At 73.2% G+C, this 172,270-nt stretch carries 147 protein-coding genes, 1 tRNA gene and 1 pseudogene; 69 read left to right on the plus strand and 80 right to left on the minus strand.

Annotated elements, in window-relative coordinates; genetic code table 11:
• On the plus strand, nt 1-1,205 hold a 1,205-nt coding region (locus ABD236_RS05995), incomplete at its 5' end, for an AfsR/SARP family transcriptional regulator (protein WP_344070888.1).
• On the opposite strand, the gene ABD236_RS06000 is transcribed toward ABD236_RS05995, so the two are convergent.
• Complete coding sequence (locus tag ABD236_RS06000; RefSeq protein ID WP_344070890.1) at nt 1,187-2,008, minus strand: hypothetical protein; 822 nt, start codon at nt 2,006-2,008, stop codon at nt 1,187-1,189. The two genes, ABD236_RS05995 and ABD236_RS06000, sit on opposite strands and share 19 nt — an antisense overlap.
• Before the next feature lie 143 nt (nt 2,009-2,151).
• Here ABD236_RS06000 and ABD236_RS06005 point away from each other — a divergent pair, with 143 nt between their 5' ends.
• Complete coding sequence (locus ABD236_RS06005; protein WP_344070892.1) at nt 2,152-2,994, plus strand: metallophosphoesterase family protein; 843 nt, start codon at nt 2,152-2,154, stop codon at nt 2,992-2,994.
• An 8-nt stretch (nt 2,995-3,002) separates the two neighbouring features.
• Nucleotides 3,003-3,704 carry a 4'-phosphopantetheinyl transferase family protein gene (locus ABD236_RS06010; RefSeq protein ID WP_344071234.1) on the plus strand — a complete coding sequence of 234 codons (702 nt, stop codon included), beginning with the start codon at nt 3,003-3,005 and terminating at the stop codon, nt 3,702-3,704.
• A gap of 42 nt (nt 3,705-3,746) precedes the next feature.
• Here ABD236_RS06010 and ABD236_RS06015 read toward each other — a convergent pair whose 3' ends face one another.
• The 3 genes from ABD236_RS06015 to ABD236_RS06025 form a co-directional block, all read right to left on the minus strand.
• A complete protein-coding gene (locus ABD236_RS06015; protein ID WP_344070894.1) occupies nt 3,747-4,493 on the minus strand; it encodes a thioesterase II family protein in 747 nt (248 codons plus the stop codon).
• The gene (locus ABD236_RS06020; RefSeq protein WP_344070896.1) at nt 4,490-5,416 is read right to left on the minus strand and encodes a ketopantoate reductase family protein; all 927 of its coding nucleotides are present in this window, start codon (nt 5,414-5,416) and stop codon (nt 4,490-4,492) included. The genes ABD236_RS06015 and ABD236_RS06020 overlap by 4 nt, the downstream gene beginning before the upstream one ends.
• Nucleotides 5,417-5,495: 79 nt before the next feature.
• On the minus strand, nt 5,496-6,017 hold the full coding sequence (locus tag ABD236_RS06025) for a winged helix-turn-helix transcriptional regulator (RefSeq protein ID WP_344070899.1): 522 nt from the start codon (nt 6,015-6,017) through the stop codon (nt 5,496-5,498).
• Nucleotides 6,018-6,333: 316 nt separating this feature from the next.
• On the opposite strand from ABD236_RS06025, the gene ABD236_RS06030 reads away from it, so the two are divergent.
• The 5 genes from ABD236_RS06030 to ABD236_RS06050 all read left to right on the plus strand — a co-directional run bounded on the left by ABD236_RS06030 (nt 6,334) and on the right by ABD236_RS06050 (nt 11,176).
• Nucleotides 6,334-7,077 carry a hypothetical protein gene (locus tag ABD236_RS06030; protein ID WP_344071236.1) on the plus strand — a complete coding sequence of 248 codons (744 nt, stop codon included), beginning with the start codon at nt 6,334-6,336 and terminating at the stop codon, nt 7,075-7,077.
• A gap of 158 nt (nt 7,078-7,235) precedes the next feature.
• Nucleotides 7,236-7,682, plus strand: coding sequence for an SPW repeat protein (locus ABD236_RS06035; RefSeq protein ID WP_344070902.1), 447 nt, complete (start codon nt 7,236-7,238; stop codon nt 7,680-7,682).
• A 214-nt stretch (nt 7,683-7,896) separates the two neighbouring features.
• On the plus strand, nt 7,897-8,832 hold the full coding sequence (gene hemC / locus ABD236_RS06040; RefSeq protein ID WP_344070904.1) for a hydroxymethylbilane synthase: 936 nt from the start codon (nt 7,897-7,899) through the stop codon (nt 8,830-8,832).
• Between the two features lie 246 nt (nt 8,833-9,078).
• Nucleotides 9,079-10,380, plus strand: a complete 1,302-nt coding sequence (locus ABD236_RS06045; RefSeq protein WP_344070906.1) for a radical SAM protein — start codon at nt 9,079-9,081, stop codon at nt 10,378-10,380.
• Between the two features lie 271 nt (nt 10,381-10,651).
• Complete coding sequence (locus ABD236_RS06050; RefSeq protein ID WP_344070908.1) at nt 10,652-11,176, plus strand: ATP-binding protein; 525 nt, start codon at nt 10,652-10,654, stop codon at nt 11,174-11,176.
• Nucleotides 11,177-11,213: 37 nt separating this feature from the next.
• Here the strand turns inward: ABD236_RS06050 and ABD236_RS06055 are convergent, their stop codons facing one another.
• Entirely contained in the window at nt 11,214-11,420 is a 207-nt protein-coding gene (locus ABD236_RS06055) for a hypothetical protein (protein ID WP_344070910.1), read from the minus strand.
• A gap of 410 nt (nt 11,421-11,830) precedes the next feature.
• On the opposite strand from ABD236_RS06055, the gene ABD236_RS06060 reads away from it, so the two are divergent.
• The 4 genes from ABD236_RS06060 (at nt 11,831) to ABD236_RS06075 (ending at nt 16,946) form a co-directional block, all read left to right on the plus strand.
• Entirely contained in the window at nt 11,831-12,283 is a 453-nt protein-coding gene (locus ABD236_RS06060; RefSeq protein WP_344070912.1) for a subtilase-type protease inhibitor, read from the plus strand.
• A 141-nt stretch (nt 12,284-12,424) separates the two neighbouring features.
• On the plus strand, nt 12,425-13,462 hold the full coding sequence (locus ABD236_RS06065) for a PHP domain-containing protein (RefSeq protein ID WP_344070914.1): 1,038 nt from the start codon (nt 12,425-12,427) through the stop codon (nt 13,460-13,462).
• 92 nt (nt 13,463-13,554) lie between these two features.
• A complete protein-coding gene (locus tag ABD236_RS06070) occupies nt 13,555-13,848 on the plus strand; it encodes a hypothetical protein (RefSeq protein WP_344070917.1) in 294 nt (97 codons plus the stop codon).
• A gap of 164 nt (nt 13,849-14,012) precedes the next feature.
• Nucleotides 14,013-16,946, plus strand: coding sequence for an NACHT domain-containing protein (locus ABD236_RS06075; protein ID WP_344071238.1), 2,934 nt, complete (start codon nt 14,013-14,015; stop codon nt 16,944-16,946).
• Here ABD236_RS06075 and ABD236_RS06080 read toward each other — a convergent pair.
• Nucleotides 16,894-17,247 (minus strand): nuclear transport factor 2 family protein, encoded by a 354-nt coding sequence (locus ABD236_RS06080; RefSeq protein WP_344070919.1) that lies wholly within the window; start codon nt 17,245-17,247, stop codon nt 16,894-16,896. The genes ABD236_RS06075 and ABD236_RS06080 overlap by 53 nt on opposite strands.
• 182 nt (nt 17,248-17,429) lie before the next feature.
• Between ABD236_RS06080 and ABD236_RS06085 the strand changes: the two genes are divergently transcribed.
• Nucleotides 17,430-18,932 (plus strand): SDR family oxidoreductase, encoded by a 1,503-nt coding sequence (locus ABD236_RS06085; protein WP_344070921.1) that lies wholly within the window; start codon nt 17,430-17,432, stop codon nt 18,930-18,932.
• A 35-nt stretch (nt 18,933-18,967) separates the two neighbouring features.
• Here ABD236_RS06085 and ABD236_RS06090 read toward each other — a convergent pair whose 3' ends face one another.
• From ABD236_RS06090 to ABD236_RS06130, 9 genes are all read right to left on the minus strand, one after another.
• Nucleotides 18,968-19,519 (minus strand): DUF2165 domain-containing protein, encoded by a 552-nt coding sequence (locus ABD236_RS06090; protein ID WP_344070923.1) that lies wholly within the window; start codon nt 19,517-19,519, stop codon nt 18,968-18,970.
• A 164-nt stretch (nt 19,520-19,683) separates the two neighbouring features.
• Nucleotides 19,684-20,181, minus strand: a complete 498-nt coding sequence (locus ABD236_RS06095; RefSeq protein WP_344070925.1) for a peptidylprolyl isomerase — start codon at nt 20,179-20,181, stop codon at nt 19,684-19,686.
• 76 nt (nt 20,182-20,257) lie between these two features.
• Nucleotides 20,258-20,560 carry a hypothetical protein gene (locus ABD236_RS06100; RefSeq protein ID WP_344070927.1) on the minus strand — a complete coding sequence of 101 codons (303 nt, stop codon included), beginning with the start codon at nt 20,558-20,560 and terminating at the stop codon, nt 20,258-20,260.
• A 199-nt stretch (nt 20,561-20,759) separates the two neighbouring features.
• Nucleotides 20,760-21,416 carry a hypothetical protein gene (locus tag ABD236_RS06105; RefSeq protein WP_344070929.1) on the minus strand — a complete coding sequence of 219 codons (657 nt, stop codon included), beginning with the start codon at nt 21,414-21,416 and terminating at the stop codon, nt 20,760-20,762.
• A 162-nt stretch (nt 21,417-21,578) separates the two neighbouring features.
• Complete coding sequence (locus ABD236_RS06110; RefSeq protein WP_344070931.1) at nt 21,579-22,217, minus strand: maleylpyruvate isomerase N-terminal domain-containing protein; 639 nt, start codon at nt 22,215-22,217, stop codon at nt 21,579-21,581.
• 25 nt (nt 22,218-22,242) lie between these two features.
• Nucleotides 22,243-23,481, minus strand: a complete 1,239-nt coding sequence (locus tag ABD236_RS06115; RefSeq protein ID WP_344070933.1) for a cytochrome P450 — start codon at nt 23,479-23,481, stop codon at nt 22,243-22,245.
• A complete protein-coding gene (locus ABD236_RS06120) occupies nt 23,478-24,062 on the minus strand; it encodes a cupin domain-containing protein (RefSeq protein WP_344070935.1) in 585 nt (194 codons plus the stop codon). Before ABD236_RS06120 ends, ABD236_RS06115 begins: the two co-directional genes overlap by 4 nt.
• Nucleotides 24,063-24,097: 35 nt before the next feature.
• Nucleotides 24,098-25,294 (minus strand): cytochrome P450, encoded by a 1,197-nt coding sequence (locus ABD236_RS06125; protein WP_344070937.1) that lies wholly within the window; start codon nt 25,292-25,294, stop codon nt 24,098-24,100.
• A gap of 84 nt (nt 25,295-25,378) precedes the next feature.
• On the minus strand, nt 25,379-26,485 hold the full coding sequence (locus ABD236_RS06130) for a type III polyketide synthase (protein WP_344070939.1): 1,107 nt from the start codon (nt 26,483-26,485) through the stop codon (nt 25,379-25,381).
• Nucleotides 26,486-26,696: 211 nt separating this feature from the next.
• Between ABD236_RS06130 and ABD236_RS06135 the strand changes: the two genes are divergently transcribed.
• Nucleotides 26,697-27,488: an SDR family NAD(P)-dependent oxidoreductase gene (locus ABD236_RS06135; RefSeq protein ID WP_344070941.1), complete on the plus strand. Its 792-nt coding sequence runs from the start codon at nt 26,697-26,699 to the stop codon at nt 27,486-27,488.
• 20 nt (nt 27,489-27,508) lie between these two features.
• Here ABD236_RS06135 and ABD236_RS06140 read toward each other — a convergent pair whose 3' ends face one another.
• The 3 genes from ABD236_RS06140 to ABD236_RS06150 all read right to left on the minus strand — a co-directional run bounded on the left by ABD236_RS06140 (nt 27,509) and on the right by ABD236_RS06150 (nt 29,466).
• Nucleotides 27,509-27,886: a MerR family transcriptional regulator gene (locus ABD236_RS06140; RefSeq protein WP_344070943.1), complete on the minus strand. Its 378-nt coding sequence runs from the start codon at nt 27,884-27,886 to the stop codon at nt 27,509-27,511.
• A gap of 154 nt (nt 27,887-28,040) precedes the next feature.
• The gene (locus ABD236_RS06145; RefSeq protein WP_344070944.1) at nt 28,041-28,610 is read right to left on the minus strand and encodes a PadR family transcriptional regulator; all 570 of its coding nucleotides are present in this window, start codon (nt 28,608-28,610) and stop codon (nt 28,041-28,043) included.
• A gap of 115 nt (nt 28,611-28,725) precedes the next feature.
• Nucleotides 28,726-29,466, minus strand: a complete 741-nt coding sequence (locus ABD236_RS06150; RefSeq protein WP_344070946.1) for a VOC family protein — start codon at nt 29,464-29,466, stop codon at nt 28,726-28,728.
• Nucleotides 29,467-30,072: 606 nt separating this feature from the next.
• Here ABD236_RS06150 and ABD236_RS06155 point away from each other — a divergent pair.
• Nucleotides 30,073-31,311 (plus strand): alpha/beta hydrolase family protein, encoded by a 1,239-nt coding sequence (locus ABD236_RS06155; protein ID WP_344070948.1) that lies wholly within the window; start codon nt 30,073-30,075, stop codon nt 31,309-31,311.
• Nucleotides 31,312-31,348: 37 nt separating this feature from the next.
• Here the strand turns inward: ABD236_RS06155 and ABD236_RS06160 are convergent, their stop codons facing one another.
• On the minus strand, nt 31,349-31,564 hold the full coding sequence (locus tag ABD236_RS06160; RefSeq protein ID WP_344071240.1) for a DUF2087 domain-containing protein: 216 nt from the start codon (nt 31,562-31,564) through the stop codon (nt 31,349-31,351).
• A 413-nt stretch (nt 31,565-31,977) separates the two neighbouring features.
• Here ABD236_RS06160 and ABD236_RS06165 point away from each other — a divergent pair, with 413 nt between their 5' ends.
• Nucleotides 31,978-32,946 (plus strand): AraC-like ligand-binding domain-containing protein, encoded by a 969-nt coding sequence (locus tag ABD236_RS06165; RefSeq protein WP_344070950.1) that lies wholly within the window; start codon nt 31,978-31,980, stop codon nt 32,944-32,946.
• Here ABD236_RS06165 and ABD236_RS06170 read toward each other — a convergent pair.
• Entirely contained in the window at nt 32,906-34,282 is a 1,377-nt protein-coding gene (locus ABD236_RS06170) for an AMP-binding protein (protein ID WP_344070952.1), read from the minus strand. The two genes, ABD236_RS06165 and ABD236_RS06170, sit on opposite strands and share 41 nt — an antisense overlap.
• 254 nt (nt 34,283-34,536) lie before the next feature.
• Between ABD236_RS06170 and ABD236_RS06175 the strand changes: the two genes are divergently transcribed.
• A complete protein-coding gene (locus ABD236_RS06175) occupies nt 34,537-35,121 on the plus strand; it encodes a formyltransferase family protein (protein ID WP_344070954.1) in 585 nt (194 codons plus the stop codon).
• A 318-nt stretch (nt 35,122-35,439) separates the two neighbouring features.
• Nucleotides 35,440-36,327, plus strand: a complete 888-nt coding sequence (locus ABD236_RS06180) for an endolysin (RefSeq protein ID WP_344070956.1) — start codon at nt 35,440-35,442, stop codon at nt 36,325-36,327.
• Between the two features lie 57 nt (nt 36,328-36,384).
• Here the strand turns inward: ABD236_RS06180 and ABD236_RS06185 are convergent, their stop codons facing one another.
• Nucleotides 36,385-37,437: a radical SAM protein gene (locus tag ABD236_RS06185; protein WP_344070958.1), complete on the minus strand. Its 1,053-nt coding sequence runs from the start codon at nt 37,435-37,437 to the stop codon at nt 36,385-36,387.
• A 391-nt stretch (nt 37,438-37,828) separates the two neighbouring features.
• Here ABD236_RS06185 and ABD236_RS06190 point away from each other — a divergent pair, with 391 nt between their 5' ends.
• Both ABD236_RS06190 and ABD236_RS06195 read left to right on the plus strand, forming a co-directional pair.
• Nucleotides 37,829-39,793 carry an ABC transporter ATP-binding protein gene (locus ABD236_RS06190; protein WP_344070960.1) on the plus strand — a complete coding sequence of 655 codons (1,965 nt, stop codon included), beginning with the start codon at nt 37,829-37,831 and terminating at the stop codon, nt 39,791-39,793.
• A gap of 289 nt (nt 39,794-40,082) precedes the next feature.
• A pseudogene (locus ABD236_RS06195) lies at nt 40,083-41,327 on the plus strand (ATP-binding cassette domain-containing protein); the annotation flags it as partial.
• A gap of 276 nt (nt 41,328-41,603) precedes the next feature.
• Here ABD236_RS06195 and ABD236_RS06200 read toward each other — a convergent pair.
• On the minus strand, nt 41,604-44,162 hold the full coding sequence (locus ABD236_RS06200; RefSeq protein ID WP_344070962.1) for a helix-turn-helix transcriptional regulator: 2,559 nt from the start codon (nt 44,160-44,162) through the stop codon (nt 41,604-41,606).
• Nucleotides 44,163-44,659: 497 nt separating this feature from the next.
• On the opposite strand from ABD236_RS06200, the gene ABD236_RS06210 reads away from it, so the two are divergent.
• Entirely contained in the window at nt 44,660-45,379 is a 720-nt protein-coding gene (locus ABD236_RS06210) for a cysteine--tRNA ligase (protein WP_344070964.1), read from the plus strand.
• Nucleotides 45,376-45,897: a SixA phosphatase family protein gene (locus ABD236_RS06215; protein ID WP_344070966.1), complete on the plus strand. Its 522-nt coding sequence runs from the start codon at nt 45,376-45,378 to the stop codon at nt 45,895-45,897. Before ABD236_RS06210 ends, ABD236_RS06215 begins: the two co-directional genes overlap by 4 nt.
• 409 nt (nt 45,898-46,306) lie before the next feature.
• Here the strand turns inward: ABD236_RS06215 and ABD236_RS06220 are convergent, their stop codons facing one another.
• On the minus strand, nt 46,307-46,867 hold the full coding sequence (locus ABD236_RS06220; protein WP_344070968.1) for a dihydrofolate reductase family protein: 561 nt from the start codon (nt 46,865-46,867) through the stop codon (nt 46,307-46,309).
• 307 nt (nt 46,868-47,174) lie between these two features.
• Here ABD236_RS06220 and ABD236_RS06225 point away from each other — a divergent pair, with 307 nt between their 5' ends.
• Nucleotides 47,175-48,812 carry a phospholipase D-like domain-containing protein gene (locus ABD236_RS06225; protein WP_344070971.1) on the plus strand — a complete coding sequence of 546 codons (1,638 nt, stop codon included), beginning with the start codon at nt 47,175-47,177 and terminating at the stop codon, nt 48,810-48,812.
• A gap of 35 nt (nt 48,813-48,847) precedes the next feature.
• On the opposite strand, the gene ABD236_RS06230 is transcribed toward ABD236_RS06225, so the two are convergent.
• Nucleotides 48,848-50,287 (minus strand): lipase maturation factor family protein, encoded by a 1,440-nt coding sequence (locus tag ABD236_RS06230; protein ID WP_344070973.1) that lies wholly within the window; start codon nt 50,285-50,287, stop codon nt 48,848-48,850.
• A 284-nt stretch (nt 50,288-50,571) separates the two neighbouring features.
• Here ABD236_RS06230 and ABD236_RS06235 point away from each other — a divergent pair, with 284 nt between their 5' ends.
• Nucleotides 50,572-50,922 carry a VOC family protein gene (locus ABD236_RS06235; protein ID WP_344070975.1) on the plus strand — a complete coding sequence of 117 codons (351 nt, stop codon included), beginning with the start codon at nt 50,572-50,574 and terminating at the stop codon, nt 50,920-50,922.
• Nucleotides 50,923-51,372: 450 nt separating this feature from the next.
• A complete protein-coding gene (locus ABD236_RS06240) occupies nt 51,373-51,906 on the plus strand; it encodes a hypothetical protein (protein ID WP_344070977.1) in 534 nt (177 codons plus the stop codon).
• Between the two features lie 123 nt (nt 51,907-52,029).
• Here the strand turns inward: ABD236_RS06240 and ABD236_RS06245 are convergent, their stop codons facing one another.
• A complete protein-coding gene (locus tag ABD236_RS06245) occupies nt 52,030-53,088 on the minus strand; it encodes a sugar ABC transporter substrate-binding protein (RefSeq protein ID WP_344071242.1) in 1,059 nt (352 codons plus the stop codon).
• Nucleotides 53,089-53,682: 594 nt separating this feature from the next.
• On the opposite strand from ABD236_RS06245, the gene ABD236_RS06250 reads away from it, so the two are divergent.
• Nucleotides 53,683-55,911 (plus strand): RICIN domain-containing protein, encoded by a 2,229-nt coding sequence (locus tag ABD236_RS06250; RefSeq protein WP_344070979.1) that lies wholly within the window; start codon nt 53,683-53,685, stop codon nt 55,909-55,911.
• Between the two features lie 71 nt (nt 55,912-55,982).
• Here the strand turns inward: ABD236_RS06250 and ABD236_RS06255 are convergent, their stop codons facing one another.
• Nucleotides 55,983-56,354, minus strand: coding sequence for a hypothetical protein (locus ABD236_RS06255; RefSeq protein ID WP_344070981.1), 372 nt, complete (start codon nt 56,352-56,354; stop codon nt 55,983-55,985).
• A gap of 225 nt (nt 56,355-56,579) precedes the next feature.
• On the opposite strand from ABD236_RS06255, the gene ABD236_RS06260 reads away from it, so the two are divergent.
• Nucleotides 56,580-57,611, plus strand: coding sequence for a helix-turn-helix transcriptional regulator (locus ABD236_RS06260; protein ID WP_344070983.1), 1,032 nt, complete (start codon nt 56,580-56,582; stop codon nt 57,609-57,611).
• Between the two features lie 13 nt (nt 57,612-57,624).
• On the opposite strand, the gene ABD236_RS06265 is transcribed toward ABD236_RS06260, so the two are convergent.
• On the minus strand, nt 57,625-58,437 hold the full coding sequence (locus ABD236_RS06265) for an SDR family NAD(P)-dependent oxidoreductase (RefSeq protein WP_344070985.1): 813 nt from the start codon (nt 58,435-58,437) through the stop codon (nt 57,625-57,627).
• 96 nt (nt 58,438-58,533) lie between these two features.
• Nucleotides 58,534-59,157, minus strand: a complete 624-nt coding sequence (locus ABD236_RS06270; RefSeq protein WP_344070987.1) for a histidine phosphatase family protein — start codon at nt 59,155-59,157, stop codon at nt 58,534-58,536.
• Nucleotides 59,158-59,658: 501 nt separating this feature from the next.
• On the opposite strand from ABD236_RS06270, the gene ABD236_RS06275 reads away from it, so the two are divergent.
• The gene (locus ABD236_RS06275) at nt 59,659-60,423 is read left to right on the plus strand and encodes a helix-turn-helix domain-containing protein (RefSeq protein WP_344070989.1); all 765 of its coding nucleotides are present in this window, start codon (nt 59,659-59,661) and stop codon (nt 60,421-60,423) included.
• Between the two features lie 67 nt (nt 60,424-60,490).
• On the opposite strand, the gene ABD236_RS06280 is transcribed toward ABD236_RS06275, so the two are convergent.
• Nucleotides 60,491-61,390 (minus strand): SCO4651 family lipoprotein, encoded by a 900-nt coding sequence (locus ABD236_RS06280; RefSeq protein WP_344070991.1) that lies wholly within the window; start codon nt 61,388-61,390, stop codon nt 60,491-60,493.
• A 69-nt stretch (nt 61,391-61,459) separates the two neighbouring features.
• A complete protein-coding gene (locus ABD236_RS06285) occupies nt 61,460-62,293 on the minus strand; it encodes an alpha/beta fold hydrolase (protein WP_344070993.1) in 834 nt (277 codons plus the stop codon).
• 122 nt (nt 62,294-62,415) lie between these two features.
• On the opposite strand from ABD236_RS06285, the gene ABD236_RS06290 reads away from it, so the two are divergent.
• From ABD236_RS06290 to ABD236_RS06310, 5 genes are all read left to right on the plus strand, one after another.
• Nucleotides 62,416-63,576 (plus strand): serine hydrolase domain-containing protein, encoded by a 1,161-nt coding sequence (locus tag ABD236_RS06290; protein WP_344070995.1) that lies wholly within the window; start codon nt 62,416-62,418, stop codon nt 63,574-63,576.
• A 46-nt stretch (nt 63,577-63,622) separates the two neighbouring features.
• Nucleotides 63,623-64,402: a class I SAM-dependent methyltransferase gene (locus ABD236_RS06295; RefSeq protein ID WP_344070998.1), complete on the plus strand. Its 780-nt coding sequence runs from the start codon at nt 63,623-63,625 to the stop codon at nt 64,400-64,402.
• A 71-nt stretch (nt 64,403-64,473) separates the two neighbouring features.
• Nucleotides 64,474-64,722 (plus strand): ribbon-helix-helix protein, CopG family, encoded by a 249-nt coding sequence (locus ABD236_RS06300; protein WP_344071000.1) that lies wholly within the window; start codon nt 64,474-64,476, stop codon nt 64,720-64,722.
• 2 nt (nt 64,723-64,724) lie between these two features.
• Complete coding sequence (locus ABD236_RS06305) at nt 64,725-65,096, plus strand: toxin Doc (protein ID WP_344071002.1); 372 nt, start codon at nt 64,725-64,727, stop codon at nt 65,094-65,096.
• Between the two features lie 82 nt (nt 65,097-65,178).
• Nucleotides 65,179-68,379, plus strand: a complete 3,201-nt coding sequence (locus ABD236_RS06310; RefSeq protein WP_344071004.1) for an amidohydrolase family protein — start codon at nt 65,179-65,181, stop codon at nt 68,377-68,379.
• A 9-nt stretch (nt 68,380-68,388) separates the two neighbouring features.
• Here ABD236_RS06310 and ABD236_RS06315 read toward each other — a convergent pair whose 3' ends face one another.
• Entirely contained in the window at nt 68,389-69,006 is a 618-nt protein-coding gene (locus tag ABD236_RS06315) for a TetR/AcrR family transcriptional regulator (protein ID WP_344071006.1), read from the minus strand.
• 113 nt (nt 69,007-69,119) lie between these two features.
• Here ABD236_RS06315 and ABD236_RS06320 point away from each other — a divergent pair, with 113 nt between their 5' ends.
• From ABD236_RS06320 to ABD236_RS06335, 4 genes are all read left to right on the plus strand, one after another.
• Nucleotides 69,120-70,316 (plus strand): alpha/beta hydrolase family protein, encoded by a 1,197-nt coding sequence (locus ABD236_RS06320; protein ID WP_344071009.1) that lies wholly within the window; start codon nt 69,120-69,122, stop codon nt 70,314-70,316.
• Complete coding sequence (locus tag ABD236_RS06325; RefSeq protein ID WP_344071011.1) at nt 70,316-71,488, plus strand: thiolase family protein; 1,173 nt, start codon at nt 70,316-70,318, stop codon at nt 71,486-71,488. Before ABD236_RS06320 ends, ABD236_RS06325 begins: the two co-directional genes overlap by 1 nt.
• A complete protein-coding gene (locus ABD236_RS06330) occupies nt 71,488-73,428 on the plus strand; it encodes an AMP-binding protein (protein ID WP_344071013.1) in 1,941 nt (646 codons plus the stop codon). The genes ABD236_RS06325 and ABD236_RS06330 overlap by 1 nt, the downstream gene beginning before the upstream one ends.
• Before the next feature lie 91 nt (nt 73,429-73,519).
• Nucleotides 73,520-74,371 (plus strand): MBL fold metallo-hydrolase, encoded by an 852-nt coding sequence (locus tag ABD236_RS06335; RefSeq protein ID WP_344071015.1) that lies wholly within the window; start codon nt 73,520-73,522, stop codon nt 74,369-74,371.
• A 9-nt stretch (nt 74,372-74,380) separates the two neighbouring features.
• On the opposite strand, the gene ABD236_RS06340 is transcribed toward ABD236_RS06335, so the two are convergent.
• Genes ABD236_RS06340 through ABD236_RS06370 form a run of 7 tightly spaced genes read right to left on the minus strand, consistent with a single transcriptional unit; the run spans nt 74,381 to nt 83,619 of the window.
• Nucleotides 74,381-75,226 carry a thioesterase II family protein gene (locus tag ABD236_RS06340; protein ID WP_344071017.1) on the minus strand — a complete coding sequence of 282 codons (846 nt, stop codon included), beginning with the start codon at nt 75,224-75,226 and terminating at the stop codon, nt 74,381-74,383.
• A complete protein-coding gene (locus ABD236_RS06345; RefSeq protein ID WP_344071019.1) occupies nt 75,223-75,462 on the minus strand; it encodes an acyl carrier protein in 240 nt (79 codons plus the stop codon). Before ABD236_RS06345 ends, ABD236_RS06340 begins: the two co-directional genes overlap by 4 nt.
• Nucleotide 75,463: 1 nt before the next feature.
• Nucleotides 75,464-77,392: an HAD-IIIC family phosphatase gene (locus ABD236_RS06350; RefSeq protein WP_344071021.1), complete on the minus strand. Its 1,929-nt coding sequence runs from the start codon at nt 77,390-77,392 to the stop codon at nt 75,464-75,466.
• Nucleotides 77,389-78,420, minus strand: coding sequence for a 3-oxoacyl-ACP synthase III family protein (locus ABD236_RS06355; protein WP_344071023.1), 1,032 nt, complete (start codon nt 78,418-78,420; stop codon nt 77,389-77,391). Before ABD236_RS06355 ends, ABD236_RS06350 begins: the two co-directional genes overlap by 4 nt.
• Nucleotides 78,417-81,461, minus strand: coding sequence for a type I polyketide synthase (locus tag ABD236_RS06360; RefSeq protein WP_344071025.1), 3,045 nt, complete (start codon nt 81,459-81,461; stop codon nt 78,417-78,419). Before ABD236_RS06360 ends, ABD236_RS06355 begins: the two co-directional genes overlap by 4 nt.
• Nucleotides 81,458-81,772 carry an acyl carrier protein gene (locus ABD236_RS06365; protein ID WP_344071028.1) on the minus strand — a complete coding sequence of 105 codons (315 nt, stop codon included), beginning with the start codon at nt 81,770-81,772 and terminating at the stop codon, nt 81,458-81,460. Before ABD236_RS06365 ends, ABD236_RS06360 begins: the two co-directional genes overlap by 4 nt.
• A 50-nt stretch (nt 81,773-81,822) precedes the next feature.
• A complete protein-coding gene (locus tag ABD236_RS06370) occupies nt 81,823-83,619 on the minus strand; it encodes a fatty acyl-AMP ligase (RefSeq protein ID WP_344071030.1) in 1,797 nt (598 codons plus the stop codon).
• Between the two features lie 354 nt (nt 83,620-83,973).
• On the opposite strand from ABD236_RS06370, the gene ABD236_RS06375 reads away from it, so the two are divergent.
• The 4 genes from ABD236_RS06375 (at nt 83,974) to ABD236_RS06390 (ending at nt 88,709) form a co-directional block, all read left to right on the plus strand.
• Nucleotides 83,974-85,569 carry a DHA2 family efflux MFS transporter permease subunit gene (locus tag ABD236_RS06375; protein WP_344071032.1) on the plus strand — a complete coding sequence of 532 codons (1,596 nt, stop codon included), beginning with the start codon at nt 83,974-83,976 and terminating at the stop codon, nt 85,567-85,569.
• A 2-nt stretch (nt 85,570-85,571) separates the two neighbouring features.
• The gene (locus ABD236_RS06380; protein ID WP_344071034.1) at nt 85,572-86,246 is read left to right on the plus strand and encodes a TetR/AcrR family transcriptional regulator; all 675 of its coding nucleotides are present in this window, start codon (nt 85,572-85,574) and stop codon (nt 86,244-86,246) included.
• A gap of 121 nt (nt 86,247-86,367) precedes the next feature.
• On the plus strand, nt 86,368-87,600 hold the full coding sequence (locus ABD236_RS06385; RefSeq protein ID WP_344071037.1) for an alpha/beta hydrolase family protein: 1,233 nt from the start codon (nt 86,368-86,370) through the stop codon (nt 87,598-87,600).
• A 293-nt stretch (nt 87,601-87,893) separates the two neighbouring features.
• Nucleotides 87,894-88,709: an AfsR/SARP family transcriptional regulator gene (locus tag ABD236_RS06390; RefSeq protein ID WP_344071039.1), complete on the plus strand. Its 816-nt coding sequence runs from the start codon at nt 87,894-87,896 to the stop codon at nt 88,707-88,709.
• A gap of 66 nt (nt 88,710-88,775) precedes the next feature.
• Here the strand turns inward: ABD236_RS06390 and ABD236_RS06395 are convergent, their stop codons facing one another.
• Both ABD236_RS06395 and cynR read right to left on the minus strand, forming a co-directional pair.
• Nucleotides 88,776-89,942, minus strand: coding sequence for an alpha-hydroxy-acid oxidizing protein (locus ABD236_RS06395; protein WP_344071042.1), 1,167 nt, complete (start codon nt 89,940-89,942; stop codon nt 88,776-88,778).
• Between the two features lie 84 nt (nt 89,943-90,026).
• Nucleotides 90,027-90,923, minus strand: a complete 897-nt coding sequence (cynR, locus tag ABD236_RS06400; protein WP_344071044.1) for a transcriptional regulator CynR — start codon at nt 90,921-90,923, stop codon at nt 90,027-90,029.
• Between the two features lie 122 nt (nt 90,924-91,045).
• Here cynR and ABD236_RS06405 point away from each other — a divergent pair, with 122 nt between their 5' ends.
• The gene (locus tag ABD236_RS06405) at nt 91,046-91,639 is read left to right on the plus strand and encodes a carbonic anhydrase (RefSeq protein ID WP_344071047.1); all 594 of its coding nucleotides are present in this window, start codon (nt 91,046-91,048) and stop codon (nt 91,637-91,639) included.
• A gap of 44 nt (nt 91,640-91,683) precedes the next feature.
• Nucleotides 91,684-92,154 carry a cyanase gene (cynS, locus tag ABD236_RS06410; RefSeq protein ID WP_344071049.1) on the plus strand — a complete coding sequence of 157 codons (471 nt, stop codon included), beginning with the start codon at nt 91,684-91,686 and terminating at the stop codon, nt 92,152-92,154.
• Between the two features lie 63 nt (nt 92,155-92,217).
• Here cynS and ABD236_RS06415 read toward each other — a convergent pair whose 3' ends face one another.
• From ABD236_RS06415 to ABD236_RS06430, 4 genes are read right to left on the minus strand one after another with little or no spacing between them, the layout of a single operon-like run.
• Nucleotides 92,218-93,459, minus strand: a complete 1,242-nt coding sequence (locus ABD236_RS06415) for an ABC transporter permease (RefSeq protein WP_425543821.1) — start codon at nt 93,457-93,459, stop codon at nt 92,218-92,220.
• Complete coding sequence (locus tag ABD236_RS06420) at nt 93,453-94,145, minus strand: ABC transporter ATP-binding protein (RefSeq protein WP_344071051.1); 693 nt, start codon at nt 94,143-94,145, stop codon at nt 93,453-93,455. The genes ABD236_RS06415 and ABD236_RS06420 overlap by 7 nt, the downstream gene beginning before the upstream one ends.
• Entirely contained in the window at nt 94,142-95,200 is a 1,059-nt protein-coding gene (locus ABD236_RS06425) for an efflux RND transporter periplasmic adaptor subunit (protein WP_344071053.1), read from the minus strand. The genes ABD236_RS06420 and ABD236_RS06425 overlap by 4 nt, the downstream gene beginning before the upstream one ends.
• Nucleotides 95,197-95,694: a hypothetical protein gene (locus tag ABD236_RS06430; RefSeq protein ID WP_344071055.1), complete on the minus strand. Its 498-nt coding sequence runs from the start codon at nt 95,692-95,694 to the stop codon at nt 95,197-95,199. The genes ABD236_RS06425 and ABD236_RS06430 overlap by 4 nt, the downstream gene beginning before the upstream one ends.
• A gap of 89 nt (nt 95,695-95,783) precedes the next feature.
• On the opposite strand from ABD236_RS06430, the gene ABD236_RS06435 reads away from it, so the two are divergent.
• A complete protein-coding gene (locus ABD236_RS06435) occupies nt 95,784-96,443 on the plus strand; it encodes a response regulator transcription factor (RefSeq protein ID WP_344071057.1) in 660 nt (219 codons plus the stop codon).
• Nucleotides 96,440-97,627, plus strand: a complete 1,188-nt coding sequence (locus tag ABD236_RS06440; RefSeq protein WP_344071059.1) for a sensor histidine kinase — start codon at nt 96,440-96,442, stop codon at nt 97,625-97,627. The genes ABD236_RS06435 and ABD236_RS06440 overlap by 4 nt, the downstream gene beginning before the upstream one ends.
• On the opposite strand, the gene ABD236_RS06445 is transcribed toward ABD236_RS06440, so the two are convergent.
• The 10 genes from ABD236_RS06445 to paaA all read right to left on the minus strand — a co-directional run bounded on the left by ABD236_RS06445 (nt 97,624) and on the right by paaA (nt 106,171).
• Nucleotides 97,624-98,196 (minus strand): TetR/AcrR family transcriptional regulator, encoded by a 573-nt coding sequence (locus ABD236_RS06445; protein WP_344071061.1) that lies wholly within the window; start codon nt 98,194-98,196, stop codon nt 97,624-97,626. The genes ABD236_RS06440 and ABD236_RS06445 overlap by 4 nt on opposite strands.
• Nucleotides 98,193-99,665: an MFS transporter gene (locus ABD236_RS06450; protein ID WP_344071063.1), complete on the minus strand. Its 1,473-nt coding sequence runs from the start codon at nt 99,663-99,665 to the stop codon at nt 98,193-98,195. Before ABD236_RS06450 ends, ABD236_RS06445 begins: the two co-directional genes overlap by 4 nt.
• Nucleotides 99,666-99,810: 145 nt before the next feature.
• On the minus strand, nt 99,811-100,650 hold the full coding sequence (locus ABD236_RS06455) for an alpha/beta hydrolase family protein (RefSeq protein WP_425543822.1): 840 nt from the start codon (nt 100,648-100,650) through the stop codon (nt 99,811-99,813).
• Entirely contained in the window at nt 100,643-101,494 is an 852-nt protein-coding gene (locus ABD236_RS06460; protein WP_344071067.1) for a tryptophan 2,3-dioxygenase, read from the minus strand. The genes ABD236_RS06455 and ABD236_RS06460 overlap by 8 nt, the downstream gene beginning before the upstream one ends.
• 33 nt (nt 101,495-101,527) lie before the next feature.
• A complete protein-coding gene (locus ABD236_RS06465; protein ID WP_344071070.1) occupies nt 101,528-102,310 on the minus strand; it encodes an SDR family oxidoreductase in 783 nt (260 codons plus the stop codon).
• Nucleotides 102,311-102,413: 103 nt separating this feature from the next.
• Complete coding sequence (locus ABD236_RS06470; RefSeq protein WP_344071072.1) at nt 102,414-103,520, minus strand: 2Fe-2S iron-sulfur cluster-binding protein; 1,107 nt, start codon at nt 103,518-103,520, stop codon at nt 102,414-102,416.
• Between the two features lie 9 nt (nt 103,521-103,529).
• Nucleotides 103,530-104,024 (minus strand): 1,2-phenylacetyl-CoA epoxidase subunit PaaD, encoded by a 495-nt coding sequence (gene paaD / locus ABD236_RS06475; RefSeq protein ID WP_344071074.1) that lies wholly within the window; start codon nt 104,022-104,024, stop codon nt 103,530-103,532.
• Nucleotides 104,021-104,794: a 1,2-phenylacetyl-CoA epoxidase subunit PaaC gene (gene paaC, locus ABD236_RS06480; RefSeq protein WP_344071076.1), complete on the minus strand. Its 774-nt coding sequence runs from the start codon at nt 104,792-104,794 to the stop codon at nt 104,021-104,023. Before paaC ends, paaD begins: the two co-directional genes overlap by 4 nt.
• On the minus strand, nt 104,784-105,086 hold the full coding sequence (gene paaB / locus ABD236_RS06485) for a 1,2-phenylacetyl-CoA epoxidase subunit PaaB (protein WP_067162897.1): 303 nt from the start codon (nt 105,084-105,086) through the stop codon (nt 104,784-104,786). Before paaB ends, paaC begins: the two co-directional genes overlap by 11 nt.
• Nucleotides 105,083-106,171: a 1,2-phenylacetyl-CoA epoxidase subunit PaaA gene (paaA, locus tag ABD236_RS06490; protein WP_344071079.1), complete on the minus strand. Its 1,089-nt coding sequence runs from the start codon at nt 106,169-106,171 to the stop codon at nt 105,083-105,085. The genes paaB and paaA overlap by 4 nt, the downstream gene beginning before the upstream one ends.
• A gap of 99 nt (nt 106,172-106,270) precedes the next feature.
• Between paaA and ABD236_RS06495 the strand changes: the two genes are divergently transcribed.
• The 3 genes from ABD236_RS06495 to ABD236_RS06505 are packed head-to-tail and all read left to right on the plus strand — an operon-like array spanning nt 106,271 to nt 108,700.
• Nucleotides 106,271-106,522, plus strand: a complete 252-nt coding sequence (locus ABD236_RS06495; protein ID WP_344071082.1) for an acyl carrier protein — start codon at nt 106,271-106,273, stop codon at nt 106,520-106,522.
• A complete protein-coding gene (locus tag ABD236_RS06500) occupies nt 106,522-107,991 on the plus strand; it encodes a class I adenylate-forming enzyme family protein (protein WP_344071084.1) in 1,470 nt (489 codons plus the stop codon). Before ABD236_RS06495 ends, ABD236_RS06500 begins: the two co-directional genes overlap by 1 nt.
• Nucleotides 107,984-108,700, plus strand: coding sequence for a 4'-phosphopantetheinyl transferase superfamily protein (locus ABD236_RS06505; RefSeq protein WP_344071086.1), 717 nt, complete (start codon nt 107,984-107,986; stop codon nt 108,698-108,700). The genes ABD236_RS06500 and ABD236_RS06505 overlap by 8 nt, the downstream gene beginning before the upstream one ends.
• Nucleotides 108,701-108,716: 16 nt before the next feature.
• On the opposite strand, the gene ccrA is transcribed toward ABD236_RS06505, so the two are convergent.
• The 4 genes from ccrA to ABD236_RS06525 form a co-directional block, all read right to left on the minus strand.
• Complete coding sequence (ccrA, locus tag ABD236_RS06510; RefSeq protein ID WP_344071246.1) at nt 108,717-109,877, minus strand: crotonyl-CoA carboxylase/reductase; 1,161 nt, start codon at nt 109,875-109,877, stop codon at nt 108,717-108,719.
• A gap of 71 nt (nt 109,878-109,948) precedes the next feature.
• The gene (locus ABD236_RS06515) at nt 109,949-110,149 is read right to left on the minus strand and encodes an MbtH family protein (RefSeq protein ID WP_344071088.1); all 201 of its coding nucleotides are present in this window, start codon (nt 110,147-110,149) and stop codon (nt 109,949-109,951) included.
• A gap of 53 nt (nt 110,150-110,202) precedes the next feature.
• Complete coding sequence (locus ABD236_RS06520) at nt 110,203-114,000, minus strand: type I polyketide synthase (RefSeq protein WP_344071090.1); 3,798 nt, start codon at nt 113,998-114,000, stop codon at nt 110,203-110,205.
• A complete protein-coding gene (locus tag ABD236_RS06525; protein WP_344071092.1) occupies nt 113,993-122,740 on the minus strand; it encodes an amino acid adenylation domain-containing protein in 8,748 nt (2,915 codons plus the stop codon). Before ABD236_RS06525 ends, ABD236_RS06520 begins: the two co-directional genes overlap by 8 nt.
• A gap of 834 nt (nt 122,741-123,574) precedes the next feature.
• Between ABD236_RS06525 and ABD236_RS06530 the strand changes: the two genes are divergently transcribed.
• Both ABD236_RS06530 and ABD236_RS06535 read left to right on the plus strand, forming a co-directional pair.
• Nucleotides 123,575-124,879: a phthiocerol/phthiodiolone dimycocerosyl transferase family protein gene (locus ABD236_RS06530; RefSeq protein ID WP_344071094.1), complete on the plus strand. Its 1,305-nt coding sequence runs from the start codon at nt 123,575-123,577 to the stop codon at nt 124,877-124,879.
• An 85-nt stretch (nt 124,880-124,964) separates the two neighbouring features.
• Complete coding sequence (locus ABD236_RS06535) at nt 124,965-125,492, plus strand: RNA polymerase sigma factor (protein WP_344071096.1); 528 nt, start codon at nt 124,965-124,967, stop codon at nt 125,490-125,492.
• Nucleotides 125,493-125,534: 42 nt separating this feature from the next.
• Here ABD236_RS06535 and ABD236_RS06540 read toward each other — a convergent pair whose 3' ends face one another.
• Nucleotides 125,535-125,801, minus strand: a complete 267-nt coding sequence (locus tag ABD236_RS06540) for a hypothetical protein (RefSeq protein ID WP_425543823.1) — start codon at nt 125,799-125,801, stop codon at nt 125,535-125,537.
• Nucleotides 125,802-125,888: 87 nt separating this feature from the next.
• On the opposite strand from ABD236_RS06540, the gene ABD236_RS06545 reads away from it, so the two are divergent.
• The 5 genes from ABD236_RS06545 (at nt 125,889) to ABD236_RS06565 (ending at nt 131,001) form a co-directional block, all read left to right on the plus strand.
• Entirely contained in the window at nt 125,889-126,338 is a 450-nt protein-coding gene (locus ABD236_RS06545) for a peptidoglycan-binding domain-containing protein (RefSeq protein WP_344071098.1), read from the plus strand.
• Between the two features lie 117 nt (nt 126,339-126,455).
• Nucleotides 126,456-127,694 (plus strand): phosphodiester glycosidase family protein, encoded by a 1,239-nt coding sequence (locus ABD236_RS06550; RefSeq protein WP_425543824.1) that lies wholly within the window; start codon nt 126,456-126,458, stop codon nt 127,692-127,694.
• 166 nt (nt 127,695-127,860) lie between these two features.
• Nucleotides 127,861-128,106 carry a WhiB family transcriptional regulator gene (locus ABD236_RS06555; RefSeq protein WP_344071100.1) on the plus strand — a complete coding sequence of 82 codons (246 nt, stop codon included), beginning with the start codon at nt 127,861-127,863 and terminating at the stop codon, nt 128,104-128,106.
• Nucleotides 128,107-128,222: 116 nt separating this feature from the next.
• The gene (locus ABD236_RS06560; protein ID WP_344071103.1) at nt 128,223-129,383 is read left to right on the plus strand and encodes a trypsin-like serine peptidase; all 1,161 of its coding nucleotides are present in this window, start codon (nt 128,223-128,225) and stop codon (nt 129,381-129,383) included.
• A gap of 229 nt (nt 129,384-129,612) precedes the next feature.
• Nucleotides 129,613-131,001 carry a S1 family peptidase gene (locus ABD236_RS06565; RefSeq protein ID WP_344071105.1) on the plus strand — a complete coding sequence of 463 codons (1,389 nt, stop codon included), beginning with the start codon at nt 129,613-129,615 and terminating at the stop codon, nt 130,999-131,001.
• Between the two features lie 137 nt (nt 131,002-131,138).
• On the opposite strand, the gene ABD236_RS06570 is transcribed toward ABD236_RS06565, so the two are convergent.
• Together ABD236_RS06570 and ABD236_RS06575 are read right to left on the minus strand one after the other, a co-directional pair.
• Nucleotides 131,139-131,933, minus strand: coding sequence for a hypothetical protein (locus ABD236_RS06570; RefSeq protein WP_344071107.1), 795 nt, complete (start codon nt 131,931-131,933; stop codon nt 131,139-131,141).
• A 286-nt stretch (nt 131,934-132,219) separates the two neighbouring features.
• Complete coding sequence (locus ABD236_RS06575; RefSeq protein WP_344071110.1) at nt 132,220-132,651, minus strand: hypothetical protein; 432 nt, start codon at nt 132,649-132,651, stop codon at nt 132,220-132,222.
• A 76-nt stretch (nt 132,652-132,727) separates the two neighbouring features.
• On the opposite strand from ABD236_RS06575, the gene ABD236_RS06580 reads away from it, so the two are divergent.
• From ABD236_RS06580 to ABD236_RS06590, 3 genes are all read left to right on the plus strand, one after another.
• Nucleotides 132,728-134,857, plus strand: coding sequence for an FGLLP motif-containing membrane protein (locus ABD236_RS06580; protein WP_344071112.1), 2,130 nt, complete (start codon nt 132,728-132,730; stop codon nt 134,855-134,857).
• Nucleotides 134,858-135,116: 259 nt separating this feature from the next.
• Entirely contained in the window at nt 135,117-135,878 is a 762-nt protein-coding gene (locus ABD236_RS06585) for a class I SAM-dependent methyltransferase (RefSeq protein ID WP_344071114.1), read from the plus strand.
• A gap of 297 nt (nt 135,879-136,175) precedes the next feature.
• On the plus strand, nt 136,176-136,664 hold the full coding sequence (locus tag ABD236_RS06590; protein WP_344071116.1) for a lamin tail domain-containing protein: 489 nt from the start codon (nt 136,176-136,178) through the stop codon (nt 136,662-136,664).
• 123 nt (nt 136,665-136,787) lie between these two features.
• On the opposite strand, the gene ABD236_RS06595 is transcribed toward ABD236_RS06590, so the two are convergent.
• The 9 genes from ABD236_RS06595 to ABD236_RS06635 all read right to left on the minus strand — a co-directional run bounded on the left by ABD236_RS06595 (nt 136,788) and on the right by ABD236_RS06635 (nt 152,829).
• Nucleotides 136,788-137,225: a hypothetical protein gene (locus tag ABD236_RS06595; protein WP_344071118.1), complete on the minus strand. Its 438-nt coding sequence runs from the start codon at nt 137,223-137,225 to the stop codon at nt 136,788-136,790.
• A 585-nt stretch (nt 137,226-137,810) separates the two neighbouring features.
• Nucleotides 137,811-138,980 carry a PP2C family protein-serine/threonine phosphatase gene (locus ABD236_RS06600; RefSeq protein WP_344071120.1) on the minus strand — a complete coding sequence of 390 codons (1,170 nt, stop codon included), beginning with the start codon at nt 138,978-138,980 and terminating at the stop codon, nt 137,811-137,813.
• A gap of 94 nt (nt 138,981-139,074) precedes the next feature.
• The gene (gene sbnB / locus ABD236_RS06605) at nt 139,075-140,076 is read right to left on the minus strand and encodes a 2,3-diaminopropionate biosynthesis protein SbnB (protein WP_344071122.1); all 1,002 of its coding nucleotides are present in this window, start codon (nt 140,074-140,076) and stop codon (nt 139,075-139,077) included.
• Nucleotides 140,077-140,158: 82 nt separating this feature from the next.
• Complete coding sequence (gene sbnA, locus ABD236_RS06610) at nt 140,159-141,136, minus strand: 2,3-diaminopropionate biosynthesis protein SbnA (protein ID WP_344071124.1); 978 nt, start codon at nt 141,134-141,136, stop codon at nt 140,159-140,161.
• Nucleotides 141,137-141,255: 119 nt separating this feature from the next.
• Nucleotides 141,256-146,526: an amino acid adenylation domain-containing protein gene (locus ABD236_RS06615; protein WP_344071126.1), complete on the minus strand. Its 5,271-nt coding sequence runs from the start codon at nt 146,524-146,526 to the stop codon at nt 141,256-141,258.
• Nucleotides 146,516-149,629, minus strand: coding sequence for an amino acid adenylation domain-containing protein (locus ABD236_RS06620; protein WP_344071128.1), 3,114 nt, complete (start codon nt 149,627-149,629; stop codon nt 146,516-146,518). The genes ABD236_RS06615 and ABD236_RS06620 overlap by 11 nt, the downstream gene beginning before the upstream one ends.
• Before the next feature lie 298 nt (nt 149,630-149,927).
• Nucleotides 149,928-150,839: an ornithine carbamoyltransferase gene (locus ABD236_RS06625; protein WP_344071252.1), complete on the minus strand. Its 912-nt coding sequence runs from the start codon at nt 150,837-150,839 to the stop codon at nt 149,928-149,930.
• A 138-nt stretch (nt 150,840-150,977) separates the two neighbouring features.
• Complete coding sequence (locus ABD236_RS06630; RefSeq protein WP_344071131.1) at nt 150,978-151,181, minus strand: MbtH family protein; 204 nt, start codon at nt 151,179-151,181, stop codon at nt 150,978-150,980.
• A gap of 376 nt (nt 151,182-151,557) precedes the next feature.
• Nucleotides 151,558-152,829, minus strand: coding sequence for an MFS transporter (locus ABD236_RS06635; RefSeq protein ID WP_344071133.1), 1,272 nt, complete (start codon nt 152,827-152,829; stop codon nt 151,558-151,560).
• 379 nt (nt 152,830-153,208) lie between these two features.
• Here ABD236_RS06635 and ABD236_RS06640 point away from each other — a divergent pair, with 379 nt between their 5' ends.
• Nucleotides 153,209-154,465: an ATP-grasp domain-containing protein gene (locus ABD236_RS06640; RefSeq protein WP_344071135.1), complete on the plus strand. Its 1,257-nt coding sequence runs from the start codon at nt 153,209-153,211 to the stop codon at nt 154,463-154,465.
• Nucleotides 154,466-154,550: 85 nt separating this feature from the next.
• Complete coding sequence (locus ABD236_RS06645; protein WP_344071137.1) at nt 154,551-155,063, plus strand: GNAT family N-acetyltransferase; 513 nt, start codon at nt 154,551-154,553, stop codon at nt 155,061-155,063.
• A 37-nt stretch (nt 155,064-155,100) separates the two neighbouring features.
• On the opposite strand, the gene ABD236_RS06650 is transcribed toward ABD236_RS06645, so the two are convergent.
• Nucleotides 155,101-155,817 carry an NAD(P)-dependent oxidoreductase gene (locus ABD236_RS06650; protein WP_344071139.1) on the minus strand — a complete coding sequence of 239 codons (717 nt, stop codon included), beginning with the start codon at nt 155,815-155,817 and terminating at the stop codon, nt 155,101-155,103.
• Nucleotides 155,818-155,879: 62 nt separating this feature from the next.
• On the opposite strand from ABD236_RS06650, the gene ABD236_RS06655 reads away from it, so the two are divergent.
• Nucleotides 155,880-156,263, plus strand: coding sequence for a winged helix-turn-helix transcriptional regulator (locus ABD236_RS06655; protein ID WP_344071141.1), 384 nt, complete (start codon nt 155,880-155,882; stop codon nt 156,261-156,263).
• A gap of 93 nt (nt 156,264-156,356) precedes the next feature.
• Here ABD236_RS06655 and ABD236_RS06660 read toward each other — a convergent pair whose 3' ends face one another.
• Nucleotides 156,357-156,821: a hypothetical protein gene (locus tag ABD236_RS06660; RefSeq protein WP_344071143.1), complete on the minus strand. Its 465-nt coding sequence runs from the start codon at nt 156,819-156,821 to the stop codon at nt 156,357-156,359.
• Nucleotides 156,822-157,034: 213 nt separating this feature from the next.
• Nucleotides 157,035-157,400, minus strand: coding sequence for a winged helix-turn-helix transcriptional regulator (locus tag ABD236_RS06665; RefSeq protein ID WP_344071145.1), 366 nt, complete (start codon nt 157,398-157,400; stop codon nt 157,035-157,037).
• 183 nt (nt 157,401-157,583) lie between these two features.
• On the opposite strand from ABD236_RS06665, the gene ABD236_RS06670 reads away from it, so the two are divergent.
• Nucleotides 157,584-158,558, plus strand: a complete 975-nt coding sequence (locus ABD236_RS06670) for an NADP-dependent oxidoreductase (RefSeq protein WP_344071147.1) — start codon at nt 157,584-157,586, stop codon at nt 158,556-158,558.
• A 77-nt stretch (nt 158,559-158,635) separates the two neighbouring features.
• On the opposite strand, the gene ABD236_RS06675 is transcribed toward ABD236_RS06670, so the two are convergent.
• Entirely contained in the window at nt 158,636-159,418 is a 783-nt protein-coding gene (locus ABD236_RS06675) for a maleate cis-trans isomerase family protein (RefSeq protein ID WP_344071149.1), read from the minus strand.
• A gap of 357 nt (nt 159,419-159,775) precedes the next feature.
• On the opposite strand from ABD236_RS06675, the gene ABD236_RS06680 reads away from it, so the two are divergent.
• From ABD236_RS06680 to ABD236_RS06695, 4 genes are all read left to right on the plus strand, one after another.
• Nucleotides 159,776-161,743 (plus strand): FAD/NAD(P)-binding protein, encoded by a 1,968-nt coding sequence (locus ABD236_RS06680; protein ID WP_344071151.1) that lies wholly within the window; start codon nt 159,776-159,778, stop codon nt 161,741-161,743.
• Nucleotides 161,740-163,146 (plus strand): nitrosuccinate lyase, encoded by a 1,407-nt coding sequence (locus ABD236_RS06685; protein ID WP_344071153.1) that lies wholly within the window; start codon nt 161,740-161,742, stop codon nt 163,144-163,146. Before ABD236_RS06680 ends, ABD236_RS06685 begins: the two co-directional genes overlap by 4 nt.
• A 127-nt stretch (nt 163,147-163,273) precedes the next feature.
• Nucleotides 163,274-164,179, plus strand: a complete 906-nt coding sequence (locus ABD236_RS06690; RefSeq protein ID WP_344071155.1) for a hypothetical protein — start codon at nt 163,274-163,276, stop codon at nt 164,177-164,179.
• Nucleotides 164,180-164,426: 247 nt separating this feature from the next.
• Nucleotides 164,427-165,182: a dienelactone hydrolase family protein gene (locus tag ABD236_RS06695; protein WP_344071157.1), complete on the plus strand. Its 756-nt coding sequence runs from the start codon at nt 164,427-164,429 to the stop codon at nt 165,180-165,182.
• Between the two features lie 67 nt (nt 165,183-165,249).
• Here ABD236_RS06695 and ABD236_RS06700 read toward each other — a convergent pair.
• Nucleotides 165,250-165,323: transfer RNA gene (locus tag ABD236_RS06700), tRNA-Met, on the minus strand.
• A gap of 106 nt (nt 165,324-165,429) precedes the next feature.
• Complete coding sequence (locus tag ABD236_RS06705; RefSeq protein ID WP_344071159.1) at nt 165,430-167,271, minus strand: alpha-L-fucosidase; 1,842 nt, start codon at nt 167,269-167,271, stop codon at nt 165,430-165,432.
• A gap of 159 nt (nt 167,272-167,430) precedes the next feature.
• On the opposite strand from ABD236_RS06705, the gene ABD236_RS06710 reads away from it, so the two are divergent.
• Entirely contained in the window at nt 167,431-168,033 is a 603-nt protein-coding gene (locus ABD236_RS06710) for a phosphoribosylanthranilate isomerase (RefSeq protein ID WP_344071161.1), read from the plus strand.
• A 62-nt stretch (nt 168,034-168,095) separates the two neighbouring features.
• Here ABD236_RS06710 and ABD236_RS06715 read toward each other — a convergent pair whose 3' ends face one another.
• Nucleotides 168,096-168,404 (minus strand): putative quinol monooxygenase, encoded by a 309-nt coding sequence (locus tag ABD236_RS06715; protein WP_344071163.1) that lies wholly within the window; start codon nt 168,402-168,404, stop codon nt 168,096-168,098.
• Nucleotides 168,405-168,547: 143 nt separating this feature from the next.
• Here ABD236_RS06715 and ABD236_RS06720 point away from each other — a divergent pair, with 143 nt between their 5' ends.
• Nucleotides 168,548-168,742 carry an antitoxin gene (locus ABD236_RS06720; protein WP_344071165.1) on the plus strand — a complete coding sequence of 65 codons (195 nt, stop codon included), beginning with the start codon at nt 168,548-168,550 and terminating at the stop codon, nt 168,740-168,742.
• An 82-nt stretch (nt 168,743-168,824) separates the two neighbouring features.
• On the opposite strand, the gene ABD236_RS06725 is transcribed toward ABD236_RS06720, so the two are convergent.
• The 3 genes from ABD236_RS06725 to ABD236_RS06735 form a co-directional block, all read right to left on the minus strand.
• Entirely contained in the window at nt 168,825-169,373 is a 549-nt protein-coding gene (locus ABD236_RS06725; protein WP_344071167.1) for a CchlQ, read from the minus strand.
• 34 nt (nt 169,374-169,407) lie between these two features.
• Nucleotides 169,408-169,791: a glycine cleavage system protein GcvH gene (gene gcvH / locus ABD236_RS06730; RefSeq protein WP_344071170.1), complete on the minus strand. Its 384-nt coding sequence runs from the start codon at nt 169,789-169,791 to the stop codon at nt 169,408-169,410.
• A 228-nt stretch (nt 169,792-170,019) separates the two neighbouring features.
• Complete coding sequence (locus tag ABD236_RS06735; protein ID WP_344071173.1) at nt 170,020-171,543, minus strand: chitinase; 1,524 nt, start codon at nt 171,541-171,543, stop codon at nt 170,020-170,022.
• 322 nt (nt 171,544-171,865) lie between these two features.
• On the opposite strand from ABD236_RS06735, the gene ABD236_RS06740 reads away from it, so the two are divergent.
• A complete protein-coding gene (locus ABD236_RS06740) occupies nt 171,866-172,228 on the plus strand; it encodes a cupin domain-containing protein (protein WP_344071175.1) in 363 nt (120 codons plus the stop codon).
• Nucleotides 172,229-172,270: the final 42 nt, after the last annotated feature.

A 172,270-nucleotide genomic window follows, 5' to 3' on the forward strand; every position in this document is an offset into this window, starting at 1 on the left:
CCGCGGCCCTGCTGGCCCGGCGCGCGGCCGGCCAGTGCGCCGGCCGCACCCGGATCCGCGCGCTGATCGCGGCGGGCTGGGTGGCGCTCGCCGACGAACGGCCGGAAATCGCGGCGGAGGCGGCCCGCCAGGCCGCGGGCGAGCCCGGCGCCCAGGCCTGCCGCCAGGTCTTCGCGGAGCTCCTGGAGCTGGAGGCCATGTGCACCCGCGAGACACGCGTACGGGACCGGCTCCTGGAAGACGCCCAGGCGATGTGGACCTCCGCCCGCCGCCCCCTGGCCGTGGCCCGGGTGGCCGCCGCCCGCGCCCTGCTGTCCGGCGACGGCGGGCCCCGGCTGCGCGAAGCGGTCGGGCTGCTGCGGCAGTTGGGCGTGCGTGAGCGGGCGGCGGACGCGGCGGGCCTGCTCAACCGGGCGACCGCGCCGCTGCGGCCCTCGGCGGCGGTGCAGGTCCTCGGCGGCTTCCGGGTGCTGCGCGACGGCACCCCGGTGGGGCCCGAGGAATGGCAGTCGAAGAAGGCGCGCGACCTGCTCAAACTCCTGGTCGCGCGGCGCGGGTTGCCGACCCCGAGAGAGGTCGTGGCCCAGGCGCTGTGGCCCGGCGAGGACCCGGCCCGGTGCGCCAACCGACTCTCGGTGGCGCTGTCGATCCTGCGTATGGTGCTCGACCCGGAACGGCGGCTGCCGCAGGACCACTTCATCGCCGCGGACAAGCACGTCATCGCCCTCGCCCGGCTCCGCGTCGACGTCCGGGACTTCCTGGGCGCCGCCCGGCACGCCCTGGCGGCGGCCGGGCGCTCCGGCGGCGACGCCTATGCCACGCTGGCGGACGCCGAACGGCTCTACCGGGGCGACGTGCTGGAGGACGAGCCGTACGCGGAATGGGCGGTCGCCCTGCGCGAGGAGGCCCAGGCCGTCCACTCGGAGCTGCTGGCCCGGCTCGCCACGGCGGCGGCCGAGCGCCGCGACCACCACGCCGAGGTCCACTACCGGCTGCGTCTGCTGGAGCGCGACCCGTACGACGAGGAGACCCATCTCGCCCTGATCGCGCTGCTCGCGGCGGCGGGCCGGCACGGCGAGGCCCGCCGCCGCCATCTGCTCTACGTCGAGCGGATGGCGGAGATCGATGTGGAGCCCGCCCCGTTCCCGCACCCGGACCGGCGCGCCGCGATCCCGGCGCGCCCGGCTCAGCGCGGCCGGGACTGATACAGCCGCGCGTGGTAGCGGCCCAGGCTCTCCAGCCCGGCCGGGTCGTGGCCCGCGAGCACGACCTGGCGCAGGGCGTGGTCGCGCTCGGCCGGACCGGTGAACAGCCGCTGCCGGTAGGCGCGCGCCGCGTCCGACGCGGTGACCAGGCCGTGGGCGGCGAGCGCCGCGGCGTACGGCGCGTACGAGACGGTGCGCAGCGCGAACGCGCTCACCCACACCGGCTGCCGCGCACAGCCGAGCAGCGCGTCGAAGGTGCGCGGGGTGATGTAGCCGATGCCTCCGGTGACCGTGATCAGCCCGGTGCGCGCCACCGCCCGGCGCAGCGGCTCGCTCGGCGCGGTGTGCTCCAGGTTCTCCGCGTACGCCTCGTCGAGCAGCCCCACCGCGAGCGCGTAGCCGACGGCGCGCTGGGCCGCGTCCAGTCCGGCCACCGGCCCGGCGTCGGCCCGGCGCCGCGAGGCGTAGAACGCCCGGTCGTACGCGATGAGTTCGGCCGTCGACAGGTCCGCCACCCTCGGCGAGGTGTAGTGCGCGTACAGCTCGGCGAGGGTGACGTGGTGGTTGAGCAGCGCCGCGTTGATCCCGTACGAGCAGCACAGGTCGAGCACGGTGACCGCGCCGCCCGGGCCGCAGGCCGCGGCGCGGGCGGCCCGGTCGTGCCGGAAGACCGCCTGGGCGTGGTGCGGGATCTCGTACTGGAGCGGGGCGAGCCGGCGGAAGTAGGCGCGGGGGTCCGGTGCGTCGTAGATCTCGTCGAAGCGCGTCTTGCCCGGCGAAGCGTGGCTCGGTCCTCGGCTCATGGGGCGTACCTCCGCGGGCAGGGTGGCCAGGGGTTGCGCGGATGAACCTCTATCGGACTCCTGGAGTGCGCCGGTAGGCCGCCCGGCCCGAACCGGCCATCGGGCAACGGGCGATGAGCGGCCCCACGTACGCTGTGATCACCATGAGTCTCTATGCGATCAGTGATCTGCACGTCGGCCACGCGGAGAACCGCGCGGTCCTCGACGCGTTGCGGCCGGACTCCCCGCAGGACTGGCTGATCGTCGCCGGGGACGTGGGGGAGAAGGCGGACGACGTGCTCCGGGCGATGGAGCTCCTCGCGGGCCGCTTCGCCACCGTCGTCTGGGCGCCGGGCAACCACGAGCTGTGGACACCGCCGGCCGACCCGGTGCGGCTGCGCGGCGAGGCCCGCTACACGTATCTGGTCGAGCGGATGCGTGACCTCGGCGTGGCCACGCCGGAGGACCCCTACCGCCAGTGGCCGGGCCCGGACGGGCCGGTCGTCGTCGCGCCCCTCTTCGTGCTGTACGACTACACGTTCCGCCCCGACGGCGCGCACACCAAGGAGGAGGCGCTGGCCGTCGCCCACGGCACCGGAGTGGTGTGCGTGGACGAGCGCCTGCTGCACCCGGACCCCTACCCGAGCCGCGACGCGTGGTGCCGGGCCCGGCTCGCGTACACCCGCGCGCGGCTCGACGAGGTCGACCCGGCGCTGGCGACCGTGCTGGTCAACCACTTCCCGCTGGTGCGCGAGCCCACCCGGATCCTGCGCCACCCGGAGTTCGCCCAGTGGTGCGGCACCGAGGCCACCGCCGACTGGCACGTGCGCTACCGGGCCGCCGCCGTCGTCTACGGACATCTGCACATCCCGCGCGCCATCGAGGTCGACGGGGTGCCGCACCTGGAGGTGTCGCTGGGCTATCCCCGGGAGTGGGGCAGCCGTGCGGCGCCGCCGCAGGGGCTGTGCCGGGTGCTGCCCGGGCCGTCCTCGGTGCCGCGGTGGTGAGCCGCGCGCTGCTCGACGGGCTGCTGCCGGCCGAGGTGGTGGTGGCGGAGCTGTTCGCCGACCCGCCGAAGGTCGAGCTGTTCCCGCAGGAGGCCGAGGTGGTGGCCAAGGCGGTCGACAAGCGCCGGCGGGAGTTCGCCACCGTACGGCTGTGCGCGCGCACCGCACTCGGCCGGCTCGGGCACCCGCCCGGCCCGATCCTGCCCGTGCGGGAGGGCCCGGCCTGGGCGCAGCGCGCCCCGCGCTGGCCGGAGGGCGTCGTCGGCAGCATGACCCACTGCGACGGCTACCGCGCCGCCGCCGTCGCCCCCGCCTCGGCCGTCGCCTCGGTCGGTGTGGACGCCGAGCCCAACGCGCCGGTCCCCGACGGGGTACGGACGATGGTCACCCTGCCGGAGGAGCGCGTCACCCTGGACCGGCTGACCCGGACGCATCCGGCGGTGGCCTGGGACCGGCTGCTGTTCAGCGCCAAGGAGAGCGTCTTCAAGGCGTGGTTCCCGCTGACCGGCCGGTGGCTGGACTTCGGCGACTGCGTGATCACCCCCGACCCCGAACTCGGCACGTTCACGGGCGCGTTGCGGGTGCCCGGGCCGGTGGTCGACGGCGTCCGGCACGATGTGTTCCGCGGCCGGTGGCGCACCGCGCAGGGGGAGGACGGGAGCCTGGTGGCCACCGCTGTGGTCGTGGGGCGGCAGCGCGCCGGGGAGTGAGCGCGGGGGCGTGCCGGGCCGGCGCGCCCCCGCGCCCGCCCCTCAGCCCGCGGTCGCCGCCGCGATGTGGTCGCGGATCTCCTGGGTGACGGTGGGCAGATGGGCGTCCAGGAAGAAGTGGCCGCCGCTGAGGACCCGCATCCGGAAGGACGCCGAGGTGTGCCGCTCCCACAGCGCCACGTCGTCGGGGTCCACCACCGGGTCCGCGTCGCCGCACAGGGCCACCACCGGACAGCCCAGCGACCGGCCCGGCTCGGGGCTGTACGTCTCCAGGGCGCGGTAGTCGCCGCGCAGCGCGGGCAGCACCATCCGCAACAGGGACTCCTCGGCCAGGAGCTGGGCGTCCGTGCCGGAGAGCTCCCGCAGATGGCGGACCAGTTCGTCGTCGTCCGCGAGGTGCAGTCGCCGGGAGAGCGGCACGGAGGGCGCCGAGCGGCCCGAGGCGAAGAGCCCGAGCGGGGACACCCCCTTCTCCTCCAGCCGCAGCGCGACCTCGTAGGCGACCGAGGAGCCCATGCTGTGGCCGAAGAGCGTCAGCGGCCGGTCGGTCCACGGCATCAGCTCCTCGGTGACGCGGTCGACGAGGGTGCGCATGTCCTCGATCGGGCGCTCGGCCAGCCGGTCCTGGCGCCCGGGGTACTGGAGCGCCAGCACGTCCACATCCGGCGACAGCGCCTTGGCGGCCGCGAAGAACGAGGTGGCCGAGCCGCCCGCGTGCGGGAAGAAGACCAGCCGGGTGGGGGCCTGCGGCGCCGGGCGGAAGCGCTTGATCCAGGGGCTCGCCGTCATCGCTTCGCCCCCACCCGGTGCTGGTGCACGCGCAGGTGCACGGTGGCCAGGTCGAGCAGCGGCGTGGGTACCGCGAGGGCGCGGGCGCGCTCGGTCAGGTCCCCGAAGACGTGCTCCACCTCGGTGGGGAAGCCGGACACCACGTCGCGGTACATGGAGGACGCGAAGGTGGAGCCCTCCTGGGTGACGAGCGAGGTGGTGAGCTCCCGTTCGCTCTCGGGAAGGGGGTAGCCCGCCGCGGCCGCCACCGCGGCTCCCTCGGCGAGGACGGCGGGGCCGATCGCGGAGCCGCCGGGCACGGCGATGACGTCGCCGACCTCGCCGCGCATCAGACAGGTCACGGTGGACAGCGTGGTGATGAACACCCACTTGTGCCACATCGAGGCGAGGATGTCGGGCGGCACGCTCGCGTCGATGCCCGCCCCGGCCAGCACGGCCCGGATCTCCTCGGTGCGGGCCGAGGGGCCGCCGTCCTGCTCGCCGAGGGCGAGGACGGCCAGCGGGGCCAGCCGGACGATGTCGCCCTCGTCGCTGAGCGTGGTGATGACCTTGGCCACCCCGCCCAGGACCGCCTCCTTGCCGAAGCGGGCGTTGAGCACGTCCAGCTGGCGTATGCCGTTGAGCAGCGGCACGATCGCGGTCCGCGGGCCGACCGCCGGAGCGAGGTCCTCGACGGCCTGCTCCAGGGCGGTCGACTTCACCGACAGCAGGACCAGGTCGTACGGTCCGGCGAGCTCGTCGGCGGTGACCAGCCGCGGGGTGAGCACCTCGTCCTCGCCCGAGCCGGTCAGCCGCAGGCCCCGCTCGCGCAGCGCGGCGGCGCGGCGTGGTCGCACCAGGAACGTGACGTCGCGTCCCGCGCGGGCGAGCAGGGCGCCGAAGTAGCCTCCGGTGGCTCCGGCGCCGACGACCAGGATCTTCATGGGCGTACACCTTTCGTCGTGAACATCGTGGTGCGAGAGGGGTGCTTGCCCGGCCGTGGGGTGTGCCAGCCGGGCATTTTCAGCCGCGCAGTGGGTGGAGCAGCCGGTGCGGGCGGCTCAGGGCCACCGTCACCGGGTCGTCGTCCTCGCTTCCCGGGCCGAGGCCCGGGCCCGGGGTGACGAGGATGTCGCGGACCTCGACGGGCAGCTCGCAGCGGGTGCACCGCCCGTCGGCGGCGATCGGCGCGTCGTCGGCGGCGTGCCGGTAGACGCGGCGCGGGCCCCCCTCGGCGTAGTGCTCGTCGCCCCAGCAGGTGAGCGCCCGCACCACCGGCCACAGCGTCACGCCCTTGGGCGTGAGTTCGTACACCTCGCGTCGCCCGGCGCCCGGCACCCTGGCGAGGACGTCCGCCTCGGTGAGGGTGGCCAGCCGGTCGGTGAGGACGGCCCGGGGGACCCCGAGATGGGCCGCGAAGTCGCCGAAGCGGCGCACCCCGTAGAAGGCGTCGCGCACGATCAGCAGCGTCCAGCGCTCCCCGACGATCTCCAGGGAGCGGGCCAGGGAGCAGGACAGGCCGGTGTAGTCGCGCGGCAGCGTCATGGCCCGACCCTAACCCGTGACGGTTCGGTGAGTGAACCAAAATCTTGAAGGACTTTCACCCGGTGATTACCTTGGTGTGGACCCCCGTGAGCGGCGCGTGTTCGACCTGGTGCACGATCTGGGGGTACGTGGGGAGCTACGCGCCGAATGTCATGACTGCCCGGCGTAGCAGCGTGAGGGGGATCGACCAGTGTTTCAAGTGGCCGACGGCCGTCGTGACGGGGTGGAGGGTGGCCGCGGCGACGCCGTCGAGGGGACCGGTGCGCCGAGCGTGCCGCCCGAGACGAGCGGCGGGGACCGTCCGCAGCGGGCCGAACTGCTGGTGCGTCCCGTCCGGTTCCTCGTGCGCACCCTGCGCGGCGAGTTCCAGGGCATCGTCATCGACCCCGTGCGCCAGCTGGTCCACCGAGGGCTGCGCGGCCTCTTCCTGGGCGTGCTCGCCTGTGTCGCGGTGACCGTCTTCCACGCCATCCATCTGACCCGGGCCGGTGCGGTGGTGGTGCGGCTGACCGGTGAGGTCAAGGCCGATCTGCCGCTGTGGCTGGCGCTGCTGCGCACCCCCATCTCGCTCTTCGTGCCGGCCCTGGACCTGCCCGTCTGGGCGGGCCTGACCCAGCTGTTCCTGGGCTTCGCGCTGGCCGAGCTGGCGCTGGGCCGGACCCGGACGCTGGTCATCGCGTACGTCACGACCCTGGCCGGGACGCTCAGCGCCCGGGTGATGATCGCGCTGGGCCCGGGCGCCTGGGGCGGGCTCGGGCTGCCCAAGGAGATCGGGCAGGTCCTGGACACCGGGCCGTCCGCGGCCGTGGTCGGCCTCTTCACCTATCTCTCGGTGGTCCGCCGGGCCCCGGTGGTGTTCGCGCTGACCGGGGGATCGATGCTGTTCGAGGCCATGGTGAAGCCGAACCTGGCCGGCCGCGAGCATCTGATCGCGGTGGGAATGGCGATCGTGCTGGGGCTGCTGCACGGGCGCGTCGACCTGGGCCCGGCCGCGCTGCGGCGCCGGTGGTGGCGGTGGCGCAACCGGCGCGCGATGGCGGCGGCCGAGGCCACCGTCTGAGCGCGTCAGCACTTCTACACAGAACGCCCGTAAGTTCTGTAGATATTGGATAACGGCTAAAACTTCGCATAAAGGCCAGATAAGAGCACACTGGAATCGCGACCGGATGTCGCATCGGGGCCACAAGACTTGCAGACAGCAAAAAGGAGGCGAGTCACATGGCCGACGTCTCTCACCACCGACCAGGTGACATATCCGGGCACCCTGACGTACCGGAGATGCGCGACAGGTACGCGGCGATGCTGGAGACCCGAGGAGTCGCGGCGGTCGAGGAGCTGGTGATCCTCGCCGGGATCTACGCGGCCATCTCCGGCTGGACCGTGCACTTCTCCGGCGCGCTGCCGACGCTCGCCCTGACGAACCTGATCGTCGGCATCGCTCTCGCGGTCGTGGGCCTGTGCATGTCCATCGCCCCGGAGCGGTCGCAGGACCTGAACTTCGTGGCCCTGCTGTTGGGCGCCTGGCTGATCGTCGCTCCGTGGGTGGTCGCCCGCCACCCCGGTACCGGAGCAGTCCTGAGCAACATCATCACCGGTGGCGCGGTGTGTCTGTTCGCGCTGGTCGCGGGCGGCATGCTGATGAGCAAGAACAGAAGGGCCACCTGACCGCGGCGGCTGCCCGCACAGCCGCCCGCCCCGGGGCCCCCGCCCGCGCGAGCCGCGGCCGGGGGCCCGCGCGGCTCGTCCGCAGAGCCGCTTTCCCTATCGGCTGATCGTCCGCGCCCCGTACGGGACTTCCGTCAACTCCCTTGGCGCACCGAGGCACTGGGGTCGCGGGGCGATGTGAGCGAGAGCGGGGCGCGCCCCCTATCGTGGACGCATGTCTACCGCCGAGTTGATCCGGATCGTCTCCCGTGACTCGCCCATGGCGCTCGCGCAAGTGGAACGCGTACGTGCCGAACTCGCGGCCCTGCACCCGGGGGTGGCCACCGAGGTCGTCCCGGTCAAGACGACCGGCGACAAATGGATGGGCGACCTCTCGCTGGTCGAGGGCAAGGGCGCGTTCACCAAGGAGGTGGACGCGGCGCTGCTCGCGGGCGAGGCCGACCTCGCCGTGCACTGCGTCAAGGACGTTCCGGCCGACCGCCCGCTGCCCGCCGGAACCGTCTTCGCCGCCTTCCTCGCACGTGACGACATTCGCGACGCCCTCATCCACCCCGGCGGCCTCACCCTCGACGAACTGCCCGAGGGCACCCGCATCGGCACCTCCTCCGTGCGCCGCATCGCCCAACTGGCCGCCTCCCACCCGCAGCTGACCTGCGTCCCGATGCGCGGCAACGCCAACCGCCGGCTGGAGAAGCTGGCGGCGGGCGACGCGGACGCCCTGCTGCTCGCCGCCTCGGGCCTGGAGCGCATCGGGCGAACCGACGTGATCAGCGAGGTGCTCTCGCCGGAGGTGATGTGCCCGCCGATCGGCGCGGGCATCCTGGCCCTCCAGTGCCGCGAGGGCGACACCGCACTGATCGACCTGGTCAGTGACCTGGGCGACCCCGACGCCCACCGCGAGGCGACCGCCGAGCGGATGTTCCTCCACGTCCTCCAGGGCCACTGCAACAGCCCGATCGCCGGCTACGCGAGAGCCGCCCGCAACGGCGACCTCTCGCTGCGGGCCTGTGTGTTCACCCCCGACGGAAAGACGGTCCTCAACGCCCACGAGTGGGCAGGTCCGCTGGACCCGGCCACCCTCGGCACCTCGGTCGCGGTCACCCTGCTGCGCCAGGGCGCCCGCGAACTGATCGACTCGATCGCCCACTGAGCCACACCGGTACGCCGGTACGCCGGTACGCCGGTGCACCAGTACGCCGGTACGCCGCGAGCCCGGGTGCCTAAGCCTTTCGACCGAGGAGAAGCGCGACCCCGGACCGATCCGCCGAAGATCACCGCCGACTAGCATGTCCTTCAGCTCGCCGGCTTCGTCGTCGATGCCCAGTCCATCGGCGAAGCCGGCGAGAGCATAGGTTCAGTGGGACAGATACGCGACTGGACCGGAGGACGTCAGCACATGCTCACCCGTACCGATGAGGTCGAATCACTCATGTCCCGGTTCCCGGGAGTGCCCCGGGAAGCCGTGATCAAGGAAGATCTGCTGCGCGGAGGGGTGGCCTTCGACGACTCGGCCCTCAGCGACAACGAGTCCGGAGAGGTCAAGCCGAAGTCGTACTTCATCTTCTCCTTCGACCACCGCACCCTGCCGGAGCTCGGCGCCGCCGCACTGCGCCGCCCGCCGGAGGAGATCGTGCTGACCGGAGGCCCGTACGAGCTGCGCCGCACGGTCGTGTCGGTGCGGGTCAACCCGGCCTCCCCGTACCGGGTCGCCGCCGACGACCACGGCATGCTCGGCCTGTATCTGGACGGCAAGCGGATCTCCGACGTGGGGCTGCCGCCGATGCCGGAGTACTACCGGCACAAGCTGTCCAACGGCAAGTCCGTGATGGAGGTGGCCCCGACGATCCAGTGGGGCTATCTGATCTATCTGACCGTCTTCCGGGTCTGCCAGTACTTCGGCGCCAAGCAGGAGTGCCAGTACTGCGACATCAACCACAACTGGCGCCAGCACAAGGCGGCCGGACGCCCCTACACGGGCGTCAAGCCGGTCGAGGAGATCCTGGAGGCGCTGGAGATCATCGACCGGTACGACACCGCCAAGGCCTCGACCGCGTACACCCTCACCGGCGGGGCGATCACCTCGCACGTCGGCGGGCGCGACGAGGCCGACTTCTACGGGATGTACGCCAAGGCGATCGAGGAGCGCTTCCCCGGCCGCTGGACCGGCAAGGTCGTCGCCCAGGCGCTGCCCAAGGAGGACGTCCAGCGCTTCCACGACTACGGCGTACGGATCTACCACCCCAACTACGAGGTGTGGGACCGGCGGCTGTTCGAGCTGTACTGCCCGGGCAAGGAGGAGTACGTCGGCCGGGACGAGTGGCACCGGCGGATCCTCGACTCGGCGGAGATCTTCGGCCCGCGCAATGTGATCCCGAACTTCGTGGCGGGCGTGGAGATGGCCGAGCCCTTCGGCTTCACCACCGTCGACGAGGCGATCGACTCCACCGTCGAGGGGCTGCACTACTTCATGTCGCGCGGGATCACCCCGCGCTTCACGACCTGGTGCCCCGAGCCGACCACCCCGCTGGGCAAGGCCAACCCGCAGGGCGCGCCGCTGGAGTACCACATCCGCCTGCTGGAGGCGTACCGCGCGACGATGGACGAGTACGGCCTGACCTCGCCGCCCGGATACGGGCCGGCCGGGCCCGGGAACGCGGTCTTCTCGGTGAGCTCCTTCATGGACAGCCTGACGGTCTGACTATGGTTTATCATTCATCTATACGCGGGCCGCGCTGAGCCGCCCGCCCCTGAACGAGCCCCGGCAGGTCTCCCCCGTCCTGCCGGGGCTCTTTGCAGTCCTGACCTGCACCGGAGCGTCGTTTCCGGGCTGCCTGTGTTGCGCGTTCACCCGGATGGGGTCACGCTGATTGCGTTCCCTCTGTATCCGAGTGACTACATTCCGCTTTCTCGGGGCTGTCATTGTCGAAGCGGCAGCCGGTTCGCCGGCCGTCCTGATGAGGAGCGCAGTCGTGAGCGTGGTCGTGGAAGTCAACCGTCAGTACGTCCTGGATCTGGAAGCCACCCCCGAACGGGTGCCGCAGATCCGCCGGATAGTCGCCGCACACCTTCGCTACTGGAAGCTGGAAGGTCTGATCCAGCCGGTCAGCCTCGGTGTGTGCGAGCTGCTCACCAATGTGTTCCGGCACGCCGAGGGCGACAAGCACTGCACGCTCGAACTGCGCTGGACCGGCCGCCGGCTGACCGCGGCCGTGCTCGACCGCGACCCCCGCCTGCCGGTCCTCGGCGGCGGCGAGCCGCTGGCGACGCACGGCCGGGGCCTGGCCCTGGTGGCCTCGCTCAGCGACAGCTGGGGCACCCACCCCACCGCCGAGGGCAAGGTCGTCTGGTTCACGCTGCGGGCGGACGCGCCCGACGCGCAGGCGCTGGTGCGGGTGCGCCCCCTGCGGGCCCTGTCCGCGGCGCAGCGCACGCCCGACCCGGTGCCGGACCTCCCGCCGGTGCCGCTGGAGCGGGAGCCGGCCCCGATCGGATAGCCGGCGTACGGCGGCAGGACACCTCGGGCGCCCTGGCTCATGGCACTTCGCGCAGGAACAGGGCGCCACAGGTGTGGCAGAACGGCCGCGCCTGCTCGGTCCCCCAGGCGTCGGCGGGCAGCTGGGGGCGGGTCATGTCGAGTGTCCGGCCGCACATGGACACCTCCTGGCCGGCACGGACCATGTGCCACTCCTTGAGCGTGTCCCCGGGCGCGGTCATCTCGGCGACGATGTGGTGTTCCATCGTGTGCTGCTCCTTCGTCTGGGCCCGTGGGCGCCGGGCGGGCCGGGTGCGGCGAGCGCGGCACCGTCCCCACTCTGCCGCCCGCCCCGGGTGCGCGCACGTCCGGCCGCCCGAGCGGGCACGGCCGGGGGGCCGGACCATGACCCGCGAATGAAATCGAATCGAAACCTTTCTATTCAAGATTCAATGTTCTCGTAGCTTTAGAAAGCAAAGCAGAGGCGGCTTTGCGCCTTCTTCTCTCTGGGGTTTCATCTGCCCGGCCGATCGTTCGGGTGGCCCTGGCCTGCAACTTCGTGCGATCGACGGGTCGCTGAGTGTGACCGGATTCGTATACGGCGGTCTGCGGCACGCCCGGACGTGGACAAGACTCTGGCTCGTTCATCCGTCCCTGAATGACAGGAGTGTTCGATATGCGTAAGACGCTTGGGCGTACGACTCTGGTGGCCGCGCTGGCCCTCGCCGGCGCTGCGGTCGCCGTTCCGGGTGCGGCCGGCGCCGATCAGCACGACACCCGGGGTGCCGCGATGAGCCTCTACCCGCCGTCCGCGCTCGTCCTGACCGTGGCGCCGGGCACCGGCGACGACGGGGCGTCCGTCCTGCGCGCGGTGACGCTCACCTGTACGCCCACCCCCTCCGGCACGCACCCCGACCCGAAGGGGGCCTGCCAGGAGCTGAAGCACAACCAGGGCAACTTCGCCGCGATCACGGCCGGCCCGCCGGCCGGCGTGGTGTGTACCAAGGAGTGGAAGCCGATGACCGTCACGGCCGACGGTGTCTGGGACGGCCAGCGCGTCTCGTACAAGCACACCTTCGGCAACCCCTGCCTCAAGCAGGCGGCCCAGGGCGTCCTCTTCGAGTTCTGACCCGGCCGACGAGCGAGCACACCTCGTCGCACGCGCGACAGCGCCCCCGAACCAGAGGCGGGGCACCCCGAGCGGGGTGCCCCGCCTCCGCGCTGCGCGGCGCGGGCGGGTGGCGGAGAATGGGGGCGGTCGGAGGTGGCGATGGATCCGGTGACGGCGTTGAGGCGGATCGCGTTCCTGCTGGAGCGCACCCGGGCCCCCACGTACCGCGTCAAGGCGTTCCGTACGGCCGCCGACACGGTCGTGGGCATGGCGGACGGCGAGGTCGAGAAGCGGGTGGCCGCCGGGTCGCTGGAGTCGGTGCGCGGCATCGGCCCCAAGACGGCACAGGTCGTGCGCGAGGCGCTGGCGGGAGAAGTGCCGCAGTATCTGCGGCGGTTGGAGGAGGAAGGAGCCTCCGCGCCGCTGGCCGAGGGCGGCGGGCAACTGCTCGCGGCCCTGCGCGGCGACTGCCATCTGCACTCCGACTGGTCCGACGGCGGCAGCCCCATCGAGGAGATGGGGTGGGCGGCGGCCGAGCTCGGCCACGAGTGGGCGGTGCTCACCGACCACTCGCCCCGCCTCACCGTGGCCAACGGCCTGTCCCCGGAACGGCTGCGCAGACAGCTGGAGGTGGTGGCGGAGGCGAACGAGCGCTGGGCGCCGTTCAGGCTGCTCACCGGCATCGAGTGCGACATCCTGGAGGACGGCTCACTCGACCAGGAGGAGGAACTCCTGGAACAGCTCGACGTGGTGGTGGTGTCGGTCCACTCCAAGCTGCGCATGGAGGCGCCCGCGATGACCCGGCGCATGGTCGCCGCCGTGCGCAACCCGCACGCCGACGTCCTCGGGCACTGCACCGGCCGGCTGGTCACCGGGGGCCGGGGCCAACGGCCCGAGTCGGAGTTCGACGCCGACGAGGTCTTCGCCGCCTGCGCCGAGTCGGACACCGCCGTCGAGATCAACAGCCGGCCCGAACGCCTGGACCCGCCGCGTCGGCTGCTGCGGCGCGCGGTCGACGCCGGTGTGCTGTTCTCCCTGGACACCGACGCCCACGCGCCCGGGCAACTGGACTGGCAGGTCTACGGCTGTGTACGGGCCGAGGAGTGCGGGGTCCCGGCCGAGCGGATCATCACGACCTGGACGGAAGCCGAACTGCTGGCGTGGACGCGCGAGGGCCGCACGCCGACGCGCGCTTGACGCCTCGACCGCCTCGAAGCCCCGGCATCGGCTTCTCGGGTGAGGCTCGGACGTGGCCGTGTCCATCGGCCGCTCCGGCCGGTTGTCAGGGCGTGATCTCAACACGACGTATCGCCACAGTCCTCGCCCTCGCCGCCGGAGTCTCCGGGCTCGGCGCCACCGCGGCGAGCGCCGCGGGCCCGGCCGGGGTCAAGCCCGCCGGAGTCTCCCCGGTCGCCACGCTCGACGGGCTCGTGACGGGCTCCGTCCCGGCGGACCAGCGCGACCAGATCCCCCGTGTGGGGCCCCAGCTCGCCCAGCTGAACAAGCTGAACGACCTCAACCAGCTCCACCAGGTCACCGACCCGGTGGCCCCCTTGACCGGCCTGCTGCCCGGCCTGGGGTAGCGGACACGTAAGGAGCGGGGGCGCCCGGCCTGTCGGGAGCCGGGCGCCCCCGCCGCACGGCCGTGCCCGGGACACCTTCGTGGTCTCCCGCCCGGTTCCGTCCCGGCGATCCGCTGGGACAATGGCGCGCACCAACGGGGTCACCCTGACGGGGGGCGCGCGTGATGCGGTACTGGCGGCGCGGGATCTGGGTGGGAGCGGTGCTGGCCACCGGCGCGGTCGTCGCCGTGGCGGTGCGGGAGCGCAGCCTCAGCGGTGCCGGTTCGCTGGTCACCGTGCTCGGATTCGTGTTCTCCCTGGTGGGACTGGTCGCCAACACACTGAGGCCGCAGGAAGGCGAACGCTCACCGGCCGAGCATCTGGAGCACGCCGCCGACGCGTTGGCCGAGGCCGTGCGGCTGCACTGGCAGACGGAGTGGCGGCTGCGCAGACTCCAGGACCCGAGACCCTTGCCGGTGCGCTGGACCGCCGCGGACCCCTGGCTGGCGGACGAGCCGGAGAACATCGCCGGGGACGCGCGGTGGGACGGCGCGCGGACCGCGCGGTGCGACGGTGTGCCGGACGCCCGGTTCGACGGCGTACTGGACGACATCGCCCGGGTGTTCGCCCAGGTACCCTCACGGCGGCTCGTCGTGCTCGGCGCTCCCGGCAGCGGCAAGACCGTCCTCGCCGTCCGCTTCGCCCTCGACCTCCTGGAGCACCGGGACGCGGGCGACCCGGTGCCGGTGATCTTCCCGCTCGCCGGCTGGCAGCCCGACCGCACGGAGCTGCACGCCTGGCTGGCGGAGCGGCTGGCGCAGGGGTATCCGGCGCTGGGAGCCATCCAGCGGTCGGGGGTCCCGCTGGCGGCGGAGCTTCTGGCGGCCGGGCGGGTGCTGCCGGTGCTCGACGGCCTCGACGAACTCGCCGCGCCGCTGCGCGCCGAGGCCCTGCGGCGGCTCAACTCCGGTCTGGACGAGGGCAGTCCGCTGCTGCTGACCTGCCGCAGCCGGGTGTACGCCCAAGTCGTCGCCGACGGGGACGTGTTCACCGCGGCGGCCGTCGTCGAGCTCCAGCCGCTCGCCTTCGAGGAGGCCGCCGACTTCCTGCGGCGCACCGCCCGGCCCGTGCGCGGCCCCTCGGGGGAGCGCGCCACCGCCTGGGACCCGGTGCTGGCGCGGACCCGGCCCGGCGACCCGGTGCGCCAGGTGCTCGCCTCGCCCCTGATGGTGGCGATGGCCCGGGCCGTCTACGGAGAGTCCGGCAACGACCCCGGCGAGCTGCTGCGGCGCCCGGAGTTCGCCGACCCGACGGCGCTGGAGGAGTATCTGCTCGACGCCTTCGTGCCCGCCTCCTTCGCCGGGTCCACCCGCTGGGACACCGCCCGCGCCCTGCGCTGGCTGCGCTTCCTCGCCCGCCGTCTGGAACACCGCGACACCCGCGACCTCGCCTGGTGGGAGCTGCACACCGCGCTGCCCCGGCCGCTGCCGGGCCTCGGCCCGCTCCTGCTGCTCGGCCTGCTCGCGGAGGCCGTCTGTCTGCCGCTGTGGGCGCTCGGCCAGGACCCCGCGCTGCCCGCGGTGACCGCCGCCACGGTGGCCGGGGCCTGCGCCGGTTACGCCGCGCGCGGCGGCCCGCGACGGCGCTTCCTGCTGCCGCTGCTGTACGCGCTGCCGCTCAGCCTCGCCGTCGGGCTCACCCGCCCGCTCAGCCAGGACCCCTACCACGCCGTGCCGTTCGCCGGGATGCCGCGCGTGCTCGGCTGGCTGGCGGTGGGCGGGCTGTACGGACTGGTGATCGCCACCGGGCTCGCGGCCATCGGCCTGCCGACGTCACCGCTGCCGTCGACGATGCCGTTCTTCGGCCGCCGTCGGCGCGGAGCGTGCGGCCGCTGGTCGCGCCGGGCGGGCGCCGGGCTGCTCGCGGCCGCCGGAGCGGTGCTCGTCGGCGCCGGGTTCCTGCCGGACTCACCGCTGCTCACCGTGCTCGGGGCGGTGGTCGCGGGCGCCCTGACCGCGTATCTCGTACGCGGCGAGCCGGCCGTGGTGGCCAGGAGCGAGCGGCGCGACCCCGTCGGCAGGGCGCGCCGCCTGGGCCGGGCGATGGCCCACGGCCTCGCCGTCGGGCTGCTCGCGGGGCTGTCCCTCGGGGCGGTCTTCACCCTGGCCGAGGGCGGCGCGGCGGCGGCGCGGGCCGCACTGCGCGAGGACTTCCCCGTCAGCGGGCCGGTGCGGCACGCGCCGGACGGCTCACGTCACGTGGACGCGCCGGACGGCACCCGCTACGGCCTGCGCGCCCACGGCCGCCCCTACCTCGTGCTGCCGCAGCCCGTGCACGGCACGCTGGTCGAGCGGGGCGGCACCACGCGTTTCGCCCTGCCCGCCGACGTACGCGACCTGGCCCTGTGCGCCGCACCGGCCCGCTGCACCGCCGTCGACCAGCGGCTTTCGATCTCCGCGCACGACTACCGGCCCGACGGGGAGGTCTTCACCGTCCGGCTCGCCGACGGCCGCGACCTCGGCGCGTACGACCTGTCACCGCTCCTCGACCGCCCCCAGGAGGAATGGCTGACCCGGCAGAGCCCGGGCGCCCTGCTGCGCACCGCCGTCGCCTTCGGCCTCGCGGGCGGCCTCGGGCTCGGCCTGGTCGCCGGCATCGCGGCGGGGCTGCACCGCTGGCTGGGGGCGCCGGTCGACGTCACCCGCGGCCTCAGCCCCTCGGCGAGCATCGCGACCGACCGGGGTACCGCACTCGCCCGCGCGCTGTTCACCTATCTGGCCGCCGTCCTCGCGGGCAGCGCCCTGCCGCTCCTGCTGGGGCTGCCGGACGCGGCGCGCATCGGCGCGTACGCGCTGGTCCCCACCGGTGCGGTCACCGTGGCGATGTCGGCGTGGGGGCGGCTCGCGGTGGCTCGGCTGTGGCTGTGCGCGTGCGGCGCCCTGCCCTGGCGGCTGATGGCGTTCCTGGGCGAGGCGCACCGGCTGGGCGTGCTGCGGCAGGCGGGCGCGGTCTACCAGTTCCGGCACGCCCGGCTCCAGGAACGCCTCGCTTCTCCTCCGGTTTGTGCTACTCGTCCCAGGCCTGCACCACCGTGTGTTCGACGATCTTCCCTTCCTTGAGCGACATCATCGAGCTGGCCAGCACCCGTACGCCGTCGGGGTACTCGCAGGACTCCGTGTAGGCGACGCTGTCGCCCTGGACCACGCACTGCTCCAGCTTGTGCGTCATGTCCCGGCCGTAGACGTCGTCGAGCATCTTGGAGATCTCGCCCTGGCCGTGCATCACCATCGGGTGGCTCGGCTGGGTGTTGCGGTCGACGACGCGCAGCTCCGCGTCGTCCGCGTAGAGCGACAGCAGGGTCTTGGCGTCGTGGCTCTCGATGCCGCGGCGCAGCGACTCCGTGTCGAAGGCGGTGCCCATGGTGACCTCCTCCAGAAGGTCGCGGCCCGCGCCAGGTGGACCGCGAGGGGCCTACGCTTCGAGCGTCCTCCGCCGGGGCACGCGGGGCAAACGGTACGAACGGAACTGGTGTCGCGCCGCCCGGAAGCGGCCCCCACGGGAGATCGTTGCCCGAGGGCACGGCGGCGAGCGGCGGAGGCGGTATGAAGAGCGACGGCACCCCGGAGCTCGTCCTGGTGACCGGCGCGACCGGTTACATCGGCGGGCGGCTGGTGCCCGAACTCCTGGACGCCGGGTACCGGGTGCGCTGTCTGGCCCGTACGCCGGGCAAACTCCGCGACCACCCGTGGGCCGGGCGCGTGCAGAGCGTGCGCGGCGACGTCACGGACGCGGAGTCGGTGGGGGAGGCGCTGCGGGGCGTGGACGTGGCGTACTACCTGGTGCACTCGCTGGGCAGCGGGCGCGGCTTCGAGCAGACCGACCGCTCGGCCGCCCGGATCTTCGCCGAGCGGGCCGCGGCGGCCGGGGTCCGCCGGATCGTCTACCTCGGCGGTCTCACCCCCGCGGGCGTGCCGGAGCGGGACCTCTCGCCGCATCTGCGCTCCCGCGCCGAGGTGGGCGCGATCCTGCTGGGCTCGGAGGTTCCGACGACCGTGCTGCGGGCCGCCGTCATCATCGGCTCCGGGTCGGCCTCCTTCGAGATCCTGCGCCATCTGACCGAACGGCTTCCGGTGATGCTCACCCCGAGCTGGCTGGGCAACCGCGTCCAGCCGATCGCCGTACGGGACGTCCTGCGCTATCTCGTCGGCAGCGCCGAGATGCCCGCCGACGTCAACCGGACCTTCGACATCGGCGGCCCCGAGGTCTTCAGCTACGAGCAGATGATGCGCCGGTACGCGGAGGTCGCCGGGCTGCCCCACCGGCTGATCGTGCGCGTGCCGATGCTGCCGCCCCGGCTCTCCAGCGAGTGGATCGGCCTGGTCACCCCGGTCCCCAGCGGGCTGGCCCGGCCGCTCGCGGAGTCACTGCGCCACGAGGTGGTCTGCCACGAGCACGACATCGCGCGGTATGTGCCGGACCCGCCCGGCACCCCCATCGGCTTCGACGAGGCGATCGAGCTCGCCCTGCGGCGGATCAAGGAGGCCAACGTGGTCACCCGCTGGTCCTCGGCCGCGCTCCCCGGCGTCCCCAGCGACCCGCTGCCCACCGACCCCGACTGGGCGGGCGGCAGCCTCTACACCGACCGCCGCGAACGTGTGGTGGACGTGTCGCCCGAGGCGCTGTGGCAGGTCATCGAGGGCATCGGCGGCGAGAACGGCTGGTACTCCTTCCCGCTCGCCTGGGCCGTGCGCGGCTGGCTGGACCGGCTGACCGGCGGTGTGGGGCTGCGCCGGGGCCGCCGCGACGCGACCCGGCTGCGGGTCGGGGACTCGCTGGACTTCTGGCGGGTGGAGGAGATCACCCGGCCGCATCTGCTGCGGCTGCGGGCCGAGATGCGGCTGCCGGGGCTCGCCTGGCTGGAGATGTACGCGGAGCGCGAGCCCGACGGCCGCACCCGCTACCGCCAGCGCGCCCTGTTCCATCCGCACGGGCTGCTCGGGCACGCGTACTGGTGGAGCGTCTCGCCCTTCCACGCCGTGGTGTTCGGAGGAATGGCGCGGAACATCACACGGGCGGCCGCGCGGGCGGAGGAACGGGCGGGCTGAGGAGCCACCGTGCCCCCGCGCCCGGCCGACCGGTCTCAGACGTTCCGCTCCTCGACCCCGGGCAGATGGACGACGAGCAGGGCGAACGCGGCCAGCATGAAGTCGCGCGTCGCCGCGTCCAGGCCGTTCCACGACTTGGACTGCCACATCGCGAACCACTCGCCCCCGATGGCGATGAACCCGGCGCCGAACAGCAGCAGCACCATCAGCAGCCCCGCCGTGCTCAGCCGCCGCGCCCGCGCGAAGCCGCCACCGCCCCGCAGCGCCCGCGCCCAGACCACCCCCGCCGCGACGAGCACCAGCGCGGCGGCCGTCTCCCAGATGATGACCAGGACGTACGCGGTGTCCTGGAGCGCCGTCGAGTCGACGGCCCGCCACATCAGGTCCGGATCCTTGAAGGTGGTGTCCATGGCCAGCACATGGTGGACGAAGGCGCGGTTGGTGCCGAAGTCGGTGATGTTCCCGAACGCCACCAGCGCCATGTAGAGCGCGACGGTCGCGGTGAGCAGGGCGGCGGCGAGGGGCAGCACGGGCAGGGCGCCCGCGCGCCGACGGAACGAGGACGGGGACCGCAGGCGTGGATTCATGCCGGACTCTCCCCAGCGGGGCGGCCGGGGAAACGCGGTGCCGGGGATCAGGCGGCGGGTGCCTCCGCGACACCGGCAGCGTGGACCCGCCGGGCGCCGAGGGGCTCACGCAGGACGTGTGCCCCTCGGACCGCCGTCGGCGGACTGCGGACGGAAGCGGACCGTCAGAGCTGGCCGGACTCGGCGATGGTGATCTTCGCCTTGGTCTTGCCGCTGTCGGAGCCGAGGCTCTCGATCTTCTTGACGAGCTTCATGCTGTCCTCGTCCGCGACCTCGCCGAAGACGACGTGCTTGCCGTCCAGCCAGCCGGTGACGATGGTGGTGATGAAGAACTGCGAGCCGTTGCTGTTCGGACCGGCGTTGGCCATGGACAGCAGGCCCGGCTTGTCGTGCTTCAGCTTGAAGTTCTCGTCGGCGAACTTCTCGCCGTAGATGCTCTTGCCGCCGGTGCCGTTGCCCCGGGTGAAGTCGCCGCCCTGGAGCATGAACGCGGGGATCACCCGGTGGAAGGAGGAGCCGGCGTAGCCGAAGCCCTTCTCGCCCGTGGCGAGCGCGCGGAAGTTCTCCGCCGTCTTGGGAACCACGTCGTCGAACAGGTTGAAGTTGATCCGCCCGGCGGGCTCGTCGTTGATGGTGATGTCGAAGTAGACCTTGGTCGTCATGCCCCCATCCTGACATCCCGTCCGGCATACGTGCTCTTCGGGCACCCCTTACGGGGCCGGGCGGCGGCCGCCCGCGTCAGCCGTCCGGGTTGGCCTCCAGGCAGGTGAGCTCCATCTCGTCGAGGTACGCCTCGTGCGTCTTGCCGGTCAGATGGGCGTTCGACTCGATCCCGACGGCTGTCCATCCGGCCATGCTCATGACGAGCACCCGCAGCCCGTCGGGTCCGTGCTTGGCCAGCACCTCGTCGGCCGCCCGCAGTGCCTCCTCGGGCACCCGCTCGGCGGGTTCGAGCCCGACCACCGTCCTCAGCAGGTCGATCGTGGTACGGGAGATCTCCGGCGCGAGGGCCCGCAGCCGCCGTTCTTCATCCTTGTCCACACGAGCCTCCTTGGATGCACGGGGCAACGATAGGGGAATACCCTCGGGCGGGACGGTCCAGCCAACTCACTGAGAGGGTGGTTGGATTGGCCTCTTGTCGGCGTGCGGACCGTGGATGGCTGCTCGCGCAGTTCCCCGCGCCCCTGGGTACTTAGGGGTGCGGCCGGCCACCATGGTCCGCCGGCGAGCCCCCCCGCCGCTAGCGGCTCAACTCGTCCCGGACCTCCGCAATCTGAGGCCCGGAATCCTTCGCGGGGATGCTCCACCGGTCGGAGGACTCCGTCCCGTCCGTGTAGACCAGCTTCCCACCGGCCGCCTGCGCCCGCGTGAGGTCGAACACCTTGGCCCGCACCTCGTGGGCCCCGGGCTCGATGGCCCCCGAATGCCGGTACTTGCCCAGGGCGACCCGGGCCGCGTGCCCCGAGCCCTCCGCGACCAGCGTGCCGTCCGGCGCGGCCCAGTGCCAGCCGCCGCCCTTGGCGAGCACGGTCTCGGCGGCCGGGTTGGCGCTGAGCGACTTCTCGTCCATGGCCACCACGGCGAACGTGCCGTACTGCGAGCTCTGCCCGCCGGCGTCCTGGAGGTACACGACGGTGGTCGGGGTGATCTCCAGAATGCCCACGGTGCCCGCCCCGACCGTCCGCGACGACTCACCCAGGGCCTGGGCGACCGCACCCGGCGAGGGGTCGGTGCCGGAGCCGCCACCAGGTCCCTCGGCGGACGGCCGGGTGCCGGGCGTCCCAGTGGTGGACGCCTGGCCGGTCGGCGACTTGGAGCCGGAGTCGTTCTGGCAGGCCGTCAGAGCCAGGCAGGCGACGGCGGTGGCGGTGGCGACGGCGAGCAGGGACTTGCGCATGATTCCCCCCGGAGGTCTGGTACGCACGGTGACCGTACCGCCACACACCGGACGTACGAGGCCCGGTCACCGAACCGGGACGAAGAGGGACCGAACCGGTGAAGAAGTCGCGGCGGCCGCACGCGCGCGTCGAGCACTGCCGCCGCCCCTCGGCGAGGGCGCTCAGAACGCGGCGATCGTCCCGGGTGCCCGTTCCGCACGGCTGAGTGCCCGCAGCACCGCCGGCTGGCCGTGACGGCGTACGGCCAGCCGGGAGAGCAGGCCGACGACCGTGTCCACCGCGCCCGGCGCGAACCGCGGAGTGGGGATGCCGACGCTGACCGCCAGGTCGTCGCCGTGCACCGCGATCTCCATCATCCTGGTGGTCAGGAAGTCGTCGAGCAGCAGTGACCACGGGCCCCAGAGGGGGATGCGGACCGGCCGGTTCTCCACCGAGGCCAGAGCGGTCGCCAGTTCGGCCACGGCCGCCGCCACCCGGTCCGCCAGCGCCCCGGCTCCGAGGGCGCCCTCGCTCTCGCCGCCCTTGCGGATCCGTACGTTGATCTCGTCGTCGGGGCCCGCGTCGATCCACTCCACCCGCTCGTAGTGCCCGAGCAGCGGGACCACGGGCTCGGACGGTACGGGTTCGGCCAGCGCGGGCGGGATCGACAGGACCTGGTAGGCGAGATGGCCCGCCAGGCCGCTCACGCTGAACCCGGCCAGCGCGCTCGGCGCGGGCCACGCGGCGCCGACCGCCGGGTCGCGCAGCAGGTCGGGGACCGAGCCCGCCAGGGCGAGGAAGTCGTGCCGCGGGGACGTCATCCCCGTACGATCCCGCCCCCCGCCCTCACCAGGCAAGCGGCAGGGTCTCCGGACCGCGGTTGATCGAGCCCCGGCGCCAGCACACCTGTTCGGGAGCGATCGCCAGCCGCAGGTCCGGAGCCCTGCGCAGCAGCGTGGACAGGATCACCTCCGACTGCATCCGGGTCAGCGCGGCGCCCAGGCAGTAGTGCGCGCCGTGCCCGAAGGCGAGGTTGGGGGACTCGTCGCGGGTCAGACGGAAGCGGTCCGGATCGGTGTAGACCTCCGGGTCGCGATTGGCGGCCAGATACGAGACGTAGACGGCCTCCCCGGCGCGGATGAGCACATCGCCCACCGGTACGTCCTCGGTGGCGATCCGGGGCAGCCCCACGCCGTTGCGCTGCGGGATGAACCGCAGCAACTCCTCGATGGCGGTGGGCAGCAGCTCCGGCTCGGCCCTCAGCAGTGCCAGCTGCTCGGGGTGGGTGAGCAGCGTGTACACCATCGTGGAGCACTGCTGGCGGACCTGGTCGAGGGCGTTGAGGACGATCATCACGGCCAGTGAGATCAGCTCCGGACGGCTGAGCGCGCCCTCGGCCTGCGCCTGGGACAGCTCGCTGAACAGGTCGTCGCCCGGGTGCTCCAGCCGGTGGTCGGCGAGCGCCCTGAAGTACCCGGCGATCTCGGCCTTGACCGCGTTGCTCTCCTCCAGGGAGTGGTCGCTGGAGAGGATGACGCCCCGCCAGGCCTGGAGCCTGCCGAGGTCGCTCTCGGGCACCCCGAGCAGCTTCCCGATCACCTGCTCCGGCATCGGGCCGGTCACGTACTCGGTAAGGTCGGCGGGCGCCCCCTGCGCCAGCATCTGCCCGACCAGCCGCTCGGCGATCGCCTCCGCCTCCACCTTGAGGGCCGCGACCCGCTTGCGGTTGAAGGTCTGGGCCAGCAGGCGCCGCAGCCGGGTGTGGTCGGGCGGGTCGGTGCGGCCGATGCCTCCGGCGGGGGCCACCACATGCGGCGTCATGCTGGTCACCGGCCGGTCGACGGTCAGCGCCCGGCTGAACCGCGGGTCCGAGGTGACCTCCTTGACGTCCTGGTAGCGCGTCACCAGCCAGGCGTTGCCGTCCCCGAACCGCATCCGTACCAGCGCCACCGGCTCCTCGCGCAGCAGCCGGTGCAGCAGCGGGTCGAACTCCAGCGCCTCCAGGTGCTCCACCGGCCAGAAGTGCTCGGTGGCCTCCCCGGAGGTGCGGCGGCTCAGCTCGTCGGTGCGTACGTCCTCGCTCATGACGTCACCCGCGCGTCCGCCGTCGAGGCCTGTACGGGAGGTGAATGCCGCAGCGGAGTGAGCTGCTCGATGTCGTACCGGACCCGCAGCTCCTGTACGGCCGCCGGGTCGATCTCCCCGCCGCCGGCGAGCAGTTCGAGCAGCTCCTCGAAGTACCGCTCGTGGTCCGGGGGAGGGGCGGCCTGGAACAGCATCCGGGCCGGGCGCCCCGTGGGGTTGGCGAAGGCGTGCGGGCAGCCGGGCGGCACCAGGATCATCGTGCCCGCCGTCGCCCGGATGTGGCGCTGACCGGACGGCGACTCCCACTCCCGCCAGTCGTCGAGGGTGCGGACCCTCGGCTCGAAGGCCATCACGTCCAGCTCGCCCTCCAGCAGATAGAACAGCTCCTCGCTGCGGCTGTGGGCGTGGGCGCCGACGTCGAAGCCGGGCGGCACCACCACCTCGAAGGTGGAGGCGACGGTCGAGTGCGCGCCGGTGACCTTGAAGGTCACCTGCTGGGCGGCGGTCCTGACGGTCCGGCCGCCGCCGGGCGGGATCACCAGACCGTCGGCCGGGCGGGTGCGGGGGGCGAGGTCGTCCACGGCTCTCTCCTTTCCGTACGGGTCCAGGCGTCCCGTCACCACTGCACCGGCAGTTCCCGGGGCCCGCGGATCAGCGCCCCGCGCTCCCACACCAGCTCCTCCTCCGGCACGGCGAGCCGCAGGTCGGGGAAGCGGTCCCAGAGCGAGCGCAGCAGGATCTCGGACTCCATCCGGGCCAGCGTGGCGCCGGGGCAGTAGTGCGGGCCGTGCCCGAAGGCGACGTGCGGGTTGTGGGTCCGGTCGAAGTCCAGCTGCTCCGGGTCGGCGAAGACGTGCGGGTCGCGGTTGGCCGTGAGGTACGAGACGTAGACGGGGTCGCCCTCGGGGATCAGCACCCCGCCCACCTCGACGTCCTCCAGAGCGATCCTGGAGAGGCCGACCGCGTTGCGGTGCGGGATGTAGCGCAGCAGCTCCTCCACCGCCTGCGGGAGCAGCTCCGGTTCGGCGCGCAGCCGGGCCAGGTGGCCGGGGCGGGTCAGCAGCGCGTACACCATGTTCGCGCTGTTGTTGCGCACCGCGTGCGCGCCGCCGATCTGGATGAGCACGGCGAGGCCGACGGCCTCGTCCCGGTCGAGCACCTCGTTCTCCAGGGCGCCCGCCAGCACCCCCGCCAGATCCTCCTGGGGCTCGGCCCTGCGCCGCTCGATGAGATCGCGGAAGTAGGCGGACATCTCCGCCTTCGCCTGCTCGCTGGCCTCGCGGCCGTGGGCGGCGGAGATGATGGTGTCGGACCAGTGCGCCATTTTCGACTGGTCCTCGTCCGGCACCCCCATCAGCGCGCACACCATGGCGAGCGGGAAGGGCCGGTTGAGATGGGCCACCAGGTCGAGCGGCCCGCCCTTGCCCTCCATCCGGTCGAGGAGGCGGTCGACCACCTGCTGGGCGTGCTCGTGCAGGCGGCGCATCGAGCGGGCGGTGAAGGCGCTGGCGACCACGCGCCGCATCCGGGTGTGGTCCGGCGGGTCCGCGAACCCGACGGCCCCGTCCATCGGGATGAAGTGCGGGGCCAGCCTGGTGACCTGGCGCCCCATCACGGCCTGACGGCTGAAGCGGGGGTCCACGGAGACGAAGCGCACGTCGTCGTAGCGGGTCGCCAGCCAGGCGTGGCCCTCGCCGTTGGGCAGCCGCACCCGGGCGACCGGCTCCTCGTGCAGCAGCCGGGCGAGCAGCGGGTCGAAGGCGAGGCCGGGCAGGTCCGGCGGCGCCCAGAAGTGGATCTGCGGTTCGGCCATGGCGTTCTGCTCTCCTGTCTCGGTGGTGCGGGTGGCTCCGTGGTACGGGTGTCTCGGTGGTACGGGTGTCTCGGTGGTACGGGGTCAGACCGCCAGCTCCGGCACGGCGGTCCTCTTCGGTGCTCTTGCCGTCCTGGGCGCGGCGGGGGCGGACCAGCGCCCCAGCGCCACCTCGGCGGTGATGCCCGGCCCGAACCCGGCGATCAGGCCCTTGGCCCGGTGCTCCGCGCCGCCCTCGTCGAACAGCCGCCCGAGCGCGTCCAGAACGACGGCGCTGGCGATGTTCCCGTACTCGGTGAGCGTGGCGCGGCTGAAGCGGAACGCCTCCGGGGGTACGCCGAGGAACTTGCAGAGGTCGTCCAGGATGCGGGGCCCGCCCGCGTGGACGATGTAGAAGTCCAGGTCGGAGGCGTTCCAGCCGTGTCGGTCGGCGAGGGTGACCAGGACCGGCGCCAGGTCTTCCATCGTGCCCGGGACCCGCTTGTCGAGCAGGAAGTGGAATCCGGTCTCGCGGACCGCGTAGGCGATCCAGTCCTCGGTCCGCGGTACCAGGTACGAGCCGTTGCGCTCCAACTGGACGCCGGTGCCGCCGGAGCCCCGGACGACCGCCGCGGCCACGGCGTCGCCGAACAGCCCGTTGGACAACAGGGTGCCGACGCCCAGGTCGGTCGGCTGGTAGCTGAGCGAGCAGAACTCGCAGGCCACGATGAGGGCGTTGGCGCCGGGGTAGGCGGTGCAGAAGTCGTGCGCACGGTTGATGGCGCTGCCGCCCGCCGCGCAGCCGAGCTGGGCGATCGGGATCTGGCGGGTCTCTGGCCGAAAACCCATGGTGTTGATCAACCAGGCCGTCAGGGAGGGCATCATGAAGCCCGTGCACGAGACATAGACGATCAGATCGATGTCACGCGGCGACAGCTCCGCGGTGTCCAGCGCCTGCCGCACCACCTGCGGCACCCGCGCCTTGGCCTCCGCCTCGTACCGCTTGTTGCGCACCTCGAAGCCCGGGTGGCGCAGGGTGTCCTCAAGAGGCTGGACGATGTGCCGTTTGGCGACTCCGGTGTTCTCGATCAGGCGTAGCGCGAGTGCGAGCTGGGGATGGTCGGCGTGAACGGTGCGCACCAGGTCGAGAGTCTGCTCAGAGGTGATCACGTGCTCGGGCACGGCGACGGCAGGTCGGCACAAGACAGCCATGGGCGGAACATCCTGAGGAGTAGACGGCGCCCAATCTCATGACGGGGGTCGGGCGGGCTGCCGGACAGCCGTGTTGGATCATTCCAGGCCCAAGGGAGAAGAACCGTCAGATCTATCTGAAAGTACACAAAAGTGTCATACGGGTGGCGGGTATGACGCCGGACTGCCGCGGGCGGGGGCGGCTCCGGGGCGTACGAAGGGGAGTGGACGTATGTCGTCGGCCTTACTGGACGGCCGGGTGGCCTTGGTCACGGGCGCGAGCCGAGGGATCGGCGCCGCAATCGCCCGCGCGCTCGGCGCGCACGGGGCGGCCGTGGCCGTGAACTACCTGCGCAACGCGCAGGCGGCGGCCGGTGTGGTGGCCGACATCGAGAAGTCCGGCGGCCGCGCGGTGGCGGTGCCGGGGGACGTGAGCGACCTGGAGCGGGTGCGGGCGGTGGTGGCGGCGACCACGGCCGCGCTGGGCGCGCCGGACGTCCTGGTCTGCAACGTGATGGTCGGTACGGAGGCCGTCGCGGCCAGGGCGGGGGCGGCCGGCAGCTTCATCGACACCCCTCGGGGCATCGCCTCGGTACGGGACGCGGTCGCCTCCCAGCTCGACGCGACGCTCGCCTGCTGCCACGCGGTGGTGCCCGCGATGCGTCGTCGGGGCGGCGGTTCGATCGTCCTGATCGGCGCCTCCGCCACACACAACCCCTACCCCGTCCCCGTGGAGATCACGGCGGCCAAGAGTGCCCAGGACGCGGTCGGCCGGGCCCTGGCCCGGGAGCTGGCCCCCGACAACATCCGCGTGAACACGGTCGCCCCCGGCTTCGTCCCCACGGACGCGAACGCGGGCCCGGCCCAGCCGGCCCTGATCGCCCACGTCGCCGCCGACACCCCTCTGCCCGACCCGATCACGGCCCAGGACGTGGCCGACGCGGTCGTGACCCTGGCGAGCGACTTGTCGAGAAAGGTCACGGGAACGTTCCTGCCACTGGACGGCGGCCGGACGCTGTTGTGAGGCGGGGGCCGGGAGACCGGCTACGAGGAGCCGCCCCCGCTCGTGTCGCGTACCGCCTCCAGGTACTGCGCCACCGCGTCCCTGTTGCGGGTCAGGCAGTTGATGCGGGCCGTCATGCGATCGCGGTGGAGTTCCAGAGCTGCGATCATCTCCGGGGTCGCTTCGGCGAGTTGGCCGGATCGGGGGTGGTCCAGGCAGGGGAGCAGCTCTTTGATGATCCTGGTGGGCAGGCCGGCGTCGAGCAGGCCTCTGATCTGCAGGACGCGGGCCGCGTAGAGCTCGTCGTACTCGCGATAGCCGTTCGGCAGGCGCTCGGCGGCGATCAGGCCCTGTTCCTCGTAGTAGCGCAGCAGCCGGCGTGGTGTGCCGGTGCGCTCCGACAGCTCCCCGATCCGCATCCCGTCACCCCAGATCCATGGGCCGCCGTCCCGCCGGGACCCTCACATCGATGTCACTGTTGCAGCATACGCGCACGTCAGGCGGCATCCCCGGGCCCGGACGGTGGCCCGTACGGCGAGGCAGGGGTGGAACCGGGCCCCGACCGGCGTAGGTTCAGGGGCGCTTGGCCGCAGCCGCGCGCCGGTCCAGGACGGCGAGCGCCCGCTGTGCCCAGCGGATGTTCTCCTCCTCGAACGCGAGGCCGCGCATCAGGGTCAGATACGGGCCGACGCGTTCGGCGCGGGCCAGGTGCTCGTCCTCGGTACGCCCGTCGAGCAGCCGGTCCCGCAGCCGTTCGTAGCGGGCCAGCTTGGCCCGGGACCACTCCAGCCGCTCCGCCACCGACCTCCGTACAGCCTCGGCGTCACCGGAATCCACGGCCTGCACCTTCACCAGCAGCTCGTCGCGGATCGCGCTGGGGCGCGGCGGCTCGGCGGTGAAGGAGCGCAGAGCCGCGAGGCCCGCGTCGGTGAGGGAGAACAGGCGCTTGTTGGGCCTGCGCTCCTGATGCACCAGCCGCGCCTCGACCAGGCCCTCGGACTCCATCCGCTCCAGCTCCCGGTAGAGCTGCTGAGGGGTGGCCATCCAGAAGTTGGCGACGGACGCGTCGAATCCCTTGGCCAGGTCGTACCCGGACGCCTCGCCCTCGAGGAGTGCGACGAGAACGGCGTTGCGCAGTGCCATCGCGCCAAGTTATCACTTTCTCCATTAGGCAATTAGGTGAGTAATCGCCGGGTCTTCCACGGCGCGCGGTGACGCCGACGGACGCCCTCGCCGGTGACGACGCCCTCACCCGTGACTACGTCGCCGGTTCCACCGCCGCGCGCGTGTTGATCGTGAACGTGGCGCCGTCCGGGTCGCGGATCGTCGCCCACGGGCCGGTGCCGGCCGTGCCCTGGGCGATGACCATGCCGCCGTGGGCGCGCGCGGCAGCCGTCTTGGCGGGGACGTCCGTGGTGACGAAGTGGACCTCCCAGTGCGGCCGGATGGTGGGGTCCGGTGCCGCCTCCAGGGCGCCCGAGCTGAGACGTGCCACGATGTGGCCGCCGTGCCGCAGGACTACCTCCTCGGCCTCGTAGCGCACATCGCAGCAGCCGGGCCGCTCGGCGGCCCAGTCGAGCACCTCGCCGTAGAAGATCGCCGCTTCGAAGGCGTTACGGGTACGCAGCCGCAGCCAGGCGGGCTCGCGGTCGCGCCACGACTCCCAGTCGTTGACGAGCTTGCCCTGCCAGATGCCGAAGACCGCGCCGTCCCGGTCGGCGGCGAGCGCGCCGCGACCGGTCTGGAAGGCGACCGGGCCCACGGCGACCGTGGCGCTGCGCTCGCGGATGCGCGCGGCGGTGGCGTCGGCGTCCTCGACCGCGAAGTACGGCGTCCAGGCGACCGCCACCTGGAGCGCGGGTGCCAGGGCTCCTATCCCGGCGACCGGCTCACCGTCGTCGAGCGCCACCCGGAACTGCTCGCCGAGCCGCCCGGTGCGGAACGTCCAGCCGAAGACGGCCCCGTAGAACTGGAGCGCGGGCTCCAGTTCGCGCGCCATGAGGCTCACCCAGCACGGTGCCCCGAGCACCGCCGCACTCGACGAGGCCTTGGAATCGCGGACCGTGGTTGTCCTGTCCATCGCTGCTGCCGATCGCTAGCGCCTGGCGGCTTCCTGCGTCACCATTTTCCCGCAAATCGGGCACGCCGCACCCAGCCGCTTTCATGAGTGTTTCGTCACGCAGTGTAGTGGAACCACTGCGCATGGTGCTTCTCACCGTATCGGAGCCGATGCCCCGCCCGCGTCGGCGGGAGTGCCGGCCGTGCCGGAGCGGTTCCGGCCGTGCGGGCGGACCCGGCGTCCAGCCCTCGTTCCCGTCCTGACGCGTTCCGGGCCCACCGAAGCGGGTACCCCGTTTTCGGCCATTTCGTCGCAGGCGGCACCCGAATCACCTTCCGTCCTTCCCCGGGCCGCCGCAACCGCTCCCCGCAGGCGGGCGTTCGCGCAGCCCGGAGGCCGGGTGCTCGCGCAGCCGGGAGGCGGTGCGATTGCGCGTGCCCACCTGCGGGTGGAGACAGGAGGCAGACCACGGGTGGACGCGGCGGCCCCTGAATAGCGACTCAGGAACGACGCGCTCGTTCGGCTCCGGGCTCTAGCGTCGAGACCATGATCGGACGCAACAAGGCGGTCACGGCCGTCACGCTCTCCTTCGCTCTCGCGCTGCCCGCCGTCGCCGCCGGCACCGCTTCGGCGGCGCCGAAGACCTCGGCGTTATCCTCTGCGGCCCAGGCCCAGGCCCAGGCCCAGGCCCAGGCCGCGTCACCCGCCCCGGGCACGGCCACCGACGCCGCCGCCCGGCCGATGCGCCTGCCGAACCCCACCGGTGAGTACGCGGTGGGCAGTTCGGTGTTCCACCTCGTCGACCGGTCGCGCACCGACCCGTGGAAACCCGAGGCGGGCGCGCGCGAGCTCATGCTCACCCTGCACTATCCGGCGGCCCGCTCCGGACCGGGACGCCCGGCGCCGTACGCCACCACCGACGAGACGGCCCTGCTGGTGAAGGGCCTCGGGATAGAAGCGGCCGTCCCCGCCGGGCAGTTGAGCGCCACGCGGACCCACAGCCGTCCCGACGCGCGGCCCGCGCGCGGGAGTTACCCGCTGATCGTGCTCTCACCCGGCTTCAGCGTGTCCCGCTACACCTTGACCGGTCTCGCCGAGGACCTCGCCAGCCGGGGCTATGTGGTCGCCTCACTGGACCACGCGTACGAGTCGTTCGGCATCTCGGTGCCCGGCGGCCGGACCCTGACCTGTCTGGCCTGCGACGCGCTGGGGACCGGCGGGGTGCCGGGGAGCGTCGTGACCGACACGCGTGCCAAGGACGTCTCCTTCGTCCTCGACCGGCTCACCGGGCGCCATCCGATCTGGCGGCACGCCGAAATGATCGACAAGCGGCGCATCGGCATGGCCGGCCACTCCATAGGCGGCGCGAGCGCGGCCTCGACGATGCTCGCGGACCGCCGGGTCGCGGCGGGCGTCAACATGGACGGGGCGTTCTGGGACACCCTGCCCGCGAAAGGGCTCGGCGGGCGTCCGTTCATGATGCTCGGCACCGACGAGCACCGGCCCGGTGGCCCCGACAAGACCTGGGACCGCACCTGGCCGACGCTCGGCGGCTGGAAGCGCTGGCTGACCGTCGCCGGGTCCGAGCACTTCACCTTCTCCGACAGCCCCGCCATCGAGGAGCACTTCGGGCTGCCCGAGCCCCCGCTGCCCGCCGGGCGGGCGACCGACATCACCCGTACGTATGTGGCGGCGTTCTTCGACGAACACCTGCGGGGGATACCGCAGCCGGTGCTCGCGGGGCCGACCGCCCAGAACCCGGAGGTGAGGTTCGAGAACCCGTGAAAGGCAGGCTCTGAAACGGGGGCCTAGGCCGGGGACGTCACGCCGCGCGCTGGTAGCTGGCGCCGTCCCGGGTCCGGGTCAGCAGACCGGCCGTGATCAGATAGCGGCGCAGCGCGGGGAAGTCGTCGTGGACGGTGAGCAGCGCCTCGTTGACCTCGCGCTCGGTGTACTGCCGCCCCGGCTCGAAGAGCGTCTCCTTGAGGTGGACGAGCAGCTGCTCGCGGCGGGCCGCCTTGCGGGGGATCGCCGTCAGACGGCCGTGGGAGAAGAGCGAGGCGACGGCTTGGCCGCCGCCGCTGGGGTTTTCCCGCGTGCCGCTGGTGGTGGTGTTCTCCGGCGCTTCGAGGGCGTTGTGGTCGGGGTCGGGCGTGTGGCCGGTGGTGTTCGCTGACATGGCGGAAAGCCTTCCTCATCGGGCCGCCGTGCGGCAACGGGATTTGGCCTCCACCGAGCCGGGAGCCCGCCGCGAGGAGCCGCGTGGCCCTCGCACGGCGTTCCGGCTCCTCGATGGATCCCTGGCGACTGTTCCGCGCCGGATCCCCAGCCGGATCTCTTGCGGACACGGCCGGTGAACGGCGCTGGATGGCCGATCAACCGCTCGACGCTGGGCGAACACGCGTGCCATTCTCGTGCCGCACCGGAGATCCGGGACCACGGGGGTGGGGAATGGGCCTGACGAGCGAGTTCACCACCATGGTCGTTCCGCCGAGCCAACGGTTCGCGCTGTGGACCGAGTTGGCCGGGCAGTCCCATGTGCGCAACTGGCTGCGCAGCGAGTGCGCCGAGGACTTCAACGCCCGGCTGCGCGTGCTCGACCTCGGTGAGGTGCGGGTGTCGACCCTGACGTATCCGAGCGTGGAGATCACCCGCACACCCAAGCTGATACGGCAGGACGACCCCGAGGTCTACCAGGTCAACATCCTCCGATCGGGCAGCGGCCACGCCGCGCAGAGCGGGCGCGAGGGGCTGGTGCGCGCCGGGGAGCTGGTGCTGGTCGACAGCAGCCGCCCGTTCCAGGGCGGGTTCGACGGCGGGCTCTCCTCGATGACGGTGGTGCAGCTGCCCCGGACCAGTCTGCCGCTGCCCCAGGACGTGGTCCGGAGTGTCACCGCGACGCCCATCGCGGCGGACCAGGGGATGGGCGGGGTCTTCGGGCGCTGGCTCGCCGACCTGGACGCCCGCGCCGACGAGTGCGCGCCCGCCGACATCCCGGCCCTGGCCTCGGTGACCGTGGACCTGCTCGCGGCCGTGCTCGGGCGCCGGCTGGCCGCCGAGGAGGAGATGAGCACCGAGGCGCGCCGGCAGGCGCTGCGCGTGGCGGTCTGCGACTTCATCGACCGGCACCTGGGTGACCCCTCCCTCACCCCGGCGACGGTCGCCGCCGCGCACCGGATCTCGCTGCGCCACCTCCACCAGGTCTTCGATTCGCGCGGTACGACGGTGGCCGCGTGGATCCGGGCCCGGCGGCTGGAGTCCTGCCGCCGGGACCTGGCAGACCCGGCCCTGCGCCGCCGCCCGGTGTACGCGGTCGGCGCCCGCTGGGGGTTCGTCGAGCCCTCCCACTTCAGCCGCGCCTTCCGCGCGGCGTACGGGATCAGCCCGCGCGACTACCGCGAGGCAGCCCGGAGTCGGTGAGCGGGTCCTCCACTCGCGAGTGGTAGTGGAGGAAGCCGTGCTCGTCCGCCCAGCAGGCGTCGCCCGTGAACGTCCAGCCGTTGCGCACGGTGTCCCGCTGGCGTTCGTCGTCGAGGTAGCGGCAGCCGGTGGGCCCCTTGACGGCGAGCGCGCCGACCTGGCCGTACGGGACGGGGCGCCCGGAGTCGTCGACGATCGCGGTGAGATAGCCGGGCACGGGCCGCCCGATCGCGCCGGGGTGGGACCAGGCCTCCTCGCCGCGCATCGAGACGATGATGTGCAGCATCTCGGTGGAGCCGAGCCCGTCGATGAGGCTGTTGCCGGTGCGCTGTTTCCAACTGCGGCGCGTCTCATGGGGCAGCGCCTCACCGGAGGAGACGCACTCGCGCAGCGAGGCCAGGTCGTACGGGGTGGTGTCGGCGCAGATCGCCTGGTAGCGGGAAGGCCCGCTGAAGCAGACGGTGGCGCGCAGATCCCCGATGGCACGGGCGAGCTGGCGCGGCGACGAGGTGTCCAGCAGCACGGTGGAGGCGCCGATGTGCAGGGGGAAGAGGAGCAGCCCGCCCAGACCGTAGGTGTCCGCGAGCGACGGGGTGCCGATGAAGCGGTCGTCACCGGTGGCGCGCAGGACGTGCGTGGGGAAGGAGTTGCACGCCGCCATCACATCGCGGTGCGAGTGCACCGTGGCCTTGGGCGTCCCCGAGGTGCCGGAGGTGAAGGCGATCAGACAGGGGTCGGTCGCGGCGGTGTCGACCGGGAGCGACCAGTCGGGCTTGTCCCGCATCGCCCGCTCCAGACCGCCCTCGACGCCGGACCCGCCATGGAAGAACACCGTCCGGAGGGCGTGTCCCGTCGAGCGCAGCTCGGAGCGCAGACCGGCCTCGCACAGGGCGTGCGTGACCCGGGCCTTCTCGATCACCTGCCGGAGCTCCCTGGCCCGCAGCGTGGGCGCGGTGGCCACCACCACCCCGCCCGCCCGCACCACTGCCAGCCAGATCGCCGCCAGCATCGGTGTGTTGGCGCCCCGTAGGAGCACGCGGTTGCCCGGGACCAGGCCCATGTCCTCCGTCAGGACGTGGACGATACGCGAGACCACCGCCGTGAGCCGCTCATACGTCCAGCGCACGCCGTGCGGGGACAGCACGGCGGGCCGCTGTGCCCGGTCCAACGAACCGCCCCCCTCCAGGAGTTCCCACGCGCAGTTCAGCCGTGCGGGAAAGCGCAGTGAGGGCATGCCGAGCAGCAGGTCGGGCTGGAGCGGCGCCGGTGGGAGATGGTCGCGTACGAAGGTGTCCGCGTGGGCGGATCCGTGGTCTGCTTGCGATGGGGTGTTCAACTGCCTGCCCCCTCCTGGTCGGCTTGCGCCTCATTCAACGAGGGCCGACTAGAGGTGTCCTTGACGATCCGTGCGCGCTCCTTGTCGGATCGTGCACAAGGTGACGGCCGGGGCTGGTGGGGCGAGGGGGGCCGCAGCCGCGGAGAGCGGGGCGCGTCCGCCGGGCGCCCGCTCCCGAGCGCTCTTGACGTGTCCTCACCCCCTGAGCACCCTGGCTGATTGCCGGGCAGGCGGGCCCGAGCGAGGGGGGACGCGTGCGACGTCATCACACGCGGCGGGGCGATCCGTCGTTGCTGCTGGTCACGGACAGGTCGGCATGGGGGGAGCTGGTCGGGCGGTTCGCCCGGGCGGCCGGGGCGGACGTGGCCCATCTGCTGTGGGAGCACGGCGACCCGGTGACCCGGGACCCGCTCGGCGGCTGGGAGGGCGACTGGATCATCGGCTTCCGGGCCGACTACGTCCTGTCCGGCCGGGATCTGAAACGCGCCCGGCGCGGCGCCGTCAACTTCCACGCCGGGCCGCCCGAGATCCGGGGCGTGGGAGCGTACGAGGTGGCGCTGGCGCGGTCGGCGGACAGCTTTGGGGTGACCTGCCACCACATGGTGGAGCGGGTGGAGTCGGGGCCGATCATCGAGGTGGAGCGCTTCCGGGTGGCGCCGCACATCTCGGCGCTCGCGTTGCGCGAGGAGGCGGCCGCGCGGGCGTACCTCCAGTTCCTGCGGGTCATGCCGCTGGTCGTGGCGGGCAGCGAACTGCCGGTGTCCACGGAGGAGTGGGACGGCCCGCTGCACACCTGGGCGCAGCTGCGCCACCGCTCGTGGCCGGGCGCGACGGGCTAGAGCCTTCCGCCAACGCCCCGCGCGAGGGGTTGGCGGGACGGGTGAGGACGGAGAGGTTCCGCGCGCGGCGCGGGGTACGACGCGACCGGTAATGCCCTTGTCAAGGAGACCTGTCGAATCGTTTCGGCAGAGTCGTTGCGCGCAACACTGTTCATGACAAGACAACTCCGCCTCGACCCCCGGCTGGTCGTCGGAGCGTCATGGAAGACCTCGGGCGGGACCGCGCCCGTGGGGCCCTCGGCTTCGAGTCACCAGCCGGCCCCCCACCCATTCCCCCCACGGGCCCCGCATGCCCGGGGCCCCGCCCTGGAGGCACCGATGCCTGACCTCTGGCTGTCCGGCGCACAACGGATCGACGTGGGCGACCACGCCCCCACCGACACCACCTACCCCGCCAAGGCGATCGCCCACATCACCTGGGACAAGAACGCCACCGCCTCCCACCCGCAGGACCAGGTCCCGTACGCGAACCTCCAGGAGTGGTTCGGCCGCAACCCGGACGGCAGGACGTCCGCCCCGCATCTGCTCTGGTCGCCGTTCACCGGCGCGTTCACCCAGTTCTTCCCGGCGAACTCGCGCTCGAAGTCGCTCGTCGACTTATCCGGTGGCACCCGGACCAACAGAGCGGGCACGGTCGTCATCCAGATCGAGGCGCACTTCTTCCCGTACTGCCGGGTCAGCGGGAAGGTCTACGCCCGGCTCGTCGACACGCCCTGCGCCGGCTGGGCGACGCTCAACGCCTGGGTGCGCTCCTGGGGCGTGCCCGACACCTGGCCCATGGGGCGGCCGGTCGACTTCACCTCCCGCCGCGACGAGCACGTGTGGGAGACACAGGGCGGGTGGTACGGACACCAGCACGTGCCGGAGAACACCCATCAGGACCCGGGCTCCTGGCCCCAGTTCACCGGGGCCCCGCCCAAGGCGAAGGTGTCGCTGGCCCATGTCGTCGCCGCGGCCAGGCGCGACCCCGGCCTCCCGCAGGGCGGCACCACGTACAAGGCGGAGGTCCTGCTGGTGGAGCGCGCCCTCCAGGCCGAGGGCCTGCTCAGCGCCGCCTGGGTGGACGGCTCCTTCGGCACCAAGACCAAGACGGCGTACGCCGCCTGGCAGCGGCGGTGCGGCTACTCGGGCCCGGACGCGGACGGGATCCCCGGCCGTGACTCGCTCACCCGGCTCGGCGCCCGCCACGGCTTCACCGTCGTCTGACGCCGTCCGCCTCCCCGGCGCGCCATCGAACCGTACGGAAACCGGCGGACCGCGGGCTCACACGCGTCCGCCGGTCACCGGCAGGTGGAGCGGACGGGCCTCGATGCGCTCGCGCACCTCGGGCGAGCCGAACCGCAGGTCGATGCGGCGCACCGCCTCGGCCCAGTCGGCGCGGGTGCGGATCGCGTTGAGGCAGTCCACGACGAACGGGTCGTCCCAGCGCGCCCGGGAGCGCCGCCACAGCACCCGCGGGTCCTCGGTGAGCAGGCTGCCCACCGTGCCCTCGTAGATCGGCATGGCGCGCACCTCGCCGTCCGGCTCTATCTCCATGGGCCGGAAGCTCGGGGTCCGCGCCAGGAAGGCGGGGTTCATCTGGACCTCGAAGTTCTCCGTGGTCTCCACCGCGACCGAGGCGGGGGCGGCCGCCTGGAGCCGGCGCCGCGTTGCGGGCGCGATCAGCTCCGCCACCTGCTCGTCCCGCAGCAGCTCGTGCTCGACGAAGGAGGGGCGGCTGGCCAGCCCGGTGGGCACCACGGCCCCGAAGTAGAGCGTCTCCAGATGCGGGAAGCGGGGTGCCACCTGCGCGCACATCCGCTCCATCTCGTCGAAGTTGCTGCGGATGACGACGTAGTCGATGCCGAAGCGCGGCGCCCGCAGCCCGGCCGCGACCCTGCGCCCCACCTCCGCGTCGATCCTGGCCAGCGCGCCGGTCGCCCGCTCGAAGGAACGGGCGCGCCCCCGGATCCGGTCGTGGGTCTCGGCCGTCGCCCCGTCGAGGCTCACCACGATCTTGGACACCGTCTCGGCCAGCGCCTCGACGGTGGCGGTCGGCACCGCCCAGCCGCTGGTGTAGACGAAGACCACCAGCCCGGCGTCGGCGAAGTACCGGGCGACGTCCACGATCCGCCTGATGGTGAGCGGCTCGCCGCCGCACAGGGTGATCTGCTGCGGCTCCAGCGAGAGGATCGCGTCGGCCACCCGCATCATCTCGTCGTGGCTGAGGTTCTTCGCCGGGCGCCGCCCCGACTCCGTATAGCAGTGGAAGCAGCGCAGCGGGCAGGCGAACGTGACGTCCCAGATGATGGCGTTGGGGTTCTCGACGGTGTCCATGGGCGTACCTCCAGGGCGTGGGGGCGACACACGTCGCCGGATCCGCACGCTACGAACGCATCCCCCGCCGGTCGTCCGTGACGCGGTACGCAACGCGCGCGGGCGCGTACGTACGCACAAGGGGTACGTACGCAACCCGCGCGCCCCCGACTCCGTACCGGCGGCTTTGAGTTACGTAGTCGAATACGGATCTCCTCACCCGCCTCCACCGGCTAGCTTCCCGTTCTGTGACTTCGAGCGCGGAGGAGGTGAGCCCCATGATGTATCCGCCCCCGACCGTCGGTACCGGTCGCTGATGCCCGAAGGCGGTGGCCGCTCCCGAGCAGGAGCGGTCACCGCACCCGTCGGCCGGGAGGGTCGGCGAACCCGTCCGGCGGAGGGTGGACCGGTCATGAAGGCCGACGGCACAGACACCGACAGCACAGACACCGACAGCACAGACACGAGCAGGGCCGACGGCGACGGCAAGGCGCGCGCCCGCCGTGCCCGTCGCTCCAGTGAAGTGCTGGTTCTGGTACGGCAGTTGCCCCGGGTCTCCCGAGGGCTGACCCTCGCGCTGGCCGTGCTCCTCCTCGCGCAGGCCACGGGCAGCGCCCTGCTGCCGCTCGCCACCGGGCGGCTGGTGGCGGCGCTCACCGACACCGCCAAGTCGATGCGCGGCGTGACCGCCGGGCTCGTGCTGCTCGGTGTGGTGCTCTTCCTCGACGTCGTGCTCGAACCGATCCGGACGATGCTCGCCTGGCGCCTCGGTACCGCGCTGGACGGCGCGATGGCCCAGACCACGGTCGACGGCGCCCTGCGACCGGCGCAGATCGGCCACCTGGACGACGCGGACGTGGCCGACCGCGTCGAGCGCGCCCGAGCCGTCGGCCTCGGCGCACACCCCCCGGGCCAGGCCGTCACCGCGCTCGTCGGACTCGTACCACTGCGGCTGACCGGACTGGTGTCGGCCGTGCTGCTCGGCTGGGCGGGACAGTGGTGGATGCCGGTGGTCCTGGGCGCCGCCTGGGTGGTCACCGGGCGCTGGCAGGAGAAGGAGATCCAGCGGTCGGTGTCCGCGCACGCGGGTGAGACCGCGCAACTGCGCCGCGCCGCCTATCTGCGCGAGGTCGCCACCACCGCGCCCGCCGCCAAGGAAGTGCGCCTGTTCGGCCTGCGCTCCTGGCTCGTCGAGCGGTTCACCACCGCGTGGTGGGACGGCATGGTGCAGATGCGCCGCGCCCGGGTGAGCCCGCGCCGGCACGCCCTGGCGATCCTGCTGCTGCTCGCGGCGCACCTCGCGGTGGTGCTTCCGCTCGTCCACCAGGCGACCCACGGCGACCGGTCCGTGGAGCAACTGACGGTGGCCCTCCAGGCGTTGCTCGGCCTGTTCGCCCTCGGCTTCAGCGGCGACCTCCAGTGGATGCTGCACACGGCGAGCGCGGCGGTCCCGGCCGCGCTCGCGGTCGGTGCGCTGGAGACGGGGGAGACGGGGGAGGCGGGGCAGGTGGGGGAGACGGGGCGGCTCGGCGCGGCCGGGCTGCCGCGGCGGGAGATCCGCTTCGAGAACGTCGGCTTCGCCTACCCCGGCGGCCGCGGCCGGGTCCTCGACGGCCTCGACCTGGTCCTGCCCGCCGGCTCCTCGCTCGCGATCGTCGGTGACAACGGCGCGGGCAAGAGCACGCTCACCAAGCTGCTCGCCGGGCTGTACCTCCCGGGCAGCGGCCGCGTCACCGTCGACGGCCAGGATCTGCGTGCCCACGACCCCGAGTCCTGGCGCCGCCAACTCGCCGTGGTCTTCCAGGACTTCGTGCGCTACCCCTTCTCCGTACGCGACAACGTCGGCTTCGGCCGCATCGAGGCGGAGGCCGACGAGGGAGCGCTCGTCGAGGCCGCCCGGCTCGGCGGCTTCCTCGGCGTCGAGGCCGAACTGCCCGGCGGCTGGGACACCCCGCTCAGCGGTGCCTACACCGACGGCACCGACCTCTCCGGCGGGCAGTGGCAGCGCCTCGCGCTCAGCCGGGCCCTGTACGCGGTCCGCCACGGCGCCCGGGTCCTCGTCCTCGACGAACCCACCGCCCATCTCGACGTCCGGGCGGAACACGAGCTGTACGCCCGCTTCCTGGACCTCACCGCCGGGCTCACCACCGTCCTCGTCTCGCACCGCTTCGCCACCGTGCGCCTCGCCGACCGGATCGCGGTGGTCGAGGACGGCCGGATCGGCGAGTACGGCACGCACGACGAACTGCTCGCGGCGGGCGGCCGGTACGCGCGGATGTTCCGTGTGCAGTCCCAGCCCTTCGCGGTACGCGAAGACGTCCTCGCGGGGCCGCAGGCGGCCGCGGAGACCACCCCGGAAGGAGCCGGCCGTGCGTGACAGCCTCGCGGCCGTCCGGCTGCTGATCGGCACCGCCGTCAAGGCGGACCCCCGGCGCGCGCTGGTCGTCCTCACCCTCTCCCCGCTGCTCAACGTGGTGGCGGCGCTGCAGGCGGTGGGCCTGCAATGGATGGTCGACGGCGCGAGCGGCCACGACTCCACCGAGGCGGTGCGCGGCGGCCTGCTCCTGCTCGGGGTCACCGTCCTCGTCCACCAGGCCGCCGCGATCACCACGGATCTGCGGCTGGTGCTCCAGCACCGGGTGGGCCTGGAGTTCGACCGCAGGCTGATGACGCTGTGCTCGGCTCCGCCGCACATCGGGCACTACCAGGACCCCGAGTTCCTCGACACCGCGGAGGTGGTGCGCCAGCGGCGCGGCGAGTTCGGCACCGCTCTGGCCGCGCTCGTGGAGAACGCCAACCTGGTCGCCCGGTTCCTGGGCGCGCTGGCCCTGCTCGCGGGCACCCATCCGCTGCTCGCGCTGCTGCCGCTGACGATCGCGCCGCTGGCCGCGGCCAACCGGTGGCAGGCACGGCTGGTGGCCGGGGCCGAGCGGGCGGGAGCCGAGGCGGACCGCCGCCGCCGGGCCGTGTTCTCCCTGGCCACCGACCCGGCCCCGGCCCGCGAGGTACGGCTCTACCGCCTCGCCGGCGAACTCTCCGCCCGCCACCGCGCCGCCTTCCTCGCGGCGAGCGGCCCGCGCGAGGCGGCCCGCGCCAAGGGAGCGCTCGCCGTCGCGGCGGGCTGGCTGCTGTTCGCGGGCGCGCTCATCGGCGGCCTCTGGCTGATCTCGCGGTCGGTGGTCGAGGGAACCGGCTCGGCGGGCCAGGCGGTGCTGGTCCTGCTGCTCAGTACCCGGCTGGTCGGCGCGACCACCGGCCTCGGCTGGCTGATCGGCTGGCTGCGCCGCTCGCTGGACACGGTCGCGCTGTATCTGCGGCTGGTGGAGTACGGGCGGGGGAGCGGCGGGGGCGTGCGGCCGGTCACCACGGCGCCCGCGCCGGACGCCGCCGCTCCACCGCACGGCGATCTCGTCCTGGAAGGCGTCTCGTTCACGTATCCGGGGCGTACGGAACCGGCGCTGGGCCCCGTCGACCTGCGGCTGCCCGCCGGGGCCACCGTCGCCGTCGTCGGGGACAACGGGGCGGGCAAGTCCACGCTGATCGCGCTGCTCGCCGGGCTGCTGCCGGTGTCGGCCGGGCGCATCACCTTCGGCGGCGAGGACCTGGCCGCGATGCCCCCGCAGGTGTGGTCGGCGCGGATCACGGCCTGCTTCCAGGACTTCTGCCGGTTCGAACTGCTCGCCCGGGAGGCGGTCGGCGTCGGTGAGCCGGGGGCGCTGGAGGACCCGGCGGCGGTGTGGGCCGCGCTGGAGTCGGCGGGGGCCGCCGACGTGGTGGCGGCGCTGAGCAGCGGGCTGGAGACCCAGCTCGGCCGTACCTTCCCCGACGGCACGGACCTGTCGGCCGGACAGTGGCAGAAGCTGGCGCTGGCCCGGGCCCGGATGCGCAAGCGGCCCGCCCTCGTCCTCCTCGACGAGCCCGCGGCCAGTCTGGACCCGGGCAGCGAGGCCGAACTGCTCAGCCGGTATCTGCGGGCGGGCGGGACCGGCCCGGCGGCGGTCACCGTGATCGTGTCGCACCGGTTCACCACCGTGCGCGAGGCCGGCCTGATCGTCGTCCTGGACGGCGGCCGGATCACCGAACAGGGCACGCACACCGACCTGTTGGCGCGCGGCGGCCGCTACGCGGACATGTACGCCCTGCACGCCGCCGCCTACACCTCGGCCGCCACGACCCCCGCAGCCCCCTCAGCCGCGCAGAACGGGCGGCAGCTCACGCCGGGAGTGGACGCCGAGCTTGCGGTAGATCCGGGTGAGATGGCTCTCGACGGTACGGACGGACACCGCGAGCCGGTGGGAGATCGCCCGGTCGGACAGTCCTCCGGCGGCCAGTGAGGCGATCTCCACCTCGCGGGTGGTGAGCGCGACCAGCTGGGCGGGCGGCGCCGTCACCCCGAGCCGCTCGCGCAGCCGGCCCACCAGCACCACGGCGTCCCCGTGGCGGCCGCCGCCCTGCTGCTGGAGCAGGGCAGCCGCGCGCTCCGCGAGCCGCCAGGACCGGGTGCCCAGGCCGAGCGCTTCGAGGCGTACGGCGTGGTCGAGCAGTTCGGCACCGGCGCCACGGGCCAGGGCGAGCACGCCCTGGGCCTCGGTGGCGAGCCGGGGCGCGTCGACGTGGCGTACCACCTCGGCGAGCCGGTCGAGGACGGCGGGCGGCGGACCGGCGGGGGACAGCCACGCCGCACAGGTCAGGTACTCGGCCTCCACCGCCCAGCACCCGGCCTCGCGCGCCGCGTCCACGGCCGCCCGCATCGACGCCGCCGCGCCCGCTGAGTCCCCGCGCGCGGCCGCGATCGCCGCGGCGGCCCGGTGCGCCTGGCCGGGAACCACCCCCACCCGGTCCGCCCAGCAGGGCGCGACGGCCTGCTCGGCGCAGTCGGGGCGCTGCTCCTCGGCCAGGCACACCGCGAGCCAGCAGGAGGCCTCGGTCAGGAACAGCCGGGGCCCGCCCGCCTGTTGGACGACCGCCTCGCGCAGCCGTGCCATCGCGTCCGTGCGGTGGCCGCGCACCCACTGGAGGTGGCCGCCCAGCAGCGCCCACTCCCGGTCCGGCGGCCGGTCCCTGGCCGCCCGGCGGTCCAGGGGCCGGGAACCTGCGGGCCCGCGCGCGTCGGCGGCGGGCCACAGCCGCGCGAAGGCACGCAGCGGGGTGGCGAGTTCGGGGAGGTACGAGGGGAGGGCGCGGTCCGGGAACGGGTCCTCGGCCAGCGCCGCGGCGTCCGCGGTACGCCCGGTGAGGGCGAGCGAGGCGGCGAGCGCCAGACGGGCCGCGGCGACCCCCGGCCCGTGCGAGGCCTGGTGCAGGACCCGCTCGGCGAGCCGCGCCGCGGCCCCCGTACGGCCGCCGAAGAGCAGGACCAGGGAGTGCACGCCGTCCAGCGCTGCCTGGGCGCCGGGCGCCGTGGCCCCGGCGCGCAGGGCGACGAGTTCGTCGGCGGCGCCCGCCGGGTCGCGATCCGCCCAGCAGCGGTGGGCGGCGAGGGCCGTGGCCAGCCGCAGCCGGCCGCCGGGCGTGGTCGCCGCCTCGCGCGTGCTCTCCAGCACCTTGCGGGCCTGCGCGGGGTCCCCGAGCTCGACCAGCGCGCGGGCCAGCGGGACGGCGGCGGCGCCCGAGCGCTCCAGGGCCCGGCGGGCGAAGCGGCAGGCCAGCTCGGGGTCCTGGCGGCACACCGTTTCCGCGGCCCGGATCAGCAGCGCCGAGTCGACCGGGCCGTGCGCGTCGAGCTGCCAGCGCGCGCGGGTCACCGGGTCCGGGCCGCCGGGGGTGCAGGCGTCGAGCAGGGCGGCGGCGAGCCGCCGTCGTCGCAGCCGTGGCAGCCGGTGGCGCAGCGCCGCGCCCAGCATCGGCTGGCCGAGCCGGACCAGGATCTGCCCGCCGGTCTCGGCCGTGCAGAGCAGGCCCTGCTCCTCCAGGCTCTCCACGACGTCCGGGGCGACCGCCTCCAGGACCGGCAGCGAGAGCGGCTCCCCCAGGGCGACCGCCGCCAGGGCGTCCTGGTGGCGCGGGTCGAGACCGCGCAGCCGGCGCTCGAACAGCTCCGCCAGCCGGGGCGGCACGGTGAGCGGGCCGCGCCACCACCACAGGCCGCCCGCGCTCACCAGCCTCCGGGTGTCGCGGCCGTGGCGGACCAGTTCGGTCAGGAACAGCGGGTTTCCGCCGGTCCACTGGTAGAGCAGGTCCACCGTGGGGTGGGCGGCGGCGCCGTCCATCAGCGCGTGCACCAGCCGGGCGGTATCGGCGCGGCTGAACGGGGCGATGTCCAGGCGCTCCAGATAGCTGTCCTTCCAGAGCGCCACCACGGCGTCGGAGGCGGGCAGCCCTGACTGCGCGGAGACGACGAGGCGAGGGTTCCCGTCACCGGCCAGACTGAGCGTCAGGGCGGCGGAGGCGTCGTCGAGGTGGTGGGCGTCGTCGATGACGAGCACCGGGGTGCGCCGCCCCGCGCGCCGGGCGAGCTCGGTGCGCAGCAGCCCGTACGCCTGGCCCTGGTCCAGGCGCCCGCCGACGCCGAGCAGCGAGCGGAAGACCCCGAACGGGACCTGGCGGCTCGCCTCGGTGGCGGCCGTCCAGACGACTTCGAAGCGGGCGGCGCCGAGCTGTGAGGCGACCGCCGTGAGCAGGGCGGTCTTGCCGACCCCGGCGGGCCCGACGACCGCGGCCCCTTTCCTGGCCAGAACGGCCCCGAGCACCTGCTTCCGCTCCGGCTCCCTGGCGACGAACGTCCCGGGTACGAGGTCGTACGGCATCGTTCCCCCCGTGCAGGCCAGCGGGTTTCCCGCGTACAACAAGCTCCCGCATGGACCGGGGCCCCCGCGATTTCCGGCTTCCCTTTGGCCGGAACTGAGTCAGGAAGGTCGGATTCCGCTCCCTCCCGCTTGCCGGACGGTCACCCTGTGTACACCGCGATCCGCCCCCTCGGCGGCCGGTGGCACCGAGGGGCGGTTTCCGGTCACCGACTCGGCCTGCGCGCCCCGGGCAGCGGCCCCGCGTGGGCCGGGGCGCGGATGTCGATCCGGGCCCAGGACGTGTCTTTTCTTTCGGATCATGCCTAGGGCGCCCGGGAGAACCACCGCGACGACCCCGACCGGCTCGCGCCGCGCGCGTACGGCCCGGTGGCCGGCCGCCACGTCGGCCTCCGGGAGGAGCGCTGACGGCGTATCCACGGGCGGTCGTTTTCGGGCACGCGGCGGGCGTGGGCCGGTGATCTCCTGCCGCCCGCTGGGTGAACGCCTAGGCTCGGGGTGTGCTGCGCATCGTCGATCACCTCGTCGGCCGGGGGCCGCTGCGGATCTGTGCCCATGTGCCGCGGGGCCAGGGCCCGGACGACCTCACCGGGCCCAGGGTGCTGCTGACCGCCGACCTGCTCGCCCGCGTCGTCGAACTGCGCGGCCGGCCCGTCCTCACGGGGCGGACCGGCCCGCGCGTCCCGGACACCGCCGCCCTCGGCATCCACCCCGCCGACGCCGAGGGCACCCCGGAGGAGATCGCCGCCGCCCTCGGCGGCCCGGCGGCCGTGCAGGTGAGCGCCCGGCCGTACGAGGGCGGCGGCGGCCTCTCCCTACGGGTCGCCGAAGCCGCGCGCGGGGCGGCGAAGGATGAGGGCGAAGACGCGCTGGCCGTACGGTTCGTGCTGCTGGAGCAGCCCTACCACCAGCCCGTCACGATCACCGCCGAGGCCGTCGAGGGCGCCCAACGGCTCCTCGCGCGGTGGCGGCGCGCCGTCGCCGGGTGGGCCGAGCAGCCGTCCAAACCGCTGGTGGCCGACCTTGAACGCACGGCCCGGGAGGGGCTGGAGGACAGCCTCGACACCGCCGCCGTGGTGCGGCTCCTCGGCGAACTGGAGAAGGACCCGGGCACACCGGCGGGCGCCAAGTTCGAGACCTTCGCCCGGCTCGACCGCGTCCTCGGCCTGGAGCTGACCCGGGAGATCGGCACGGCGCCCGTCGAAGGCGCGGGCGCATGACCCCGCTGCGGCGGCTGGTCGTCCTGCGGCACGCCAAGTCGGCCTGGCCCGAGGGCGTGGCCGACCACGCCCGCCCGCTCGGCCGGCGCGGGCTGCGCGACGCGCCCGCCGCCGGGCGCTGGCTGAGCGCCGCGGACTGCCTGCCCGACCTGGTGCTGTGCTCCACCGCCCGCCGCGCCCGCGAGACCTGGGAGCTGGCGGCGGCCGAGCTGGGCAGCCCGCCCCCGGTCCGGCACGACCCGCGGCTGTACGCGGCCGGGGCCCGCGACCTCCTCGGTGCCGTTCGCGAAGGGCCCGCCGACGTCGGCACGTTGCTCCTGGTCGGCCACAACCCCGGCGTCCAGGACCTGACCCTGCTGCTCACCGGGGAAGCCCTCGGCGAGAGCCTGGACCGGGTCGGGAGCAAGTTCCCCACGTCGGCGATCGCCGTGCTCACCTGGCGCGGCTCCTGGTCCGACCTCGCGCCCGGCGCGGCCCTGCTCACCGACTTTGCGGTACCGCGCGGAGCCCGTTCCTGAGCCGGTGGCCGGGTGCGGGGGCGGGTGCGGGGGCGGGACCGGCCATCGGAGTGACGAATCGTTTCGCTGCACCGTCCGGGCGGGGGCGGCGTGATGGAGTGGCCGCGTCCGGTACGCCCGTGAGAGGACGGAGTGCGATGCAGCACGGCTGCCCCGACTGTGACGCCCTGCGGGCGGAGGCACGTCGGCCGGGCGTGGATCTGGCCGATCTGCTGCACCGCGTACAGCTCCATGAGCTCGACCCCCATCCGGACCCTGCCCCGACTCCGCCGAAGCGCGGGCAGAAGCGTCCGGGACGGGCCTGAGAGCCTGCCTTCGAACCCCGAACCGCCTCCCGTCTGCGCCCTGGTGGCCGGCGCGTGCGATCGGTGTGCGGACGACGGGGGTCCAAAGGCCCCGAGCCGGATGCTCAGGCCTCCCGCTCGTACCGCAGCAGGACGACGCCGTTGCCGAACGCGCGGCTCTCGGCGAGCCGGAGCGGCACCATCGCCTCGGCCGGGAACGGGGACCGGCCCCGCCCGATGAGGACGGGGTGCACGTAGATCCGGAACTCGTCGACCAGGCCGTGCCGCAGGAATGCGGAGGCGAGGTCGGCGCCCCCCAGCACCAGGTCCCCGCCCGGCTGGGCCTTGAGCGCCAGGATCTCCTCGGGGACCACGTCCCGTACGACCGTGCTGTTCCAGTCGGCCCGCTCCAGCGTCCGTGAGAAGACGTACTTCGGCATGTCCAGCCAGATCCGGGCGAAGCCCCGCGTCGGCGCGCTGCTCGCCGGATCGGTCTCGGCGGTCGGCCAGACGTCGGCCATCAGCTCGTAGGTGACCCGGCCCTCGATGAAGCCGCCCATCGTCCGCAGCTCGTCGTTGAAGTGGACGTGCAGTTCGTCGTCGACGCGGTGCCAGTCGAGCTGGTGCTCAGGGCCCTCGAAGAACCCGTCCAGGGACACGGACAGCATCAGGATGATCTTCCTCAAGACGACCTCGCCGAAGTCAGCCGGGACGGGTACGGGCGCGACGATACGCCGGGGAGGGCGACGGCGGGCCCATCTGCGGCGGCGGCGCGCTGACGGGGAGGGAGGCGCGGGTCCAGGGGCCTTTGGCGCGGGTGCCACCGGCGGTTCCCGGCCACTCGGCGCTCCCCGCCTCCCCGGTCGGGTCCGACCGCTTCCGCCCGATTGGTAACCTCAGTGAGTTGATCTTGGTGGGCGGTCCCGGTGGTCCGACTCGCCCACCCCGCGCGGGCGTTCGCGAACGCCCTCCCCGACCAGAATGCGAAAACAATTGGCTCACCGTCAGCTTCGCCGCCGCACCCGTCTCGCCGGTCATCTGGTGGCCTGCTCCACCGTGCTCGCGGTCCTGCCCGCCGCCCCGGCGCTCGCGGCCTCCGGCGACACCCCGTCCGCCCCCGGCCCGACCTCGCACCTCGACGCGGTCGAGCAGGCCCTGCGCCAGGTCTCGCCCGGCCTGGAGGGCAGCGTCTGGGAGCGCACCGCGGGCAACCGGCTGGACGCCTCGGGCGCCGACCCCTCGGACTGGCTGCTCCAGACCCCCGGCTGCTGGGGCGACGACAAGTGCGCCGAGCGGCCCGGCACCAAGCGGCTGCTCGCCAAGATGACCGAGAACATCGCCAAGGCCGAGCACACCGTCGACATATCCACCCTCGCGCCGTTCCCCAACGGCGCGTTCGAGGACGCGATCGTCGACGGCCTCAAGGCGTCCGCCGCCGCCGGGCACAAGCTCAAGGTCCGCGTCCTCGTCGGTGCCGCGCCGATCTACCACCTCAACGTGGTCCCGGCGAAGTACCGCGACGAACTCGTGGGCCGGCTGGGCGAGGCGGCGAAGAACGTCACCCTGAACGTGGCGTCGATGACCACCTCGAAGACCGCGTTCTCGTGGAACCACTCCAAGCTGCTGGTCGTGGACAACCGGTCGGCCGTCACCGGCGGCATCAACGGCTGGAAGGACGACTACCTCGACACCGCCCACCCGGTGTCGGACGTCGACCTGGCGCTGACCGGACCGGCCGCCGGCTCCGCCGGCAAGTACCTCGACACGCTGTGGGCCTGGACTTGCCAGAACAAGTCCAACATCGCCAGCGTCTGGTTCGCCTCCTCGGGCGGCGCCGGCTGCCTGCCGTCCCTCGCGCAGGACGCCCCCGCCCCGGCGCCCGCCGACGGCAACGTCCCCGTGATCGCCGTCGGCGGCCTCGGCGTCGGCATCAAGAACAACGACCCGGCCTCGAAGTTCAACCCGACGCTGCCCACCGCCGCCGACACCAAGTGCGTCGTCGGGCTGCACGACAACACCAACGCCGACCGCGACTACGACACGGTCAACCCGGAGGAGAGCGCCCTGCGCGCCCTCGTGGCCAGCGCGCGCGACCACATCGAGATCTCCCAGCAGGACCTCAACGCCACCTGCCCGCCGCTCCCGCGCTACGACATCCGGCTCTACGACGCCCTCGCCGCGAAGATGGCCGCCGGGGTGAAGGTGCGGATCGTCGTCAGCGACCCCGCCAACCGCGGTGCGGTCGGCAGCGGCGGCTACTCGCAGATCAAGTCGCTCTCCGAGATCAGCGACACCCTGCGTGACCGCCTCGCGCTGCTCACCGGTGACAAGGGCGCCGCCCGCGCCGCCATGTGCTCCAGCCTCCAGCTGGCCACCTTCCGCAGCTCCGACAGCCCGAAGTGGGCCGACGGCCACCCGTACGCCCAGCACCACAAGCTGGTCTCGGTCGACGACTCGGCCTTCTACATCGGCTCGAAGAACCTCTACCCGTCGTGGCTCCAGGACTTCGGGTACGTGGTGGAGAGCCCCGAGGCCGCAGCCCAGCTGAAGGCGAAGCTGCTGGCCCCGCAGTGGCGGTACTCGCAGGCCGGTGCCACGTTCGACTACGAGCGCGGCGTCTGCCAGGCCTGACCCGGCCGCCGGACCGGCCGCTCGTTCGCGGGTGGCTAGTCCGGCAGCCCGTTCCCGCCCGCCGCTGTCCCCAGGTGCGTGGGCGGCAGGAAATCGCGTACGTACGTCCGCTTCCAGCACGCGCCCGTCGTCCGCAGCTCGTGCCAGCTCGTGTACTGGTAGCGGAAGAGCCGCGCGCGGATGTGGCGGGGCGGGCTGTCGGGCGGGAACGGGGAGCGTCTGAGCAGGCGCAGGGTGTCGGGGTCGCTGTCCAGCAGGCGCTCCACCAGAGGGCCGAACCACGGCCGCGCGTAGCCCGGGGAGAGAGCGGCGAACCACATCAGCCAGTCCAGCCGCAGATGGTACGGCGCGAACTGGCGCGGCCAGTGCCGCGGATCCCCGGGCTTCCCCTTGAACTCGTACTCCCGCCAGTCGGCGTCGGCGAGCGGCAGCGGGTCCGCCGTGCCCTCGATGACGACTTCGAGCCGCAGCCGGCTGATGCTGCCGAACGCCCCGTAGGTGTTGACGAGGTGCAGCGGGTCGAAGGAGTAGTTCATGATCTGCCGGCGCGAGAGCAGGTTGCGGGCCGGGCGGTAGCTCAGGAACAGCAGGAACGCGGCGACGGCGAGGACCACCACCTCGTACCAGAGCGGGGTGCGCGCGAAGTGCTTCTCGCCGGTGAGCGGTGAGAAGTCGACGGCGGTGACGGCGAGGGCGACCGTTGTCCAGTTCAGCCAGGAGAAGTTGCCCGACAGGACCAGCCACAGCTGGGTGAGGATCATCAGCGAGGCGGCCGCCGTGGCGACGGGCTGCGGGGTGAACAGCAGCACCGGGACGGCCAGTTGGGTGACATGGTTGGCGGCGACCTCCACCCGGTGGACGGGCTTCGGCAGATGGTGGAAGAACCAGCTCAGCGGTCCCGGCATCGGCTGGGTCTCGTGGTGGTAGTAGAGGCAGGTCAGCTTGCGCCAGCACGCGTCGCCGCGCATCTTGATGAGCCCCGCCCCGAACTCGACGCGGAACAGCGCCCAGCGCATCAGGAACAGCACGACGATCGGCGGCGCCACCTCGTCGTTGCCCAGGAACAACGCGAGGAAGCCGACCTCCAGGAGCAGCGACTCCCAGCCGAAGGCGTACCAGGTCTGGCCCACGTTCACGATCGACAGATACAGCACCCAGGGCAGCAGCCACAGCAGCATCGCGCCCCACAGCGGCACCCGGCCGTCGACCCCCGCCAGCAGCCCCGCCGAGACCAGCACGCCCGCCCAGGCCCAGGCGGCGAAGAAGCGGTCCGAGTAGCGGAAGTGGAAGACGCTCGGCGCCCGGCGGAACGGCACCCGCTCGACGTACCGGGGGACCGGCAGCATGCCGCGCTCGCCGATCAGCGCCCGGAACTGCACGGCCGCACCCAGGAACGCCACCAGGTAGATCGCGGCCAGCGCCCGCTGGAAGACCAGCCGGCTCAGCCAGTAGTCGGGTGCGACGAACCACTCCACGGTCTCATTGTGACGCTGGGTGACGCGGGTGGCCTGCGGGACGCGGGGGAGTGAGCCGAACGGGCCCGTACCGGAAGACCGCCCTCGCCCTGGACCGGACGGCTGCCCCTGCCGCCACGCCTCCTCTCCTCTTCCCTCCCCTGCAGCTCCAGCCGTCCTCGACCCCTCCCGCACCCGCACCGGATAGGGTCCGGCCGGGTCGCGCGTGTCGACGGGGGGCCCGTGGCCCGGCTGCGAGGATGCCGGGGCAAGCCGGTGCGGAAGAACGACTAAGCGAGGGCAGCATGTTCAGTGGCGCGCACGCCATCTTCTACAGCACGGACGCCGACGCCGACCGGGCCTTCATCCGGGACGTGCTCGGCTTCCCCGGGGTGGACGCGGGCCAGGGCTGGCTGATCTTCCGGCTCCCGCCGGCCGAGCTGGCCGTCCACCCCACCACGGACGAGCCCAAGCACGAGCTGTATCTGATGTGCGACGACATCACCGCCCAGGTGGAGGACTTCAAGGCCAGGGGCGTCGAGGTCACCCGGCCGATCAGCGACCAGCCATGGGGCCGTCTCGCGGCGGTCCGCCTGCCGAGCGGGGCCGAGCTCGCCTTCTACGAACCCCGCCACCCGGTCGCCCACAGCCTCTGAGACAGGGGCGCCCTACCGGCCTGGCCCGAAGCCGCACCCGGTCACACGCGGTACAGAGGTTGCGCCACAGCGCGTCCGAGCGCGCCCGGTCGCCGCATCCCAGGCCGACCGGGATCAGGTGAGGTGAGCGAAGGTGAAAGACGGGTAACCGAAGGGGGCAGGGGCGCGCGGGCGGGACGCGTGGTCCGGCCCGGCGGACCCGGAGCCACCGGCGAGGGCGCCAAGGGGCCGCCGCGCGCCCCGGGCGCCTCCTTCGGCGCACAATTCCCGCCCGGACGGGGGGTCCCCGATTCATACGATGCCCTTACCCTTGGGCGGGTAGCCTCGGTAAAGAGAAGCCAAAGAGGTGCGTGAGGCCACAGTCGTCCTCACGCACCACAGCGAAAGGCACGGCTTATGGCCCTCACCTTTGCGCACAGGGTCAGCGCTCGGCGTGCGTCCCTGCAGGATGTGAACGCGATAGTCCGCCTGCTCTCCGGCGACCACGGGCTCCCGCCCGAGACCGCCGCCCTCGTCTCGGCATCACAGGCCCAACTCCGGCTCATCCTTGCGCACTTCGGTCTGGAGACCGGCAAGGTGTGGGTCGCCGAGTCGGGTTCGGGCACGCCCGAGGCGGCGGCGGTGTGGATCCCGCCGGGAGTCTCCATCGACGAGGAAGAACACAGAGCGCTGCTGCGGCTGCACGGGCTGCGGCCGACCCTGATGCCCGCGCGCGACAACGACGGGCGGATACCGGGCGAGGAGGACCACTGGCTGCTCGCGGCGGTCGGCATCGCCCCGACCGCCCACCCGGCGGCTCTCGAAGCCGTCCTGGACCCGGTCCTGCGCATCGTCGACGGCGCCTCCCTGCCCGCCTACGCGACCGCCCCCGCGTCCTTCCAGGCGGAGCTGCTGGCGCCCTTCGGGTTCGAGCCCTGCGCCTCCGGCGCCGCCCGCCCGGAGCCCCGGCTGCGCCGTCCGCCCAAGGGCGCCTACAGCGGCTGACGGGCCCCGGCGGCCCCGTTCCGTACAGCAGCAGCACGAAGACCTCTGCCCGGTCCGCTCGAAGCGGACCGGGCAGAGGTCTTCACGGTCGGTGCGACCGCGGCCGTCGAGCGGCCGGGGTCGTTACTGCAGCCCCGCGGACTTGCAGGCGGCCTTGTACTTGGCCGTGCAGATCTCGTCCACGGTGTAGAGGCCGTCGCTGATGACGGTGGAGCGGATGTTCTCCTTGATCACGGCGACGACCGGGACGAGCGCGGTGGGGATGTCGCTCGTGGTCGGGCTGTTGGTCTTGGAGTTGGCGATGGAGATGAGGCTCTGCTTCTTGGCCAGCGCGACCGCCATCTGCGCGGCGATCGGGCTCTCCTCCGCGTACGACTTGTAGACGCTCATGAACTGCTCGCCCGCCACGATGCGCTGGACCCCGGCGAGTTCGGTGTCCTGGCCGGTGATCGGCGGCAGCTTGGAGACGCCCGCGGCCTTGAGGGCGCTGATGATGCCGCCGGCCATGCCGTCGTTGGCGGAGTAGACACCGATGATCTTGTCCTTGCCCAGCGCCGCGATGGCGCTGCGCATGTTGGCGGCGGCGTTCTCCGGCTTCCACTCCTTGGTGTCGTACTCCTTCCCGATGTGCACCTTGCCGTCCAGCTCGGTGTGCGCGCCCTTCTTGAACTGGGCGGCGTTCGGGTCGGTGCGGGCACCGTTCATCATGACGATCTGGCCGTCCTTGGCCTTCGTGCCCAGGTTGTCCAGCAGGGCCCTGGCCTGCACATGGCCGACGTCCTCGTTGTCGAACGAGACATAGGCGTCGACCGGGCCCTCGGCGAGGCGGTCGAAGGCGACCACGGGGATCCCCGCGTCCTTGGCGCGCTTGACCGCGCCACCGATGGCCTTGGAGTCCACGGCGTCGATGATGAGGGCGTCGACCTTCTTGGTGATCATGTCGTCGACCTGCTGGCTCTGCCGCGCCGCGTCCTGCTCCGCGTTCGCGTAGACGACCTGGCCCTTGCCGCTGGTCAGCTCGCCGACCATCTTCTCGATCAGCGGCTTGTCCGACTTCTCGTAGCGAGCAGCCTGCTTCTCCGGCAGCAGCAGACCTATCTTGAGGTCCCTCTTCTTGGCGGCCTCGCCGGACCCGGCGCCGGACTTGCTCCCGCCGCCGCATGCGGCGAGGGTGACGGCCATCGCGACGACACCCACAGTCATCGCTCCACGGCCGGTACGCGTGCTCACTTAAAAACAACCTCCCTGACATGGCCGCATAAATTCGGCCGAGGTGGCTGGAAGCCAACCCTGCCCTCGCGATGACGTCAAGAAGTTAGCCCTTAACGAGATGACAACGGAATTTTCGGATACGGGTCGGACGGGATTAATCTGCCCCGCAATACGGGGTGAAACGGGCTTTCGGTGTCGTTTCGCTTAGTGGGGCATTTGGTGATGGTTCGTCAATTTGACGAGCGAGGAAATGACAGTCCCGCAGCTCAGGCGGACAATGATGATCAAGGGGTCGGCGTCTGGTCTACCTGGTGCCTTCGACTTCAAGGAATGCGGTGTGCCGGCGCACTGGGCGGCTTATTGCTTCAATTATTGAACGCACGCGCCCTGAAATGACCGAAAATTGGTCTACACCTTAGCGGAACCCTCTTATTTCACCGCGTGACTTAAGTGGTGAGGTAACAGCTTGTCAAGCCCCTGGTTCAGACCAGACGTTCGAGGTCTGAACCCTTGACGTGTCCATGGAGGACCCCTAACTTCACGCCTTGAAGAAAGGGTGAGGCCATGACCATTCCCGCAACCCCCACTCCGCCCGACCGTCGGAGCGCGCGTGGCAGAGCAGCCTCACTGGTGGCCGTCGGAGCGCTCGCCGCCTCCTTGACCACCGGTGTTTTCACCGCCCCCCGAGCCGTGGCCGCCGCACCGCTGCCCACCGGCTGGGTCACCGTGTCCGCCCAGCACAGCGCCAAGTGCGTGGACGCGGCGGCGGCCGGGACCGCGGACGGCACCGCCGTCCAGCAGTACGCCTGCAACGCGACCGCGGCGCAGCAGTGGCGGTTCCAGGCCACCGGCGACGGCTATGTCCGGGTCGACAACCGCAACGACGCCACCAAGTCCTGGGACGTCACCGACGTCTCCACCGCGGACGCCGCCCCGATCCAGCTCTGGACGTACGGCGGTGGCGCCAACCAGCAGTGGAAGCCTGTCGAGGAGGCCGCCGGGACGTACCACTTCGTCAACCGCAACAGCGGCAAGTGCCTCGACGTCCCCGGCGCCTCGACCGCCGACGGCGCGCGGATGCAGCAGTACGCGTGCAACGGCAGCACGGCCCAGTCCTTCCGCGTCGACCCCGTCGACAGCCAGCCGCCGAGCGGCGGCAACCCCGACCTCGGGCCCAATGTGTCCGTCTTCGACCCGTCGATGTCCTCCGCCGCGATCCAGAGCAGGCTCAACCAGGTCTTCGGGCAGCAGGAGTCCAACCAGTTCGGCGCCCAGCGCTACGCCCTGCTCTTCAAGCCGGGCAGCTACCACGTGGACGCCAACGTCGGCTTCTACACCCAGGTGGCCGGGCTGGGGCTGACGCCGGACGCGGTGACCATCAACGGCGCCGTGCACGCCGAGGCCGACTGGTTCCAGGGCAACGCCACCCAGAACTTCTGGCGCTCCGCCGAGAACCTCTCGGTCACCCCGGCCGGCGGCAGCGACCGCTGGGCCGTCTCGCAGGCCGCCCCGTACCGCCGTATGCACGTCCGCGGAAACCTCCAGCTCGACGACGGCGGCTGGTCCAGCGGCGGGTTCATGGCCGACTCCAGGATCGACGGCCAGGTGCGCTCCGGCTCGCAGCAGCAGTGGCTCTCGCGCAACAGCCAGTGGGGCAGCTGGAGCGGCTCCAACTGGAACATGGTCTTCGTCGGCGACACCAACGCCCCGGCCAACACCTTCCCCAGCCCGCCCTACACCACGGTGGCGCAGAGCCCCGTCACCCGTGAGAAGCCGTTCCTGTACGTGGACTCGGCGGGCGCGTACAAGGTGTTCGTCCCCGCGCTGCGGACCTCCACGCAGGGCACGACCTGGGCCAACGGCACCCCCGCGGGCACCTCGCTGCCGATCGACCAGTTCTTCGTGGTCAAGCCCGGAGCCACCGCGGCGGACATCAACGGCGCGCTGGCCCAGGGCAAGAACCTGCTGTTCACGCCCGGGGTCTACCACCTGAACCAGACCCTCGAGGTGAACCGCCCGGACACCGTCGTGCTGGGCCTGGGCCTGGCCACCCTGGTGCCGGACAACGGCATCACCGCGATGGACGTGGCGGACGTCGACGGAGTGAAGGTCGCCGGACTGCTCATCGACGCCGGGCCCGTCAACTCCGCGCTCCTGATGCGGGTCGGCGCCCCGGGCGCGACCGCGCGGCACACCGCCGACCCGATCTCGCTGCACGACGTCTTCTTCCGCGTCGGCGGCGCGGGCGTCGGCCGGGCCACCCAGAGCCTGGTGATCAACAGCTCGGACGTCCTCGGCGACCACATGTGGCTGTGGCGCGCCGACCACGGCAGCGGCGTCGGCTGGACCAGCAACACGGCAGCCACCGGGCTGGTCGTCAACGGTGCCGACGTGACCATGTACGGCCTGTTCGTCGAGCACTACCAGCAGCACCAGGTGATCTGGAACGGCAACGGCGGCCGTACGTACTTCTTCCAGAACGAGATGCCCTACGACCCGCCGAACCAGTCGGCCTGGATGAACGGCTCGACCCGGGGCTACGACGCGTACAAGGTCGCGAGCACCGTGACCAGCCACGAGGCGTGGGGCCTGGGCAGCTACTGCTACTTCAGCGCCAACCCGTCGGTGGTGGCCGAGCGCTCCTTCGAGGCGCCGAACACGGCGGGCGTGCGCTTCCACGACATGGTGACGGTCTCCCTCGGCGGCACCGGGACGATCAACCACGTCATCAACAACAGCGGAGGGAGCGCCAACTCCTCCAACAACGTGGTGAATCTGGTGTCCGGTCCCTGACCGGCCGCCCGTACACCCCGGTGCGGGGCGCACGCTGCCCGCGTGCGCCCCGCACCTGTCCTTCGCCGACCTCAGATGTGCTCGGCCGGGTTCGCCGGAAGGATGAAGTTCCAGCTTCCCTGGCCGTGGTGCTGGCCGTCGGGGGAGTTCCTGGACGGGCAGGCGCCGTTGGTGGGGTTGCCGTTCCACCACAGGCCGAAGCAGTAGTTACAGAATCTCCAGTTGTTCTGGTACGCCGTCACCTCGTCGGGTATCGGCAGTCCCATGAGGGCCCTCGCTTCGTTGTGGGCGGCGGCGCCGGGCGGCATCGCCGGGGCGGACTTGGTGCCGTGGTGCGGGGCGGCCTGCGCCGCGGTCGCGCCGAGCGCCACCGCCCCGGCGGCCAGGGCGGCACCACCGGCGGCCCTGATGACGCCGCGGCGCGTCTGAGGCTGATCGCTCACGTACTTCTCCTTCAGGTCCTGGTGCGCTGGGGAACACGGGAACAGCACGGTCCGTGGAGATGTGTGCGGGCCCGACACGCCAACGACTGTGCCCCGCCCCTGGATTGTCCGAAATCCCCAGAACTGGGCATTGACGTGCGGCCCGGCGCGCGCCCCGGGGTCAATTGACCATGGGCGCACCGAAATTGCGGCGACCGGACCGACGCCCGGGGCTACGCTCGTGGGGTGACCGGGGGAGTTGAAGCGATTTCTCGTGCCCTGTCGGCCGAAGCGGCGGACGCGGTGACCGTGCCGGATCTCGGAAGGGCGCTCTCGGACGAGCTCGGGCGGCTCGTGCCGCACGACGGCTATCTGCTGGCCGGGCTCGACCCGCTGAACAGGGCCAGCTGTCTGTTCACCGAGGAACACGACTACAGCGAGGCCGCCGCGCGCCGGATGGCGCTCGACGACGCCGCCGGAGCCGAGCGGCACCCCTTCGAACGGCTCGTCGCGGGCCCCGCGAAGGTCGGCGTCGTCAGCCTCGGCGCGGCCAGGCACCGGCACCGCGTACGGCTGCGCGACGTCAGCGTCCCCGAGGGGTGCGGCGGCGAGCTGCGCATCGGCCTCACCCACGCGCGCGTCGCCTGGGGCGGTCTCATCCTCGTCCGGGAGCGGGGCAGCCGGCCCTTCTCGGCCGCCGAGGCGGCGCACGCGCAGGCGCTCGCCGAACCGCTCGCCGCCGCCCTGAAGCGGTTCGTGGCCGACACGCCGCTGCGGCCGTCGCGGCACAGCCTCTCGCCCGGCGTCGCGGTCGTCGGCGCCGACGACAAAGTCGCCTCGGCCACGCCCTCGGCGCACGAGTGGATGCGGCTGCTCGCCCCCGTCGACACCTCGGTGGACGAGCGGGACCTGACCGCGACCGTCTGGAACATCGCGCATCTGGCGCGCCGCGCGGGCGGCCAGGCGCTCAGCCGGGTGCCCACCCGCGACGGCTGGATCGCGCTCCACGGCCAGCTGCTGGAGGGCCCGGAGGCGGGCGCGGTGGCCGTCACCATCCAACCCGCCGCCGGCCGGCAGCTGCTGCCGGCCGTCTCCGTCTGGTACGGGATCACCACCAGGGAGCGGACCGTGATGCAGGAAGTGCTCCAGGGCCTGCCCACCAAGCACATCGCCCGCCGGCTCGACCTGTCGCCGCACACGGTCAACGACCACCTCAAGGCGATCTACCGCAAGACCGGGGTGAACAGCCGCGAGGAGCTGCTGACCGGGCTGGCCTGAGCGCCTCCGCAGGTCAGTGCGCGTCCTCGCGCCGCTCCACGCGGTAGCCGAAGGGCACGGTTCCGAGGTCGAGCGCCGTCGCCCCGCCGTCGACGGTGAGGGTGGCTCCGTTGACGAACGACGCCGCGGGCGAGAGCAGCCACGCGATGGCCTCGGCGACCTCGCGCGGCTCGCCCGGGCGCTGGGCGGGCAGCAGCCGGGTGGCCGTCTCGTACGCCTCGTCGACGTCCGCCAGCCCCGCCTCGTCGGCGAACCGCGCCATGCGCCGGTCGGCCATCTCCGTACGCACCCAGCTCGGGCACACGGTGTTGGCGCGCAGCCCCTTGGGGCCGTAGTCGACGGCGAGGGAGCCGCACAGCTGGAGCAGCGCGGCCTTGGACGTGGCGTAGGCGGCGTTGGCCACGCCGTTGCGCAGCGCGGACACCGAGGCGACCGCGACCACCGACCCGCGCGCCTCGACCAGATGCGGCAGCGCGCTGCGCAGCAGGAGGAACGGGCCCGTCACATTGGTGCGCATCACCAGGTCCCAGTCCGCCACCGAGGTGTCGCCGACGGCCCCGCTGCGCCCGGTACCGGCGTTGAGCACCAGTGCGTCGATGCGGCCGTGGGCGGCGACCGTCGCGTCCACCAGGCCCTGTACGGCGTCGGGGTCGCCGATGTCGCAGGGGTGGGCCATGGCCCCGGTCTCCTCGGCGATCGCGCTCAGCGGCCCGGGGCGGCGCCCGGAGACGACCACCTGGTACCCGGCCTCGCCCAGCAGCCGTGCGGTGGCGGCGCCGATGCCCGTCCCGCCTCCGGTGACGATGACAACCTCTCGCTCAGCCATGCCCGTTCAGCCTCCGTCGTCGTGTGTGCCTCCGGGTGCGGCCGACCGCGCGGCCGTATCCCTTGATGATCATAGGCAGACGCCGGAAGCGGGCCCTCAGACGCGGAACTCCGGCGGGTATCCGGTCCAGCGGAGCTCGGCGGGCAGATGGCCCATGTCGTTGAAGAAGACGACGGAGGCGGGGCGGTCGGGGGCGTAACGGATCACGGTCAGGGCCGCGTTGGCGTGGTTGAGGCCCTGCCAGCGCCAGTTCGGGCCGTCGAGCGCGGCGCGGACGAGCCAGCCGATCAGGAAGTTGTGGGTGACGACGAGTTCATGGCGCGGCTCGTCGCCCTCGACGGGCCGGGCGAACCGCTCCAGCGCGGCGGGCGCCAGCTCCCGCCCCTTCTCGCTCATGTCGGCGGGGAACCGCGCCAGCCGGTCGAGCAGCGAGTCGGCCCACTGCGGCGGCAGTTCCTCCTTGCGGGGCACGTACGGGATGTAGTCCCCGGCCAGTTCGGAGGGCTCCATGGGGACGCTGTCGAGTTCGCCGTGGATGAGGGCCGCGGTCTCGGCGGCCCGGGCGAGCGGGCTGTGCAGCACCGCGGCGAGCGGGCTCTCCTTGAGCCGGCGGCCGAGGAGGACGGCCTGGCGCCGCCCGTTCTCCGTCAGCCCGCTCTCGTCCGGAAGGGCCTCGCCGTGGCGTGCGAGGTACAGGTAGCGGGCAGCGGTTCCGGGCATGGGCGTCGTCCTCCGTGCGGCAGACAGTGATCGTCTGGTTGCACGCACAGACGCGGGGGTCAACGTTCCGGTTCCCCTGCGCCGGTCCGCCTTCCTGTTGTCACCCGCCACCCCCGTGGGCGGGTGACAACAGGGAAACGGACCGACCTGTGCCGGCCCCGCCGGGCCCCTCGTACCACCGCTCGACCGGCCGTGGGCCAGGGGCATATGCGCCCGGCCCCGGGCCATGGCCGATATTCGGCCAGGGGTTCTTCCCTTCCTGGCCTTCACTGCCTCTGCCCGCACAGACTGCTGCCGAGGCCGACCGCTGGTCTTGTAAGAAGGCGCACTGCCTTGCCGGATTCCGGTCGGCGGAACACGCGCATGGTGAGGAGAGGGTTGCAGGTGGAGGCCAAAGCATCCTTGATTACCGAAGACCGAGGGGAGAGTGTGGAACGAGCGGCACCTGACTGGTTGCGGGGTCAGGTGGTCAAGTACCGGGGCAGGCGCACACCGGGAGGGATGCCCGCCAGGCTGACCCTCCCCGCCGCCACGGTGACGCTGATCGTCGGCTGGGGCGATCCGCTGCATCTGTACGACGCCGCCGACAGCGGGTCGGCGGGCAGCACGCTGTACTCGCTGGTCGGAGGTCTGCGGACGTCACCCGTCCTCGGCGGCTACCGGGGTTCGGGGCAGGCCGTCGAAGTGGATTTCACGCCGCTCGGCGCCTATATGTGCCTGGGCATATCCATGCACCACCTGGCGAACGAGACCGTGCACCCCGATGAGTTGCTGGGAAAGAGGTGGACGGAGCGGCTGACCGAACGGCTCGCCGCGGCGCCGGACTGGGAGGCACGCTGGGCACTGCTCGACGACGCGCTGGCGAGTCTGCTGGCCGACGGGCCGGTGCCGTCCCCCGTGGTCGCCGAGGCCTGGAGCCGGCTGAGCGCGCGCCACGGCGGGATGACGCTGGGTGAGCTGGCCGGTGCCACCGGCCGTGGCAGCCGCAGGCTCCAGGTCCTCTTCCGGGAGCAGATCGGCCTGCCGTTGCAGTCCGTGGCCCGGATCCTGCGGTTCCAGCACGCGCTGGCCATGCCCCGCGGCTCGCACGCGTCGCTCGCCGATCTCGCGGCGGCGTGCGGCTACTACGACCAGGCGCATCTGAACCGCGACGTCAAGGCGCTGGCGGGGCTGACGCCCGCGCAGCTGTTCGGACTCGCCCACCACACCCCGCTGGACGGCACGGCGACCGTCGAAGGGAGCCGCACCAGCGTCTTCAACCGCTGACCCGCCCGGAGGGAACAGGGGTGCCGCCCTGCCCGGCGGCACCCCCGTTCCTCGCCCGTACTGCCGCCTACGACCGCTGCGACAGGCCGTCGATGAACTCCTCCCAGGTGGCGACGGTGTTCGCCGCGGGCGCCGTGATCGCCGGGATCTTGCCGAAGTCCGAGTACTCCTCGACGACGAGCTCGGGTCCCTTGGAGCCCCGGCCCGCCTCCTGGGACTTGAGGACGAGACCGTCCTTGCCCACCCACACATCGATGACGACCGACTTCATGCCCTGCTGCCGGGTGCCGGCGACATAGCCGTCGCGAACGCCCTTGTCGATGGAGGGCCCGGTGTACGCGGCCAGCTCGTCCATGACCACGGTGCCCCGGTAGTGGTCGGCCGGGCGCCCGCCGACCCGCTCCTCGCCGACGCGCCGGGTCGAGGGGGACGCGGCGAGCGCGCCCGTGAACTCGGGGACGTATCCGGCGGCCCGCGCCCCGCCGGAGCCCTTGTCACGCCCGGCGTACGCGCTGTCGTCCATGGTGTACCAGCTCTTGCCGGGCAGGTCGTCCGTGGAGACGTAGGTCTTCCCGCCGACCGAGACCATCTGTGTGAAGCCGCGCGGATCGGCCTTGGACGGCTGGTGCCACGCCTTGATGACGCTCGCGGACGGCGACTTCTGGAACAGCATCTCGGAGTGGCCCGAGCCGGGCGCCCCTGTCTGGAGCGTCTTGTACGAGGCCTGCTCGCCGGTCTTCCTGGCCGCGGCCGTCAACGCGGCGCGGACATCGGCTCCTTTGTCGCCCGCCTGGCCGCTTCCTCCGCCGGAGCCTTCGCCCGGACCGCCCTCGCCCCGCTCCGACTCGGGTGCCCCCGCGCCCTCGTGCTCGGACTCACCGCTTCCGCACCCCGCCAGCATCACCGCGAGCGCCGCTCCCGCGGTCGCCAGCGCGATGCCCCTGCCCCAGACGCGCACAGGCCGCATCCCTTCCCCGTTGTGAAAAATCCCCGTGATCTTAGCCGTCTGCGCAGGTGGGAAGGGTCGGCGAGGAGATCAGGGCGGCAGCGGCGGCCCCTGCCGGCCCTCGAAGAACCCGGCCAGCACCGGCGCGAGCGCCCGCGCCGAGAACTCGTGCGTCTGGCCGGGCAGCGACAGCGCACGCCCGTCCGGCACGGCCCCGGCGATCGCGGCGGCCGGGGCGCGCAGCCACGTCGGGCTGTCCCCGCCGCACACCGCGAGGACCGGCACGCCGACCGAGGCCAGGCGCTCCACGGGAAGCGCCGCGTCACCGAGCACCGCGTGGTCGTACGCGAGGGTGTGGGCCAGCGCCACCATCCCCGGCCACATCGGGGAGAGCCGGAACCGGTCGATCGCCGACGGCGGCATCCCGATGCGGGCCAGGAACAACTCCACGGCGTCCGCGCGGCGTTCGTCGGCCAGGAGCGCGGCGAGCCGCTCGCCGTACCGGACGTTCCCGGCCCGCCGCTCGGCCTCCAGGGCGTACGGGGGTTCGTACACGGCGACCGCCGTCACCGGCAGCCCGCCCGCCACGGCCTCCAGCGCCAGCGCGCCGCCCGAGGAGAGCCCGTAGAGCAGCGCGGTGCCACCCGCCGCCCCGACGAGGGCCGCCAGGTCCTCGACCTCGCGGCCGACCGCGTACGGGAGGGTGTTCCCGCTGGCGCCGCGGCCCCGCCGGTCGTAGTTGAACACCGTGAAGCGGGGGGCCAGCAGCGCGGCGAGCTCCCGGTGGGTCTCGCGGGTGCAGAAGGCGCCGCCGACGAGGATCACGGGCGGCCCCTCCCCGGTGCGCTCGTAGGCCAGGGGCGTTCCGTCCGGGGACCAGACCGTGTCCGTGGGGTCCATGTGGTCCAAATGCGTGGGGTCCATAACGGAGGGATACCGCGAAAAGGGCGCGACCTCTCGTGGATGTGGCAGCGGGACCGATGAGTTCACGCCGCCGCGCCGGTCTGTCCTACGACGTGCCGGTACCGACTTTCGAAGGTGGACCCATGAGTGAGCTGCACGACATCCTGCGCGGGCACGTGGGCGGCGACGGCCGGGCGCCGGGGGCCGTGGGCCTGGTGGCGCGCGGCGACGAGGTGGAGGTGGCGGCCGTCGGGTCCGCCGACGCCGAGGGCAGCGCGCCGATGGCCCGGGACACGATCTTCCGGATCGCCTCGGTGACCAAGCCGATCGTGGCGGCGGCGGTGCTGGCGCTGGTCGAGGACGGCCGGCTCGCGCTGGACGCGCCGGTGTCCGAGTGGCTGCCGGAGCTGGCGTCGCCCGTCGTGGTGCGTACGCCCGCGAGCCCGGTGGACGACGTGGTCCCGGCCGTCCGCCCCATCACGGTGGAGGACCTGCTCACCTCCCGCGCCGGATACGGCTTTCCGGCCGACTTCTCGCTCCCGGCGGTCAAGCCGCTCTTCACCGAGCTGCTCCAGGGCCCGCCGCGGCCCCAGGACGTGGCGGCGCGGGACGCGTGGATGGCGGCGCTCGGCCACATCCCCCTGCTGCACCAGCCGGGCGAGGCCTGGCTGTACAACACGTGCTCGGACATCCAGGGCGTGCTGATCGCCCGGGCCGGCGGGGTCTCGCTGCCCGAGTTCCTGGCCGAGCGGATCTTCGGGCCGCTGGGGATGACCGACACCTCCTTCGCGGTCCCGGCCGCCGACCTGGACCGCTTCACCGGTTACTACCGGGCCGGCGCGGCGGAGAAGGGCGGCCTGGAGCTGGTCGACGCGCGGGACGGGCAGTGGAGCACCCCGCCCGCGTTCCCGTCCGGCGCGGGCGGACTGGTCTCCACCGTCGACGATCTGCACGCCTTCGCACGGATGCTGCTCGCCGGGGGCACGGTCGACGGCCACCGCGTCCTGTCGCCCGCGCTGGTGCGGCGGATGACGACCGACCACCTCACCCCGGCCCAGCGCCGGGCGAGCGCGCTGTTCCTGGAGGGGCAGGGCTGGGGCTACGGCGGCGCGGTCGACGTCGAGGCGGCCGACCCGTGGAACGTGCCGGGCCGGTTCGGCTGGATCGGCGGCACCGGAACGGCCGCGCACATCGTCCCGGCCACCGGCACGACGACCATCCTGCTCACTCAGCTGGAGCTGGCCGGCCCGAGTCCGCTCCCGGACCGGATGCGGGATTTCTGGCGGTACGCGGCCAACGCGTGAGGTCCGTCCGGGAGTTGTGGGACGGCTGCCCCCGTAGATTGGGATCATGACGGAACGCAGAGCCGACGGCAGCGCGGGAGACGCGGACTACGGGGCGATAGGCGTCGGGTACGCCGACTACCGGCGCCCCGAGCCCCGTATCGAGGAGTTCCTCTCCCGGGCGCTGGGCCAGGCGCGCACGGTGGTGAACGTGGGCGCGGGGGCGGGTTCGTACGAGTCCGCCGCGCGCGAGGTGACACCGGTGGAGCCGTCCGCCTCGATGCGCGCCCAGCGGCCCGCCGGGCTGGCGCCCGCGGTCGACGCGGTGGCCGAGCGACTGCCGTTCGACGACGGCTCCTTCGACGCGGCGATGACCACGTTCAGCGTGCACCAGTGGAGCGACGCCGGGGCGGGGCTGCGGGAGATGCGGCGGGTGGCGCGCGGGCCGGTGGTCGTGCTGACCTGCGACCCGGCGCTGGTGCGCGACTTCTGGCTGTACGCGTACGCGCCCGAGGTGCTGGACGCCGAGGCGCGCCGCTACCCGGCGATCGCGGACATCGCCGACGCGCTGGGCGGCCGGGTGAGCGTGCGGCCGGTCCCGATCCCGCTGGAGTGCCGCGACGGCTTCAACGAGGCGTACTACGGGCGCCCCGAGATGCTGCTCGACCCCGGCGCCCGCCAGGCGTGCTCGGCCTGGAGCTTCGTGGACGAGGCGGTGCGCGAGCGGTTCGCCCGGGAGCTGCGCCGTGACCTGGACAGCGGCGCGTGGGACGCGCGCTTCGGCGCGCTGCGCGGGCAGGCCGCGTACGAGGGCTCGTTGGTGGTGGTCCGCTCGGTCCCCGGGTGAGCGGCCGGTCGGCGCGGAGGCGATTCGGGGGAACGGGTTCCGCGCTGTACGGCCTGCTGTACGGTCGAAGCATGTCCAAGTCAGTGACGATCCGGGTCGACGACCAGCTGCACGCGCTGCTGAAGGAGCGCGCGGCGGCCGAGGGGTCGACGGTGACGGCGCTCATCACCCGGGCCGCGTACGAGGCGGTGCGCGATCCACGGCTCGAAGGCGCGGCGGAGGTGTTCCGCTCCTTCATCGCCGAGCAGGGCGACGCGTTCGACGAGGCCTTCCCGGACGACGCCCCCGACCAGCGGGACTCCTCGGGGCGGGCCGCCTGACGGTGGAGTTCCACATCGACATACGCTGGCTGCTCGAACGCCAGACGGAAGTGCTGCCCAAGCAGCCCGCGGTCCACGACTTCTCCGGCCTGGTGGCCGCCGTCGGCCGCCACCGCGTCAACACCCCGCGGGTCGAGGCGACCGTCGACAACTCCTGGCGGGCCGGCGCACTGATGCACGCGATCATCCGGCTGCGCCCCCTGCCCGCCCGCAACGCGCTCTTCGGCGCGGCGGTGGTGGTGGCGTACATGAACGCGGCGGGCGAGGGCCTGGACGCCCCGTACGGCGCGCTCATCGACCTCGCCCGCGACATAGACGCGGGCCACACCGACGCGTACGACGCGGCCGACCGGATTCGTTCCTGGCGGATCTAGCCTCGACTCCGCGAGCCCGCACCCGTTTGGCCTGAATGGCAGGGTTGCCCACGGGGAGCGTGGTGCGCCAGCGTGTGGGGGCATGGACCGTGACACCGGCGGCGCCGCCGCGAGCTCGCTCTCCCGTCGTCAACTGCTCGCCGCCGCCGGAGCGGCCGGGGCCGTCACCGCCGTCGGAGCGGTCCCCTCGGCGGCCCGCGAGCGCGGCGGTCTGTCGCTCTCGCTCCACGCGGCCACCAACGGATCCGCGACTCTCTCGCCCGCCGGGGACCGGCTCGTCGCCGAGGTCCAGAGCGTGCTGTGGTCGCTGCCCCGGCGCGGGGGCGCGGCGGTCCCGCTCACCCCGGCGGGCCTGGAACCGGGCCGCCCGGTCCACGCGCCCGACGGTTCGCTCATCGCCTTCTGCGCCTACGAGGGCGGCGGATTCCATGTGTGGACGATGCGGCCGGACGGCTCGGAGCTGCGCAAGCGCACCGAGGGGCCCTGGGACGACCGGGGGCCTGCCTGGTCGCCGGACGGGACACGGATCGCGTTCGCCTCCGAGCGCGCCGGCGACCCGGTGGCGGGCAGCCCGTACCGCGTCCATGTCCTGGACCTGCGGACCGGCCGGCTCACCCGGCTGACCGGGCTCACCGGCCAGGACGGGCCGCTCCAGGACGGGCCCTGGGAGGACTTCGACCCCACCTGGTCGCCGGACGGGGCGAGCGTGCTGTTCGTCCGCGCCAAGGTCGTCACCACCGCGCAGGGGCTCGCCGTGGAGGCGCGGACCGTGGCCGCCGTCGCGGCCGACGGGTCCGGGCCGGTCGCCGTCGTGCACACCGAGAGCGAAGCCGCGCAGGTGATGTGCCCCGCGCTCGCGCCCGACGGCCGCCGCCTCGCCCATCTGCGCACCACCGCCGCGCCGAACGCCTCCTGTGTGCTCGTCGTCGACGGCAAGCCGGTCGCCGTCGCCGGGGACATCGCGCCGGTGCCCCCGCGCTGGACGGCGCGGGGCGAGCTGCTGCTGACGGTCGACGGGCGCTTCACGCTCGTACGCCCCGAGCGGCCGGGCGAGCCGGAGACGATTCCGTTCGAGGGCGTGCTGCCGGTGCGGCGGCCGCGCTACCGGGTCAAGGAGTACGACCTCGGCGAGGGGCGGGCGCGGCCGGTGCGGGGCGTCCATCTGCCCGCGCTCTCGCCCGACGGCGGGCGCATCGCGTTCGCCGCCCTCAACACGCTCTGGCTGGCCGACACTTCGGGCGCGCGGCCGCCCGAGCGGCTGCGCGAGTCGACGCCGACGCGCTATCTGCTCGGCCCCGTCTGGACGCGCGACGGGCGGGCGCTGCTCTACTGCGACGACCGCGACGGACTGCTCGGCGTCCACCGTCGAGATCTGGCCACCGGCGAGGAGACCACGCTGGCGACGGGCGGCCGGGTGCACCCGGCGCTCTCACCCGACGGCAAGCGGCTCGCCTGCCTCGACATGACCGGCCACCTCGTCGTACGCGACCTGGCCGCCGGCACCGAACGCGTCCTGGCCGCGCCGCTGGGCGGCGGCGGGCTGCCCGGCCGCCCCAGCTGGTCGCCGGACGGCCGCCACCTCGCCTTCTGCGACCGCAACCGCCTCAACGCCCGCTTCAGGGAGGGCTACAACCTCATCCGGGTCGTCGACACCGAGACCGGTACGGCCCGGCTGCACGCGGTGGCGCCGCACGTGTCGGTGTCCGACCGGTACGACTCGGGACCCGTCTGGTCGCCCGACGGGCGCTGGATGGCGCTGATCGTCGAGTCCGCGCTCTGTCTGCTGCCCGTCGCCCCCGACGGCACCCCGCAGGGCCCGCCGCGCACCCTGACCGACGAGGCGGCCGACCACCCGTCCTGGTCGGGGGACGCCAGGACGCTGCTGTATCTGTCCGGTTCACGGCTGCGGCTCATCGGCGCCGACGGCGGCCCCGCGCGCACCGTGCGGATCCCGCTGGAGGCGCACCGGCCCACGCCCGCCGACACGGTGGTGCACGCGGGAAGGCTGTGGGACGGCACCGGCGAGAACGTCCGGGACGACGTCGACATCGTCGTACGAGACGGGCGCGTCGCCGCCGTCGAGCCGCACCGGGGCCGCCGCGCGCTGCGGCGGATCGACGCCGCGGAGCGTACGGTCGTGCCCGGGCTGTGGGACACGCACACCCACCCCTGGCAGAGCACCTACGGCGGCCGCCAGACGGTGGGCCAGCTCACCTACGGGATCACCACGGCCGTCTCGCTCGGCGGGTTCGCCCACGAACAGGCGCGGATCCGGGAGGCGGTGGCCGCCGGGCAGCTCGCCGGTCCCCGGCTGCTGACCACGGGGGAGCTGCTGGACGGCTCCCGGGTGGCGTACAGCATGGGGCGCGCCCACCGCACCCGGGAGGGGCTGCGCCGGTCGCTGGAGCGGGGTGCCGCGCTCGACTGGGACTTCGTCAAGACCTATGTGCGGGCGCCCGGCTGGGTGATGGAGGAGGCGGCGCGGTTCGCGCACGAGCGCCTGGGAGTGCGCGCCGGAAGCCATCTGCTGTCGCCCGGCGTCCAGCTGGGCCAGGACCTGACGACCCATCTCCAGGCCACCCAGCGCGCCGAGTACGGGCATGCCACCACCGCGTCCGGGCGCGCGTACGAGGACGTGGTGGAGGTCTACTCGGCGCGCGGCGTGCACTTCGCGCTGATCGCCACCCCCTTCACCGCGACGCCGCTGATCGGCGCCGATCCCGGGCTCGCGGCGGATCCCCGGGTCACCGCGGTGATGCCGCCGTGGGACTCGGCGCTGGTGCGGCAGACGGCGGGCGCGCCGCCGACCGCCTCCCAGCTCGCCACCCTGAGCACCGAGACCGACGTCTACCGCCGGGTGCTCGCGGCCGGCGGCCTGGTCGCGCTCGGCACGGACGCGCCGCTCGTGCCCGTCGGCCTCTCCCTGCACATGGGGCTGCGGGCGCTGCACCGGGCCGGGCTCTCCCCGGCGGCGGCCCTGCGCACCGCGACCGTGCACCCGGCGCGCCTCTTCGGCGTCGACCGGCACCTGGGCACCGTGGAGGAGGGCAAGCTCGCCGATCTGACCGTGGTGGACGGCGACCCGTTCGAGGACTTCGCGACGATGGTCCGGACGGTCTGCGTGCTGCGGGGCGGAGTCCCGTACGAGACCGCGGAGCTGGTGGCCGCGTTCGAGCGGCGGCAGCCGGAGCGGCACGCGGCGGACGACGAGGAATGGCTGTCGGTGGGACGGCTGATGCGGCGCGGCGGATGCTGCGACCTGGAGGCCGTGCTGCCCGGGTGAGCGGGGCCGTCAGCGGCTGGCGCCGACCGCCGCGACGATGGCGTGGGTCAGGCGGGTGACATAGGCGTCGTCGGTGGGGCCGCCCGCCGCGAGCATACGGAAGTACAGCGGCGCGCCGAACAGGTCGGTGGCCAGGGCCGTGTCGATGTCGGGCGGCAGTTCGCCGCGCAGGGTCGCGCGGTCGAGGAGGGTGGCGACCGCCGCGCGGCGCGGGCCGAGGACCGTGAGGTGGAGCGCGTCGTGCAGGGACGCGCTGCGGGCGGACTCGGCCAGCAGGTCGGGGAGGATCCGGCCCACCAGCGGGTGCCGCAGCGCCCGCAGGGTCTCCCGGACGAACCGTTCGACGTCGCCGTGCAGCGACCCCGAGTCCGTCGTCGTGGGGATGTGGGCGGCCGCCGCCTGCGAGACCAGCTCGACGACCATGGCCTCCTTGGAGGGCCAGCGGCGGTAGAGCGCGGCCTTGCCGACGCCCGCGCGGCGGGTCACGGCCTCCATGGACATCCGCGCGTACCCGGACTCCGCGAGCTCCTCGAACATCGCCCGGCGGATCGTCTCGGTCACGGACTCGCGCAGCACACCCGCGCCGGCGGGCGGGCGTCTGGTCTCGTCGTCACGGGTGCCGGCCATGATCGCAGGCTAACACGGAACGGAACGGTTGCGTTCCGTGTTCCGGCGGGTGTACGTTCGCGCCGTACGAGCCGGAACGGTGCCGTTCCGTTCCGCTCGGCGGGAGGCCCGCGGTGAAGTTCCTCTTCGACGACAAGGCGTTCTCCTTCCAGGCGCTGCGCACGGCGGGACACGCCGCCTGCGGCGGCGCGGACCTCGGGGAGGTGCTCGTGACCTGCGAGGGCATCCCCGACGGCAACGAGGCCGCCTGGTGCCGCGCCTGGTCGGCCACCGCCGCCCGGCTGCACCGCACCGGCGACCGGGCGCTGGCCGCCGGACACCGGGTGAGCGCCCGCGAGGCGCTGCTCAGAGCCTCCAACTACTACCGCGCGGCCGACTTCTTCCGCGTCGACGACCGCGACCACGACCGTGAGTCGGACCGGCTGGCCTGGCACTCGCGGGAGACGTTCGCCCGCGCCACCGAGCTGTTCGACACCCCGGTCGTCCCGCTGAGCATCCCGTACGAGGGCACCACCCTGCCCGGCTACCTCTTCCTCGCCGGGCCCGTCGGCGAGCCCCGGCCGACCGTGATCCACCACGGCGGGTACGACTCCACCCTGGAGGAGCTGTACTTCATGGTCGGCGCGGGCGCCCTGCGCCGCGGCTACCACGTGCTCGCCTTCGAGGGGCCCGGCCAGCAGTCGGTGCGCCGCGAGCGCCGGCTCGCCTTCCGGCACGACTGGGAGGCGGTCGTCACGCCCGTGGTCGACCACGCGCTGACCCTGCCGGGCATCGACCCCGCGCGGCTCGTCCTGTTCGGCACCAGCTTCGGCGGGCTGCTCGGCGCCCGGGCCGCCGCCTTCGAACCGCGCCTGGCGGCCTGCGTCCTGCACAACGGCATCTACGACTTCTGCCGGCTGCCCCTGACGGGCATCCCCGCGCACCTGGCCGAATGGGTCGCGGAGAGCCGCGACGAGGTGGCCGGGCCCGCCCTGGCGGTGGCCATGTCCCACAGCACCCAGCTGCGCTGGTTCCTGCGGCACGGGATGTGGGCCTTCGGGGCCAAGACCCCGGCCGAGGCGCTGCGCGCCTGTATGCCGTACAACCTCGACGGGGTGGCCGAGCGGATCACCTGCCCGACCCTGGTGCTGGACGCCGAGAACGACGTGGTCGCGCGCGGCGAGGCGCAGCGGGTCCACGCGGCCCTGCGCGCCGAGAAGGACCTCATCCGGTTCGCCGCCGCCGACGGCGCCGGCGAGCACTGCCAGGAGGGCGCGGCCCTCCACTTCCACCAGCGCGTGTTCGACTGGCTCGACGAGCGGGGGATCTGATGCTGCCCGACATCGCCGTCGTCCACGGGGTGCGCACACCCGTCGGACGCTTCAAGGGGGCGCTGGCGTCGGTTCCCGCCCACCGGCTCGGCGCCCTGGTGATCCAGGAGGCGCTGCTGCGCGCCGAAGCCGACCCGCACACCGTCGACGAGGTCGTCCTCGGCTGTGTCGGCCAGGTGGGGCCGGACGCGTTCAACGCGCGGCGCGCGGCCCTGGCCGCCCAGCTGCCCGTCGGCGTCCGCGCGTACAACGTCAACCGGCTGTGCGGCTCGGGCCTCCAGGCCGTCTGGTCCGCCGCCCAGACGCTCGCCCTGGGCGAGGCGCGGGTGATGGTGGCGGGCGGCAACGAGTCGATGACCCGTCAGCCGCTGCTCGACTACGGTGAGCGGGCCGCCGACGAGCTGCCCGGGGAGTCGCGCATCGACGGCACGTTCTCCCTGGTCACCGACCCGTTCTCGCACGGCCCGATGGGGCTCACCGGCGAGGCGGTGGCCGCCCGGTTCGCCATCTCGCGGGCGCGCCAGGACAGCTGGGCCGCCCGGAGCCAGCAGCGGGCCGCCGACGCCCTGGAACAGGGGCGGTTCACCGCCCAGACCGTCCCCGTCCTCACCCTGGACGGCACGGTCGAGCAGGACGAGCACCCGCGCCCCGGCACCACCGAGGAGCGGCTCGCCCGGCTCGACCCCGCGTTCGCCCCCGACGGCACGGTCACCGCCGGGAACTCGGCGGGGATCAACGACGGGGCCGCCGCCGTGGTGCTGACGCGCGGTGCGGATCTGCGCGCCGGCACCGTCCCCCTGTGCTGGCTGCGCGATGTGGTGGTCACCGCGCTGGAGCCGGAGATCATGGGCTTCGCGCCCGCCGGGGCCGTCAGGAAGCTGCTGCGGCGCGCCGGGCTCGGCGTCGGCGACCTCGCCGTGGTCGAGCTCAACGAGGCGTTCGCCGCGCAGGTCCTCGCCGTACTCGACGACCTCGAAGTGGACCCCCAGCGGGTCAACCCCAATGGCGGGGCGATCGCGCTCGGCCATCCCGTCGGCGCCACGGGAACGATCCTGCTGCTCAAGGCCGCCCATGAACTGCGCCGCACCGGCGGCCGGTTCGGCGTGGTCGCGCTGTGCATCGGCGGCGGCCAGGGCATCGCCGCACTCATCGAGAACCCGGAGGCGCGCTGATGGGCGAGTACGCCTGGTACCCCGGCCGGGAGCTGACCGAGCACAGCAACGTCGCCCGGTTCTGCCGGGCCCACGGCCTGGACGGCTACCGCGCGCTGCAGCGCCGCTCGGTCGCCGACCCGGAGTGGTACTGGTCCAGCGCCGCCCGCGACATGGGTGTGGTGTGGCACGAGGAGCCGCTGTGCGCCCGCGACGGGCGGGGCGGGATCGCGGCCACCCGCTGGTTCCCCGGCGGGCGCACCAATCTGGTCGACTCCTGTCTGGAGCGCCATGTGCGCCGGGGCCGCCCGGACGCGACCGCGCTGCGGTGGGAGCGCGAGGACGGCACACGCGGGCGGCTCGGCTACCGCGAGACGGCGCGGCTCAGCGCCCGGGTCGCCACGGGACTGCGCGGCCTGGGGGTGGGGGAGGGGGACCGGGTGGCGGGCTATCTGCCGCCCGGCCCCGAGGCCTTCCTGCTGCTCTTCGCCTGCGCCCGCATCGGCGCCGTACTGGTCCCGATGTTCTCCGGCTTCGGCGCCGACGCGCTGGCGGTGCGCCTCGCCGACGCCGGGGCGCGGGTGCTGGTGACGGCCTCGGCGACCACCCGGCGCGGCAAGCGGTACGAGATGCTGCCGGTCGCCCGGGCCGCGGCGGAGAAGGCCGCGGAGGTGCGCCACCTGGTGGTCGTGGCGGACGAACCGCCCGAGGACGCGCGGCCGTCCACCGTGGCCACCACCACCTGGCGGGCCCTCGGCGAGGCGGCGCCCGCCGAGACCGTACCGCTGCCCGCCGGCGCGCCCTTCCTCCTCCTGTACACCTCCGGCACCACCGGCCGCCCCAAGGGCGCCGTGCACACCCACGGCGGGTTCCCCGTACAGGTGGGCTCCGAGGTCCGCTACAACCTGGACGTGCGGCCCGACGACGTGGCGTTCTGGGTCACCGACCCGGGGTGGATCATGTTCGCGCTGGTCGTGGTCGGCTGCACCCTCGCGGGCGCCTGCGTCCTCGCGTACGAGGGCGCCGTCGACCACCCCGACCCGGCCCGGCTCCGGCGGCTCCTGGACGAGCACCGGGTAAGCGTCTTCGGCAGCTCGCCCAGCCTCGCGCGGGCCATGATGACCACCGCCGGGCCCGGTCCCGCCGCGTCCCGGCTGCGCATCCTCGGCTCCACCGGCGAGCCCTGGACCGAGGACGCCTGGCGCTGGTACTTCGAGGAGGTCGGCGGCGGGCGCTGCCCCGTCATCAACATCAGCGGCGGTACGGAGGTGGGCGGCTCGCTGCTGGCGTCCGCGCCCACCGTGCCGCAGTCGCCGTGCGGCTTCGCCGGCCCCTGTCTGGGCATCGACGCGGTCATCGAGGACGCGGACGGCGCCGAGGTCGCGGAGGGGGAGATGGGCGAGCTGGTGGTGCGCCAGTCCTGGCCGGGGATGACCCGGGGCCTGTGGCGCTCGCCCGAGCGGTTCGCCCACACCTACTTCAGCCGCCGGCCCGGCCGCTGGTCCCACGGCGACCTCGCGTCCCGCTCCGGCGGGGAGTGGTTCGTGCACGGCCGCCTCGACGACGTGATGAAGGTGGCGGGCAAACGGCTCGGCCCCGCCGAGGTCGAGGAGGCCGCGCTCGGGGACCCCGCGGTGGCCGAGGCGGCGGCGGTCGGGGTGCCGCACCCGGTGAAGGGCGAGGCCCTGTGGTGCTTCGTGGTGCCCGCCGGCGGGACGCTGTCGGCGCCGGAGACCGAGCGGATCCGGGCCCGCGTCGCCGAGGCGCTCGGGCCCGCCTTCCGGCCCAGCCGGGTGGTCGCCCTGCCCGAACTGCCGCGCACCCGCACCGGAAAGGTGATGCGCCGCCTCATCCGCGACTGCGTCACCCAGGACGCACCGGGTGACCTGTCCACCCTCGCCAACCCGCACAGCCTCCAGGCCCTGCGCGCCGCCGTCCACGACGGGGCGGCCGACGGCTGAGAGCGGACGGGGGTGTGAAGACCGGCCCTGACACCGGACCACGGCCGCGCCCGAGTACGAAGCGAACAGCGGCCCCACACAAGGGAGTGCCATGCCGACGATCGACATTCTCCTGCCCGGCTTCGCCATCGACACCGACCAGGGCTACCCCGCCTTCTGCGGTGTCTTCCTCGTCCGGGGCGCCGACGCGGGCGGCCGCCCCCGCACCGTCCTCGTCGACGCCGCCCACGTCGGGCGCCGCCCCCATCTGTGGGCCGCGCTCGCGGCCCACGGTCTGACGGCGGCGGACATCGACACCGTGGTGCTCACCCACGCCCACTGGGACCACGTCCAGAACATCGACCTGTTCCCCCGCGCCGAGCTGCTCCTGCACGGCGACGAGCGGCGCTACGCCCACGCGCCGCACTCCAACGACTGGGCCACCCCGGCCTGGACCGGGCTGCTGCTCGAACAGCTGCCGATCCGCGAGGTGGCGGACGGCGAGGAGATCCTGCCGGGCGTCAGCGTGATCGCCCTGCCCGGCCACTCGCCCGGCAGCATCGGCGTCCTGGTCGACACCGACGCCGGGGTGGCCGCCATCACCGGCGACGCCCTGCACTTCGCGTATGTGGCCACCACCCGGCGCAACCCGCTGGTCTTCTGGGACGCCGACCTCGCGGCCCGCAGCATCGACCGGGTGGTGCGCACGGCCGACGTCATCTACCCCGGCCACGACCGCCCGTTCCGCCTCACCGCCGACGGCGCCGTCGACTACCAGGAGCCGTTCGCGCTCACCGTGACCGGGCTGCGGCCGGACACCGAAGGCCTCGCCTTCGCCGACGGCTCCTCGCGCCCGCTGTGGGTGATGCCCGGGGTGGACGAGCAGCGCGCGCTGTACGAGAAGAACGCCGAGGAGGCACGGCGGCGCATGGCCGGGGTGCCGCGGGTGGTGCGTCCGCGGTGAGGCGGCCGGTCAGGCGGTGGCCCGCGCCCGGGTGAGCAGTTCGGTGAGGGAGCGGTTGAGCTCCTCGAAGAACGGCCCGGGGGCGTCGCGCGGGAAGAAGTGGCCGCCCGGCAGGGTGGTGAGCCGGAACTCACGTGCGTACCGCTCCCAGGCGTACACCGCTGCCGCGTCCACCAGCGCGTCGTCGGCTCCCGCGAAGGCCCGGACGTCCAGGGACAGCCGCTGCGCCGCGTCCTTCGGGCCCGCCGCGTCCTCGGGGTCCCCCGGGTCCCTCGGGTCCCTCGGTTCCGGCAGCCCCGCCTCCCGGTGGCTGGCGCAGATCCGCAGGTCGTCCCGGACGATGGGCAGCAGCGCGCGGAGCCAGTCGTCGCGGCCCAGGAACTGCGGGTGCAGCCCGCCGATGTCCACCAGCAGCCGGGCGAGCTCGGCGTCCCCGTACAGATCGGCGGGCGGCAGCGGCGGGGTGAGGTGCGGGGCCGCGTACGCGCCGACGAACAGCGCGAGCGGCGCCCGGCCCCCGCCCCGCGTCCTGGCCGCCGCCACCGCGAAGGCGATCAGCGCGCCCATGCTGTGCCCGTAGAAGGCGTACGGGCGCTCCAGCCAGGGGGCGAGCTCCTCGGCCAGGGCGCCGGCCACCGTCCCGGCCTCCTGGAACCGGGGTTCGCGGAACCGGGACTCGCGGCCGGGCAGCTGCACCGGCAGGACGTCGACGCCGTCCACCACCCGGGCCGGCCAGGGGCCGAAGAACGACGCCCCGCCGCCCGCGTGGTGGAAGCAGAACAGCCGCAGCGGCGCGTCCTCGCGCGGTGTCCGCACCAGGCAGCCCGCCGCCGAGGCGGTGGCCGGGCCGCTCACGCGCGCACCACCTCGTACATCTGCTGGAAGGTCGCGGCCTCCAGGAGGTCGGCGACCGGGACGCGGCGGCCGGTGACGCTCTCCACCACGGTGACCAGCCGCAGCAGATGGACCGAGTCCCACTCGGCCACTTCGTCCAGCGGCCGGTCCAGGTCGTCGGGGGCGAGCCGGATGCCGAGCTCGTCCTCCAGGAGCGCGCAGAACTCGGCGGTGTCGGCGATGGCGGTGGCGGTCATGTCAGCTCTCCTCGAAGGCGGTGTGCAGCAGCAGATGGGCGGGGGCGGGCGTGATGGCGCGCAGGGTGTGGCGGAAGACCACGGTGGTGGGGTCGTCGGGGACCACGCCCGCCGGGACGAAGCCGTGGTCGATGTAGAAGGAGGCGAAGGCGGCGTTGCGCGCGGTGGGGCGGTGGCGGGCCGTCACGCCCTGGGCGCCGGTGGCCGCCGCGTGCTCCAGGACGGCCGCCAGACAGGCGTGCTCGATGCCGCGCGAGAACACCCGGCAGCTCAGCACGTAGTTGTCGATGTGCACGTCGTGCGCGTCGCGGCGCAGGAACACCGCCCCGACCAGGCCGTGGTCGCCGAACCGGTCCCGGGCGTGGACCACCAGCACACCGCCGTCCGGGCGTTCGGCCCACCGCGTCACCTGCGGCAGCTGGAGCCGCTCGGGCGCGAGGTGGAACTGGTTGGTGCGCAGGGTGAGCTGGGAGACCCGGGGCAGCTCCTGGGGCTCCGGCGGGCGTACGGTCACCTCGATGCCGAGCCCGTCCAGATAGTCCTGGTACGAGCCGACGTCCTCGCGGAACTCCTGGCGCCGGGCCTCCGTGCGGTAGCGGCCCGCCCGCTCGCGGTCCTCGTCGGTGAGCACCGGCAGGTCGAACCAGCCGTCGGCGAGCAGCGCGGCCGGGTGCAGGGCCGGCTCCTCGTCGACCCGGACCACCGCGACCTGCGGCAGCTGCTCCCGTACCAGACCGCACTCGAAGGTGCTGTCGTCGACGAAGACGAAGCTGTCCAGGCCGATCCCGAGCCGTTCCGCGATGTCGCGCAGATTGTCGTGCTTGGCCGACCAGTTGGCGTTGACGCGCACGAAGTCGTCCTCGCGCAGCAGCATCGCGGGGTGTTCGCGCAGCGCCTCGCGCACCCGGTCCCCGTCGTTCTTGCTGCTCACCGCGAGCAGTACGCCCTGCGAGCCGAGCTGGGCCACCACGCGCTGGAACTCCACGAACGCCTCGCCGCGCAAGCCCCCGCCGAGCTCCACGCCGTCCACGCCGTCCTCGCCCAGCACCCCGCCCCACAGCGTCCCGTCCAGATCGAGGACCAGGCACTTGCGGGTGCGGCCGAGCAGCCCGGTGACGAGGTGGCCGACGTCGCGGGCGTAGCTCGCGAGCAGCCCCTCCGCGAGGCGCGCCTTGGCGTAGAGGCCGGTGCGCGGTTCGTACGCGGGAGTGCCCTGGGCGACCAGCGGGTCGAGGTCGACGACGATCAGCCCGGGGTGCTCCTCGGCGAGGGCCAGCAGCCCGCTGTTGAACTCCCGCCACACCACCCCCAGCCGGGCCCGCGAGCGCAGGTCCACCAGCTGACGGGCGTGGCCGTGCAGCAGCGGGACGGTGTTGAGGACCAGCGGGCCGCGCCCGCTCTCCTGGTGGGCGCGGACGGCCCGGCGGATCAGGTCGAGCCGGGAGCGGGCCGCGGCCTCGACGTCCGCCACCCGCCAGGGCAGCGGCACCTCCTCGAAGACGGTCTGCGCGTCCAGCAGGCAGAGGGTGAGGCGCGGCCGAGGACCGGACCCGGAGCCGCCGGGCCCGAGCAGGTCCGCGAGGTACGAGCCGTACGGCGAGACCACCGGGTCCAGGAGCAGCCCGTGGCGCGCCAGCTCGGCGGTGAGCGGGGCGACCAGCGGGGCGACGGTGGACTGGCCGGTGACGGCGACCCGGACCACCGGCACGTCCGGGTGGTGGCGGGCCACCTCCTCGCGGTCGAGCCGGGCGAGCAGCTGTCCGGCGGCGGGCAGCCGCGGCTCCGGCAGCCGGGCGAGCAGGGCCCGTACCGAGGGGTACTCGGCCTCCAGCCGTCCGGCCGCGTACAGGCCGCGCAGGGTGCTCAGCGCCTCGGGGTCGCGCCAACCGCCGCCCGTGGCGGGTGCGTCGAGCGGTTCGATGGTGGTCATGCGCGCTCCAGGGCGATGCCGGACTTGATCCACTTGCTGGACTCCACGGCGACGGTGACGGCGCGCCCGCCGCCCTGCCACTGGCCGAGCAGCTCGGCGAGTTGCAGGAAGGGCAGCGCGTTGCCGTTGTTGCCGACCGTGCGCACCACGTTGACGCGCCGGGCGAGCGGGGCGGGCATCGCCTCGGAGATACGGTCGCTCATCCGGCCGGAGAGCTGCGGCGGCAGGAGGTAGTCCACCTGGTCGGCCGTCCAGCCGACATCCCCGACGAGCTCCCAGAACATCTGGGTGGCCAGGACCGGAACGGCCGCCTCGATCGCCTTGTAGTCCTCGGAGACGGCGGTGCGGTCGCTGTGCCGGTCGCCCAGGCCGAACCAGTCGATGACCTGGCCGGGCGCCTTGCCGAGGCCCACCAGGCGGTTGAGCACCTGGCGGATCTCGACGCGCTCGCCGAGCGGCTCGGCGCTGAGCACGGCCGCGCCCGCCCCGTCCCCGAACAGGATGTAGTTGACGAGCTCGGCGGAGGTGCGCGAGCCGGGGTCGAAGTCGGTCTCCAGATGCTTGGCGCAGACGTCGCCGCCGATCACCAGGACGGTCGAGCAGCGCCCGGCCAGCAGCAGGGTGCGGGCCACGTCGAGCGCCTGCACGGCCCCGGCGCAGCCGGACTGGAGCTGGTAGGTGGGGACGTTGTCGATGCCGAGGCGGTCGGCCACCAGGTTGACGGTGGCGGGCATCAGCTGGTCCGGGGTGGCGGTGCCCATCACGACGCAGTCGATGTCGACGGCCTCCAGGCCCGCCGCGGCGAGCGCCCGGTCCGCGGCGGTCGCGGCGATGTCCGCGAGGGAGTGGCGGACCTGGCCGGTCGCCAGGTCGACGGCGAAGTGCCGGCTGACGTTGCCGATGAACATCTCGGCCCACTGCTCGTCGACGCCGACGAGCTTGGCCAGGGTGGCGTTGTCCACCGGTTCGCCCGGCAGACAGGTGCCGACCGAGACCAGATGGGCGACGGGGGCGGGTGACGGGCTCATGTGCGCGGTCCTTCCGGGGCGGACGGCTCGGACGGGGCGGTGGAAGCGGTCGGTACGAGCAGGCGCTCGCCCAGATAGCGGCTGAGGTCGCCGACGGTCTCCAGGCTCGCCAGCAGCTCCTCGACGGGCAGGCTGCCGAGCTCGGGCAGCTCGTTCTCGATGCGCGTCTTGAGCTCCATGACCTGGATCGAGTCGAAGCCGAGGTCCTCGGCGAGGCGGGAGCGGTCCCGTACCGCCGCGGGGTCGTGCCCGCCGACCCGGCACACCAGACGGCGCGTCACCTCGGAGACCCGGTGGGGGGAACCACCGTCCGGGATCGGCGGGCACGTTTCCGCGGTGGCCGCCGCAGGCGGTTCCGCGGCTGCCGCGTCCGTGGCGGGGAGGCGGGGCGCGGGCAGTTCGGGGGCGGTGGCCGAGCGCCAGGCGCGGAAGCTGTCGTCGAAGACGTACGGCGGCAGCCGGCGCGGCACCCGGTCGGCCGGCGGGTACAGGCTGTCCCAGGCGGGGGTGACCCCGGCGCTCCACAGCTGCCCGAGCAGATGGTGCAGGGGGTGGCGGGGCGCGCGCTCGCCCGGGTGGGCGGCCAGGCAGCTCACGGGTTCCGCGCCGGACGGCCGGAGCCGGGTGAGCAGGGGGGTGAGCACGGCGCGCGGGCCGACCTCCACGATGTGGGTGACACCAGACGCGTACAGCTCGGCGGCGGCGTCGGCGAACCGTACCGGCGCGGTGAGCTGGCGTGCCCAGTATGCGGCGTCCATCCGCTCCTCGCCGCCCATGACCCGTCCGTACACGGTCGAGAAGACCGGCAGGGCGGGCTCGCGCACCTGCACGTCCGCACCCTCGGCGCGGAACGGCTCGACGGCGGGCCGCATCAGCGGGGAGTGGAAGGCGTGCGAGACGGTCAGCGGGCGGGCGGTGACGCCCCGGTCGGCCAACGCGGCTCGCATCAGGGCGAGTTCGTCCAGGTGACCGGCGACCACGGTGCTGCGCGGCCCGTTGACAGCCGCGACGCACATCCGCCCGGGGGCGGTGAGCAGCGCCTCCACCTCCGCCTCGGGCAGCGGTACGGCGAGCATGCCGCCGCCGTCCGGCAGCGCCTCCATCAGCGCGCCCCGGCGGGCGACCAGGCGCGCCGCGTCCGCCGGGTCGAGCACCCCGGCCGCGCACGCGGCGGCGAACTCGCCGATGCTGTGGCCGATGACGGCGGCGGGCCGGACCCCGGCGTCGACCAGGGCGCCCGCCATCGCGTACTCGACCGCGAAGAGCGCGGGCTGGGCCAGTCCCGTGCGGTGCACGCCGGGGTCGCCCTCCAGCACGGCGTCGCGCACCGACAGGCCGAGGTGAGCGGCCAGGTGCCCGTCGATCTCGTCGAGGAGGCGGGCGTAGCCGGGCGAGGTGGTGTACCAGGAGGCCGCCATGCCGGGGTGCTGGGCGCCCTGGCCGGTGAACGCGAACGCCACCGCGGGTGCCGTGCGGCGCACCGCGCCGTCCTCGTCGTGGGTGCGGCCGGCCGCCTCGCGCAGCCCCGCCACCAGGGTCGCCAGATCGCCCGCGGCGACGGCGACCCGGTGCGGCAGCCGGGACTTGACGCGGTTGCTGGTCCAGCACAGCTGGGCGAGCCGGTCCTCGGGCTGCCGGGCCAGCGCGTCGGCCTGGGCCAGCAGATTGGGGCCGAGCTGGCGTGCGGAGCGGGCCGAGACGGTGAACACGCCCGGGACCCGCTCGCCGGAGCGGTGCACCGCGCGCGGCGGCGAGGAGAGCACCGCGTGCGCGTTGGTGCCGCCCATGCCGAAGCTGCTGACGGCCGCGTGCACGGTGCCGGACGGCAGCCGCAGCGGGGACCTGAGCAGCGTCAGACGCCGCCCGGACAGCTGGAGCTTCGGGTTCTCGTCGTCGGCGAACCGGCTGGGCGGCACCGTCCGGTGGTGCAGCGCGAGCACGGTCTTGACCACTCCGGCGATTCCCGCGGCCCCCTCGGCGTGCCCGAAGTTGCTCTTCACCGAGCCGAGCGCGACGCTGCCGCCGCTGCGGCCGCTGGTGAGGTGGCCGAGCGCCTGGGCCTCCATCATGTCGCCGAGCAGGGTGCCGGTGCCGTGCGCCTCGATGAAGCCGATGTCGTCGGCGCCCACCTCGGCCGAGCGCCAGACCCGCTCGATGAGCTGCTGCTGGGCCCACCGGTTGGGCGCGGTGATGCCGTTGCTGCGGCCGTCCTGGTTGACACCGGTGCCGCGCAGCACCGCGTAGACGGGCTGGCGGTCGGCGAGCGCGTCGGAGAGCCGGCGCAGCACCAGGACGGCGACGCCCTCGGCGCGCCCGATCCCGTCGGCCGAGGCGCTGAACGGCTTGCAGCGGCCGTCGGGCGCGGACAGGCCCGCCTGGGTGTAGAAGATGTTGAGGACGGGCGTCATGATCAGGTTGGTGCCGCCGGCGAGCGCGTAGTCGCAGTCGCCGGCCCGCAGCGCGCCCGCGGCGAGGTGCAGCGCGACCAGCGACGACGAACAGGCCGTGTCGACGGCCAGGCTGGGGCCCTTGAGGTCCAGGTGGTACGAGACGCGGTTGGCGCCCATGAAGTAGCCGTTGCCGGAGCCGTGCCGGGCGGTGATCCCGTCGTAGTCGGCCAGCTGGAGGTGGGCCCACTCGTTGGCCATCACCCCCACGAACACCCCGGTGTCGGTGCCGGCCAGGTCCTCGGGAGCCATGGCCGCGTCCTCGATGGCCCGCCAGGAGCACTGGAGCAGCAGCCGCTGCTGCGGGTCCATGGCCGCCGCCTCGCGCGGCGCGATGCCGAAGAACGCGGGGTCGAAGGCGTCCGGGTCGTCGATGAAGCCGCCGCGCACGGTGTTGGAGCGCCCGGGGGGCCGGGCCTCGCCGGGGGCGGCCGGGTCCGCCAGCCGGTAGCGGTCCGCCTCCCAGCGCTCCTCGGGGACGCGCCGGGTGCCGTCCCGGCCCTCCATGAGGAGCTTCCAGAACTCCTGGGCGTCCCGGGCCCCGGGGAAGCGGCAGTCGAGCCCGACGACCGCGACCGGTTCGGGTGCGCTCACGAGGCGGCCCCGGTGTCCCCCACGGCGAGCAGCTCGGCCAGGTGCCCGGCGATGGCCCGTACCGTCGGGAAGTCGTAGGCCAGGGTCGGCGGGACCGCCAGCAGATGGCGCTCCTCTATCTCGCCGCAGATGCCGATCGCGGCCACCGAGTCGATGCCGTAGTCGGCGAGCGGGGTCGTCGGGTCGATCTCCCGGGCGGGCCGGTGCAGATGGAAGGCCACCCGGTCGGTGAGCCACTTCTCCAGGTCCGCGGGGGCCAGCACGGGGGTCTGCGGCCGGATCGCGATGCGGGTGTCGGGGGCTATGGACATGAGGATCCTCTTCCTTGGGTCCTTGGGGGCGCTCGGTGGGCCGGGCGGGCTCAGCGGCCGGGGGCGGCCAGCGGAGCGGACTGCTCGGCGCTCTCGGCCGGCCGGGCGACGAGGGCCGCCACCGGCCGTTCCAGGCGCTGGTGGAGTACGGGCAGGGCGCCGTCGGTGAACAGACGGCGCATCAGGGTGCGCTGGGTCTTGCCGCTGGTGGTCTTGCGGACCGCGCCGGGGCGCACCAGGACCACACTGGCGGCGGGGAGCTGGAACCTGCGGCTGAGCACCGTCTGGACCTGGGCGGCGAGGGCGGGCAGGTCGTGCTCGCCCTGGGGGCTGGGGCGGACCTCCTGCACCACCACGACGTGCGAGCGGTCCCCCTCCTCCTCGCCGACGGTGAACACCGCGCCGCCGCCGCGCCGCAGGGCGGGCCCGGAGTCCTGCACGGCCTGCTCGATGTCCTGCGGATAGAGGTTGCGGCCGTGGTGGATGAGCATCTCCTTGATGCGGCCGGTGACGAACAGCTCGCCGTCCACGAGGGCGCCCAGGTCGCCGGTGCGCAGGAAGCCGGCGCGGCCGTCGGCGGTCTCGGCGCGGAAGGTCTCGTCGGTGGCCTCGGGCCGGTTCCAGTAGCCGCGCGCCACCGAGGGGCCGCGCAGCCAGATCTCGCCGACCTGTCCGTCCGCCAGCACCTCGCGGGTCATGGGGTCGACGATGAGCACCTCGCTGCTCGCCGGGGCGCCGCAGCCCACCAGGGTCCTGGAGGCGCGGTCGGGGCGGGCGGGCCGCAGCTCGTGCTGCTCCAACTGGTGGGCGTCCACGTCCAGTTCGACGTGCCGGGTGGTGGTGTCCCCGGCGGTGGCGAGCAGGGTGTTCTCGGCCAGGCCGTAGCAGGGGAACAGCGCCTCGGGGCGCAGCCCGTTGGCGGCGAACCGCGCGGTGAAGGTGCGGATGGTGGCGGCGCGCACCGGCTCGGCCCCGTTGAGCGCCACCCGCAGGCTGGACAGGTCCAGCCCCTGGGCCTGCTCCTCGGTGGTGCGGCGGACGCACAGCTCGTAGCCGAAGTCGGGCGAGGCGGTGCCCTCGACGCGGTAGTCGTGGATCATCCGCAGCCAGCGGTGCGGCTGCTTGATGAAGGAGATGGGCGACATCTGGACGCTGGTGCCGCCCATCCACAGCGGGTGCAGCGTCATGCCGATCAGACCCATGTCGTGGTAGAGCGGCAGCCAGCTGCCGGTGACGACACCGGGTCCGGTGAGCATCGCGCGGTGGATGGCCTCCTGGTTGGCGGCCAGGTTGGCATGTGTGACCATGACGCCCTTGGGGCGGCTGGTGGAGCCCGAGCTGTACTGGAGGAAGGCGACGTCGTCGTCGCGGACCTGCGGCGGGAACCACAGCGCGGGGTCCTCGCCGTCGTCCTCGGTCGTCAGACACACCACGTCCTGCTCGCCCGAGGCGGCCAGCCAGGCGGCGAGCGCCTGGCGCTGCTCGGGCACGGTGAGGACGGCGCCCACCGAGGCGTCCCGCAGGATGCCGCTGACCCGGGCGAGCCGCTCGCCGGGCTCGTCCGGCAGCGGCGCCGGGATGGCTGTCCGCCCGGCGTAGAAGCAGCCCAGGAACGCGGTGACGAACTCCAGGTCGGGCGGGTAGAGCAGCAGCACCGGGCGGCTCGGGTCGCCCAGCGACTCCTGGCGCAGCCGGGTGGCGACGAGCCGGGCGCGGCGGTCGAGCTCGCCGTAGCTGAGCTCCTCGGGCCGCATGTCCCGCCCGTCCTCGTGCAGGTACACGAACGCGGGCCGGTCGGGGTGCTGCTCGGCTCCGGCGCGTACGGCCTCGGTCAACGTCTGGTGCATCTCTTCCCCTGTCGGTCTGTCCGGGCTGGCGCGGCACCAAGTGCCATCTGTCGAACCATCGTTGGTGGGAAGCGAAAAGGACGTGTAAAGGCAGCCTTGAGGTGCACGTCGCAGCTTCGGAGGTTCCCGCAGGGTGCGCGGGGGAGGGGGAGAGCGAGGGGTGTTCACACGTGGAGGAAGGAGAAGTTGGCACCCAGTGCCGCAAGCTCTCCTCACTCTCCCGTCACCCAGATGTGAGTCAACACTGTTTCGATACGCCATTGACTCGATTGGCGGGCAGGTCTAGCGTCGTCAACCGCACGGCCACAGACGGCAGTTCACGCAGCACCCTCTTCCTTCCGAGGAGCGGCACCCGTGACCACTCAGCTCGCAACCGGTACGACCGAGCAGGACCAGGCCGCCGCCCACCGCTGGTGGGTCCTGGGCGTCCTCGTGGTGAGCCTCCTGCTCGTGGTCCTCGACACCTCGATCCTGAACGTCGCCCTGAAGACGCTCGCCGAGCCCGCACCCCGGGGCCTGGGCGCCTCCTCCAGCGCGCTCCAGTGGTCGGTGGACTCCTACACGCTGGTCTTCGCGGCCCTGCTGTTCAGCACCGGCGTGCTGGCCGACCGCTGGGGCCGCAAACGCACCCTGGTGGCCGGGCTCGTCGTCTTCGGCGGCTGCTCGCTCTGGTCCGCCTACGCGGGCAGCGCGGGTGAACTCATCGCGGCCCGCGCCGGACTCGGCGTCGGCGGCGCGCTGGTGATGCCGGCCACCCTGGCGATCATCATGAACGTCTTCCCGCCCGCCGAACACGCCAAGGCCGTCGGCATCTGGGCCGGGGCCGCGGGCCTCGCGGTCGCGGTCGGCCCCATCACCGGCGGCGCGCTCCTGGAGCACTTCTGGTGGGGCTCGGTCTTCCTCATCAACATCCCGATCGTGGTGATCGGCACGGTCGCCGCGCTGGTCGTGGTGCCGGAGTCCAAGGACCCCGGGCGCGGCGGCTACGACCCGCTGGGCGTCGCCCTGTCCGTGGCCGGACTGACCCTGCTGGTGTACGGGGTGATCCAGGGCGGCGAGTCGGACGACTGGGCGGCGGGCCGGGTGTGGGGCACGATGCTGGGCGGGCTCGCCGTGCTGGCCGCCTTCGTCCTGTGGGAGCGGCGGGCCCGGCGCCCCGCGCTGGACGTGGCGCTGTTCCGCGTGCCGCGCTTCTCGGCCGCCGTCACCGTGATCGGCCTGGTGTTCTTCGCGCTCCTCGGCGCCACCTTCTTCCTGGTGTTCTACCTCCAGAGCGTGCGCGGCTGGACCCCGCTCCAGGCCGGGTACTGCCTGCTGCCGCTGGCCGTCGCCCAGCTGGCGTTCTCGCCGCCCGCCACCCTCGCCGCCAAGCGGATCGGGGTGCGCCCGGTGTGCGCCTTCGGGATGGCCCTGACCACCCTGGCGTTCCTCACCGTCGCCACCGTCGACGAGCACACCTCGCTGTGGCTGCTCGAATCCGTCTTCTTCGTGCTCGGTGTGGGCATCGCCTGTGTGATGCCGCCCGCCACCGCCGCCGTCATGTCGGCGCTCCCCCGGCAGCGCGCGGGCACCGGTTCGGCCGTCAACACCACCTTCCGCCAGGTGGGCGGCGCGCTCGGGGTCGCGGTCCTCGGCTCGGTGCTGTCCACCGCGTACCGCTCGCGGATGACGGACCACCTGGACGCCGTGCCGGACCGGCTGCGCGGCAAGGCGGGGGAGTCCGTCCAGAGCAGCCTCGCCGTGGCCGACGCGCTCGGCCCGCGCGGCGCCGCCCTCGCGGACCACGCCGTCACCTCGTTCGTCTCCGCGATGCACCTCACCGCACTGGTCGCCGCGGGGGTCACCTTCCTGGGTGCCCTCGTCAGCCTGCTCCTGCTGCCCGCCCGCACCCCGGACGGGCCCGTCGGGGCGGAGGAAACCGCCAGGGTCCACCACTCCTCGGAGGTCTGAGCATGCCACCACCCGTTCCACCGGAGGCCGAGGGCGCCGCGCCCGCCGGCCTCCGCCCCGTGTCCACGCCCACCGCCCGGCCCCCCGGCCGCGGCGGACGCCGGCGCGACCCCGCGGCCGACCGGTCGATCCTGGAGAGCACCCTGGGCCTGCTGGGCGAGGGGTGCAGCTTCAGCGCGCTGTCGATGGACCTGGTGGCGCAGCGGGCCGGGGTCGCCCGCGCCACCGTCTACCGCCGCTGGCGCAACAAGGAGGAGCTGGTGCTCGCGGCCCTGAGCAGCCTCGACGTGCCCGTCACCCCCTCGGACGGACTGCCCCTGCGCGACCGTCTCGTGGACCTGGTCGACCAGATCCGCCACCGCGGCCAGGACACCAATCTGCACCGCCTGCTCGCCGGCCTCCTCGGGGAGGCGGTGCACCGGCCGCAGCTGGTGCAGCGCTACGAGGACAGCGCGGTCGCCGCACGGAGGGACGCCATGCGGCAGGTGCTGCGCGACGGGCTGGACAGCGGGGAACTGCGCCCCGGTCTCGACGTCGACCAGGCCATCGAGCTGCTCACCGGGCCGATGCTGGCGCGGCTGATCCTGCGTCAGCGGCCCGTGGAGTCGGTCGCGTTCGCGCAGGCCATCGTCGACACCTTCCTCGACGGCACCAGGACCCACCCCACACCCCGGTAGCCCGGCCGCCTCCCTGGCCGGGCACCGGCGTACGCACTGGTCGGCCGCGCAGCCGCGCGGAGCCATCCGCCCGTCCCCGCGGACGGGTCCCGAACCACCTCCCCACCCAGGAGCCGCAACCATGAAGTTCCTCTTCGACGACCCCGCCTTCGACTACCAGGCCTTACGCGCGGCCGGCTACGCCGACTTCGGCGGCGCCCAGCTCGGCGAGGTCATCGCGGTCGCCTCGCGCATCCCCGGCGGCGACACCGACGCCTGGCGGCGCGAGTGGACCGCGCTCGCCGAACGCGTCCACGGCCTCGCCACGGCCGCGCTCGCCCAGCACCGCACCGTCGACGCCCGCTCCGCGCTGCTGCGCGCCCACACGTACTACCGCACCGCCGAGTTCTTCCTGCGCGACGACCCGCTGCGCGACCCCGAGGCGGCGCGGTTGATGCGGCTCTCCAAGGAGACCTTCGCCGAGGCCGCCCGGCTCATGGAGCGCCCGCCCGAGTTCGTCCGCATCCCGTACGGGGACGGCTCGCTGCCGGGGTACTTCTACCGGGCCGACGACTCCGAGGGGCCGCGCCCCACGCTCATCCACCACGGCGGCATCGACTCCACCCTCGAAGAGGGCCACTTCTTCATCGCGGCCGCCGCCCAGGCGCGCGGCTACCACTGCCTCTGCTTCGAGGGGCCCGGGCAGGGCTCGGTGCTGCGCGAGCAGCAGCTCACCTTCCGGCCGGACTGGGAGGAGGTGGTCACGCCCGTGGTCGACTTCGCGCTCGCGCAGCCGGGGGTGGACCCCGACCGCGTCACCCTGGTGGGCACCAGCCTCGGAGGGCTGCTCGCGGTGCGCGCCGCCGCCTTCGAGCACCGGCTGGCGGGGTGCGTCGCCCATGACGCCGTCTGGCAGCTGGGCGACGTGGTGTGGCTGCCGCCGTTCGTCCTCGAATGGGTGGAGCAGGGCTGCGACGACTTCGCCAACCCCGTGATGTACGGGATCGCCGTCCAGCAGACCTTCACGCGCTGGCTGCTGCGGCAGGCGATGTGGACGTTCGGGGCGGACAGCCCGGCCCAGCTGCTGCGCAGGATGCCCGCGTTCAGCCTGGCGGACGTGGTGGGGCGGGTGCGCTGTCCGGTGCTGGTGCTCGACGCCGAGGAGGACATGTTCTTCGCCGGTCTGGAACACGCCAAGAAGGTGTACACCGGTCTGAACAGCCCCAAGACCCTGCATGTCTTCACCGCGGACGGGGGCGGGGGAGCGCACTGCCACTCCGGCTCGATGAGCCTCTTCCACGACCGGGTCTTCTCCTGGCTGGCCGAGGCGCCGAAGGCCGGGGCCGCGGAGCCCGAACCCGTGCCGTCCGTCTGACGGTCGGCACACGCACGCCCGAGGCGGGCGGCCCGGGGGACACCCGGCCGCCCGCCTCGGGCACTTCTGTATGCGGCCCTCTGAATTAGTAATCGAATTCTCGCTGATTGATGGCCGAAATGGCTCCTGGGTGCTGCGCTCCAGGTGTTATCGCCCTTTTAATGGTTACGTAACGAGTGCTCGACTACGATGTTTATCGGCAATCGCGTGAATCTTGGGCGCGAGGGCCTGGGGTGAACGGGGAGATCCGAACTAGTTGAATGCCCGGCATGCATTCAAGGGGGTTGCGTCACGTGTCCCTGTCCTATGCACGAACGAGTCATCCGCTGCGCTACGAGGTGCTGGGGCGACTGCGGGTGACCTGCGGCGACGTCGATCTGACGCCGGCGCCACCGAAGATCGGCAAGCTGCTGGCTCTGCTGACGATCCGGGCAGGGGAGACGGTACCGGGCGACAAACTCATGGCGGAGCTCTGGGAACAGCATCCGCCGCGCTGTGCGGCGGCGAGCCTGCGGGTCTATGTGTCGCAGCTGCGCAAGCTGCTCGCCACACCGGGGCGGGCGTCGCCGATCGTCACCGTTTCCCCGGGTTACATTCTCGACATCAGCCAGAACCAACTCGATGTCCGGATCTTCGAGCGGCTGTATGAAAGCGGCCGGGCACGTTACCTGGCGGCCGACTACCCGGCCGCGTCCGAGTGTCTGAGAAATGCCCTCGCCCTGTGGCGGGGGCCCGTTCTGGACGGCATGTCGGGCTCTTCGGAGATCAGCTCGTTCGCCGCCGTGGCAGACGAGAAACGGCTGAACTGCATCGAGCTGAATATTGAATCAGCCCTGGCGCTGGGCCGCCATCACGCGGTGATAGAGGAGCTCAAGGGACTGGTCGTCCAGCACCCGCTGCGCGAGCCGTTCTACCGGCAGCTGATGGCCGCCCTCTACCGCGTCGGGCGCCAGGGCGACGCCCTGGGCGTCTACCGCAGCGCCCGCCAGGTGATCCGGGAGGAGCTCGGCGTCGAGCCGGGCCCGCCGCTGCGGCTCACCCAGGAGGCGATCCTGCGGGCCGATCCGGCCAGGCTGGAAGCCGTCGGGGTGACGGCGTCGGCGCGCTGAGACCCTGTCCTCCAACCACCCCCGGACCGCGTCGGCTCGGACCGCACCCCGAGCCGGCGCACGAGGTCAGAGAACCCGCCGCAGGGACTGCGGTGTGAGGTCCGCGAGCGTGGGATAGCCGTCCACGGCCATCAGCAGATCGGCCTCGGCGAGCAGCGAGCGCAGTACGTGGACGACGCCGTCGGTACCGCCGAGCGCCAGTCCGTACGCGTACGGGCGCCCCACTCCCACCGCTGTGGCGCCCAGCGCGAGGGCCTTCACCACGTCCGTCCCGCTGCGGACACCGGAGTCGAACAGCACGGGCAGAGTCCCGGCCGCCTCGACCACACCGGGCAGCGCGTCGAGGGCCGGCAGCCCGCCGTTGGCCTGGCGGCCGCCGTGGTTGGAGCAGTAGATGCCGTCCACGCCGCCGTCGCGGGCGCGTCGGGCGTCCTCCGGGTGGCAGATGCCCTTCACGACCAGCGGCAGCTCCGTCAGCGACCGCAGCCAGGGCAGATCGTCCCAGGTGAGCGGAGCGCCGAAGAGCTGCGCCCAGCGCAGCACGGCGGCTCTGGGGTCCTCCTCCGGGGTGCGCTCGAGCCCGGCCCGGAATATCGGGTCGGAGAAGTAGTTGGCCAGGCAGTGGCCGCGCAGCTGGGGGAAGTTGCCGGTGCTCAGGTCGCGCGGGCGCCACCCCGTCACCCAGGTGTCCAGGGTGACCACGACGGCCTTGAAGCCCGCCTTCTCGGCGCGCCGCACCAGGCTCTCGGCCAGCTCGCGGTCGGTGGGGGTGTACAGCTGGAAGAAGCCGGGCGTCGAGCCCGACTCGGCGGCGACCTGCTCCATCGGGTCGACGGTCAGCGTCGAGGCGACCATCGGGACGCCGGTGCGGGCGGCCGCCCGGGCCGTGGCCAGATCGCCGTGCCCGTCCTGGGCGCACAGTCCGAGGACCCCGATCGGAGCCATGAACAGCGGCGACGGCAGCGTCATCCCGAACAGCTCCACCGACAGGTCGCGCCGCGCGGCCCCGACGAACATCCTCGGATACAGCCCCCAGCGCTCGAAGGCGCCGACGTTGACCCGCTGGGTGTGCTCGTCGCCCGCGCCGCCCGCCACGTACGACCACAGGGAGGGACCGAGCGCCGCCTCGGCGCGGGACTCCAACTCCCCGTACGTGAGGGGGAAGCGCGGCGACACACCGCCGAGCCCCTCGAAGTAGATCTCGTTCTGGTAGAAACCGAACGGCTGGTTCATCAGACGGCCCTCTCCCCTCGATCCCGCTCCCACGGGCCCTCGCCCGGGCGCCCCTACAGTGCCCCATCGGACGCCGACGCCGCTTCACGCGGGCGGATAGGCGCGGTTGCGTACGAGCTCGAGGGTGAGACGGGTGAAGGCGCGGGCGGCGGCGCTCTCGTACGCGCTCTCGCGCCGCAACAGGGTCACCGTGCGGGCGGGCAGAGGGGGTTCGAGGGGGACCGGGCGCAGATACGGGTGGTCGTGCGTGACCGCGTCGGGCAGCACCGTGGCCAGCGGGGTGCGCCGGACGATCTCGGTGAGCGCCTGGACGGAGTTGGCCTCCACGGCGATGTCCGGCCGCACCCGGTGTGCGGTGAGGTAGGCGTCGATGTGGCCGCGGGTGGCGAAGTCGCCGCTGAGCAGGGCGAGTCGGCGGTGTGCCAGCTCATGGACGGGCAGCGGACCGGGGGTGTCGGGGGCGTCGGCGGTCACCAGCGTCAGCGTCTCGGTGAACAGGGGCGCCCCGCTGACACCGGGCAGACGGGGCCGGTCGAAGGCGATGCCGAGGTCGAGCTCGTCGGCCAGCAGCCCGGCCTCGATCCGGTCCTGCGCCATTTCCCTGACGTCCAGGGCGAGACCGGGGTGGCGGACGTGCAGCTCGGCGACGAGGGGGCCGGTGAGATACGCGGTGAAGGTCGGCGTCACCGCCAGCCGCAGACCGCCGCGCGACAGGTCGGCCACGTCCAGGACGGCCCGCTCGGCGGCGGCCAGCTCCCGCAGCGCCCGGCGGGCGTAGTGGACGTACGTCTGGCCCGCGTCGGTGAGCCGTACGGTCCGGCCGGTGCGGTCCAGGAGCTGCGCCCCCACCGTGCGTTCGAGCTGTTTGACCTGCTGGGAGAGCGTGGGTTGGGAGATCCGCAGCTCCTCGGCGGCGCGGGTGAAGCCGCCGTGCTCGGCGACGGCGAGCAGATAGCGCAGATGACGCAGTTCCGGAGCCATGAGACCAACTATAGATGAGACCAATAGAAGAGATGTTCAGTACGTCTTGGACGCTATAGGTCCAGGTCATGCATGGTGGATCTCGTCAGCCCGCAAGGGCGACAGCCACTGAAGGGAGTGACATGCACGACCTCACCGAGGGCGTCGCGCGGTTCCGCCGTGACGTCTTCCCGGCCAAGGCGGACCTTTTCGCCACATTGGCCGGCACCCATCGGCCCGGCACGCTGTTCATCGGCTGCTCCGACGCCCGAGTGGTGCCCGAGCTGATCACCCAGAGCGAGCCGGGCGACCTGTTCGTCATCCGCACCGCGGGCAACCTCGTCCCGGCCCACGGCCCCGCCGGCGACGGGGTGGCGGCGAGCGTGGAGTACGCGGTCGCCGTCCTCGGCGTCACCGACGTCGTGGTGTGCGGGCACTCCGCCTGCGGGGCGATGACCGCGCTCGCCGAGGGCCACGACCTGGAGGGCCTGCCGGCCGTCGGCGACTGGCTGCGCCATGCCGACGCCTCCCGGGCACGCACCACCGCCACGGGCGGAGACCGGGTGAGCGCCCTGGTGCGCGAGAACGTCCGCGCCCAGCTCGCCAACCTCGCCACCCACCCCTCGGTGGCCCGCGCCCTCGCCCGGCACACCCTCACCCTGCACGGCTGGGTCTACGACATCCCCACCGGCACCGTCGAGGAACTCGGCGCCCGCCCGGCCGCCACCGCCGCCTGACCGGACCCCACTTCACCCATCCTCTCGGAAGGAACCAACTCCCCATGCAGCACGCCCAGTTCGACCCCGCCGCCCGCCAGGCCCTCGCCGTCACCGCCGTCGAGGCCAAGCTCCGCAAGGACCTCTCCTGGCAGCGGATAGCCGACGTCACCGGTCTGTCGGTCGCCTTCGTCACCGCCGCCGTGCTCGGCCAGCACGCCCTGCCCGCCGACGCCGCCAAGGCGGTCGCCGAGCTCCTGGGCCTGGACGACGAGGCCGCGATGCTGCTCACGACCATCCCGACGCGCGGCTCCCTCCAGGGCGGCACCCCGACCGATCCGACGATCTACCGCTTCCACGAGATGCTCCAGGTGTACGGCACCACGCTGAAGGCACTGGTCCACGAGCAGTTCGGGGACGGCATCATCAGCGCGATCAACTTCAGGCTGGATGTGCGCAAGGTCGCCGACCCCGAGGGCGGCGAGCGCGCGGTGATCACCCTGGACGGCAAGTACCTGCCGACCAAGCCGTTCTGACCCGTGGCGCGAGGGCGGCGGGCCGTCCCCCACGACGACCCGCCGCCCGCTCGCCGTCTCCCCCTACGCCGCGTGCAGCGCCAGCGTGGGGGAGAGCCGTGCCGCCCGTACCGCCGGATACAGGCCCGCGACCGTGCCGATCAGCAGGGTCGCCCCGAAGCCGCCGGCGACCGCCCACAGCGGGACCACCCACGGCAGCCCGCCCGAGGAGGCGTACACCCCGGTCGCGGCCGCGCCGAGACCCACACCCGCCAGCCCGCCGAGGCCCGAGAGCATCAGCGACTCCGCGACGAACTGGATCCGGATCTGGCCCCGGGTGGCGCCCAGCGAACGGCGCAGCCCGATCTCGTGGCGGCGCTCCAGAACCGAGATGATCATGGTGTTGGCCACCCCGACGCCGCCCACCAGGAGCGCGATCCCGCCCAGCCCGAGCAGCAGCGTGGACAGGGCGCCCTCGGTCGCCGCCTTCGCCTGGAGGGCAGCCGAGGGATCGCTGACGGAGACGTTCTGCGGATTGCGCGGGTCGACGGTCGGGGCGAGCAGCTTCTGCACCTGCCGCACCGAGGCGTCGGTGGACCGCTCGTACACGGCCGTGGGGTGGCCGTCGAAGCCGAGCAGCCGCTGCGCCGCCGCCCAGCCGACCAGCGCCGACCGCTCGATCTCGGGCGCCAGCGGCAGCGGGTCCAGGACGCCGACGACCGTGAAGTACCGGTCGCCGATCCACACCTGCTGCCCCGGGCCGGTGACGCCGAGCCGGCCGGCGGCGACATGGCCGAGCACCACGGACGGATAGCGGCCGTTGGCGGCGTTCAGCCAGGTGCCCGAGGTGACCTTGCCGCGCAGCACCTGGAGCAGCCGCTCGCTGCCCGCCTTGACCGCGATCCCGCCGGTCTCGCCCTTGGGGATCTTCTCGGTGCGCCGCACGGACTGCTTGAGGTCACCGGTGGCGCCCACCTCCCGCACCCCGGCGATGCGCCCCACCATGCCCGGCGCGTCCTTGGGCAGCTTCACCTGCTGCCCGCTGAACATGCTCTCGCCGGGCTTGGCCACCAGCATGTTGGTGCCCAGCGCGTCCAGTCGGCGCATCAGCTGCGCCTGACTGGAGGCCGAGATACCGACCACCGCGATCATCGTCGCGATGCCGATGGCGATCCCCAGTGCCGAGAGCACCACCCGCACCGGACGGCTGCGCAGCCCGGCCGAGCCGACGTGCAGCACGTCCCGGGGGCCCAGGCGCGCCGCCCTGAGACGCGTGCCGCCCGAACGAGGGGAACCAGGTGTGCCGGAGGCACTGGAGGTCAGCACGCCGCGACCTTTCCCCGTGCGGTGTCCGCGACGACCCGTCCGTCGCGGATGCGGACCTGGCGGGGGAGCCCCGCCGCCGTCTCGGTGTCATGGGTGATGACGGCGATGGTCGCCCCCTCCTGGTTGAGTGCGTGCAGCAGCTCCATCACGGCCTGACCGGACGCCGAGTCCAGCGCCCCGGTCGGCTCGTCCGCCAGCAGCAGATCGGGCTCGCCGACCACGGCCCGGGCGATGGCGACGCGCTGCTTCTGCCCGCCGGACAGCTCGTGCGGGCGGTGCTTCATCCGGTCCGCCAGGCCCACCCGGGCCAGCGCGTCGGCGGCCAGGGAGCGGCGCCGGGCGCGTGGGAGCCCCGAGTAGAGCAGGCCCTCGGCCACGTTGTCCCGGGCGCTGACGCCCGGCACCAGATGGAACGCCTGGAAGACGAAGCCGATGTGCTGCGCGCGCAGCGCCGAGAGACGCCGGTCGGTCAGCGAGGCCACGTCGTGGCCCGCGATCTCCACGGTCCCGGCGGAGGGCCGGTCCAGGGTGCCGACGATGTGCAAAAGGGTGGACTTGCCGGAGCCGGACGGGCCGACGATCGCCAGCAACTCGCCCCGCGCGACGGTGAGATCGACCCCGTCGAGGGCCCGGACGCCTCCCGCGTACTCCTTGGTGACCCCCGAGAGCCGGACGACCGTGCTCATACGGACGGCACCCCGACCTTCGTTCCCTCGCGCAGCCCGCTGCCGCTGACCTCCACGCGCCCCTGCCCGAACATCCCGAGCTCGACCGCGACCTCGCGGGCGGTGCCGTGCTCCACCACCTGGACCCCGAAGCCGCCGCCCGGCAGCGCCAGCAGCGCGTTGACCGGGACGGACAGGACGTCCTTCCTCGTCTCGCCGGTCAGCTCGACGGTGACGGGCGCCTGGTCGAAGCCGTCGACCTTCTTCGGGTCGTCGAAGGAGACCGTGATCTCGATCTTCGGCGTCCTGTCCTGGGCGTCGTCGCCGGGCTTCGCGGTCTTTCCGACACCGCTCACCCGGCCCGGCGCCCTGGTGCCGTCCGGCAGCTGTACGGAGACCTTGGTGCCGGTCTTCGCGAGCCCCGCGTCCGCCACCGCCACCTTGAACCGGACGACCCGCTCCGAGCCGGTGACGGTGAGCACCGGCTTGCCGGGGCCCACCGGGTCGCCGGGCGCCGCACCCGCCTCCTTGATCCGCAGGGCGCTGCCCGCGAAGGCGATCTGGTCGGGTCCGAGCTGCCCGGTCTGCCAGAGGCCGTGGGACTTCTGCCAGCGCTTGACCGCGGCCGCGGTGGCCGCGGTGTACTCGTCGTCGACGGTGAGGCCGGTGTAGCCGAGCGCGGCCAGGTTCTCCTCCACCTGGCGCACGTCCTTGCCCTTGTCGCCGCTCTTGAGTGTCCGGTACATCGGCTCCGACCCGTACATCAGCCGCACCGGCCTGCCGTCCACTTCGTAGAGGCGGCCGTCGCGCCGCACGGTCGAACCCGTAGCGGCGATCCAGTTGAGGGTGCCGTCGGCGCCCGCGTTGATCCGGCGCTCGCCGAGGAAGCCGAGCGTCCCGTCCTGCTGGGAGCTGTCGCTGAGGTCGCCGCGGGTGACGGGCGTGGTGGCGGGCGGAAGGCCGGAGCGGTCCTCGGACTTCTTGTGGTCGGGGGTGCCGAGGGCGGTCACGGCGACGCCGCCCCCGGCGACCAGGACGATCGTGGTGAGCGCGACGGCCAGTCGGCGGCGGCTCATCGGCCGACGCTCTCGCACGCCTTGTTCGCCTTGTCGAACTTCGCCTTCTCGGCGCCCTCCGGGATGCGCTGGGCCGACATCATCCCGCCGTCGAACTTGGGGTCGGGCATGTTGAAGCCGTTCTCGCGCATGCACCGGGCGTACTTGAGCATCTTGTCCTTGTCCGCCTGGGTGGCACCCTGGCCGCCACCCGCGCCGCCGCCCTTGCCCGCGCACGCCTTGAGTGCCTTCTCCATCTTCTCCTTGCTCATACCGTCGCCGGAGATGCTCACGGCGCGCTCGTCCTGGCCGGGCTCGGGCTCCGGCACGTTCAGCCCCTGCTCGCGCAGGCACTTGCGGTGCTCCAGGGCCTGGTCGGCCTTCTTGCCCGCGTCGCCCACGCTGTCGCCGCCGTTCGAGCCCTTGTCGCCCGAGCAGCCGGTGGCGGCGAGCGCCAGCGCGCACAGGGCGGTGGCCGCCAGGATCCTGCCGAGGTGTCGCTGCGAAGTCGTCATGGCCCGGAGCCTGGCGCGCGGGGGTGTTTCGTTTCTCTCAGCGGATGCGTTAACAACGGCGAAAGGCCGCTTTCGGATACACAGGGGGAATGCGCGTACTGGTGGTGGAGGACGAGGAATTCCTGGCGGAGATGATCGCCGAGGGGCTGCGCCGTGACGCGCTCGCCGTGGACGTGGCCCCCGACGGCCCCGAGGCCCTGCGCAAACTGGCCCTCGGCGCGTACGACGTGCTGGTCCTCGACCGCGATCTGCCCGGTCTGCACGGTGACGAGGTCTGCCGCCACGTGGTCGAGGAGCGGCTGCTCACCCGGGTGCTGATGCTGACGGCCGCCGGGACCGTGCGCGACCGGGTGGAGGGCCTCGGCCTGGGCGCCGACGACTACCTCGCCAAGCCGTTCGCGTACGACGAACTCCTCGCCCGGGTCCTCGCGCTCGGCCGCCGGGCCCGGCCCGCGCTGCCGCCCGTCCTGGAGCGCGCCGGGCTCGTCCTGGACACCGCCCGCCGCCAGGCCAGCCGCGACGGACGCCATCTGCACCTGTCGCGCAAGGAGTTCGCGGTCCTGGAGGCGCTGCTGCGGGCCGAGGGCGCGGTGGTCAGCGGCGAGGACCTCATCGAGCAGGTGTGGGAGGAGCACACCAGCTACCGCACCAACGCCGTACGGGTCACCCTCAGCAAGCTGCGCGCCAAACTGGGCGAGCCGCCGGTGGTGGAGACGGTGCCCGGCGCGGGCTACCGGATCGGCGCGTGAAGTCCGAGCGGGCCCGGCTGACCGCGCTGTACGGAGGGCTCCTCGTCCTGGCGGGCGCGCTGCTCACGGGCGTCGTGTACGTACTGGTCCAGCAGGGGCTCTACACCTCCATCAGCACGGCCGTGACCACCGCCGTGCCGGCCAGGGAGCTGAAGGACCTGCCCACCGCCGCTCCCCGGCAGAGCGCCGTACCCGCGAGCCCGGCCCCGCTGCCGCCCGGTGCCGTACGGGGCCTCGCGGTCACCCGTACGCTCAGCGACGCGGCCGAGGACGCCGCGCTCAACCGGCTGCTCGCGGTCTCGGTGATCGTGCTCTGCGCGTACGCGGTGCTCTCCGTCGCGCTGGCCTGGTGGCTGGCGGGCCGGGTGCTGCGCCCGGTGGCCGTGATCACCGAGACCGCGCGGCGGCTGTCCGGCGAGAACCTGCACGAGCGGATCGCCCTGGAGGCGCCGCCGGGGGAGCTCAAGGAGCTCGCGGACACCTTCGACCAGATGCTCGGACGGATGGAGCAGCTCGTCTCGGCCCAGCAGCGGTTCGCCGCCAACGCCGCCCATGAGCTGCGCACCCCGGTGGCCGTCCAGCGGGCGGCGGCCGAGATCGGGCTCGCGGGCGAACCGGACGCGCCCAAGGTGGCCCGCATCCGCGCCAAGCTGATCGCCGTCGCCGACGACAGCGAGCGGATCATCGAGGGGCTGCTGCTGCTCGCCGCCTCCGAGCAGGGCCTGGAGCGCCGCGAGCCGGTGGCGCTGGACGAGGTCGCCCGTCAGGCGGTGGACGCGCTGGCGCGGGAGGCCGAGGAGCGAGGCGTCACCGTGACACTCCGGGCCGAGCCCCTGACCGTGTCCGGGGACGCGGTCCTCCTCGACCGGCTGCTGCACAACCTGGTGGCCAACGGCATCCGCCACAACGTGCCGCACGGCCGGGTCGAGGTCCACACCGGCCCCGACGGCCTCACGGTGTCCAACACCGGCCCGGAGATCCCCCCGGACACGGTCCACCTCCTCTTCGAACCCTTCCGCCGCCTCACTCCCCGCCACCGCCACGCCCCCGGCGAGGGAGCGGGCCTGGGCATGTCGATCGTCGAGGCGATCGCCCGGGCACACGGGGGGAGGGCTACGGCGTACGCGAACGGGGAAGGAGGTGGCCTCACCGTGCGGGTGACCTTTCCCGCAGCAGGTGCTTAGTCGCCCTCGATCAGCCGCTGCAAGCCCGGCGCATACAGATCCGCGACCCGCTCGGGCGAGGCGAGATTGCCCGCACCGGGCCGGTGCAGGCTCAGTGTCGCGCCCAGCCCCAGCAACTGTCCGGCGATCAACTCGGCCCGCAACTCCCCGTCGGGCCCGGGCAGCAGCCCGGAGAGCCGGGACGTCACCTGCTCCCGGAAGCGATCCCGCAGCAGCGTGCGCTCGTCGTCCCGCCCGAGCGAGAAGACGACCCGAAGCAGCGGATCACCCCGGAACTCGTCACGCAGCCGCAGCAGCGTGAGCACCAGATGGCGCCCCAGCGAGGCGGGCGGCGCCGCGAACAGCTCGTCGGCCACGGGCTGGAAGTCGGCCACGGTGTGGAACAGCTGCTCCTTGCTGCCGAACCGCTTCACGATCAGGGACGGGCTCACCCCCGCGTCGGCCGCGATGCCCCGCAGGGTCACCTCGGCGTAGGCGCGCAGGGCGAAGGCGCGGCGGGCGGCCCGCAGGATGGCGTCGCGCCCGGTGCCCTGCTCGGGGGCCGTACCGTCCCCAGGGGCGGTGGTCATCTGCCCTCCTGGGCCGCCGGCACCGATGTCGTCCCCGCGACCGTACCGGGCGCGGCCGTGGCGCGCTCCGGCCGCCGCGCGGGCAGGAACGCCGTCGCCACCAGGGCCGCGAGCGCGGCGCCCGCCGCGATCAGGAAGATCAGCAGATACGCGTGCAGGGTGGGCGCGGTGCGCCCGGCCGCCACGAAGGTGACATTGGCCAGGACCGCGGTGACCACGGCGCTGCAACACGCCTGACCCACCGAGCGCATCAGTGTGTTGATGCCGTTGGCGGCGCCGGTCTCGCTCACCGGGACGCCCTGCATCACTAGGGCCGGGAGCGCCGAGTACGCGATGGCGGTCCCGGCGGAGACCACGGTGGCGCCCGCCACGATCAGCCAGAGGCTGTGGCTGGTGAAGAACCGTACGAGGTAACCGACCACCATCACGCAGGCGGCCAGGGCGAGGGCGGTCCGGGGCCCGTACTTCGCGGAGATCTTGGCCGACACCGGCGACAGCGCGACCATCGAGAGCCCGCCGGGCAGCAGACACAGCCCGCTGACCACGATGGAGGCGCCCAGCCCGTATCCCGTGGCCTCGGGCTCCTGCACCATCTGCGCGGTCACCAGGGAGTTGGCGTAGAAGGCGAAACCGATGAAGAGAGCGGCGAGGTTGGTGAGCAGGACCGTGGGCCGCGCCGAGACCCGCAGATCGACCATCGGGGACTCGGTACGCAGCTCATAGCGCCCCCAGACGAGGGCCACCACCAGCGAACCGGCGAGCAGCCCGAGGGTGGGCGCCGAGGTCCAGCCCCAGTCGGCGCCCTGGGTGATCGCGAGCAGCAGACCGACCAGGGCGGCGGTGAGGCCGAGGGTGCCGAGCACGTCGAAGCGGCCCGGGGTGCGCACCGGGGACTCCGGCACGACCCAGAGCACCAGGAGCAGATCGAGCAGGCCGAGCGCGGCCGACGCCCAGAACATGGTGTGCCAGTCGAAGTTCTCCACGACCAGCGCCGCCACCGGGAGCCCCACGGCGGCGCCGATGCCCAGGGTGGAGCTCATCAGGGCTATGGACGGCAGCACCCGGGCCGGCGGCAGCTCGTCGCGGATGATGCTGATGCCGAGCGGGATGACGGCGAGGGCGGCGCCCTGGAGCGCCCGGCCCGCGATGAGCACACCGATGTCGGAGGTGGCCGCGCACAGCACGGACCCGGCGGTCAGCACACCGAGCGAGGCGAGCAGGACGCGCCGCTTGCCGTACATGTCGCCGACCCGGCCGAGGACCGGGGTGAAGACCGCGCCGGTGAGCAGCGTGACGGTGACGAGCCAGCCCGCGGCGCCCGGGGTGCTCCCGGTGAGCTCCGGCACGTGCGGCAGCAGCGGCACGACCAGCGTCTGCATCACGGCGACGACCACACCGCAGAAGGCGAGCACCGGCACGACGAACCGGGCACGGGGCGAGGGGGCGGGGGTGGCGGTCACCGCGGTCATGCTGCTCCAGAGGCCGAAAAGGGGGTGCACAACTGTTCACCCCCCATCAGGGTAAACGCTTGTGCACCCCCCGCGCCCCGTTTCCCTGGGGCGCGGGGAACTGCGCGCTCAGCCGACGACGGCCCGCAGACGAGCTACCTCGCACTCAGCCCCGCGAAGCCAGCCGCCGGAGCACCGCGATCACCGCACCGGACGCCTCCGACCCCGGCTCGATCAGCGTGTAATGCCCGGTGTCAGGCAGAACCACATGCTCCGCATCCGTATGCACCGCGACGTAGTCCGTGAACTGCCCGAGCGGCACCTCCTCGTCCACGGCCCCGTGCAGCACCACCGTCCGTACCCCCGTCGACCCCTTCCCCCGCAGCATCGTGAGCGGGTCGACCAGCGGGAGCCGCGCCCCGGCCTGTTCGGCGCCGCCGAGCAGTTGCAGCCCCGCCCCGTCGCTGAGGTCGTCGCGGATCGTCGCCGCCAGGTCCGTGATCGGGGCGAGACCCAGGATCGCGGTGGGCAGCCGGTCCGTGTACCAGGGCGAGCTCTCGGGCAGCAGCCCGCGCGCCCCGGCCCACAGGGCGAGATGTCCGCCGGAGCAGTGGCCCGCCAGGACGTACGGCCGCCCCTCGGGGATGGTGTCCACGGCGAGGGCGATGTCGTCGAAGGTGGCGGGGTAGCCGCCCGCCCCGCCCGACCGCCGGAAGCCCGGCAGCACCGTGGTGAACCCGGCCTTCGCCAGATGGGCCGCGAACGGGGTCAGATGCATCCGGTCGTAGCGCCAGTAGCCGCCGTGCAGCAGCATCACCATCGGCGCGTCCGGGTCCTCGGCCGGCCACAGGTCGTACACCTGGTGCGGATGCGAGCCGTACTTGCGGTGTACGGGGGCGAGCACCGGCCGGATGCTCAGCACCCGGCGCTCCTCCTCCAGCGCGAACGCGGAAGGGGTCCGGCGCGCGGGCGCGGGGGTCTCGGACACAGCGGGGGTCTCAGACATAGCTGCGGGCCGTCCAGAGCTCGGGGAACACGGACCGGCGGGCGCGCTTCTCCAGCCACGCGACCCCGGGGGAGCCGCCGCTGCCCGCCTTGGCGCCCATCGCCCGGCGGGTCGCCAGCAGATGGTCATGGCGCCAGCGCAGCACCAGCTCGGCGACCTCGGTGAGCTCCTCGCCGAGGCGCACCAGCGGGCTGTCCTGCGGCCCGGCGTACACCTGCCGCCACACCTCCTCCACCCAGGAGTCCGGCTGGTAGGGCTCGGTCACCTCGCGCTCCACCACGTGCTCCGGCACCGGAAGCCCGCGCCGGTAGAGGAAGCGCAGCACCTCGTCGTAGAGGGAGGGCTCGGCCAGCGCCTCCTCCAACTCGGCGTACACGGCGGGGTCCCCGCGGTGCGCCTGCACCATGGAGCGGGACTTGTCGGCGAGCAGGAACTCCATGTGCCGGTACATCGCCGACTGGAACCCGGAGGCCTCGCCGAACGCCGCGCGGAATCCGTTGAACTGGGCCGGGGTCAGCGCCGCCAGCGGGGCCCAGGAGTCGTTGAGCGCCTGGTGCGAGCGGCGGCTGCGGCGCAGCGCCTCCATCGCCTGCTCCAGGTCGTCCTTCGACAGGGCGTCCCGGGCCGTGCGCCACTCGTACACGATGAGGGTGAACCACAGCTCCATCACCTGGGTGGTGACGATGAACCCCATCTCACCGGGGTCGTTGGAGAGCGGCCGCTGGAGGGAGGACAGCAGGGAGGCGTGGACGTAGTCGTCGTACGGCGTCGCCCCCTCGAACCGCACCTGGGGCGCCTCGTCGGCGGCCGAGGGCGCGGCGAGGGCGCTGGTCTGCTCGGTCATGGGTCTCCGTAGGTCGTGGGGCGGGCCGGGCGGTCAGGCCGGCATTCCGATGTGCGCGCCCCCGGTCGCGTCCAGCAACTGGCCGGTGACCCAGCGCGCGTCGTCACTCGCCACGAACGCCACCACGTCGGCGATGTCCGACGGGCGGCCGATCCGGTTGAAGACGGAGGTGGCCGCGTACGCGTTCAGCACCTCCGGCACCTTCAGCGTCGGGTTGATCTCCGTGTAGGTGAAGCCGGGCGCCACCGCGTTCACGGTGATCCCGCGCGGGCCCAGCTCCGGGGCGAGGGCGAGGGTGAGGGTGTCCAGGGCGCCCTTGGTCATCGAGTACGCGGAGATGTTCGGCATGGCGATCCGGGTGACGCCGGAGGAGATGTTGATGATGCGGCCGCCGTCGCGCAGCCGGGTGAGCCCCTCCTTGATCACGAAGAAGGGGGCCTTGACGTTGACGGCGAAGAGCCGGTCGTACTCCTCCTCGCTCACGTCCGAGATCCGCTTGGGCAGGGTGATCCCGGCGTTGTTGACGAGGATGTCCAGGCCGGGCCGGGCGCCGTACTCGGAGAGCCCCTTGTCGAAGGCGCTCCACAGCGTCTCGGCGTCGCCGGGCACCCCGAGCTCGGCCCGGAGCGCGAACGCCCGCCCGCCCGCCGCCTCGATCTCGGCGACGGCCTCCTCGGCGGCCTCGGTGCGGTGTCCGTAGTGGACGGCCACCAGGGCGCCCTCGGCGGCGAGCCGCAGCGAGATCGCCCGGCCGATTCCCCGGCTGCCCCCGGTCACCAGCGCCGTCCGGTCGCTCAGCCTGCCCGTACTGGTCATGCTCCACACTCCTGTGATCGGGGGACCGCGCGGTCGTCGCGACGGTCGGGGAAGGGCAATCCATGCGCCGCGCGCGGAGGTCCGGGCGGGGCGGCGGGGGCGCTCAGGCGTCGAAGTCGAGCGCGATCTCGTCCGACTCCGGCCGGGCCCGGCAGGGCAGCGTGTAACCCGCCGTCAACTCGGCTGGCCCCAGGGCGTACTGACGGTCCATCACCGCGCTGCCCCGGACCACCTTGGCGCGACAGCTGCCGCACAGGCCGTCGCGGCAGGAGTACGGGGTCTCGGGCCGGGCGCGCAGCACGGCGTCGAGCACCACGCGGTCCTCGGGCCGCATCACCGTCTCGGTGGTGCGGCCGTCCAGCCGGGCGGAGATGAGACCGGTGCGGCCCAGCGGCTCGGGCGGGGGAGCGGGCGGCAGACCGCCGCCGGTGGAGAAGAGCTCGAAGCGCACCCGGGCCTCGTCCGCGCCCCACCGGCCGAGCGCCTCGCGGACGGTCTCCACCAGGCCCCACGGCCCGCACAGGTAGAAGTGGGTGCGCTCGTCGGGCTCGGCGCCGAGCAGCGCGAGCAGCTTGGGCAGCCGGTCCGCGTCGATCCGCCCCGACAGCAGCTCGCTCTCGCGCTGCTCGCGGGAGAGCACGTGCAGGGCGAAGAACCGGCCGACGTGGGCGTCCTTGAGGTCGGTCAGCTCGTCCGCCAGCAGCACGGTCTGCGCGCTGCGGTTGGCGTGGACGAGCGAGACCCGGCACAGCGGGTCGTTCCGCAGCGCGGCGGCCGCCATGCTGAGCAGAGGCGTGATGCCGCTGCCGCCCGCCACCAGGACGTGGTGCGCGCCGGGCACCTCCGCGAGCCGGAAGTCGCCGGTGGGCGGGCCGATCTCGAGGGTGTCGCCCACGGCGAGCTCCGTGGTGGCGTACTCCGCGAAGCCGTCCGCTCCCAGCCGCTTGACCACGATCCGCAGCCCGGCCGGGCCGCGCGGCGGCAGGCACACCGAGTAGCTGCGGCGCAGCTCCCGCCCCTCGGGCCGGTGGCGTACCACCACGTGCTGGCCGGCCCGGTGAGCGAAGGTGTCCGCGAGCGGGCCGGGCACGGCGAGGCCGATCGCCACCGACTCGTCGCCGACCGGCTCCACCGAGGTGACCGGCAGCCGGTACCAGCCGGTGGCCCGGCGTACGGGCGCTGTCGTGCCGCTAGTCGTCGCTGTCGTCATGATGGGGCGTCACATCGCCTTCAGATGCGCGAAGGTCTCCTGGCACGAGGTGCACACCAGGACGGCTTGGCAGCGGGTCGCCCCGAACGGGCTCTGCGGCCGGGTCGCCACCGAGCCGCAGTGCGGGCAGGGCACCCCGAGCCCGACCCGGACGGACAGCGGCGCGCGGGCGGGGCCCGGCGGCACGATGCCGTGCTCGGCGAGCTTGCGGCGGCCCTCCTCGGTGATCCAGTCGGTGGTCCAGGCGGGCGAGAGCACCTGCCGTACCCGGCCGTCGGGGTGGCCGCTCTCGGTGAGCACGGCCCGGATCCCGGCCTCGATCGCGGGCATCGCCGGGCAGCCCAGGAAGGTCGGGGTGATGACGACCTCCAGGGTGCCGTCGTGCGCGGCCTCCACCGCGCGGATGACGCCCAGGTCGGCCAGCGAGATCATCGGGAGTTCGGGGTCGGGCACGGTGTTCACCCGGGCCCGCACCTGCGCGGCGTCGAGCCGGCGGGCGCTCACCAGGTGCCTCCGGGGTACTGCAGGCGCACCGAGCGGAACTCGGCGAGCAGCGGCGCGAACGCCTCGGTGTGCAGCCCCTCCCGGCCGCCCGTCGCCTGCCACGAGGGCTTCGGCGGTGTGAGGCGCGCCTCGTCCAGGACGGCGGCCACCTCCCGCTCCCACTCCTCGCGCAGCCGCGCCGGGGCGACGGCGCTCCCCCGCGCGTCCAGCCGGTCCACCAGGGCGTCCGCCGCGAAGAGTTCGGCCGCGTACGGCCACACCAGGTCCAGCCCGGCCTGCATCCGGCGGCGGCTCTCGGCGGTGCCCCGGCCCAGCCGCACGGTCCACTGGTCGGCGTGCATCTGGTGGTACTCGACCTCGCGGGAGGCCCGTGCGCCGAAGGCCGCGAGGGTGTCGTCCGAGCTCTTCTCCAGCGCGCTCCACAGCAGCCTGCTGTAGTGCGCGTACACCAGCTGGCGGGCGATGGTCACGGCGAAGTCGCCGGGCACCAGCTCCACCAGGAGCGCGCTGTGGAACTGCCGCTCGGTGCGGTGGTAGGCCAGCTCGTCCTCGGTGCGGCCGGTGCCGTCGAGGCGGCCGCTGTACGCGAGCAGGGTGCGGGCGTGTCCGAGCAGGTCGAGCGCGATGTTGGCGAGCGCCAGGTCCTCCTCGATGGTGGGCGCCCGGGTGACCAGCGCGCACAGCCGCTGGCAGAGCACCAGCGCGTCGTCGCCGAGCCGCAGGACGTACGCGGCGAGGTCCTCGTCCACAGCCGTGTGCTCAACCGTCATGGCCGCTTTCCTCGTTCAGCGGGATGTAGTGCTCGGGGTAGCGGTACGGCTTGTGGGCGGCGTTGCTGAAGAACGGGTCCTTCTCGCTCGGCGAGGCGGCGTGCACCGCGTCCGAGCGCACCACCCACACCGAGACCGTCTCGCCCCGACGGGTGTACAGATCCCGGGCGTTGGCCAGGGCCATGTCGGCGTCGGCGCCGTGCACCGAGCCCACGTGCTGGTGGGCCAGGCCCCGGCGCGGCCGGATGAACACCTCCCACGGCGTCAGCACCCGTGCGGACCGCTCGCTCATGACACGCGCCTTTCCTCGTCGTCCTGTTCCGCCCCGTCGGCGAGCCCCGCCGCATACGCGTCGACCGCCTCGCGCACCCAGGCGCCGTCCTCGTGCGCGGCCACCCGGTGGGCGAGCCGCTGCCGGCTGACGTGCGAACCGTCGCCGAGCGCGCCGCGGAACAGCTGCCAGTCGATCGGGCTGAAGTCGTAGTGGCCCCGCTCCTCGTTCCAGCGGATCGCCGGGTCGGGCAGGGTCACCCCCATCCGCTCCGCCTGCGGCACGACGTTGTCGACGAACCGCTGGCGCAGCTCGTCGTTGGTGTGCCGCTTGATGCCCCAGGCCATCGAGCGCTGGGAGACGGCGGCGCCCATGGCGGCGGTGCGGGCGTCCGCGCCGCCCGCCACGGTGTCCGGCGGGCCGAACATCAGCGCCACGGCCGGCAGCCACCAGCGGTCGACGGCGTCCTGCGCCATCCGCTTCTGCTCGGGCGTGCCCTGGCACAGCGACCACAGCACGTCGTAGCCCTGGCGGACGTGGAACGCCTCCTCCTGGCACACCCGGCGCATCGCCCGCGCGTACGGGCCGTACGAGGTGTGGCACAGCGGCGCCTGGTTGACGACCGCCGCGCCGTCCGTGAGCCAGGCGATGGCGCCGGTGTCGGCCCAGGTCAGCGCGGGGTGGTTGAAGGTGGCCGCATAGCGCTGATGGCCGCTGTGCAGGGCGTCGAGGAGCTCGGCGCGCGAGACCCCGAGGGTCTCGGCCGCCGAGTAGAGGTAGAGCCCGTGGCCCGCCTCGTCCTGCACCTTCGCCAGCAGACTCGCCTTGCGGTGCAGCGAGGGCGCCCGGGTGAGCCAGCCGCCCTCGGGCTGCATCCCGATGATCTCGGAGTGCGCGTGCTGGGAGATCTGCCGGATCAGCATCCGCCGGTAGCCGTCGGGCATCCAGTCCCGGGGCTCGATCTGCTCCCCGGCCGCGAGCAGCGCCTCGAAGTGCGCGTTGAGCTGCTCCACGCCGTCGACCACCCCTTCGTCCAGGACCGCCGCCGTGGCGGTGCCTTCACAGATGAAGAGGTCTGACCTGGGGCGTTCAATCCCCGTGCACATGCCGTTGGCCCGTGACGAAGGTCACGCGGGGGCGGGGGAGTGTGCGCGGCGAAGGACGCCTCTCTCTTCGGTAGTCAGTGCAACGAGAGGGGTACGCCCATGAGCACCATCAGGACGATGCTGGTCGAGCTGACCGGCACACCGGAGTTCGCCGAGGCCATCGGGGACGACGAGGACCTCAGCGCCAGCGGGATCGACTCCGGCGACCTGGTCCGCCTCATCCTGCTCATCGAGCAGCGCACCGGCGTCGAGGTGACGGCCGAGGACATGGAGGGCCTGACCACCATCGCCGACTACGAGCGGTTCGTCGCGGCCCGCGACGCCGCCACCCCGCAGCCGGGCGCCGCCTGATGTGGCTGACCCAGTTGGCGGAGCGCAACCGCCAGTGCTTCCCGGACCGGACGGCCCTGGTGGACGAGCACCGCTCCGTCACCTGGGCCCAGTTCCACGACCGGGGCGTCAGCCTCGCCCACGGGCTCGCCGGGCTCGGCATCCGGCGCGGTGACCGCGTCGCCGTGCTCTCCCTGGACCGTATCGAGGTCCTGGAGTCCTACTTCGCGCTCGCCCGCCTCGGGGCGCTGTTCGTGCCGCTCAACCACAGCCTGACCCAGGCCGAGGTGACCGGGATCGTCGAACGGACCGGCGCCGTCGCGGTGATCGGCGAGAGTACGCTGCTGGCCCGCCACCCCGACCTGCCGGTGGCCACCCGGATCCCCCTGGACGACGAGGCGTTCGCCGCGCTCGGCGCCGACGGCGGCCCGGCCCTGGAGGACATCCCGGACGACGCCCCCGCGGCGATCCTGCACACCTCCGCGACCACCGGGCAGGCCAAGGGCGTCACCGTCGACCACGCCTCCTTCCGGGCCATCGCGCTGGGCTGGCTCGCCGTGTCCCGGCCCGCCGACGACATGGTGCTGGTCAACTGCTGCCCGCTGTACCACGGCAGCATGGTCGTCTCGCTGACCTATATGGCGGCGGGTGCGACCGTGGTCCTGATGCCCGGCTTCACGCCGCAGGCCGCGCTGGCCGCCGTCGAGACCCACCGCGCCACCCACGTCTGGCTCGTCCCGCAGATGCTGCGCTTCCTGCTGCGCGCCAAGTCCGCCGACACCGCGGACCTGTCCACCCTGCGCGAGATCCTGTACGGGGCCGCGCCCATGCCGCCGGACATCTACGCGGAGGCCGTCGAACGGCTCGGCTGCGGATTCCGGCAGGTGTACGGGATGACCGAGGTCGGCGGCCCGTTCGTGACCCTCGGCCCCGAGGAGCACCCGGCGCCCGGCGAGGTGCCGGAGGTGATTCCCGCCGGGCGGGTCGTCCCGGGGATGTCCGCGCGCGCCCTGGACGAGCGGGGCGAGGAGGTGGAGCCCGGCGCCATCGGGGAGATCTGTGTGCGCGGGCCGGGTCTGATGCGCGGCTACTGGAACGACGAGGCCGCCACCGCCGAGATCACCGTCGACGGCTGGATCCGCACCGGAGACCTCGGGTTCATCGACCGGGACGGGCTGATCCGGCTGATCGACCGCAGCAAGGACCTGATCATCCGGGCCGGCCAGAACGTCTACCCCTCGGAGATCGAGCGCGCCCTCCAGTCCCACCCGGCGGTGCGCGACGCGGCGGTCGTCGGGGTGCCGGACGAGGACTTCGGGGAGGTCCCGCTGGCGTACGTGGTCGTCGAGGAGGGCACCACTACGGTCGAGTTGCAGGCGCATCTCGCGCGGCGCCTCGCCTCGTACAAGCGCCCCCGGCGCATCGAGTTCATCGACCAGGTGCCCCGCAACCCCGCCGGGAAGATCATCAAGAAGCTGCTGCGTGCCTGACGCGCCACAGGCGCGGACACACTCCGACGCCCGGCCCGAGGACGACTCCGGCCGGGCGTCGGCCGCGCGGTCACTGCGTCTGCTGGAACCTGTCCTGCGCGCCCAGGGGCTGGGCCTCGGGCTGGCGTACGCGCACGACCCCGCGGCGCTTCCGGCGGGCCCCGGGGAGCGGGAACTGGCCGCCGCGATGGGGCCCGTGCGCCGCCGTGACTTCCTCGCCGGGCGCCTCGCGGCCCGCCGGGCGCTGGCCGTACCGGACAGCCCCGCCACGGAGATCCTCCGGGACGGCAGACGCCCCAGGTTCCCCGTCGGCCACGTCGGCTCGATCAGCCACTCCGGCGGCCTCGCCGTCGCCCTGGCCGCGCCCGCCACGCGCTGCCACGCCGTGGGGTGCGACCTGGAACTGCGCGAACTGCCGCTGAACACCGCGCACATCGTGCTGGGCCCCGACGAGCGGACCTGGCCGGCCGGTCCACAGGCCGCGCGTCACCTGCTCGCCGCGTTCTCGGCCAAGGAGGCCGCCTTCAAGGCCTTCGCCACCCTGCTCCCCGCCTCGCGGGCGCCCGCGACCCTGCTGGCCATCGGTCTGCGACCGGTGTCCGGCGGCTTCCGGGCCCGGCCGCGAGGGGGGACCGGACCCGTCCTGGACGTCCAGGTGCGCCCGGCCGGCCCCGGGGTCTTCAGCTGGGCCGTCGCCCACGACGGGTGACGGCCCGACTGCGCTTCTACGCCTTCGCGTTGACCAGGACGGCCATGTTGCCGGCGGGGTGCTCGTTGTCGTGGATCAGCTGGTGGGCCTTGCCGATCTCCTCGAAGCCGAGGGTGAGCGAGAGGCACGGGTCGAGCAGACCGTGGTCGATGAGCGTGGTCACCTCGCGCGCCTCACGGGCGTTGGAGACGTGCGAGCCCTGGAGCCGCTTCTGGCGCATCCACAAGAAGCGCAGGTCCACATCGCCGTTGTAGCCGGTGGTGCCGCCGCAGATGACGACCATGCCCGCGTTGTCGCACAGATACATGGAGGTCGGGATGGTGTCGGCGCCGGAGTGCTCCAGGACGATCCTGGGCGCCCGGCGCTCGCCGAGGACCTCCCAGAAACGGCGGCCGAAGGCGCGGGCGCCCTGGAGCCACCGGCCCATGGCCTCGTCGTCGGAGGTGTCGGGCAGCCGGCCCCAGTGGTCGAAGTCGCGCCGGTTGATATAGCCCTTGGCCCCCAGCTTCACGCAGTACTCGCCGCGCTCGTCGCTGGAGACCACCGCGATGGGGATGCCGCCGCGCTGCTTGACCAACTGGATCGCCATACAGCCGAGGCCGCCCGCGCCGCCCCAGATCAGCACCGCGTCGCCGGGGCGCACGGTGTGCGGCTCCCAGCCGAAGAGCTGGCGGTAGGCGGTGGCGGCGGTCGCCATGTAGCAGGCCGCCTCCGCCCAGGAGAGCCGCTTGGGCTTGGGGTGGCACTGGTACTCGTCGACCACGGCGAACTGCGCGAACGACCCGTAGTTCTCCTCGTACCCCCACACGCTCTGCGAGGACGAGGTGCAGGGGTCGGCGCCGAGCCGGATGTCCTCGGCGCTCTCGTCCCAGATGCTGGCGAGCAGCACGATCTCGTCGCCCGGCTTGAGGCGCACGCCCTCGCCGACCGCCCAGACGATGCCGGAGGCGTCGGAGCCGCCGATGTGGAAGTCCTCCACGGCGCCGCGCCTGCGCCGGGCGGCTATCACGTCGACGGGGTCGCCGAGCGAGGCCCAGACGTTGTTGTAGTTGACGCCCGCCGCCATGACCTTGATCAGGACCTGGCCGGGGCCGACCGGCGGCACGTCCACGACCTCGGTGCGGAAGGCGTCGATGGGCTGCCCGTAGCGCTCGGGCCGGATGAGGGAGGCGTACATGCGCTTGGGCGCCTCGCCCAGCGGCGGCGCGTCACCGAGTTCGTACAGGTCCTGGGTCACGAGGTGGCTCCTCAAGGGGTAGCGGAGGACGGGGTGCGGGAAGCCCGCGCCAGGCGGGCGAGACAGGCGCCGTGGGAGGCGGCGGGGCCGGTGGCCTCCCAGCCGGCCGGTACGGCGGCGAACGCGGGCCACAGGGAGTGCTCTCCCGCCGCGTTGACGAGCACCAGGTGCGACGGCTCGTCCTCGCCGCGGGCCTCGAACGGACTGGACACGGTGGATCCCTTCGTCGCCGCGCCGCCGCGGGTGCGGCGCGGGGTGCGGGTGGTCATCCGGCGGCGGGCCGCAGGGCGGCGGCCAGCGCCCCGCCGATCCGGGCCATCGGCTCCGGCTCGGTCATCTCGTAGTGGCCGCAGGGCACGGTGTGGTCGGTGAGCACGCCCCCGACGTACGGGCGCCAGCTGTCGGCCTTCCCGGTCGTCAGCGACAGGTCGGCCGGGTCGGCGGGGGCGCCCGCGTCCTCGGTGGCGCTGAAGAAGAGGACATCGCCGCGGAAGACCTCGGGGGCGAACCCACCCGCGAGGGCGAGGTTGTTGCGCATCACCCGGGCGATGGCCAGCGCCTCCTCGCGGGTCACCGGCGAGGGCCCGCGCTCCGCGCCGTCCTCGGCGATCAGCCGGACCACCTCGTCGACGTCCGCCCCGCCCGCGGGCATCTCCAGGCCCGCGACACGCACCAGCAGCGAGGCCACCTGGCGCTCGGTCGCGGCCGGGTCGGCGCTCTGGTCCTCGGTCAGCGGGGCGTCCAGCATCGCCAGCAACTCGACCTCCTCGCCCTGCCGTTGCAAGGCGGTGGCCATCGCGTGGGCGACGAACCCGCCGTACGACCAGCCCAGCAGCCGGTACGGACCCTGCGGCTGCACCTCGCGTACATGGGCGAGGTAGGAGTCGACCATGTCCTTGGCGTCGGCGGCCGGTTCCCGGGTGCCGTCCAGGCCGTGCGCCTGAATGCCGTAGACCGGCTGGCGGGCGCCGAGGTGGGGCAGCAGGCCGGTGTAGCGCCAGGCGATGCCCGCGCCCGGGTGGACACAGAACAGCGGGCGCTGGTCGCCGTCGGCGCGCAGCGGCAGCAGTGGGGCGAACGCGTCCCGCCCGGCCGCGCCGCCGCGCCCGGAGAGCGCGACGAGCCCGGCGACGGTGGGCGCCGACAGGAACGCGGCGGCCGGGACGTCCAGGACGCCCGCGCCGCGCATCCGGCCCGCCAGCAGCACGGCGCGCATCGAGTCGCCGCCCAGGTCGAAGTAGTTGTCGTGGACGCCGATGCCCTCGATGCCCAGGGCCTCCTCCCAGTGCTCCGTCACGGCGCGCTCCTGCGGGGTGCGCGGGGCGGTGTACTCGGTGGTCAGATACGGCCGCGGCGCTCGTCCGGAGCCGCTCTGCCCGTCCGTGTCGTCGTCCGCGCCGGCCGGCGCCTTGGCGCCCGGGGCGTCGATCCAGTGGCGTCGGCGGTCGAAGGCGTATCCCGGAAGCGGCACCCGGCGGGGCGCGCGCTCCTCGGCGGGGCCGGTGATGTCGGCGGGCACGCCCGCGCTCCACAGCCGCCCCAGCGCCTCCGCGAAGACCTGCCCGTCGGGGGTCGCGGCCTTGGCGTGGCGCATCGTGGGGACGGCGGCCGGCAGCGCGTCCCCGAGCCGGGCGGCGGCCAGCTTGGCGAGGCTGTCGCCCGGCCCGATCTCCACGAACACCGGGTTGCCGCGCTCCCAGAGGGAGGCGATGCCGTCGGCGAAGCGGACCGTGCGGCGGGTGTGGCCGATCCAGTGCTCGACGCTGGTGGCCTGCTCGTCGGTGACCCAAGTGCCCGTGACGTTGGTGACGTACGGAATCTTCGGCGCCCGCAGCGTCACGGTCCGCAGGACGTCCGCGAAGGCGGGCAGGATCGGGTCCAGGACGTGGGAGTGCGCCGCCGCCGGCAGCCGCAGCCGGCGGAAGGCGACGTCGTCCGCGAGCAGCCGTGCCTCCAGGGCCGCCACGGCCTTCTCGTGCCCCGCGACCGTGCAGGCGTAGGGCCCGTTGACGGCCGCCAGCGACAGGTCGTCGGTGAGGTAGGCGCGCAGGGGCTCCTCGCCGAGCGCGACCCCGACGGTGGCGCCCCCGGCCGAGGCGATCAGCCGGATCCGCTCCGCGACCAGCGGCAGCATCTCCTCGGGCGACATCACCCCGGCGAGCGTGGCCGCGGTGTACTCGCCCAGCGAGTGCCCGATGAGCGCGGCGGGCCGTACGCCGTGCTCCATCAGCGCGGTGGCCAGGGCGTATTCGGTGACCACCAGGGCCAGGAAGGCGTCCACACTGCCGGGTTCGGTCCGCTCGTACAGCGCCGTGCGCAGATCGCCGCCGGTCACGGGCCGCAGGATCGCCGCGCAGCGGTCGACGGCGTCCCGGTAGACCGGCAGTTCGCGGTAGAGCTCGGCGCCCATGCCGATGTACTGGGTGCCGCCGCCGGGCAGCAGGAACGCGACCGGCGGGGCGTCCTCGCCGCGCACCTCGGCGGGTGCCTGGAGCGGGTGCAGCAGGATCCGGGCCGCCTGCTCGGCGCTGCGCGCGGCCACCGCCGCCCGGTGGGGCATGGCGGGGCGGTCGGTGCGCAGGGTGTGGGCGACGTCCGCGAGGTCGAGGTCCGGGTGCGCGGTGAGATGGCGCCCGAGGTTGGCGGCCTGGCCGCGCAGCGCGCCGGGGGTGCGGGCGGAGAGCGGCAGCACGTGCCACCGCTCGCCCTCCTCGGGGCGCGGCGCGGGTGCGGGCGCGGCGGGCGGGGCCTCTTCCACGATCACATGGGCGTTGGTGCCGCCGACTCCGAAGGCGCTGACGGCCGCCCGGCGCGGCCCGGCCCCCGACTCCCACTCCTCCAGCGCGGTCGGCACCCGAAACGGGCTCGTCGCGAAGTCGATCAGCGGGTTGGGCTGCTCGAAGTGGAGGGTCGGCGGTATCTGCCGGTGCTCCAGAGCCAGCACGATCTTGATGAACCCGGCGATCCCGGCGGCCGCGCCCAGATGCCCGATGTTGCTCTTGACCGACCCCAGGGCGCAGAACCGCTCACGGTCGCTGCTCTCCCGGAACGCCCGGGTCAGGGCGGCCACTTCGATGGGGTCGCCGATCCGCGTGGCGGTGCCGTGGGCCTCCACATAGCCGATCGAGTCCGCGTCGACGCCCGCGGCGACCTGGGCGGCGAGCACCGCCTCCGTCTGGCCCTCGGTGCTGGGGGCGGTGAAACCGACCTTGCGGCGGCCGTCGTTGTTGATGGCCGAGCCCCGGATCACCGCGCGGATCCGGTCGCCGTCGGCCAGGGCGTCCTCCAGCCGCTTGAGGACGACCACGCCGACGCCGTCGCCCGAGGAGGTGCCCGCCGCGTCGGCGGCGAACGCCCGGCAGCGGCCGTCCGGCGAGAACGGCCCGTCGGGCACGTGCCGGTAGCCGAGCAGCGCCGACGGGTTGAGCGAGGCGGCCCCGGCCAGCGCCACGTCGCAGCGGAAGTCGAGCAGGTCCTGGCAGGCGGTGTGGATCGCGACGAGCGCGGTGGAGCACGCCGTCTGGAGGGAGATGCTGGGCCCGGTCAGCCCCAGCTCGTACGAGATACGGGTGGCCAGGGTGCCCAGTGAGTTGCTGGTGGCCGCGTGCACCAGGGCGACCGAGGCGCTCTGCCCGGCGAAGCGGGGGTGCACGTGCCCGGGGTAGTAGCGGCTGTCGCCCGCACCCGCGTACACCCCGACCTGGAGGTCGCCGTGCCCATCGGCGTATCCGGCCTCCTCCAGGGCGTGGTAGGCGCACTCCAGGAGCAGACGCTGCTGGGGGTCGACCACCTCGGCCTCGGCGGGGCTGTAGCCGAAGAACGCCGAGTCGAACCGGTCGATGCCCTCGACCACCGACGCCATCCGCACCAGATCGGGGTCGGTGAGTCCCTCGGGGTCGCCGCCCGCCGCCAGGTACTCCTCGTCGGTGATGGGCCGGATCGACTCCCGCCCGGCCGCCAGGTTCTCCCAGAACTCCTCGACGGTGTCGGCGCCGGGCAGCCGCGCCGCCATGGCGACGACCGCGATCGCCGTGTCGGGCCCGTACTCCTGCGTCTCATCCATCGTTGCGAGGTCCTTCGTGCTCGGTGTGCTCGGTGTTCGGGGCGGGACGGCGGGAGGCCCGCGCGGCGCGCTGGCGCTCGGCCCGCTGCCGTACGCGGTCGAGTCCGGACGGCGGGGCGCTCTGCGGCGGCGCCTCGGTGGGAGCGGCGCCGCCGACGCCGATGTCGGTGAGGTGGCGGGCCAGTGCCCGGACGCTGGGGTGGCTGAACAGGTCCACCACGCTCAGGTCGCAGCCCAGTTCCTCGTTGACCGCGCCCTGGGCGCGGACCAGCAGGAGGGAGTGGCCGCCGAGGTCGAAGAAGTTCTCCTCGACGCCGACCCGGTCGCGTTCCAGGACGCGGCACCAGACGGCGCTGAGGATCTTCTCCAGCCGGCGCAGCCCCTCGGCGGAGTCGTCGGCCTCACCCGCCGCCTCGGCGGTCGAGGAACCGGCCGCGCGCAGCACCCAGTCGCCGTCGGCCACGGCGGCGGTCCGCGCGGCGGCCGTGTACAGGGCCCCGAGGTCGGCGTCCTCCTCCAGGGCCACCCGGCCCGCGAGGCGGTGCAGCGGGCGCGGCGCCGACCGGACGTGGCCGCGCACCCAGGGCATGGCCCGGTCGGTGCCGATCAACAGGTGCGGCTCGTCCAGGGTGCGGGCCAGGTCGAAGGAGCGCAGCGCGGCGGAGGCGTCCAGGACGCGGTAACCGCGTGCCTCGGTCAGCGACTTGAGGCCGTAGCCCTCACTCATGCCGAGCTCGTCCCACATGCTCCAGGCCAGGCTCTGCGCGTCCAGACCGGCGCCGCGCTGGTGGGCGGCGAGGGCGTCGAGGAACGCGTTGGCGGCGGCGTAGGAGCTGCTCATGGAGCCGCCGAAGTAGCCGTTCACCGAGGAGAACGAGACGAACGAGCGGGCCCCGTGCTCCTGGGCGAGCCGGTGCAGCGTCCAGCCGCCGGTGACCTTCGCGGCGAGCGCCGCACGCCACTCGTCCAGGGTCAGATCGGCCACCGAGCGCTGCTCGAAGCGGCCCGCGAGGTGCACCACCCCGGCCAGCGGGGCGGACCAGGCCGCGCCCGCCTCCTCGACCGCGGCGCGCAGCGCGTCGAGGTCGGTGGTGTCGGCGCTCGCGTAGCGCACCTCGCCCAGCTCGCGCAGGCTCTTGAGGGTCTCGACGCGGCGGGCGAGCGGGCCGCCCTCGGCGAGGTGCTTGTCCCAGCTGTCCTCGTCGGGCAGCTGGGTGCGCCCGACCAGGAGCAGCCGGGTGCCCGGCGTCCTGAGCAGGTGTTCGGCGAGCCGGCCCGCGACGCCGCCGAGTCCGCCGCTGACGAGCTGGAACCCCTCGGCGGCGGGTGCGGGACGACGGGGCAGGGGAGCGGGCAGCGGCGCGAGGCGGCGGATCCAGCGCTGTCCGTCGCGGAAGGCCACCTCGGCGTCGGTCACCGGCGCGGCGGCCTCCGCGAGCAGCAGCTCGGCGCGCTCGCGCGGGCCGCCCCCGGCCGCCAGGTCCACCTGGACGGTGCTCAGCCAGGGCAGTTCCTCGCGCAGGCTCTTGAGGAGACCGCCGACAGCGCCGTGCGCGTACGAGGGCCGCTCGTCCGCGCCCACCGCCTGGCTCCGGACGGCCGCGAAGTGCAGGGCGACCCGGTGGCCCGGGGTGTGCTGGGCCGTCAGGGCCTGGGCGAGGCAGAGCAGGGCGTCGGCGCCGTCGCGTTGCGCCTCCAGCAGCTCGCCCGCGCTCTCCGGTTCACCGCTTCCCGCGCCGAGCGCGCCCAGGTGCAGGACGGTGTCGACGGGCCGGTCGTCCACCGCGAGGGAGTCGAGCAGACGCCCGTAGTCCTCGGTGGCGTCGATCCGTACGCGGTAGGTCGCCGCGTTGTCGCGGCCGAACTCCGGACCGGCCGTCACCACCGTGCACCGGGCCCCTTGTGCGCGCAGCAGCTCCGCGACGGCGGCGGCCACCTCGGCGCCCGGGGTGTGGCGCCCGGCCAGCACCAGGGTGTGCCCGTCGGGCCCGGCCGGGGCGTGGACGCGCTCGGCGCGCTGCCACACCGGGCGCAGGAACCAGTCGGGCACGGTCGCGGTGCTGCCGAGCAGGATCTCCGAGGCCTGTGCCACCTCGTCGAACTCGCCCGCCTCGAACCGCTTGCGCAGCTGGGTGCGCTGGATCTTGCCGATCTCCGTCTTGGGGATCACGGCCGCCGCGACCGGCATCAGATGCGCCGGGCTGATGCCGATCTCCCGGGTCACCTTGCCGCGGATGGCGCGCAGTGCCTGGGTGACGTCCGTGCCCTCCTCCAGGTGGAAGAAGAGCGCGAGCTCGTCGGTGCCGGCCGTCGGGTCGGTGCGCACCGCGCAGGCCGCCGTGAAGCTCCTTACCACGAAGGGGAGTTCCTCGACGCAGGACTCGATCTCGTGGCTGTAGTGGTTGACGCCGTTGACGATGATGACGTCCTTGGCACGGCCGGTGATGTAGAGCTCACCGGCGCGCAGGAAGGCCAGGTCGCCGGTCTCGAACCAGCCCTCGGGGGTGAACGACTCGGCGTTCGCCTTCTCGTTGTCGTGGTAGCCGTGGGTCACCGTGGTGCCGCGCACCTGGAGCCGCCCCGCGGTGCCCTCGGCGACGACACGGTCCTGGTCGTCCACGATCCGCATGGCGAAGCCCGGGTAGGGCAGCCCGCAGCTGACGAACGTCTCCTCGCCGGGCTGCGGCTCGGCCGCGAGGACCGTGTCGGTGACCACGGACGAGGTCTCCGACATGCCCCAGCACGGGTGCATGACGTCCTGCGGCAGCCCGAACGGCTTCATCACCTCCAGCCAGCGCCGGGCGGTCGCCGCGACGACGACCTCGCCCGCGTTCATCACCAGCCGCATCGGCGAGAGGTCCCAGGGCCGCCCGGCCATCCGGTGCGCCTGCTCGCTGACCAGGCCGAAGGCGAAGTTGGGCGCCCAGGTGACGCTGGCGCGGTGCCGGTGCGCCAGCTCCATCCAGCGCAGCGGGTCCTCCAGGATCCAGGAGGTCGGCGCGTGCACCTGCCGGCAGCCCAGATAGACGTCCCGCAGATGGAACATGACCACACCGGTGACGTGGTCCAGCGGGATCCAGTTGACCGAGACGTCGTGCTCGGTCAGGGAGTTGAGGGCGGCGGTGGCCGCGGCCCGGGTCAGCACGTTGCGGTGGGTGAGCCGCACGGCCTTGGGCAGCCCGGTGCTTCCCGAGGTGAGCAGCATCAGTGCCACGTCGTCGGGCCGCGCGGTGTGCCAGTCCTCGTCGAGCGGGCCCGCCCGCAGCGCGTCCGTGGTGGTCAGCCGCAGGCCCTGCCACTCCCGTCGCCGCGCCAGGTCGCGCAGCCCCGCCTCGCCGGACGCCGAAGTGATCATCCAGGGGCGGTGCAGCATCTCCCACACGCCCTCCAGCTTCGCCACGGGCGCCGACGCCGTCGCGTACGAGACGGGCACGGTCAGCGGCACGGTGACGAAGCCGCCAAGGAGGCAGCCCCACAGCGTGGCGAGGAAGTCCTCGGTGTCCTCGCACTGGAGGATCACCTGGTCACCCGGGCGCAGCCCGAGCTCCCGCAGACCGCCCAGGACGCGGGAGGCCTCCTCGACCAGCGAGGCGTAGTCGCGCCGGGTCTCGGTGCCGTCGGCCCGGACGTGGACGACCTCGGCGTGCGGGCCGCCCCCGGCCGCCCGCCGCAGCGCCTCGGCCCAACTGCCCACCGTGGGCTCGGGCAGCTCGGGGCCCTCGCTGAGCGCGGGCACGGCGGTGGCGGCGGTGGCGCCGGAGGTGTGCTCGGCGGCCTGCGTCCGCGCGCCCGAGGAGCCGATGTAGAGCCGACCTGTCGACTCGGTGGCCTCCTCCAGGGTCACCGTCGCCGAGCGGACGCCCGGCAGCCCGGTCAGAGCGCGCTCCCACCGCTCGGCGGCGTCGGTGTCGATGACGGGCAGCCGGCCGAGCGCCTCGGTGTCCAGGGTGCCGTCGGGGTTCCTGGGCAGGTCGCTGACGGCGGTGATCCGGGGCACCTCGGCGCCGGGGCGCCGCAGCGCCCGGGCCGCCTGTTCGGCCGCCGCGGCCCGGGTGGGCACGGCGAACACGGTGGGCCGCCCGTCCGCGCCCGGCACGGCCACGGCGTCGCGCAGATCGCCCCGGGCGAGGAGCTCGCTCTCCAGCTCCGCCGGGTCGAACGCGGTGTCCGCCACCTCGGCCCGTACCACGGGCTCCGGCGCGGGCAGGGCGCCCAGACGCACGCCCGGGTCGTCGGCCACGGCCGCCAGCACGGCGTGCAGCGCCCGCGCCGCGCTTTCCACGGTCGCGTGGTCGAACAGGTCGGCGGCGTACTCGACATGGCAGACGAGCCCGTCCCCGGAGCCGTCCTGGCCGCGCCGCTCCACCACGTCCACGAACAGGTCGAACTTGGCGGTCCCGGTGGCGCTGGGCCGCAGCGGCACCTCGTCGGCGCCGAGCCGCAGCACGGCCTCGGAGTTGTTCTGGAGGGCCAGCATGACCTGGAAGAGCGGGTGGCGGGCCGGGGTGCGCGGCGGGTTGAGCTCCTCCACCAGCCGGTCGAACGGCAGGTCCTGGTGGTCGTAGGCGGCCAGGTCGAAGTCCTTGACGCGCTCCAGCAGTTCGCGGAACTCGGGGTCGCCCGAGGTGTCGGTGCGCAGGACCAGGGAGTTGGCCATCAGGCCGATCAGATCGTCCAGCGCCTCGTCGGCGCGGCCCGCCACCGGGGTGCCGACGGGGATGTCCGTGCCCGCGCCCCAGCGGGTGAGCAGGGCGGCCAGGGCGCTCTGGAGCACCATGAACAGGCTGGCGCCGCTCTCGTCGGCGAGGCGCAGCAGGGCGCGGTGGAGCTCGGGGGCGACATCGAGGGCCAGATGGCCGCCCCGGCGGCCGGGGGCCGTGGGGCGCGGCCGGTCGGCGGGCAGCGCGATCTCCACCGGGAGGCCGTCGAGCGCCTCCTTCCAGAAGGCTAGCTGACGCCCACTCAGGCCGGGCCGGGTGCCGCTGCCTTCGAGCAGCTCGCGCTGCCAGAGGGTGTAGTCGGCGTACTGGACCGGCAGGGCGTCCCAGCCGGGGTCGCGGCCCTCGGCGCGGGCAGCGTACGCGGTGGAGAGGTCCTCGGCCAGCGGGCGCAGCGACCAGCCGTCGGCCGCACTGTGGTGCAGGACGATCACCAGCGTGCGCGCCGCCCCCGTCCCGTACAGACCGGCCCACAGCGGCTGGTCCCGGGTGAGGTCGAAGCGGCGCCCGCGAGCCAGCGCGACATACGCCCCGACCTCCTGCGCGGGGCAGTCGACGACGTGCAGCACCGGGCGCAGGGAGCCGGGCGCGGCTATCTCCTGGCGGGGGACGCCACCGGTCTCCGGGAGCAGGGTACGTAGGCTCTCGTGCCGGTCGGCCACATCGGCGAGGGCCGCGCGCAGCGCGTCCACGTCGACCTCCCGCTCCAGCGGGACCACCAGCGGGATGTTGTACGTGGCGGCCGCCCCGTCCAGCTGGTTGAGGAACCACATGCTCTGCTGGGTGGCCGAGAGCGGCACCGGGTCCGGCCGTTCGGCACGCGTCAGCGCCGGGCGGGCCGGCCGTCCGCCACCGGCCGTGACCCGGTCGGCGAGCGCCGCCGGGGTGGGCAGGGCGAAGAAGTCGGCCATGGACACCTCGGCGCCGGTGGCCGTGCGCAGCCGGGTCATCAGCCGGGTGGCGAGCAGCGAATGGCCGCCCAGGTCGAAGAAGTTGTCGTCGGCGCCGACCGTGCCCCGCGGCAGCCGCAGCAGCTCCTCGTAGAGGCCGCACACGAGTTTCTGGTCGGTGGTCGCCGGGGCCGTGCCGCCGGCCGCGGCGGCGAAGTCGGGGGCGGGCAGCGCCTTGGCGTCGAGCTTGCCGTTGGCGGTCAGCGGCAGCGCGTCCAGGACCACGCACGCGCTGGGCACCATGTGCTCGGGCAGCGACTGGGCCAGATGGGCGCGCAGTCCCGCCGGTTCGGGGCGCGAGCCCGGGGCGGGCACCACGTACGCCACGAGGATCCGGTCGGCGGCCCCCTCGGTCTCCCGGGCCACCACGGCGGCCCGCGCCACGTCCGGGTGGCCGACGAGCGCGGCCTCGATCTCGCCGGGCTCGATGCGGAAGCCGCGGATCTTCACCTGGTGGTCGGAGCGGCCCAGGTAGTCCAGAGTGCCGTCGGGCGCCCGCCGGGCCAGGTCGCCGGTGCGGTACATCCGCTCGCCCGGCGCGCCGAAGGGGTCGGCGACGAACCGTTCGGCGGTCAGCTCCGGGCGGCCGAGATAGCCGAGCGCGAGACCGGGACCGGCCACGTACATCTCGCCCACCCGGCCCGGCACCACCGGCTGGAGGCAGTGGTCGAGGACGTATACGCGCAGGTCGGGAAGCGGGACGCCGATGACGCTGCGGGCGCGCGGGTCCTCGATCAGCTCGCGGGTGACGCGCTGGTGGGTGACGTGGACGGTGGTCTCGGTGATGCCGTACATGTTGACGAGGGCGGGCGCCCGGTCGCCGTGCCGCTCCAGCCAGGGCCGCAGGTGCGCGGGCTCCAGCGCCTCGCCGCCGAACACCACATGGCGCAGGGCCAGGGGGCCGTCCTCGGCGCCGGCCTCCTGGTCGGCCTGGACGAGCTGCTGGAAGGCGGAGGGCGTCTGGTTGAGGACGGTGACGCCCTCGCGGCGCAGCAGCCGCAGGAAGTCGCGCGGGGAGCGGCCGGTGGCGTACGGGACGACGACGAGCCGGCCGCCGTGCAGCAGCGGCCCCCAGATCTCCCAGACGGAGAAGTCGAAGGCGTACGAGTGGAAGAGCGTCCAGACGTCGTCGGCGCCGAAGTCGAAGTGGGCGGCGGACGTCTCGAAGAGCCGCACCACGTTGGAGTGCGGGATCACCACGCCCTTGGGGCGTCCGGTGGAGCCCGAGGTGTGGATGATGTACGCGGGGTCGCCGGGGGTGAGCGGCGCCCGGCGCTCGGCGTCGGTGAGGTCGGTGTCCGGGCGCGCGGCCAGGTCGCCTTCGAGGTCCGGGTCCCCGAGGACGAGGGCGGCGGCGCCGGTCCGCGGCAGCGCGGGCGCGGTGGTCGCGTCGGTGACCAGCAGCGCGGGTGCGGCGTCCTCGGCCACCGCGCGGATGCGCTCGGCGGGGTAGCCGGGGTCCAGCGGCAGATACGCGGCGCCGGACTTGACCACCGCGAGCAGCGCGACCACCAGCTCCAGCGAGCGGGGCAGCGCCAGCGCCACCACCTCACCCGGCCCGGCGCCGCGCTCGACGAGCAGCCGGGCGATCCGGTTGGCGCGGGCGTTGAGCTCGGTGTACGTCAGCGAGGCGCCCTCGCAGGTGACGGCCACGGCGTGCGGGGTGCGGGCGGCCCGGTCCTCGAAGCGGGTGGCGAGCACGGCGTCGGGCGCGGTGCGCACGGGCTCGGCGGCGGTGTGCGCCGGGCTCTCGCCGGGGAGCAGCAGGTTCGTGCGGGCGAGCGGCAGGGCGGCGTCCGCCTCGGCGAGCTGGTCGAGCAGGCTCAGCAACCGCCGCTGGTGGTCCTCCAGTTCGGCCTCGGTGTACAGGGCGGGGTTGGCGTCGAAGGCGATCCACAGCCCCTCGCCGCCGGCGCCGGGCCGGACGTTGATCTGGAGGTCCTCCACGGCGCCGCCGGAGAGGTGGTGCGAGGTGGTGCGGTGGCCGCCGAAGGGCGGCTCCTCGTCGAACGGGACGAGGTTGACCACGGGCCCGTACAACCGCCGGGCGCCGCCGATGAGTTTGAGGTCGCGGCGCAGGTCCTCGGCCCGGTACTGCTGGTGCTTGCGGACATCGCGTAACTCCGCTGCGACGGCCGCCACCAGCTCCCCGGCCGTGGTGGCCGGGGTGACGGCGAGCCGCAGCGGCAGGATGTTGGACGCCGTGCCGGGGGTGCGCAGCGCGGTGGAGCCGAGCCGGCTCATGGTGGGCAGGCCGAGCACGACGTCCTGCTGGGCGGTGACGCGGTGCAGATAGGCGGCGACGGCCGCCACCAGCAGGTCGTTGCGGGCCCCGCCCAGCCGCGCCGCCGCGGTGGCGAGCCGCTCGGTGTCGGCGGCGGAGAGCAGGGTCGTACGGCGCAGGAAGGACGGTGAGGGCGCCGCGACGGCCTCGGTGAGTCCGGTGGCGCCGGTGAAGTCGGCGAACCTGCCGGTCCAGTGGGCGCGGTCGCGGGCGAAGCGGTCCGAGGCGCGGTAGGCCCTCTCCTCGTCGAGCAGCCTGCCGACCGGGGCGAAGGGGCTCTCGGGCACCTCGCGGCCGTCCGCGAGCGCCCCGTAGACCTCGGAAAGGCGCCGGGCGACCAGCTTGTAGCTGTAGCCGTCCAGCAGGATGTGGTGGGCCCGCAGGAACCAGAAGAAGCGGTCGGGGGCCACGGTGAACAGGGCGTGGGTGAACAGCGGGCCGTCGCCGAGGTCGGCCGCGGTCGCCATGTCGGCGCGTATCCATGCCTCGGCCGCCGCGCGCGGGTCCGCCTCGCCGCTGACGTCCACCCGTCGCAGCGGCCACTCCTGGTCCGCGCCCGGAGCGCAGCGGGGGCCGTCGGCGGTGTCGGTGAACCGCAGGGCGAAGGTGCCCGCCTCGCCGACCGTGCGGCGCAGCGCGGACTCGAAGAGCGCGGTGTCCACGGGGCCGTGGATCTCCACGTACTCGGCGGTGTTGTAGGCGGCGTTCGCGGGGTCGAGCCGCTGGGCGAACCAGAGTCCCTGCTGGGCTCCGGTCAGCGGGCTACTGGTGTCCTCCTGGACAGACATGGCACCAACCCTCATTAGACGTCTGTGAAATTCCCGGCACACGGAAAGGGCCGCTGGGCCCCGCTGGAAAGCCGTTGGGCAGGCGTGTGCGATCCGCTCACCGGTGAGCGGAATTGCCGGGGGAACGGAAGCAAGGAATGCGTCGCCGAAATGCCGCTGCGGGTGCGGAACTCCGGTGAGAGCAGGCGGTGCCGTGGTGGAGCGCCACCTTCCTCGGAACAGCAACCCTGCCCGAGGGGAAGTCTGCGGGTCAAGGGGATCATCCGCCGGGCGTGTCCTGCGTCGAAGCGACGAAATCCCTTGGATTGCAGGGTTCGAGGCCGCCCGATGTCATGTGCACGGCCGTATGTATCAGGCCAGCTTGCGGAGTTCACTTCACGTCAACGAACCGGCCATGCCACCGCGCGAGACCGTGCTGATGGCAAGTGCCCCCCTGATGAAAAGGCTGTATACGAGCGGTTCAGCGGGCTTGCCGAACGCCGATGTTGAGCCAAATTCGTCGGCGCGGAGAGGGAGATGGTTCCGTTCCGGTTAGCGTTCGGGGCACCCTGGGTATTGCCCCGACTGCGGCAGCCGGCCGTGTGTCGCAGAGGCTGAGGGATACGTCACTCCACGGTCCTCCGGGAAACCCTTGCGGCGCAATGGAATTGCGGCTTCACTGAAGCGCGATTCGGGATCCGCGCACCGGCCAATACGGCCGGGGCGCAATGGGAGAGGGTTCCGGGCACAATGCGTTCACCCTGCTCCGGGCGACCCGTACGGTCAGCCTTTTACGAGGCGGGGACAGGGCGCGGCCGGTCCCGGCGCAGCGCCGGGAAAGAAAGTCGAAAGGTCATGGGGATGCAGCGCAGGTTATGCCCGGTCGAGACGATCTACGTGGCACAGCGGAGCCGTGCCGTGCTCTCCTGCACCGTGCGCGGCGACCTCGACGAGAAGCTGTTCGCCGAGGCGTTCGCCGCCAAGGTCGCCGAACACCCCTCGCTGCGCTGCCGGATCGCCGTCGAGGACGGCGTGGCCGGGCTCCAGCCGCTGGCGGCGGACGAGGTGCCGACACTGCTGGTGCGCGACGGCGGACCCGACTCCTTCACCGAGGAGTTCAACACCCCGCTGCCCGTCGGCGGCCCTCTCGTGCGGGCCGTGCTGCTGCGGGGAGGCGACGAGCACACCGTGATGCTCAGCGTCGACCACACCATCACCGACGGCCACAGCGCCATCGCCCTCCAGAACGCCCTGTGGGAGACCTACACCGCGCTCGTCGGTGGACTCCCGGGCCGTGTGGGGGAGTACCGGGAGCAGTGGCCCAGGCCCATCTCCGAGCTGCTGCCGCCGGTCTCCGAGCAGGAGGCCGAGGAGTACTTCGCGCGCCGCGTCGAGCGGACCCGGCAGTCCCCCGTGGTCTGTCTGCCGTACGAGGCGGTGGACAGCGAACGCACCCCCGGGCAGCTCGAACTGGCCGTACAGCGGGTCCTGTTGGAGCCCGAGGAGACCGCGCGGCTGCTGAGCTTCGCCAAGTCCGAGGGCGTGTCGGTGCACGGCCTGGTCGCCGCCGCGGTCCTGACCGCCGTCCGCCGGCGCCTCGGCGGCGAGCCCGGGACGCGCAACCTCGGCTGTATGTCCCCGGTCGACCTGCGCTCCCGGCTCACCCCGCCGCTGGAGCGCGAGGTGCTGGTGCCCGCGGTCACCTCCTGTCTGGACGTGCTCGAAGTGGCGCACGACGCCGACCCGCTGGCCCTGGCCCGCCAGGTCACCGAGAACCTGCACACGGCCATCGAGCGCGGTGACTACCTCCAGGAGGTGCACCTGCTGCCCAAGGTCCCGCGGCACCCGGCGGTCCTCGCCACCAGCGTCATCGTGACCAACATGGGGCGGGTGTCGGGCCCGGTGACCCCGGCCGGTCTGGAAGTCACCGACGTACGCCTCGCTCCCGCCCGCGAGCATTACTTCCCCGAGGCCGGGCGCGGCCCGGTGATGGCGTGCGTGGTCTCCTTCGACGGCCGGCTCGGCATCGAACTGCCCTACAGCTCCGGGTGTTTCACGCACGAGCAGGTGGACGAGGTGCGCGGCGCCCTGCACACCGCCCTGCTCGCCTTCGCCGCCCGCGAGGGCGACGCCGAGGGCACGGTGGCGGTGCCCGCGTGACGGACGCGCGGCCGACGCCGCAGAGGTGCGTCACGCACCCGTCACGCACCTGTTCGAGCAGACCGAGTCCAGGAGTACTCCCGCGGTGACCACCATGAACGACACGCAGGCCCCCGTCACCACGGCCCTGCTGCCGCGCGCACAGGCCGGGGACGACCGGGCCATGAACGACATCCTCCTGCACATCGCCCCATTCGTCGGCCGGCTCTGTCTGCCCATCGCGCAGAGCCACAGCTCCGACGCCGCCCAGGAGGCCATGCTGGCCATATTCCGCGGTATACGGGGGCTGCGCGAACCCGAGGCGTTCTACGGCTGGGTCCGCGCGGTCACCGTACGGGAGGCGGTCCGCACCTCGAAGCGGCTCAGCCAGGGGCCCACCGACGACCTCACCGACCGGGCCCTGGACGGCAACCCCCTGGACACCGTGCACATCTCCGACGCCATGGACCGGCTGCCCGACCAGCACCGCCAGGTCCTGGTGCTGCGCGCGGTCTACGGCATGAACGAGGAGGAGATGGCCCGGACTCTGGCGCTCCCCGTCGGCACCGTCCGCTCCCGGCTGCACCGGGCCCGGCGCAACTTCCAGAACGCCTGGCACCAGCAGTCGGCGTGAGGCCTCGCGGCTCCTCTCTCGTCTCGCCGGAGGGTGAACGCCTCAGTCGGCCAGCGGGTAGCCGGTGGGCACGCCGGGGCCGGGGAAGTCGGGGTCGTCCTCGGCGCGCGGCAGCGGCCGGTGCCCCTCGGACCAGTCGTTGGTCCACCCGCACACACCACAGGCGTACCGGCCGTCGAGCCCGGCCACCCGCGTACCGCATTTGCGGCACTCGGCGTGGGTGATCTCCGGGGTGAACTCCGTCGCGGGGTCAGCAGCCGGGGCGCCGTGCACTCCACCAGGAGTGTCGCTGGTTGGTGAAGTGATCAACTACCTCTCCAGGTCTGCTAGGTTTTCGCTTCGCCGCCATCTGAGACGCGGCCAGTTCAGCACCATTTCCGGGGGAGCAAGACTCTTATGAAGCGTACTTTGGCATGCCTTGGCGCCTTCGCCGCCATCACCGTCGGCATGATCACGTCCGGCCCGTCGGCCCAGGCCGCCCTCTCCGGCTGCAACGACACGACCAAGTACTACGACACCGCGGGCTACTACACCGACATCCCGACGGTCGGCGTGCGCGGCACCTACTCGTGCGCCCTGCGCCGCGGCATGAAGAACGACGCCGTCTACGAGCTCCAGGTCACCCTGAGCGAGTGCTACGGCCAGAACACCGGCGGCTTCGACGGCGACTTCGGCACCAGCACCGAGACGGCCGTCCGCAACGTCCAGCGCGCCCTCGGCCTGTCCGCCGACGGTGTCTACGGCCCCAACACCCGTGACGCCATGCGGTGGGCCTGGCGCACCATGGCCGGCAACCACCGCTGCCTGCGGCTCTCCGAGGCCCCGGGCCCGCTCAGCACCCGCTGAGTGCCCCGCGGCCCGGGGGCCGTTCTCGGTCATCGTGCCGCGCCTGCCCCTGGGCCGCCGCCCGGCTCGCTAGGCTGCGGCTGCCGATGCGGTGTGGGTCTCAGGAGATGAGGCGCGATGGGGTGGTCGCTGGGCTGGGCGCGCATGGCGATGACCGGGATCGCCGCGGTGGGGATGGTCGTGGGCGGGGGTGCGCTCGCGCCCGGCGCCGCGCAAAGTGCGCCGGCCGTCGCCTACGGACGCTCGGTGGCGGTCGCCCCCGGTGTCTCCTACCGGAGCTTCACCGTCACCGCCTCGCACGGGCTGACACACGGTCACCTCGTCACGGCGGACCTGAGCAACCGGCACGTCAGGGTGGACCTGCTCACCCCGGGCGCGGTGGCCGCCCGGGCGAAGGTCACCGCGATGGCCGACGCCCGGGCCGCGGTCGCCGCCGTCAACGGGGACTTCTTCAACATAAGCGAGACCCAGCACCCCGGTGTGGAGGCCACCGGAGCCTCCTCGGGCCCGGCCATCGCCTCCGGCCGCCCGCTGAAGGCCGCCGTCCCCGACGGCCAGCGGTTCGGCCCCACCCTGCCGCCGGGCACCAGTGCCCGGGACGTCATCGGTGTCAACGCGGCGCACACCGGGCGCCTCGACCGCCTCACCCTGGAAGGAACGGTCGACACCCGCGAGGGGCGGCTGCGCCTCGACGGGCTCAACCAGTACGCCGTACCGGTGGACGGAATCGGTGCCTTCACCCCCAAGTGGGGCTCCGCCTCGCGCGCGCGGGCGGCGTGCGGGACCGACACCGCACGCGGTGCGCCGTGCACCCAGGACACCTATGAGGTGACGGTACGGCAGGGCCGCGTCGTCGACACCTCCGCCGTCCCGGGCGGGGGGCCGATCCCCGCGGGCACCTTCGTCCTGCTGGGGCGCGAGAAGGGGGCCGCCGCCCTGCGCGCCCTCCAGGTCGGCGACCGTGCGGGGCTCGGCTACCGGCTGCGCGGCCGCCGGGGCCCGCTGGCGTTCGCGGTGGGCGGTATGCCGGTGCTGCGGGCCCGCACACCCCTGGACGGCCTCGACGACCGCACGGCCGCCACCCGTACCGGCGCCGCGATCGGCGACCACGGACACCGCCTCTACCTCCTCGCCCTGAACGGCGCGGCCGAGACCGACTCCGGTCTCACGCTCGCCGAACTCGCCCGGCTGCTGCGGGACATGGGCGCCGACGACGGGGTCAACCTGGACGGCGGCGGCTCCACCACCCTGGCCACCCGCGCCCCGGGCGACCAGGGAGTGGTCGTACGCAACCGGCCGCCGGGCAGCTTCGAACGCGCGGTACCCAACGGCATCGGGGTGTTCACCCGACCCTGAGCGGGTTTCACGGACCACACGGAGACCCAAACGGGGACCCCCACGGGGACACACCCCGGGACGCACACGCCCACGATTGAACGGTCCGTCAGCGGCTGACGTAACAACGCGCAAGACACCTAAGGGAGTCGATCGCGTCACTCGTTGCCGAGGAGGGAGTCTTCTTGTGAACTGGCGAAAGCGTGCGGCCTGCCGTACGGAGGACCCGGAGCTGTTCTTCCCGACGTACAACAGGCGATTCGCGGACCAGCAGCTGGCACAGGCCAAGGCGGTCTGCCACAGATGCCCGGTGACCACCGCCTGCCTCCAGTGGGCTCTCTCGAACAACGAGAAGCGCGGGGTGTGGGGCGGGCTCAGCGAGAGCGAACTGCGCAGGCTGAAGCGGATCTCGATGCGGTTGGACGTCGCCTGACGACCGGGGCGGGCGGACGCGGCCGACCGGGACGGCAGGGGCCGGCCGGCTGAACGCCCGGGGGCGCGGCGCCGTATCAAGCGGGCAGTACGTGTCGCGCCCGAGGAGGAGAGCCCGTGCCTTTTCGCCGTCTTCGCCGTCTCCACCCGTTCGGCCGTCCCAGCCGCCGGCTCCGGGGGACGGCCATATGGCTGCTCGTCGCGGTGGTGGCGGGTGGACTCGCGTACACCGTCACCAAGAACTCCACCGGGCCGCAAGGCGGTTCCGGCTCGATCGGGTCCACCGGTCCGGCCGGGGCCGCCCGCGGCGCCGCCCCGGGGCGCACACCGGACGGGTGGCGGGACTGGAGCGTGGGGCGCTGGCTGCGGGGTGCGGCGGACTTCGTCAACCCGGTGGTCGACGGGCTGTGGGGGCCGGAGCGGATGGCCGGAGCCACCGAGGCCGAGCGCTCCTTCGACGGCCGCGAGATGCCCCGGGGGGTCTCCGACCCCGAGCCGGACGCCGTGCCCGCCCGGCCCGTCGCCCGCCCGTACGGCGAGCAGGCGCCCACGGCGGGCCGGCTCTTCTTCGACACCCCCAAGGGCCCGGCCGCCTGCTCCGGCACCGTCGTACGCGACCCCGCCCACCCCGGACGCTCCAACCTGGTGTGGACCGCCGGGCACTGCGTCCACTCCGGCAAGGACGGCGGCTGGCTGAGGAACATCGTCTTCGTCCCCGGCTTCGACAAGCGGGGCCCGGCCCCGCTGGGCGGACGCGACACCGCGGCGCCGCTGGGGATCTGGTGGGCCGACTGGGCGCAGACCTCCCAGCAGTGGATCGACCACGGCACCTCCAGCGCGGGCGCGGGCGCGGCCTTCGACTTCGCCGTGCTCCACGTACGGCAGGCGGTGGGAGCGAGGCAGTCGCTGGAGGAGACGGCCGGGGCGGCGGCGGAGGTCGGCTTCGACGCCGAACTCACCGGCTCACGGGGTCCGGTCGACGTCGTGGGGTATCCGGCGGGCCGCCCCTTCGACGGCTCGTCGCTCTTCCACTGCGCCGACCGCCCCGGGTCGTTCTCGGTCGCGGCCGACCAGCCGGACATGTACCGGATGGGCTGCACGATGACCGAGGGCTCGTCCGGGGGCGGTTGGCTGGTGCGCCGGGGGGACGGCGGGCTGGTGCTCGTCTCCAACACCTCGCTCGGCTCCCGCCCGGCCGCGTGGCTCGCGGGTCCGCATCTGGGAGCGGACGCCCGTCGCGTACTGACGAACGTGAGCCGGCGGTTCGCGGGCGGGTGACCGGCGTGTGCGGAGCCGGAGGTTCGCGGGCAGGTGACCGGCGTGTGCGGGGGGACTTCACGTTTGCTGCTCTCCCATCAGAAATGTTCTTTCGCAATCCCGGTGAACACCACACGCGTCTCGTCCGTACCTAGGACTGCACACCTTCCGCCGATCGCGATCGGCTACGGAACACATCCCAGGAGGCGGCGAGTTGACTCACAGGCGCATACCCAAGCGGCGGGCGGTCATGGCAGGAGCGGGGGCCGCGGGCCTCATCGCGGCGGCCGTACTGCTCCCACGTGCGAACGCGTCACAGGCGCAGGGCGAGCCCCCGCCGGGGGCCGCGGCCGGAAAGGTGAACGCACCCTCGGCGGCAGCCGCGGTGCGGACCCTCGCCCAGCAGCTCGGCGACGCCTTCGCGGGCTCGTACTACGACGCCGACAAGAAGCAGTTCGTCGTGAACATCGCCGGTAACGACAGCAACGCGAGCGCCCGGGTGAAGAAGGCCGGGGCGGTGCCGCGCGCGGTCCGCAACAGCGCGGCCGAGCTGCGCTCCGCGGCCCACACCCTCGCCCGGACGGCGACCATCCCCGGCACCGCCTGGGCCGTCGACCCCCGGACCAACCGCGTCGTGGTCTCGGCGGACCGGACGGTGAAGGGCGCGCAGTGGAGCAGACTGGAGAAGGCCGTACGGTCCCTCGGCGCGGACACCGCCCGGATAAAGAAGTCCCCCGGGCAGTTCAAGGCGTTCAGCGAGGGCGGTGACGCCATCTTCGGCGGCGGCGCGCGCTGCTCCCTCGGATTCAACGTCACGACGCAGGACGGCAAACCGGGGTTCCTCACGGCGGGCCACTGCGGTGTCGCGGCCAAGCAGTGGTCCCTGAGCGCGAACGGGGCGCCCGCCGCCACCGTCCAGAAGGCGACCTTCCCCGGCAACGGCGACTTCTCCCTGCTCACCTACGACGACGCCGCCACACAGGCGCCCAGCGCGGTCGACACGGGGGGAGGCAGGCTGGTGCAGATCACGGGGGCGGCCGACGCCGCCGTGGGCGGCCGCGTACTGCGCATGGGCAGCACCACCGGTCTGCACGACGGCAAGGTCACCGGCCTCGACGCCACGGTCAACTACCCCGAGGGTACGGTCACCGGGCTCATCCAGACCGATGTGTGCGCCGAACCGGGCGACAGCGGCGGCTCGTTGTTCACCGCCGACGGCAGCGCGGTCGGACTCACCTCCGGTGGCAGCGGCAACTGCAAGGCGGGTGGCGAGACGTTCTTCCAGCCCGTGACGACCGCACTGGCGGCCACCGGGGCGACGATCGGGGCGGGAGGGCAAGGTCAGGGCCAGGGGCAGGGGCAGGGCCAGAACCAGGGCCAGGACCAGGGCCAGGACCAGGGCCAAGGGCAGGTATCCGGTGGTTCGGGTGGTGACGGTGGCTCGGGCGGTGGCGCCGGTGACGCGGGTGCGTCCGGGAGCGCGGGTGGATCCGGCGACGGCGACGGCGGCGGAGACGGGGGCGCCAATGCGTCCGGGGGCGCAGGTGGCTCCGGTGGCTCCGGCGGTGGGGACGGTTGGGGGCAGCCCGGGGGCGGGGTGATCTCGATGGAGCCCCCGGTCGGCTACGGCCGACAGTGAGCGAGTTCGGCTGAGAGCAGCTCGACGGCCGGTGGTCCCGACGGACGACGGCCGGGTTGTTCCCACGGACGTGGCCACCCCGTCGCAGGTGCGTCGGCACCCGGGGTGGCCACGGTCGCGGTGGGCGCGCGGTCCCGTCAGGCGGTCGCGGGAGCGGGAGTGGCCGCGGCAGCCGTGGCGGGGGCGTCCACGGCTTCGGCGGCGGGCGCCTCGGACTTCCCGGCCGGAGCCGTGGCGCGCAGCGCCGTGTAGAAGACCGAGCCCTGCTTGCGCTCGCGCTCCAACTCACCCTTGGCGACGAGCGCTTCGAGGGTGTTGCGGACCACCTGCGGGCTGGTCTTGCGGTCCGGATGGACGGTCGTCAGCTCGGTGAGGACGTCGGCGACCGTACGCGGCTCCTGGTGGCCCGCGAAGAGGCCGAGCACCAGCTCACGCAGGGTGGGTCCACTGCTCTCCGCGCTCTTGTCCGCGGACTTCTTGGCCGGGGCGGAAGCCTTCTTGGGGCTCGCCTTGGCTCCCTTTGTCGCGGTGGCCTGCGCGGTCGCCTTGGTCTCCTTCGCCTCCTTGACCTCCGGCTTCTGGGCCCGGGGCTTACGGGGCTTGGGCACCGCGGCGGGGGTGGGTGTGGTCGCGGGTGCCGCTTCGGGGGCCGGTGTCTTGGCCGTGGGCTGCGCTGCGGTGGTGCGCTTGCGTGTCGCCGTCGCCGGGGTGGTTGCCGCCGACGCCTGCGCCACCGCGGCGGCGTTGCTGCCGAGGGTGTGCTGCATGGTTTGCAGCAGACCGTGATCCCGCTCCAGGGACTCCAGTCGGTCCTTCAGTGCGTCGAGTTCCGCGCGGATGCGTGCCTGGTCCTGCTGGTTGGCCTCCAGGTCGGCGGTGACGCGCGCCGCGTACTGGTCCTTGAGTGTGGTGAAGTCCGGCTCGTCCGCCATGAGAATTCGCTTTCCTCGTGCTGGATGTTGCCGCCGGATGCTACCCATCTCTGCGGCAACAGCACAGGTGAGTGCGCACAAGATTCACACGTTGGAGACACCACAGGCCATAAAACGTTGTTTCCCGGCAGGGGGTTGGTCGGGGTTGTCGGCCCTGGGGGCGTGCGGCGCGAACACTTTTCCGCCGTGCGCTCCCGTGCGCCGTACCCGAGGGGGAAACGAAGCCGTGGGGCCAGGACGTCAAACAAGTACACCCGAAGGGGGACGGTCTGGGGAGGCCGTGCGGTTACGAGGGGGACGCTGTGGGACGCAGGCGGAAGACGTGCGGATTACCGATGGTGTCGCTGACGGCGGTGCTGACGGCGGTGCTGTCGGTGGTGTTGCTCGTGGGCACGGCGGTGCCGAGCTTCGCGGAGGGTGTGACGGGTGCTGCGCCGAGGGCGACCGGGGTGGTGGCCGCGAAGGTGCTCGCGCCGGGCCCGTCGCCCTCCGCCTCGGGTTCCGCGCCCTCCAAGTCCAAGGCAGAGCCGTCACCTTCGAAGATCTCGCCCTCGAAGAGCTCGCCGCCGTCGGAGGTGGACCCGACGTCGAAGCCGAGCTCGTCGAAGCCGTCGTCGCCGAAGCCGTCACCGACGAAACCCAGTCCTTCGAAGCCGCAGTCGGCCGAGCCCTCGGCACGCCCGAGCACACCGGTGCCCACCACCCCGACGACTCCCACGACTCCGCCCCACCCCGTCGTGCGTCCGACGCTGTCGGTGCAGACCAGGAAGGTGAAGCGCGGTGAGAGTCAGAAGGTGTTCGGCAGTCACTTCGACTGCGGTGCGGACGGGGAGACGGAGGCGGGCCCGCTCACGCTCACCGGCGACCTGCCCGCGCCGATCCCCGTACGGACGGACGCGACCGGCTTCTTCTCGCAGTCGATCAAAGTGGCCGAGAACGCACCCCTGGGCGTGTACGAGGTGGTCGCGACCTGCGACGCCCGGCCCTCCATGACCGCCGACACCTCCTACGAGGTGGTGCCGGCCACGGACGTGACGCCACCACATCCGCGTGATCCGGCCCTCCGCCTCTCGCCCCGGTCCGGTGCACCCGGCACCGGCGTGGAAGTCTCCGGTGAGGGGTTCCTGTGCCGGGGCCCGGCCCGTCTTCTCTGGGACGGGACGGACCTGCCGGGCACCGACACGCCCCCCGAGGCGGACGGGACACTCAGGGGGTCCTTCGCCGTACCGAGGGGCGCCGGTGCCGGTACGTACAAGGTGACGGCGACCTGCGAAGCGGCGCCGGTGGGCGCGGGGGTCGTCGGCGTGGGCCCGACGGGTGCCCGGCCCATGGCCGCCGCGGCCCTCACGGCCTCGCAGACCTTCACGGTGACCCCGCCGCCTGTCACCCCGCCGCCCGTGGGGAAGTACGAGATCACCATCCACATGACCGACTACCCCGCCGCCTGCACCTGGGGCAGGATCCTTGTCGGCGGCAAGGGGTTGCTCGACCCCTGGCTGGACGCCGACTCGGCCAAGGGCGACGCCGGGCCCGGCCGCTGGAGCTTCATCGACCTCCATGCCTTCATTCCCCCGGACATGAGGGGTCGTCAGCCCGTGGACCTCGACTGTCCCGGACGCGCGCGGGAACAGGCGGGGACCATCGACCTGCCGCCCGAGCCGTTCACGGCCTTCCTGCTGCCCAAGGGCTCGCCGGTCGAGCACCACCCGGAGGGCAGCACCGGTGTGCTGCCCAAGCCCGACCTACCGGGCATCACACCGACCCCTGGGACCCCTTCTCCCTCGGACACACCCAGCCCCGGCCCCACCGAGCCGGGTGGTGCGACGGGCACACCCCGGCCGGATCCGACCCCGGGGCCCAGCGGGACGGCCGAGCCGCCGCCGGGGGGTCACCACGCACGGCCGGGCGGGCTGGTGGGCAGTATCCGCACCCCGGCGGAAGTGTCCTGGGCGCTCAAGGACATCGCGGGGTCGGTGGGGATGGCCGCCTGGTTCCTGCTGCTCGTGCTGCTGCTGGAGAAGGCGTTCCCCTCGCAGCTGGCAGACAACGCGCTGAGCCGCTGGTGGCACCGGCGCCGGGACGAGCGGTCGGCGCGGACACGCGGGGCCATGCTGCCGGGCTGGCTGCGGATGGGCTGCTTCGCCCTGATCGGCGGCGCGCTCGTCGTCTGGGCCGACGCCACGGCCCGCTGGAGCATGCCGACCGTGACCAAGGTGCTGGCGGCGGCGGTGGGCACGCTGCTGATCCTGGTGACGTACGAGAAGACGAAGGACTCCCTGCTGCGTCCCGGGCGGGGCGGTATACGGGCGGAGTTGCGGGTGGTCCCCGCGGGCCTGCTCCTCGCGGCGCTGATGGCGGCGCTATCACGCGGCCTGGCGTTCCCCGTGCCGTATGTGTACGGGCTGGTGGCGGTCTACATGGTGCTCGGTGCCGCACCTCCCGGCACGCGCGACCCGCACCACGCCATGCCGAAGGGGCAGGCGGTGATGATCGGCGGAATCTGCGTGCTGAGCGCCTCGCTGCTGGTGTGGGTGCTGGGCACACCGCTGATCGAGTCGGGGCGTACGGCCGGGCCGGACAGCCTGCGGCATGCGCTCGCGTACACCATCGGTCTGACGGTTGTCGGCGGTATCGAGGTCGTGGTGTTCGGGATGCTGCCGCTGTCCGGCATGGACGGCCAGGTGCTCAAGAGCTGGAGCAAGCCGGCGTGGTACGGCCTGTATCTGCTCGCGCTGACGCTGTTCTTTCACGTCCTGCTGAACTCGGTCCACCCCGGTCTCGGCCCGGGATTCGTGGTCTCCAAGGATCTGCGCTGGTGCACCCTGGCCATCGCGACCGCGCTGTTCGTGGCGGCCTGGGCGTTCTCGCTGGCCCTGCGCAGGCACGTGGCGAGGCTGGACCGCACGGCGGCGCCGGTGGGCTGAACGGGGCGCCGGGCCCGCCCCCCCCGGCGGGCGCGCCGCCGTCACCGGGGCGGCGGTGTGCGCGGTGCGGGGGCGGCGCCGATGATGGGAGCGCTGTGCCGTGTACGTGTACGTGTACGTGTACGTCGACGAGAGACGGGACTCAGTGATGTCGCAGGATCGAACGGGGGAACCGGCCGGGTCGCCGACTCCCGGTCCACCGACTCCCGGTTCATGGACTTCCCGTCCACCGACTCCTGGGCCGTCGTCGCCCGAGCCGGTGTCGGCCGGAGAGGGGCGTGCCTGGTCGGGGCAGGAGGGGGCGGAGGCGTTCGCGGCCGTGGAGGCGGCGACCGACTGGCTGCTCGGCTACCCGTTCGTGTTCCGGGCGCTGGCCGGGGCGCGTCAGGAGGGTGGGGTGCTGCTGGACTTCGGCTGCGGGCCGGGCCGCGTCGCCGACCGCGCGGCGCGGGTGCTGGGGATGCGGGTCATCGGCGTTGACGCGTCGCCGGACATGCTCGCGCTGGCGAAGGAGGCGGGCACGCCGGGTGCGGAGTACCACCTCGTCGAGGGCGGGCGGGTGGCCGCGCTCCAGGACGCCTGCGCGGACGCGGCGATGTGCAACCACGTGATGGCCTCGCTGCCCCACGAGCGCACGGTCCTTGAGGTGTTCACCGAGATCCACCGGCTGCTGCGGCCCGGGGCGCCGTTCGCGCTGCTGACCACGGATCCGGCCTGCGCCGGCATCGAGTACGCCTCGCTGCGGGTGGGCGAGCCGGGTGTCACGTACGCACCCGGCGACCCCATGCCCGTACGACTACGGCGTACGGACGGGACATGGCAGTCGGTGCGGAACCACGCCTGGCCGGTGGAGGGGTTCCCGGCGCTGCTGGCGCGGGTGGGGTTCACCGGCGTCACTCAGCACCATCCGACGCCGGAGGAGGCGGTGGGGGTGGCCGACCCGGAGCATGTGCGCGGCCGTGACTGGTCCGCCGAACGGCTGCGTCCCCCTCTGGTGGTAACGGCGGCGGTCAAGGGTTGACGGCGTGCGCGAGGGCTGAGCGATCCGCCCGGAGCCGGGCGCCCGGGCGCGCCGACGCCGCGCGGGGCCCTGTGACGAACCGGAGGCGCGGCCGGGCGGACGGCGTACGAATACTGGGGAGTTGACATAAGTGCTGGTTACGGAAATGTCCGGAATTCGTAAAGAGCGTCGGGTCGGCGGGCTCTGATCGTTTCGGCGGGCCAGAGTGTGGCTCCTCGGCACCAGCCGGGAACCTGGCCCGCCCTTCACCGGCCGTTCAAGGCCCGGTGCAGGGCTTGTCCTTGAGAGAGCACGCACATGTCTGTATCGCGCACCAGCCGCCGTATCCTCGCCACCGTCCTCGCCGCGGGCACCCTGATCGGGGCGGCGGCCCTGCCCGCCGCCGCGGACGGCCACCACCGGCACGCCGCCCGCTCCACCGTGGTGATCGGCAAGGTGCAGTACAACAGCCCCGGCCGCGACGACCGCTCGAACCGGAGCCTCAACGACGAGTGGGTGGAGGTCATGAACACCGGGCGCCACGCGGTGAACCTGCGCGGGTACACGCTCACCGCGAGCGACGGCGCCAGCTACCGCTTCCACACCCTGCGCCTGGAAGGCCACTCGGCGGTCAAGGTCCACACCGGCATGGGCCGTGACAGCAGCCGCGACGTCTACCAGGACCGTCGCCACTACGTCTGGGACAACCACCGCGACACCGCCACCCTGCGCAACGACAACGGACGCGTCCTCGACACCGCGATGTGGGGGCGTGGCCGACCGGCCGACCACCACCGTCACCACTGACACCAATGGGTGACCGGCCCCGCGCGCGGGGGCCGGTCACCGCTCGTGGCCCCGCGCGTGCCACCGGATCGCGGCACGTGCGGGGTCTTGTTCGCGAAGTCGCGAAGTCGCGAGACCATGAGGTCAGGAGGTCTTGGGCCTCCCCGCCTTCGGCCGGGTGTCGTGGCGGAGGGTGCCCGCCACCGGCGTCGCGAGCTGGGTCCAGCCCTCGTCCCAGGTGAAGGTCTGGCCGTTGGTGTCACCGTGGGTCTGGTAGACGGTGCCGTCCGTGGTGACCACCTTGATCCAGGTGTCGTTGCCGTGCGAGTCGATGGAGATCCCGCAGACGTGCGCCGGGTAGTTCGGGTTGTCGGCGTTGGTCAGGTCCGTCCAGACGATCGCGCCGCCGGGTGTGGCCTGCCGGCCGGCGAACGCCTTCCCGTTGATGAGCGCCGCGCTGAAGGTCTCGTTGCTCGACGGGGCGTTGCTGTCGATGTCATAGCAGGAGGCCGGTCCGGGCGGTCCCTGCGGGCCGGTGGCTCCGGTGTCGCCCTTCGGCCCTGTCGGGCCGGTGGGCCCCATCGGCCCTTGCGGCCCGGTGGGCCCGGTAGGTCCGATGTCGCCCTGCGGTCCCTGGGGGCCCGTGGGCCCGGAAGGCCCTTGCGGCCCGGTCGGTCCTGCGGGCCCCGCGGGCCCGGTGTCGCCCTTGGGGCCCTGCGGTCCGGGCGGTCCGGGCGGACCCTTCGGACCCTGGGGTCCGGGGGGACCCTGGCAGCCGTCGCCGCCACCGCCACCGGCGACCACGCCGGGAGTCGCCGCCCTGTCGTCGTCGTCGGAACCGTGCGACGGCCGGCAGTGATGGTCGTCGCCGCCTCGCCCGGGGTGAGTCACCCGGGTTCCGGCTCCCTGGGCTTCGGCGGCCGTCGCCGGTGCGACCGCACCGGCCAGCATCAGGACGAGGGACGCCAGGGCGCTACCGGCGAGCCACTTGCCGCGCTGAGGCAGCGGTCCGAGCGGTGACACCGACCTGTGATCAGAGTTCATTCGTTTGCTTCCTCTTCGGGGACGAACGGTGCGTTCTGCGAACGCCCCTCGCAGCCATCCCCGTTTCCCGCGGTGCCGTTCGCCCGCGGCCCGGCAAACACGCTGAACAGTCGCCGGTTCGGCCTAGCCGGACCACTCCGATGGATCAGCCGGGACCCGGCCGAGCCGCTCGATCGCCACCATCGCGGCGTCGTCTCCCAGGCAGTGCCCGGCCGCGTGGCTCAGCAGGTCGTCGCAGAGGTGGCGGAGCAGGGCGGCGGGGGTGCGGGGGCCCGCTTCCGTCCAGGCGGTCAGGCGTTCCGCCAGCGGGTAGAACGTCCCCGCCTCGTCGCGGGCCTCGATGACGCCGTCCGTGTACAGCAGCAGGATGTCGCCCTCCTCGAAGGCGAAGGTCTCCGCCGTGAAGGCGGGCCCCGACCCGTCGGCCGCCACGAGCCGCGACAGGCCCAGCGGCGGCGCCGGATGGGCGACGTCCAGGGGCACCACTCGGCCGTCGCGCAGCAGCAGGGGCGGCGGGTGCCCGCAGTTGACCAGGCGGAGTGTCGCCCGGGCGTCGGGTACGTCGAGCACCGCGGCGGTGATGAACGCCTCGTCCTGGTTCGCGCCCCCCTCGGCGCAGCTGTCGTCCGGGTCCGGGGCGACGGCGCCCTCCAGATAGGCCACCAGGCCCGACAGCTCGGCCTCCTGGTGGGCCGAGGCCCGGAAGGCGCCCAGGACGACGGCCGCGTCCCCCACGGCCTCCAAGCCCTTGCCGCGTACGTCACCGATGAGCAGCCGGGTGCCGTCGGCCGTGCGGGCGGCGGCGTAGAGGTCGCCGCCGATCTGCGCCTCGGCCTCCGCCGCCAGATACACCGACGCCATGCGCAGCGGGCCGATCCGCTCCCGCAGCGGCCGCAGCACCACCTGCTGCGCGGCCTCGGCCACCGAGCGCAGCTGGACGAGCTCCTTCTCGCGCAGCTCGCGCAGATGGGCGAAGAGGGTCACGAACACCGAGATCAGGACCAGCGAGCTGATCTGGAAGGAGTGGTTGAGGTCGGTGACGCTGCCGCGCGCCATCGCCACCACCACCTGGGCGGTGACGGCGACGGCGCCGACGAACCCCGTGGTCCGGGGCCCGGCGAAGGACGCGGTCAGCGCGGGCGCCGCCGCCAGGAACGGCCCCAGATGGACGTCGGGCGGTGCCTCGACGTCGACCACCGTGACGATCGCGATGAGCGCGAACGGGGCCACGAGCAGCGCCCGGCGCAGCCGGTGGGACGGGTGGCGCCGTGCGCTCAGTGCCCGAAGATCCATGTCTCCTGCATACACGCACGGCGGCCGGGATGCCCCGAGCCCGGCCGGTACCCCCCCCGGTCCCCTCACACCGCGGGCCCTTCAGGGCCCGTCGTCACCAGCGGCTGGTCTCCCCGATGAAGTCGGGGATCTCGACGGCGCTGCCCCGGCGCCGGGCCTCGCCCAGGAGGTGGTGGCCGACGGCCAGGTCGAGGATGCCGAGGCCGAAGGGGGAGAAGACGGTGGGCCTGGCCGGGTCCAGCGTCACCCGGCCCTGGAGCAGCGCTCCCAGCGTCCCGTTGATGAAGTCGCGCCCGCCGGTGAGCTGTTCGGTCAGGTGCGGCGACGTCTGCGCCTTGAGGCAGTGGTCGACGTCGTCCACCACGTTGTTGCTCTTGAGCAGCAGCTCGGGTGCCAGGTCGCGCAGCGACACGTTGAGCAGGACCTGGCCGGCGCGCAGCGGGGTGTCGCCGCCGACATAGGGCGTGGCGGCCGTGGTGGCGAAGACGACGAGGTCACGGGTGAGGGCCTGCGCCAGGCTGCCCGCGGCCACCGGCACACCCAGACGCTCGGCGGCGTGTGCGAGGAGATGGCCCGCACTGGTGTCGTCCAGGTCGTGGACGAGGACGTCGGCGACGGCGACGCCGTTCGCGTGGAGGTAGTCGAGGATGGTGCGGGCGATGACTCCGGCTCCGACGAAGGAGACCCGTACCGGCTCCTCGGCGGCGACCAGCTCGGCGGCGGCGACCGCGGCGGACGCGGCGGTGCGGGCGGCGCTGATGCTGGCGGCCTCCAGACAGGCCAGCGGGTACCCGGTGGCGTAGTCGTTCAGCAACAGGGTGGCCGAGGCGCGCGGCAGCCCCTGCTGGATGTTGTCGGGGAAGCTGGCGATCCACTTGATGCCGATGGTGTCCACGGTGCCGCCGAGGTAGGAGGGCAGCGCGATGACGCGGGCGTTGGGCTTCTCGGGGAAGCGCAGGAAGTAGCTGTCCGGGTTGACCGACTGGCCCTCCTCGTGGGCCACATACGTCTCCGCGACGATGCGCAGGACGTCCTTGTGCGAGTCGGCGAGGATCGCGGACACGGCGGCGCCGGGTACCACGGTGAAGTTGGCCATGGGGTGTTTCCTGTTCTGGGGGGTGTGGCTGGAGTGCGAAATCCGGTGGGTTGCTGCGGGGTGGGCGCGCGCGCCCGGTGTGTCACACGGTCGTGATCCGTCCCAGCGCCGCCAGGTCGGGGTTCTCGGTGTAGCGCTCGGCGACCCAGGTGTCGGAGTAGACGGTGTCGACGTACTTGTCACCCATGTCGGGCGAGATGGCGGCGATCCGGGAGCCGGGCGGCAGGGTGGGGCCCAGCTGTCGCACGGCGGCCAGCACGGTGCCGGTGGAGCCGCCCGCGAGCAGCCCGTACCGGGAGGCGACCAGACGGCACATCGCGATGGTGTCGACCTCGCTGATGAGGACCTTCTCGAAGTCGCCGCTGTCGGTGTAGATCTCGGGCCGTCTGCTGGTGCCCAGGCCCGGGATGAAGCGGGGCGCCGCCCGCCCGAAGGTGACCGAGCCGACCGAGTCCACCGCGATGACCCGGGTGCGGGGGCTGTAGCGGGTGAAGTACTCGACGCACCCCATCAGGGTCCCGGTGGTGCCCGCGCCCACGAACAGCGCGTCCACCACCCCCAGGCCCTGGTGCACGGCCTTGGCGGTGCGCTCGCGGTGCACCCGGGCGTTGGCGGGGTTGGCGTACTGGTTGAGCCACACCAGCTCCGGGCGTTCGGCGAGCCGCTGGTGGATGTGGTCGATCCGGGTCTGGAGGTATCCGCCCTGCGCGTCGCGGGTGGTGACCTCGACCACCTCGGTCCCCAGGCTCTGCATCATGCGCAGCGACTGCCGGGTGGCGTTGGGGTCGGTGATCACGGTCAGCGGGTAGCCCCTGGCGGCGGCCACCACGGACAGGGCGATGCCGAGGTTGCCGGACGACGACTCGATGAGGGGGGCGCCCGGGCGCAGCACGCCGGTCTGCTCCGCGGCCTCGATCAGCCCGAGGGCCGTCTTGAGCTTGACCGACCCGGCCGGGTTGAGCCCTTCGAGCTTGAGGAACACCCGGGCGTCGGCGACGAATTCGGGCAGGTGGAGGAAGACGTCGTCGAGCACGACGTCGGATGCTCGTTCGAAGATCATGTCGGTTGTCCTTCTGCCGTGCCGCGGGATCGCCGCAGCGCGCGGCGGCGGCTCGGCCGCCGCGGGGTGGGGAGCGTGCGGGCCGGGGGCCCCGGTGGTGCCGGGGCCCCCGGCGCGGCTCAGGCGCCTGACGCGGGCGTGCTCCGCTCCGCGCGGTCCGCGCCGGCGGCGGCGAGGTGCTTCTCGACGACGGCCGCGATCTCGGAGAGCGGCTCCTCGTCCGCCATGTCCAGATGGGCGCAGGCGATCTCGTGGTTCTCCACCCGGCCGCCGACGAACGGCCGCCACAGCCCGGCGAGCGCGTCGGCCCCGGCCTCCAGGCCGGCGGTGAAGAACAGCAGGTCGCCGTCGAAGGCCTCGGCGGGCGGCTCGGCGCCGATCGCGGCCTCGTTGCGGTACACGTCGTACAGCGCCCGCAGGGTGGGCTCGTCGAGGCCGGAGAGCGCGGACCCGCTCTGGGCGAGGAGTTCGGCCAGCGGCGAGCTGCTGTCCGCCAGCACGTCACGCAGCCGGGCGAACGTCAGCGGCTGCCCCTCGCCGAGGGCGCTCTGGCCGAGGCCCACCTCGTAGAGGATGTACGAGACGAACTCGGCCTCGCCCGCGGTGGCCCCGTCCGGGGCGTGCGGGTGTGCGTCGAGCATCGCGAGCAGCGCCACCCGCTGGCCCGCCCGCCGCAGCTGGACGGCGACCTCATGGGCGATGCGCCCGCCCCAGGACCAGCCGAGCAGGCTGTAGGGGCCCTCCGGCTGCACCGTGCGGATCTGCTCGACGTAGTCCTTCGCCATCTCCTGGGTGCTGCGCGGCGCCAGGTCGGGGCGGGTGATGCCGCGCGCCTGGATGCCGTAGATCGGCCGGTCGGCGTCGAGCATGCCGACGAGCCGGGCGTACGGCCAGGCCAGACCGCCCGCGGGGTGGACGCAGAACAGCGGCGGGCGGCTGCCGGTGCGGCGCAGCGGCAGCAGCACCCCGAGCCCGGCCTCCCGGTCCTCGACCCCCAGGCGGGGGCTGAGGGCCGCCACGGTCGGGGACTCGAAGACCACCCGGACCGGCAGCTCCGTCTCCAGCACCGCCCGTACCCGCGCGGCCAGCCGGATCGCCAGGAGCGAGTTGCCGCCGAGGTCGAAGAAGCTGTCGTCGATGCGGACCCGCTCGATGCCCAGCACCTCCGCGAACAGCCCGCACAGCGTGGCCTCGCGCTCGGTGCGCGGCTCCCGGCTCGACACCTGGCCCGCCAGGTCGGGGGCGGGCAGCGCCTTGCGGTCGAGCTTGCCGTTGGGGGTCAGCGGCAGCCGGTCCATGACGACGACGGCGCTGGGCACCATGTAGTCGGGCAGCACCTCGCCGACGTGGCGGCGCAGCGACACGGCGAGCTCGCCGGTGCGGCGCCCGCCGGCCGGGTCGTTGACCGCCGCCTGCCAGGGCCGGGCGCCGGTCGGCGGTGTGTACACGTCGGTGAGCGCCAGCACCGGCGCGGGGGCGCCCTCGGCCGCCGCCGGGACGACGGCGTCGAAGGTGTCGGCCGCGCCGCGCGACCAAGTGGTGTGCACGGTACGGCCGTTGCGCCGCGCCCAGGCGTGCAGGTCCTCCGGGTCCACCGCGTCGCCCGGTGTCCGGGTGAGCAGGGCCCGTACCTCGTCGAGCGGAGCGCCCTTGGCCAGGGCGTCCGCGGCCGCGACCTCGCCGACGAGCCGGGCGTTGGGGATCCCGGTCACCCGCAGCGGCCCGTCGTGCTCCGCGAGGAGCGCCGTGAGGCCGTCCAGACCGGTGCCTTCGCCGCTCCAGTCCCGCTCGGGCAGCGCGGCGTACGAGACGGGGTCCGCCGGAGCTTTGTGGATCACCACTTCGTAGCGGTGCCGGGTGAGCTCGTTGTGGGGCTCGCCGTGCTTGAGCCGGATGTCGACGCCGCCGATCCGTCCCTCGTGCGCGGTGGCCAGCGAGGTGAAGAAGTCGGGGTCGATGACCAGTTCGCGCTCCAGGAGCGCGGCGCGCTCCACCGCCGCCGCCAGCGCGCCGGTGTCCCGGGCGCCGTCCTCGGCGCGGCCGGTGAGGATCGCGGTGTGGAAGGCGCGCAGGGTGCCGGCGCGGCGCACGTCCCCGATGAAGATCCGGCCGCCCGGGGCGAGCAGGTCGAGGGCCTGCTCGACGACCTGGCGCAGATAGGCGCCGTTGGGGAAGTACTGCACCACGGAGTTGATGACCACGGTGTCGAAGTGGCCCGAGGGAAGTCCGTCGGTCACGTGCGCGGGCTGGCTGCGCAGCTTCACCTTGTCGGTCAGGCCCTCGCGGCGGATGTGCGCGTCCAGCAGCGCGATCGCGGTGGGGGAGAGGTCGATGCCCCAGTACTCCCCGACGTGGTCGACCAGCTTGGCCAGCAGCAGACCGGACCCGACACCGATCTCCAGGATGCGCGAGGGGCCGGTCTCCAGGATGCGGCGCACCACCTCGCCCCGCCACTGGCGCATCTCCTCCAGCGGGATCGGGCCGCCGGTGTAGCTGGAGTCCCAGCCGCCGAAGTCCTCGCCGAAGGCGATCCGCGCCGACTCCTCGGTGTCGATCGCCTCATGCACCTCCAGCCACTCCTCCAGCTGACGCTCCGTCATGGAGTCGGCGGCGTCGCTCTGTTCGGAGGCGGGCCGCGCGCTGTCGTCGGCGGTGGGCACCACATACGCCACCACCTGCGCGCCGCCGAGCCGGTCGGTGCGGGTGACCACGGCGCTCTGCGCGACATCGGGGTGGCGCTGCACCACGGCCTCGATCTCGCCCAGCTCGACCCGGAACCCGCGGACCTTCACCTGCTCGTCGGCGCGTCCGACGTACTCCAGTGTGCCGTCGGCCAGCCGGCGCACCAGGTCGCCGGTGCGGTACATCCGCTCCCCGTGCGCGCCGAACGGACACGGCAGGAAGCGCTCCGCCGTCAGCCCGGGCCGCCCGAGATAGCCCCGCGCCACGCCTTCACCCGCGAGGAACAGCTCCCCCACGACACCCACCGGCGCGGGCGAGAGCGCCCGGTCCAGGACATAGGCGCGGGTGTTCCACACCGGCCGCCCGATGATCTGCCGGGTGTCGCCGTCCAGGCGGTGCGAGGTCGCGTCGACGGTGCACTCGGTGGGCCCGTAGAAGTTGTACGTGGACATCCCCTCCACCGCGACGAGCCGTTCCAGCAGCGGCTCGCGCATCGCCTCGCCGCCCACCACCAGCACCGCCGGGCGCGGGCCGTCCAGGAGCCCGGCGTCGACCAGCTGCTCGGCGAACGACGGCGTCACGTCGACCACGTCGATGTGCCCGCTCGCCACGAAGTCCACGAAGGCGACCGGGTCGTAGCGGCTCTCGTCGTCGGCGAGGTGCAGCTCGTGGCCGTCGAGCATCCACAGCAGCCCCGCGACCGAGGCGTCGAAGGAGATCGAGGCGGCCAGCGCCACCCGGAACCGCTCGCGCCCGGCCCGGGCCGTCTCGGGCCGGTAGAACTCGGCACGGTGGTCGTGGAAGAGGTTGACCGCGTTCTGGTGCTGGACGGCGACGCCCTTGGGCACGCCGGTCGACCCGGAGGTGTAGATGACGTACGCCAGGTTGGACGGGTCCAGCACACCGCGCTCGTCCTCGCCCAGGTCGTCGCCCGAGTGGGCGGCGAGGGCGGCGGGGGAGTCGTCGACCAGGAGGGTCGGTGTGCCCTCGGGCAGGGCGGCGGCGAGACCGGTGGTGGTGACCACCAGCACGGGCGCGGAGTCCTCGACCAGGTGCGCGATGCGCGCGGCGGGGTAGTCGGGGTCGATGGGCACATAGGCCGCACCCGACTTGAGGACCGCGAGGACCGCGACCAGCAGTTCGGGCGTGCGGGGCAGGGCGAGCCCCACCAGCCGCTCGGGACCGGCGCCCCGCCCGGCCAGGGCGCGTGCGAGCCGGTTGGCCCGGGCGTTGAGCTCGGCGAAGGTCAGCTCCGTACCGGAGGCCACGGCGGCCACCGCGTCGGGCGTCCGGGCGGCCTGGGCCTCGAACAGCTCGGCCAGCGTGGTGCGCGGCACCTCGTGCGCGGTGTCGTTGACGTCGACCAGGACGCGCTCGCGCTCCTCGGCGCCCAGGACGTCGACGGCCGACAGGGGCCGCGCGGGGTCGTCGGCGACCGCCTCGATCAGCCGCACCAGCCAGCCGAGCAGCCGCTCGGCGGTGTCCTGGGCGACCACGTCGCTCTGGTGGTCCAGGCGCAGGCGCAGCGACGGGCCGGGGAAGACGGTCAGACCGAGCGGGTAGTGCGTGGCGTCGACGCTGAACGCGTCCACGACCCGCAGCCGCTGCTTCCCGCCGTGCTCCGCCTCCGGCTCGGTGGGGTAGTTCTGGAACACCATCAGGGTGTCGAACAGGGTGCCCACACCGGCCTGTTGCTGGATCTCGGTCAGCCCCAGGTTCTGGTGCGGCAGCAGCCGCCCCTGCTCCCGCTGGAGACCGGTCAGGAGCTCGGCCAGGGACGCCTCGGAGCGGACCCGCAGCCGCGCCGGAAGCGTGTTGATCAGGAGGCCGACCATCCGCTCGACGCCCTGGATCTCGGCCGGGCGGCCCGACACGGTCACCCCGAAGACGATGTCGTCGCGCCCGGTGAGCCGGGCCAGCGCCATCGCCCAGGTGCCCTGGACCACGCTGTTCAGGGTGAGTCCGTGGCGGCGGATCGTCGCGGTCAGCCGCTCGGTGAGCTCCGGCGTGAGCCTCGTCTCCACCGTGGCGGGCAGACCGGGCAGCCGGCTCGCGCTCGGCGGCACCACCAGCGTCGGCTCGTCGAGCCCCGCCAGCGACTGCCGCCACGCCTCGCGGGCCGCGTCCCGGTGGTGCCCGGCCAGCCACGCCAGATAGCTCTTGTACGGGGCCACCGGCGCCAGCGCGGAGCCGTCGCCGCCCTGCCGGTACAGCTCCATCAGCTCGCCGATCAGAACGGGGATCGACCAGCCGTCGAGCAGGATGTGGTGATGGGTCATCACCAGGCGCCAGCTCCGCTCGGAGCGGCGGACGAGCATGAACCGCAGCAGTGGCGGCCGGGCCAGGTCGAAGCGGTCCACCTGGTCCTCGGCCATCAGCCGGGCGAGCTCGGCCGCGCGCTCGGGCTCGTCGAGGGCCAGCAGGTCGAACTCGCGCAGCAGGACGTCGACGCGCGCCGGTATCAGCTGGACGGGCGCGCCCTTGCGGGTGCGGGTGCGAAAGCAGGCGCGGAGGTTGTCGTGCCGCTCGAAGAGCGCCGCGATCGCGCCGCGCAGGACAGCGGTGTCGACCTCGCCTTCGAGCTCGATCACCATCTGCGGCATATAGACGTCGACGGCGTGCCGGTCGTAGAGGGAGTGGAAGAGCATTCCCTCCTGGAGCGGCGACAGCGGCAGGATGTCGGTCAGGGCGGCGTTGTCAGAAGTCATTGGCCCACTCACTCGCGAGGTCGTCGATTTCGTCCTGGCTCAGGGAGAGCAGGGTCAGATCGGACGGGGTGTGGCCGCCCGTGGAGGGTCGTTCGGCGTGTGCGGCGATGCCTTCGAGGGCCTCCCGCCACAGCTGGGCCAGCTCGTGCACGCGGGAGTCGTCGATCCAGCCGGGCGCCCAGCTCCAGACGGCGGTGAGCAGTGGCCCCACGGCGGCCGCGGCGACCTCCAGGCCGTGCGCCGCCGGGACCGCGGGGCCGTGCGCGGCCACCCGCGCGGCCGCGCTCTCCCACCCGTCGTCCGCGACCCGGCCCCGGTAGGCGAAGCCGATCTGGGGCACGGCCGCCCCGGCGAGCGGGCCGTGTGCCCGCGGCACCGCGCGCACCTGCTCCTTGACCCGTTTGATCGCCTCACCCACGGCCGGGCCGCCCGCGCACACCTCGTCCCAGGAGGGGAAGCCGGGGTCGACGGAGACCGGGGAGCTGTCGGTGAACGGGCCCATGGTGCGCGAGAGATCGGCGCCGGGCAGGAACCCCTGCCGCCCGTCGCCCTCGACGTCCAGCAGTACGGCACTGCCCGCCGCCGACCCGCGCCGCTCCCGCCACTGCCCGACCGCCAGCGCGAGCCCGGTGAGCAGCACGTCCTCGGCCCGCCCGTGGAAAGCCTCGGGAGCCGTGGTCAGCAGGGGGCCCGCCACCTCGGCGGGCAGGGTCACGGTCAGCTCGCGGACGCTCGTGGTGGTGTCGGTCACCGGGTCCAACGGCCGCTTGCCCAGCGGCGGGTCGGGGGTGGCCGGGGTGGCGGCCCACTCTTCGCGCCTCTCGGCGTCGGCCCGGTGGAGGGCCCAGCGGCGGAAGGAGGTGGTGACGGGGTCGAGGACGACCGGGGCCCCGGCCTCCAGCGCGGTCCACGCCGTACGGAGGTCCTGGAGCAGGATGCGCCAGGACGCCGGGTCCACCGCCAGCCGGTGGGCCACGAGGGCGAGGTAGTGCGGACCGCCGTCCGCCCCACCCCAGAGCGCCCGCAGCAACTTGCCGTCAGCAGAGGCCAGTTCGGCTTCGGCGGCAGCCCGTACGAGTTCGGCCTCGGCGGTGTCCGGGCTCGTCAGCGGTACGCGGCGCACACCTGCGGCCGCGTCCACCGAACCCGGCGGCAGCACCCGCGGGCGCGAGCCCTCGGCATCCAGCCGGGTCCGCAGCGCGTCGTGATGGTCGACCACGGCCTGGAGCGCCGGGGCGAGCAGCTCCGGGCGCAGCCCGGCCGGGACGACGGCGACGACGGACTGACGGCTCGTCCCGAGGGCCGCTCCCAGCCGCACGAGTGCGGGCACCAGTGGTACGGGGCCGAGGTTCGCCCCCGGCTCCTCGCCCGCCGTCGCGGTGGCGGGCACCGGCGTCAGCAGGGGCGCCAGCGCCTCGACCCGCTGGTGGGCGAAGACGTCCGCGGGCTCCAGAACCCAGCCGGCCCGATGGGCCTTGGCCGCGAGCTGGATCGCCATCACGCTGTCGCCGCCCAGGTCGAAGAACCCGTCGTCGACGCCGACCCGCTCCAGGCCCAGGACCTCGGCGAACAGAGCGCTGAGGAGTTCCTCGTGCGCCGTGCTCGCGGCCCGGCCGGAGGACAGCCCGGAGAGGTCGGGCACCGGGAGCGCCTTGCGGTCGAGCTTGCCGTTCGGGTTGAGCGGGAAGGCGTCGAGGACGACGACGGCGGCCGGGACGAAGTAGTCGGGCAGGTCGGCTCCCACCCGGCGGCGCAGTTCGGCCGGGTCGGGCGCGCTGCCCTCGCGGGCCACGACATAGGCGACGAGCCGCTTGTTGCCCGGCCGGTCCTCGCGCGCGGTCACCACGCTCGCCGTGACGTCGGGGTGGCGGTTGAGGACCGCCTCGACCTCGCCGGGCTCGATGCGGAAGCCGCGGATCTTCACCTGCTCGTCGACCCGGCCCAGGAACTCCAGGTTCCCGTCCGGGCGCCACCGGGCGATGTCACCGGTGCGGTACATACGCTCGCCGGGCTCGCCGAAGGGGCAGGGCACGAACCGCTCGGCGGTGAGCCCGGGCTGGCGCAGATACCCCCGGGCCAGGCCCGCGCCCGCGATGAACAGCTCTCCCTCGGTGCCCACCGGCACCGGCCGCATGTCCTCGTCCAGCACGTACACCCGGGTGTTGACCACGGGCCGCCCGATGGGCGGGGCGCCCGAGCCGGCTTCCACCTCCGTGGCCAGCGAGTCCACCGTGGTCTCGGTCGGGCCGTAGGCGTTGAACATCCGCCGACCCGGCGCCCACTGGTCCACCAGCTCGGCGGTGAGCACGTCACCGGCCGTGGCGACCGACTTCAGGGTGGGGTGCGCGCCCGGCGGCAGCGCGGCGAGGACCTGCGGCGGGATCGTCACATGGGTGGCGGAGGTCCGCTCGATCAGCTCGCCCAGCTGGTGCCCGGAGAGACAGTCCTGCGGCCGCACGATGAGCGCGGAGCCCGAGCCGAGCGCCATCACCAGGTCGCCCACCGAGCAGTCGAAGTTGAACGAGGCGAACTGGAGCACCCCGTCGCCCTCGGCGATCCCGAACCGCTCGATGTGGTCGACGGCCAGACTGGCGAGCCCCCGGTGGGTCATCACCACGCCCTTGGGCCTGCCGGTGGAGCCGGAGGTGTAGATGACGTACGCGGGGTGGTCGACGGTGAGCTCGCCCGCGCGCTCGGCGTCGCTCACATCGGCCGGTGAGCTCGCGGCGAGCAGCCGTACGGTGTCGGCGTCGTCCAGATCGAGGGTGGCGGTGCCGTCGGGGAGCACCGCGGCGCGGCCCGCCGTGGTGATCACGAACGAGGGCTCTGCCGAGGCCAGCAGCCCGGCGATCCGGGCCGCCGGGTACTCGGGGTCGACGGGGATCCAGGCCGCGCCCGCCTTGACCACGGCGAGCAGGGCGACCACCGTCTCGGCCGAGCGCGGCAGCACCAGGGCCACCAGCCGCTCGGGGCCGGCGCCGCGCGCGATCAGGACGCGCGCCAGGCGGTTGGCCCGTTCGTTGAGCTCGCGGTAGCTCAGCGCGGTGCTGCCGTGGACGACCGCGGTGTGGTCCGGTGTGCGGGCCGCCTGTGCCTCGAACAACTGAGGCAGAGTTCTGACGAGACCCCGCCGGGCCGTGTTGTTCCATTCCGCCGGGACTTCTTCCAGCCCGGTGTCCAACGCTGACGTCACGTGAGACTTCCCCCGTGTTCATCTCGCTGGGCGCCCACACCTCATCAGGGCCCCATCGAGGTAAAGGAATTGAGAAGAAAATGGCGCTCGGAACAGTGCGCGGGCATGCCGAAGGGAGGGAATGCCGCCGAGAGCGACAACTCCCGGCGGTGTCCCTGGAACCGAGCTCCGGAAAACTGTGGAGAGGCTGTGGGAATGCGCGGAACGGTCAGCGCCGCCCGGCGCACCACTCCAGTACGGCCATCGCCGCGTACATCTTGTTCTCCGCCTGGTCGAAGGCGAGGCTGTGCGGCCCGTCGAGGACCTCGGCCGTGACGTCCTCGCCGCGGTGGGCCGGCAGGTCGTGCAGGAACACGGCGTCCGGGCTGCCGTCCCACAGGGCGGTGGTGACCTGGAAGGGCGCGAAGATCCGGCGCCAGTCGGGGTCCGGCTTGCTGGTGCCGGTGGTCTGCCAGCGCGTGGTGTAGATGACGTCGAAGCCCTGCGGGCGGGTGTCCATCGAGTGCAGCTCGACCACGCTCGCCCCGCTGGCGGCGGCGTTGGCGGCCGCGCGCTCCAGGGTGGCGGGGCCCAGACCGTAGCCGGGCGGTGTGCGCAGCTCCAGGTGGACGCCCTTGAAGCGGCTGAGCGTCAGCGCCAGCGCGGCCGCCGTGTTGTTGCCCTCGCCGACATAGCAGATCCGCAGATCCTCGATCCGGCCGAACCGGCACAGGATCGTGGTGAGATCGGCGATCGCCTGGGTGGGGTGCTCGTCGGCGGTCATCGCGTTGACCACGCTCATCCGCGGCTGCGCGGCGAAGGCGCGCAGGTCGGCGGGGTCCCCGGCGGAGCGCACCACCAGGATGTCGAGCATCCGCGACAGGACCTCGGCGGTGTCCTCCAGCGTCTCGCCCGTGTTGGTCTGGAGGTCGTCCGGACCGAACGAGACGATCTTCGCGCCGAGCCGCAGGGCGGCGGCGGAGAACGACGTACGGGTCCGGGTGGAGGTCTTGAGGAAGTGGATCCCGGCGACCAGGCCGGTCAGCTGCTCCCCTGAGCGGACCGACCCGTTGGAGAACTCCGCGCCTCGCTCGACGAGGGCCCTCAGCTCGGCGTCGGTCAGGTCGTTCGTGGAAATCAGATGCCGTACGGCACCCGGGCCGGTCCCGTCCGTCGCGGTCGGACGCGGTTCACGGCTGGCTTCGGTACTCAACGTGCACTCTCCTCGCTGATGGATCACGCGGACGGTCGCGGCCGCCCCCGGCGGCCCGGTATCCCGTCAGCCGACGGCGGCGTCCATACGGCGGCGGAGCCCGGCGGGGCGCATATCGGTCCACACCTCGTCGACCCGCGCCGCGCACTCCTGTCGGGTCCCCTCGAACCCTTCGGTGCGCCACCCCGCGGGGATTTCCAGATCGGCGGGCCACATCGAGTACTGGTCCTCGTCATTGACCACGACGCGATAACGCCGCTCGTCGTTCATGCGCTCTCCAGAACTGGGGTTACCAATTTTCGAAAGATGGATGAATTCCACGGACGTCCGTGCGCTCGGTGAGTGCGGACACAAATCCGTGACCGGCACGAAGGCTCTCACGCACCCTTGGGGAACACTAGGTTCAACAAAAGGTCGACTGACCGGTAACGCGCCCCGCCGACCGCCCACTTGACGCAGGGTGGCTGACGATCTTGGACACGAAGGTGTGTTACGGACACGAATCCTCGACGCAACGTGATCGTAATGTGGCGTAGATCACCCCCCCTCCGCCGTCTCCCCAAACCCCTTCCCATCAGGGCGAATTGCCCCAGCAGTGGCCCAAATCCCCAGGCTGGCGCGGCAGTTGGTTTCAGGCCGCCGTGGCTCAACTCGGCTGCTGTGCTTCCAGGTTGTCGAGGGCCGCCGTCGACGCGGGGGTGCCGGCGGCCTCCGCCTCCCGTACGCGCGCACCCCACCGCACCACCGGCCGCAGCGCCGCCGCCGCCCCCACGAACAGACCGCCGAGCAGGATCCAGCCCGGCGCCCCCCAGTAGACGATCAGGCCGGTCAGGGCGAGCGGCCCGACCATCTCGGCGACCGTGGTGCCGTTGCCGAAGAACGCCTGGTACTGGCCGTGCTTGCCCTCGGGCGCCAGACCGAAGCTGAGCTCCCAGGCCCCGGCCGCCTGCATCATCTCGCCCACCGCCTGCACGGCCACCGCGACCAGCAGCAGCACCCCCGCCACCCAGGCGGAGTCACCCGACCCCGAGAAGGCGAACACGACACAGCCCACGGCCAGTAGCACGCTGCCCAGGAACACATGACGGGACGCGCTCTCCAGCCCTGTCACCCCCCGGGAGACCCTGACCTGGAAGAGCACCACCGCCACCGTGTTCAGCATGAACATCACCGAAAGCAGCCAGGTGGGCGCGGCGGTGTGCTCGCTGATCCACAGCGGCAGGGCGATGTCCACCAGCGGGATGTGCAGCAGCAGAAGCGTGTTGAGCACGCTCAGCACGATGTACGGCCGGTCCTTGAAGACCGACGTGCCCGCCTCCTCGGGCGTGGCCGGTGCCGAGGGAGCCACCGTCGGAAGCCGGCTGAGCACGAACGACGCGGCGAAGAAGGCCAGGGCGTTGAGCGCGAACACCGCGTAGTAGGCGCCGCGCCGGTCGAAGAGCAGCGCGAGGCCGCCGAGCCCGGCGCCCACCGCGAGCCCCGCGTTGTAGCTGGACTGCACATGGGCGCGGACCTCCGTCACCCGCTCCTTGGGTATCAGCCCGGCGAGCAGCGCCTGCTGGGCCGCCGAACCGCCGCGCTGGCACACCGCGTACACACAGGCGCCGACGGCGAACAGGGCGAAGGAGGAGATGAACAGATAGGAGGCGACGGCGAGTCCCGCGCCGACGAAGAGGACGGCCGCCGTGCCGCGCGGACCCCTGCGGTCGGCGAGATGCCCCAGCGGTACGCTCAGCACCAGCGCCACCGACCAGGCGACGGTGAGCCCGAGCCCCATCTGCACCGGCGAGAGCCCCACCACTCTGGTGAAGAACAGCGCCGCGCAGATGTAGTACGCGCCGTCGCCGGTACGGCACACCAGCTGGGCGAGGGCCAGCACCCGAGGCGGTCCGGGCGGGGGGATCAGGCTCTTGATCACGTTTCTCCTTGCGGCGCGCACACGCGGCCGCGGTAGCGGGGGAGTCGGCGGGGGCCGCGCGGGGCGGGGCGCGGGCCGTCCGGGGCGGACGGACCCGGACGTCGGAGGACGGGTTCGGGCGTCGGCGGCGGCGGGGGAGTCGGGCGCCGCGGTCCGCCGGATCCGGCCGTCGGGTGCGGAAGGGGCGCGTCCGCCGTGGCGGTGTACCGCGCCACGGGCGCCACGAGACCATATGTGATCACCGAGGAGGGCAACAACGCCTTCTCGGCCCCGGCTTGGCGCGATTCCCCCTTGCGCGCACCTCCCCCAACGGGAAGTGGCGTACATACCTTGACAGTTGATATTGCTACGGAAAAGATCACCGAGGAGAGGGGTTGCCGTGACGGAGCACGTGTTGGTGTTCGGCGTCGGATACGACATACCGGCCCGCATGCGCGCGTTCGGCGAGGCGACCGGTCAGAAGGTCACCACGTCCGTCGTCTGCTGGCCCGAACACCTCGCGAAGATGGACGACACCGAGGAGCACCAGCGGATCGTCGTCCTGAGCCCCGACGCCTCCGACGAGGAGTGGATCGCGATGGCCAGGGCCATCGACGCCGTCGAACGGGTGACCAGGATCGGTTCCTTCTACGACGACTGCCGGCCGCAGGCCGCCCTGGTCGCCCAGGTGCTCGGCCTCGACACGCACACCCCCGAGATCGTCGAACTCGTCATGAACAAGTACGCGATGCGGCAGCGGCTCGCCGAGACCGGTGTCGAGGCCACGGCCTCCGCCGTCGTCGAGACCCCCGACGAGCTGCGCTCCTTCGCCGAGGCGCACGGCTACCCCTGTGTGGTCAAACCCCTCACCGGCGCGGCCAGCAAGGGTGTCTCCATCGTCGCCGGGGCCGCGGAGGCGGAGTCGGCGCTCGCACGCGCCAGCGGTACGGGCTCCGACGCGCGCGCCACCGTCGAGGAGTTCCTCGCGGGCGCCCAGTACAGCGTGGAGGCGTTCTCGGAGCGGGGCGAGCACGTGGTCGTCGCCATCACGCGCAAGTACTCGGACCCGGTCAGTCTGGTGGAGCTCGGCCATGTGATGCCCGCGCCGCTGGAGCCCGCGCAGACCGAGGCCGTCACCCGGCACGTCGTCGCCACGCTCGACGCGCTCGGCGTCGAGTTCGGCCCCACCCACACCGAGGTCATCCTCACCGAGCGCGGGCCGCGGGTCATCGAGACGCATCTGCGCACCGGCGGCGACGAACTGTGGAACATGGTGACGGACGCGACGGGTGTGGACCTGATCGAGTCCCAGCTCCAGCAGATCCTCGGCGAGAAGGTGCTGCCCGGCATCCGCGCCACGCTCGACGACCCGGACCGGAACGGCCGCAGCGAGGCCATCTGGTTCGCGGGCGCACCCGAACGGGGAACCCTCGTCGAGGTGTCGGGCACGGAGGCCGAGCGTCCCGGCGCGGTGACGCTGAACGTGCTGGGCACACCGGGCACCGAACTGAACGGCCTGCAGAACAGCTTCTCCCGGCTGGCCTGGGCGCGGGCCCACGCCGCCACCGCCGAGGAGGCGGTCGCCCTCGCCAGGGAGGCGATCGACGGACTGGCGTTCATCACACGCGTACCGGCGTCGCACGGCGAACTCCTCTAGCGGGCAACGAGGTTGCCAGGGCCGCCCGCGACTTCCTGGGACAATCCGATTGCGACGCGCCATACCCGGTGATATCCCACCGGGTATGGAATGTCTCGTCACCCCACGGCTCGTCCTGCACCCGATGAGCGTCGAGGACGCGCTGGCGCTGGTCGCGGAGGAGCCGGGCGGCAACGCCGGCTGGGCCCCCGGATACCCCACCGAGGCCGACACCGCCGGGGCCCGGCGCTATCTGGAGACCTGCGAGGGGACGGGCGGTGACCCACAGCCGTTCGGTGCGTACGAGATCCGTCGCCGCGAGGACGGCCGCGCCATCGGCGGCCTCGGCTTCCACGGCGCCCCCGACCTCGACGGCACCGTCACCATCGGCTACGGCCTGGTGCCCTCGGCCCAGGGCCACGGCTACGCCACCGAAGCCCTGCGCGCCCTGCTGCTGTTCGCCCGCGACCAGGGCGTCACCCGGGTCAAGGGCGACACCGCCCACGACAACATCGCCTCCCAGCGGGTGATGACCGCAGCGGGCATGAGCCTCGTCGCGCAGGACGCGTGGCTGAAGTACTACGCGGTGGAGTGGGCGGATGACCCGGACGACCTGTAGGGGGCGCACCGCGAGACACACCGCGGCCGCGGGTCACTCAGTCCGCGACGGCCAGCTGCACCCGGCTGTGCCCCGGCTCGTCGATCTCGTCCAGCACGGCGAGCGCCAGGTCGGGGTGGGAGATGTGCCCGGGGCCGTCGAGGACCGTGCCGACCGCCGTGCGGTAGCGGCCCGTGCGCGGCGCCTGCGGGTCCAGGTCGAGGGGCGGCACCACCATCAGCCAGTCGAGCTCGGACCCCACCGCGCCCAGCGCCGCGAACTCGGCCACGTGCCCCTGCGAGAACACCCGGTACTGCTCGGGAAACCCGGGTGCGTCCATGACCCGTACACCCGGCGCCGTCTCCAGCGTGGTGGCGATGCCCAGCACCACGAGACGGCCCACCCCGGCCGCGGTGAGACCGGTGGTCATGGCTTCGGCGGCGGAGACGAAGTACTCCTCGGAGGGCACGTCCAGCCGTACGGAGGCGTTCACGGCCGCGTCGTGACCTGCCGTCACGTTCCGCACCGAGGCGGCGTCGGTGGCGTCGCCGCGGACCACGGTCACGGCGTCGGAGCCGAGGTCGGCGTACTTCGCCGGGTCGCGCACCACCGCCGTCACGGCGTGGCCGCGTGCCACCGCCTCCGCCACCACGGCCCGGCCCACCCGGCCGCCCGCGCCGAAGACGGCGATGCGCTTGGAGGAGGGGGTGGAGTGGGTGGAGTGGGAGAAGTCGGAGGGATTCACGGAGGGCGCGGAAGGCGCGTTCGTCGTCATGAGGGGAACGCTAGGACGGGCACCCCTGGTTACCGCAAAGATACTGGGCTAGCGTCGGCCCCATGATCGACCGTCCCACCCCCGCACCCCTGCCCGCCGACCTCTTCGACCGCCCCGACTGCGCCGGTGCCGCGGTGCCCTTCCGCGTCGGCGACAAGTGGACCGGTGTGGTCCTGCGCTGTCTGGAGGACGGTCCGCGCAGGTTCACCGAACTGCGGGTGCCGCTGCACTGGATCACCCCGAAGGTGCTGACCGAGACCCTGCGCGCGATGGAGCGCGACGGTTTCCTCACCCGTACCGCGTACGACGAGAACCCGCCCCGCGTCGAGTACGAACTCACCGGGCTCGGACGGTCGTTGCTCGCTCCTCTCGACGCCACCTGCGAGTGGTCCCGGACGCATCTGCACGAGGTCGCGGTGGCCCGGGAGCAGTACCTGGCCAAGTAGCGGGGCGCGTGCCACGCTCGGGTCGGCGAGGCCGGGCCCGCGCGTGCCCGGCCTGCCGGAACCCAGGTGGTCAGTGGTGACCGCGGTGGTGCGTCAGTGGTCGGTGCCCGTGGCCCAGACGGCTCGGCTGCCGTCGTAGATGACCACGTTGCCGTCGTCCTGGACGACGAGGCGCGAGCCCGGGCGGCCGTCGGTGTTGGAGGCCCACACCGGGCGGTTGGAGCGGGTGTAGACGACGAAGTTGCCGTCCGTCTGGAGGCGGGCGGTCCAGCCCCGGCCGACGGTGTTGGAGGCCCAGCGAGCCCGGTTGAACTCGTCGTAGACGACCAGGTTGCCGTCGGACTGCATGATCAGCCGAGCCGTGTTCGAGCTGACCGACTCGTTGTGGTTGAGGGTGAACGGCGCATACCGCGTCTGGGTCGCATCCACCCGAGCCGCCGCGGACCGCGCGGCGGCGGGCGACGAGGCGTCGTGCGCCGCGGTCGCGCTCGCCTGCCCGACGAGGGCCATGGTGGCGAGGGTGGCGGTGGCCAGAAGTGTGGTGACTCTCTTCCCCACGAGAAAACTCCTTGGGTCAGGTAGTTCATCCATCGGCGCGCGCCCGGTTCGGGCGCCGCACTCGGACTCTGGCACCCCACCCGCGCCGGAGGCGCCCGCTCCGGGCCCGGCTGACGTGTTTCCCGTCCCTCTTCGACCGGAAACAGCACGATGTGCTGTCAGGGTTGCGCGCAGCGAGTGATCCCTACACGAGTCACCGCCGCCGGGCCGGGCTCACTGCCCGGCGTACAGCAGATCCACGTTCCGCTCCGCCCAGTCGCGCATGTGCGCCAGCGGCTCGGCGGCGCTGTGGCCCAGCTCGGTCAGGGCGTACTCGACGTGCGGGGGCACGGCCGGGTAGACCGTGCGGGAGACCAGCCCCGCGTCCTCCAGGCGGCGCAGGGTCTGGGTGAGCACCTTGGGGCTGACACCCTGGAGCACCCGCTGGAGCGCCCCGAACCGTACGGGGCCGTCCTCCATGGCCCCTATCGCCAGCGCACTCCACTTGTTGGCCAGCAGCTCCAGCACGTTCCGGCAGGGGCACAGGGCCGCGTAGACGTCGTGCTTGTCATGGCTGCCGGTGCCGCAGTTCCTGCTCATGGGCGCTTTTCCTCCGGGCGGGGCGCGATCGGGTCGTCGATACGGGGAATCGGGGAATCAACACGGGCCATCGATACTATCCAAAAGATAGTAGGTGCCCTTGCAGGTTACTACTACCCCTCCCATAGCTTTGCCGCATCGATCACCGCGCGGGCGCAGTCGCCCGCACCCGAGGAGTCAGCCATGTCCCACCCCGCCCCCACGATGCGCACCGTCACCCAGTCCGCCTTCGGCGGCCCCGAGGTCCTCCGGGTCAACGAGGCGCCCCGCCCCGTACCGCTGCCGACCGAGGTCCTGGTGCGGGTCGTCTCCGCCGGGGTCAACCCGGTCGACGTGAAGACGCGGGAGGGCCACGGGATGGCCGGCGTCCTCGGGGAGCCGCCGTTCGTCCTCGGCTGGGACGTCTCCGGGGTGGTCGAGGAGGTCGGCTTCGGCGTGCACACCCTGGAGGTCGGCGACGAGGTGTACGGCATGCCGTGGTTCCCGCGCGCCGCCGGGGGCTACGGCGAGTACGTCACCGCTCCGGCCCGCCAGTTCGCCCGCAAGCCCGCGTCCCTGGACCACGACGGCGCCGCGGCCGTCCCGCTCGCCGCGCTCACCGCCTGGCAGATCCTGGTCGACACCGCCGACGTGCGTCCCGGACAGCGCGTGCTCGTGCACGCCGCGGCGGGTGGCGTGGGTCACTTCGCCGTCCAGATCGCCAAGCACCTCGGCGCCCACGTCATCGCCACCGCCAGCGCCGGCAAGCACGCCTGGCTGCGGGAGCTCGGCGCCGACGAGGTGGTCGACTACACCGCCGCCCCCTTCGAGAAGGAGCTCTCCGGCGTCGACGTGGTCGTCGACCTCGTGGGGGACGAGATCGACAGCACCAGCACACGCTCCCTGGACGTGCTGAGCCCGGGTGGCCTGCTCGTCGCGGTCCCGTCCGGTGTGTCGGGCGAGCTGGCCGAGAAGGCCGCCGCGGCCGGTGTGCGCGCCAAGCCGTTCCTGGTGGAGCCGGACGGCGCCGCCCTGACCCGGCTCGCCGGGCTGATCGACGCCGGAGCGATCAAGGTCGAGGTGGCGGCGGTGCTGCCGCTGGACGAGGTCGCGCAGGCCCACCGCCAGCAGGCCTCGGGCCGCACCCGGGGCAAGATCGTCCTGCGCGTGGCGGAGTGATCCCGGAGCGGTGAGCGCGGCGCGGCCCGGTCTGCCCTCCCGTACGGGAAGCGGTGGCCGGGACCGCGCACGCACCCCTACAACGACGGCGTGTCCACGGCGAACAGCCGCCCGTACCCCGTGATCGCGGCGGTGCGGCAGTCGGCCGCGCGCAGAACCGCCCATAGCAGCACCTGATTGGCTGTCAACACCGGTCGGCCGAGCGTGCGTTCGAGGTTCTCCACCATCCCCACCGCCCGGAACCCGTTGCCTCCCACGACGACGGCCTCCGCCTCCCCGGGGACACGGGCGGCCACCCAGTCGTGCAGCTCACCCGGCCGGATGAGGGCCTGCCCGCTGGGGAGGTCGCAGGGCGCGGAGAAGGGCACGTCGAACCCGGCGGCCTCGTAGTAGCCCCGGCCGAGGCCGTTGAGCTCGGTGTCGAACCACGGTGGATCCACCAGGGCGATCCGGGTGGCGCCCAGCAGGCGCAGGGCCTCCACCGTGGAGGCGCAGGTGGCGACCACCGGCAGTCCGTGGGCACGGTCCGTGAGCCGGGCGAGCATCGCCTCCTCGCCGTCCGCTCCGATGACGTACGCGGAGCTGGTGAAGGCGTAGGCGAGGGCGGCCAGGGGCGCCGTGGCCAGCTGGGCGGCGGCCTCGTCGACGTACGGCGGCTCGGCGAAGGCGCGCACCGGCGCCAGCGCGATCGTGGCGTCCATGGCCCCGCCGTGGCGCATCGCGCCGAACGGCACCCGGGCGGCGTGCACCCCCACGTCGGGCGGCGCCATCGCGCGGAACTCCGACTCGGGGCCCACGTCGGCGTGGGGGGTGAGCACGCCGATCCGCACCCGTACGTCCCAGCCATCAGGTCGCCACATCGCTCTCGCACCTCCATGCGCGGACGGCTCCTCGCGGACGGCCCCGCCATGGACTGTCTGCTTCCGCTTGTCCATCGTGCGGGCTCCCGGCCGCCCGCGCGACATGCCGACGCCATCCGGGTGCGCCGGAAAGACGGCTGTGACCTGCGTTTTCCTTTACTCCGGTGTCTCTGGGGCCGCTCCGTCAACACCCGTGCGCCATGCCGCAGTTGACCGGCGCTCTTGGCTCGCACAACCTCACCATGGCTATCGTCCCGCTGTGAGGAGCGGCAATCGACGGCGAACCCCCCGGTTCCGCTGGAAGTCGCTCCTTACCACCCCCGAAGGCACCGGGCAGGACGACAGGAGAGTGTGGTCATGAGGAGTGGCGTACCCAGGACGCTGTGCTTGATCGGTGCCGGACCGCGAGGGCTCTCGGTGCTGGAGCGGCTGTGCGCCAACGAGCGTGCGCTTGCGACGCACTCCGTGGTGACCGTGCACGTGGTGGAGCCGCACGAGCCGGGCGCCGGCGCGGTGTGGCGCACCGACCAGTCGCGGCTGCTGCTGATGAACACGGTGGCGTCCCAGATCACCGTGCACACCGACGCGAGCTCGCGCATCGAGGGGCCCGTCGAACCCGGACCCACCCTGGAGGAGTGGGCCAGGGAGGTGGCCGCGTCCGGCGAGCGCGCCGGTCACGACGAGCAGACCCTCGCCGAGGCCCGTGACCTGGGGCCGAACACCTATCCCACCCGCGCCTTCTACGGCAGCTATCTGTCCGCGATGTTCCAGCAGGTGGTCCGGCGCGCCCCCGCGCACGTCACCATCGAGGTGCACCGCGCGCGTGCCGTCGCCCTCGCGGACAGCCACGGCGAGGCCGACGGCGAACAGGCCGTGGGGCTCTCCGACGGCACCTGGCTCAGCGGACTGGACGCCGTCGTCCTCGCCCAGGGCCACGTCCCGGTGCGCCCCACCGCCCACGAGGAGCGGACCGCCAGCCTCGCCCGGGTCCACGGCCTGCGCTACCTCCAGCCCGCCAACCCCGCCGACCTCGACCTGAGCGTCGTGGCGCCGGGCGAGCCGGTCCTGCTGCGCGGCCTCGGGCTCAACTTCTTCGACCACATGACCCTCCTCACCCAGGGCCGCGGCGGCTCCTTCGAGCGGGTCGACGGCCGTCTGGTGTACCGGCCCTCGGGCCAGGAGCCGGTGATGTACGCCACGTCCCGCCGAGGCGTTCCGTACCACGCGCGCGGGGAGAACGAGAAGGGCGCCTCGGAGCGCTACTACCCGCGTCTGCTCACCCCCGAGTACGTCGAGACCCTGCGCAAGCGGGCCGACGGAGGCGAACGGATCGGGCTGCGCGAGGAGTTGTGGCCGTTGATCACCCGCGAGGTCGAGAGCGTCTACTACGGCACCTGGCTCACCGCCCACGGCCGCGACGCCGAGCGCACGGCTCTGGTCGACGGCTTCCTGGCGTGCGAGAGCGCCGAGGGCCGCGACGCGCTGCTCGACGCCGCCGGCATACCCGAGGCGGAGCGCTGGAGCTGGGAGCGGCTGTCACGGCCCTACGGGGAGCGGCAGTTCGGCGACCGGGACGCGTTCCGCGCCTGGCTGCTGCGGTATCTGCGCGAGGACGTACGCGAAGCCAGACAGGGCAACGTCAGCGGCCCCCTCAAGTCCGCCCTCGACGTCCTGCGTGACCTGCGCAACGAGATCCGGCTCGCGGTCGACCACAGCGGGCTGCACGGCGACTCGCACCGCGACGAACTCGACGGCTGGTACACCCCGTTGAACGCCTTCCTCTCCATCGGGCCGCCCACCTCGCGCATCGAGGAGATGATCGCGCTGATCGAGGCGGGCGTCCTCGAACTCACCGGCCCGCGCACCGAGATACGCATCGACACCGTCAACCACGCCTTCGTCGCCCAGTCCCACTCCGTTCCCGGGCCGCCGCTGCGCGCCCACGTACTGATCGAGGCGCGGCTGCCCGAGGCGGATCTGCGGCGCGCCGCCGACCCGCTGCTCCAGCACCTGGTCGCCACCGGCCAGGCCGTGAACCACCGGGTGCCCACCGCGGACGGCGCCGCGTACGAGACCGGCGGCCTCTCGGTCGCCGAGCGCCCCTACCACGTCCGTGACGCCAGGGGCCGGGCGCACCCGCGCCGGTTCGCCTACGGTGTGCCCACGGAGGCCGTGCACTGGGTGACCGCGGCCGGGATCAGGCCGGGGGTGGACTCGGTGACACTGGCCGACTCCGACGCCATCGCCCGTGCGGTACTGGCCCTCGCACCCCGCCCCACGACCTCGGTCGCCGCCGCCGACCGTCTGCAAGGAGCCCTCGTATGACCAGCCGTCACGACAGCCCGATGGACTCCGGGCTGCTCTCGCCGGTGCGCGCCGGCACCCCGGTGGAGGAGGCCGTCGGCGACCTGGCGTGGCTCCAGGCGATGCTCGACGCCGAGGCCGCGCTCGCCCGGGCGCAGGCCGGGCTCGGCACCCTGCCGCAGAAGGTCGCCGACGTCATCGGTGCCGAGGCCCGCGCCGAACACCTGGACCTGCGGGAGCTCGCGCTGGCCGCCCGGGAGACCGCCAACCCGGTCGTCGGCCTGGTGCAGGCGCTCACCCGGCGCGTGGCCGCCGCCGACCCGGAGGCCGCGAACTACGTCCACCGCGGCTCCACCAGCCAGGACATCTTCGACACCGGCGCGATGCTGGTGGCCCAGCGGGCGCTGCGGCTGATGCGCGCCGATCTCGCCAGGTCCGCCGAGGCGCTGGCCGCCCTCGCCCGGAGCCACCGCGACACCACCATGGCGGGCCGCACCCTGGCCCTGCACGCCGTCCCCACCACCTTCGGGCTGAAGGCGGCGGGCTGGCGCCGGCTGCTGCTCGACGCCGACCTGCGCCTGGAGCGCGTCCTGGCGGGCGGACTGCCCGTCTCCCTGGGCGGGGCGGCGGGGACGCTCGCCGGATATCTGGAGTACGCGCGGCTCGACGGCGACGGCCCGGTGGACGCGGGCGACTACACGGCCCGGCTGACCGAGGCCTTCGCACGGGAGACGGGCCTGGCCGCGGCCGAACTGCCCTGGCACACCTTGCGGACACCCGTCGCGGACCTCGCCGCCGCCCTGGCGTTCACCGCCGCCGCCCTCGGGAAGATCGCGGTGGATGTGCAGTCGCTGACCCGCACCGAGGTCGGGGAGGTCACCGAGCCCGCGGTCAGCGGACGCGGCAGCTCCTCCGCCATGCCCCACAAGCGCAACCCCGTGCTGGCGACGCTGGTGCGCAGCGCGGCCCTGCAGGTGCCCGTGCTGGCCGCGGGCGTCACCCAGTGCATGCTCTCCGAGGACGAGCGCTCCGCCGGGGCCTGGCACGCCGAGTGGCAGCTGCTGCGCGAGTGCCTGCGGCTGACCGGCGGCGCCACCCACACCCTGGTGGAGCTGGCCGAGGGACTCGAAGTGCGGCCGGAGCGGATGGCCGGGAACCTGGCGCTCACCGGCGGCCAGATCGTCTCCGAGCGGATCGCGGCGGTCCTGGCACCCCGGCTCGGCAAGGCCGAGGCCAAACAGGCCCTCACCCGGGCCTCGCACGCGGCCCAGCACTCCGGGCGCCCGCTCGCGGACGTACTGGCCGAGTCGGAGGAGCTGCGCGGCCACTTCACCGCCGGGGAGCTCGCCGAGCTCTGCGACCCCGGCCGGTACACGGGCGGCGCGGCGGCCCTGGTGGACCGGGCGGTGGGCGAGCGGCGGTGAGGTGGTGAGGTGGTGAGCGAGGGCCGTTCGGGATACCCCGATCGGCCCCGCCGTCTGCGTGGCTGACGGTCACTCAGCGCCTGAGGTGCTGCGCTGTGACAGGGGGTCACGCGACGACAGGAGATCCATGCATACCGCACCGCTGCGCCACCGGACCCGGGCGGCGGCCGCCGCCCTGGCCCTCGCCACCGCCCTCGCGGGCGCCACCACCGCCGGGGCCACCGCCCGCGGCGAGGAGTACGGCGGCCACGACCGCAGGGCCGTCGAGGTGAACATCGGGCCCTCGGGCATCCACGCCCCCGACACCGCCGAGGCCGGACTGGTCGCCTTCCATGTGAGCACCGACGACCCGAAGGGCCATTTCCTCCAGGTCTTCCGGCCGCACCGCGGTGTCACCGTACGCAAGGTGCTCGCCGACCTGGGCAAGGCCGTCAGCAGGAAGCCCGCCGCCGCCGCGCAGGGCATCTCCGCGGTGCGCGACGAGGCCGACGTGCTCGGCGGCGCCCAGGTCACCCCGGCGGTGTCGGAGACCTTCACCACGCCGATCGGCGCGGGCCCGGTCGTGCTGCTGGACTTCACCGCCTTCCTGGCCGACCCGGCGCACCCTGTCACCCGCACCCTGAACCTGCGCGGCGGCCCGTCCAAGGACCTCGCGGACTTCCCCGACAGCATCGTGATCACCCGGGAGACCTCGGGCGGCCCCCGCTTCGACGTCAACGGACTGCACAGGGCCAAGGAGAACATCCTTGTGCACAACGCCTCGGACGAGATCCACGAGATGGGGCTGCAACCGGTCAAGCCCGGCACCACCGACGCCCAGATCCAGAAGTTCTTCGGCGGCAACTCCACCGGCCAGCCGCCCTTCACCGGTCCCTCCCTGGGCCTCGGCGCCATCTCCCCGGGCCGCACGGCGCTGTTGGAGACCCACCACCTGCCCCCGGGCACATATGCGCTGCTCTGCTTCGTACCGGACGACAAGACCGGACGTCCGCACGTCGCCGAGGGCATGCACAAGGTCGTCGTGCTGACCTGACGCCTCGGCGGACGACACCGCGGGAAGGCCCGTCGGGACGGTGTGCGGCAGCTCCACCGCCGTCATCGGCCCGACGGGCCTTCCCGGTTCAAATCCGGCCGCCTGTACGGGAAACGGCCGGAAAACGCCGACCGTCGGATCCGTCCAACCGGTGCGGAACGGCAAGAAATGGATCTTCACGTCCGGGTGGTTGTGACACGCTGTCGGGGTGTCCCAGGTGTAACACCGAACGAGAAGAGAGACGTTCATGACCACAGTGCTCGCAACCTCCGTGGACCTCACCACGCAGGACGGCACCGCCGACGCCTACCTCGTCCACCCCGACGACGGCGCGCCGCACCCCGGGGTCCTGCTCTACATGGACGCCTTCGGGCTCCGCCCCCACCTCAAGGGCATGGCCGACCGCATCGCCGCCGCCGGTTACACCGTGCTGGTCCCCAATGTGTTCTACCGCGCGGGCCGGGCGCCGATCGTGGAACTGCCCGACTTCATCGACCCGCAGCAGCGGCCCGACCTCTTCGACGTCCTCGGCCCGCACATATTCGCCCTCACCCCCGAGCTGGTCGCCCGCGACGCGGAGGCGTATCTGCGCTGGCTGGCCGACTCCCCGCTGGTCACGGACGGCCCGGTGGGCGTCACGGGCTACTGCATGGGCGCGGCCCTCGCCCTGCGCACCGCCGGCTCGTTCCCCGACCGGGTCGCGGCCGCGGCCGGCTTCCACGGCGGCCGGCTGGCGACCGACGCGCCCGACAGCCCCCACCTGCTCGCCGAACACATCACCGCGGAGCTGTACTTCGGCCACGCCGACCAGGACCCGGGGATGCCCGCCGAGCAGATCGACCGTCTGAACAAGGCGCTCTCGGCGGCCGGTGTCCGCCACCGGACCGAGGTCTACCAGGGCGCCCACCACGGCTTCACCCAGGCCGACACCGCCGCCTACGACGAGGCCGGCGACGCCCGTCACTGGGAGGCGCTGCTCGCCCTGCTCGACCGCAACCTCTGACGGCGCGCGGGCGCGCACCCGACGCAAGAGGCCCGCATCCCAGAAGGATGCGGGCCTCTTGACGCAGTAGCGGGGACAGGATTTGAACCTGCGACCTCTGGGTTATGAGCCCAGCGAGCTACCGAGCTGCTCCACCCCGCGTCGGTGAACACCACTCTACGGCACTTCGCGCACCCCGATGACCAACCGTCCCCGTCCCCACCTCCCGCACCCGCCCGGGGCGCGGGAGGTGGGACCGGCTTCCGGCTCAGCCCGCGTAGAGCTGTGACGCCGGGACCACCTGCTGGTCCGTGCCCGGGCTGGACCACAGCAGCTTCATATGCGCCTCCCCGGTCTGCTCGGCGTACTCGATCCTGATGGTGTGCCGCCTGCCCGCGGTGAGTGCGGCCTCGCCCTTGTCGACGCGCGGGCCGTGCGGCGACCAGGAGTCGATGACCAGCCTGCCGTCGATCCACACGCGCGCCATGTCGTCCGAGACGGTGGTGAGGGTGTACGTCTCCGAGCGGCGCGGCTCGACGGTGCCGGTCCACCGGATGCTGAACCGGTCGGCGGGCACCGCCTGGTCGGGGGAGCCGCTGAACCGCCAGGCGTGGTTCACGGTGGGGTCGGTGCGGGTGACCTTGGGGGCACCGCCGAGGTGGTCGTTGTCGAAGACCTCCTCCTTGAGCCCGCGGCCGGTCCCGGCGGGGGAGGTGGGGCCGGGGTCCACGGTCAGCTCGACGACCGTCGCGACCGCGTTGGTCGCGGCGCCCGACGGGGTGATGTCGAAGCCGTCACCGGCCTTGGCGACCCGTACCTGCTGGCCGCTCCCCAGCACCCGGGCCGCCTTCACGGCGAAGGCTGTACGCGCCCTCAGATGCAGGGGTGTGCCGCTCGCGGGCCACTGGGTGACCGCCGCGTACAGCTTGTCGCCCTTGCGGCTGACCGACCCCCACGCGGGCTCGTCGACCAGACCGCCGTACCCGGCGCCATGGACGGCCTCGCCCTGGCCCGAGGCGCGCAGCCAGTCGCCCATCTGCCGCAGCCGGTCGACGGAGGGCTGCGGGATGCGGCCGCGGGCGTCGGGTCCGACGTTCAGCAGGTAGTTGCCGCTGCGCGAGGTGGTGGCGAGCAGATTGCGCACCAGCGTCGTACCGGACTTCCAGTTCTGGTCGTAACGGGCGTATCCCCAGTGGTCGTTGAGCGTCATGCACGACTCCCACAGCTGGCCGTCGACCGGCGCGGCGGGGATCTCCTGCTCGGGGGTGCCGTAGTCGCCGTCGACGACGCGCCGCTTGCCGACCCGGTTGTTGACGACGAGATCCGGGCTGAGGCCGTGCAGATAGGACTCCAGCCGTTCGCCGTCCCGCTCGGTCCACGGGTTGTGCGGGTTCTCGGCCGACCACTCGCCGTCGAACCACAGCAGGTCCGGACGGTAGCCGTCGACGAGCTCCTTGAGCTGGGCGTACATGCGCTGTACGTACGCGGGGAAGGTCGCGGGGCTCGCGAAGTCCGGGTCGTGCCAGTCCCAGATCGAGTAGTAGAAGCCGAGTTTGATGCCGGCCTCGGTGGTGGCGCGCTTCAGCTCCGCGAGGATGTCGCGGTTCTTGTCGAAGGCCGAATGGTCGCGCAGGTTCCAGGAGTTGACCTTGGTGGGCCACATCGCATAGCCCTCGTGGTGCTTGGAGGTGATGACGATGTAGCGCATCCCCGCGTCCTTGGCCGCCTTGACGACGGCCTTCGCGTCGAAGTCGGCGGGGTCGAAGGCGGCGGCCCGCTTCTCGTACGCGTCCATCGGGATGCCGCACTCCCGCTTGATCCACTCGGCGTTGCGGCAGAGGGTGCCGTCGGGGCGGCGGTATTCGCCCTCCCAGTTCGTGTACGAGCCGAAGTGGATGAACATGCCGAAGCGGTCCTGGCGGAACCAGTCGGTACGGGCGGAGGTGAACGGGTCGTCGGTGGTGTAGTCGGTGCCGGGGCCCGCGGCCGGGGCGGTGGGCGGATCCGCCGTTCTCGCGGTGGCGGGAGCCGTCGAGACTCCCAGGGCGGCGGCGAGGAACACGGCGAGCCCGGCGACCGCGCGCCCGGTGCGACTGAGTGGGGTGTGCATGGGGCGACTCCCTGGTGTGAGGGTTCGCCGGGGAACGTAGGGACGAATACATCGGATGTCAATGCGGTCAACGCCCTTGAAGGGGTGAAGCGGAGGTCAACTGGCAGGCCAGTCAATGGCCAGTGATCCGATGACTAGCGGATTTGGTTGACTGTCGGCATGAGTGATCTCTTCGTCAAGATCTGCGGTCTGCGGACCGCGCGCGATGTCGACGTGGCCGTGGAGGCCGGGGCCGACGCGGTGGGTTTCGTCTTCGCGGCCAGCCCGCGCACGGTGGACGCCGAGACCGCCCGTCGACTGAGTGGACGGGTGCCGGACCATGTGCTCACGGTCGGCGTGTTCCGGGGGCAGTCGATGGAGGAGGTCCGGCGGCTGACGGAGGAGAGCGGCATCCGGGCGGTGCAGTTCCACGGGGACGAGGGGCCCGCGTACTACGAGGCGCTGCGCGCGCCGGGCCGCACCCTGATCCGGGCCACCGCCGCCGGGGAGCTCCCGGTCCGCTGCGGCGAGCTGGACGAGGATCTGCTGCTGCTCGACGCACCCGACCCGGGCTCGGGCACACCGTGGAACTGGGCCTCGCCCCGCTTCACCGCCCCCGAGGGCCGCTGGCTGCTGGCCGGTGGCCTGCACCCCGACAACGTCCGGCAGGCCGTCGAGGCCACCGGAGCGTGGGGGGTGGACGTCTCCAGCGGTGTGGAGAGCGAACGCGGGGTGAAGTCGGAGCAGTTGATCCGCGCGTTCGTCGCGGCGGCGCGAGGGTAGGCCGGGCCGTACCCGCGCGCAGCCGTACCCGTACGTAGCCGTGCCCGTAGGTATGAGCCGAGCTACTGGATGATCCCCTTGAGGGGGTCGCCGAACGGGAGGCTGTCGAGCACCCAGACGTCGGCGGGAGCGCCCAGGAGTCCCTCCACCCGCGCCCGGGTGCGGGCGAAGGTGGGCGTGGCGGAGTGGACCGCGAGGTCCTCGTCGGTGGTCCAGCGCTCCACGACGAAGATCGACGTCTGGTCGGTGTGCAGGGCGAACAGCTCGCACCCCGGCTCCTGGTGGACGAGCGGGACGGCCTCGGCGTAGACCTCCAGGACCTCCTGGAGGTGGCCGGGCTTGGGGTGGACGCGGGCGATGACGACGGGCATGGGACGACCCTATCGCGGCCTCGGGGCTGCGCCGGCGGCGCCTCTGACCAGGGCCGACGGTGCCCACGCTCACCCGTCCGGATGCGGAGTGGCGGGGGATGGGGTGATCCTGGGGTGCGGGGGCCGCTCTAGGAGGACAAGACATGTCCGTTATGGACAAGCTCAAGCAAATGCTCAAGGGCCACGAGGACAAGGCGGGCCAGGGGATCGACCGCGGCGGTGACTTCGTCGACGAGAGGACCCAGGGCAAGTACAGCAGCCAGGTCGACACGGCCCAGGACAAGCTCAAGCAGCAGCTGGGATCGGACCGCGAGCAGCAAGGCCCTCCGTCGGCCTGACACGGCAGAGCGTACGACGGCCTGACACACCAGAGCGCACGGGCGTCCGCCCCGGCTCGACCCGGAGCGGACGGCCCGCCGCTCATGTTCCCGTGACCGCCGTGCGCGTGCACACGGGACAGCGGTCCCGGCCGTCCCAGCCGCGCCACCCGAAGGCCGCGGGCGTCAGGGACTGCCCTTCCAACTCCTCGCGTACCGCGACCCGGTAGGCCCACACCGCCGCGATGTAGGGGTGGTACGCCTCGTGGAAGACGGGCGACGAGTGCCCGGCGCCGGTGGCGACGGCCCGGCGCAACGCGCGCAGATGCTCGTACATTGCCTGGCCCGCGCCGGCCACCCGCGTACTTCCCTCGACGAACAGCCGCTCCCGCACCTCCTGGATCCCGCCCCCGCGCAGCGCCGCCCGGGTGGCGGCCGCCAAGTCGGGCTCGGCGCCGGGAGTCTGCGCGAGGTGGCGCAGCTGGGTGAAGCACGCCTCGGCAGCGGAGATGAACTCCAGATACACCGCCCGCCGCCGCGCTCCCACCCCGCGCTCGCCCTCGCGCCGATGGCGGAGATAGTCGGCGAGCACGGTCCCGGAAATAGCGATCGAGCCACCGCTCAAGGTCGCGACAAGCGTGCCCCAGTCCACCTCTGCCCCCCTGCGCCCGCCCCTTCGACCGGGGTCAGGCCCCCGTGGCCGCCTGGTACTGCTCCGCCGTCAGCAGCTCCTCGGTGGGCTCGCCCGCGGCGGGGGAGATCTTGAAGAGCCAGACGCCGTACGGGTCGGTGTTGACCGACTGCGGGGTGGCGACCGCGTCCGCGTTGGTCTCCACGATCTCGCCGGCGAAGGGCGCGTAGATGTCGTTGGCCGCCTTCACCGACTCCACCGTGCCCACCGCCTCCTTGTGGGACACGGACTTTCCGGCGTCGGGGAGTTCGAGGAACTCGATGTCGCCCAGGGCCTGTCGGGCGTAGTCGGTGAGGCCCACCGCGAGCACGCCGTCGCCCTCGTCTCGGACCCACTGGTGGAACAGGGTGTAGCGCAGGTCAGCGGGGATGTTCGCCATGCTCGGGCTCCATTCGGCACACGCGGCACACACAGGGACCGCCCACGGCGGACGATCATTGAGAAGCTTGCCTGGCCGCCGGGCGCGAGGTGATGGTTTTTGGACATCGCGGGGGCACCCGACGCCGTCCGGCCGGGCGTCGGGGTGTGCCGCCCGTCACCTCGATCGCGGAGGTGTCCGGCACGCGGACACCGTGCCGGACACCGTCCGCTCGCGGGCTGTTCGGGTTCAGCAGGCGCCCAGGTCCTGCCAGACACCCCACTCGCCGGTGGTGCCGGGCTCCTCGCCCTGCGTCCACCACTTGGCCTTCCAGTTGTGGCCCTTGTGCGAGACCTGCTTGCCGCCGGTGTAGACCGTCGAGGCGTTCCACTCGGGAGCCGTGCACTGGTGGCCGGTTCCACCGGTGATGGTCAGGGTGTACGTGGCCGAGTGGCTCGCAGAGGCGCCGGAGCCGTTCACGGTCAGGGTGTAGGTGCCCGAGACTGCTGCCGAGGTCGTCGACACCGTCAGCGTGGACGAGCCGCCCGCCGTCACCGAGGTGGGGCTGAGCGAGGCCGTGACACCGGCGGGGGCGCCGCTGACGCTGAGGTTCACGGACTGCGCCTGGCCCGATGTCACCGCCGTCTTCACCGTGGTGGTGGCCGAACCGCCCGCCGTCACCGAGCCGGTGGCGGGGGAGGCCGTCACCGAGAAGTCGTTGGTGGGAGCGGTGGTACCCGAGGTGAACGGTTCGAAGATGTGGCTGAAGTCCCAGGTGTTCTGCTGGATGCCGGAGCAGTTGTCCGCCGCCGCGCCTCCGGGGCAGCTGCCGTTGTCCCGCTGGAGCGCCCAGAAGGAGAGGGTGTTGATGCCCTTGGAGACCGCCCAGTTGTACACCTGGGTGGCGTTGGCCAGGGTGAACGTCTCGGCGGGCCCGAAGTCGTCGACGCCCGGCATCTCGGTGACGCCGATCATGCCCCACAGCTGGGCCGGGGTCTTGCCGGGGTAGAGCTGGGCGAGCTGGTTGTACAGCCCCTGCGCCGCTGTCTGGGTGTCGTTGGCCATGTTGTGGGCGGCGTTGTCGTAGTAGTCGAACGTCATGATGTTGGCGACGTCGACGCGCGCCCCGTTGCTCACCGCGTTGCGCAGCACGGCGAGTCCGCTGGAGGCGAGACCCGAGGTGGTGGTGGGGAGGGTGTACGAGATCTCGATCTTGCGCCCGTTGGCCGCCGCCCAGTCCTGGACCTGCTTGATCGCCTTGTTGCGGCGGTCGATCCCGGCGCTGTTGTCCAGCGAGTCGACCTCGATGTCCATGTCGAGCCGGGCGACGTCGTAGGTCGTGATGACCTTCTCGTACGCGGCGGCGATCTGGTTGACGTCGGTGCAGCTGTCGGCGATCTCGGTGCCGGTGGTGTCCGCGGTGTAGCCGCCGAAGGACGGGATGACGTCCCCGCCGTTCGCCTGGATGGTCTTGATGTCGTTGCCGAAGGTGGAGGAGGCGATCGGCATACCGCTGTCGCCGTTCCAGTACGGCGTACAGGAGCCCTTGCTCGCCGTCTGGATGAACGCCATGGTCAGGTGCTTCGCGCCGGACTGGGCGGCCAGGGCGGCGGGGCTCTCGCCGGTCCAGGCCTCGAAGTAGGGGGCGAAGACATGGGCCGGCAGAGGGGTCGCGGCCTGGGCGGAGCCACCGCCGAGCACGGCGAGGCCCGCCGTGGCCACGGCGGTGACGGTCGCGGTGAGGACCGCGCGGAGGGTACGCATGCGTCTCATGTCCGTCCAAGGTGTGTGGGGAGGATCCGCCAATTCCCGTGGGGCACAGCGGTGTTGGGTATGGGATATCCCCGTGATCAGAGGCATGTCAATGGACTGGACCAAAACAGGACTAGACCAATTTCACGCAGGGGGCGGCTCCGGCGTTGGTCACCGGGGGCGGGGCGTACTGGACCACTGGGCGAGTGAATTCCGGGCGCGCGGGTGCGTCGGGGCGGCCGTGTCACCCGTACGGCCCATCGCCGATCGCGGCACCGCACCGCCCTGGTTACGTTCGGACCGTCGATGGTTCCCCCACCCCGCCGCCCAAGGAGAAGCACTCATGGCCGGTCTCGTACGGAAGAGTTTCGACGCGCCCGAGGAGGTCCGTCCGTTCGAGGACGGCAAGGGGCGCCTGGAGCTGGTCAACGTCGGCGGGGGACAGGTCGGCCGGGCCACGTTCGAGCCCGGCTGGCGCTGGTCGGAGCATGTGAAGCCGATCGCGCAGACCGACAGCTGTATGGCCGCGCACGCGGGCTACGTCGTCTCCGGACGGATGAAGGTCGTCATGGACGACGGCCAGGAAGAGGACTTCGGCCCCGGCGACTACATGAACATCGCGCCCGGCCACGACGGCTGGGTCCTGGGCGACGAGCCGTGCGTCGTCATCGACTGGATGGGCTTCTCGGACTACGCGAAGAGGTAGCCGCCGAGTCCCTCCTGCGCGCGAGCGCCGCGCCCCCTCCAG

The organism is Streptomyces crystallinus, assembly GCF_039521265.1.
Lineage (GTDB): Bacteria > Actinomycetota > Actinomycetes > Streptomycetales > Streptomycetaceae > Streptomyces > Streptomyces crystallinus.

Coding starts and splice junctions, on each gene's coding strand:
- ABD236_RS06000 (WP_344070890.1), bottom strand. CDS start 2,008: ATGAGCCGAGGACCGAGCCACGCTTCGCCGGGCAAGACGCGCTTCGAC.
- ABD236_RS06005 (WP_344070892.1), top strand. CDS start 2,152: ATGAGTCTCTATGCGATCAGTGATCTGCACGTCGGCCACGCGGAGAAC.
- ABD236_RS06015 (WP_344070894.1), bottom strand. CDS start 4,493: ATGACGGCGAGCCCCTGGATCAAGCGCTTCCGCCCGGCGCCGCAGGCC.
- ABD236_RS06020 (WP_344070896.1), bottom strand. CDS start 5,416: ATGAAGATCCTGGTCGTCGGCGCCGGAGCCACCGGAGGCTACTTCGGC.
- ABD236_RS06025 (WP_344070899.1), bottom strand. CDS start 6,017: ATGACGCTGCCGCGCGACTACACCGGCCTGTCCTGCTCCCTGGCCCGC.
- ABD236_RS06035 (WP_344070902.1), top strand. CDS start 7,236: ATGGCCGACGTCTCTCACCACCGACCAGGTGACATATCCGGGCACCCT.
- hemC (WP_344070904.1), top strand. CDS start 7,897: ATGTCTACCGCCGAGTTGATCCGGATCGTCTCCCGTGACTCGCCCATG.
- ABD236_RS06045 (WP_344070906.1), top strand. CDS start 9,079: ATGCTCACCCGTACCGATGAGGTCGAATCACTCATGTCCCGGTTCCCG.
- ABD236_RS06055 (WP_344070910.1), bottom strand. CDS start 11,420: ATGGAACACCACATCGTCGCCGAGATGACCGCGCCCGGGGACACGCTC.
- ABD236_RS06060 (WP_344070912.1), top strand. CDS start 11,831: ATGCGTAAGACGCTTGGGCGTACGACTCTGGTGGCCGCGCTGGCCCTC.
- ABD236_RS06065 (WP_344070914.1), top strand. CDS start 12,425: ATGGATCCGGTGACGGCGTTGAGGCGGATCGCGTTCCTGCTGGAGCGC.
- ABD236_RS06075 (WP_344071238.1), top strand. CDS start 14,013: ATGCGGTACTGGCGGCGCGGGATCTGGGTGGGAGCGGTGCTGGCCACC.
- ABD236_RS06080 (WP_344070919.1), bottom strand. CDS start 17,247: ATGGGCACCGCCTTCGACACGGAGTCGCTGCGCCGCGGCATCGAGAGC.
- ABD236_RS06085 (WP_344070921.1), top strand. CDS start 17,430: ATGAAGAGCGACGGCACCCCGGAGCTCGTCCTGGTGACCGGCGCGACC.
- ABD236_RS06090 (WP_344070923.1), bottom strand. CDS start 19,519: ATGAATCCACGCCTGCGGTCCCCGTCCTCGTTCCGTCGGCGCGCGGGC.
- ABD236_RS06095 (WP_344070925.1), bottom strand. CDS start 20,181: ATGACGACCAAGGTCTACTTCGACATCACCATCAACGACGAGCCCGCC.
- ABD236_RS06105 (WP_344070929.1), bottom strand. CDS start 21,416: ATGCGCAAGTCCCTGCTCGCCGTCGCCACCGCCACCGCCGTCGCCTGC.
- ABD236_RS06110 (WP_344070931.1), bottom strand. CDS start 22,217: ATGACGTCCCCGCGGCACGACTTCCTCGCCCTGGCGGGCTCGGTCCCC.
- ABD236_RS06115 (WP_344070933.1), bottom strand. CDS start 23,481: ATGAGCGAGGACGTACGCACCGACGAGCTGAGCCGCCGCACCTCCGGG.
- ABD236_RS06125 (WP_344070937.1), bottom strand. CDS start 25,294: ATGGCCGAACCGCAGATCCACTTCTGGGCGCCGCCGGACCTGCCCGGC.
- ABD236_RS06130 (WP_344070939.1), bottom strand. CDS start 26,485: ATGGCTGTCTTGTGCCGACCTGCCGTCGCCGTGCCCGAGCACGTGATC.
- ABD236_RS06135 (WP_344070941.1), top strand. CDS start 26,697: ATGTCGTCGGCCTTACTGGACGGCCGGGTGGCCTTGGTCACGGGCGCG.
- ABD236_RS06140 (WP_344070943.1), bottom strand. CDS start 27,886: ATGCGGATCGGGGAGCTGTCGGAGCGCACCGGCACACCACGCCGGCTG.
- ABD236_RS06145 (WP_344070944.1), bottom strand. CDS start 28,610: ATGGCACTGCGCAACGCCGTTCTCGTCGCACTCCTCGAGGGCGAGGCG.
- ABD236_RS06150 (WP_344070946.1), bottom strand. CDS start 29,466: ATGGCGCGCGAACTGGAGCCCGCGCTCCAGTTCTACGGGGCCGTCTTC.
- ABD236_RS06155 (WP_344070948.1), top strand. CDS start 30,073: ATGATCGGACGCAACAAGGCGGTCACGGCCGTCACGCTCTCCTTCGCT.
- ABD236_RS06165 (WP_344070950.1), top strand. CDS start 31,978: ATGGGCCTGACGAGCGAGTTCACCACCATGGTCGTTCCGCCGAGCCAA.
- ABD236_RS06180 (WP_344070956.1), top strand. CDS start 35,440: ATGCCTGACCTCTGGCTGTCCGGCGCACAACGGATCGACGTGGGCGAC.
- ABD236_RS06185 (WP_344070958.1), bottom strand. CDS start 37,437: ATGGACACCGTCGAGAACCCCAACGCCATCATCTGGGACGTCACGTTC.
- ABD236_RS06190 (WP_344070960.1), top strand. CDS start 37,829: ATGAAGGCCGACGGCACAGACACCGACAGCACAGACACCGACAGCACA.
- ABD236_RS06200 (WP_344070962.1), bottom strand. CDS start 44,162: ATGCCGTACGACCTCGTACCCGGGACGTTCGTCGCCAGGGAGCCGGAG.
- ABD236_RS06215 (WP_344070966.1), top strand. CDS start 45,376: ATGACCCCGCTGCGGCGGCTGGTCGTCCTGCGGCACGCCAAGTCGGCC.
- ABD236_RS06235 (WP_344070975.1), top strand. CDS start 50,572: ATGTTCAGTGGCGCGCACGCCATCTTCTACAGCACGGACGCCGACGCC.
- ABD236_RS06245 (WP_344071242.1), bottom strand. CDS start 53,088: ATGGCCGTCACCCTCGCCGCATGCGGCGGCGGGAGCAAGTCCGGCGCC.
- ABD236_RS06250 (WP_344070979.1), top strand. CDS start 53,683: ATGACCATTCCCGCAACCCCCACTCCGCCCGACCGTCGGAGCGCGCGT.
- ABD236_RS06265 (WP_344070985.1), bottom strand. CDS start 58,437: ATGGCTGAGCGAGAGGTTGTCATCGTCACCGGAGGCGGGACGGGCATC.
- ABD236_RS06270 (WP_344070987.1), bottom strand. CDS start 59,157: ATGCCCGGAACCGCTGCCCGCTACCTGTACCTCGCACGCCACGGCGAG.
- ABD236_RS06275 (WP_344070989.1), top strand. CDS start 59,659: ATGCCCGCCAGGCTGACCCTCCCCGCCGCCACGGTGACGCTGATCGTC.
- ABD236_RS06280 (WP_344070991.1), bottom strand. CDS start 61,390: ATGCGGCCTGTGCGCGTCTGGGGCAGGGGCATCGCGCTGGCGACCGCG.
- ABD236_RS06285 (WP_344070993.1), bottom strand. CDS start 62,293: ATGGACCCCACGCATTTGGACCACATGGACCCCACGGACACGGTCTGG.
- ABD236_RS06290 (WP_344070995.1), top strand. CDS start 62,416: ATGAGTGAGCTGCACGACATCCTGCGCGGGCACGTGGGCGGCGACGGC.
- ABD236_RS06295 (WP_344070998.1), top strand. CDS start 63,623: ATGACGGAACGCAGAGCCGACGGCAGCGCGGGAGACGCGGACTACGGG.
- ABD236_RS06300 (WP_344071000.1), top strand. CDS start 64,474: ATGTCCAAGTCAGTGACGATCCGGGTCGACGACCAGCTGCACGCGCTG.
- ABD236_RS06310 (WP_344071004.1), top strand. CDS start 65,179: ATGGACCGTGACACCGGCGGCGCCGCCGCGAGCTCGCTCTCCCGTCGT.
- ABD236_RS06315 (WP_344071006.1), bottom strand. CDS start 69,006: ATGGCCGGCACCCGTGACGACGAGACCAGACGCCCGCCCGCCGGCGCG.
- ABD236_RS06325 (WP_344071011.1), top strand. CDS start 70,316: ATGCTGCCCGACATCGCCGTCGTCCACGGGGTGCGCACACCCGTCGGA.
- ABD236_RS06330 (WP_344071013.1), top strand. CDS start 71,488: ATGGGCGAGTACGCCTGGTACCCCGGCCGGGAGCTGACCGAGCACAGC.
- ABD236_RS06335 (WP_344071015.1), top strand. CDS start 73,520: ATGCCGACGATCGACATTCTCCTGCCCGGCTTCGCCATCGACACCGAC.
- ABD236_RS06345 (WP_344071019.1), bottom strand. CDS start 75,462: ATGACCGCCACCGCCATCGCCGACACCGCCGAGTTCTGCGCGCTCCTG.
- ABD236_RS06350 (WP_344071021.1), bottom strand. CDS start 77,392: ATGACCACCATCGAACCGCTCGACGCACCCGCCACGGGCGGCGGTTGG.
- ABD236_RS06355 (WP_344071023.1), bottom strand. CDS start 78,420: ATGAGCCCGTCACCCGCCCCCGTCGCCCATCTGGTCTCGGTCGGCACC.
- ABD236_RS06365 (WP_344071028.1), bottom strand. CDS start 81,772: ATGTCCATAGCCCCCGACACCCGCATCGCGATCCGGCCGCAGACCCCC.
- ABD236_RS06370 (WP_344071030.1), bottom strand. CDS start 83,619: ATGCACCAGACGTTGACCGAGGCCGTACGCGCCGGAGCCGAGCAGCAC.
- ABD236_RS06380 (WP_344071034.1), top strand. CDS start 85,572: ATGCCACCACCCGTTCCACCGGAGGCCGAGGGCGCCGCGCCCGCCGGC.
- ABD236_RS06385 (WP_344071037.1), top strand. CDS start 86,368: ATGAAGTTCCTCTTCGACGACCCCGCCTTCGACTACCAGGCCTTACGC.
- ABD236_RS06395 (WP_344071042.1), bottom strand. CDS start 89,942: ATGAACCAGCCGTTCGGTTTCTACCAGAACGAGATCTACTTCGAGGGG.
- cynR (WP_344071044.1), bottom strand. CDS start 90,923: ATGGCTCCGGAACTGCGTCATCTGCGCTATCTGCTCGCCGTCGCCGAG.
- ABD236_RS06405 (WP_344071047.1), top strand. CDS start 91,046: ATGCACGACCTCACCGAGGGCGTCGCGCGGTTCCGCCGTGACGTCTTC.
- cynS (WP_344071049.1), top strand. CDS start 91,684: ATGCAGCACGCCCAGTTCGACCCCGCCGCCCGCCAGGCCCTCGCCGTC.
- ABD236_RS06420 (WP_344071051.1), bottom strand. CDS start 94,145: ATGAGCACGGTCGTCCGGCTCTCGGGGGTCACCAAGGAGTACGCGGGA.
- ABD236_RS06425 (WP_344071053.1), bottom strand. CDS start 95,200: ATGAGCCGCCGCCGACTGGCCGTCGCGCTCACCACGATCGTCCTGGTC.
- ABD236_RS06430 (WP_344071055.1), bottom strand. CDS start 95,694: ATGACGACTTCGCAGCGACACCTCGGCAGGATCCTGGCGGCCACCGCC.
- ABD236_RS06435 (WP_344071057.1), top strand. CDS start 95,784: ATGCGCGTACTGGTGGTGGAGGACGAGGAATTCCTGGCGGAGATGATC.
- ABD236_RS06445 (WP_344071061.1), bottom strand. CDS start 98,196: ATGACCACCGCCCCTGGGGACGGTACGGCCCCCGAGCAGGGCACCGGG.
- ABD236_RS06450 (WP_344071063.1), bottom strand. CDS start 99,665: ATGACCGCGGTGACCGCCACCCCCGCCCCCTCGCCCCGTGCCCGGTTC.
- ABD236_RS06455 (WP_425543822.1), bottom strand. CDS start 100,650: ATGTCTGAGACCCCCGCTGTGTCCGAGACCCCCGCGCCCGCGCGCCGG.
- ABD236_RS06460 (WP_344071067.1), bottom strand. CDS start 101,494: ATGACCGAGCAGACCAGCGCCCTCGCCGCGCCCTCGGCCGCCGACGAG.
- ABD236_RS06465 (WP_344071070.1), bottom strand. CDS start 102,310: ATGACCAGTACGGGCAGGCTGAGCGACCGGACGGCGCTGGTGACCGGG.
- ABD236_RS06470 (WP_344071072.1), bottom strand. CDS start 103,520: ATGACGACAGCGACGACTAGCGGCACGACAGCGCCCGTACGCCGGGCC.
- paaC (WP_344071076.1), bottom strand. CDS start 104,794: ATGACGGTTGAGCACACGGCTGTGGACGAGGACCTCGCCGCGTACGTC.
- paaB (WP_067162897.1), bottom strand. CDS start 105,086: ATGAGCGAGCGGTCCGCACGGGTGCTGACGCCGTGGGAGGTGTTCATC.
- paaA (WP_344071079.1), bottom strand. CDS start 106,171: ATGTGCACGGGGATTGAACGCCCCAGGTCAGACCTCTTCATCTGTGAA.
- ABD236_RS06495 (WP_344071082.1), top strand. CDS start 106,271: ATGAGCACCATCAGGACGATGCTGGTCGAGCTGACCGGCACACCGGAG.
- ABD236_RS06500 (WP_344071084.1), top strand. CDS start 106,522: ATGTGGCTGACCCAGTTGGCGGAGCGCAACCGCCAGTGCTTCCCGGAC.
- ccrA (WP_344071246.1), bottom strand. CDS start 109,877: ATGTACGCCTCCCTCATCCGGCCCGAGCGCTACGGGCAGCCCATCGAC.
- ABD236_RS06520 (WP_344071090.1), bottom strand. CDS start 114,000: ATGGATGAGACGCAGGAGTACGGGCCCGACACGGCGATCGCGGTCGTC.
- ABD236_RS06525 (WP_344071092.1), bottom strand. CDS start 122,740: ATGTCTGTCCAGGAGGACACCAGTAGCCCGCTGACCGGAGCCCAGCAG.
- ABD236_RS06530 (WP_344071094.1), top strand. CDS start 123,575: ATGGGGATGCAGCGCAGGTTATGCCCGGTCGAGACGATCTACGTGGCA.
- ABD236_RS06545 (WP_344071098.1), top strand. CDS start 125,889: ATGAAGCGTACTTTGGCATGCCTTGGCGCCTTCGCCGCCATCACCGTC.
- ABD236_RS06550 (WP_425543824.1), top strand. CDS start 126,456: ATGGGGTGGTCGCTGGGCTGGGCGCGCATGGCGATGACCGGGATCGCC.
- ABD236_RS06565 (WP_344071105.1), top strand. CDS start 129,613: ATGGCAGGAGCGGGGGCCGCGGGCCTCATCGCGGCGGCCGTACTGCTC.
- ABD236_RS06570 (WP_344071107.1), bottom strand. CDS start 131,933: ATGGCGGACGAGCCGGACTTCACCACACTCAAGGACCAGTACGCGGCG.
- ABD236_RS06590 (WP_344071116.1), top strand. CDS start 136,176: ATGTCTGTATCGCGCACCAGCCGCCGTATCCTCGCCACCGTCCTCGCC.
- ABD236_RS06595 (WP_344071118.1), bottom strand. CDS start 137,225: ATGGGGCCCACCGGCCCGACAGGGCCGAAGGGCGACACCGGAGCCACC.
- ABD236_RS06600 (WP_344071120.1), bottom strand. CDS start 138,980: ATGGATCTTCGGGCACTGAGCGCACGGCGCCACCCGTCCCACCGGCTG.
- sbnB (WP_344071122.1), bottom strand. CDS start 140,076: ATGGCCAACTTCACCGTGGTACCCGGCGCCGCCGTGTCCGCGATCCTC.
- sbnA (WP_344071124.1), bottom strand. CDS start 141,136: ATGATCTTCGAACGAGCATCCGACGTCGTGCTCGACGACGTCTTCCTC.
- ABD236_RS06615 (WP_344071126.1), bottom strand. CDS start 146,526: ATGACTTCTGACAACGCCGCCCTGACCGACATCCTGCCGCTGTCGCCG.
- ABD236_RS06630 (WP_344071131.1), bottom strand. CDS start 151,181: ATGAACGACGAGCGGCGTTATCGCGTCGTGGTCAATGACGAGGACCAG.
- ABD236_RS06645 (WP_344071137.1), top strand. CDS start 154,551: ATGGAATGTCTCGTCACCCCACGGCTCGTCCTGCACCCGATGAGCGTC.
- ABD236_RS06650 (WP_344071139.1), bottom strand. CDS start 155,817: ATGACGACGAACGCGCCTTCCGCGCCCTCCGTGAATCCCTCCGACTTC.
- ABD236_RS06655 (WP_344071141.1), top strand. CDS start 155,880: ATGATCGACCGTCCCACCCCCGCACCCCTGCCCGCCGACCTCTTCGAC.
- ABD236_RS06665 (WP_344071145.1), bottom strand. CDS start 157,400: ATGAGCAGGAACTGCGGCACCGGCAGCCATGACAAGCACGACGTCTAC.
- ABD236_RS06670 (WP_344071147.1), top strand. CDS start 157,584: ATGTCCCACCCCGCCCCCACGATGCGCACCGTCACCCAGTCCGCCTTC.
- ABD236_RS06675 (WP_344071149.1), bottom strand. CDS start 159,418: ATGTGGCGACCTGATGGCTGGGACGTACGGGTGCGGATCGGCGTGCTC.
- ABD236_RS06680 (WP_344071151.1), top strand. CDS start 159,776: ATGAGGAGTGGCGTACCCAGGACGCTGTGCTTGATCGGTGCCGGACCG.
- ABD236_RS06685 (WP_344071153.1), top strand. CDS start 161,740: ATGACCAGCCGTCACGACAGCCCGATGGACTCCGGGCTGCTCTCGCCG.
- ABD236_RS06690 (WP_344071155.1), top strand. CDS start 163,274: ATGCATACCGCACCGCTGCGCCACCGGACCCGGGCGGCGGCCGCCGCC.
- ABD236_RS06695 (WP_344071157.1), top strand. CDS start 164,427: ATGACCACAGTGCTCGCAACCTCCGTGGACCTCACCACGCAGGACGGC.
- ABD236_RS06705 (WP_344071159.1), bottom strand. CDS start 167,271: ATGCACACCCCACTCAGTCGCACCGGGCGCGCGGTCGCCGGGCTCGCC.
- ABD236_RS06710 (WP_344071161.1), top strand. CDS start 167,431: ATGAGTGATCTCTTCGTCAAGATCTGCGGTCTGCGGACCGCGCGCGAT.
- ABD236_RS06715 (WP_344071163.1), bottom strand. CDS start 168,404: ATGCCCGTCGTCATCGCCCGCGTCCACCCCAAGCCCGGCCACCTCCAG.
- ABD236_RS06720 (WP_344071165.1), top strand. CDS start 168,548: ATGTCCGTTATGGACAAGCTCAAGCAAATGCTCAAGGGCCACGAGGAC.
- gcvH (WP_344071170.1), bottom strand. CDS start 169,791: ATGGCGAACATCCCCGCTGACCTGCGCTACACCCTGTTCCACCAGTGG.
- ABD236_RS06735 (WP_344071173.1), bottom strand. CDS start 171,543: ATGAGACGCATGCGTACCCTCCGCGCGGTCCTCACCGCGACCGTCACC.
- ABD236_RS06740 (WP_344071175.1), top strand. CDS start 171,866: ATGGCCGGTCTCGTACGGAAGAGTTTCGACGCGCCCGAGGAGGTCCGT.